Below are 230686 nucleotides of genomic sequence, written 5' to 3' on the forward strand. Positions count from 1 at the left end.
GCCGAGGTGTGGAACCAGACGCTGTCGGGTAAATCCTACCGCCTTCAATACTCCAAGAACTTTGAAGAGTACGACAGCCAAGTGACCTTCGCCGGTTACCGGTTCTCCGAAAAAAACTACTTGAGTATGAGTGAGTACCTGGACGCCCGGCATTACGGGATGAACGGTGAACGCCGTGGGGAGGGCGTGTACGACCAGTACGGTAACTACATCGAGAACTGGAGGCCGATTGGCGGCAGCAAGGCGCAGTATACGGTGACGGTCAACAAGCAGTTTCGTGACCTGGGCGCCACCGTCTACGCCAGTTACAACAAGCAGACGTATTGGGATCGGCCGGACACTCATCGCTGGAACCTGTCGGTGTCGCGCTACTTCAATCTGGGCACGGTCAAAAACATGAGCCTGTCCCTGAACACGTACCGCACCCGGGATTACAACTACAAGGACAACGGCGTGTCGCTGACGGTCAGCCTGCCGTTGGGGCCTACCGGCACACTGTCGCTGGATGCCAACCGAGGCGCAGGCACTAACCGTTTTTCAACGCGCTACAGCGATCGAATCGATGAGCGCAACAGCTACCAACTCACAGCCGCCAACAACTCCGCCAGTGGTTATCTGAGCCATGTTGGCGAACAGGCCGACGTCAATCTCAGCGTCAGCCAGCAAGAAGGCAATTACAGCAGCCTGAGTATGTCGGCTCGCGGCGGCGGCACGCTCACGGCTGACGGGGGCGCGTTGCATCGTTCCACCAGTACCGGCGGCACCCGCCTGATGGTCGATACCGCAGGTGTGGCCGATGTACCGGTGCGCGGTTACGGCACACCGACCCGCAGTAACGCCTTCGGCAAGGCCGTCATTGCCGATGTCAGCAGCTATCAACGCACGGCGGCCAGTGTTGATTTGGCGAGCCTGCCGAGCAACGTCGAAGCCACGCAATCCGTCACTCAACTGACCCTCACTGAAGGGGCTATTGGTTACCGCTCGCTGGAGGTGATTTCCGGTGCGAAGGCCATGGCGGTTCTGCGCCTGAGCGATGGCAGTTCACCACCCTTCGGCGCCACGGTGAAAAACCTGAAGCAGCAGGACACCGGGATTGTGAATGACGGCGGCAACGTCTACCTCAGCGGCATTCAGGCCGGCGATCAGATGGTTGTCAGTTGGGGCGGTGCCGAGCAATGCAGGCTCACGCTTCCGGTCATTTTGCCCGCTGATGGCTTGACCGACGCCTTGCAACTGCACTGCCAAAGAGTCGTTGCTGAGCCGTCCTTGCCCGAACCCACCTTGCCCCAACCAGCCGCGCTGACTGGCAACTCTATCGACACGGAGAACACATCCTCATGATGCTCAACACACGCCTTACCGCACAGGCTTTTGCGCTGCTGGTTCTAGGCTTGAGCCAGGGCGCTTACGCCGCCGTTGGCCTGGACCGCACCCGGGTGATTTTTGACGGTGGCAAAGACGCCACCAGCGTGAACATCACCAACAACAACACCCAGTTGCCGTATCTGGCTCAGGGCTGGATTGAGGATGAAGCGGGTAAAAAAATTACCTCACCCTTGATCGTGCTGCCACCGGTGCAACGCTTGGAGCCGGGCAAACAAAGCCAGGTGAAAGTGCAGGCGCTGCCGGCCGCCAAATCGCTACCGCAGGACCGAGAGACGGTCTTCTACTTCAACCTGAGGGAAATTCCGCCACGCAGCGATAAGGCCAATACCCTGCAGATTGCGCTGCAAACTCGCATCAAGTTGTTCTACCGCCCGCAAGCTATTACGCCCAGCCAGCAAGACTTGTCCAACCCGTGGCAAGAAAAGCTGACCCTCACCCTGCAAGGCGAGCGTTATCAGGTGAACAACCCGACGCCTTACTACGTGACCCTGGTGGATGCGCGCAGCACCAAGGACGGCAAGACCGTGGCCGGCTTTGAGCCGCTGATGATCCCGCCCAAAGGCTCGCTGCCCATGGGCCCAACGGCCAAGGCTCTCGGCGCCAAACCTTATCTGGCCTACGTGAATGACTACGGCGGACGCCCGTTGATGGCCTTCACCTGCACCGACAGTACGTGCACGGTGAACACGCAAGTATCCGCGCCTAATGAGTAGCGCCTGCTGCCGGAGAAAATCATGAAGTCGCATAACGTGAAGCTCTTGGGCGGTGTGTTACTGGCCTTGGCAGGGCGCGCCTACGCCGAGGATGTCGAAGGCATGAATGGAATGCTCAACGTGAGCGGGTCCATGCACGAAATGCCGTGCAGCCTGGAGATGACCTCGCAGCATCAAACGATTGACCTGGGCGCTCTATCAACCAGCCGCCTGCAGCGGCCCGGTGATCAGGCCGCAACGGTGGTCTTTCAACTACGGTTTGCCGATTGCCAACGCAGCGCGGGCGGCATCCGTAATGAACGCACGGGGAACCTGACGTGGAGTGCCCATCAACCCGTGGTGTCGGTGATGTTTTTTGCGCCCGCCGATGCCGATGACCCACGGCTGGTCAAAGTGCAAGGCATCACCGGGATGGGCCTGCGCTTGACCGATTCCCTAGGCCGGGATGTACAGCTGGGCTCAAGGGGCCAACCGCTGTTTTTGCCCTTGGGCGGCAGCACCCAGACCTGGAATGTCCAACCCACGCGCACCTCCGCGCCGTTGACCAGCGGGGCATTTCGGGCCGTGGTGGATTTCAGGCTCAATTATGAGTGAGGGCAGAACAATGGCTAAGTCAACCGGCTCGTGGGCCATTCTTGTCGCGGGCGGCCTGCTGTGGGCGGCCAGCCAAGGTGTGCAGGCCGACACCAACCTGACCATCCGCGCGGTCATCATCGCGCCTCCGCCGTGTGTCATTAACAGCGGCGGTACGCTGGATGTGCCGTTTGGCAATGACCTGCTGACGTCACGGATTGACGGGGTCAATTACCGTCGAGCGGTGCCTTACACCGTCGTCTGTGATTCGCCCTTCAACAACGCGATGACCCTGGAACTCAAGGGCACAGCGGCTTCGTTTGACCGCAACGTGCTGTTGACGCGCAAGCCGGACCTTGGGGTGAAGCTGTTCGTGAACGGTGCCGATTGGCCGCTGAACACAGTGGTGAATTTTACTCACCCAAACTTCCCAACCGTGCAGGCGGTGCCCGTCAAACGGGCTGGCAGCACGCTGACGGGCGGGGCTTTTGATGCCGCCGCCACCCTTGTGGTCGATTACCAATGAAGTCGATTATCCATGAAGAGAAATGCCCCATGACCTGTTGGCAGCAGCGAGCGTTGCTCGCCTTGTGTTCCATCGGCCTTTGCAGCGGTGCGTCGGCCAACCTGACGTTCAGCGGTACGTTGAACGAGCCCCCGCCGTGCACGATTGATGCGGGCAACACGATTGAAGTGGATTTTGGCGATGTGGGGGTCAAGCGTGTCGACGGTGAGCGATACCGCAGGGCGGTTGCCTACACCATCAGCTGTAGCGCCGCCACGCTGCCGTGGGAACTGAAGTTGAGTGTCAACGGTACCGCCACGACGTTTGACGGCGCAGCGGTGCAGAGCAGCGTGCCTGCGCTGGGCATTCGGCTGTTTCAGAACAACGTGCCGTTTTTACTCAATACGCCACTGGATATCACCGTGTCGTCACCGCCGGTATTGGAAGCCGTCCCCGTCAAACAGCCCGGTGCAAACCTGACCCCCGCAAGGTTTACAGCGGTGGCCACGCTGCTGGCGGAATACGAGTAGGAGTCACATCTATGCGATATCAAAGGGTTCATAAGGGTTGGCCACGCGTCGGGCTGGCCGTACTGCTCAGCGTTGGCCTGACCCCCCAGGGGCAAGCAGCGGACAATCTGAGTTTCAAGGGCAACCTGGTGGAAGAGGCCTGCACTATCCGGCCGGGCGACGAAGCCATCACGCTGGAACTGTGGGACGTGACCAGCAAGCACCTCTACATCAACACGCGCACGCAAGGTAAGGGTTTCAAGCTGCACCTGGAGGACTGCGACACCACCATCGGCAAGACGGTCACCATCCTCTTTGGCGGCACGGAAAACACCGCGCTGCCCGGCTTGTTCGCGCTCGATGGTGGCAGTGGCGCCTCAGGCATTGGCGTGGGCCTGGAGACCGTCGCCAACAAGCCGTTGCCCTTGAATGCCGTCAGTGACGAACAGGTATTGATTGACGGCAACAATGTGATCGACCTCAAGGCTTATGTGCAGGGTGAGCCGCAGGCCATCCGGGATGAAACCATCGGGCATGGGACGTTCACGGTGACTTCTACTTTTACGCTGGACTATCCCTAAACCTCAACTCTCTTCTGGGCAGCCTCAAGGCACGAACCGAATGTTCGTGGGGCGGTGTCTGGGTGGGTGAGCAACGAGAGATCAAAATGAAACGACTCTATGGAGCCACTGTGCTTCTGGTTCTATCAGGCGCGGCGACGACCGCACAGGCGGTTGATTGTCGAGTTAATGGCGGCCCCTGGGAGACGGGCAATCCCAACCAGCGGGTGCCTGTCACGGTTACCCTGACCGCAGATCGCACTCGGATCATGCTGGAAGGGGCAAGGCTGGAATGTCGATACAGCCTTAACCAGGGCCCCGTTGGGGGCCAGGACTATTGGGCGACGGGGAGTCGCGCAGGCGCCCCTTGGACGGCCGGGCCAAAATTTGGCAGCGAAAGGACCGGTTTGCGAATCAATGGTGCTTTCCTCAACACCCCGGTTCAGACGGGTATACGGGTGGTCACGATTCCCAACAATGGGGCCGCTTACCCGATCAATATCACGCCCTATATTCTGATGCGTAACAATCCGTCCACTCCGATCGATGTTCGAATCGGCGACACCCTCGGGCTGTTGCGCCTCACCGCCACCAACAACTACAACGGAGCCTCGGCGGATCTTACGGTGACGTACACTGCCGCCAACAACTTCACCGTCTCGCCATCAACCTGCACGATCAATAACAACAACCCCATCGAGATCAACTTCGGTGACGTACACCAGCGAGCCATCGGCAGCGATCCGCTGACAACCTCCATCCGCAGCGACCGCAGGCTTACCTATGCCTGCCCGGACGGCGGGATTACTACGCCGATCACCATCACTTACAAAGGCACCCCATCGTCGTTCGACAACCGCCTGCTGCGGATGACCAATGCTGACGTGGGCACAGCCATGGTCCGTGCGGGCAGTGCCGTTCAAGTCGGCGGCTCGTTCCTGACGCGCATCACCAACAGCGTGGGTGGGGACGATGTGACGTTTTCTCTGGTTCGGCGAGCGGGGTCCTTGCCGACGCCTGGCGCCATCAGTGGCAGCGGTGTACTGGTGATGGGCGTGCCATGAACTAGATTCATTATTCAGGTTTAAAGCAGGTATAACGTTGTGCCCTGTTAACGGTGGGTAGTTATTGTTTTAGAGCGGGTTGTGCGCTTATTCTTGCAGTGACATCCCGCAGTAAAATATTCTCGTTTGCCTGCATGTAGTCTGCTTCTTACAGTTGCTTTTAAAGTTTGGTCAAAATGCCATCTTTTTCGTAAGTTAATAGTGATCAAAAGCCACGCGCGATAAGGACGTGGCTTGCATGTTTACCTTTTTAATTAGGCGATGATCTCCCTGCGCTGCAAGTTTTCCTGGGTGTCAACTTGCAGCCTCTCAACGCATCGCTAATAAAGGGTAATGACCATGTTCAAGACGTTCGCTCTCTCTCTTCCTCTGGCTGTTGCGGTATTGGGGTCTACAGCTGTTATGGCCGCCAACGACGCCAGTACGCTCATCAACATCCGAGCCGATATTCCGACTCAGCAGTTCCATGCCCAGCCCCTGGACCCTAACTTTGGTCGCGACGAGGTCATGACCTTCAACACCGTGACCAGCGAACTGAGCCAGCTGTCGACGGTGTACGCGCTGAAAAACACGGGGGGCTCGATTGACGCTTACCTGCAGGACGGCCCTGCGTCACTCACCAACGGCACCCAATCCATCCCACTGACCATCTCCCTGGGCACCGTGGCGCTGGATGGCACACCTAAGGAAGTGGCCGCAGACGAGGAGTCCAACCCAGGGCTGCAGAGAACCATGACGATCAGGGCCGACAAGCCAACCGCTGCGCAGACCGGCCGGTTTACCGCGGTGGCTACCGTGATCTTCGATAACAACCCACGCACGGTCACGCCTTGATCACCGGCTTTAAATAAGCCCACACCTTATTGAAGTTGCCGGCCGCTGCGCGGTCGGTATTCAACCTGTCTGTCGTTCGCAAACAGAGTATCGAGTTCATGTTCCCTTTGAGACCCCTCGTGGCAGCCATAGCGCTGGCCACCTGTTCGGTCGTTATGGCCGCGCCTGATAACAATCACACCCTTCGCAGTTTGCTGGCTCAGGCCAAAGGGTTGCCGAGCGATTTCGAAGCGCATTTTTTTGATGTGCCTCTGGCGGTACGGGTTGAACGGGATCAACAGTTCGTGGGCGAAGCGATGGTTGTGCTGACCCGTGATGACCGGCTCACCCTGCTGGAGTTTACCGACCATAGTGACAGCCCGATCAGCGGCGCCGAGCGCGATATCTGGGAGGACTACCTCAAGCCGGGTATTCCCTTGGGGCCATGCACGCAGAGCTGCCCCGGGCAACTGCTGGCGGTGCATTACAACCTGGAAAACTCCCTAGTCTCCATTCTCACCGAAAATGCCGAGCGCGATGCTGCTCCACAGCAGTATTACACCCAGCCCGACGGCGGCAGCACCGGGCTCATCATCAATAACCAACTGAACCTCAATGGCGGGCAGAACCAGGACCTGGGTGGGCGTTTTGGCGTTGAAGCCAGCAGCCTGGGCAGTTGGAGCCAAACCCTGAACGTTCAATTGGCACGTCTGGGCGGGCCGGACACCCAGCTTTACCACGCACTTTATTCGGCCTACGCCCAGCGCGAGTTCGAGGGCCAATTTTTGCGCCTGGGTTATTTCACCCCCAACTCCGAGGGCCTGAACCGCCAACCCCGTGCGTTCGGCGCGGCGCCGGACGTGGCGGTTGGGGTCATGGTTGGCAGCTCCGACAGCCTGGCGATGAACAACCCCAAGCCCAGCGTCTACCCGATCTACGTCACCGCCAACCGCCAGGGCTCGGTGGAGATCTTCCGTAACGGCTTGCTGATCAACACTCAACGTGTGCCGGCCGGATTGCAGACCCTCGATACCCGGCCCTTGCCTGGCGGCATCTATGAAGTGGAAGTGCGCTTGGTCGAAGACGGCCAAGTCACCTCCACCAGCCAGGAGCTGGTGTACAAGCCCAACAACTGGCGTAACCATGACGAGCGTTGGCGCTACAACCTGTTTGCCGGGCGCGAAAGCACCTTGCTCAACAACTGGGAGCAGCGCGACAAAGGCGACATGACCGCCGGTGCCTCGGTCAACTACCTGCTGCACCCACGCGCGGTGCTCGGTGTGTCCGGCCGCCAAGTGCAGGACCGTTTGCAGCTGGGCACCTCCATCGACTGGAGCCTGGCCCAGGGCGCCAGCGTGTATGCCAATGTCTACCAGACTCGCGACTACGGCACCGGCCTGGATGTGCAAGGGCTCTACAGCTACGGCTTGGGCAGTGTGATTGTCAGCCACAACCGCAGTTGGCTCGACACCCGTAACACCTACGAGACCCTGCCCGACGGTACGCGTCTGCGCCAGCGCAACACGTTTGTCGGCCAAACCAGTACATCGTCGCTGTCGATCAACCACCGTTTGGGCAACCGAAATTCGGTGAATGCTCGCGTATCCCACAGCCAGGGCAATGTCGAAGGGGCGGGGTTGGACCTGGGTTGGACGCGTCACGACACCTTGTTCGGCAGTGATGCCAATTGGCGCCTGTCGGTGTTCGATCGACCCTCCAGCAGCAGTACTGGCGACAAGCGTAACCGTGGCGTCGACCTGACCCTCAACCTGGCCCTCGGTGGCCCGGGCGAAAGCTGGTCAGGCAGCATCGGTTCGCGCACCGCGCGCGAAGGCCAGCGCGACAACAATGCCTCGCTGACCTACCGCAAAGAGCTCAAAGATCACGCCCTGCAAAACGTCTCGGTCACGGCCCTGACCGATGTCTACGGCATGGGCCTGTCGAGCATGACCAGCTTCGCCACCGACACCCTGGCGGGTGATGCCTTTGCGCAGCGCTCGTCCTTTAACGGCAATTTGACCGGCGGCCTCAACCTCAACAACACACTCGCAGTGGGGGCGCAAAAGATGGTCCTGACCAGCCAGTACCACGGCAGCGGCTCGGGAATGATCATTGACGTGGAGACCGATGTGGAAGACATCGCCCTGCGCGCCGATGACATGACCGGCACCAGCGTGGCGCTGCGGCCCGGGCGTAACTTCGTGCCTATCACCGCTTACAAGAGCAGCTCGGTCGCCTTCGACTTCGAGGGCAATCACCCACCGGCCGCCACCATCCAGCCGGCCCGCACTGCTTACCACATGAACAAGGGTGGCGTCGGTTATCGCAAGATCAGCGTGATGAAAACCGTGACTGTGCTCGGTCGCCTGGTCGACCCGCAAGGCCGCCCGCTCAAGGGCCACCACATCATCAACCACGCCAGTCGGGGCGTCAGTGAGGTGGATGGGTTCTTCTCGATGGAAATGAACGCCGGTTCACCGACCCTGGAAGTCCGCCGTGGCACCGAGTTGCTGTGCCAGTTCCGTCTCGACCCGAGCAAGGCCCTCAGCGAGAACGATGTGCTGATGATCGGTGATCTGCGCTGTACCCCAGACACCTTGGCCGATGCCACCGCCACCACTGAAGCAGCAGGTTGATATCCTATGTTCTTGAAACAACGATCCAGAAATAGCCCTGTCGGGGGCCTGTTCAGTACCGCGTTACTCTGGTGTGTCGCGTTTTCAGTCAGCGCCGCAACACAAGAGCTGACGGCGGTGTTCTCTCCGGACCCGCAAAATCCGCAGAACAACAAGTTTATCAATACCACACCGCAAAGTGGGGTCTGCCCGGGGCACATACCTGCGCGATGCAAGCAGTTGGGGATTTTCAGTATCCGCACGTGGGACATCACTTTTCGCTCCAATGGTCCGATGCTGGTCGACCCCAGTGGCCCTGCGGATGCGCGTAAAGGAGTGATGTTCAAGATGCCCTCCGAATGGCGCAGCCTGGAGGTGGTGTCAGAGGGTGGGGCGAAGGAAACTGTCGAAGTGCGTATCGCGGGAATTGGTAACCGGTTTAACGTCGCCGGTCCTGCAACCATTAACTCGTGGGGCCCCAGAACCTGGCAGTACGCGCCAGCACCTTGTTTGAGCACCGGGTTTCTTACAGGCACTACCCAATATGCGCTGTGGTTCTGGCTGGTGCCTGAGGCCGTAGGCGCCTGCAACCTTGTTCACAGAGTGGATGTGCCGGGGTTGGACTATGTCAACTTCGAATACGCCTATGAACTGAGGACGCCCAATCCTTTGACCATGCCCACCGGGACTTACCGGGGAACCATCGCCTATTCGCTAGGCCCGAATCAGGATTTTGATTTCGGTGACATCATGATCCCCAACGACGACACCTTGGTTTTCAACTTTACCCTGAGCGTAGAGCATATCCTCAAAGTCGAAATCCCGCCGGGGGGCAATAACGTCGAGCTGGTGCCCCAGGGCGGCTGGCAATCCTGGGTTCAACAAGGCCGACGGCCAACGCGCTTGTTCCGTGACCAGACCTTCAATATCTGGTCCTCGGGGCGCTTCAAGATGGAACTGCAATGCCAGTTCCCCAGCGGCAACACCTGCGCAATCGAGTCCGAAGACGGCACCGGTGTACCGCTGAATATCAGCGTCAGCCTGCCCAATGGTATCGGTGATGTAAGCGGCCAGAGGGTCAGCCGATTGCCCTTGCTGCTCGACGGCAGCACCACCAGCCTGTTTGCCCCAACCCACTACGTTGATCGCCGGCCGGGCACCCTGCATTTCGAAGTGCCGGCTGACGCGATGCCGCAGATGTTCGTGCCTGGCGCGCCGAACAAGTACACCGGCAACGTCACGGTTATATGGGATTCAGAAGTCTAGGGCAGTCGTGCTGCCTGCCATTCACATGAGGTTTGATTGTCATGAAAAGTTTACTGTCATTGCTGGGGTTGTGTTTGTTTGCCCATGCTGCCCATGCCGGGCCGAGCATCAACGTGGGGGTGGTCTATGACTACCTCGACGGCGACAAAAGTACTTATCTCAAGCGCATTTTCAACGGCGGCACCAGCACCGCGTTTGTGAAGGTCGAGGTGCTGGAAATTCTCTACGACGAACAGGGCGTTGCCAAGGAAGTGCCGCTTCAAACCCAGCTCGACAGCAGCGCCCGTGACGGCTTGATGGCCAGCCCGGCCAGGCTGATCGTGCCGGCCAACGGCATGCAGGGCACACGCCTGGTGTTCTTGGGTGAGCGCAATGACGAGCGCTATTTTCGCGTGCGTTACATCCCCGTGGTGCCGGAGAAGGAGGACGCGTTTGCCGTCACCGAGGAGGAACGTGAGGCTTACCAAAGCACCTTGCAGGCCGGGGTTAGTGTATTGGCCGGTTATGGCACGGTATTTTTTGTGCGGCCCAAGGACACCCGCTACGACACCCGCATTGAAAACAGCGGTGCTCAATACGCTCTGCACAACAACGGCAACAGCGTGATCGAGGTGGATGAGTTCAAAAACTGCGTGGTCGGCAAGGCCGACGACTGTCACCCCACCACCAAAAACCATGTGTTGCCGGGTCGCACTTTCTCGTTCGACAAGGAAGCGGGCCGTGAATACCGCTTTAAACTCGTCGAGGGCCAGGCCAGCAAAGACCAAGTGGTGAAAGGATGAGCCGGAGGGCGCCGCAGTGGCGGTTGTCCGCGATAGTGCTGTTTTGTGTGTTGGCACTGCTCAGTTTTTCAGCCGTCGCTGTCCGAGAGGAAGCGGTGTTTCATGTCTCGGTTCAGGTGCCCACCAGCGCCTTTTACGTGCTGCCGGTCAACCCAGGGCTTCTCGAGCGCGAGCAGGTCATGAGCTACAACCTGGTGACCGGGCGCCTTAGCTCGTTGCGTGAACCTTTTGATGTGAAGAACGTGCTGGGCGGTATCAATGCGCGCCTGGGCTTTGCGCCGGTGCTGTCCAATGGCACTGACGTGATTACCCTGCAAGTGACCTTCAATGGCCATCGCCTGGATGTGGTCGACACCCTCGTGGTGCCGGAAGACGAGGCCAAGGTCGGCAAGCGCGTGCCGCTGGTGGTTGCCGCCGAGCAACCCGCTGACGGTTACCTGCCGGGCCAGTACTTCGGCAATGTGCAAATCATCTTTGATGCGTTGAGCCCTTGAGGTCCTCGATAGAGGCGAGTGGTTGCGAAGGCATAACCTGGGTTTTGTGTAGCGATAGGGTTATCCGTGCCGGCCGGTGTCAGTTGTGAGGGCACCCCACGCGAATGCCCACACTAATGATCCGCGAGACAGCCCCAATAACCCCTACATCGCGCCGTTCGTTGTTGTCGCGGGTGTACGGCAACAGAAGGGTGTTAAACGCCAGCGGCCACCATGGCCTGGCGAGTCAGGCGTCGCCCCAGTTCCTGTTCGTCGTAGAAACTCTTGAGAAACAGGCTCAGGTACAGCTCCTCGCTCATGGGTTCGCCGGTCAAGACCTGCGCTCGGGCCACCTGCAGCGCGTCGGCCAGCTCCACCAGGCGCTGCTTGAGTGGGGCGCCGGTGGCCGGGTTTTGCTATTCCGGCGGCAGTTGTTCATGGGCCGTCCAGGCGTTCTGAGCCAGGCGCAAATCGTCGATGTTTTCACTGACCTGTTCGTGCTGACAGTTGATCTGTCGGTACTCATCGGGATGGGTACCGCGCAAATAGTCGCTCCAGAAGTACTGCTCGAGCATTTGTTCCACCAGCCCATCGCCTTGCTCCTCCTCGATCACCTTGTTGTAGGCACTGATCAGTTGCCGGGTTTGGACATTGCCGGTCTCGCGGTAGAGCATGTGGTCCGCCAGCCAGGGCAGGTCCAGCTGCGTCTTTAGACCGGTCTGGTAGGCGCTGTACACCTCGACCTCATCCAGGGTGCCCGACACGCCGTCGACGACATCGGTGGTCAGGCGCAAGGCGGGGCCTGCGCTGCCATCTCTGTTGCGCGTGGGTGCGCGAAGGCGCGCCTCAATATCTTTTTGGGCAATCCGGTTGACCTTGTCCAGTCGCGCTTTCTGTTTTGCCAGCAGCACCAGCGCGTCAGTCCGGGTTTGAGGGGAAGGCTTGTTCCACGCCTCCAGCTTCAGGGTTTCGATGCCCATGGCATTGAACACTTGAGCACCCGCATCGGCACAGTGGGTGGGGGTGGCGGCAAGGTTGAACAGCGCAGTGCGAGTGGGCTCATCGCTGTCAGCCGCTCTCAGCAGGCGCAGCACATTGGTGCGCAGATGCGCCCGGTTGAGCTCATAGCGCGTCAGGTCATCCGGGTCCTGGACGACTTCGGGAGACGGGTGCTGCTGGCTTTTGATGACCTCAAAAAAGCCTTGGGAGCCGTGTTCCCGTTCCAGGTCATCCCAGACCTCCTGCCATAACGGGCGCAGCTCCTCCGGCAAGTGGCTGAGCCAGTGTTGGCTGTCCAGCTCGCCTCGCGGGGGGTACGTGCGATAAGGGTCCAGGCCCGCCGCGCGGCGGTAGCTGACCAGACGGTCCTCGGCGCCCGGCTCAAGCTTGTTGCGGTCCAAACGCGTGCGGGCCACCAGCTCCGCCGACGCGGAGCCGGGCTCGACGGTGGGCACCTGGGTGATGGGCGTGTTCAGCAGGTTCAGGTTGAAGTCCGGCGAACGCGGCAACTCGAACAGGCCCGTAGGCCATTGGCTGAGCGGGGTGTTATTGAGCACCAGTATGCGCAGTTCCGGCATGCGGCTGATGTCCGGCGGTGCCACCAGATGCGGGTTGTGCGAGAGGATCAGCACGCGCAGATGGTTCAATTGCTTGAGCTGTTCCAGGTGCTGCGTGCTCCAGCGGATCGGGTTTTCGGCCAGGCCCAAGTGCGTCAGCCGGCGCAGCCCGGCGACGGCCTCGGGCAAGCTGACCAGGCGCTTGCCGGTGATATCCAAGCTGCGCAGGTTGGGAAAGTTGCACAGGAACGGGCTGTCGGCGTCAGTGAAATCGGTGCCCGCAAGGTTGAGGCTGGTGATGTGCTCCAAGGGTCTTTCAAGGGTGGGGAAATTCTGTAAAAAGCCGAAGATGGTTTCGCCCTGCAGGTCCAGTTCGCTGCCCAATCGGCGGCCGCCGAAATCGGTTTCGTAACCCTTGGCCGATTGCTCCCAGCTTTCCTCAATGAGTGTGGTCAAACGCTTCCTGAACAGTTTTTCCGGCAGGGGCGGTCGGCGTTGCTGAGTGCCTGCGGCAGGTTGGTTCTGCCATTTTTTCAGTGCGTTGAGCAGGCTTCGCTTCTGGGTTTCAAGTGCGAGTAGCAGGCGTTTGCCATCGGCCGTGTTCAAGGACTCGGCATAGGCCGTCACGTCCTCTTCGCTCAGCGTCGGGTAGAGCAGCTTGAGCCGATCCTCAACACGGGGGCGGCCCAGCCGTTGGCGCAGGGCGCTGAACAGGGGCTTTTGCAGCAGCAACTGGGTCTCTCTGGAGGCGGTTGCGAGGGTCGGCGGGTCGGCCAGCACGGTGCGCCGTTCTGCCGGCGGTTGCAGGGTCTGCTTGAGCCACTGGCGCAGCCCTTCGCCTTCGCCCGGCGCGAAGCCCAGGGTGTTACGCGGCACGTTGCGCAGGACGGCTTCATACAGGTCCCAGGTGGTCTGCAGGCTTGCGCCGTCGAGTGCGTACCGCCCTGGCGCGGTGCGGATCAGCAGCGTATCGGTGCTCGCATCGTGCGGGCCGACACGGCAGCGCAGTTGCCCGCTGGGCAGTTGCTCGCGGATGCTCAGGCGCTGGTTGCCAAAGGCGTTACTGTGGATTTTCAGGGTGTTGAGCAGCATCCGCTCGGTGTCGGGTGTGGGGGTGCTGCCTTGGTAGATGCTCTCATAGGCGCGGGTGGCGCGGGCTTCGAACTGCAGCTCCCTGGCCTGATGTTTGAGGCGCAACGGCAGACGACTCGCGTCGTTCATCAACTGCACTTCAGCGGGCCGGGCCTGGGCCAGTATCGCTTGTGCCAGGCTGTCGGGCAGGTTGGGGCACTGTCTTTGCAGCAACTGCCCGTGGGCGCTGGATGACTGGCGTTTGAAGCCATACAGATGCTCGAAGATGTCGTCTTTGCGCGAGGCCACGTAACGGCTCAGTTGCTCCCGCAGCGTGTGGGCCCGCGCGCTGGGGGCGGCGGGCAAGGGCGCGCCGATCAGCCCCGCGAGTTCGGCTTCGTCGAGAAAGCCCACCACCCGTTCCGCCAGCCGACCGGCCGCCAAGTCTTCACGGCTGATGGCTAATGTCGCATCCGGCGCTGCCTGGCTTGCACCATGTTGCATCGACTCGCCGCTCAGGTCGGCGGCCTCGAACACGGCGATGGCTTTGTCGCTGGGCCAGCCGTCCATTCGCGTGACCATGTCGGCGGACCAATAGGCGGCTTCCCCGGTGTCGCCGGACGGCTCGCTGAGCGTATCAATGTGCTGCCTGAGTTCGAGACGGTCCAGCGTGTCGGCCAACAGCGGTGGTGGTGGCTGGTTTTCGCTGTACATATGCCTCAGCGCGCCGGGTTCGATGCCACTGATATCGCGCAATTGTTGCAGGCGTGCCTCTGGCCAGTTGGCGGTCAACGGGCTTAGGCGCTGGAACAACTGCGAGTCGTTCCAGCGCCTGGGTTCCTCGCCCTCGAGCACCACGGCCCCGCGACCGTTAAGCACCACTTCGGGGCGATAAGCCTCGGGGCGTTGTGGGTGAATAATGCGCTGAAGGCCGGTGTCGGGCTCCTGGCTGACGGCGTAGTGCTTGTCTTCCAGACGCAGGATTTTTTTGCCCTCATGCTGATGAAACCCTTGCGCGTCGGGCTGCGATGCGGGCGCCAGGGTCAGGTTTTTTTGTTCGTAGGGGCTCAAGTCCGCATGCCATAAACGCAGTTTTCCGTCACTCAGGGCCACACGCTTCAAACGCTCGACGAAGGGTGACAGCGTGAGGTGGGCAGCGCTGAACGCGAGCAGTTGCAACACGTTTTCCGCGACCCCAACCACGTGTTCAATGGCTTCTGTGCCCTGGCCCTCAGCCCAATCCAACAGGCCTTCGAAGACCTCGTCCGCGAGTTGATAGGCGGTATAGGCCAGCATCAATTCGCCCAAAAAAGGCACGAACGGCGTCACGACGAGTAACGCCACGTTAAGCATGTCCGAGAGGATTTTCTCCAGGTTGTCCCACCAGGCCCAGCGTGCCATGCGGTCGGCGTAGGCGGTGGCGATGGCCAGTTCACGCGCATCGTTGAGGGTTTTGTTGATTTGTTGCTGGTACAGATGCTCCCACAACGGTGTTCGGATACGGGTCACGCTGAACTGCAGGTTGGGGTTGTCGAGCGCCGTGTCGTGCCAGGTCGGCTGGGGATCGCCCGGCACGTGTTGGTGCCATTTCACCTGGCTGAGGCGCGCGCCTAACTGGCTGAAAAAAAGCCCTTGGTATGAATGGTCGATGAACCGGCTGAAAAACTGTTGATAGTCGGGCTGACGCAGTTGCCGGGTCAGCGCCAGCATGAACTCGAGCGTGGAGGCGTAGCGCTTGAGTGGGTGCTGCGGGTCATCCGGTACATACACGATGACAGGAAGCGCCTGGCGGCTGGTCTCCAGGTCGGCGGCGATCAGTACAACACCGGTCAAGGTCGCGTCCATCAGGCTCAGGCCATGGCAATGCACAGCCTTGCCGTCCAGCGTCAGCCCTTGGCGACCGGCAATCAGCTGCGTGATCAGGCTATGGTCCTGCGGCTGGATATCGCCTTTCATCAGCGCCATCTGCGCTGCGACCTTGAGGGCCGCCTGGTGGTTGCGGGTGACATGCGCGCGCAGCACGCCGTCCACCACCGGTTCGGAACGGCCCAGGTAACGCTCAAGGTGCTGTTGGTACTGGGCGCCGATGTCGAGGGTGCGCACCAGGGTCTTGAACTGTTGGATCGACAGCTGTTTTTTCAGCGCGAGCACCTCGAAATGGTCGAGGGCGTCAGGCCGGGTGATGAACTGCGAGTCGTCGGTGAACACCTCTGAATCGGCAAAGTTGTGCAACGCCGCCTCCAGCAGCGAGACCGTGCGGCTTTTTACGCCTGGGCGAATGTCAGTGACCCACCAGGCTTGTTTGACCGGCGCATAGAGGCGCAGGTAGGTGCTGTGAACGTCCACATCGAGGTTGTAGTGCTGCTTCAGTGCCGCTTTTAACAAGGGTTCGGCAAAGCGTTTGAGGTCGGTGATTGCTGAGAGTTTTTTGTCGACGTGGGATTGGGTTTTCCACTGTTCGGCAATCGCGGTTTTCAACAGTTGATGCGGCTGCGCCAAGGCACTTTTGTACCAGGGCGCAATGGTTTTTCGGCTGGATTTCAAGGCGCTGATTCTTGCAGCGGACAGCGTTTTGACCCAGTCGGGCAAAGCATCCCGGATGAGTTCGTAGTGTTGGCCTTTATCTTCGGGGGCCTGTGAAACAAGTGCGCTCATGGCGTGGTGTTCTGTGGCAAATAGGGCACTCAGACTAGGCCCGTACAGGGGCTGGTCTGGCAGTAACTGTGTATGGTCATCGGGCGCCTGGCAGCGTGTAGCGTCCGCGGGTCTATATCACTGAGAAGCCCTGTCATGACGCCCTCCGAGCCTCGCGCAACGTCTGCGCGCCAAGTGCATATCGAGCAAATCGAGACGCTGTTTTTAAGCCCCGCGCCGTTGCAAGCGGTGGCGCAAGAAGCTGCCCAGGCCTACTTGGACCAGTATTTTGCGGCGCAAAAATGGTCCGCCAGCCTGATCCATCTGGGCACCCCCACGGCTGACAGCTCTACCTACCAGCCTTTGCCCGAACTGCTGGTGCAGCGCCTGGCCAATGCCAGGCCTACGTTGCTGGTCGAGGGCTATCACCTCGTGGTCTGCCGGGTTCGCGAGGTGTTCGAGCCCGGTGGGCCGAGCCTCGCCGATGTCGAGAAGCTGATCAATCACTGCGGCGCGGTGCTCCTGAGGTCTTTTGGCAACCGTTTGCAAGCCTGGTGGCGTGAGCCTGTGCCGATCAACATGACCCGTTGGCGTTATCTGTCCGATCACCTGCTGGGGCTGCTTTACGACTCACCCAAGCCACCCGGTATGGACGAAAAGGGCTTCGCCGCGCTGTTCCCCAAGACCCTGCTGCGCCCCCTGCGGCCCTCTGTGCAATGGAGCCTGCATGACGGCCCGCTGCAGGTGCGAACCGTGCACCTGCTGGGCGCGGGGCTGGCGGGCGATCAGGCGCAGACGTTGCCGCTGCTGATACTCAGCCATGCCGCGAAAACCCTGCTGTTCAGCCCGGCCAGCGGTGTGCACGAACTCAATAGCCTTGACGACGTTGGCGCGTTGTTACCGGCCTACACCAGCCCGGTACTGACGGGCGCGGCTGACCAGTGGTTCACCCAGCAGGCCCAGGGCGACCCCTTCGATGCTTTGGCGGCGAGCTACCTGGCCCGCCAGCAGTTGGAAATCGACAGCATCGAGCGTGACGTGCCGCGCACCGTTGAGGCATGCCAGGCGCTGCTCGATTACATCGTTGATCCACGGCGCTGGTTTGTCTGCGAACTGAGTGCGCGCCAACAGCGCCTGCGCCAAGCCATGCCGTTGTGGCTGGCCCAGGCGGGTGCCGAGGACAGCATCGCCTATGCGCGCCTGTTGCAGCAGTGGGTGTTGGCTCAGCACGACAGCGGGGCCACGCATTTCCTGGCGGGTATCGAGTCGATTCAAGCCTGTGCCGACCGCCAGTTGCAGCATTGCCTGAAGGCGCAACCTGGCGCGACGCGTATCAAGCCGGGCGAGGTTTCCCTGACCTTTGATCGGGTGATTGCCGCACCCGTGCCGGTGCAGGGCGGGTTCATTGCCGGCGAGGTGGACCCGGTCACGGTGACGCTGACCGAACTGGCCCTGGAAAACCTGGCCGGTTTCCCGCATACCGCCAAGCGCATTACGCTGAACGGCAAAGCGGCGCCGACGTGGCTGACCTACAGCCTGATCAAGCAGTGCGTAGAGGAGGCGGACGTAGGCCAGACCTATCCCGCCCTGCTGAAAAAAATGCTGATCGACGACACCGCCGAGGCCACCCGCCGCCGGCAACAGTTCAGCCGGCAACTGCGTGTGCAACTGCCGCTGTGGGCGCTGGCGTCGAAGCTCACGGGCGAGCACGGTGTGACCTGGGTCGGTTTTCAGCGAGTACGGGCGGCCTTGCAGGCCAGCGCCGCCGAACGCAAGGTCGGCACACAGGCTGTTGCGCTGTGGCCGCTGGCGTTCAAGGCCACGGCGGACGCCCACGCGGATGGGGTCGCTAACATGTTCGTCATTGGCCCATTGCTGGGGCAAAGCGGGCCGCACCTGCTGTACCGGCCGTTGTTCAGCCCGATGCTGCAGGAATATGAGTCATTGGAGGCCTTGTTCACAGCGATCAAGAACCCAGGCGCCTTACAGGACAACGTGCTGACCTGGCTCGCGCCCGCGCGCCGGGCGGTGTATGCCAACAAGGGTTTTAACCAGCCGCATATCCGCCGCTTTTTGCAGGGCGATGAATTCACCGTGTATGAAGCGCCTGCGCCGGCTCAACTGAGCAAACAGGTGAGCAACACAGACCCTGCGCACCAAGTGTTCGAGGCCACGGCCAAGGCCCTTGTGGCCTTGGCCGATCGCCAGGCGGTGTCCAATGCCGAGCAGCGTTGGGCCAACTTGAAGCAGGCTGGATGGCTGCTGTTCGGTACCGTGCTGCCGTTGCTCAACGGGCCGTTGGCGCTGGGCGGTTGGCTGCTGCAGGTGGTGGACAGTGCGCAGCGCGATATCGACGGTTTACAGAGCCAGGACGGGCAAACCCGCAACGCCGCCCTGACGGACATGCTGGCGAACCTGATGGCGATTGTCGCCCATCAAGCCACGCCCCAGGATACCCAGCAGCATGTGGCGCTCGAGCACCCAGTGTTTGCGCCCCTGGCGCGTGTCGAACCCGCCGCTGGCGAGCCAATCGCAGTGCCGCTCAAGCCGATTCCCGCCCCCGTGACCTTCTACGCACCTACGCGCTGGGCCAACGCCCGGCAGGTGCTTAGCACACAACAACAGGCGCTGATTCAGCCGTTGCGGCTCAAGACCTTTGCCGAGCCCTGGCCGGTCACCCTGGACAATGCCGATGCCAGTGGCCCGACCCAAGGTTTGCTGCGCGATACCTCGCAGGTCCCGCAGCAATGGCAGGCACTGGTTCAAGGGGCGTTGTACCGGGTTAACGTCATGCAGGGCCTGGTCCGGGTGGTCAGCGCGGATGGCGCCACCCTTGGCCCTTGGCTCAGGCACTTGGGGCAGGGCCAGTGGGATTTTGACCTGGGCCTGCGTTTGCCGGGGGGCAATGCTGACGAGGCGATTGAGCGTACCCGGCAAGCGCAGCTGGCTACCCGCGTTTCGCTTGAGGTCGACTATGAAAAGACGGTGGCGGACCGGGCCAGGGCCGACCGCGCGATGAGACTGGCGCGCACGTTGGCGACCCAGCCGGCCGGGCAGATCACTGAGCAGCAGCGCGCGCAGGCATGGGAGACTTATGGCCGGGAAATGAGCAACAAATTCGAGCATGGGCAGTTGGAGCTGCAACGACTCAAGTACCTGCGGGAGCTGGGGCCGCGACCCGGCTATGAGGCGCATCTGTGCCAGGCGCTGGAGTCAGTGATTCTGACCGCGCAGCTGTTGGATGCACAGTCGCGACGACAAATCGTTGCCCTCAATACCCGGCTCAGGCCAGTCGTGGATCGGCTGAGCGGGGAAACCACGGAGGAGGCCGAGTCGGCTATCAACCGTGAAGATCACGCCGAACTGGACACGATCATGCGTGAATTGGCCGCTGTGCAAGAAAAGGCAATCCGCTGGCGAACCCTGGAAGCAGGCTATCTGGATGACCTGAGCCAGGTGCCCCGTCTGGGGCGCGACAAAGCTGGGGCGCTGACGCTGGGGGTACGTCCTTCGATACGGGACCTGCAATCCTTGCTACTGACGACGTTGTGGCGCATCTCGATTGATGTGGCAGGGCCTGTGCTCAGCGACGATTTCTTCAACAGTGTCGATGAAACCGTTAACCGTGCACGTCTGGCGAGTCGATCCTTGGCGGATTTGCAGCAGCTTCAAGCGACGTCGGCAGAGCGTATTGAACTGCTCAAAAGCATTGACCACGTCTATGCGCAAACCGACGATCAGATTGAGTTCTGGCGTGCCATGGCGCCTGACACATTCGATCTGGAGTTTCTGCAAAAACTGCAGGAGCTGCTGGCCAGCTTGCACCAACAGGCCGAAAAAGACCTTGCAGACCTCCTGCAAGTGCCACCCCAGGCAGCACCGCCGGCGGTGCCTGCCCCCGCGCCCCAAGGCAGCCGGCGCAAAAAAATCATCCGTACACGCAATCACGATATGTATGTGGCACAGGTCAGTGAGGCCACACAGCCGGGGCCTGTCACCGCAGCGCTGCACGAGGCGGGCGGCGAGGTCATTGGTTCGTTCACCGAGGCGGATGATGGGGTGTGGGAACCGGTGAAACCGGCGCCCAAGGCGGATGCGCAACTCGGTAGCCTGTTGCAAAAGGGCCAGGGCCTGTTGGACGACGAGCATATGGCTATTCAGCAGGTCGAAGCCTTGATTGAGCGGGCCAACGATCCGTCGTCCTTGGAGTACCTGCTGGAGGCTCAGGCCAATATGCGCCGGTGGACTGCCGAGGCGATTGCCCGCAGACGCCAGGGCATGGAAAACACCCGGCTGGTGGCCCCGCAACAGGCCAAGGCACTGACAATGGAGCGTGATCTGCGGCTGGCGCAAGCCCGGCTGAGCGCTGCCGGGGTAAACGCACGAACCCGCGCGACTCGGCGTCGGCCAGCGACTCAGGGCGGCGTCGATTTTCTTTTCTCACGCGGTGAAGTGCGGATTTTCCGGCAGGGTGAACGCGTGTTGCTCAAGGGCACCGTCGATGATTACTTGCAGGTCTATGTGGTCACCGACGCACGGGATACCCAACAGGCGTTGTGTTATGCCCACTTCCACTACAAACGACGGGACAGCCCGGATGATCATTACGAGGGTGAGCCTCATCTCAAGCGCCCTGAGCAGGAGCGCCTGGGGCGCCAGGCCCAAGCCCGGGTCGAGGCCGAGGCGTTCGCCCGTATGCGCACCGGCCAAACCGGGCGTGTGCGCCAGACCCTGGACATTGACCGGGCAACGATTACCCGGCCTTTTGCCCGGCGGCTGTTTTTCCGTGCGGGCCCTCTACCGGCAGGCACAGCGTTTGGCTCCCCGGCTTCAAGTACGGCATAAGAATCGGCGCCATGCCTTTGAGCACCTGCACGGGCAGCGCCGAGGTGAACTTGAAGCCTTGCGCCGAGCTGCCCGGAACAAACGCGGTGAGGGTGCCAAAGTGGCGCTCGCCGATATAGAACACAAAGGTGGCGGTGCGGTTGATCGCCTTGGAACTGAGCACCCGCCCACCGGCGCCGATGGCTTCGATGCGGTTGTCGCCGGTGCCGGTCTTGCCGCCCATGGCCAGCGGTGTGCCGTCATCCAGCTTGAAGCTGCCGGCCACGCGTTTGGCCGTGCCGGCGTCCACCACTTGGGACAAGGCCCCGCGCAGCGCCTGCGCCACTTCCATCGGCAACACTCGTTTGCCGGTGGCGGGGTCGTTGATCACCCGGGTTTCATACGGCGTATCGGCGGCAAAGTGCAGGCTGTCGATGCGTACCACTTTGGCGCGTACGCCATCGTTGAGGATGATCCCCATCAATTCCGCCAGCGCCGCCGGGCGATCGCCGGAGCTGCCGATGGCCGTGGCCAGTGACGGCACCAAGTGGTCGAACGGATAACCGACCGCCTGCCAGCGCTGATGAATATCGAGGAAGGCTTCCACTTCGAGCATGGTCCGGATGCGACTGTCGCGCGCGCTCTGATGGCGGCTTTTGAACAGCCAGCTGTAGACCTCCTGACGCTCGAACTGGCCGGCTTTGACCACTTCGCTGAAGGTCGCCTCGGGGTGGTTGAGCAGGTAGCCCATCAGCCACAGGTCCAGCGGGTGAACCTTGGCGATGTAGCCTTGGTCGGGCAGGTCATAGGTGCCGGGGCCATAAGCGGTGTAGAGTTTTTGCAGGCGTTCGTCGCTGAGCTTCTCGTTGGTTTTCACCCCGGTCAGGTGCGCGCGCACGAACAGGTTGAAGCTTTCCTGGTTAGCGTTGGGCAACAAATAGCGGTGCACGGCGGCCAGGCGCATTGGCGTGGGACGCAGGCCGTCCAGAAAGGTGTCGAGGCGCGTTTGGGTGTCTTTTTTCTGGTACTTCTTCCAGAACTTGCGCAGGAAGGTCGTGCCCTCGCGGTCGGCAAAATCGGCGAGGTATTCCTGGCGGCGCGGGTCATTGTCGTCCTTGAGCAATTGGGCGCTGTTATTGGCGCCGGAATAGGTGGTATAGCGCACCACATCACGCATCAGGCGAATGAACGGCAGGTTGATCGATTCGCGCAGGGCGTCGCGCAAGCTGGGGCTGCGGCCGTTGTCTTCGTTGCGAAAGTTATGGAAGTGATGCAGGCCGCCGCCGGTGAAAAAGCTTTCGCCGGGGCTGGCCGAGTAGGTGCGATCAAGGGCGGCTTCGAGCATTTTTGCCAGGGATTTGTCCGGGGTCTGGATCAGGTAATCAAGGGCCCAGCGGCTCAAGCGGTCCTGGTCGTCGACCGTGATTTTTTTCAGCGCAGCGGGGGCTTGGGCGGCGTACTTATCGTGCAGCTCGGTGATGATTTGCAGGTAGGTGGTCAGTACCCGCAGCTTGGCGGTGGAGCCCAGTTCCAGTTTGCTGCCTTCGTTGATATCGAAGGGTTGGTCGGTGTTGTCGGTTTGCACGCGTACCCGTGAGCCGTCCGGGGTCAGCTCGAACAGGGTGAAGCTGTAGCGCACTTGCGCGGTGTTGGCCTCGCTCAGCAGGCGTTCGCCGAGCAGGCCGACCTGGCGCGCAAAGTCGGGGTCGGCCAGGTGCTTGAGGTATTCGCTGACTTGGCCCTGCAACGGGGCTTGCAGGGTGGTGGTCGCCGCAAGGTCGAGGCGGTCCAGGTCATACAGCGGCCGGTCGAGCAGGGTGGCCAGGCGCGCGCGGGCCATGCTGATGCCTTTGTTGGTCTCCACCGGTTGCAGCGTCGGTTGTTGCAACCAGTCGCGATAGCTGACCTTGGCCGCCAGTGCCGCTTGGAGCAGAGCAGGGGTGATGACACTGTTTTGCGCCATTAGGCGCAGGTGGCTGTCGGTGAGTTCGGCGAGCTCTTCGCGACCCTTGGCCAGGTAGTGCGAAGGTCGGCGCTGGGCAATGATCAACGACAACACCTGGCGCAGTGCCAGGCCTTGCTCGGCGTTCACCGAGCCCACCAGCGCCAGGTTGACGTGGTTGAAGTCGGCGCCGTACCACACCCGCAAACCCTCGGCCAGGCCATGCACTTCGCCGTGGCCGGGCACCGCCGACAGCGGCACGCTGTTGAGGTAGTCACGCAGGATATTCTGCCGCGCCGGCAAGGTCTGCGGCCCATCCCGATAGGCGCGTACAGCGGCGGAAAACATCTGCCGCAGTTTTTCCTCGCCCGACACGGTCAGGCCGTCCGGGGAGTGGCGGTATTTTTCCAGCTGGGTGGCCAAGGTGCTGCCGCCGGCACTTTGGCCCGGCAGGTGCAGCACCTTGGCGACTTGCGACCACGCGGCCTTGGCAAAGCGCGGCCAGTCGACGGCGGGGTTGGCCTGGGGCTGGCTGGGGTCGAGCAGGTCGCGGTTTTCGATAAACAGCAGGCTGTTGACCACCACGGGCGGGATTGCGGCGAAGCTTTCGTACAGCTGTTGCGGGTAGTTGTACTGGTAAAGCGGCACGGCGCGGCAGTCGCTGATGGTCAGCCCGGCCTGGATCTTCTCTGCGTAGGGCACGAACAGGCCCTTGGCGGTGTAGTCCATCAACGCGGGCGAAAAGCGCGCCTGGGCCTCAATCACATAACCGCGCTTGAGCAGGCGCGGCAGGAAGCTGCCGAGGTTGCTGTAACCCAGGCGCCGGTCGAAGGGGCCGGCCCCCGGATAAACCATGGCCTGGCTGGGGCCGGGCTCAACCTGGTAGGTGAGGCTGCGGGCCAGGCGGCTGAGCTCCTGGGCTTGCAGGCGGGAGGTGCGCAGCTCTTTGGCGGCGGCAAACCCCAGCGCTACCAGTGCCATCAACACGATCAACCAGAACAGGCGCCGCCCATGGCGGGGCCTGGGTTTATTTTTGGGTAAGGGCGCTGGGTCCGAACTGCCTTGTAGTTTCGCAGCCTTGCTCGATTCGGTTTGCCAGAGTGCGCCCATAGTCGATTGATCCCTTCACGCAGATAGATCGGACCTGCTTGAAGCGTAGTCGCTGAGGGCTGGTTGTGAGGGATTTGTGTGTGGTGCGCGGGTTCTTATGGCGAGCGGGCTTGCAGTGGCAAACCATTTGTCAGCGTGGTGCTGCGCGACGTTTTGTCGCTCAATGCAGGTAAGATGCTCCTGTAAAATGGCATTTTGACCGGCGCTTCCCCTAAATTGGCCCATTTTTATAGTGAAAGACCCTGCTCTGGGCTTTTTATACTGACGCCCCGCTGATCTTGCCTGGCAAGAAGGGCCCGTCCATGAGGCGGTCCCGTTTCAATAAGGGCACAGGCTTACCGGCCTGCACCCGGAAACTCGACGGACACTCCAATAACAAAATGAGGTTGTACCCCTATGCCAGTCGGCAACCCACTGCCCCATGGCGAGACCGCTCAAGGCGGCCCGCTCAAACGCGAACTCGGTGAACGGCATATTCGCCTGATGGCCCTTGGCGCCTGTATCGGTGTCGGCCTGTTCCTGGGCTCGGCCAAGGCCATTGAAATGGCCGGCCCGGCGATCATGTTGTCCTACATCATTGGCGGCCTGGCGATCCTGGTGATCATGCGCGCCCTGGGCGAAATGGCGGTGCACAACCCCGTCGCCGGCTCGTTCAGCCGTTACGCCCAGGACTACCTCGGCCCGTTGGCGGGCTTTCTCACCGGTTGGAACTACTGGTTCCTGTGGCTGGTGACCTGCGTGGCGGAAATCACCGCCGTCGCCGTGTACATGGGCGTGTGGTTCCCCGACGTGCCGCGCTGGATCTGGGCCTTGGCGGCCCTGGTCAGCATGGGCACCATCAACCTGATCGCGGTCAAGGCGTTCGGTGAATTCGAGTTCTGGTTCGCGCTGATCAAGATCGTCACGATCATTGCCATGGTCATCGGCGGCGTCGGCATCATTGCGTTCGGCTTCGGCAATGACGGCGTGGCGCTGGGCATTTCCAACCTGTGGGCCCACGGCGGCTTTATGCCCAATGGCGTCACCGGTGTGCTGATGTCCCTGCAAATGGTGATGTTCGCCTATCTGGGCGTCGAGATGATCGGCCTCACCGCCGGTGAAGCAAAGAACCCGCAGAAGACCATCCCCAGTGCCATCGGCTCTGTGTTCTGGCGCATCCTGCTGTTCTACGTGGGGGCGCTGTTCGTAATCCTGTCGATCTACCCATGGAACGAAATCGGCACCCAAGGCAGCCCGTTCGTGATGACCTTCGAGCGCCTGGGTATCAAGACGGCCGCCGGCATCATCAACTTCGTGGTGATCACGGCGGCGCTGTCCTCCTGCAACGGCGGCATCTTCAGCACCGGGCGCATGCTCTACAGCCTGGCGCAAAATGGCCAGGCGCCGACCACGTTCGGCACGACCTCAAGCAACGGCGTACCGCGCCGGGCGCTGCTGCTGTCGATTTTCGTGCTGCTGCTGGGCGTGTTGCTCAACTACATGGTTCCGGAAAAAGTCTTTGTGTGGGTCACCTCCATCGCCACCTTCGGTGCGATCTGGACCTGGCTGATGATCCTGCTAGCCCAGCTCAAATTCCGCAAAAGCCTGAGCCCAGCCGAGGTGGCTGGCCTCAAGTACCGCATGTGGCTGTACCCAGTCAGCTCCTACCTGGCGTTGGCGTTCCTGGTGCTGGTGGTGGGCCTGATGGCGTACTTCCCGCAAACGCGTATTGCGCTGTACGTCGGCCCGGTGTTCCTGGTGTTGCTGACGGTGCTGTTCTACGTGTTCAAGTTGCAGCCGAGTCAGGCTGGCGAAGGTGCGACGCTCAGGCAGATATGAGCCACTGAGCGAGAGTGCTCGGATGCGCTTGAGAATAACGCGGGCTCCCCGCGTTATTGCCTTTCTCCCTGCTTGCCTACTTATCTATCCCTCCCATCGGTTATTCATTCTTTAGGCTGACTGCTTCGACTGCCCTCTTTGAACAGTGACGCCATGCCTGACAGCAATCCACTTCTAACGCCCTACGATCTGCCGCCGTTCTCGTCTATCCAGGCAGAACACTTGGTGCCCGCCATTCAACAGATCATCACCGAAAGCCGCGGCACCACCGCCACGATTATCGCCAGCCAGGCGCCATTCCCAACCTGGGATGACCTGGTGCAGGCTGTGGAGGCACTGGAGGCTCGCTTGGATGGCGTTCTCCAAATCATTGAACTGCTTAACTCCATTTCCCAAGGGCCGGCCTGGCAGCAGGAATCAGTCCGTAGTCACGATCTGGCAATGCAGTACAAGGCCGAGTTGACTGAGAACAACGACCTGTATCAGCTTCACCGACAACTTGCCAATAGCCCGATCGCGGCTCTTTTCAATGAACAACGCAAAAGCGCGCTGCAGAAAATACTGCGCAAGTACCACTTGGCCGGCCTTGATCTGTCCTGCGACAAGCAGTTACAGCTGAAAACGTTGAACCTGGAAATCGGCACATTGGGCCAGGAGTTTCTGGACCGTATAGAAGACTCGAACAGGACGTGGCGTAAGCACATCGACGACAAGTCGCTGCTGAGCGGATTGCCTGATGCGACCCAGGCACGCATGGAGGACGCCGCTCGAGCCGCAGGCCTGGAAGGCTGGTTATTGACTCTTTCGGATCAATCCTTTCGCGAGGTGATGACCTATGCCGATCATCGAGCTTTGCGCCAGGAAATGATGGTGGCTTATTACAGCCGTGCCGTGGGTACCGGCCCTGACGCTTTTGCCACCGACAATGAACTGGTCCTGACAGTGCTGCTCTCCAGCCGTCACCAGAAAGCACAGCTGTTGGGCTATCCCAATTTCACCCAACTGGCTCTGGTCGATCAGATGGCGCAGACGACCGATGAGGTCATTGCATTTGTGCATCAACAGATTGAGCAGGCACGAACGACGGCTTCCTATGACGCGCAACAACTGCAGCACTATGCCGCGCAACGAGGTATCGATGATCTGGAACCTTGGGATAACGACTATTTCGCGGAAAAAATTCGCCAGGATCTGGCTGGCGTCTCTCAGGAGGCATTGCGCAACTACTTCCCGTTGGAGACGGTACTGCAACGCTTGGGCATGTTCACCAAAACACTGTTCGGCGTTGACCTGGTCGAACAAACCACTGTCGATACCTGGCACCCGGATGTGCGGGTGTTTGAAGTCAGGGAGTACGCGGAGCCGATCGGCCATTTGTTCATTGACCCTTATCGCCGCAAGGCGGACGCAGGGCTTGGCGCCATGTCGAGCCTGCGCAGCCATCGGATGACTGCCGAGGGGCGACCACGACGGCCTATCGCAGTACTACGTACCCAGTTGCCACGACCGACAGCGACCCAACCGTGCTTGCTGGATCATCTGCAATTGAGGGTCTTATTGCATGAATTTGGCCATTGCCTGCAGCACCTGTTGACCGCCGCCCCCTACCGGGTGCTCTCCAGTATTGGTCAATTAAGCCATGACGCGGCGGAATTCGTTAGCCAAGTGCTGGAGCAGTTTTGTTTTACTTCAGCGTCCCTGATCTGGCTTTCAGGCCATTTCCAGACGGGAGAATCGTTGCCTGAGGATATGGCCAACAAAATGAGCCGATTTATTCACACTCAAACCAGCCAGGAAACCGCCCGGGTTTTACTCACGGGCCTGGTCGACTTCGAGTTGCACCGTACTTATGGTGACGGGCGCACACCTCATGAGGTTTTCACCCGTGCCAGCGCTGACGTCGGGTTTGTGCAGTGGCCTGATGGCGCTCGCCCGCTCAACTGCCTCGAACAACTTGTGGGTCACTATGGCGCCAAAATGTATTCCTACAAGTGGTCGGGTGTCCTGGCCAAACAAGCCTTTGAACGATTTGAGCGTGACGGCCTGCTCAACCCTGAAACCGGGAAAGCCTTCCGTGAAGCGTTTATTACTGCGGGGGACACCCGTACGCTGTTGAAGTCACTTGCGCTTTTCCGTGGCGAAGGCGACCTATACGCCGATCACTCCACCGGGGCCTGAGGCGTTGCTGCATATGTAACGCCTGGACTGAAATCTGAAATGCCAGAGTTGATCCTTTCAGGTCACTCGTAGCTGCACTGCCGGCAGCCGAGCCTGTTTGGAGAGCACTCGATGGACAATGACAACCGACCGTATTTTTTCAGCGAAACCCAAGCCGATCGCACACAGCTAAGCCAGCGCCAAAGCACGCGTAACTTTACCCTCAAGGACCTGGACTGGCTCGACTCGGTCTATCTGGCAACCGATGCTTTGCGACGGGCACACACCGCACCGATGCACGTCCAAACCCTGCAAGTGAACGTGCCCGGCCAACCGGCAGTTGAACTTGCGGGCGCATTCGTCATGGGCCCCGCCCCGGAAGGTGGGGTTTTTCTCTACTCGCCTGCGCGTGGCCTGGAAAAGCTCGAAAGCCATGAAACACTCAAGACGCAACTGGGCACTTGGTTCAAAGACCCGGTGCAGCGCCAGGCTTTGCTCGATTACCTGTCGATCTCCCAGCAAGCCACACTAAAGTCCACTGCGGTTATGACCTTTACTCTACAGCCCGTGGCTGGAGCGGTCTTCGAAGCACAGCAAAATACCCTCTCCAATAACCTGCTTGACAATGCCCGGCTGATGCGCGAGGAATTGCTCAAGCTGCCCAGTTTCACTTCTCTGCTGGATGACTACATTTGCGCTGAACTGGCCCAGTCTTTTGCAGGTGTCGACTTGCGCCAAATCCAGGTACAGAGCTATGTCGTCGGCACCTCCAGCCAATCGGGTGACACTGACACGTCAACACCTCGACACATCGCTACCCGCTCGTTGAGCGATACCGTCCTCAGGTATTTCGTCGCCAATGGCTGGCCAACGGGTGAAACCCGACGCTACGACAACCCCCAACGCACCCCGGTCTCCCAATCGTCCACGCAGGAGGCCGATGATCAGTTGCGTTGGGAGGTATCAGTCCAAGGACTGGCCCAGGGTTTGAAAACACACATGAAGCAACGGCCCAAGGCGTTCTGGGCGCTGCCGGCTTCCACCGGGCTCTCGCGGCTGCAACTTTTTACGCACGCCATGGCCAATGCCTTTTTAACGGTGTTACTGGACCGACAACAGCAATCCACGATTACGGTTGACCAGCGTCTGCAACTACAGGCCCTGCCGCTCAGGACGGCACTCCCCGAGACGACGCTGCCTCCAGCCCTGGATGTTGAAAAAGCAATGCTGGACGAGCCCGAACAGCCCCCCACCGAGCTGGCCGGTACACTGATCATCAGCAACAAAGGCGACGATGACTCGCCCTGGCTGCTGTATAGCCCCCACCATGGGCTGCAGGCGTTTACCGAGTTGGACTCACTGAAAACCCGTCTTCTGGAGAGTCTCAACCCTGGGGAGCATCCCGATGCCTGGAGAAAGCATCTGTCGAGGCCCGAACGCTATAGCGAAGTAGATCTGCAGGCCTGCGACGTCACTACCGCGCCCATCACCGGGGTCATTTTCCAAAGCCTCATAGAGGGCGTCATTGAAAAACAAGCTCGCAACCTTGAATACGCCCTCGATCAGTATCGCCTGAGCCAAGGCACGATGGACCTCGATGCCCTGGTCGATCATGTGCTGGATGTGCGGGCCATGATTGAACAAAAATTATTGACCCTCGAGCCCATGGGCCGTTGGAGTACACAATTGGCGCCCCTCTGGACAGCGTCTGCGACACAGCCCAGGGTCCCGCCCACACTGTTGGCAATGCGTAGCGCTCAGCATTCGCTCGAAAATACAATCGCCGAAGTCGAACGACAACTAGCTTCTCGCCCCTCGCTGGAGCGCTCCGCCACCACCTACCTCAACACCAAGCTGTACGCCATCAAACAGCAACACCTGCAGGCTGCATGCCTTTGGGTGCACCATTACAGCAACCCCTCGGGCACCGATGAAAAACCTCAGTTGCTGACATCAAGCAGCATGGTCGAGCATTTTCTGGCACGTTTATGTGGCGAAGTGGAGCCTCTCCCCGATTCGCCGCACATCCACTTCTACTCAACGGCTGCTGAAAGACCCGCCACTAGAATTCCAGGCGTGGATGTCACGGCCTTCAATACGCTGATCGACACTGCCATCGGCGGTTTTACCCAGTATCTGCGCAGAACCCACAGCGTGTACCCCGACATGCAGCCCTTGCTGAGAAAGGCAATGGAGATGGGCTTGACCGGGGAAATGCAACTCAGGCTCTGGAATAACGCTTTACTGCCCCTGGACTACGAAGTTCTTTTAGCCGTACTAGGTATTTACGCCAGAGACCTGCGCCTGAGTGTCAATGGGTTCCGCCCTGACGCGTTTTGCTTGAAGGTCGCGACCGTGGGGCAAACGACCTCGCAACCGCTTAATAACTGTTTCGTGCTGACCGAGCGCGGCGGGCTTGACCCTCAATATTGCGGTCGCACGCTGCTATGGACGCCTGCGTTGGGGCTGGAAAGTTTTCATTCATTGAGTCACTTCAAGGCAGAGGTAGATCGACGCCTGGCAACCCTGGACGAACGACAGGCTTTCCTGGCGAACCTGGCGCAACCGGACTGGCATTCACATCCGACCTATGCATTCAGCGGCCTTGAGCTGATCGAAGCCAACCTCGTCGAGTACTTGCAACGGACTTACGTCCAACAAAAAGACCGTGAACTGGAGCAAATCCTGTCCAAGAAACTGTCGGTCGAACAGTTGCGCAACCTGTGGCAGGTTCAAGTCACGCAAACCCTGGCGCCTACTAACCTGCGGCGAGCCATGGACATGGTCGAGGCGATGATTGTGCAACATGGCACGCAATGGTTGGGCCAAGCCAGCGCGATCGATCAACAGCTCTATGCTGAACTGTTGGAGCAGTATCGAAACAACGTCATCGACAATCAGGATTACCTGCACGGGATCGACTCGCTGGCTCAGTTCACGCGAAACACGCTCAGCGCTTTGCTAAAGGAACTTGACGGCCAGAGTAGCGTCACTGCTGATGAAATCGAAGTTGGGCTTCCGGCACAGGGCAACATGCCTGCCCGCAGCCAGGCGCTGCTGGACTATGCCTTGAGCCACCAATCGTATTGGAACGATGCGGTTCCGCTCTTCGCCAGCACCGGCACAACGCCGCTGCCCAATACTATGGATGCGCAGACGCTAAAAACGCGGATACAGGCGCTGAACATCAATGCGGCTTATCAAACTTACGTCAAATCTTCCCTGGGCCCTGCCAGCCCGGACTTTGAGCAACGCTCTACGCGATTCGCCAAGCAACTGCCCTGGCAACTGATGCAGTACGCTCACAGCCTGACGTTGCAAGGCCAGCTTTCACCGGCGACCTTCGGGCTCATTCAACAGGTCATGGATATGCCGGATGCTATCGCCCGTGCGACCGTGGTAGACGCCAGCGCCATGATCCGCCCTCTGGAGCTGCTGATTGATGCCGGGAAGAAAACGATCAAGGTGCCTGGGAGCTACGTGATCAGCCCCGCCTCAGCTGACAAGACGCCTCACGTTCTCTATGCCCCTTATAGCCCAGGCCATACCCTCAAAGAATATGCCGATGAGGCTGGGCTGCTCGCCGAGCTGACGGCGCCCGGGGCCTTACAAAGCTGGGTCCGGCAGGTGGTCCCGGCAGTAGACCAGGCCGCACTGACAAAGGCGTTGGGGCAACCCCAAGACGGCACTCCCATGCAGCTGGCACACACCCCCATAAACACGCCCCTGTTCAAACAGTTGTACACCGATAATCTCGAGTTGCTGACAACCTTGCTGAGTGGCCAGCAAGTCGACAATGCGGATACCGCTTGGGATACGGTAAAAGCCGTATTTTCAGAGGGGGTGCATGAGGCCGTTATGTTTTTTGCCGGCAAGCTGGCTTATCCCTTGATCGTCTGGCGCAGCTACAAACTGTTCAAAGCCTCGGCTGAAGAACTGCAAAGCCACCAGTGGCATGAGGCACTTGGCCATTTCATCGCCGGTATCGCCTTGATGGCCGGTTTACGCCGTTCCATGCCCTCCGTGCCAGAGAGCGGTATATCCCCGACGCCCGAGCCGAGCCCGGCACCTCCTGTACCTGCGACCTCTCTGGTGTCCTGGCCCGCGCTCGACATAACGGCTGCGCCACGCACCCGGCTACAACGTTTCGATGTCCTTGAGCCGACCTTGAACAGCTTGATTAAAGACACCACGCTTAACCTTTACCGATCCGACTCTAACCGCTACTACGCAGCAGTGGCTGGGAAAGTGTTTCAGGTCATCCAACACAGCGTGGATTGGCACATTACTGGCAATGGAGAGGTCGGCCCTTTGGTGCAAAGCAACACACGACAACAGTGGATGCTCAGTAGCAGTGATCCGCTGCTGATGGGCCGAAGAACCATTGCGCGATTGACCAATCGCTTCTACTCCGAGCCATTTGCGCGGCCCAATATGAATATATTGGCCATTGGCATGCGCGACATTCGAGCGCTGTATGCTCAAGAATCGTTGATGATCACCGAGGCATTGGCATTGGCCACGTTTTATACAAAAAATGCCCAGGAAAATTTACGCCTGCTCGTGCAAACGCCCCTTGCCGCCCCTGAGCTCGTCAAACAAGTCCAAACGTTTTTTGGCCTGCATACGCTCGAAGTCGAACACCTTGAAAAAATTCAGGAGACCGTCGACAAGATGTGCAACGCGTTGATGGAGCCTTCACTGACCTCCCCGAACTCAACGCGATTTGTCATTGGCCGCTCGCGAATGCCAGCGCTTGCGGGGGCCTACAAGGTGATGGCGTTTACGATTGTCCCCGACCCCCTTCAATTGCTGTACTTGACCGAGGCATTTTTTAACCCCGGTCTGAATTACAGTCATCTGTTGATAAAACCGTTCTACGTCAACGTCCATGCCCGTGCGACCACCCTCATTCATGAAGTCTCCCATCATGTAGGCCTGACGTTGGACTTGGCTTATGTGAACGCCACTCATCCTTTTCATGACCTGATCGATGCTCAAACTTCTACGGGCCGCACCACTAAAGCGGTCCTGGAAAACCGTCAACTTTCAAGGCTGTCGCTCAACACCCCGATCCAGCAGTTATTCCAAGTGGTCGACATCGCAACCGGCATCAAAACAGACCCATCCATGGGCACGTCAACCGAGCCTGTTCTCAACAGGCTGCTCACCGTCACGGGCACCCAAACCCTCAGCGATGCTCGGCGAGTATTCCGTACCGATCCGCTCAAACGTGTCATCACGGTGCTCAACAATGCCGATTCCGTTGCTTACCTGATCGCACAGTTGGGGCGTAGAAAAGAGACACCGATTGGCCAAGTCGGCAATTCGCCATAATTCGAGGTGGGTATTATCGAGGTGCCAGGTCATCGCCCCGAAGCTTGCCCGCTGTGCAAGCTCCAGGGGGCCGGCTCACGCGCGCAGCAAAGCCGCCTGCGTGGCCTCGGTCAGTTGCCGCACCAGGCGGTTTTGTTCATCCTGCCCCAAGTCAATCAGTGACTGGCGCCGCTCCAGGTAGGCTTCCGAACGCTTGTCTGTTAGCTCTTCATCCAACGCTCGCACTTTGTGCTTGATGCTGTCCTTGACTGTGGAAAAGGGTCCCGGGTGACTCCTCGCCAGGTACTCGATCCAGAACGCCTCCATCAACAGAAACTCTTGCAGGGCCGTGGACTCGCCCATGGCCAGCAGCAAGGTCCAGACCCGTGTGGTCAGCGCGTGCTTGGATGGCCACCCGGATCAGCAACAGCGGCAACGGCGTTGCAAGGTCGTAGGGCGTGGCATCCATACTCTGGGTGTCAAAGGGCAAGGCGGTGCCGGTGCCGTCGATGGCCTTGACCAGTGTGTCGTAGAGGGCCCGCGTGACCCCGGTGCTGTCGCGGTTGCGATAGGCTTCCAGCGCTTGGAACCACAGGCAGGTACGTGCGCTGGTTTCGATCAGCGTCTGGAGTGTGTCGCCTGGGGCAAGCGCCGGTTGCAGGCTGGCGTGCAACTGGCCACCCAGGTTCAGCTCGCGGCTGATGGTGACAAAGCGTGGCACATCCAGTTGGTGTTTCTCGACGCCGGTGAGGTAGGTCGAATCGACAAAACTGTGCCCGGACCTCTGCTTCACCTGCGCGGCAAAATCGAAATTCAGGCAGGCGGCATCCCAGAGTGACAGCGTGGACAGGTGAGGGCGGTATTTCCATTCATCATAGGGGCGGCGAAAGCGTGAGCCTGAAACCGGCTTGGCCGTGCTGGTTCGTGGCTCCCACGGCAGGGGCACGCCCACTTCCTCCCGGTAGCGGGTGTGGATAAAAATCGCCTGCGGGTCCAGGCCGCCGAGTTTGCTGCGCAATTGCGCCAAACCCTTGGTCTTGAAGGCGTTGATCAGGGCGGTGTTTGCCGTGTCCACCGCCTTCAGTGCCTGCAATGCTTCGCGTTGCAGGCGCACGTACGTGCGTTGTTGGCTGGGCGTCAGGCTGGAGAGGTTGCGCGAGAGGATCTGGTGAATCAGTTCCAGGGCCTCTTGCCGGGGCCAGGATTGGTTGGACTGCAGGTTGCCCGACAGGCCGTTGAGCCGTAGATGGGTAGCCAAGGGCATTTCCTTTCACAATCGAGTGGAAGGCAAATGGAAACACCCAGTGGGTACCGGCGGGCGCTAGCTATGTAGCCCTGTCGAGCGTGGCGCCTGGTTGAGGCGCTTAATGAACTCTAACCACACGGCGAGCCCCGACATCAGCAACACACCGACCACGGCGGTCAGCAATTGCATGGCCACGGCGTCATCCGCCAGTGCATTGAGCATGTCCGCCAGGGGCGCCAGCACCACGCCCAGGCAGAACACTTCCAGGGAATATCGGCCCATTTGACAGACCCGTTCGGCCAGGCGGTTTTGCGTCCATTCCCGGCCGGGCAGGAGCTTGGCTGTCACATAGGCCAGCGCCAGGAAATGGATGAGGCGCACCGGTGACAGGTCGGTTTTGCTGATGGGGTACAGCCAATTGCTGAGCACCTCTGGCATTACCGCGTCATGCAGGTGCGGCCACAGCCACGACACTGTAATCACCCCGGCGACCACCACATACACCGCCGCCGCGACAAACAGCGGCTGGCGTTGCAAGGGGCGCGTGTCGGGCACGGTTGGCCGCTGGCTGTAGATCGCCGCAGCGCCGCCCAGTACAAACAGCAACTGCCAGGTGACGGGGTTGAAGTACCACACGCCATCGGCGATGGCCCGCAGGTTCCAGCCCATCCACGGCGCCATCAGGTACACCGCCAGCGAGACGCCGACCACCGCCCACGTGGCGCGCACCATCAGTGGCAGCACCACCGACAAGCCTGCCAGCAACACGATGTACAACGGCAAGGGGTCCATCAAGTTGGGTTTGAAGCGCAACAGCAGCTCATCGGTCAGCGCCTGCTGTGGGTGGGTGATGAAGTGCGTCAGGCCCATCTCCGCCACGAGGTCGCGGGTTTGCACATGGTTGTTGGCGTAAAACACGATGCCCATCAGCAGCGCCAGCAAGAAGATATGCACCACGTACAGCACCCAGGTGCGGCGCAGGATTTTCAGGCAGGCCATCCAGTAGCCTTCGCGTTGCATGACTTTGCCGTAGGCCAGCACCGAGGCAAACCCGGCGAGGAACACGAAGACTTCCGCCGCATCGCTGAAGCCGAAGTTTCGCAGGGTGATCAAACCGAGGGGATTGTGGGGGACGTGGTCCCAAAAAATGAAGATCAACGCCAGGCCCCGAAAAAAATCGATGCGCGGGTCGCGTCCGTTCAGCATGGCAGCGGGCTCTTGAACAAATGGTTTAGTAATGACCGGCGAACGGAAGGTTTTCGCACGCCGAACGTCGGGCGGGCGCAGGTTGGCGGTATTTGTAAGCAATTGCAAAGGCTGGGTATTACTGAATGTCTCTAGACATCAATGATCACCAACGTGCCGTAGCTGCCTGCAAGTACACCATGGGCGGTACCGGCTTCAACGAGGTACATCTGGCCGGCTTCCACACGGATTTCCTCAGCGCCGACGCTCAAGCGCAACAGGCCGCTGACCACCAATAACCCTTCGTTGTAATTATGGGTTTCTTCCTCATACGCCTGCTCATCCATGCGCAGCACCTTGATCCGCGCCGGGCCTACCTGGCCCAGGCGCGTGGATGTCCAACTGCTGGGCAGTTGCCCGGCGATGGCGGCAAAGTCGAGTAACGGCATGTGAATCTCCTGGTTTCAACGATGCCGTCGGTGGTCCGGTTCAGCAGCAATAGGGTGTTTAGAACGCATCCATCAACAGTACCCGGCAGGGCTTGGCTTGGTGCGCATTGATTTGCGGCACCAGCCGGGTGAAGTGTTCGGTTTGGCAGTGAGCATCGAGCGCGGCCTGATCGGGCCATTGCTCGATGAAAGTGAAGTGCCCCGGGTCTTTCTGATCGACAAACAACGCGTAGGCAATGCATAGCGGTTCCAGGCGGGTTTTTTCGACCAGCTCGGCGTACCACGGTCGCACGGTTTCCAGGTGTTCGGGCTTGATGAAGTCTTCAGCGATGACGTTGAGCATGGTCGGTGCCCTCACGCCGCCGCGATTTCATGTGGCTCAAAACTGTCCGCCCGCGCCATCTGCCACATGCGCGAATAGAACTCGCCGCTGACTTCACCGGTGAGCAATTCACCCGGCTTGAGGAACACATGCAGCTGCGAGAACAGCTTGATCTCAGTCGCCGACATACGCCGCACCAAGTGCTTGGCCGACAGCTGCGACGGATGATCCAGGCCGGCCGCTGCGAGCATTTCCGCCAGGGCCTTGAGGGTGTTGCGGTGGAAGTTGAACACGCGCTGGGCTTTGTCCGGCACTACCAGGGCGCGCTGGCGCAACGGGTCTTGAGTGGCGACGCCGGTCGGGCATTTGTTGGTGTGGCAGCTTTGCGACTGAATGCAGCCGATGGCGAACATGAAGCCGCGCGCGGAGTTGGCCCAGTCGGCGCCGATGGCCAGGACGCTGGCGATATCGAACGCGCTGACGATCTTGCCGCTGGCGCCCAGCTTGATCTTGTCGCGCAGGTTCAGGCCGACCAGGGTGTTGTGCACAAACAGCAGGCCTTCACGCAGCGGTACGCCGATATGGTCGGTGAACTCCACAGGTGCGGCGCCGGTTCCGCCTTCCTTGCCGTCGACCACGATAAAGTCCGGGAGGATGCCGGTTTCGAGCATGGCCTTGGCAATGCCCATGAATTCCCACGGGTGGCCCAGGCAGAACTTGAAGCCCACGGGTTTGCCGCCGGACAGTTCGCGCAGTTGGGCGATGAACTGCATCATTTCAATCGGCGTGGAAAACGCGCTGTGACGCGACGGCGAGATGCAGTCTTCGCCCATCATGATGCCGCGGGTTTCGGCGATTTCCTTGGTGACTTTATGCTTGGGCAAGATCCCGCCATGGCCGGGCTTGGCGCCCTGGCTCATCTTGATTTCGATCATGCGCACTTGCGGGTTCTGCGCCTGCACGGCAAAGCGTTCCGGGTCGAAACGGCCGTCGCTGGTACGGCAGCCAAAGTAGCCGCTGCCCAGTTCCCAGGTCAGGTCACCGCCGTTTTCGCGGTGGTAGGGGCTGATGCTGCCTTCGCCGGTATCGTGGGAAAAGTTGCCGAGCTTGGCGCCTTGGTTGAGCGCGCGAATCGCGTTGGCGCTCAGCGAACCGAAGCTCATCGCCGAGATATTGAACACCGACGCCGAGTACGGCTGCTTGCACTGCGGGCCGCCGACCATTACGCGAAACGCGCTCGGGTCGCTCAACGGCGCGGGGCGCATGGAGTGGCCGATAAACTCAAAACCCGACTGGTAGACGTCGATCAAGGTGCCGAACGGCTTGTCGGCGGTTTCGTTCTTGGCGCGCGAGTAAACCAGCGAGCGCTGCGAGCGCGAGAAGGGCAGTGCATCGCTGTCGGACTCCAGCAGGTACTGGCGGATTTCCGGGCGGATGGCTTCCACCAGGTAACGAATATTGCCCAGGATCGGGTAGTTGCGGCGCACCGCGTGGGGGCTTTGCAGCAGGTCGAACAGGCCGATCAGGCTGAGAATGCCGGTGACCACGGTGATCGGCCACAGCCATTCATGTTCAATAAAAGGGAGGCTTACCAGGGTGAAAATGACGCACACGGCAAAGAAGGCGTAACGGCTTAGTAACGACAGGCTCATACGGTTTTCCTTGGTTCACTCATCGGCTAGGCGCTTTGCGCCTGAAGAAAGATCGAGAACAGCTCCGACTGGGATTTGATCCCTAGCTTGCTGTAGATGTGTTTCTTATGGACTTTCACGGTTTCAACAGAGATTTGCAGCTTACGAGCGATTTCCTTGCTGGAGCAACCACTGAGCATCAAGCGGCCTACATCCAGCTCTCGGGCGGTGAGTTGCGCGCCCCAATCATCATTGTGCATCGGCGGCTGTGGGGCGCTGACCTGATGGAGCTCATAGGGCAGGCGCTGGCGCAGCAGGCTCAGCACCCAGGGCTGGATCAGCGACAGCAAAGCAATCTGCTGCGGGTCAAAACGCTGTTTCGAGCCCAGGGACAGGCACAGGGTACGCCCATCCGGCAGGTGGCAATTAAATTGGATTTCATCCGCCACCACGTTCAGGCGGAAATAACGCTGGTAGTACTCGGTGAGTTCGAAATGCTCGGGCGCGACGTCCGCCAGGCGAAACAGCCCGGTGCGTGAGTGCTCGCGGCTGGCGATGTAGAAGGGGTCGAGCAGGTACAGGCCGTTGAGGTAATCCTGGAACAGTTGGTCTGGCGTGCCGTCCGCGCCTGGGCATTCGGCGAACACCAGCGGGCGGTGTGCGCTGCTGAACAGCAACACCACCCAGCTATCGAACGGCACGTATTGGTCCAATAAGCGCACCAGTTGGGTCCAGAAGTTGGCCTGGTCCAGGGCGTCTATCATTTGCCCCACCGAACGGTGCCAGGCGATGTCTTGCAGCGACATGGTCATTGATCTACCCCTATCGGGTTACCCCTGCCGCGTAATTCCCTGGCGGGGTGTGGCTGCGCATACTGCGGCACAGATTGAGAACAAGGAATACCCATGAAGGTCGAATTTGCCCAGTTGGCAGGTCGTGATAACGGTACAGCTTATAACCTTGAGCGCGCCTTGGCGGCAATTGCGGCCTGCGCCGCCGATACACAACTGATCGTTTTCCCGGAAACCCACTTGATGGGCTTCCCGTCGGCCGAGACCGTCGCCGACATCGCCGAGCCGGTGGATGGGCCCACCGTACAGGCCGTTATCCGGGCCGCCCGTGCGCGCACTATCGCCGTGGCGATCGGTATAGCCGAAAGCGATGGCGGCCAATTCTACAACACCACTTTGTTGATCACGCCCGAAGGCATCGCCCTACGTTATCGCAAGACCCATTTGTGGGCCTCGGATCGCGGCGTGTTCACGCCCGGGGATCGCTACGCCACGTGCCTGTGGAACGGCGTGCGCGTCGGCCTGTTGATCTGCTACGACATCGAGTTCCCGGAAACCGCCCGCGCCTTGGCGCAACTGGGCGCCGAACTGTTGATCGTGACCAACGGCAACATGGACCCCTATGGCCCCACGCACCGCACCGCGATCATGGCCCGCGCCCAGGAAAACCAGGCGTTTGCGCTGATGGTCAACCGGGTGGAAGAGGGCGATGGCGGCCTGCTGTTTGCCGGCGGCAGCGCCTTGGTCGACCCGATTGGCACGCTGCTGTTTGAAGCAGGGCGCGAGGAAGGGCAGTTCGCGGTCGAGCTGAACCTCGACCAACTGGTAGCGGCTCGCAAGGACTACCGCTACCTGGATGACCAGCGCTTGAAATTGCCGGGTGAGGTGATTGAGCGCGCAGACGGGACGCGCGAACTGCTGATTCCACAAGTTTAACGCTGACCCCCATGTGGCGAGGGCGCTCGCCACAACAAGCCCCGCTCGCCACATAAACAGGCTTAACCATAAGAAAAATGACAACCGCTTTACCGACTTCAGTTCTGCCATAAATCTAATAAATCAGCGGAGAATCGCTCATGGCTCGTTTGCAACGCACCCTGTCGTTAGGGTCGGTGGTGCTGTTTGGCATCGCCTATATGACGCCGATCATTGTGCTCGGCACCTTCGGCATCCTGGCGCAATCCACTGCGGGCATGGTCCCCGCCGCGTACCTGGCGGCGCTGGTGGCGATGTTCTTTACCGCCATGAGTTACGGGCGCATGGCGTCTGCCTTCCCGGTGGCCGGTTCCGCCTACAGCTATGTGCGCAAGGCCATCAGCCCCAAGCTGGGTTTTATCGCCGGCTGGGCGGTGCTGCTCGACTACCTGTTCTTGCCCATGGCCATCTGGCTGATTGGTGCGGCGTACCTCAACTCGGCGTTCCCTTCGGTGCCGCAGTGGGTCTGGGTATTGGCGTTTATCGGCGTCACCAGCGCTATCAATATTGTCGGCCTCAAGTTGGCCAACGGCATCAATGCCTTGCTGATGCTCGTGCAGTTTCTGGTGCTGGGCGCGTTTGTCGTGCTGTGCATCCACTACATCGGCGGTGACGCCAGCAAACCGCTGTGGACCCTCGCCCCGTTCTTCAACGGCCAGATGCACATGCCGTTGATCATGAGCGGTGCGGCTATCGCCTGCTATTCGTTCCTGGGCTTTGACGCAGTGAGTACCCTCACCGAAGAAACCCGCGACCCGCGCCGCACCATCCCACGGGCGATCATGCTGATCACTTTGATCGGCGGGCTGATCTTCGTGGCGGTGTCCTACTTTGTGCAGATCGCCCATCCGTCCTTCGAGTTCGCCAACGTCGATTCGGCCGCGTATGAAATCGCGCGCAATATCGGCGGTGACCTGTTCGTGTCGATCTTCTTGATCGGCCTGATTGTCGGCCAGTTCGCCTCGGGGCTATCGGCCCAGGCCAGTGGTTCGCGCCTGTTGTTCGCGATGGGCCGTGACGGTGTGTTGCCCAAGTCGTTCTTCGGCACCTTGCATGCGCGCTTCGGCACGCCGGTTAACAGCATCTTGTTGTGTGCGGTTGTGGCGTTGCTGGCGCTGAAGCTGGATGTGACCACCTCCACTTCGTTCATCAACTTTGGTGCATTCCTGGCCTTCAGCCTGGTGAACCTGTCGGTGATCTTTCACTACTGGGTCGGCGCGAAAGCGCGTGGTGTGCGCGAGCTGATCCTGTTTCTGCTGTTCCCGGCCATCGGCCTGCTCGCGGACCTCTGGCTGATGGTCAGCCTGGATCATCTGGCGATTTACCTGGGCGTGGCGTGGCTGGCGATCGGCCTGGTTTACCTGGGTTTGCTCACCCGTGGCTTTTCGCAACAGCCGCCGGAAATGGACTTCCAGGAAGCCGCATAGAAGCCCGAGGTCCATTCTTATTGCAATCCGTTCTCGTTTGGGTGCATGATTTGTGTTACTGTATAACACATCAAATGCACCCAGACGCCCCGGAGGCCTTATGAAAGCTGGTATCCATCCTGACTACCGCACCGTGCTGTTCCACGACACCGCCGCCGACGTGTTCTTCCTCATCGGTTCCACCGCCGACAGCGACCGCACCCAAAAACACAGCGACGGCAACACCTACCCATACATCCCGCTGGACGTCTCCAGCGCCTCGCACCCGGTCTACACCGGCCAGCAGCGCAAGACCCAGGCCGAAGGCCGGATTGCCGGGTTCAACAAGCGTTTCGCTTCGTTTGGTTCGAGCCCGAAAAACGCCGAGGCGTGAGGGCGGTTAAACTGTTTGGCGAATGGGCAGCACCACCCTAAAGGTGGTGCCTTTGCCCACTTCGCTGCTCACGGAGATAGTGCCACGGTGTTTTTTGACGATGCCGTAGGAGAGTGACAAGCCCAACCCCGTTCCTTCACCCACCGGCTTGGTGGTAAAGAAGGGGTCGAAGATTTTCTGCACGCTGTCCGGGGCAATCCCGCAGCCGTTGTCGGCGACTTCCAACCAGATATTCTCGCTTTCCACTCCGGTGCTGATCGTGATGGTGCCGCGTTCCGGGCCCATGGCCTGCGCGGCGTTGATCACTAGGTTCATCACCACTTGGTTAAGCTGCGATGCCAGGCATTCGATGTCCGGCAGCGGTGTGTAGTGCTTGATCACGTCGGCCTTGTACTTGAGTTCGCTGGCGACGATGTTCAAGGTCGAATCGATGCCCTGTTGCAGGTTTGCCCATTGCCAGGTCTGGTCGTTGTCCACCCGGGAAAAATCTTTCAAATCCTTGACGATCTGCACCACGCGGCCAATGCCTTCCTTGGATTCGCGCAGCAGCGTGGGAATGTCTTCCTTGAGAAAATCCAGGTCCAGGCGCCGACGCAGGGCTTCGAACTGGTCGCTGCCCAGTGCGGTTTCTGCCTGTCGATAGGCATCGAGCATCTCTTGCAGCTGGTTGAAGTAGCCGCCCAAGGTGCCGAGGTTGGAGGAAATAAACCCCACCGGGTTATTGATTTCGTGGGCCACGCCGGCCGCGAGTTGGCCCAGGGACGCGAGTTTTTCCGATTGCACCAGCTGGCTTTCCAGTTGTTTGCGCTCGTCGATCTCCAGCTGTAACGCCTGGCTTGCCTGAGTCAGTGCCAGGGTGCGCTGTTCCACCAAGTGTTCCAGGTGGCTGGTTTGCAAGGACGCGTGTCGCGCCATGTCCCATTTCGCGGCCAGGGTATTGGCCATCTGCTGCACTTCAATGTTGTCGAATGGTTTTTTCAGGATCAGCAGCCGGTCGTGGGCGTGCAGGCGGAACAGCAGCTCTTCCCACGAATAATCCGAGTAGGCCGTGCACACCACCACTTGCAGGCTTGGGTCGACTTTCCACAGTTCTTCAATGGTCTGCGCGCCGTCCCAGCCTTGGGGCATGCGCATGTCGACAAACGCCAGGGCATAGGGTTTTTGCTCGGCCATGGCGACCTCCAGCAACTTCAGCCCTTCCTGGCCACCGTAGGCCGAGTCCAGCTCAAAAACGGGTCCGTGCTGGGGCTCGCTGGCACCGAATAGTGCGGCTTCCATATCGTCCAGCGCCTGGTTCTGCTCCATGGGTGGCATGAGGATTTTACGGAAGTCGTCGTGAATTGACGGCGTGTCGTCGATCAGCAGAATGCGTCGATTGGGGGGGCGGTTCATGCTTGGCCTGCGGCATCGTTGAGGGGGATTTGCAACGTGAACACGGCGCCTTTGCCCGGTCCATCGCTGTGGGCGGTAAGGCGGCCATTCATTTCAATGGCCGCCAGGGCGCAGCTGTGCAGGCCGAAACCGTGGCCTTCCTTACGCGTGGTGAACCCGTGGGTGAAGATCCGCGTCATGTTCTCGGCCGGGATGCCTTCGCCTTCGTCTTTGACGCTGATCTGCAAGAGGCTGCCCTCCACCGTGCTGATCGACAAGGTGATCTGCCGCGAGCGGTCGGTGAGGTTCGACATGGCGTACTTGGCGTTGCTGATCAGGTTGACCATGATCAGCAACAGCCGGTGTTTGTCCGCCATCAGTTCCGGCACCTCGGCGTACTCCTTGACCACCGTCACATGGTGACGATTCAGCGCCCCGGAATTCATGCGCAGGGCGTCGTCCATCAACGCACTGATCTGCACCGGCTCCAGCAGGGTGGACACGCCGGCGTAGGATTGCTGGGTGGAAACGATGTCCTTGATGTGGTCCACGCTTTTGCTCAACTGCGCCAGTTCGTCGGTCAGGCCCTGCTGCTCAATGGCGATGGCCTCCACCAGTTGGTTGAGGTAGCCGGGCAGCAATTTGCCTTTCTCGTCTTCGCGCAGGTAGGTGCCCAGGTCATCCGGGTGCTCGTTGATCAGTTGCATGGCTTTGCCCAACCCCAAGGCCTTGCTGGTGCGCAGCTTGCGCGTGACCAGCTCGGCGGAGATGTTCACGCTATTAAGCACGTTGCCGACGTTGTGCAGCACATTGGTCGCGATTTCCGCCATGCCGGCCTGGCGCGCACTGTCGAGCAGTTCGCTCTGGGCGTCTTTGAGTTCGCGCGTGCCCGCCTCTACACGCTGTTCAAGGCTTTCATTGACCGCTTGCAAGGCGCGGTTGACCCGGTTGATCTCGGCAAAGCTGCGCAACAAGCGAATCGCCAAGTACAACAGCACCACCACCAACAGTGCGGAAAACACCAGCAGGTAGCGGTGGTACTTCTGATCAATCAGGTCGGCGGCGGCCTGGTCCTGATTGAGTTGGGTGGTCATGGCGTCGAGTTGATCGGACAACGGGATCGCGGCAATGCGATCAAGCAGGTCATTGACGAGGGGTTGCTCGCGCAGGATCAGCGCAATGTGGTTACTGAGAATCTCCACTGGTACCTGAAACTCTGGCGGCAGGCTTTGTTTGTTGACCGCCAGCTTGTTCAGGCCCACGAGGATGTCTGCGGCTTTGTCATCGCTCGTCACCTGGGCAAACTCCAGGGCGCTGAGCAGCAAGTCGTAGGTGTCGGTGGCGATGCTTTGTTGTTGCAGTTTTTCGGCGTCGTCCAGTTGCAGGAAATGCGCCTGGATGTCGTCCTCGGCCGTCGGCAAAAAGGCCAGGGAATTGCGCAGCACCGCGTTGTGCGACTTGAATTGTTCCACCTGCCGCGCCTTTTCCTGGAACGACTGGCGATACGCATTCTGCTCGGCCTGCCATTCGGCCAGGTTTGCGTGGCGGTGTTGCCCCTCGCGACTTTCCAAGGTGGCCCACAGCGCGCTCATCTCTTTGAACGGGACCACCAGCGGGTCATAGTTGTGGGTGAGGGCGATCCGGGCCTTGAGCACCTCAACGTCCCATTGGGAGTTGAGTTGCTTGATCTGGCTGATCAGGTCGCGGGACTCGGTGTAGGTGGTGGACTGGTCGCCGATCGACTTGAGGTACAGAAACACCAGCACCGAGGCCAGTATCAGGGCGATACCGCTGAGCGTGAGCAGGCTGGCGAGGCGGGATGATTTCATAAGGGCTTGCCCGCCCATTCGCCGGTCAGTGTCTTGAGGAATTGGATGATCAGTGTCTTGTCTTCAGCCGTGGGGATTCGCCCCAGCTGGTACGTGAACATGACGTCGACAGCCTCCTCGAGGGTCTTGGCCGAGCCATCGTGAAAGTACGGGGCGGTGACCGCCACGTTGCGCAGGCTCGGTACTTTGAACACGTTGCGGTCATCTTCGTCCTGGGTCAGCAGGTAGCGGCCCAGGTCGGCTTCGGTCGGGTTGCCACGGGCCTTGAAGTAATCGCCCATCACGCCGAACTTCTGGTACATGTTGCCGCCGATATTGGCGCCTTGGTGGCAGGCGATGCAGCCATAGTCCTTGAAACGCTGGTAGCCGTATTTCTCTTGAACGGTGAGGATCTCGGTGTTGCCTTGTAGGTACTGGTCGAAGCGTGAGTTGGGAGTGAGCAGGGTGCGCTCATAGGTGGCCAGGGCGTTTTGAACGTTGGCGGCCGTCACGCCGTCGGGGTAGATCCGCTGGAAGGCGGCCTGGTAAGTGGGCAGTGCCGACAAGGTCTGGACCACGGTTTTCCAGTCGTTGCCCATTTCCATGGGGCTGGTGACCACCTGTTCAACCTGCGCCTCCAGTGTGTCGACCCGGGCGTTCCAGAATTGTTTGAAGTTCAGGCTGGCATTGAACACCGTCGGGGTGTTGAGCCCGACCGGTTTGCCATCGAAGCCCAGGGAAAACGCCTGGTTGTCGTCACCCCCCGCTTGCAGGTTATGGCAACTGGCACAGGACTGGGTGTTATTCACCGACAGGCGTGTCTCATTGAACAGCTGGCGTCCCAGTTCCACGGTGGCGGCATCCAGCGTCGGCACCGGCGGCAACGGTTTAAGCGGTTCATCCAGCGGCGCAGCGGTCGCGGGCAAGCAGGCGCCATAGCCCAGGGCAATGGCAATGCCGAGCACCTGTGGCGACAGGCGCAGAGAACGTGGCGGGGTGCGGCTCAAGCGCTCGCTCCTTGGGGCAAAAGGTCAGTGGCCGGGCATCAGGCTGTGGTGCCCGGTTTGCAATAATTGGGCGAACTCATCGGCCGCCACGGCTTTGCTGAACAGGAAACCCTGGCCTTCCTCGCACTGGTGGGCTTTGAGGAATGCCAGTTGTTCAAGCGTCTCCACGCCCTCGGCGACGATGTTCATGTCCAGGCTTTTACCCAGGCTGATGATTGCACTGATCAGTTGCGCGTCTTGGCTGTTGTCGCTCAAGCCGCGGATGAATGATTGATCAATCTTCAGCACATCAATCGGAAAGCGTCGCAAGTAACTGAGGCTGGAATACCCGGTGCCGAAATCGTCGACGGACAGGCGCACGCCCAGGGTCTTGATGCCGCGCAGGGTGATGAGGGTGTCCTCGACGTTTTGCATCAGCACGCTTTCAGTGATTTCCAGCTCCAGCAAGCGCGGCTCCAGGCCCGTGCGCTCAAGGATCGTCGCCAGGTTGGCGACAAAGTTACGCTGGCGAAAATCAATCGCTGAGATGTTCACCGAAATGCAGATGGGCGGTAGGCCGGCGGCTTGCCAGGCGCGGGCCTGCTCGCAGGCCTGGCGCAACACCCATTGGCTCAACGGTACGATCAGGCCGCTGTCTTCGGCCACGGGAATGAACGCCGACGGGTAGATCCAGCCATGGTCGGGCTGGTGCCAGCGGATCAACGCTTCGGCGCCGACGATCTGCCCGCTGTTCAGGTCCAGTTTCGGCTGGTAGTGCAAGATAAACTCATCTCGCTGCAGGGCCTGCCGAATGGCGCTTTCCAGGCTTTGCTGTTCCTGGGCGCGCAGGTTCATCTCGTCGATGAAAAAACTGAAATCGTTGGGGCCGTGGTCTTTGATGGCGTGCATGGCGGTTTCGGCTTTTTTGATCAGCTCCACGGCGCTACTGCTGTCATCGGGGTACACACTGATGCCCAGGCTTGCCGTAACACTCAGGTCGTGGCCGGCCACATAGCGGCTGGTGCTGACGGCGGCGAGGAGTTTTTCGGCAATGTACTGGGTTTGCTGGGGGTGCTTGATGTCGTTGAGGATCAGCACAAATTCGTCGGAGCCGTAGCGAAACACTGAATCCGATTCGCGCACTGTGGCCACCAGGCTTTGGCTGACGTGCTTGAGCATTTCATCGCCGACCGGGTGGCCCAGGGCGTTGTTGATGCGCTTGAAGCGGTCCAGGCCGATAAACATCACGGCCAACTGGGTGTCATGGCGCCTGCACACGGCAATCGCCTGGCTCAGGCGGTCGCCCAGCAGTGTGCTGTTGGGCAGTTCGGTCAGGGCGTCGTATTGCAGCAGGTGCGAAACCTTGAGCAGTTCCTGCACGCGTTCCTCAATTGTGCGCTCAAGCCCCTGCAGTTTAAGTGCCGCGTCCTGCGCCAGCTGCCATTTCCAGGTCAGGGCGGTGGCCATCTGGCGGATTTCCAGGTCGTCGAAGGGCTTTTTCAGGATCAGCAGTTGGTCGTCGTATTTGAGGCGCGCCTCGATGGCTTCGAAAGAGTAGTCGGAGTAGGCCGTGCACAGGGCAATTTGCAGGTGAGGGTCGACGTTCCACAGCTGTTCGATGGTTTCCAGGCCGTCCCAGCCCGGCGGCATGCGCATGTCGATGAACACCAGGGCATACGGGGCGTTGTCGGCCAGGGCTTGGATCACCAGTGCCAGGGCTTCCTGGCCTTGATAGGCGGAATCCAGCACAAAGGTCTGGCGCACGGCCGGGGCGGTGCCGAACAGGGTTTCTTCGATGCTGGCCAGGGACGCGTGGCCGTTAGCGTCGGCGCACAGGATCTTGCGGAAGTCCGCGTGGATCGAAGCCGTGTCGTCGACGATCAGAACCCGTCGATTGGCGCGTCCCGAGCGCGGGTTCATGGCTGGTTCCGAGAGGCGCGTGACGGCGATTTCTGGCGCATAGGGCTTCCTTACCGTGAATGCTTCAGTAAACAGGGCGGGTCACGGGCTTCATGGCACAAGCATAGTTGGCTCCCTTGAATAAGTCGGCCAGTTGGCGTCAAATCAACACCAATTACCCCGGCATTCATCTAGCGCTCAATGCTTGCGCAAGTACAGCGATTGATCATGTCGGGGCGCAATGAAGCAATTATGTGTCATTGTCAGGAGGTGTCGCCATGGATGAAAAAACTGCTACTACGTCCCCCTACACCCCCACTATTTTGCTGGTCGATGATGAAGAGTCGATCCTTAACAGCCTGCGCCGCCTGCTGCGTGGCCAACCCTACGACGTGCTGCTGGCCGGCAGCGGTGCCCAGGCCCTGGAGATCATGGCCGCCCAGCCCATCGACCTGGTGATGACCGACGCGCGCATGCCGGCCATGGACGGTGCGATGCTGCTGGCCGAGACCCATCGCCTGTACCCGTCCACCACCCGCATCCTGCTGACCGGCTATGCCGACATGAGCATGATGATCAAGGCGATCAACGAGGGGCAGATTCACCGCTACATCAGCAAACCCTGGAACGATGAGGAAATGCTCCTGACGTTGCGCTAGTCCCTGGAGCACCAGCATTCCGAGCGCGAACGCCTGCGTCTTGAACAGTTGACCCGCGAGCAGAACGACCAGTTGAAGGCCCTCAACGCCACCCTGGAAAAACGTGTCGACGCCCGCACCAGCGAGCTGCAGCAAACCGCCGACATGCTCGACCTGGCCTACGATGAGCTCAAGCGCAGCTACGTGACCGGCACCGAAGTGTTTTCACTGCTGGCCAACCTGCGCCTGCCCAAGCAGAAGCAGACCAACCGCCAGTTGATCGAGCTGATACGCGTGTATTGCAAAGCCCAGGTGATGGACGAAGCCAGCGCCCGCGACCTGACCATGGCCGCCGCGCTGTATAACATCGGCAAGTTGAGTTGGAGCGACAGCATGATGGTCGCGCCCTCGGACCTGCTGCACAGCACCGACCGCGAGCGTTATCGGGCTTACCCGGCCCAGAGTGAGTCGTTGCTGATGACCCTGGAGCCGATGAAGGACGCCGCCCGCCTGATTCGTCATCACCAGGAGCGCTGGGACGGCACGGGTTTTCCGGACCACCTCAAGGGCGAGCTGATCCCCTCGGGCGCGCGCTTATTGAAGCTGGCCGTCGACTTTATCGAGCTGCAAAAGGGCTTGATCCTCGAGCGCCATATGAACAGCGATGAAGCGCTGCTGTACATCCGTAAGTACGCCGGCAAGTTCTACGACCCGGACATGGTCGAAGACTTCGTGCAGGCCTGCGCCGCGTTTTTAAGTGACGTGACGTTGGGTGACCCGAGCGTGAAGGTCTTGACCACCCGCGAACTGGCCGAGGGCATGGTGCTGGCGCGCAACCTCAACGCCGATAACGGCATGCTGCTGCTCAACGCTGGCAAGGTGTTGAACCTGCCGCTGGTGGACAAGTTGATCGCGTTTGAGGCGATGGAAGGGGCCAAGTATTCCGTGTTTATCAAGGAGCCGGATGATGCGCCGCTACTGACGTAGCGGCGACGGTGTGGGTGTTTTGACCTTCTATACGCCCCAGGCGACTGGTTTATTGGCGTGATAATCAAAAACGCCTCTGATTATAAAGAGATCTTTTTCGTTTTCTTGTCCGGCTCTTTCAATCGCCACTCGCCATCGACCACGGCCCGCACCCTCCTGCGCTTGCGGTAAATCTACATAGGTGTAGTTACCTATTTTTTTTCGGCTGACACGACCGGCTTCAATATCCTGAATGATGTGCTCAAGTTTGGCTTTGGCATTGTCTGGCAGGAGCCCTTTTTGAGTGTCTGCCAGCTCATCCAGTTTCACGATGTTGATGGCGGGATCGCGGATAGGGATTGGATCTGGGACGGTCGAGGGCTTTGGCCGAGTGGAGGGTTTATCAATTTTGTGTGTTTGAACGCGGGGTGTTTCAAATTCTAAAGGCGTTGAGAATTGAGGCAGCTCATTTTCAAATTTTGTGATGGTGTTACTGTCGACCATGTGTGCACCCGCCTGCGGACCTGAGGGGTTGCCTCGCGATATCACGACATAAGGAACGCCGGATTTTTTAAAATCCTCTGAATAGGAAGGTACCTGAAGCCGTTCGAGTTTCTCCTTGAATTTTTTTGCCCTGAAGGCGCGATAAACCTGCAGGGTCTCACCGTCTGCCAGAAGTTGATCCAGTGCCGCTTGAGGTGTGATGTTGTGATCTGACGCTATTTTGTTAATCGTTGCTCGCCGTCCATGTTCACCCAGAAAAGCCTCGAACACGTCCCTTTCCCAGGTCGAAAGCTCGTATTTTTCCGAGAATTTCTTCAGCGCGTTCAGCTGTCTTTGGGTGATGGCGTAGCCGGCAAATTGTGCGCCAGTGTCGGTGTCTGTAATGCTGATCGAGTACCTGATTTGTTTTGAAAAGTTCTCATTTTTTCCAATGATTCTTTTTACTTTGTTAAACAGTTGGTCCTGTTCTGAGGCAGACAGAGGCGGGATAAAGAATCGTGCGGAGCCGTTCAGGTGGTAATAAATGTCTAGTTCAGACTGTAGGTTTAACAGGGCGTTGCGTAATACATTTTTAGCGCGTGGGCTTAAACGGTGGTGTTCCGATAGCCTGCGGCGAAACTCGGCTTCATCTACATGGCCACCCACCTGTTGCCGGGCGTTGGTGAGTAAGTTTTTTTTCTGGGATTCACTTAGTTTTTCAATGAGCTCTTCGGAAATACGGATGTCCGATTCTTTTGAGTAAACCCGCAGTGCCGCGATCAGGTCGGCATCCACTTGCTGTGCCGCGGTGAGAGGGCGCAGGGCGCCCAACACGGAGCCTCCCCCTTTAGCGTTTCTTTCGAAACGCGGCTTCCAGCTTTTTGCGTCTCCCGGCACGACCATAAAGTCCACGTTGTTGCCTGCCGGGTCTTTTACATAGCGCGCGCCGCCCTCTGCATAGGACTGAAACAGGTGATAGCGCCCGGCGTCGTCCCGCATCGCGATAAGTGGGTTATTGTGCCGGTCGAAAAAAATCGGGGCGCTGCCCGACTGGCGCGACAACGCGTATTGGTTCATCCGGGCAAATCTTTCTACGTCAAAGAACGAGTCCGTTTGTTTAGGCAGCCGATACGGTGCGACATCGATCCAGGCGGGCTCCAACGGCCGGATTGAGGCCCCTGACATTGCGATGCTGGCTTTTTTGCCCGGGTCGATTTTATTGACAAGCCCCGGGATCCGGTGCCCCAGCTGTTTGGCCCGGGCTAACCCTTTATGGATACTCTGGCGCAAAAGCGACAATGCGGGTTTGCCGGGTATCAGCCCGAGCAGACTGTCGGCTATCTCAGCGCCAAACATAAAAGCGTTTACCGCTGACTCCCGGGAAATTTCAGCATTGCTCCGTGAGCGGTGATCGGCGTGTGCGAGTTGAAAGCCCAGTTGCGCCGAATACAGGTACGCATGGAAATGACCGGTGATCGGCGTCAGGGCGTAGCGGTGTACACCGCGCGTATCGTTGAAGATCCGCGTTATCTCTTGCGCATCTTTAGTGGCCATACGCGGGATGAAGTAGGCCTTCCATTCGGGCTTGGCTTTCAGTGTGTCCAACTCCGCCAGCCCGTTGACCAGTTCCCTGAAGGGCACGCCATCCGGAGCATCTGGGGTATGCAGCACACTGACCCCTTGGGGCTTTGTACCTTTTCGGTTGATGACGAGGACGTTATTGATGACCTGTCCCCCTTGACCCCTTTCCTGCGCACCGCCCATCACTAGCAGGTTGACCACTATCTCGAACGCGTTAACCCGGGGGCGCGTGGTTGAGTCGGGGTGTTCCGTAATGGCTTTGATCCAGTCAAACCCACTGCCGGGTGTCTGGAATATAAACAGCTTGGAGGCGTCAGGATTCAGCCGGCTCTCGAGGGCGTCCTGGTTTATTTTCGCTGCGTAGGCGCGCTGCCAGGCCGTCGCAAAAGTGTTTCCCGCGCCGGTGTGCGAGAAGGCTGATCTCAGGTACTCGGCGTATTTTCTGCCGATGTCGGCCTCTGTGGCGAGCGCACGCAAATCTGCGTTGTCGAGCGTGCCCCACTGTTTACCGGCGGTGTCGACAACAGTGGCGGTGGCGCTGATGGTTCTGTGTATGTCATGCGCAGACCAGGGGTCGACATTGCGCTGGGCATAACTTCCCAGTGTCCGCAGGTCCACGATGACCTGGGTACTCCAGGTGCCCCATGTCAGTTTTCGTCCCGACATAAACTGTGGGATGTTTATCTTGCAGTCTTCACTGACATAGACAGTGGCGGTTTCCTCGTCACGATACCCCGTCGCCTTGTAAGCGCTGGAAGCCGATACACGCAGGCGTACCAGGCTTCTATAAGGGGCAATGTCCACGTTGGCATAGGCCGGCTTTTGCTGTTTCAACACGGTGTCGGTCTCCTCCTGGGAGAACGCTTCCAGCGTCGAGACCTTCTCGAGAAGAGGCGCGAGCGCCTGATTGCTCTCAATCATCGCCTTTTCCAGTTGCCTGTACCGCACCTGATCTTGCCCATCGGCCGTTTTCAGCCAGGTGGGCTCGACCTCTATCAGGCGCAGGTTGCGCTGCGTAAACGCATCGGTGGCATTTAACTGCGGCGTCAGATCCGCGACCAGATCGAGCGCGCCTGTCGAGGGTAATGTCTCCTGGCGCAAGGCTTCGCGGATGGCAAAATATTGCCGGATCCGCAGTGAACGGATGCTATCTGTCATGACATCAGCACTTATCTGCGACGGATGCGCTGCCAGCATGGGCCTGTTACTCAGCCCTGCACGTGCGGCAGTCGGCAGGCTTGCGATCAGCAATTTCCCCGCCGATCCGCCAGCCTGTAGACGAGTGGAGACGGTTTCATTCAGGCGCTCCAGGCTTTCAAACTCCTCAAATTCCTCGCTCGGGCTATACAGCATCACGCTGCCCGTGGGAGGCGTGCCGTCGCCAGTGCTGAGGATGAATGCGCCGGCAAAATCACTGCCACCCTCCAGCGTCAACCGGTGTACCGCAGGCCTGTTGTCGGCGCTAAACGCCTGTTCCCGCGCCGCAGCACTTGGGTACTTGAGCACATTGTCGGCCAGTGTTCGTCCATTCGCCGACAGCGTGCCGTCAACTGAGCGCAATGCCAGTTGATGGGCCAGCAGTTGCCGGCGCAGTGCGACCAGTTGTTCCTCTGGATTAGGGTGTGCATCGCGCGCTGTCCTCCAGAAACTATTCATGCTTACGGTGATGGCTACTTCCAGAACGCTCGCCAGCGTCGCTGTCGGCACCACCGAAGGGAGGCGTTTATCGGCGTCAAGGGTGCCGCTCTCTCGGAAAAAGGCGCCGGCCTCTTGGGCCAGATAGGTCTCTGCGTCAGGCGCGCGCAAACGCTTCAGTAGCAACCCCAACGGTTCGCTGGACAGGCGTTGCTTTTGCCCCTGCTGGTCCTCCCGGTAACAGCTGTAAAAAATCTGGTTTGGATTGATGGGCCGATGCATGTCGGGAAAAATCGCGGCCAATTGCTGCTGGTAAAGGCTGTCTGGGCTTGGCTGTTGTCGTAGCAGTTCATGGGTTCGGGAACTGAGCCTATCAAGCTCACGGATAAGGTGTATCTGTTGTTCGTCGGTCGATAACGAAGCCGGCGGCACCACTGGCAGCGTCAAGGGGGATGAGGGATCAAGGGGGGCGCTGTCGGCCTGGACCGATTGCGGGTCGTCAACCAGAGATTCCTGGGAGGAGGGCAGTGAACTATGCATAGGTAAACTCTTATAACTGGGGCAGCGCATCGCAGGTACTGCGTGCCTGGCTGAATATGAGTTTGCGAGTGTAGGAGCGCCGGTATAGGGCTTAGTGGTATATGTCTGTCGGATAGAAGCAGCCTTGGCAGCGTGTCTGGGTGGACACTTCAGTGGCCCCAAAAGTAAGCGGTTGCCTGCGCATGGAGCGCATGTGATCCTTGGCGCTTTTCAATCCGAGGCGTTTATTCCATGCCCATGACTATCCGCATCGCCGCTGCCCTGCTGATTGGCAGCGACGGTCAAACCCTGCTGGTGCGCAAGCGCGGCACCCAGGCGTTCATGCAGCCGGGCGGTAAGATCGACGCCGGCGAACAACCCGCCCAAGCCTTGGCCCGTGAGCTGTTTGAAGAGTTGAACCTGCGCATTGAGCCGAGCGACGCCGTGTACCTGGGCCACTTCTCGGCACCGGCTGCCAATGAGCCGGGGTTTACCGTGGAAGCCGAGCTGTTCCAGGTGCACATCGACGTGGCGGTGATGCCCGCTGCTGAAATCGAAGAAGTGCGCTGGATCGACCCGGCCGGTGATGGCGGCCTGCAACTGGCGCCGTTGACGCGCGATTTGATCCTGCCGTTCTATCGCCAATCGCTGACCTGCGACGCATGATTATTCGCGCGCTTGGGGCCAGTAACGCCGAGGCTTATCGGGCGTTGATGCTTGAAGCCTACGGTGCTTATCCCGAGGCGTTTACCTCCAGCGTGGCGGAGCGCGCCCGGATGCCGTTGAGCTGGTGGGAAAAGCGCCTGGACAACCCGCTGGATCAATTGCTCGGCGCTTTTGAAGGTGAAGTGTTGGCCGGTATTGTCGGCCTGGCCTTCGAGCCGCGTGAGAAGGCGCGCCACAAGGTGACCTTGTTCGGCATGTACGTGAATGGGGCTTACCAGCAAAAAGGCCTGGGCCGCCAGTTGGTGGAGGCGGCACTGGCCGAGGCGCGCAAACATCCGCGCCTTCAAGTGATTCAGCTGACCGTCACTGCCGGTAACGACGCCGCCTTTGCGTTGTACCAGCGCTGCGGCTTTATCCAGTACGGCCTGGAGCCGCTGGCGGTGCGGGTGGGTGAGGAGTATTTCGACAAGATCCACATGTGGCGTGAACTCAACGCTGACTGAAATCCCCGGTGCCCACTCAAGCCAATGTGGGCGTTGGCTTGCCTGCGATGCAGACCCCGCGGTCTGGCTGTAGCACCGCGGCGATGCCGTCCCAGCATAGGTATGTACACGGCTTTCAACGGCCGTCACATTCCTCCGTGGCGAGCGGGCTCGCCTGCTACAGATTCTGCGTTCAACCTATGGTTATCGCAGGCAAGCCAGCTCCCACAGGTTGATCGGTGTTGTCTAACGCACGGCGCTGACGCCGTCCAACGTCGAAAACGACGTGTCCTTGGCCGTCAGCAAAAAGTCGCGCATGTACGGCGCGTCCAGCATGTCCGCACGAATCCCCGCATACAACGTCGCAAACAAGCCTTTCTCGCCCAACCGCTTGGCCTTCACGTACCCGCGCGAGCTGTATTCATGCAGCGCCCAATGTGGCATGCCGCATACGCCACGGCCGCTGGCCACCAGTTGCATCATCATCACCGTGAGTTCCGAGGTGCGAACCTGGGCCGGTTCCACATCGGCCGGTTCCAGGAAGCGGGTGAAAATGTCCAGGCGGTCGCGCTCCACCGGGTAGGTAATCAGGGTTTCGGTGAGCAGGTCTTCGGGCACGATGTACGACTTGTTCGCCAGCGCGTGCTGGTTGGCCACGGCCAGCATGGCTTCGTAGGTGAACAACGGCACATAGGTGATGCCCGGCAGTTCCAGCGGGTCGGAGGTCACCACCAGGTCCAGGTCGCCCCGCGCCAGCGCCGGCAGTGGGGCGAAGGCGAAACCGGACGCCAGGTCCAGCTCGACTTCCGGCCAGGCATCGCGGAACTGGTCGATGGTCGGCATCAGCCACTGGAAGCAGCTGTGGCATTCGATCGCCATGTGCAGGCGCCCAGCGGTACCGCCGGCCAAGCGTGCAATGTCACGCTCGGCGCCCCGTAGCAGCGGCAGGGTGGCGTCGGCCAATTGCAGCAGCCGCAAACCGGCGCTGGTGAAACGCAGCGGTTTGGTCTTGCGCACGAACAATTGCATGCCCAGGCGTTCTTCCAGTTCCTTGAACTGGTGGGACAGCGCCGACTGCGTCAGGTGCAGGCGCTCGGCGGCTTCCACCAGGCTGTCGGCTTCGCGCAGGGCATGCAGGGTCTTGAGGTGGCGGATTTCCAGCACGGCGGCCTCCATGAATAAATTTTGTGCTCAATGATAAAGCATTGAACATTATTCATGTTGGCCACGGTGCCATTCGGATTATGTCCGTGGCAGGAAGTGCTTCTCGGCGATGGGGGCGTGTTGTCGACGCGGTACCCAATGGTTGCCTGGGGATCGAGTTCGATGGTTGAAAACAAGGTTTGCTGGTGGTCGAGCAGCCAGCGCTCCATGTCTATGCGCTGGGCGAAACACCTCCAGGCAGGCGCTTGGGTCGGCAGGTACAAACGTTGGCTGACTGGCGGATTGCCGTCGCGTGTCAGCACCCAGGCCCCGGGCAGGGTGAGCGTGCTGGCCGTGGCAAGCGTGAGGAAAATTTGCTCCGCGTAATCCTTGTGCCCTTCAGGCCCAGGCGTAGGCGCAGGCGGATGAAAAAGAGCAAGTAGCGGTTGGAGTGCAGGTGTCTGCACGTTTCCTTGGGCCAGCAGCGTCAGGCCGGACGCTTCGAAGTGGATTTTATAGCGTTCGCCGGCTTTGGCACGCCATGACAGGGGAGAGTGAGTGGCCCGCTGGGTCCAAAGGTAGCGTCGCCAGTTGTCCTTGATCGCTTGCACCAGGTTCAGTGTCTTGAGCTCATCAAACAGTATGGCCCGCGTGTAATTCGTCAATCGGTGGTGGGGCGGCAAATAGAGGGTTTTGCCTTCGGGTATTTGCCGCGGGTCTAGGGTGGGACGCTGTTGCTGGTAAAGGCAGGCCTCGGTCATGGACAACCGGGCTGCCCCACGTTTGCCGGTGGCAAAAAATTTCACCCCAGTGCGTTCGCCATCCAGTTGCAAGTGTTCTTGGAGCATCTGGTTGATGGTGTTGCGTACCTATGGGGTGCCCGCCATCAGCTCGCGCATTTGCAGGCAGCAGCCTTGCCAGCGTTGCGTGCTTGGGTGTCGTCATGGTGGAGGCTCATTCATTTAAACAATGATTACAGAGCGATCGCCATGACCCAGGGTGGGATGTAACTATCGGACGACCGTTGAGCGGCCTTCATCAAACTGTCACGTAACCGTGGCAGCGCGCTTGAACAAACTTCATCAGACTCGCGCTCTACTGGGGTTCTGCGTTTCGGTGTTTTTCATGCGCGTGTTGCTTTTACTGGCCGCTCTATTAGTCGGCCTGCCGTCTTTTGCGGCGTCTCGATGTGATGTCAATGTTCCGACCCAAACGGTCGACCTGGCTCAGGTGAGCATCGCTTACCAGAGCATCGGCCGTGCGTCCGACCCTGCCTTGTTGCTGGTGATGGGCCTGGGCGGGCAGTTGATCCACTGGCCGGATGAAGTCGTGGTGGCCTTGTGCGAACAAGGTTTTCGGGTGATTCGCTACGACAACCGTGACGTTGGCCTATCGACTTGGCGTCAGGCCCCGGCCAGCGCCAACCTGACCTTTGAAGTGCTGCGCTACAAGCTCGGCCTGCCGGTAGCGGCGCCGTATACGCTGACCGACATGGCCGACGATGCCTTGGGGCTGATGGACGCCTTGCAGATCCGCCAATTCCACGTGCTGGGTGCGAGCATGGGCGGCATGATCGCCCAGCACCTGGCGGCCATGGCGCCGCAACGGGTCGAGAGCCTGACCCTGATCATGACCAGCTCCGGCGCCGAAGGCCTGCCGGCGCCCAATGCGGCGTTGGTGCAGTTGTTGTCGCGGCGCAGTGCACCCAACCGTGAGGTGGCGCTGGAGCAACAGGCCGACCTGCTGGCGGCGTTGGGCAGCCCGAATGTGAAAGATGATCGCCAGGTGTTGCTGCATCAGGCGGCGCTGTCCTACGACCGCGCTTTCAACCCGGAGGGGGTCAAGCGCCAGATCATGGCGATCCTCGCCGAGCCCAGCCGCGTGCCGTTGCTCAACCAGTTGCGCGTGCCGACGTTGGTGGTGCATGGCACCGCCGACCCGTTGCTGCCGGTGATGCACGGCGTGCACTTGGCTGCGCATATCCAGGGCAGCCAGTTGAAGTTGATTCCCGGCTTGGCGCATCGTTTTCAGGAGGCGTTCAAGGCGCCGTTGCTGGCGGCGGTGTTGCCGTACCTGCAAGCCCACCGCGAAGATGCCGCGCATTGGGCGCAGATTGACTTGGGGCAGCCTTCGAAGGTGTTGTGAAGTTGGTGTATCGTGCAACTTTTGCGGCACATTAATGCCAGCGAGGTTGCCTACCATGAGTACTCCCCTGAAAATCGATTTCGTCAGCGACGTGTCTTGCCCCTGGTGCATTATCGGCCTGCGTGGGTTGACCGAGGCGTTGGACCAGTTGGGCGCTGAGGTGCAGGCTGAGATTCATTTTCAGCCGTTTGAGCTGAATCCGAATATGCCTGCGATTGGGCAGAACATTGTTGAGCACATTACTGAGAAATACGGCTCCACTGCTGAGGAATCGCAGGCTAACCGTGCGCGTATTCGTGACATGGGGGCGGCGTTGGGCTTTGCTTTTCGCAATGACGGTCAGAGCCGTATCTACAACACCTTTGATGCGCATCGTCTGCTGCATTGGGCGGGGTTGGAGGGGTTGCAGTACAACCTTAAGGAAGCGCTGTTCAAGGCTTACTTCACTGATGGGCAGGATCCGTCCGACCATGCGACTTTGGCGATTATTGCTGAAGGTGTTGGGTTGGATGTCAAGCGTGCTGCTGAGATTTTGGCCAGCGATGAATATGCGGCAGAAGTGCGTGAGCAGGAGCAGCTGTGGATTTCTCGGGGGGTGACTTCGGTGCCGACGATTGTGTTTAACGATCAGTATGCGGTGAGTGGGGGGCAGCCGGCTGAGGCTTTTGTTGGGGCGATTCGGCAGATTATCAGTGAGGCTAAGGGCTGATGGTTTCGTTTGGTGGTTTGAGTACATATCCGTTGCTGCGGTAACGGCCACCTAGGGTTCCGCTCTTACAGCGGGTCACTTTTGGAAGGACCCAAAAGTAACCAAAAGGTCCTCGCCCCACCACTCGGCACCTCGCTTAGGCTCGGTGTGCCCTCACTCCGGCTTGAATCCGTGGGCCGCCGCGATGGGCCATCCTTGGCCCAGCGCGGCTAACCCGGCGTCCTGCCGGGTTACCCACGGATTCAAGCCTGCGTTCGGCCAGCGTGGTTTAACGGGGCGTCTCAGATCAAGATCAAGATCAAAAGCAAGAGCACGGCGGCCTAGTAGCCGACCTGAGTGGTTGAAGCAGAAGCAGGGCAGAAGCACAGCGGCACACTTTCTGTCTGATGTACCGAGATCCAATTGTGGGAGCGGGCTTGCTCGCGAATGCGGTGGTTCAGTTACAAATAAGCTGACTGACCCACCGCATTCGCGAGCAAGCCCGCTCCCACAGTTTTGACCGAGTTCAGATGCCAGTACCGGCGTGCTCTGCTTTTCTGTGGGAGCTGGCTTGAGTTCAGCTTCCAAGTTCAGGTCGGCTGTCAGGCCGCCTCGGCTTTGCTTTTGATTTGCTTCAACCACTCAGGTCGGCTACTAGGCCGCCGTGCTCTTGATCTGCTTTTGATCTTGATCTTAGGCGCCCCGTTAAACCACGCTGGCCGAACGCAGGCTTTGGAGCGTGGGTAAACCGGCAGGACGCCGGTTTAGCCGCGATGGGCCAGGGATGGCCCATGGCGGCGGCCCACGGTCCAAAGCCGGAGTGAGGGCACACCGAGCCTAGGCGAGGTGCCGAGTGGTGGGGCAAGAGCGTTTTGCTTACTTTTGCGCTTTTCAAAAGTGAGCCGCTGTAAGAGCGGAACCCATATCAGCCGTTACCTAAATAACGGATATGTACCCAGCCACCAGCCACCAGCCACCAACATCCAGCCCTTCAATCAAACTTGTAACTGATCGCCGTCTGCACCTGTCCCTGATTCACATTACCCGTCTCTTTGACGATGGTGCTGTTAGCCGCCGACCCCACCAAGTGCGTCCAACTGGCGCTGGCCAACAACGACCAATGCGTCGCCAGCGGAAATTCAAAACTCTGGGTCAACGTCAGGTTCTGGAACCCCGCACTGGCGTTATAGGCGCGAATACCCGAAGCCGCAGACTCCTTGTCATCAACACCAAAAAAGGCCTGCGTCTGACGAGCATCGGCAAAGTGCGCCATCAGCCCGGTGCTGCCGATGATGCCGCCACCGAGCGGGTAGCCCAGCTCGCCGCCGAGTTTGCCCAGCACACCACTGTGATCACGGCTGCCGCCCACCGCTTGGCCGACCTGCGCATACACACGCCAAAACTCAGCCGGTGCGTATTGAATGAAACCCCCGACCTCCGCCATATCCGGTACATCGCGCAACCCGCGCAGTGAGCCATTGGCCGTGCGGCCCGGCAGGTAGTTGATGTACGGGCCGGCAGTGATGCCATTGGTATTGAGCGCGCTCCAAGTCAGGCCGTCGTCGGTACCCAGGCTGACATTGCCCCAGTCCAGGTCGAAGTAGGGAATCGGCTGGGTTTCGTAGCGGCTGCCAGTGGGGTCGTGGGGTTGGTAGCTGACGCCTGCGCCCACTTCGCCGGTAATGCCTTCGGCGGCTGCCGAGCTGGAAAAGCTCCACAGCCCAAGCAAGCCGGCGAATACAGCAGAAGTAACCTTGACCATGGAGCGTTTCCTTATCTGAACTTGCGCGCATTCACGCGCGAAGGGCATCCCTGACGCAAGCACTCATCTTGTTTGTAGCAAGCTACAAAAATTGTAGCTCCTGCGACACATTTTACCCGCAGTAACGGCCAAAGCCCCAGCCCCGCTGGGCTTTAACCAGTTGGCACAGTCCCTGCTATATCCCTGTAGCAAGCGCATTTAGCGCGCTCCTCTTCAAGCCCTCCAACTCAAGGACAGGCAATGATCCAGTGGCATATCGTGTGCGACTTCGACGGGACCATCACCCCCACCGACGTCATCGACAACGTCCTCCAACGCTTCGCAGGCGAAGAGTGGGAAACCATCGAACAGGAATGGCTGGATGGGCATATCGGTTCACGCGAATGCCTGAGCCGCCAACTGGCGCTGATCAAGGCGACCCCGGCTGAACTGCTGGCGTACTTCGACAGCGTTGAGATCGACCCGGACTTCCCGGACTTCGTTGATCACGTCATGGGCCTGGGCGCGACCATCGAAGTGGTCAGCGACGGCATCGAACAAGGCATCGCGCGCATCTTGTCGCGCAACTACGTGACCTTGCTGCCGATCCTCGCCAACCGCTTGCGCCAGGTCGACCAGAACAGCTGGCGCATCGACTTCCCGTATTCCAGCGATGCCTGCCGTGCCGCTTCCGGCAACTGCAAGTGCAAATCCACCCCGCGCAACAAGCGCGTGCTGGTGATCGGCGACGGCAAGTCCGACATGTGCGTGGCCTCCACTGCTGACTTCGTTTTTGCCAAAGGCAGCCTGGCCGATTACTGCGAAACCAACAACATTCCTCACGCGCGCTTCGACACTTTCGCCGAAGTGACCGCATTGCTGGCCAAGCTGCCTCAGGGCATCGCCGCCAACGCTGGCAGCTTTACTGCCGACCTCTCTATTGAAAATCAGGAACTCTTCCACCATGTCTGATATCCGTATCGCCACTGCCGAAGACCAGATCCTTCTGGATAAAGAAGCCAAGTACTGCTCCTACGGCGACACCGTTCACTACATCGAGCCGCCGCGTATTTTCAGCCGTTGCGAAGGCTCCTACGTGTGGGACACCGAAGACCAGGCCTACCTCGACCTGCAAATGTGGTACTCGGCGGTTAACTTCGGTTACGCCAACCCGCGCCTGAACAACGCACTGAAACAGCAGATCGACACCCTCCCGCAAATCGCCAGCCAGTACCTGCACAAAGGCAAGATCGAGCTGTCGGAAATGATCGCGGTCGACGCCAAGAAAAAATTCGGCCTCGACGGTCGTGTGCACTTCAACGTTGGCGGTTCGCAGTCCATCGAAGACTCGTTGAAAGTGGTGCGTAACGCCTCCAACGGCAAGAGCCTGATGTTCGCCTTCGAAGGCGGCTACCACGGCCGTACCCTCGGCGCCTCGTCGATCACCTCGAGCTTCCGCTACCGTCGCCGCTATGGCCACTTCGGCGAGCGCGCCAACTTCATCCCGTTCCCGTACCACTTCCGTGGCCCCAAAGGCATGACTAAGGAAGAATACGGCAGCCACTGCGTGCAGCAGTTCGCCCGTTTGTTCGAGACTGAATACAACGGCGTGTGGGACCCGAAAACCAACCAGTGCGAGTACGCAGCCTTCTACGTCGAGCCGATCCAGGGCACCGGTGGCTACGTGATTCCGCCGATGAACTTCTACCGCGAACTCAAGCACGTGCTGGACCAGCACGGCATCTTGATGGTGTCGGACGAAATCCAGATGGGCTTCTACCGTACCGGCAAGCTGTGGTCGATCGAGCACTTCGACGTGCAGCCGGACGTGATCGTCTTCGGCAAGGCGCTGACCAACGGCCTGAACCCGCTGGGCGGCATCTGGGCGCGTGAAGAGTTGATCAACCCGAAGATCTTCCCACCAGGTTCGACCCACTCCACCTTCGCCTCCAACCCACTGGGTACGGCGGTCGGTTTGGAAATGTTCAAGATGACCAGCGAAGTCGACTACGGCGCAATGGTCATGGCCAAGGGCAAATACTTCCTGGAAGGTCTGCAAGACCTGCAGAAACGTTTCCCGATCATCGGCGATGTCGACGGCCTGGGCCTGGCCCTGCGCTGCGAAATCTGTGGCCCGGATGGTTTCACCCCGGACAAGGCGACCCTGGACTACATGGTCGAGGAAGGCATGAAGGGCGACATGGTCGTGGATGGCCAGAAACTCGGCTTGATCCTCGACGTGGGCGGCTACTACAAAAACGTCATCACCCTGGCACCGTCGCTGGAAATCAGCTACCCGGAAATCGACCTGGGCTTGAAGCTGCTCGAGCAACTGCTGGTGCGAGCGACAAAACGGTGAGTACTTCCGGGTTCGACCTCGGCGAAGGTGATGCCGGCTTCGTTCTCGGTGAAGGTCCGGTCGGGATCCTGTTGATCCACGGCCTGACCGGCACCCCGACGGAATTGCGTCAGGTGGCAAAAGGGCTGGCCAAGGCGGGTAACTGCACGGTGTACGTGCCTACCCTGGCCGGGCATTGCGGTGACAACAGCGACCTGCAGGCCACCGGCTGGCTGGACTGGTACGAAGGCGTGCGCAAGACCTTCGTACAGGTCAAGCAACGCCACGAGCAGGTGTTTGTCGGTGGCTTGTCCATGGGCGCGGTGATGTCGATGTACGTGGCCGCCGAGCACCCTGGCCAAGTCGCCGGGCTGTTGATGTATTCCACCACCTTGAAGTACGACGGTTGGAGCATTCACAAGCTGGCGTTCCTGACGCCGTTGCTGATGAAGATTCCCTTCGGCGTGCACATCTGCCGCTTTGAAGAAAAGCCGCCTTACGGCATCAAGAACGAGCGCCTGCGGGCCATCGTCGAGCGCCAGATGAAGGAAGGCGAGAGCAGCGAGGCCGGCTTGCTGACCATGGAGGGCATCACGGTGCGCGAGTTGCACCGCATGAACGCCGTGGTCAAGAAGCGCATGCCCGAGATCAAGGTGCCGGCCCTGGTGTTGCACTCCATCGAGGACGACATCACCAGCCGCTGGAACGCCGACTACGTGGAACGCCACTTGGGCGGCCCCGTGACCAAGATTTTGTTGGACAACTGCTACCACATGATCACCGTCGACCTGCAATACCGCCGGGTGATTGAGTTGAGCGCTGAGTTTGTCGAGCAACACGCCGAGGCTATCCAGGCACCCGTAGACTATCGGCAGCGGGCATAAGCCTAAGGACGCGACGTGATCACCGCCCAAGCCTTTTCAACCATCCGGGCCATCCAGCGCAGTGCCTGGAACGACTGTTTTCCCGGAGCTCTGGAGGATTGGGATTTTTACGTCGCCGTGGAAAACGCCGCCATCGATGAATTCAAATGGCGTTACCTGGCTGTATACGAAGATGAAACGCTGGTGGCCGTCGCCGCCGCGTTCATCACCCATTATCGCCTCGACACCACGGTGTCGGGCGCCGGCAAGCGCTTTACCGAGCGCCTGGAGCGACTGTGGCCGGGTGTTTTGCGTTTGCAGTTGTATGCCATCGGCTCTCCGGTGGCCGAGCGTTGCGATGCGGGAATTGCCAGTAGCGTTCCTGAGGGGCAGCGCCCGCTGTTGATCAAGCACTTGCTTGAGGCTGCACGCCAGGATGCCCACGCATTTGGGATTGGCCTGGTGGCGGTCAAGGACGTGCCGACCAAAGACCCGCACTGGGCGGCGAGCTGCCGCGCTGCGGGATTTCAAACTATGCCCAGCTTGCCCAGCGGTTTGCTGACGGTGCCTTACGGTTCGGTGGACGCCTACCTGGGCTCGTTGTGCAAATCGACCCGCAAGGACCTGCGCCGTAAACTGCGTGCGCCGGGACCGCGCGTGGAGTGGCGGCATAATATCGATGACGTGCTGCCTGAGGTGATGCGCCTATACGAGGCCACGCTCAGCCGCGCCGATTTGCAATTCGAACGCCTGCCGGCCACTTACTTCACCGGCGTCCTCGAACGGCTTGAAGGGCGTGCGGTCTGTGTTTTGTATTGGGTGGACGAGCGTCTGGTGGCGTTCAACCTGATCCTGTTGGACCAGCACCGTTTGATCGACAAGTTTTTCGGGCATGACATGCAATTCAGTCGCGAATACAGCTTGTACTTCAGATACTGGCTGACCAATGTCGGCTATTGTATTGCGCACAATATTCCCGTGTACGAGTGCGGTCAGGACGGGTACGCGAGCAAGCTGCGCCTGGGTTGCGAGTTCCGGGGCAACAGTATGTTCTTCCGTCACCGTAACCGGCTGGTCAATGGCCTGCTCAAACTCGTGAAAATGTACATAAGACCGGATCGTTCCGACCCTGCCATGGCTGCTGCGATAAGCGAAACCTGATGATCACCAAAACCCGCCAGAAAGCCCGCCCCTTTGCCATTTCGCGCTGGAGCGTCCAGCGCAAGCTGGTGCTGGCGTTCTGGCTGGTCAGCGTCATTCCCACCATGATCGCCGCCGAGCTGGCCGCGACCACGCTGTCGCAGATTTTCGACAGCAACGTGCGCATCTGGCTGCAAGAGTCGACCAAGATCGTCAAGGACGAGATTGGCGATATCCTTCATGACAACGCGCGCATGGCCAAGCTGTTCATGCGCTACACCAGCCCGCCTTCGAGCAGGCAGGCTGCCAAGCATGACCGACTCACGGCCGATATCGCCCAGGCCACGGATATAGACGTGGTCTCGCTGATTCGCGTGAGTGACCACAAGATCGTGTTCAGCACGGCGCCTGACGATGTCGTCAAGCAGATCAGCCTGACCAGCAATGCGGTGCTGCAAACCATCCAGGTAGCCGGCGTAAATACGGGCCTGGTGGTCTCGACGTTCGAAAGCAACCAGGAAGGCGTCGACTACGTATTGTTGGTGGCCACTTACCTGGACAGCAGCTTCCTCACCAGCGTGGCCGATGTGCACTCCCTCGACCTGCGCCTGTACCTGGCCAACCCGTCGGGCTTTAACGAAATCTTCTCGACCCAACGGTTCGAAAATCACCCCTCGCGCATCCCCAAGGATGTCGAGACGGCGATGCGCAGCACCAAGCAGCCGAGCGAGCAGTTCACCAACAATTACAGCGGTTTGTACTGGCCGATCTTCAATGACGCCGGCGAACTGCAAGGCGTGATCTTCAGCGGCCTGCTGCGTCACACCAGCCTGGTGGGGCTGGTGAACCAGAGCAACCTGTTCGTGCTGATTTTCCTGCTCAGCTCGGCGCTGTCCCTGGGCGCCGGTGTGCTGGTGTCACGGCGCCTGACCAAGCCGCTGCGCGATTTGTCTCAAGGCGTGGGGGCAGTGATCTCGGGCAATTACGAGCACCGCGTGTTGGTCACCGGCGGCGATGAGCTGGCCCAACTGAGCAGCACCTTCAACCACATGACCGAGCGCCTGGGCGAGTTGCATCACCTTGAAGCCCAGTTGCGCCGCCGCGACCGGCTGCACGCCCTGGGCGAAGTTGCCATGGGCCTGGCCCACGAAATCCGCAACCCGCTGGGCATTATCAAGACCGCCACCCAGTTGTTGCACCGCCGCGCTGACTTGCCGGAAACCGACAAGCGCCACTTGGAATACGTGATCAGCGAGGTCAGCCGCATCAACGACCTGATCACCGAATTCCTCGACTTTGCCAAGCCCAACCCGCCGTTGCGCGTGTTGCAGGCAGTGCGCCCGCTGGTGGAGGAAATACTCGGCTTTTGCGGCCCGGAACTGGCCACCCATAACATCGACGCGCACATCGATGATCAGGCGCCCGGTGCGACGATCTATGCCGATGCCAAGCAGCTCAAGCAGGCGTGCCTCAACCTGATTCTCAACGCCATCGATGCGATGCCCGAAGGCGGGCGCCTGACCCTGGGCATTCGCAGCGTAGGCGGCAACACGGTGATCAGCATCGCCGACACCGGCCAAGGCATCCCGGCGGATATGGTCGAGCGGATCTTCACGCCATTCGTCACCACCAAGGCCTCGGGCACAGGCTTAGGCCTGGCAAAAGTCTATTCGATCATGGAGAGTCACGACGGCAGCATTGAATGTGCCAGTGAGAAAGATGCCGGCGCCACCTTCAGCCTGTACATTCCGGCCCACGGTGAAGACGACGGCGACGATGAGGAAGGTCATGACGCATAACGTATTGGTAGTCGACGACGAGCCCAAGCTCTGCGACTTGCTGTCCTCGGCCTTGAGCCAGAACGGCATTCAGGTATTCACCGCGAGCAACGGCCTGCACGCACTCAAGGTGCTGGAGCAGGAAGACATCGACCTGGTGATCAGTGACTGGCGCATGCCGGGCATGGACGGGCCGGCGCTGTTGGCTGAGATCAAGGTGCGTTTCCCAGAACTGCCGGTGATCGTGATGACCGCCTATAGCACGGTAAAGAACGCGGTGCAGTCGATGCGCAACGGCGCCTATGACTACATCGCCAAGCCGTTCGACATCGACGAGCTGGACATCACAGTGGCCAAGGCCTTGCAGTTTCGCGACATCATGCGCGACAACGCGCGGCTGCGTGCCGAGCTTGACCACCATGCGCAGTTCGACAGCCTGGTGGGCGACAGCCCGGCGTTTCGCCAGGTGCTGCACGCAATCGACTCGGTGCGTGACAGCAACGCGACCATCCTGCTGACTGGCGAAAGCGGCACCGGCAAGGAAATGGTCGCCCGCGCTATCCACAAGCACGGCAGCCGCGCCGACAAGCCGTTCGTGGCGGTTAATTGCGCGGCCATCCCCGACGGCTTACTGGAAAGCGAGATGTTCGGCCATCGCAAAGGCGCGTTCACCGGCGCCGTGGCGGACCGGGTCGGGCGCTTTATGCAGGCCGACAAGGGCACGCTGTTCCTTGATGAAGTGGGGGATATGCCCCTGGCCTTGCAGGCCAAGATTCTGCGCGCCTTGCAGGAGCGGGTGATCGAACCGGTGGGCGACCCGCGTGAGCGTAAGGTGGATGTGCGAGTGATCGCCGCCACCAATAAAAACTTGCTGGACGCGGTGGCCAATAAAGAATTTCGCGAAGACCTGTATTACCGCCTCAACGTGTTCCCGATCCCGCTGCCGGCCCTGCGCGAACGCGCCGAGGACATCGTGCCTCTGGCCCGGCACTTTGCCCAGACCCTGAGCGCCACCGCCGGCAAACGCGTCACTGGCTTCAGCCCTGAGGCGTTGCAGGCCATGGCGGCTTACAGCTGGCCGGGGAACATTCGTGAACTGCAGAACTGTGTGGAGCGCGCGACCATTGTGGCGGCATCGCCTGTGATCGAAGACATTGACCTGCCGGCGTATCTGTTTGCGTCCAGGCCTGCTGGAGATGGCGTTACGGCGCTGCTGGGTGACAACCCGAGCGTGCCTGCGGACCTGGACGCGGCGCTGGCAGAAGTCGAGAAAACCTACATTCTGGCGGCGTTGAATGAGAGCAACGGCGTGCAGGCGGCGGCTGCGGCGAAGATCGGGATTTCCGAGAGGAGCTTTTGGTATCGGTTGAAGAAGTTGGGGATTCAGGTCGACAAGATCGTGCGCTGATTTTCCAGGCGTCCCATCATTGTTCTAAATGTGGGAGCTGGCTTGCCTGCGATAGCCATAGGTTTCTACGCAACTCGGGGTTGGGTAGATATGGGTACATATCCGTTGCTGCGGTAACGGCTACCTAGGGTTCCGCTCTTACAGCGGGTCACTTTTGGAAAAGAGCCCCAAAGTAACCAAAGGGCTCTTGCCCCACCACTCGGTGCCTCGCCTAGGCTCGGCATGCCCTCACTCCGGCTTGAATCCGTGGGCCGCCGCCATGGGCCATCCTTGGCCCATCGCGGCTAACCCGGCGTCCTGCCGGGTTACCCACGGATTCAAGCCTGCGTTCGGCCAGCGTGGTTTAACGGGGCGCCTCAGATCAAGATCAAAAGCAAGAGCACGGCGGCCTAGTAGCCGACCTGAGTGGTAGAAGCAAAAGCAGAGCAAAAGCAGAGCAAAAGCAGAGCACCACCCTATCTAGCTGATGTAATGAGATCCCAATGTGGGAGCGAGTTCGGCTGCCAGCACCGCAGTGCTCTGCTTTTCTGTGGGAGCTGGCTTGCCTGCGATGGCATCAACTCGGTGTACTTGATAGACCGAGGTGTCTGCATCGCAGGCAAGCCAGCTCCCACATTTGATTGAGTTTCAGCCTCCAAGATCAGGTCGGCTGTCAGGCCGCCTCGGCCGTGCTTTTGATCTAACCACTCAGGTCGGCTACTAGGCCGCCGTGCTGTTGATCTTGATCTGCTTTTGATTTTGATCTTAGGCGCCCCGTTAAACCACGCTGGCCGAACGCAGGCTTTGGAGCGGGGGTAAACCGGCAGGACGCCGGGTTAGCCGCGATGGGCCAAGGATGGCCCATGGCGGCGGCCCCCGCTCCAAAGCCGGAGTGAGGGCACACCGAGCCGGAGGCGAGGTGCCGAGTGGTGGGGCAAGAGCGTTTTGCTTACTTTTGCGCTTTTCAAAAGTGAGCCGCTGTAAGAGCGGAACCCATATCAGCCATCACCCAAATAACGGATATGTACCCAGCGACCCCGCGATAACCACATCAGGTATGGAAGCGCACCCACACACTCACCAACACCGTCGCCGCCATCAACCACGCCACCGCCGCCACGGCGAGTGAGGCTTCCAAGCGCATCCGGTCGACCATCACATACAACGTCGCCAAATACACAAAATACGGAATGATCGACCACATCCCAAACACGATGGTGGTCTTCAAATCCTCCACCGAACGGCCCTTGCCGACGATGTAATGCGCAATCAACGCAAAGGTCGGAAACAACGGTACTAACCCTGCGATGTAATAGTTTTTGGTCTTGGCCAACGCCGCCAAGATCAGCACCACTGCCGCGCCAATGGCGGCCTTCAGGAGTAGATCCATCAGTGACTCAACCCATATTTTTTGACCTTGTCGAACAGGGTGGTCTTGGCCATGCCCAGTTCCTGGCTGGCCTGGGTCAGGTTGCCACCGCTGCGTTGCAGGGCATCCACCAGCAGGTTGCGCTCGAAGGCTTCCACGGCTTCAGTAAAGGCCAGGCCATGGTTGACGGTGCCGTTGCCGGTTTTCTTGAAGGCCGGCAAGCCCAAGGCGAAGCGCTCGGCCACGTTGCGCAGTTCACGCACGTTGCCTGGCCAGTCATGGCTCATCAGCGTTGAAACGGTCTGGTTGTCCAGCTCCGGCGCGGTGCGGTCGAAACGCAAAGAGGACTGCTGCAGGAAGTGTTCGAATAATTGCAGGATGTCTTCGCGGCGCTCGCGCAGGGGCGGCAGTTCCAGGGTTACCACGTTGAGGCGGTAGTAAAGGTCGCTGCGAAATTGGCTGGCGCGGCTCAGCTCGTCAAGGTCGGATTTGGTGGCGGCGATCACCCGGCAATCCACCGCCACGCTCTGGTTCGAGCCCAGGCGTTCGAGGGTGCGCTCCTGCAACACCCGCAGCAATTTGATCTGCAGGTTGATCGGCATGCTTTCCACTTCATCGAGAAACAGCGTGCCCTCGTGGGCATGCTCGATTTTGCCGATGCGCCGCTTGCCGGCGCCGGTAAAGGCGTTGGCTTCGTGGCCGAAGATCTCGCTTTCGAATAGGTTCTCCGGCAGGCCGCCGCAGTTCAAGGCGACGAACTGGTGGGAATGGCGCCGGCTGAAGTCATGCAGGCAGCGTGCAACCAATTCCTTGCCGGTGCCGGTTTCGCCTTCGATCAGCACGTTGGCCGATGTGTCGGCGACGTTGGCGATCAGTTCGCGCAGGTTCTGCATGGCCGGGGAGCGGCCGATGATGCGGCCTTCCAAGGAATCGCGTTCGGCCAATTGGCGGCGTAAAGACCACACTTCTCTCGCCAACCCGCGTTGCTCCAGGGCGCGGCGCGCCACGTCGACCAGGCGCTCGGGGGAGAAGGGTTTCTCCATGAAATCGTAGGCACCGTTACGCATGGCGCCGACGGCCATCGAGATATCGCCATGCCCGGTGATCAGCACCACCGGCAGGCTTTTATCCAAGGCCTTGAGGCGTGTCAGCAGTTCCAGGCCATCGATGCCCGGCAGGCGAATATCGCTGATGACGATGCCGGCGAAGTTCTCGCCGATGCGCTTGAGCGCTTCTTCGGCACTGCCCACGCCCACGCTGGGAATGTCTTCCAGCGCCAGCGCCTGTTGGCAGCCGAGCAGCACATGGGGGTCGTCTTCGACGATTAGAACGGTGAGGTCGTCTTTTGCGGCTGTCGTGTCTGTATTCATGTCGACTCAGCTTTTTTGAGCGCCCACCAACGGCAGGCACAAGACAAAGGCAGTACCACCACTGGCTGGGTGTTCCACGGCAAGGTTGCCGCCGGTGGCCGCCGCGAGGCTGGCGGAAAGGGTCAGGCCCAGCCCCAGGCCTTGTTCGCCGGGTTTGGTGGTGAAGAACGGTTCGAATAAATGTTTGCGCGTTTCGGGGTCGATACCATGGCCGTTGTCACGCACGCGCAGGCGGTATTTGCCCTCAAACACGTGGCCATCCAACCACAGTTCGGGCGCAGGTTGGGCCTGCATCGCGTCTAGCGCATTGCCGATCAGGTTGACCAGGATCTGTTCCAGGCGCGTCTGGTCGATCTGCAAGTGGGCGTTGGCGAAGTCGCGGTGCACGGTCAGCGGCAGGCTGTCGAGGCGGGCACTGAGCACCTGGAACGTCGCGTCCACGGCTTTACCGAGGTTGGCTTCGCCCTGGTCATCGCCGCGCCGGGCAAAGGAGCGCAGGCTGGCGGTGATGCGGCCCATGCGGTCGATCAGTTCGTTGATGGTCTTGAGGTTAGCGCTGGCGGTGTCGAGGGCGCCACGTTCGAGGAAGCGTACGGTGTTGCCCGACAGCGTGCGCAGCGCCGCCAGTGGCTGGTTCAATTCATGGGCGATGCTGGTCGACATCTGGCCGATGGCCGCCAGCTTACCGGCCTGCACCAGCTCATCCTGGGCGCGGCGCAGGGTTTCTTCGGCCTGGCGCCGTTCACGGATCTGGCCCTTGAGTCGTTCGTTGCTGGCGCGCAGGTCGCTGGTGCGTTCGGCAATCCTGCGTTCCAGCTGGCTGTTGGCTTCCTGCAAGGCTTCCCGTGCGGCGAGGCGGGTGGCGATGACCTTGCGCCGCTCGTTCCAAGCGATCAGCAAAAACGCGACCAGGCCAAATGCGACGGCCACCAGAATGCCCTGGTTGATCGCCGCTCGGCGCAGGTCATTGAGCGGGGTCAGCAGGGTGAAATTCCACGGTGTGTCGTAGAGCGGGCGGGTTTGTGCGAGGTAGCTGACCTCGTGCTCATCGTTGACCACTTCACTGTTGGCCAGGAAGGTCAGCTTCTCGGTGCCTTCATTCAGACGTTCACGGGCCAGGGGCTCCAGCTCGTTCAGCGTCGCCCAGTAATATTGCAGGCTGTGGGCCAGGCGTTCCTTGGTGTCATCGCTCAGTGGGCGTACGGCCTTGAGCCGGCGCGCCGGGTCGCTGGAGAGGATGATGATGCCGTTCTCGTCGCTCACAAAGGCTTCGAGGCGCGCACGCTGCCAGCGTTCCTCAAGGGCTTCGAGGCGCACCTTGACCACGGCAACGCCGATGATCTTGCCGTGTTCTTCCAGGCCGTGGGCCAGGTAGTAGCCGGGTTCGCCGTTGGTGCTGCCGATGCCATAGAAGCGCCCCGGCTGGCCGCGTACGGCATTTTGGAAATAGGCGCGGAAGGACAGGTCTTCACCCTGGTAACTGTCGGCATCGCGCCAGTTACTGGTGGCCAGCACCCGGCCGGTGGTGTCCATCACATAGATAGCCCGGCTGCGACTGCGTCGGTTCAGGCCTTCGAGGTAACCGTTGACGGTTTTGCGGGTTTCCTGGCTCGGGTCGGCCAGCAGCGTGGAGACGCTAGACTCCAATTCCAGGAGGCTGGGCAGGTAGGTGTATTTGCTCAGTTCGCTTTCGACGGTGCGCGCGTGCAGCTCCAACTGGCGTTCGCCGTTGTCGCTGAGGGTGCGGATGCCATAGTACTCACTGACCCAGAAGCCGATATAACCCAAGCCGATCATCAGGGCGATGATCAACGGCGGCAGGAACAGTTGACGAATCAGACGAGGTTTCACGGCAAGTGATGGCGGTGCGGCGCGAAATTGGTTGGGGTCGCATTTCATCACAGATGCCTTGGGTCAACCAGAGCTTGCCAGCCCTGGCACGGACCTGTTTGTGTGGGAGCCTGGCTTTTGTGGGAGCCGGGCTTGCCCGCGATGCAGACGCCACGGTATCACAGGGGCACCGAGGTGATGCCATCGCAGGCAAGCCAGCTCCCACACAGGCCCGCTCCCATATGGGCGCGGTTTCCACAGTGGAAGCTATATAGGGCTTAGTGCTGCAGGATTTTCTCAAGGAAGTGCTGCGCGCGTTCGGAGCGGGCGCTGATGTCGCCGAAGAACTCCTCTTTCGGGCAGTCTTCGATGATCTTGCCGGCGTCCATGAAGATCACGCGGTCGGCCACTTTGCGGGCGAAGCCCATTTCGTGGGTCACGCACATCATGGTCATGCCTTCCTGGGCCAGTTGCACCATCACGTCGAGCACTTCGTTGACCATTTCCGGGTCGAGCGCCGAGGTCGGTTCGTCGAACAGCATGACGATCGGGTCCATGGCCAGGGCGCGGGCAATCGCCACCCGTTGTTGCTGGCCGCCGGACAGCTGGCCCGGGTGCTTGTGGGCATGCGCCGACAGGCCCACGCGCTCAAGCAGTTGCAGGCCTTTCTTGGTGGCTTCTTCCTTGCTGCGGCCGAGCACCTTGATCTGCGCGATGGTCAGGTTTTCGGTGATAGTCAGGTGCGGAAACAGTTCGAAGTGCTGGAACACCATGCCCACGCGCGAGCGCAGTTTCGGCAGGTTGGTCTTCGGGTCGGCGATGGACGTGCCATCCACCACCACGTCGCCTTTCTGGAACGGTTCCAGCGCGTTGACGCACTTGATCAAGGTGGATTTACCCGAGCCAGACGGCCCGCACACCACGATCACTTCGCCTTTTTTAACCTCGGTGCTGCAATCGGTCAGCACCTGGAAGTCGCCATACCACTTGTTGATATTCTTGATAGAGATCATACGGCAAACCTTTTTTGCATACGCTTGACCAGCAGCGAGGCGGAAAAGCTGATGATGAAGTAGACGACACCGGCGAAGATCAGGAACTCATTGGAGCGGCCAATGATGTCGCCGTTGGAGCGGGCGGAGTTGAGGAAGTCCACGAGGCCCACGGTGTAAACCAGCGAGGTGTCCTGGAACAGGATGATCGACTGTTGCAGCAGCAACGGGGTCATCTTGCGGAACGCCTGGGGCAGGATGATCAGACGCATGGTCTGGCCATAGGTCATGCCCATCGCTTGTGCGGCGGCCATCTGGCCCTTGGGGATCGACTGCACGCCGGCCCGCACGATCTCACAGAAGTACGCGGCTTCGAACATCATGAAGGCCACGACGCAGGATGCGAACGCACCGATCGGAGTGTCTTCGCCGGTGATCCAGCGCAGCACAAACGGCACTGCCAGGTAGAACCAGGTGATCACCAACAGCAGCGGGATCGAACGGAAGTAGTTCACATAAGCGCCGGCCAGGCGCGACATGAGTTTGCTGGACGACAGGCGCATCAGCGCGAGGATCGTACCCAGCGCGATGCCGCCGACCACGCCCATGACCATCAACTGCAAGGTCATGACCATGCCGTTCCACAGGCCGGGAATGGCGGGGATGATACCGCTGAAATCGAGTTCCATTATTTACCCCCCACAGAGATCAGGCCGGGCACGGCAACTTTCTTCTCGACCACGCGCATCAGCAACATCAGGCTCATGTTCAGGGTGAAATAGATCAGTGTGGCCAGGGTGAAGGCTTCAAACAGGTTGGCCGAGAACTCGGCGGTCTGTTTGGTTTGCGCCAGCAACTCCATCAAGCCGATCAAGGACGCCACGGAGGAGTTCTTGAACACGTTGAGGAATTCCGAGGTAAGCGGCGGAATAATGATGCGGTAGGCCTGGGGCAGCAGCACATTCCAGTAGATCTGCGGCAGCTTGAAACCCATGGCGCGTGCCGCCGATTCCTGGCCACGTGGCAGCGCCTGGATACCGGTACGCACTTGTTCGCACACACGGGCGGCGGTGAACAGGCCCAGGCACACGACAACGCTCAGGTAGGCCGAAGTGGTGGGGTTGAGGTCTTGTTTGTACCAGTCCTGCAGGTTTTGCGGCAGCAGATCGGGTATCAGGAAGTACCAGATAAACAGCTGAACCAGCAGCGGCACGTTACGAAACAGTTCCACATAGCAGGTCGCGATGCCCGATACGATGCGGTTTGGCACGGTGCGCATGACGCCCAGAATGGACCCCAGCAACAAGGCGATAATCCATGCCACGACAGCGATGGCAATGGTCCAGCCCAAACCGGCGATGTACCAGTCGAGATAAGTCTCGCTGCCCACGCCAGTGGACTTGAAGAACACGCCCCAGTCCCAGTTGTAATTCATTAGGGTCTCCCCTCAAGATCGATCAATGTACAAGCACCTGCCTGGGGAGATCCTTTCCCGCCTGGCGTTGAACGCCGGGCACACGCGATCGGCTCGAAAACCGCCAGGTCGAGTGTTCCAAAATTAAAGCCAGCAGGTAGTAACAGACGCCTGAGGGAGGGTTGGCTCCCTCAGGACATAAGCTTAGTCAGGTATCAGATTTTTACATCAGGCGCTGGTTTGTCGCTTGGGTTAGCGATCAGCTCCTTAACCTTTTCGCTCATCGGGAAGTTCAGGTTCAGGCCTTTTGGTGGAATCGGGCTCTCAAACCATTTGCTGTAGATCTTGTTGATCTCGCCGGACTTGTACAGGGCGACGATGGCGTCATCCACGGCTTTCTTGAAGTCTGGGTCGCCTTTGCGAACCATGCATGCGTAGGCTTCGAAGGACTGTGGAGTACCGGTGATGACCCAGTCGTCCGGCTTCTTGGCCTTGGCTTCTTCACCGGCCAGCAGGGCGTCGTCCATCATGAAGGCGACGGCGCGGCCGCTTTCCAGCATCTGGAAGGATTCGCCGTGGTCTTTGGCGGAGATGACGTTCATGCCCATCTGCTTGTCGGCGTTCATCGCTTTGATGATGCGCTCGGACGTGGTGCCGGCGGTGGTCACGACGTTTTTGCCTTTCAGGTCGGCGAAGTCAGCGTAGGACGGCTTGCCATCCTTGTCTTTCTTGACCAGCAGACGGGTGCCGATTTCGAAGATGTTGACGGTGAAATCAACTTGCTGGGCGCGTTCGGCGTTGTTGGTGGTGGAGCCGCACTCGAGGTCCGCGGTGCCGTTCTGGATCAGCGGGATACGGGTTTGCGAGGTGACCAGGTTGTACTTGGTCTTCAGGTCGGGTTTGTTCAGGTCTTTTTTCAGGGCTTCAATGACAGCCAACTGAACGTCGTGGGAGTAGCCCACGGGTTTGCCCGAGGCATCCGCGATGTAGGAAAACGGAATGGAGCTGTCGCGGTGAGCGAGAGTGATGGTGCCGGAGTCGTTGATTTTCTTCAGTGTGCCGGTGAGTTCGGCGGCGAAAACTGGAGTGCTGATCAGAGCAGCAGCGATAGCTGCGCCCAAGATATGGGGAACGATGCGCATCAATACTTCCTCGACATTTGTTTTTTTTATGAAGCCGGCTAAACGGCTCTCTTTTGTACAGCGAATGCCCGTGACGGCTCCTGAAGCGTCGCAAGCAATCGTCAGGGAGTGTAGAGCATGAGTCGTGCCATACCTGAAATAAAAGGTTATCTATTTGATTTATAAAGAGATTAACTTTTTGTTGTGGAGGAGTTGTGACTAGAGGATCCGGCAAACCGAATAGGGCGGGGTATGCCGTTCGGAAAACCGAATAGCGGGAGCGCTATAAAAAAAGCCCCTGAACCTTACGGTGCAGGGGCTTTTTGTGAGGCTTGACTGTCAGGCCGCTTCAATCTTTGCGCGGTTCTGCTCAACCTTGGACAGGTAACGCTGCACGTTGTCCTGTTCCTCTGGGGTGGTGAACAGGCCAAGTTTGGTACGGCGCCACAGCACGTCCTGCGGTTGCGTCGCCCACTCTTCGGCACACAGGTAATCGACTTCGCGGGTGTACAGGCCGCCACCGAGGTGGTCGCCCAAATCAGCCAGCGATTGCACGCCTTCCAGCAGGCGCCAGGTGCGGCTGCCGTAGGTGGTGGACCAGCGGCGGGCGATCTCGCTTGGCACCCAGTCGAACTTGGCGCGGATGGCTTCGGCCAATGCTTCTGGCGTGGTCATGTTTTCACCGCCAGGCAGGCTGGCTTTTGCCGTCCAGCTTGGGCGCATCTGCGTGAAGTACGGTGCCAGTTGGGCCATCGCCGACTCGGCGAGTTTGCGGTAGGTGGTCAGCTTGCCGCCGAACACCGACAGGATTGGCGCCTCGCCCGTGCCACCCGACAGCGACAGGGTGTAATCGCGAGTGATGGCCGACGGGTTGTCCGATTCGTCGTTGCACAGTGGGCGCACGCCGGAATAGGTGTGGACGATGTCGTCACGGCTCAGTTGCTTCTTGAAGTGGGCATTGACCACTTGGAGCATGTAGTCGGTTTCACCCTGGGTAATCGCCACTTTGGCCGGGTCGCCGGTGTACTCGCGGTCGGTGGTGCCGATGATGGTCAGGTGGTTCAGGTACGGAATGGTGAAGACGATGCGCTGGTCTTCGTTCTGCAGGATGTGCGCGTGGGCGCCTTCGTACAGTTTCGGCACGATCAGGTGGCTGCCCTGGATCAGGCGGATGCCGTAAGGCGAATCCAGCTTCAGGTCTTCCTTGATGAACTTGGCGACCCATGGGCCGGCCGCGTTCACCAGTGCCCGGGCGCGGATCGAGAACAGACTGCCATCGGCGCGTTCCATGTTCATTTCCCACATGCCGTTGCTGCGGTGCGCGCTCACGCAACGGGTCTGGGTGTGGATATGCGCGCCTTTTTCGCGGGCGGCCATGGCGTTGAGTACCACCAGGCGGGCGTCGTCGACCCAGCAGTCGGAGTATTCGAAGCCTTTGGTGATTTCGCTTTTCAGCGGGCTGTCGGGGCCGAACTTGAGGCTTTTGGAGCCGGCGAGTTTTTCGCGCTTGCCCAAGTGGTCATACAGGAACAGGCCGGCGCGGATCATCCACGCCGGGCGCAGGTGCGGGCGGTGTGGCAACACGAAGCGCATCTGCTTGACGATGTGCGGGGCCTTGGCCAGCAGCACTTCACGTTCGGCCAGGGCTTCGCGCACCAGGCGGAATTCGTAATGTTCGAGGTAACGCAGGCCGCCGTGGATCAGCTTGCTGCTGGCGGAAGAGGTGTGGCTGGCCAGATCGTCCTTTTCGCAAAGGAATACCGACAAACCGCGCCCGGCTGCGTCTGCTGCAATGCCGACGCCATTGATCCCGCCACCGATTACGGCAACGTCATAGACTTCGGCAAGCGGTGGGGCAGGCAAGGTGGAAGGGTTCATCGGCAGGCCTCGCGAATTTTTCGTCTTGGAATTCGAACATTAATGTTCATTTGCGAAAATGGTAGCTGATAAACGCGCGCACAGCCACCCGACTTCGATTGAAAAAACTCATCGAAGGGCGGGAAAAGGAAAATTTGTGAACATGAGCCTGGGGAAGGCGCTAGAAATGTGGTGTCGGGTCCATCGCCATCGCGGGCAAGCCCGGCTCCCACAGTTGAAACCATTCCAATGTGGGAACTCGGTAAAATGTGGGAGCGGGCTTGCCCGCGATGGCGGCGGAGCAGGCGCTAAACTACTTCCAGCCTGACCTTATGCTCATTCAACAACTGCACCAGCGCCGGCACCGGCTGCTGATCCGTCACTAAACAGTCCACCAGACTGATCGGCCCCAAGCGAATCATGGCATTGCGCCCGAATTTGCTTGAGTCCGCCGCCAGGATCACTTTGCGCGCATTGGCAATAATCGCCTGGGAAACCCGCACTTCCTGATAATCAAAGTCGAGCAAACTGCCGTCTTCATCGATACCGCTGATGCCCACCAGCGCAAAGTCGACCTTGAACTGGTTGATAAAGTCGACACTCGCCTGGCCGACCACACCGCCATCACGGCGCACGTTACCGCCGGTCAACAGCACATCGAAGTCGTCCTTGGCACTGAGCATGGTGGCGACGTTGAGGTTGTTGGTGATGATTTTCAGGTGATTGTGGTTCAGCAGCGCGCGCGCGATGGACTCAGTGGTGGTGCCGATATTGATAAACAGCGAGGCGTGATCAGGGATTTGCGCGGCAATGGCTTCGCCGATGCGTTGTTTCTCATCGCGCATCTGGTCGGCACGCATGGCGTACGCGGTGTTCTCGACACTGGAGTCATAGGCCGCGCCGCCGTGGTAGCGGCGCAGCAGATTGGCGTCCGCCAGCTGATTGATATCGCGGCGGATGGTTTGCGGGGTGACAACGAATAGCTGCGCCATCTCCTCGATACTGACGTAGCCGCGTTCGCGGACCAGTTCGAGGATTTGTTGCTGGCGGGGAGGCAGATTCATGGGGCGTCCTTTGGGCTGCCGTACAAAAGTGGCCCATGATGACGCAGCAAGCGGCTCCCCGCCAGTTACAACCCTATGTGGGTCCGGCGCTTGGCTTATTCAGCGCCTTCGTGCGGTTCCCAATCGCGGGTGCGGCTCACCGCTTTCTGCCAGCCGGCATAGAGTTTCTCTTTGGTGGCTTCATCCAGCGTAGGTTCGAATTCGCGCTCGATCACCGCCTTGCCGCGCAATTCGTCCAGGCTGCCCCAGAAACCACAGGCCAGGCCTGCCAGGTAAGCCGCGCCGAGTGCGGTGGTCTCGCGCATTTGCGGGCGCTCGACCTGGGTGCCGAGGATGTCGGCCTGGAACTGCATCAGGAAGTTGTTGGCGACCGCGCCGCCGTCCACGCGCAGGGCTTTGAGGCGTTCGCCCGAGTCCTGTTGCATGGCGTCCAATACGTCGCGAGTCTGGAAGGCAATCGACTCCAGGGCTGCACGAATAATGTGATCCACTCGTACGCCACGGGTCAGGCCGAACAGCGCGCCACGGGCATACGGGTCCCAATACGGAGCGCCCAGGCCGGTGAAGGCGGGCACCAGGTACACACCGTTGCTGTCCTTGACCTTGCCGGCGAAGTATTCAGTGTCGGTGGCGTCGGCGATGATCTTCAGCTCGTCACGCAGCCACTGCACAGTGGAGCCACCGTTGAACACGGCGCCTTCCAGGGCGTAGGCCACTTCGCCGCGTGGGCCGCAAGCGATGGTCGTCAGCATGCCGTGTTTGGATTTGACCGCTTTGTCGCCGGTGTTCATCAGCAGGAAGCAGCCGGTGCCGTAAGTGTTCTTGGCCTGACCGGCTTCTACGCACATTTGGCCGAACAGCGCCGCTTGCTGGTCACCGGCGATGCCGCCGATAGCGATGCCGCTTTTGGTGCGGCCGTAGATTTCCGAGGAGGACTTCACTTCTGGCAGCATTTCGCGCGGTACGTCGAGAATCTCCAGCATCTTCGCATCCCACTCCAGCGTGTGGATGTTGAAGAGCATGGTGCGCGAGGCATTGGTGTAGTCGGTGACGTGGGTTTTGCCGCCGGTAAATTTCCAGATCAGCCAGCTGTCGATGGTGCCGAACAGCAGCTCGCCATTGCGTGCACGCTCGCGGCTGCCTTCGACGTTGTCGAGGATCCACTTGAGCTTGGTGCCAGAGAAGTACGGGTCGGTGACCAGGCCGGTGGTGTCGTTGATGTATTGCTCGTGGCCGTCGCGCTTGAGCTGCTGGCAGATCTCGGTGCTGCGGCGGCACTGCCAGACGATCGCGTTGTAGATCGGGCGGCCGGTGATTTTGTCCCAAACCACGGTGGTTTCACGCTGGTTGGTGATACCGATGGCGGCGACCTGGTCATGGTGCAGGCCGGCTTGTGCCAGAGCCTCGACCATCACCGCGCTCTGGGTGGCGAAAATTTCCATCGGGTCATGTTCGACCCAGCCGGCTTGCGGGTAATGCTGGGTGAATTCGCGCTGCGCGGTGCAGACCACGTTGGCGTCACGGTCAAAAATGATCGCCCGCGAACTGGTGGTGCCCTGATCAAGGGCAATGATGTAGTTCTTATTCTGAATGTCGGTCATGTCGATTGCCTTAGACGAAAAATAAGGAAGTAAGGAATCAGCCTGGGCCGCAAAGGGGCAGTGCGGACCAGGCCGGCGCTATCAGGAAATACGCGTCTTGCCGTTGACAGCCGTGTCAGGTGTTTCATCTATAGCAGGTGCGGCGCTCGGAAGATGACGGGCAATCAGCCCGCGATAGGCCGCGGCACCAAGGCACGCACCGACAATCGGCGCGAAAATCGGAATCAGGAAGTAAGGAATATCGCGACCGCCGGTAAAGGCCATTTCACCCCAGCCAGCGAAAAAGGTCATCAGCTTGGGTCCAAAATCCCGTGCCGGGTTCATCGCAAAGCCGGTCAGCGGGCCCATGGCGCTGCCGATCACGGCGATCAACAGGCCAATCAGCAGCGGGGCCAACGGGCCGCGTGGCAGGCCATTGTTATCGTCGGTGAGGGCCATGATCACGCCCATCAAGATGGCGGTGATGACCATTTCCACCAAGAACGCCTGGGCTGTGCTCAGCAGGGCATGGGGGTAGGTGGAGAACACCGACGCTAACTCCAGGCTGGCCTGGGAGCCGCGCACCATATGGTGGGTTTGTTCGTAATCGAAAAAGAGGTTGCTGTACAGCGTGTACACCAGCGCGGCGGAGCAGAAGGCGCCGGCGACTTGGGCGAGGATATAGAACGGCAGTTTGCGCTTGTCGAAATCGGCAAAGATGCACAGGGCGATACTCACCGCCGGGTTGAGGTGAGCCCCGGAAATACCGGCGCTCAGGTAGATCGCCATGCTCACGCCGATCCCCCAGATGATACTGATTTCCCACAGCCCAAAGCTGGCACCCGCGACCTTGAGCGCAGCGACACATCCTGTACCGAAGAAGATCAGAAGCGCAGTCCCCAGGAATTCGGCCATGCATTGGCTCGAGAGTGAAGGCTGTTGAAGAGCAGTTGTCATGGAAAACCTCGATTGTTGTTCTTGTTTGGCGCGCAGCCTCAACGGGCTGTTGCGCGATTTTCACCGTGGCGTGGATCCCCATCCAAGACACGGCTTACTGCTGGAGTACCGCAGGTGCTATTCCTACAGTATTCGGAAACGAAAAAATATAGACAAGAATGACGGCTGTCAAAGGTCGAAAGTGAACCGGCGGTCATTTTCAAACTATTAGTCTCATGAATGATCACGCTTGCCTCAACCTGCACGCATTGCGCGAGGCGCGCACTAGAGCGTTTTGCTTGGGCTTGGCCTAGAATTGGTCCTCTGTTTGCCACGCCCGGAGTAGCCATGACCCCCGCACTGGACCTGTTGAAAAAAGTTCGCGCCGAACATCATATCCACAGTTACGAACATGACCCCAAGGCGGCGTCCTATGGCTTGGAGGCCGCGGAAAAGTTGGGGCTCGACCCGGCGCAGGTGTTCAAGACCTTGCTGGTCAGCAGTGAGAAGGGCGAATTGTTGGTGGCAGTGGTGCCGGTCGTCGGAAGTCTGGATTTAAAAGCGCTGGCCCATGCGGCCGGGGTGAAAAAAGTCGAGATGGCTGATCCCGCAGCGGCGCAGCGCTCCACTGGTTACCTGTTGGGCGGTATCAGCCCGCTGGGGCAGAAGAAGCGTTTGCGCACGTTTATCGACGAGACGGCGCAACCGTTCGCGACCATTTTTGTGAGTGCCGGGAGGAGGGGGTTGGAAGTTGAACTGCCGGCGGCGGTGCTGGCTGAGCATACGCAGGCTAAATTTGCGCCGATTGGTCGGGTGTGAAACTCGCATTTTGAATGCGACGAGATCTAATGTGGGAGCTGGCTTGCCTGCGATGGCATCACCTGGTTATGCCTGATACACCGAGGTGCCTGCATCGCAGGCAAGCCAGCTCCCACAGAAAAACAGAGCGCCACGGTGCTGGCAGCTAAACTCGGTCAATATTGTGGGAGCGGGCTTGCTCGCGAAGGCGGTGGGGCAGTTACACATGAGCTGGCTGACCCGCATTCGCGAGCAAGCCCGCTCCCACATTTTGATCTGGTTTCGTCAGTGACTCAGCTAGCGGGGCTGTAACGGCGTACGCCGGAGTCGGATTTAGAAACCTGCGCCGCAACGCTGCCCGAGGCCTGAAACAACACCAAGTGTTCAGCCGCCACACGAATCCCCACATCGGCACCGACCTGATGATCAGCATGGCTGGGGAAAATCGACTCCAGCTGTGCACCGGTCGGCAGTTGCAGGCGGTACAAGGTCGAGGCACCGAGGAAGGTCTTGCCGACGATCCGCGCTTTCAGTGCGCTGTCCGGCGCATACACGATGTCATCCGGGCGCAGCAGCACATCCACCGCGCCACCGGTGGGCCAGGTGTAGGCACGATTGCCGCGCAGGTCGCCCAGTTCGGTGCTGACCGACTCCGGCGAACTCAGTTGGCCACGGATGAAATAACCCTGGCCGATAAAGCTGGCGACGTACGGCGTTTGCGGTTCGTGATAGAGGTTGTAGGGCGTGTCCCATTGCTCAAGACGGCCTTCTTTGAACACCCCTACGTGGTCACTCACAGCGAAGGCTTCTTCCTGGTCGTGGGTGACCAGAATCGCACTGGTGCCGCGCGCCTTGAGAATGTCGCGCACCTCGTGGCTGAGTTTGCGGCGCAGTTCACCGTCGAGGTTGGAGAACGGCTCATCCAGCAACAACAGTTGCGGTTCCGGCGCCAGGGCGCGGGCGAGGGCGACGCGTTGTTGCTGACCACCGGAAAGCTCGTGGGGGAAACGCTTGCCCAGGTTCTTCAGGTTGACCAGCTCCAGCAATTCGGCGACCACGCGGTCTTTTTGCGGGTGCTTGCGAATGCCGAAAGCGATGTTGTCGGCCACGCTCAGGTGTGGGAACAGCGCGTAGTCCTGGAATACCATGCCGATCCGGCGTTTCTCCGGCGCGAGCGTGAACCCAGCGCTGGAGATCACTTCCCCGGCCAGGCTGATTTCACCTTCGTGCACCGGTTCAAACCCGGCAATCGCGCGCAAAGTGGTGGTTTTACCGCAACCTGAGGAGCCGAGCAGGCAGCCGATGTCGCCAGCGTTGAGGTGCAGGTTGAGGTTCTGCACCACGCGTTGATCTTGATAGCCGCATGCCAGATTGCGCAGGTTCAGCAGTAATGGCTGGCTCATGCGTGGTGGTAAGACGGCGGGACGAGGAATTCGAGCAGTGCCTTTTGCGCGTGCAGGCGGTTTTCGGCTTGGTCCCAGGCCACCGAGCGCTCATCGTCGAGCAGGTCTAGGCTGATTTCCTCGCCACGGTGGGCAGGCAGGCAGTGCATGAACAGCACGTCCGGCGCGGCCAGGTCGAGCAGGGTGCGGGTCACTTGGAATGGCGCGAACAAGGCCAGGCGCTTGGCGGTTTCTTCTTCCTGGCCCATGGAGGTCCAGACGTCGGTGCTCACCAGGTGCGCGCCGACCACCGCGTCACGCGGGTCGCGCACCACGGTGACTCGGTCGCCGGCCTGTTCCAGGAAGCGCGCATCAGGCTCGTAGCCTTTCGGGCACGCAACGCGCAGGTGGAAGTCGAACTGGATCGCCGCTTCTATATAGCTGTTGCACATGTTGTTGCCGTCGCCGATCCAGGCCACGGTCTTGCCTTGGATCGAGCCACGGTGCTCAAGAAAGGTTTGCATGTCGGCCAGCAACTGGCAGGGGTGCAGGTCATCGGACAGGCCGTTGATCACCGGAACCCGGGAGTTCTCGGAAAATTCGGTCACGGTGCTGTGGGCAAAGGTACGGATCATGACCGCATCGAGCATGCGCGACATTACGCGGGCGCTGTCTGCGATCGGCTCGCCACGGCCCAGTTGGGTGTCGCGCGAGGACAGGAAGATGGCTTGGCCACCCAGCTGGATCATGCCGGCTTCGAACGACACGCGGGTGCGCGTCGACGACTTCTCGAAAATCATCCCGAGTACACGGTTTTTCAAAGGCTCAAACAGTACGCCGCGGTTACGCAGGTCTTTAAGCTCAATGCCTCGACGAATCACGCTGACCAGCTCTTCGGGCGTGCAATCCATCAGGGAGAGAAAGTGCCTTGCGCTCATCATTAACTACCTTTTTGCAACAGACCGCAGATACTCAAAGCCTTGTTTATTGTGACAACGGGCGAGACCTGCGGCGAAAGCCGCACGGGGCGACGAAATAGGGGAAGGCGCGATCTTATAATTAAATGTCGCGTCTTACCAATAGGGCTACGGTTTTTAAGGGTGTTCATGCAGGGCGCGAGAGCGCTTTTGAAGACTGATTCCTGACAGCAGCGGCCCATTTGTACACTGGCGCCGAGACCTTTTGCAATCTGTGGAGGCGGGCTCAGGCCAGGCTACGTCGGTTTCAGCGGCTGTTCGAAGGTTTCTGAAACATTTGCTCACGCTTAGCCATGTCCTGGCCTGATGCTTGTCGATTCACAGCACTGACGTTGCTGGCACCCGCTTCGGTCGCGGCCCATAGTGATGCCAAAGCCCAATAAAGAGACTGGCCATGACCAAGACTCTCCACCACCGTGCCTGCCATCTGTGTGAAGCCATCTGCGGCCTGACCCTGGAAACCACCCAGGCCGACGACGGCAGCCTGGCGATCACCTCGATCAAGGGCGACCCATTGGATACCTTCAGCCGTGGGCACATCTGCCCCAAGGCCGTGGCGCTGCAGGATATCCAGAATGACCCGGACCGCCTGCACCAGCCCATGTTGCGGGTGGGCAGTGAATGGCAGCCGATCCCGTGGGATGAGGCTTTCACGCTGGTCGCCGAGCGGCTGGCGGGCATTCAGGCGCGTCATGGGCAGAATTCGGTGGCGGTGTACCAAGGCAATCCCAGTGTGCACAACTATGGGCTGATGACCCACAGCAATTACTTCCTTGGCCAGCTCAAGACACGCAATCGGTTTTCGGCGACCTCGGTGGACCAGTTGCCCCATCACCTCACCAGCCACTTGATGTACGGCCACGGCCTGTTGCTGCCGATCCCGGATATCGATCACACCGACTTCATGCTGATCCTGGGCGGCAACCCGCTGGCGTCCAACGGCAGCATCATGACCGTGCCCGATGTGGAGAAGCGCCTCAAGGCCATCCAGGCGCGGGGCGGCAAAGTGGTGGTGGTCGATCCACGGCGCAGCGAAACGGCGGCGATAGCTGATCAGCATCTGTTCGTGCGGCCCGGTGGCGATGCGGCGCTGCTGTTCGGGCTGCTCAACACCTTGTTTACCGAGAACCTGACGCGTGAGAGCCATTTGCCGGTTGAAGGCCTTGAGGACGTGCGCCGCGCGATCGCCGGGTTCACCGCCGAGGCCATGAGCCGCCAATGTGCAGTGCCTGCCGAGCAGATCCGCCAGTTGGCGCGGGACTTTGCTGCGGCGGACAAGGCCGTGTGTTACGGGCGCATGGGCGTATCGACCCAGGCGTTTGGCACCTTGTGTCATTGGCTGGTGCAACTGATCAACCTGGTGACGGGTAACCTCGACCGAGTGGGCGGTGCACTGTGCACCAGCCCGGCGGTGGATCTGGTGGCCTCCACCGGAGGCGGGCATTTCAATCGCTGGCAGAGTCGTGTGTCCGGGCGCCCGGAATATGGCGGCGAGTTGCCGGTGTCAGCCTTGGCGGAAGAAATGCTCACCGAAGGCGAAGGGCAGATCCGCGCCTTGGTGACTGTGGCCGGCAACCCGGTGTTGTCGACGCCTAATGGTCGGCAGTTGGAACAAGCCTTGGACGGATTGGAGTTCATGGTCAGCATCGACCTCTATATCAACGAGACCACGCGCTACGCCGACCTGATCCTGCCGTCCACGTCGGCGCTGGAAAACGACCACTACGACACCACCTACAATATGTTCGCCGTGCGTAACGTCACCCGCTTCAACCGCGCGATCCTGCCTAAGCCTGCGGGCGCGCTGCACGACTGGGAGATCTTTGTCGGCCTGGCCAAGGCCTTTGCGGCGCAGACGGGCGTAGCGCTTAAACCGACCATGGCACCGGCGCAGATGATCGACTTCGGGTTGCGCGCGGGGGCTTACGGTGATGCCTCTGATCACAAATTGTCGGTGGCAATGCTGGCGGATCATCCCCATGGCGTGGACTTGGGCCCGCTTAAGCCCAACCTTGCCGCGCGCATGAAAACCGTCAGCGGCCAGGTGCAGGCGGCGCCGGCAGTCATACTCGCTGACTTGGCGCGCTTCGCCTCGCAACCTGGGCCGGAGGTGGATGAGCTGCTGCTGATCGGCCGCCGCCATGTGCGCAGCAACAACTCGTGGATGCATAACTATCACCGCCTGGTGAAGGGCAAGCCGCGCCATCAGCTGCATATGCACCCCGATGACCTGGCCAGCCGGCAGTTGAGTGATGGGCAGCGCGTGCGCGTGAGCTCGCGCATCGGCATGATCGAAGTGGAAGTGGTGGCCAGCCTGGACATGATGCGCGGCGTGGTCAGCCTGCCTCATGGCTGGGGCCACGGGCGCCCGGGCGTGCAGATGACGATTGCCAGCGGGCAGCCGGGGGCGAGTGCCAATGACCTCACCGACGAGCGGCAGTTGGACGAGTTATCCGGCAACGCCGCGTTGAACGGCGTGCCGGTGCAGGTAGCCGCTGCCTAAGGAGCCCGACCACCGGGCTGGAATTTTGCGTTACAATGCGCCACCGTGCCGACCTGTGAGTCGCAAAGTTCCAGCCGAGGTGTTCCATGGATATCATCGAAACGATCAAAGAGCAGATTGCCAACAACACCATTCTGCTTTACATGAAGGGCGCGCCAAACGCTCCTCAGTGCGGTTTCTCCGCGAAGGCTTCCCAGGCCATCATGGCGTGTGGCGAGAAGTTCGCTTACGTGGATATCCTGCAAAACCCTGAAATCCGCGCCAACCTGCCGAAGTACGCCAACTGGCCAACCTTCCCACAACTGTGGGTAGCGGGTGAGCTGGTCGGCGGCAGCGACATCATCACTGAGATGGCTGCGGATGGTTCGTTGCAAGCGTTGATCAAAGAAGCAGCGGTAAACGCGGCAGCTAAGACTGACGCTTGATCCTGTATAGAGTCGGCCTGCAATAAAAAGCCCCGCTTCTCGAAAGAGAGCGGGGCTTTTTTGTACCCGGTAGAACTACGGGTTATTCACCCATCTGCGATTGCAGGTAGTTTTCCAGGCTGACTTTGTCGATCAGGCCCAGCTGGGTTTCCAGCCAGTCGATGTGTTCTTCTTGGTCTTCCAGGATATCTTCGAGCAGTTCACGGCTGCCGAAGTCGCCCTTGGTTTCGCAGTGAGCAATGGCGGCCTTGAGGTCGCTGTGGCTCTTCTGTTCGAACTTCAGGTCGCTGCTGATCATTTCCTGGGTGTGCTCGCCGATGTTCAGCTTGCCCAGGTCCTGCACGTTCGGCAGGCCTTCCAGGAACAGGATGCGCTTGATCAGCGCGTCTGCGTCCTTCATCGCCTTGATCGATTCTTTGTACTCACGCTTACCGAGCTTTTCCAGGCCCCAATCGTCATACATGCGTGCATGCAGAAAGTACTGATTGATCGCGACCAGTTCATTGGCAAGGATTTTGTTGAGTTGCTGGATGACTGAGATGTCGCCTTTCATGACTGGGGTCCTGCCCTGTAATAGCTGTGTATAGGGCGGAGTTTGAGCGGCGAAAACGCTAGTGTCAAACCTAAGTTATTGAATAATAAATGAAAATTAATCGGAATAAGAATGTTTGTGTTCCGCGTCTTGGCGCTAACTAATTGAATTGCAGGCATAAAAAAACCGGACGCTAAGTCCGGTTCTTCAAAACACGCCTATTTAAGCGTGCGTAAATTCTGCTGAGTAGGGGAGCGCGGCCTGGGCTGTTTGCAGCTGCGTCAGGGTTTCCCGTACCACTTGCTTGGCGAGGCAAGCACATTTACCACACTGGCTGGCAACGCCGGTGGTTTCACGTACTTCCTTGTAGCTGCAGCAACCTTCATAGATTGCTTCGCGGATTTGTCCGTCGGTGACGCCAGTGCAGAGGCAGACATACATAAGGGAGAACCATCGCGGGTTTAAGGCTTAAGTGCGATGGATCTTAATGTTAACGAGAATGATTGTCAAAGTAGATTCGTAGGGTATTGCTGGGTGCTGCCGGCGCGCTGACGAACGGTTTTTTCAGTGTATGATGGTCGGTCTTCACGAAGCGTGACTGCGTCACAGGGCTGTCGCTTATCTGCGCCAGACTTGGGCCGGTCCTTTTACTTCAATCGTCACCCCCTACATCAGGAGATAACCAATGAGCGTACTCGTCGGCAAACAAGCCCCGGATTTCGACGTACCAGCTGTCCTTGGCAATGGCGAAATCGTAGACAGCTTCAAACTGTCTGAAGCCATCAAAGGCAAATACGGCCTGGTGTTTTTCTACCCGCTGGACTTCACCTTCGTCTGCCCTTCGGAGCTGATCGCTCTGGACCACCGCATGGACGATTTCAAGGCGCGCAACGTTGAAGTGGTCGCCGTTTCTATCGACTCCCATTTCACCCACAACGCCTGGCGCAACACCGCCATCAATGATGGCGGCATCGGCAAAGTCAAATACACCATGGCTGCCGACATGAAGCACGACATCGCCAAGGCCTACGACGTTGAGTCCGAAGGCGGCGTGGCCTTCCGTGGCGCGTTCCTGATCGACGACAAGGGCGTTGTGCGCTCGCAGATCATCAACGACCTGCCGCTGGGCCGTAACATGGAAGAGCTGATCCGTCTGGTTGACGCCCTGCAATTCCACGAAGAGCACGGCGAAGTCTGCCCTGCCAACTGGAAAAAAGGCGACAAAGGCATGAACGCTTCGCCAGAAGGCGTTGCGGCTTACCTGACCGAGAACGCTGGCAAGCTGTAAGCCACGTTCGAAGCAAAAAAAACCGGCCTGAGATGGCCGGTTTTTTTATGCGTGGGATAAAACCCTGTGGCGAGCGGGCTCACCACAAAGCCTGCCCAGACCTCAGTCGTTGAAATCTTCCCAGCCGCCCATCTGCTTCCACCGGTTGACGATGCCGCAGAACAGCTCGGCAGTCTTCTCGGTGTCGTAGCGAGCCGAGTGAGCCTCACGGCCGTCAAAGTCGATCCCGGCGGCCTGGCAGGCTTTCGCCAACACGGTCTGGCCATACGCCAAGCCCGCGAGGGTCGCCGTGTCGAAGCTGGAGAACGGGTGAAACGGGTTACGCTTCATGTCCAGCCGCGTCACGGCGGCATTCAGGAAGCCCAGGTCGAAGCTGCTGTTGTGGCCGACCAGTATCGCGCGTTTGCAGCCATTGGCCTTCAACGCCTTGCGCACGCCACGGAAGATATCGGTCAGCGCCGCTTCTTCACTCACCGCCATACGCAGCGGGTGATCGAGCTTGATGCCGGTGAATTCCAAAGCGGCTGCTTCGATGTTCGCGCCTTCAAACGGCTCGACGCGGAAGAAGTGGGTGTGCTCCGGGAACACAAAACCCTGTTCATCCATGCCGATGGTGGTCGCGGCAATTTCCAGCAACGCATCGGTGGCGCAGTTGAAACCACCGGTTTCTACGTCGATGACAACCGGCAGATAGCCGCGAAACCGCTCGGCCATTGGGTGACGGGAACCGCCACCACTGTGCTCGTGTTCGTCATCGTAATGGTCTTCACTCACTTGCTTTCCTCCAGCAGGCGCCAGCGCAGTGTTTCACCGGCGCGCAGCGGGATAACAGTCAGCTCGCCAAACGGCAGGCTGGCAGGGGCGGTCCAGTCTTCACGAACCAGGGTAATGCGGTCGGTATTCGCCGGCAGGCCGTAGAAACGCGGGCCATTGAGGCTGGCGAAGCCTTCGAGTTTGTCCAGGGCATTGCGCGCCTCGAACGCTTCGGCGTACAGCTCGATCGCCGCATAAGCGGTGTAGCAACCGGCACAGCCACACGCGGCTTCTTTGGCGTGTTGGGCGTGAGGCGCGGAATCGGTGCCGAGGAAGAATTTCGGGCTGCCGCTGGTGGCGGCATCCAGCAAGGCCACTTGGTGGGTGTTGCGCTTGAGGATCGGCAGGCAATAGAAGTGCGGCCGAATCCCGCCCACCAGCATGTGGTTGCGGTTGTAGAGCAAATGATGCGCGGTGATGGTCGCACCGACGTTGGCCGAAGCCTCGGTGACAAACTGCACGGCGTCAGCGGTGGTGATGTGTTCGAACACCACTTTGAGCGTCGGGAACAGTTCGACCACACGGCGCATGTGCTCGTCGATGAAGATTTTTTCGCGATCAAACACGTCCACATCGCCACGGGTGACTTCCCCGTGGATCAGCAGCGGCATGCCGACTTCAGCCATGGCTTCGATCGCCGGCAGGATCTTGTCGATACTGGTCACGCCGGAGTCGGAGTTGGTGGTCGCGCCCGCCGGGTACAGCTTGGCGGCGTGCACGAAACCGGTGGCCTTGGCCTGGCGAATTTCTTCAGGCTGGGTGCGGTCGGTGAGGTAGAGCACCATCAACGGTTCGAAGCGGCTGCCGGCCGGCCTTGCAGCGAGGATGCGCTGGCGATAGGCGTCGGCCTCAGCGGCATTACGCACCGGAGGTACCAGGTTAGGCATGATAATCGCGCGGCCAAACGTGCGCGCTACATCGGCCACGGTTTGGGGTAACGCAGCACCATCGCGAAGATGAATATGCCAGTCGTCGGGACGCAGCAGGGTCAGGCGGTCGGACATTGGGGATTCCAGGCGGGTCAATCTGGTGGGAATGCTACCGGAAAAGACTCTTGCAGGCACTCGCTATCAAGTTTTGCAGCAGGTGTCCGATATCCCTGGGTATGCCTTAACGACGTATGACGCTTTGAAGTGTTGTAGAAACCAGTGGAGCCGCCCGTGCGCCAGCATTATCTAGCCCTGCTCAGTGTGTTCGCCAGCCTGCCTGCGATGGCACTCACATTCCAGACACGCCTGGAGAACATTGAGTGGAAGGTGGAAGGTGACCAATTCGAGTGCCGCCTGACCCAGCCGATCACCGATTTCGGCTCGGGTGAGTTCGTGCGTCGGGCCGGCGAGCAGGCGACCTTTCGCCTGAAAGCCTACAACGGCTCCCTGGGCGCGGGCTCGGCAACCTTATTGGCTGCCGCTGCGCCCTGGCAGCCGGGCCGCGGTGATATCAACCTCGGCGCCGTGCGTGCCGGCAGTGGCGATGTACTCTTCAACAGCTCCCAGGCCCAGGCCGGGCGGTTGTTCACGGGGTTACTGGAAGGGCGCAGCCCCACCGTGCGGCATTACGGGCGCGAAGGAGGCTACTCGGAAATCCGTCTGTTGCCGGTAAAATTCAACAAGGCTTACAACGACTATCAAGTGTGTACCACCAAGCTGTTGCCGATGAATTACGATCAGGTCAAACAGACCGAAGTCGGCTTCCCCGGCGGTGGAATTGAGCTGGACGCGGCCGCCAAGAAGAGGCTGGGCGTGATTCTTGCGTTCATGAAAGCCGACCCCACGGTCAACCACGTCGAGTTGAATGGCCATTCGGACAACAGCGGCAACCGCCTGACTAACCGTGATGTTTCAAGGCGTCGTGCGCTGGCGGTCATGGACTACTTCAAGGCCAACGGCATCCAGGAATCGCAGATCACGATGCGGTTCCACGGTGAAAGTTACCCACTGGCGCCCAACACCAATGCCGCCAACCGCGCGCGCAACCGTCGCGTGAATATTCAGCTCGAACGCGTGGCAGCCCCCGAGAAACCGGCGCCGCAGGCCACAGGCCCGAGTAACCCCGCACACACGTCATAAAGTGCAGCCATAAGGTGCGACCATCGGTCGCCCGTTCGACATAATCTGTCGCTTTATCTTCATTTGCTGTCGCGCCTCTGTAAATTCACGGTTTTGGTCGGTAGAATCGACGGCTTTCCGTACAACCCCGTGGAGTGATGGCATGGCCGACGTAAACAAGGTCGTTCTCGCGTATTCCGGCGGCCTGGACACTTCGGTGATCCTCAAGTGGCTGCAGGATACTTATAACTGTGAAGTGGTGACCTTCACCGCTGACCTGGGTCAGGGCGAAGAGGTCGAACCTGCACGTGCCAAGGCGCAAGCCATGGGCGTGAAAGAGATCTACATTGACGACCTGCGCGAAGAATTCGTCCGCGATTTCGTCTTCCCGATGTTTCGCGCCAACACCGTCTACGAAGGCGAGTACCTGCTGGGTACTTCCATCGCGCGTCCGCTGATCGCCAAACGCTTGATCGAAATCGCCAACGAAACCGGCGCCGACGCCATTTCCCATGGCGCTACCGGCAAGGGTAACGACCAGGTGCGTTTCGAGCTGGGTGCCTACGCACTCAAGCCCGGCGTGAAAGTGATTGCCCCTTGGCGCGAATGGGACCTGCTGTCCCGTGAAAAGCTGATGGATTACGCTGAAAAGCACGCAATCCCGATCGAGCGTCACGGCAAGAAGAAGTCCCCGTACTCGATGGACGCCAACTTGCTGCACATCTCCTATGAAGGCGGCGTGCTGGAAGACACCTGGACCGAGCACGAAGAAGACATGTGGAAATGGACCGTCTCCCCGGAGAACGCGCCCGACAAACCACAGTACCTGGAACTGACCTACCGCAACGGCGACATCGTCGCGCTGGACGGCGTCGAAATGACCCCGGCCACTGTGCTGGCGACCCTGAACCGCATCGGTGGTGAACACGGTATCGGCCGTCTCGACATCGTTGAGAACCGTTACGTGGGCATGAAGTCCCGTGGCTGCTACGAAACCCCGGGCGGCACCATCATGCTGCGCGCTCACCGCGCCATCGAGTCCATCACCCTGGACCGCGAAGTGGCTCACCTCAAAGACGAGCTGATGCCTAAGTACGCCAGCCTGATCTACACCGGCTACTGGTGGAGCCCTGAGCGTCTGATGCTGCAACAGATGATCGATGCCTCCCAGGCCCACGTGAACGGCGTTGTGCGCCTGAAACTGTACAAGGGTAACGTGATCGTTACCGGTCGCAAGTCCGATGAGTCGCTGTTCGACGCCAACATCGCCACCTTCGAAGAAGATGGCGGCGCTTACAATCAGGCGGACGCAGCAGGCTTCATCAAGTTGAATGCCTTGCGTATGCGCATCGCTGCCAACAAGGGTCGTAAGCTGTTCTGAGTGACCTCTCGTTGTAAAAAGTGGCCCCTTGTTTAAGGGGCCATTTTTTTTGCCTGCATATTCAACGCGCTAGCCGCACTACAACGCAGTGTTTAAAAGTTGTTTGGCAAATGTTTATCGGAGTTCAGATTGGAAGTTGTTGGATTGTATTTTTGTTTTGGAATTTTGTTTTACGTGCATGAATGAATTTTTAACACCTGACATAGGAACTATGTCTTACAGAAGATTCACTATGTACCTGAGAATGGTATGCAAGATGATGAAAATTCTGTAGGAATTAAGGATGTTAGAAAATATGTTGGATGGAACTAAAAGAGTAGGAGTTTTCTCACCTGTTCATTCGCCTGGCAGCGGCACGCAATGGGTATTTCCTGAAAGTCATGTGCGTTACGTTTACCTTGCGTCTCAACGGCTGCGGATATTTCACTCAGAATATGTATGCCGCCGGAAAGGTCTGAAAGTCTCCGTAAAAGCGGACACGTCTGAGTTAGTGTTTTTTTGTAGGTCAATTCCTATATCGTTGTGGGTTGGGTCTCTGCTTGCTGTTGCTTGGGGTGGAACGGTATGCCAACTAGGAAACGACTAGGCTATTGTGCTTACTCTAAATAATTCGAACAGCGAAATTGGACTTTCTCATGAATAAAGTGCTGATCGTGGATGATCATCCCGTCATTCGTCTTGCTGTGCGCATGCTAATGGAGCGTCATGGTTATGAAGTCGTTGCCGAGACTGATAACGGCGTCGATGCGTTGCAACTTGCGCGCGAGCATGTGCCTGATATTGTCATACTGGATATCGGTATCCCCAAACTCGATGGCCTGGAAGTTATTTGCCGCCTGGCCTCTACCAAGCAGGCCACGCCTGTCAAGGTGTTGGTGCTGACGTCGCAGGCGCCCGGGCATTTTTCCATGCGCTGCATGCAAGCGGGGGCGGCTGGGTACGTGTGCAAGCAGCAGGACCTGACTGAGTTGTTGAGCGCCATCAAGGCGGTGCTCTCCGGCTACAGCTATTTCCCTAACCAGGCACTCAACTCCGTGCGCTCCACCATGGGTAACGCCAGTGAAGCGGATATGGTCGAGCGCTTGTCGGGTCGAGAGATGATGGTGTTGCAGCAACTGGCGCGTGGCAAAACCAACAAGGAGATCGCCGACGGCATGTTCCTGAGCAACAAGACGGTCAGTACCTATAAGACGCGTCTGCTACTCAAGCTCAATGCACGTTCGCTCGTGGATCTTATCGAGCTGGCCCAGCGCAACGGCCTCGTATAAGGAGGGCGTCGTCCCAGACGAGCTCGTACAACCGGCAAAAAAAAGCCTCCGTCAGGGAGGCTTCCGGTCGCCAACGGCTCGATCAGAGATCGAAGTCGTAATCGGCCAGCTGTTTTTGCAAGCGTCGCTCTTCCAGAAGGTTATCGATGGTGCGGCGTTTGCTTAAATTGGTCTTGGCCACCTCTACAACGGGGGCTTCCCCGTCGTCATCCGCTTCAACGAGGTCGTCTTCTACATCCAGTTGTTCTTTGCCAGTGCTCATAAGGTTAACTCCAGGCTAAGACTGCCGTTGGCGCTCCTTATAACGATAATCCATGAAAGGGTAAAAAAGATTTTTTCAATCGACTGATCGAGAAAACCAATGAACCCTCAATCGTCGGATGTCTTGTCCTTGTATTCGCACAGGTCTTCGATGCGGCAGCTCCCGCAGCGAGGTTTGCGCGCCTGGCAAACGTAGCGCCCGTGAAGAATCAGCCAATGGTGGGAATCGAGCAAATACGGCTTGGGCACGAATTTCATCAGCTGCTTTTCCACCTCCACCACGTTTTTGCCGCGAGCAATACCGGTTCGGTTGCTGACGCGGAAAATATGCGTGTCCACCGCCATGGTCAGCTGCCGAAACGCGGTGTTGAGCACCACGTTAGCGGTTTTACGGCCTACGCCGGGGAGGGCTTCCAGGGCTTCGCGGGTTTGTGGCACCTCGCTGCCGTGCAACTCCACGAGCAGGCGGCAGGTCTCGATGACATTCTTGGCCTTGCTGTTGTATAGGCCGATGGTCTTGATGTATTCGGACAACCCGGCCACGCCCAAGGCATAGATGGCCTCTGGCGTATTGGCTACTGGATACAGTTTGGCCGTGGCCTTGTTGACGCCAACGTCCGTGGATTGGGCCGACAGAATCACCGCAATCAGCAACTCGAACGGCGAGGAGTAAGCCAGCTCGGTCTTGGGTTCTGGATTGTCTTCGTGAAACCTGCGGAAAATTTCCAGGCGTTTTGCGGCGTTCATGGGGCAGGCATTTCCTTGCAGACGGTCAACGTGGTTTCAAAAGTGAGTGCAGGCTTGGCAGGATAAACCATCGCCACCACGCCCGGCAGCGCCTGTGGTGGATCAACCGTCGGTGTGGGCGTCCACTTGGCGCTGCGCTTCATCCAGCTTGTGTTGTGCGGCATTCAGCTCATCCACGCTGGCGCCCGGTTGGCGTTGCAACTTGCTCACATCGGCCCGTGCATAAGCCAGGGCGGTTTTGAGTTGGCGCAGTTGGGCGTCGATGGGGCGCTTTTCAACACGCTGCAAGTCGGGTCGTGGCTGCTCGCTGGCAGCTTCTGCGTCATGCAAGGTTTGCTCGGCAGTGGCCAGTGCAGCATTCAAGGTGGCCAGTTGCTGTTCGTCAGCGTTCTGGTCCTGAGCCTTTTTTAACGCGGCGCGGCGCATGGCTAGCTGGATTTTCGCACGCTTGAGTTCAGGGTCTTTCAGGGTTGGCGGTGGCGGCGGATTGCCCACCTCCAGTGCACTGAGCGCCTGCTCCGCTGCTTCGAACTGTTGCTGCAGAACAATCAGCTGCGACTGTTGCTCAGAGGTCGGCGGGTGACCAAACGCCTTCAGTGACTTATGCAGTTGGGCCCGACTCATCGCGACCGTGATTTTGGCTTTCTTGACGGCTGCATCCCTGGCCGCCTGAGCGGTATCAGCGTGCACGGGCGCAACAGGCAGTGAGCGCTTGGCGCGTGCAAGGCGTTCGGCGAGCCTGTGTGTTTCTTCCCGTTGCAGCCGCGTATTGCGTTGCTCAAAGCGCCGCCGCGCACGATCGCGCTTGAGGCCACGCTCGTGGCGCTGGTGATCACTGGCCGCCAGGTCGCCCACAATCGGCAGCACGCTGGCCGCTGGGCGCATCTCAATGCAATCGACAGGGCAGGGCGCGACGCACAGGTCGCAACCGGTGCACTCATCCATGATGACGGTGTGCATCAATTTGGCGGCGCCAACAATCGCATCCACCGGGCAGGCTTGGATGCATTTGGTGCAGCCGATGCACTCGGCCTCGCGGATATAGGCGACCAGGGCTGGGGCTTCACCTCGGCTGGTGTCCAGTTCCAGCACTGGCACACGCAGTAATTGCGCAAGGCCCGCGATGGTTTCCTGCCCACCGGGCGGGCACTTGTTGATCGCCTCGCCAAGCGCAATGCCCTCGGCGTAAGGCTTACAGCCAGGGTGCCCGCACTTGCCGCATTGGGTCTGCGGCAGCAGCGCGTCGATACGTTGAATCAGCGTCATGGGGTGATCATTGGCATGCCGGTTGAACAAACAGGGCCGGTTGGGGTGAGCCCGCTGGTTGTGGCAGATGGGCTTGTTGTGGCGAGCCCGCTTACTGTGGCGAGCGGGGCTGTCGTGGCGAGCGGGCTTGCCCCGCGTTGGCGCGCGCAGCGGCCCTAAACCAGGCACCTTGTTCTATCTGCAGGAACAAGGTGTCCCTGATGGGGCCGCTACGCAGCCCAATACGGGGCAAGCCCGCTCGCCACCTAGTTTTACTTGATCCGTTGCCCCGGCTTCGCGCCGCTGTCCGGGCTCAGCAGGTAGATTTCTTCACCACCAGGGCCAGCCGCCATCACCATGCCTTCGGAAATGCCGAACTTCATTTTCCGTGGCTTGAGGTTGGCAATCATCATGGTCAGCCGACCATCGAGCTTGGACGGGTCCGGGTAAGCGCTCTTGATCCCGGAGAACACGTTGCGTTGCTCATCACCGATGTCCAGGGTCAGGCGCAGCAGCTTGTCGGCACCCTCCACGGCTTCGGCCTTGATGATCAGCGCGACGCGCAGGTCCACGGCGGCAAAGGCGTCGAAGTCGATTTCCGGGGAGAGCGGGTCTTTGGCCAGTTCGCCGTTGCCGGCAGGTGCAGATTCGCCGGTGTCGGTCTGGCTGGCGACCAGGTCTTCTTTCGAAGCATCGGTCATCGCCTGCACCTTGACCGGGTCGATACGGGTCATCAGCGGCTTGAACTCATTCAACGGGTGGTTGCTGAGCAAGGTGGTGTGGTCGTTCCAAGTCAGCGGCGCGACGTTGAGGAACGCCTCGGCGTCGGCAGCCAGCAATGGCAGCACCGGCTTGAGGAAGATCACCAGCTGGCGGAACAGGTTGACCCCCGTGGCGCAGATCGCCTGGACTTCAGCCTGCTTGCCTTCCTGCTTATTCAGCGACCATGGTGCCTTGTCGGCGATCCAGGCGTTGGCACGGTCGGCCAGGCCCATGATCTCGCGCATGGCACGGGCGAAGTCGCGGGCTTCATAGGCGTCGGCAATGCTTGGCGCGGCGGCCAGGAACGCTTCGGTCAGTTCCGGCGCAGCGTTTTCGGCCACCAGCAGGCCGGCATTGCCCTTGTGGATAAACCCGGCGCAACGGCTGGCGATGTTGACGACTTTGCCCACCAGGTCCGAGTTGACCTTTTGTACGAAGTCTTCCAGGTTCAGGTCGAGGTCGTCGACGCCACGGCCCAGCTTGGACGCGTAGTAGTAGCGCAGGTATTCCGGCGACAGATGGTCGAGGTAGGTGCGCGCCTTGATAAAGGTGCCACGCGACTTGGACATCTTCTGGCCGTTGACCGTCAGGTAGCCGTGCACGGCAATGCCGGTTGGCTTGCGGTAACCTGAACCTTCGAGCATCGCCGGCCAGAACAGCGCGTGGAAGTTGACGATGTCCTTGCCGATGAAGTGGTACAGCTCGGCGGTGGAGTCCTTGGCCCAGAACGCGTCGAAATCCAGCTCCGGGGTGCGGTCGCAGAGGTTCTTGAAGCTGGCCATGTAGCCGATCGGCGCGTCCAGCCACACATAGAAGTACTTGCCCGGCTCGTCCGGGATCTCGAAACCGAAGTACGGCGCATCGCGGGAGATGTCCCACTGTTGCAGGCCGGCATCCAGCCACTCGGCGATCTTGTTGGCCACGGCGTCCTGCAGGGTGCCGCTGCGGGTCCAGGTTTGCAGCATCTGCTGGAAATCCGGGAGCTTGAAGAAGAAGTGCTGGGAATCCTTGAGCACCGGAATGGCGCCGGAGATGGCCGACCTTGGGTTTTTCAGGTCGGTCGGTGCGTAAGTGGCACCGCACTTCTCGCAGTTGTCGCCGTATTGGTCTTCGGTGCCGCATTTCGGGCAGGTGCCCTTGATGAAGCGGTCGGCCAGGAACATTTTCTTTTCCGGGTCGAAATACTGCGTGATCGAGCGCGTGGCAATGTGCCCGGCGTCGCGCAGGCGCGTGTAGATCTGGCTCGACAGCTCGCGGTTTTCGTCGGAGTGGGTCGAGTGGAAGTTGTCGAAATCCACCAGGAACTCGGCAAAGTCGGCGCTGTGTTCAGCCTGCACATTGGCGATCAGTTGTTCCGGGGTGATCCCTTCCTTTTCGGCGCGCAACATGATGGCCGATCCGTGGGCGTCGTCTGCGCAGACATAAATGCATTGATTGCCGCGATGCTTCTGGAAGCGCACCCACATATCGGTCTGGATGTACTCAAGCATATGGCCAAGATGGATAGAACCATTGGCATAGGGCAGGGCGCTGGTGACGAGGATCTTGCGTGGCTCTGACATGGGGCTCGGCTACTTGATGAAACGGAGGTCGGCCACTATAAAGCGCCGGGAAATATATTTCACCCCGTGACGCGGTTTCTGAATATTCCTAAGTCTGGAAAGCATGCCGTTGGGCGCCTGGAACGGTTAGGATAGCCGCCTGTTTCAGTCAGTCTTTTTTCGGGAGTAGCCCATGAGCGCCGTCAATCGCGCAGCGGTGGAAGCCGTTCTTCGCCAATACACCGACCCCTATTTGAACCAGGACCCGGTCAGCGCCGGCTGTGTACGCGCCATCGAGGTCCAGGGCGACCAGGTTTCAGTCCAGTTGGAACTGGGTTATGCCGCCGGTCTGTTCAAGAACGGTTGGGCGCAGATGCTGCAAATGGCCATCGAGGGCTTGGACGGCGTGCGTTCGGCCAAGGTCGACATCCAGTGCGTGATCGCCGCGCACAAGGCCCAGGCGCAGATCCCGGGCCTGGCCAACGTCAAGAACGTGGTCGCCGTGGCGTCTGGCAAGGGCGGCGTGGGTAAATCCACCACGGCCGCCAACCTGGCGCTGGCGCTGGCCCGCGAAGGTGCCCGCGTGGGTATTCTCGACGCCGACATCTACGGCCCCAGCCAAGGCGTGATGTTTGGCATTGCCGAAGGCACCCGACCCAAGGTCAAGGATCAGAAGTGGTTCGTACCGATTGAGTCGATGGGCGTTGAGGTCATGTCCATGGCTTTTCTCACCGATGACAACACGCCGATGGTCTGGCGCGGGCCGATGGTCTCCGGCGCGCTGCTGCAACTGGTCACCCAGACCGCCTGGGGCGACCTGGATTACTTGGTGATCGACATGCCGCCAGGCACCGGCGATATCCAGCTGACCCTGGCGCAGAAAGTCCCGGTGGCCGGCTCGGTGATCGTGACCACGCCCCAGGACCTGGCGCTGCTGGACGCCAGAAAAGGCGTGGAGATGTTCCGCAAGGTCAACATCCCGGTGCTGGGCGTTGTGGAAAACATGGCGGTACACATCTGCTCCAACTGCGGGCATGCCGAGCATCTGTTTGGCGAGGGCGGCGGCGAGAAGCTGGCAACCCAATACGGCGTCGAACTGCTGGCCTCGTTGCCGCTGGCGATGGAAATTCGTGAGCAGGCTGACGGCGGCAAGCCCACTGTGGCGGCCGAGCCCGACGGGCAGCTTGCAATGATCTACCAAGAGTTGGCCCGTCATGTGGGCGCGCGGATCGTCTTGCAAGAAGCAGCAGCGCCGGCAATGCCGACGATTACGGTCAGCGACGACTGATCGGTTTGAAGGAAAACAAGCCTCGACTGTGTCGGGGCTTTTTCATGCCTGAGGATTCGTCAACGGTTTCCAAATACGCATTTACGCAATGGCGCGTGTAAGCATTCGCCTACTTTTGGGTAAGTGTTTGGTTTTTTTACCGCGCGTGTACGTCTTGAATCGTCGAAAGACTTTTCTATCTTATTGAAATTAAACAATTATTTATTTCAATTCGAGTGCTGAAGTCTGTCAGCTCAGCGGTTGGATCCCGTTGAACTTCCCTTGGAAGTCTCTAACATCAGCCCTGTGTCCACGGATTGACACAGCCATCAAGGAACGATGGTTGAAGGAACGTCGCAGGATGCGATTCATCAGGACGATGAAAAGGAATACAGGGACTAGGGAAAAAATGTGGGCGGGTCATACCGCCCCTTTTTTTTGCCTGTAGAAAAGTGAAACTCACCCTGCAGAAACGCAAAAAGGCCCGCAAAGGGCCTTTTTATTGGGCGGCGGCGCGTTTAGCGCTCGAGGTTTGCAATCTTACCTTTCTTGCCATCCCACTCCGCTGCATCAGGCATCGGATCTTTACGCTCAGTGATATTCGGCCAGATTTCCGCCAAATCAACGTTCAACTGAATAAATTCCTGCATCTCTGCCGGGACTTCGTCCTCGGAGAAAATAGCGACGGCCGGGCACTCTGGTTCACACAGGGCGCAGTCGATGCACTCATCCGGGTGGATAACCAGGAAGTTCGGGCCTTCGTAGAAGCAGTCCACCGGACACACTTCGACGCAGTCGGTGTACTTGCACTTGATGCAGTTGTCGGTAACGACGAAGGTCATTTCTAATTCTCTCCTCAGGCGGCGGCAGCGAAACCCCTTGTGGTGGGGTTCGCGAGGTTCGGGAGCGATAGTCTGCAGGCCAGGCTAAAAGCCTGCAGCATCCCAAACCGCGCGAGAGTCTACCAGCTTGCAAGCGTCTGCGTTATATCCGAGTCTGCAGTGCATATAACATTTCTAGCGCTTTGCGCGGCGTCAAGCCGTCCAAGTCAAGCTTAGCCAACTCATCCAGCACCGGATGCGGCAAACTGGCGAACATGTCGCTCTGGTGCGGCGCGCTCGGTTTATTGCTGGCTTTAGCTGGGCTTGCCACGGGCATCTCGTGGGGCAGGGCGGTTTCTTCCAGGCGGCTCAGGTGCTCGCGGGCACGGGTGATCACCTCGCTCGGCACACCGGCCAGTTGCGCCACGGCCAGGCCGTAGCTCTGGCTCGCCGGCCCCGGCAGCACGTGGTGCAGGAACACGATGCGCTCATTGTGCTCGGTGGCATTGAGATGCACGTTAGCCACCAGCGGCTCGTTTTCCGGCAGTACGGTCAGCTCGAAATAGTGCGTGGCAAACAGCGTATAAGCGCGCAGATGCGCCAAGCGCTCGGCCGCCGCCCATGCCAGGGACAGACCATCAAAGGTGCTGGTGCCGCGCCCCACTTCATCCATCAACACCAAGCTGCGTTCGGTGGCGTTGTGCAGGATGTTGGCGGTTTCGCTCATTTCCACCATAAAGGTCGAACGGCCACCAGCCAGGTCATCGCTGGAACCGATCCGGGTGAAAATGCGGTCCACCAGCGACAGCTCGCAACTGGCCGCCGGTACAAAGCTGCCGATATGCGCCAGCAACACGATCAGCGCGGTCTGGCGCATGTAGGTGGATTTACCGCCCATGTTGGGACCGGTGATCACCAGCATGCGGGTATCGTCATCCAGCGACAGGTCGTTGGCAACGAATGGCGTAGTCAACACCTGCTCCACCACCGGGTGGCGCCCCTGCACGATGCGCATGCACGGCTCACTGACAAAGCGCGGGCAGTTCAGGTCGAGGTTCAGCGCGCGCTCAGCGAGGTTGCTCAACACATCCAGTTCCGCCAGGGCGGCGGCGGTGTCTTGCAGTGGCGCCAAACGGCTGATCAAGTCTTCGAGCAAGGCTTCATACAGCATCTTTTCCCGCGCCAGAGCGCGGCTCTTGGCCGACAGTGCCTTGTCTTCAAACTCTTTGAGCTCAGGCGTGATGAAGCGCTCGGCACCTTTAAGGGTTTGACGCCGCTGATAGTCGATCGGCGCCGACTCGGCCTGCTTGCTCGGCAACTCAATAAAGTAGCCGTGCACGCGGTTGTAACCGACCTTCAGGTTGGCCAAGCCCGTGCGGGCTTTTTCGCGGGCCTCCAGGTCAATCAGGAACTGCCCGGCGTTCTCGCTCAGCGATTGCAGCTCATCCAGTTCGGTGTCGTAACCGGTTTTCAGCACGCCGCCGTCACGGATGATCGCCGGCGGGTTGTCGATAATGGCTTTTTCCAACAGCGCCGCGAGGTCCGGGTAAGTGCCGGCCGTCACGGCGAGTTGTTGCAGGTGCGGCGTGTCCAGTTCAGTCATCGCCACTTGCAGTTGCGGCAGCGCGCTCAAGGCATCGCGCAGGCGTGCCAAGTCACGCGGCCGCGCATTACGCAGGCCGATCCGCGCCAGGATGCGCTCGATATCACCGATTTCTTTCAGCTGCGGCTGCAGCATTTCAAAGCGATAGCCATCCAGCAGGCAGGTAATAGACGTCTGGCGCGCTTGCAGCACAGTCAGGTCGCGCAGTGGGCGGTTCAACCAACGGGTCAGCAAGCGGCTGCCCATGGCGGTCTGGCAACGGTCGACAACCGATTGCAGCGTGTTATCGCGGCCACCGGCCAGGTTGGTGTCCAACTCCAGGTTGCGACGGCTGGCGCCATCGAGCACCACGGTATCGTCCAGGCGCTCATGGCGCAGGCTGCGCAAATGCGGCAAGGCGGTGCGCTGGGTTTCCTTGGCATAGCCGAGCAAACAACCGGCGGCGCCGATGGCCAGGGTCAGGTTTTCGCAACCGAAACCTTTAAGGTCTTGCACCGAGAATTGTTGGCACAGACTCTTCAGTGCCGAATCACGCTCAAAGTCCCACGGCGCACGACGCTTGGTCCCACGACGCTTCTCCGCTGGCAAGTCCTTAGGCCAATCATCCGGGATCAGCAACTCCACCGGGTTGATACGCTCCAGCTCCGCCAGCAAGTTCTCCCAGCCCTTGATCTCCAGCACGCTGAAATTGCCACTGGTGATGTCCAGCACCGACAGGCCGAACAAACGCTCATCGCCCAACACCGCCGCGATCAAGTTGTCACGACGCTCATCCAGCAACGCCTCATCACTCACCGTGCCCGGCGTAATAATGCGCACCACCTGACGTTCTACCGGCCCCTTGCTGGTCGCCGGGTCGCCGATCTGCTCACAGATCACCACCGACTCGCCCAGCTTCACCAGCTTGACCAAGTAGCCTTCCAACGAATGGTAAGGAATCCCACACATCGGAATCGACTGCCCCGCCGACTGCCCGCGCGCGGTCAAGGTGATGTCCAGCAACTTGGCGGCCTTCTTCGCGTCTTCGTAGAAGATCTCGTAGAAGTCGCCCATGCGATAGAACATCAACTGATCAGGGTGCTGGTTTTTCAGGCGCCAGTACTGCTGCATCATCGGCGTGTGGGAGGACAGATCGGAGGTGTTTTTACTCATTGGATAGTAGGCAAATTCGTTGAAAGTGATGGGGCAAAGGGGGCGCGTGGTCCAGTGTCGATCAGTTGCGGAGCGCGGACTTCCAAACGACACAGGCCGAATGTGCGAGCTGTCGAGCCTTAGCGAGGCTGCGAAGGGATCGCCGCGCAGTACCTGCAGGCCGCAGCCCCTGCATCGCTGAAGTTCGAAAGCTCAACATCGTGCCCAATCGGGGTCGCTTAACTGATCTGCATTGGGCGCTTGGCCCAGCATTTGTTGCGATGGGTGCAAGGTTAACACGTGAAGTCGGGGCTTCGCAGGTCGTAAACGGCTAGGTAAAACACAAAAAAGGGCGGCGCCTTTATATAAGCGCCGCCCTTTTTTACTGTCGGCCCTTAATGATTGTTAACAGGCGAATCCAACACCTTCACAACATCATCAACCACCGCTTTCACCATCTCCTGCAAGTAATGCGATGCCCAGGCATAACGGTCCGTCTCCTTGGTCATCGCCGCATCTTCTGCAAGCTGCTTGGCAACGTGGAGGAGGTCGGAGGCGTGATGCAAGGCTTGGTGCAGGGAAACACCGCTGTTGACGCGGAATAGAGGTTGGTCGGAGTGAAAGGAGAAGGGGGTGACGCCGAGGGTGGTTAACGCAGACGGATTTGTAGCGGTCATCGGTAAAACTCCCATATCAATTGAGAGCTACCACGTTCGTTGTTTGAACGAATGCGTGGCGCTTTTGGCGCCTGCATCTAGACGGGTTATCAGGCCCGGTCGCTGAATTGGCAGCGACGGAGGGAGGGTAGCGTGGTGGTGGGGTGGGTGCAACTGGGAAATGGGTAACCTCCGTGCTTCGCCAGTTGCCATCGGACCCAGGCGGAAGGATACGCCCCGGAAATGATCACCTAAAGATGTAAGACCTCTGGTCAGTGGCTTAAAGGTGAAGGCAGCTTTCGGCCAGAAGCGGTCATTTAGACAGGAAAAAACAAACCGGCTCGCTAACCCCGCTTTTTGACCGGCATCGGCCAATGCTTTAGACCTTCCTCAGCGTACTTTCTTAGGCCAGGGTCGAGCTGTTGTGTCATGAGTTCCAAAGCTACCTTTGAATCGCAAGAGCCAATACGCGCTAATGCATAAGCGCACTTGCGCTGGAACGCTTCCAGGTTGCCCCACCTGATCAGGTGCTCGAAATTTTTCTGCGCGGCTTCCGTAATCGCGTACGTCGCGCAGTTTTCCCCGATTAACCCCAACTCGAAAACGATGTCTTCATGCTCTTCATGCCAGTCTTCCAGCAGGAGCTTCGCCAAAAGTGGCGCGGTAATTTGTGCGTCGACGCCGACGAGTGCAGCCCAGAAGGCCGCACCGTCTTTGGCCCGCAAAGCGGACTCAGTTTTCTCATACAGCCCGCTCATGGGAACTTTGCTCCTGGCTATAAACAGATATCTGGAAAACGGCAGTGTGAATCGCCCTCAGTTTTCCAGACACATCCAAGGTCTGCAATTGGCCGATTGCAGCCTGTCAGGGCTTCCTAAGTTTGATCTATCTCGAGCAGCAGCACCCAACGGTTAAATGGCGCCGAGCCAGCCAAACCCAGCACATCAAAAAGAACCCATCTCCGGGTCTTTACCGAAAAAGCCTGTACGGTTCGCCCAGGGGTGACGCGGTGTGCGTTGCTGGTCGATATGACCTCACCAGACGTGCTTCCAATGTAAGGCGAATTTCCAGGGTCAAGCATACCGAGTTGCAACATCCCGCAGGCGTCGGGAAGGTCCAGAGACAATGTTTCACCCGTTTCCAGGCGCCCTACGACCACTCCATCAATAAAGATTGCCAGCGGGATAGCATGGCCATAGGCGCTATCAAACAGTCCTTTTTTCCGTTTAATCGTGATTTCCATGTACTGCCCTTAAGGTGCTCACCACACAGAGTCTAGGTGCATTTTTACGGCGCACTACGAGAGAGCGGACTGGAATCTGAAACTCCTCTAGTTTATTAGACAGGTGGAATGGCCGGTATTGGCCGATAGCTGCCCGATGCGAAGGGCTGCAATCGACCCAAAGCGGACATAACTATCGGCATTATCATTCTTCTAAAACAACCACGTAATCGGAGAAGTCGACATCACCAACACCGTCGCTACACGCTAATGTCATCTTGCCATCGGACTCGCAGACGTGAATTCCTGCATTGCCAACCCATGCATTCATGCCAAAAGTGCTTTTCCATACGTTCCAGATTTTTAAAGTACTTCCGACTTTGGAAAACACTTCTATCTCTACAGCATCAGGACTGGTATCAGACCACAAAATTATCTCGGGATAGCCATCGCGGGAGCCGTCGACCACGATCTGCCCACTTACCGCCTTTAATGCTAACCCTTGCACTCGACCGTTCGTAGCACTCAATCGGCGAATTGAAAAGACGGTTCTGGGCTTCGTGATCTCGATCTCCATGATCGCAACGACGGTTTTCCCATTGAAAGTTATGGGCTTTCCTTTAGTGCGCATAAATATCGAAGAGAGCGCTTCTTCCATTTTCAGTCCCCCGGGATTTCTCAGGCCGTTTGAGTCAGCTTGGCCCAGGCGAGGTTAGCATCTCTATAGTTTGCGGGTCTCATGAGCGGCTACTTTTGGCCGATAGCAGCCTCTCAGACTTTGAAATTGACGAGTGCCTAGGCCCCCATTGCTTACTGACGTGTTGGCTAACGCCTTCTGGATTTGCATTAAATATGCAAATTAGCATTTGCCAACCCTGAAAACACCCGGCACTATCCCCGTTATGCAAAAACGCAACGTTTCTATCGTCTTAAGAGAACTGCTGGACCGCGACCGGATCTCCCCCACGGAGCTTCACCGGCGTACCGGCGTGCCTCAATCCACACTCTCGCGGATCCTCAGCGGCAAGATCGTTGACCCGTCGGACAAGCACATCTCACGCATCGCCGAGTACTTCCGCGTCAGCACCGACCACTTGCGCGGGCGCGCGGCGGTGGGCGCTTTGCGCGATGACGGGCGCGACCCGATGCATTCGGAACTCAAGGACATAAGCCTGTGGGACGACGACACGCCCGTTAATGATGACGAGGTGTCGATCCCCTTTCTGCGCGAGGTTGAATTGGCTGCTGGATCAGGAAGATTCGTCATCGAGGAAAGCGAGAAGGCTAGCCTGCGTTTCGGCAAGCGCAGCCTGCGGCATAACGGTGTGCAGTTCGACCAGGCCAAGTGTGTGACGGTGCGCGGCAACAGTATGTTGCCGGTACTGCGCGACGGCGCCACGGTGGGCGTGAATGCCGGCAAAAGCGGCATTGGCGACATCGTTGATGGCGACTTGTATGCCATTAATCACAATGGCCAGTTGCGGGTGAAACAGCTCTACCGTCTGCCTTCCGGGATTCGCCTGCGCAGTTTTAATCGCGATGAGCACCCGGACGAGGACTACAGCTTCCAGGATATCCAGGATGAGCAGATCAGCATCCTCGGTCATGTGTTCTGGTGGGGCATGTACGCCCGTTAACCTTCTTATGTAAGACACAGCCCGCCAACGAGCGGGCTTTTTTTCGCCTGTAGAAAACCGTCAAACCCTTACCCCACAAGGCTGTAAATGCATTGATGCATTTGACTGGGAAAAATAAATGCATTTGTGCATTGCCTGTATATGCATACATGCATATTCTTCATCTCAAGCCAGCCAACAAGGCTTGGTGGAGGCAGCAAGGATGCTGCCAAGGAAGACAAGGAAGGCACGCAACATCGGCAAGGACGCCATCGAAGCGATGGCAGGGATGCCAGGCAACACCGGCAAGGATGCCGACGCTCTTTAGTTTCACCGCTTCAAAAAACAGGCAGCGATGAACCGGCCTTAACGGTTCAGAGGGTTGGCAACTGACCCGGGTGTGCAGCGTAAAGCACCAGAAGCAGTTATCCGGCAGACAGGGATCGTGGTCGGAAAAACATTGAGGAAAGAACCGTACCGCGCCAGTAGCGCCGAAGGTTCGAGGACATCATTACTGAAAAGCCCGGGCAACCGGGCTTTTTGGAATGCCTACCGATAAATGGATTTACCCCAACAAAGCCGGCACCGCGCCGGTAATGCTCAGCCAGGAGGCGTGACATGACAAACGAGCAGCAAGCGTTAGCGGAAATGCCTATCTGGCTGGTGATCGCACTGGCCGTGATCGGCGGTGTATCCGGCGAAATGTGGCGCGCCGACAAGGAGGGCGCGCGGGGTTGGTCGCTGATTCGGCGCCTGGCCTTGAGGTCCGGGGCGTGCATGGTCTGCGGGGTGTCAGCCCTGATGCTGTGTTACGCCGCCGGCATGTCGATCTGGACGGCCGGCGCCATTGGTTGCCTGACCGCCATGGCCGGTGCGGATGTAGCCATCGGCCTTTATGAGCGGTGGGCGGCCAAGCGCATCGGCGTCAACGAAGGCTCCCGCCAGGACCCGCAGTAACCGTTGCAAGGACGCTACTCAAAATGACGCTTATCGAAAAACCCTCCCAACTGCCCCAAGCCATTGGCGACGCACTGCACGCCGCGTTCCCGGACCTGAAGGTCGGCACTCATCAAGACTTTCAGGGCGCCGAGGATAAAACCGGCGTATTGATCACGGTCGAGGGCAACGGCCCGGGCATTCGCTCCCGCGAAGGTCGTAAAGCCCACGCCTTGGCCATTTCGCTCAAGGCCATGGTCGCGCCGGGTGCATTGCCGTTTGATGCCTGCGACCTGGCCAGCCAACTCATGGACCTGGTGCTGGATAACCGCTGGAACCTGCCGCAGGCACAGTGCGATTTGCCGACGAATATCGTCGCCGCTCCCTCTCTGCGGGCCACTGCGCAAACGGACTACGACACTTGGACCGTTTCCTTCACGCAAACCCTCTATCTCGGGCCGGTGCTGCTCAACGATCCCACAGGCCAGCCGCTGTTTGCCCGCACTTGGGAAGTGTCGAACATCAACGACCCCGATCAATACAAACCACTGGCGGAGTAGCCCATGTTTGACGCGCTGTTACGCATGCAACTGGGGCCGATCATCGAGCGTTTAGTGGAGATGGAAACCCAACTCGAAGACTTATACCGACGCGCCGAAAGTTTCTGTCGAATCGGCGTGTGCCAGGAAGTCGATGCTGCCAGCAACACTTGTAAGGTCAGCCACGGCGACTTGCTCACGCCGGCGATCCGCTTCTTCAACCCTAGCGCCGGTGCGCAGACCGAAACCCGCATCCCCACCGTGGGTGAGCAATGCCTGTTGCTCAACTACGGCGGCGGTGAGGGCGGCTCGCAGTCAGTGGCGTTGTTTGGCCTCAACAGTGATCGCTTCCCGCCGGTTTCCAGCGTGGCGACGCTGACCCGACGCCGCCATCAAGACGGCACCCAAAGCGACTACGACGACGCCAGCCACACCTTCAACTGGGTCAACGGCCCAACCACCTTCAGCGGTTCCCGCGAACAGGTCGACATCAAGGTCGGCGCCGCCAGCCTGACGATGAGCGCCCAGAACATCACCCTGCAAGTCGGCGGCACCAGCCTGTTGCTGGATGCCGGCGGCGCGCACTTCAGCGGCCCGGTGGTGGACCACCAAGGACGCGTCATCAGCCCCCGATAAGGACATCCCATGATCGGAATCGATCGAAACACCGGGGCAGCCGTCGATGACTGGCTGCAATTCGTGCAGCGCGCCACCCGAGCGTTGACCACCCCTTTGGGCACCCGCCAGAAGCGTCCGCTGTATGGCTCGATGATCCCGCAACTGCTGGGCCAGAACCTCGGCGACGACCTGCTGATCCTCGCCCAAAGCCACGCCGCCCAAGCGTTCTACAACGCGCAGAACGGCATCGGCGACTTCCAACCCCAGGTCATCGTCGCCGCCCGCCAAGGTGCCGGCCTGTTGCTGCGTTTTGCCGGCACCTGGAAAAACCGCCAACAAACCTTCGAGGTCGTGACATGAGCATGTTGATCCCCGGCCAGAACCAACTGGCGGAGCCGGCCATCGTCGCGGTGGATGAGTTCGAACCGTTGCTGGCTGAATTCAAGGCGTTTGTCGTCGATTATGTCGCCACCCGTGCGCCGCAAAGCGCAGCCAAACTCAAGGTCAGCCTCGACAATGAAAGCGAGTTACTGACCCTGGCCCTGGAAGCCTTTTGCGTGCGCCTGCAAACCCACGAGCGCAAATACAATGCGCGTATCAAGCAGATGCTGGCGTGGTGGGCCACCGGCAGCAACCTGGATGCGCGCCTGGCCGACATGGGCCTGGAGCGCCAAGTACTCGACCCCGGCGACCCGGCGGCTTTCCCACCTGTGCCGCCGACGTTGGAAAGCGATGACGATGCGCGCCTGCGTTATTACTTGGCGCCACATGCGCCGGCCGCAGGCTCGCGGATGCAGTATCGCCGCGAGGTTTTTACCCTCGGCGAGCGGCCTTCGGTGAACGTGCAAAGCGCGACACCGGGCGTGGTGACGGTCAGCTACACCTTTGATCCGGACGGCTATGCGGCCCAGGTCAAGGATGGCAATGGCCGTCGTACAGCGCCGGGAGAAGTGATGGTCACCGTGCTTTCTCGTGAGGGCGACGGCACGCCGTCTGCCGATTTGCTTGACGGCGTTCGGCGCCATTTCGCACGGCCGGATGTACGACCGGAGACTGACCTGGTCAGCGTGCAAAGCGCGCAAATCCTGCCTTACAAAATCCGCGTGGTCGCCAAAATCAACGCCGGCCCGGATTCGGGGCTCACTCAAGTCGCTGCGCAGAAATTGCTGCAGGATTACGCAGAGTCTTGTCATCGTCTGGAAGGGCGGGTGGATCCGAGTTGGATCGACTATGCGATTCACAGTGCCGGTGCTGCGCAACTGCAGATCCTAGAGCCTCTGGCGCCGATTATCGGTAGCGCGTTCCAGGCGCCTTATTGCACGGGTGTCGAGGTGGAGGTGCGTGCGCTATGAATGAGCCCAAAGCGAGTTTGTTGCCGGCCAACAGCTCTCCGTTGGAAAAGGCGTTGGACCTGGGGTTTGGCAAGCTGCTCGACCGCGTGATGCCGCCGTTTCCAGCGTTGATGAATCCACTGCAAACGCCTGCCGAGTTTCTTCCTTATCTGGCCGCCGACCGTGGTGTCAGCGAATGGGATGCTGATGCCAGTGAAGTTGAAAAGCGCCTCACCGTGGCCTTGTCTTGGCAAATACAGCGTCAGGCTGGCACGCCCAAGGCCTTGAGCTACGCAGTGGAATCACTGGGGTTCACTCCCAACATCACCGCCTGGTATCAACAGCGGCCATTGGGTTTGCCTTATACATTCGACGTGCAGGCGATCATTGGGCGCAGTTGGTCCGGCGGTGACCATAACCGGCTGATCCGCCGCATCAACGCGGCGAAAGGCGAGCGGGACCAGGCGACGATCACCATCGTTCACGAAACCGAAGGTCAGATTGCGTTTACGCAGGCCCTCCACTCCCCGTTAAGTGACGGCGAGTTGTATCTAGACGGAGCGCTGCCGGAACTGGCCTTGGTTGCTCGACTTAACAGCGCTGGGGTTGCCCGGCACTACACCATTAACGACTACGACCTCAGGACGCAGCTATGACAGATGACATTACGCGCCTGGTGCGCTTCACCTCCAAAGGTTTGGATGAAGTGCTGCAGGCAAAGAACCAGGGCTTGAAGGGCGAAATCACCCACATCGGTGCTGGCAGCGGCCGCTACAACCCAGACGGCACAGAAGTGGCCTTGCGTGATGAACGCCAACGGGTCGCCATTGTGGATTATGAGGACTTGGGTGACCGGCAACTCAGGATGGCCGCGCTGTTTGATGGCGAGACCGAGTATGAGATTGGCGAGTTCGGGTTTTATCTCTCCAGCGGGACATTGCTGGCGCTTTATTCGGTTGCGGAAAAGTTGCTGACCTATAAATCGTCTGCGGCTCGAGTGCTTCAACGGTTCACGTTAGATATTTCGCCGTTGCCGACGGACAGTGTGACGGTGGTGGTGGGCAGTGAAAATCTCAATGTCTTAATGACTGAAGAACTCGCCCAGGTCGCCGCGGCCAGTATTGACAACATGGCGAGGTATGTGGGGATTTTGTTACGTGTCATGAACGTGGAAGTCAAATAACGATTTTACAAGGAGTTTAAAAAGATGAGTTTGGAAACTGTAATCGCTGGCTTGGTATCGGCGTGCAATGCTTTAACAGATACAGTAAATAAAAAAATCTCATTGATCGATCAGAGAGTAGCGGCCGCAACTGAGCAAGTACCAGCTGCTGTTCGAGCAGAAGTTAATAAGGCTCTGTATGTCGATTCTTCCAGCGGTGTGGACACCAATAGTGGACTGACCCCCGATAGGCCACTCAAAACTATTGCAGCGGCAGTGAGCAGAGTTATGTTGTGCGGCTCTGCTACTATTTTTTTGCGTCGTGGCAAGGTTTATGAGGTCGGGCGTGGGCTGGGGGGGACCAACGTTGACAATATGTCGCTTCTATTTGTTCCTTACGGTACGGAAGCCTCTAAGCCAATTGTACGCGGAGCGTTGGTTCGCTTTTCTGATTCGAATGTCTATGTGTGCGGAGGTTTTTCTGCTTTTACTGAGATGTCTATTAAGTTTACGGACTGCCGAATCGAAACAGGGCTAGCAAATGGAGTGTCGCAATATGGCCCGGATTACGGAGGGTTGTTTTCTCGCGACGGTGGTTTGGGGGAGAGTGTGAGCTTCAAGCTGTTCTTTCATAAATGCGAAATCGTTGTTCAAGACGTTCCGCTTTTTACCACGTATTACGGTTTTGTTCAGCTGAGCCTCGCGCAGACAACGATTAGTAAGGGCGGGTCGCAGACGACAATCATTAATGTCGGTGTGCCGAAAATGGTGGATATCAGTACGGTGTCTATTTTTGGTTTCGGTGCCGGGGCAACGCTTGATAGCTTGCTTACTTTGTCACCAGGTTCCTATACGTCCAGGCAGGCTTATACAACGATTTCCGCATAAGGAGTTTTAAGTGAGAACAGTGAATTACAAGGGCTCTATATACGTCAATCCAGATGCTGAGAGTCTGGCAGGGATTGGTTTGTCGGCTGAGGATGCGGCAGAGGTTATGGCACAGCTGGTTAGCAGTGAAACCCTGCAACGTCGAGACGAACTGTTGCAAGTCGCGGCAATACGCATCGCACCTCTGTTGGATGCACAAGAATTGGGGGCGGCAACCGATGACGAGGTGGCACGACTGCGGGCCTGGAAGCTATATCGAATTGAATTGAACCGCGTTGATAAGCAGTCGGGTTTTCCTGCCTCACTTGATTGGCCTGTAGCGCCTATCCAGTAACTGACACGACCGCGTAAGCGGTTTTTTTTCGCCCACTGAATTCCCCCGTTTAGAGGGGCACTTTTGCATCTGGAGATACTCACCTATGGCCAACCGCCAAACCTACACCGTCCTCATCCCATTCCCCACCGGAGGTGGCCATTGGTCCACCGCCGGCCAAGAGCTGGAACTGCTGGACGTCGAAGCATCTGCTCTACGCACCGCCGGCCGCCTGGAACTCACCAGCATCCTCAACTCCACCCCCAAGAAGGCTGACTAACCATGGCTGAGGTTTTGAACTTCGAGCACAACGGCATCACCGTAAATGCCACCGAATCCCCCGAGGCCATGGGTGGCCTTGGTGATAACGTCATCGGCCTGGTCGGCACTGCGCCGAATGCCCACGCGTCGATCCCTAAAAACGCGCCGTTCCGCATCAACAGCTTCACCACCCAGGCGCTGCTGGACCCGACCGGCGCTGAGTCGGGCACGCTGTTCCAGGCTGTTTACCAGATCCTCAAAGTGGTGAAGGTGCCGGTCTACGTGGTGATCGTGGAGGAGGGCGCAACCCCGGCCGACACTGTCAACAATGTGATCGGCGGCAATGAGCCAGCCACCGGCCGCAAACTGGGCCTGGCTGCCCTGAGCAGCGTCCCGGAAGACCTGACCATCATCGGCGCCCCTGGCTTCACCGGCACCAAGGCTGTGGCCGGTGAGTTCGCCTCCTTTGGCAAGCGCATCAAGGCCCGTGTGGTGCTCGATGGCAAGGACGCGTCCGTCGCTGACCAAGTGACCTACAGCGGCGAGCTGGGCGGTGCCGACCTCGGCTTCGACCGTTGCCTGCTGGTGCACAACATGCCGTCGGTGTACTCCAAGGCAGCCAAGAAGAATGTGTTCTTGTCGCCATCGTCGCTGGCCATCGCCGCTTTGGCCAAGGTCAAGCAGTGGGAAAGCCCAGGGAACCAGGTGACGTTTGCCGAGGATGTTTCCCGCGTGGTCGAGTACAACATCCTCGACACTTCCACCGAAGGCGACCTGCTCAACCGTTATGGCGTGAGCTATTACGCGCGCACCATTCTTGGCGGTTTTTCGCTGCTGGGTAACCGTTCCATCACCGGCAAGTTCATCAGCTACGTGGGCCTGGAAGATGCGATCAGCCGCAAGCTGGTCAAGGCCGGCCAAAAAGCCATGGCCAAGAACCTCACTAAGTCCTTCATGGACCAGGAGGTCAAGCGCATCAACGACTGGCTGCAAACCCTGGTCGCCGACGAAACCATCCCCGGCGGCAGCGTGTACCTGCACCCGGAATTGAACAGTGTCGAGAAGTACAAAAACGGCACCTGGTTCATCGTCATCGACTACGGCCGCTACGCGCCGAACGAACACATGATTTATCAACTCAATGCCCGCGATGAAATCATCGAGCAGTTCCTGGAGGACGTTCTTTAATGTTTACCAACCGTGTAAGACAGGCCATTGCGGCCACCCTTCAAGGCCTGCCGTTGTCCGCGACCGTGGAAGAGTTCGATCCGCCGAAGATTGAATTCGAGATGGAACCGATGTCTGGCGGGCGCTTTATTGCCGAAGAAATGGCCAAAAGCGGCAAAGTGCTCAACGCCACGCTGGTGCTGCAAGGTGCCGGCCCGGAAATCATGCTGGCCCTCGGCGTGCGCTTGGGTGACGACATCCTGCTGAACGTGCGTGAAGCCGGCCAGGACCAGGATGGCAAGACGTACTTCACCTATCACACCGTCGGCGGCAAGTTGAAATCCCTGCAGGAGGCGAAGCTGAAGATGGGCGACAAGGCCACCACCACGCTGGAGCTGTCCTGCCGCACGTACAACCGTTTGGAAAACGGCATTTCGGTGATCGACATCGACGTGCGCACTCAGAAGTTCGTGCTCAACGGTGTCGACATTCTCGGCGATGCGCGCCGCGCCGTATTGATGCCTTAACGACCACGGTGATCTGAAGTGGGCACAGTCAATGTGGGAGCCGGGCTTGCCCGCGATGCAGGCTACTCGGTGTGTCTGGTGTACCGAGGTGATGCCATCGCAGGCAAGCCAGCTCCCACATTGACCGTGCTCGCCCTGAGATTTTCAAACACGCACTACAAGGAATTGCCCCATGGCCTGGATGCCACCGCTGCATAGCCTGCTGTCTCCGATCACCGCCGACACCGGCGCGACGATCCAGCAGGTTCAACTCAAGCCGCTGTACTACGCCGCGCAAAAAGCTGCGTTGGCCCGGGCCGGTGATGACGAGGACGACCAGTTTTTTGAACTGGCGAAACTCGCCACCGGCCTGTCGGAAAAAGAGCTCGACCAACTCAAGCGCCCGGACTACGTGAGCATCGCCCAGTACGTGCATGAAATGTCGACGCGCCCTGCGTCGTTCTTTCTGGATGCGCGCGAAGAAGCGTCCCACGACCAGCCGGTCCAACTGCTCCTGCCCCTCGACGCTGCTGGCCGCTCGCTGACCGAACTGCCCCTGGAAATGCCCGCCCTGCGCGCCACCAAAGTGATGAAAAAACTCGCCACCAACAAAGAGCGTGCCGAGTTCATTACCGCTCACTGCACCGGCTTGATGATCCCTGACCTCGCCGGCCTGACCGTGCCCGATTGGACGGAATTGCAGGAGCGTATCGACGATTTTTTAAATCAACCGGCGGACTTCTTTCGGCGCGCGACATCGAAGTGATCCTCTATGTGGTGCCGCTGATTTACTCGGTCAATGAGGCGGAAATCCTCGACTGGGACGCCGGCAAAGCATTGCGCCGCTACGACATTGCGATCACTCGCCTTGGCGTTAAACAGGAGTAAGCGGGATGCAAAATAAGTATTCGCTCGCGAATGCCATGGCCAAGGATGGTCGTGAGATTTTCGCAGGCGCAGACGGCGCAAATGATGCCGAGATTGTTAATTCGGGTGCTCTAGGGCCTGAAAGCACCGAGGGTACAGCGCCGCTGTCCGGGATGGTTCTGGCGCTAACCAATGCAGACTTGAAGCTGAACGAGCTCGCCCAGTCTTTGGGCATATTGCGTGAGAACGTGGATTCCCTCGGCACCTCTCTATCCTTGCTAAAGGCGGCTGATACGCAGCCGTTGAAAACGCAGGCGCACGCCGAAACCACGAAGGTTGCTGAAGTTAAGTCGACCCAGTCTGATGATCGGCGTCTGACCCGTGAAGCCATGACAGTGCGCACTGGGCGAGCGCTGGACCCGGTCGCAGCCCTTCAGTATTCGAATGCCAATCTTTCGTTTGAAACAACGAAGACGTCGGAAAAGTCGATAACGGTTTTGCGAGAGGAATCCACCGCAAGCGAAAAACGCCTTTCCAGCACACTGGAGCCTGCGCCGATTTGGGGGGAGAGCCTGTGGCTGAAGGCCAAGACAGGCATCGTCGAGAGTACCAATAGCTTTGTAGAAGACTCTCCGGCTGCCGCCAGCACTCTCAAAACGACTGGGGCCGTTGTTTCCTCCGTAGTTACGCCTGTGATTTCTGAGTTTTTTTCGGGGTTGGGAGAAACGATCAAAACCCGGGTGACCGGTAATGTGGTCGACGCGACGCTTGGCAGGATCCCCGGAATTGGCAAACTCTTCAAAGACGGTGGCTACGATAAAGACCAAGAAAAGGGCGTAGAGCAAAGCAAGGGCCAGTGCCAGCAGTGTTGCAGCCCGGCTGCGGCCTCTCTCGGTACCCTGGGAGCGCTTGACGCACCGCCCGCGCAGTTGCCTGAGAGCGTTGGCGAGACCGCCAGGGAGAAAGAAAAAGCGCGCCCCAAACGCCGATCGAAAGGGCCGCGCGGCAAGCGCAACAAGAGCCGTCAACAAGGATCACGTGAGATTAAAACCAGCGTGGTCAGAAAGTCAGCGGATCTTAAGTCGCAACGTTCTGCCCCAGCAGCCAAGGTCTCGCCCCCGATCAACGTCATGGGCCAGCCGCAGCTGCCGTTCGACAGCAAACGGGTGAGCCAGGCCTCGCCCCGGCTTCCCGGCAATTCGTTTGCTTCCCCTGCCGCATCTTCAACGGCCCGCCCCAGGGTTCGCGGTGCGAGCAAAGGCATGGCAGCTGGGTTGTCGGGTGTGCTTGCCAAACTGGAGTCAGCCGGCGCCCGTCGTCTCGGCCCACTGAAATACGTCGACACTGCGGTGGATGTGATCCAGGGCGTACGCAACGGCGACGCAAAAGCTGTCGGTTCAGGCCTGAGCTCAGCCGGTGGCGCCTGGGCCGGAGCCTCCGCAGGCGCCGCTATCGGCACCCTGGTTTTCCCGGGTGTCGGCACTGCGGTCGGTGGCGCCATTGGCGGCTTGCTCGGCAGTGAAGCGGGCGCCTGGCTCGGTGACAAATTGTTCAGCTCAAGCGATCGCTTGCCTGCACCCGCAGCAGTGAGCAAAGAGCTCAACAGTGCGCGCACAGACAACGTGCAAGTCACCCTCGCCCCCAGCATCCAGATTACGGGCGTCAACCCCGCCGATGCCCAGCAAGTCGTCAACCAAGTGATCCAGGCCCTGCAATTCCAATGCATGCCGATGCTCACCGACAGCCTGGGGATCCGGCGCAACGTGGCACTGGCCGATCCTTCAGGAGGTGATTGATGCGACAACAAATGGTCCTCGGCGACTTTATCTTTGGCTTGTCCCGAGGCTTTGCCTATTCGTCGCTGATACGTACCAGCGACGGCGGCTGGAGTGACCTGGCGATTATTGCCAGCAAGTCTCAGTCGCGGCAGAGCGGCCAGAAGCTGGAAAAACTCACGTTCAGCGGCATGGCCATGTACGCCATCGGTATGCAGCGCCTGGACGAATTGCGTGCGCTGCAAAATGCGCGGGCGCCATTGCCCCTGGTCGATGGCATTGGCCGTAACTGGGGCCTCTGGCGGATTAATTCGGTGACGGAAACCCAGAGCAATGTGATCGACGACGGCACCGCCATGCTCATGGCCTGGACTATGGAACTAGAGGAATTCGTCAATGCGTAGAGTACGTAGTATTGCCGGTGATTCGGTCAACCTGTTGCTCTACCGCGAGCTGGGGCGTTGCGATGACGCGGCGGAAGAAACCCTCTGGCGCCACAACCCGTTACTGGCCGAATACGGCCCTGTACTGCCCGCCGGCGTGTGGGTGATCGTGCCTGAAATGCAAGCGCGGCCCGCTGCCGTGCGACCTGTTCTGGCCTGGGATTAAGGAGGCTGCATGGCACAGGGATTCACACCGATCGTGGAGTTTTACGGCGCCAACGCGGCGCTGCTCAATCAACGCCTGATGCACTGGAGCCACACTGACGCTGCCGGCATTAAGGCGGATCGGCTGGAACTGACGCTTAATATTGAAGGGCTGGAAGGTTTGCCCACCCTGAGCGGCAAGATCGGCCTGCGTGCTGGTTATCTGGAGTCGGGGTTGGTGGAAAAGGGCGAGTTTGTCGTCACCCAACGTACCCCGGTGCTGTTTCCCATGCGCTTGATGATCGTGGCCACCGCCGCGCCCTTCAGTGTGGTTGATGCAACGGGTTACCGTCAGCGTCGATCCGCCAGTTACGGTCCGACAACGCTGGGCGCGCTGTTTCGCCAGTTGGTCAGTCCTCACGGCTTTTCACCACGTGTGGCACCCGCGCTGGAGGGTATTGCGATCCCGCATATCGACCAGTCCAACGAAAGTGATATGGCGTTCATTTCGCGCCTGGCCAAACTCTACTCTGCGGTCACCAAACCGTTTAACGAGCTCTATGTGTTGGCCGAAGCCGGCCGAGCCAATTCGCTCTCCGGCCAGCTACTGCCGGAGGTGAAGCTGTCCGTGACGGAAGACAACCGTCCCGGTGAACAGAGCTTCATTACTGCCAAACTCGACGAAACGTCCCGCGCGAAATACGAGGGTTGCCGCGCCAGTTGGTGGGATGCCGGCGCTGGTAAGCAGCGAGTGGTCCAGGTGGGGAACGCGCCGTTCAAAACCTTGCGCCAACGCTACCAGAACGCGGCCGAAGCGCGCGCCGTTGCCGAAGGCGAACTCCGTCGTGTGGGGCGTGAAACATTGAAGTTGCTGATCGATTGTCCGGGCAATCCATTGTTGGCCGCCGAAGGGCTGTTAGTGCTGGATGAGAGCTGGCCATCCTATATGCAGGGGCGATGGTCGATAGACCAGGTGGTTCATGTCGGCGATCCAGCGACGGGCTACCGCAGTTCGATCACGGCGTATGGGTTGTCGACATAGAGGTTTTTGAGGGTAAAACCAATGGTGATAACACTCCCCCAGTTGCTTGGCGTTATGCCGGATGCCCGCCTTAGAGCGGGCTTTTTTTTAACACCCTTAAATGTGGCGTTCGTTCGTTTCGAGATAGACCGTGCAAAGCGCATCGCCGCCTTCCTCGCCCAGATCGGTCATGAATCCGGCCAGCTGCGCTACGTTCGCGAGCTGGGCAGCGATCAATACCTGAGCAAATACGACACCGGCACCCTGGCTGCCCGCCTGGGTAATACCCCCGAGGCGGACGAAGACGGCCAGATGTATCGGGGCAGGGGGCTGATCCAGATCACCGGGCGTCGTAACTACCTCGCCTGCAGCCTGGCGCTGTTTGATGATGATCGCCTGCTGCGCCAGCCCGAGCTGCTGGAGCAACCGCAGTGGGCGTGTGAGTCCGCTGCGTGGTTCTGGCAGAGCAACGGTTTGAATGAGCTTGCTGACAGGGACCAGTTCACCACCATTACCCGGCGCATCAACGGTGGGCTCAATGGCCTGGAGGACCGTTTGCAGCTGTGGGCACGGGCGAAAGCGCTGTTATGCGCCTCCTAGAGGTGGGCCGTTGGGTGGGTGTTTTCCTGCTGATGGCGGTGGCGTGGCAGGTGCAGGCTTGGCGTTATGGCGCCCAGCTTGAGCAGCAATCGGTCGAGCATGCCCAGGCACTCAGCCAGCAACGCGAAGTGGACGTGCATCAACAACAGGCAGAACACGACAAACGGCTGGCTCTGGAGCAACAACTCAGCGCAAGCGACCAACAACATGCTCGGGAGTTGAGCGATGCCCAGCATAACCAAGCTGCTCTGCGCGACCGCCTGGCCACTGCTGATGTGCGCTTGTCAGTCCTACTCGACGCCACCGACCCCGCCATTGGCTGCACTGTGTCAACCTCCACCACCCCCGGCGGCGTGGTTCATGCAACCGCGCGAGCCCGACTTGACCCGGCGCATGCTCAACGAATTATCGCCATCACCGACGACGGTGATAGCGCCCTGATCGCCTTGCGTGCCTGCCAGGCGTATGTTCGCGCCGTCGGGCGTTAGCATCTTGATCCAGTCTGTGGCTTGCGCGCGCGATTTGCTCCTGTAGGGTAGGCAAATCCCCCGCCGACTTCTGGAGACGACTGTGAAGGAAATCACTCAACTGGCCGCTGAATTGGGGCGCCGCTTGCAGGTGCTCAATGCCCACGTCACCACCGCCGAGTCTTGCACCGGGGGCGGTATCGCTGAAGCCATCACGCGGATACCGGGCAGTTCGGCCTGGTTCGAGGCGGGGTATGTCACTTACTCCAATCGGCAGAAGACCCGGCAATTGAATGTGCCGGAGGCGCTATTCCCCAAAGTCGGCGCCGTCAGCCAGGAAGTGGTCGAGGCGATGGTGCGGGGCGCGCAGGAAAAAAGCCTGTCGCGCTATGCCGTGGCGGTCAGCGGCGTGGCGGGGCCCGATGGGGGGGCGCCGGACAAACCGGTCGGCACCGTATGGCTGGCCTTTGGTGTGGGCGAGGAAGTGACGGCGGAGCTGGCGCACTTCCCCGGCAACCGTGACGAGGTCCGCCGACAAACGGTAAAAGCCGCGTTAGAGGGCCTGTTGCGACGAGCTGCAGCAGAAATAGAAAATCAGGGGTAGGCGATCTTCGATCTTTGTGGAACAATACTGTCTACTTATACAGGTGTTGGCCGTCAGGCCTTATTGATTACGTGAGGACTTTAATGGACGACAACAAGAAGAAAGCCTTGGCTGCGGCCCTGGGTCAGATCGAACGTCAATTCGGCAAGGGTGCCGTAATGCGTATGGGCGATCACGACCGTCAGGCGATCCCGGCTATTTCCACTGGCTCTCTGGGTCTGGACATCGCGCTCGGCATTGGCGGCCTGCCAAAAGGCCGTATCGTTGAAATCTACGGCCCTGAATCTTCCGGTAAAACCACCCTGACCCTGTCGGTGATTGCCCAGGCTCAAAAAATGGGCGCCACCTGCGCGTTCGTCGACGCCGAGCACGCCCTCGACCCTGAATACGCCGGCAAGCTGGGCGTCAACGTTGACGACCTGCTGGTTTCCCAGCCGGACACCGGCGAGCAAGCCCTGGAAATCACCGACATGCTGGTGCGCTCCAACGCCATCGACGTGATCGTGGTCGACTCCGTGGCCGCCCTGGTACCCAAGGCTGAAATCGAAGGCGAAATGGGTGACATGCACGTGGGCCTGCAAGCCCGTCTGATGTCCCAAGCGCTGCGTAAAATCACCGGTAACATCAAGAACGCCAACTGCCTGGTGATCTTCATTAACCAGATCCGTATGAAGATCGGCGTGATGTTCGGCAGCCCGGAAACCACCACCGGTGGTAACGCGCTGAAGTTCTACGCTTCGGTCCGTCTGGACATCCGCCGTACTGGCGCGGTTAAAGAAGGTGACGAGGTTGTTGGTAGCGAAACCCGCGTTAAAGTCGTGAAGAACAAAGTGGCCCCGCCATTCCGTCAGGCTGAGTTCCAGATTCTCTACGGCAAGGGTATTTACCTGAACGGCGAGATGATCGACCTTGGCGTGCTGCACGGTTTCGTCGAGAAGTCCGGTGCCTGGTATGCCTACAACGGTAGCAAGATCGGTCAGGGCAAGGCCAACTCGGCCAAGTTCCTGGCGGATAACCCGGATATCGCTGCCACGCTTGAGAAGCAGATCCGCGACAAGCTGTTGACCCCAGCGCCTGACGTGAAAGCTGCAGCCAACCGCGAGCCGGTTGAAGAAGTAGCAGAAGCCGACACTGACATCTGAAGCAAACGATGACTGTTGTACTGGATACACTCGTCGCCGTCCGGCGCACTGCAATGGACCTGCTCGCTCGACGCGAGCATGGTCGAGTCGAGCTGACGCGTAAACTGCGTCAGCGCGGCGCAGAGCCCGAGATGATCGACACTGCCCTCGACCGCTTGACGGAAGAAGGGCTGCTGTCGGAAGCCCGTTACCTCGAAAGCTTTGTTTCCTACCGAGCGCGCTCCGGCTATGGCCCGGCGCGAATTCGCGAAGAGCTGAGCCAGCGCGGCCTGCAACGCGTCGATATTGATCTCGCCCTGCGTGAGTGCGGTATCAGTTGGCAGTCGCAGCTCGAAGACACTTGGCGCCGCAAGTTTGCCGGCCATCTGCCGATTGATGCCAGGGAGCGTGCGAAGCAAGGTCGCTTTCTGAGTTATCGCGGGTTTTCGATGGAGATGATCAGCCGCCTATTAAGTGGCCGAGACATGGACGACTGACCGGGACGATAGGCGAGCTTTTGTGGCGAGGGAGCTTGCTCCCGCTGGGCTGCGTAGCAGCCCCATTCGCTTCACTGTAAGGTCACCTGAAACACCACAAAAAAGGCCCACTATGAAAATAGTGGGCCTTTTTTTTTGCCTTCAAAAAGTCACGCTGGCTCGGACGTCACTCGCTGCTGGGTCTTCCCTTGAGCCTGCGCCCAGTTCTCCGGCAAGTTGATGTAATCCACCAATTCCCGCAGACGGCCCTGATCACGCCCATTGAAGTTGAACACCAAGCGCGTCAAATGGCCGAACCTCGGCTCATCATGTTCTTCGCCCGTATACGCCTGCTGTTGGAACTCCCCACTCAGGCGCAGGCTGGCAAACTCGCTCTGCAAGTGGGCCAGGGCACGCTCGCTGAGCGGGTGATTCATGCGCACCACAAACTCGCGCTTCAACCAGCGGGTGGAGTGGAAGTTGGCGTAGAACTGGTTGATCTCGTCCACCGCCTCTTCAGCGCTGTACACCAGGCGGACCAGCTTGAGGTCGGTGGGCAGGATGTAGCGATTGGCTTCCAGCTGGCTGCGGATAAAGTCCAAAGCGCCTTGCCAGAAACCGCCGCCCGGAGCATCCAGCAGTACCACCGGCACCAGCGGGCTTTTGCCGGTCTGGATCAAGGTGAGGACTTCCAGCGCTTCATCCAGCGTGCCAAAACCGCCCGGGCACAGCACCAATGCATCGGCTTCCTTGACGAAGAACAGCTTGCGGGTGAAGAAGAAGTGGAAGGACAGCAGGTTCTCAGTGCCATCAATGGTCGGGTTGGCGTGCTGTTCAAACGGCAGGGTGATGTTGAACCCCAGGCTGTGTTCCAGGCCTGCGCCTTCGTGGGCTGCCGCCATGATGCCGCCGCCACCGCCGGTGATCACCATCAGCTCTGATTGCGCCAACTTGGCGCCGACTTCCCGGGCCAGGGCGTACAGCGGGCTTTCGACCGGCGTTCGCGCCGAGCCGAATACCGTCACCTTGCGGCGGTCCTTGAACTGTTCCAGTACGCGGAAGGCATTGTCCAGTTCGCGGATCGCCTGCAAGGTGATTTTCGCGTTCCAGCGGTTGCGGTCGTCCTGGGCCATGCGCAGAACGGTGAGGATCATGTCGCGATAAAGGGGGATATTCGAGCTGTTGGGAGCGATCAGCTGGAGTTGCGCATCGACCTGCTGTGTGAGGTCGGCCCCGTGTTCTTCAAAATGACGGAGCAGGTGGTCATTCGATTCGTAAGGCATTCAACTTCTCCTTCTTCACAGAGCCAGGGCCATCGACGAGAATTCGTCTGCGGCCGCGACACTGCGTGTGTCGCTGCATGCCGAAGGCTTGCACGGTGTTCGCCGAGCGGCAAAGCGGGCTCTGTATGTTCCTTGTGATTTGGAAACCTTTGCACTGCAAGTCGCAGGAGGGCAACCCTCTTTTGCCCTGAAAATGTTACAGAACGGCGTGGAAAACGCGGTGGAAGGGCTGCCGAGATAACGTGATCATGAGCCGAAAAACCCTTGGCTGGCAACCGGTTATTGGCAACACATCAGGCAGTTTAGTTGTTGGCAGGCAGAGGCAGCGAGGGAAGTGCGCGCCACTGGACAGCAGCGCGCGACGGTCGAGCAAACGTTACTTTTTCTTCTTGGCTGCCGCAGGTGCCGGGCAATCCGCTTCTACAAACTTGACCGACGCCACCGGGCGGTTGGTCTTGTTCTCGGTGATTTCGTAGCGCATCACTGCGCCCTTGGCCATCAATTCGCGGTAACCCTTGTTCAGGCACACGCTTTGACCCAGTTGGAAGTACACGGCCTTGGGGTTGGCGCGCATCTGTTCAGCGCGGTCGGGCTGTACGCTGAGGTGGTCGATCAGTTGCATGCCTTCAACGGTGTAGGCCACTTCCAGGGTTTTTTCGTCGATTTCCCGGGGCAGGTCCTTGTTGCTTTCAGCCGCGACGCTTTGCAGCTTGCGGTTCATTTGGGCCTCCAGCAGCGAGGCCGCGTGGGCGCCCATAGGCAATACCAACGCAAGGGCGACGGATGGGGCAACAACGCGCAGCATGGAACGCAGCATGAAACTCTCCTGATTCGGTTACTGGTGCATAGACCAGCCACTGCGCTGTGCGTTCAGTGGCGCGCAATTATAGGTGAGCCGTTGCCACTACAGCCAGGCGTATCGCTCGGAAGTGCGGATGGCTCTGGTAAACTGCGGCCACTTAAAGCCTGCCTCGAGTTTCCTCAGTGTCGATTTCCCCTTTCACGGGTTGCACCCGATGAGCCACGCCGTCTCCCGTTTGCGTACTCAGCGCCTGGCGCGGGCCGTGCGGCCTTTTCTCAACCGTGGTTCGCGCGCCGAACGCTGCCCCGGCTGTCGGGTGATTCCCGAGTACTGCCTGTGTGCCTGGCGGCCGAAGGTAGAGGCGCGCTCGGCCATGTGCCTGCTGATGCACGATGTTGAGCCGATGAAACCGAGCAATACCGGCTGGCTGATCGCCGATGTGATCGAAGACACCACTGCGTTCGCTTGGTCGCGCACCGAGGTCGACCCCGAACTGTTGACCTTGCTGGCCGACCCGCAATGGCAGCCCTATATCGTGTTCCCCGGCGAATTCGTCGCGCCTGAGCGGGTCGTCGGCGAAGTCACGGTGGCGGCGGGCAAGCGCCCACTGTTTATCCTGCTGGACGGCACTTGGAGCGAAGCGCGCAAGATGTTCCGCAAAAGCCCCTATCTGGAACACTTGCCGGTGTTGAGCCTGGCGCCCGAGCAGCTGTCGCGCTATAAGCTGCGCCGCTCCAAACGTGATGACCATTTCTGCACCGCCGAAGTCGCGGCGCTGTGCCTGGAGCTGGCCAGTGACCAAGCCGCCAGTGAAGTGCTGGATGCCTACCTCGACGTCTTCAGCACCCATTACCTGGCTGCTAAGTTCCAGTTACCGCTGGACCCGACGGACATCGTCCATACTCGCCTTGCACCCTATATCCCGGTGCTATAACCACACGACGTTTGCATGATGGCACCGTAAACCCGCGCGCCGCTAAAATGCCCACGGGCGTAGTGCTTGACCCTCTAGGCTACGCTGGGCATGCTGGGCGCCGATTGGGGCGTAACCGTGAATTTTCAGCGTCGTTGCAGGTGTTTTTGACGTTGAGCATGCCCTGTGGTGATGGCTGCCTGGCCGTTACCTTGTGTACTGGCGAACCCTGAACCCATCAGGGCTGCCATAAAAAACAGGATCATTTAATCAATGGCCACATACGAAATCCTGATAGCCGATGACCACCCGCTGTTTCGCAGCGCGCTGCATCAGGCCGTAACCCTGGGCCTTGGGCCGGACGTGCGCCTGGTCGAAGTGGCCAGCATTGCCGAGCTGGAAACCCGCCTCACCGAAAAATCCGACTGGGACCTGGTGCTGCTCGACCTGAACATGCCCGGCGCCTACGGTTTTTCCGGGCTGGTGCTGTTGCGCGGGCAATACCCGCAGATCCCGGTGGTGATGGTCTCGGCCCAGGAAGACGCTGACGTGGTGGTGCGCTCCAAGGAGTTTGGCGCCAGCGGGTTTATTCCCAAGTCCAGCTCAATGGAAGCGATCCAGAACGCCGTGCGCACCGTGCTGGATGGCGACGTGTCCTGGCCGCCGCAGGCGTTTGAAGAAATCAACGTGTCCGACGAAGCCAAGGCCGCCCGTGATGGCCTCGCCAGCCTGACGCCCCAGCAGTTTCGGGTGCTGACCATGGTCTGCGAAGGCTTGCTGAACAAGCAGATTGCCTACGAACTGAGCGTGTCAGAAGCGACCATCAAGGCTCACGTAACGGCGATCTTCCGCAAGCTGGGCGTGCGGACGCGCACTCAGGCGGCGCTGCTCTTGCAACAACTTGAGTCAATTTCGCAGCATTAAGTTGTTACTGATTCACGCTTTTTTGACTTTGCGTGATCTAGTTTCCCCACTCCTTTGGTTCAGTTGCCTACATCTATGTCGCCTTTCAAGGGTCAAACCGGTATCAAACGTATCTTCAATGCAGGGGGCTATTCCCTGGATGGCCTGCGTGCGGCTTTCACTGGCGAGGCGGCTTTCCGTCAGTTGGTGTTGCTCAACGTGATCCTGATCCCGCTGAGCTTTTTCCTGCACGTCAGCCGGGTCGAGCGCGCTTTGCTGATCGCGGTGTGCCTGTTGGCCTTGATCGTCGAGTTGCTCAATTCGGCGGTGGAAGCGGCCATCGACCGGATTTCCCTCGACCTGCACCCACTGTCGAAAAACGCCAAGGACATGGGCAGCGCCGCGCAATTCGTCGCGCTGACCATGATCACCCTGGTGTGGGCCGTGATTCTGATCTGAGGATCAAGCGATGCTCGGCAGCACGATCTCGTCGCTGCGCTGAACCCCGGCGGTGAAGGCGCGGCACAGCTCCAGAAACTCGCGCATCGCCGAGGTCTGGTACTTCTGCTTATGCCAGATGAAGTAGAACTGTCGCGCCAGGTCCAGGTCCGGGGTTTCCACCGGTACCAAGCTGCCACGGCGGAACGCATCGCGCAGCGCTAGCCTGGAAATACAGCCAATCCCCAACCCCGATTCCACGGCACGTTTGATCGCCTCGGTGTGCTCCAGCTCGAGGCGGATATTCAGCGCGCTGCGGTGATGCCGCATGGCCTGGTCAAAGGTCAGGCGCGTGCCGGAACCTTGCTCGCGCAGGATCCACGCTTCGTGGGTCAGCTCTTCCATGGTCGCCACGCCGCGCTTGGCCAAGTGATGCTGCGGTGCGCAAAACACCACCAGTTCGTCTTCCACCCAGGTTTGCACCTCGATGTCCGGGTGGCTGCAGTCGCCTTCGATTAGACCTAAGTCAATTTCGTAGTGCGCCACTTGGTGCACGATATGTGCAGTGTTCTGCACATGCAGCTTCACCTGGCTTTCGGGGTGCTGCTGCATAAAGCTGCCGATCAGCAGCGTCGCCAAGTAATTGCCGATGGTCAGGGTGGCGCCGACCGCCAGGGAACCGAAGCCGGACTTGCCGTTAAGCAGGTCTTCGATCTCCTTGGCCTGGTCCAGCAGCGCCACGGCCTGGGGCAACAGCTGATGGCCGAGGGCGTTGAGGCTAAGGCGTTTGCCCGCGCGGTCGAATAATTGGCAGCTGGATTGACGCTCCAGCTCGGTAATCGAGGTGCTGGCGGCGGATTGAGATAAGGCCAGAAGGCCAGCAGCGCGGGAGACGCTTTCCTGCTGGGCGACGGCGACGAAGACTTGCAGTTGACGGAGAGTAAATCGCATATCGATATAACCGATAACCCTTATCTTAATAATCCAGTTAACAGATATTGTCGCCGCCATTAGAATGCTGTGCAATTGCGCACTTCAATTTTGGCGCAGACCCATTTCCAGGAGTTCCCCGTACATGAGCAACATGAACCACGAGCGTGTCCTCAGTGTTCATCACTGGAACGACACTCTGTTCAGCTTCAAGTGCACCCGCGACCCGGGCTTGCGCTTCGAGAACGGTCAGTTCGTGATGATCGGCCTGCAACAGCCTAATGGCCGCCCGCTCATGCGCGCTTACTCCATTGCCAGCCCGAACTGGGAAGAGCATCTGGAGTTCTTCAGCATCAAGGTGCCCGATGGCCCGCTGACTTCCCAATTGCAGCACTTGAAGGAAGGCGACGAGATCATCATCAGCAAAAAACCGACAGGCACCTTGGTGCTTGACGATTTGAAGCCGGGCAAACACCTGTACCTGCTCAGCACGGGTACTGGCCTCGCTCCATTCATGAGCGTGATCCAGGACCCGGAAACCTACGAGCGTTTCGAAAAAGTGATCCTGTGCCATGGCGTGCGTTACGTCAACGAAGTCGCCTACCGCGAATTCATCACCGAGCACCTGCCGCAGAACGAGTTCTTCGGCGAGGCCCTGCGTGACAAGTTGATCTACTACCCGACCGTGACCCGCGAGCCGTTCGAAAACGAAGGCCGCCTGACCGACCTGATGCGCAGCGGCAAGCTGTTCAGCGACATCGGCCTGCCACCGATCAACCCCGAGGACGACCGCGCCATGCTGTGCGGCAGCCCAAGCATGTTGGACGAAACCAGCGAAGTGTTGAACAGCTTCGGCCTGAAAGTTTCGCCCCGTATGCGTGAGCCGGGTGATTATCTGATCGAGCGTGCGTTCGTCGAGAAATAACCGCCGATCCAAATGAATGTGGGAGCTGGCTTGTGTGGGAGCTGGCTTGCCTGCGATAGCGTCACCTCGGTTCTACTGAATGACCGAGGTGTCTGCATCGTAGGCAAGCCAGCTCCCAGACAAGCAGCTCCCACATTTGTTTTCGACGTTTACTTGGCCGGAATGACTTCCAGCACGCAAATCATCCCGGCTTCCGGATAGTGCCACCGCACATCCACATCCCAGAACTGCGCACCATATTCACGCTCCGGCCCCGGCGTTTGATACGCCGGCCGTGGATCCTGCGCCAGACACTGTTCGATCAACGCCACCAATGGTTCGTCAAGGCGCTGCGCATGGCCCTGTGCCTGTTGCAGGGCGGTCTTCAGCCACTGCACAGGAATCAGCTGTGGCGCACTGTTGGCGATGCTGTTGGTGGCGGTGTCAATGATGTCTGCGTACGGCACATACGGCTTGATATCCAGCACTGGCGTGCCATCCAGCAGGTCAATCCCGGAAATCCACAGCCGCCCCGGTTCGACCTTGTCCAGCTTGACCACTGACTGGCCAATGCCGTTGGGCCGATGAGTGGCGCGGGTGGCAAACACGCCCATGGACGTGTTGCCGCCCAACCGTGGCGGCCGCACTTTCAAGCGTGGTTTGTCTTCCAAGGCCTGGTGGAACAGAAACAGCAACCACACATGGCTGACCTGCTCCAGGCCCTGCACCGCCTCACCTTGGTCGAACGGCGCCACCAGTTCCAGCACGCCACGGGCGGCCGGTGCCAGTTGGGGCTGGCGTGGGATGGCGAACTTCTCCTTGAAGCAGGAGCGCACGAAACCGACGGGCGAGACGTGGTAACTCATGGCTTACGCACGAACCCGCAGGGTCAGGCCCTTGAGGAAGTTACGCAGCAACTGGTCGCCACAGGTGCGGTAGTTGGTGTGGCCGAACTTGCGGAACAGTGCGCTCAGCTCAGGCTTGGACACTGGGAACTCGGCAGCCTTGAGGATCGCGTGCATGTCGTCTTCCTTCAGTTCGAAGGCCACGCGCAGCTTCTTGAGGATGATGTTGTTGGTCACCGGGGTTTCGATCGGCTGTGGCGCACGGCTTTCGTCTTTGCCGCGCTTGAAGATCACCAGGCCATCGAGGAAGTGGGCCATGACGTCATCCGGGCAGAACACAAAGCCTTCTTCCTCGTCTTTCTTGAGGTAAGTCAGCAGGTCTTCCTTGGTCACGTCCATGCCGCCGAGCTTGATGATCTCGACCATCTTGTTGTCGCTGATGTCGAGCATGTAGCGCACGCTACGCAGTACGTCGTTGTGAATCATGGTGGGCAATCCTGGTATTCAACTGAAGACACCGCCTAATCAGGCGGTGTCGAGAAAAGGGGAACGGCTTAGAACTTCTCTTTGCCGGACAGGTAACGCCATTGGCCGACCGGCACTTTGCCGATGGACACCCCGCCAATGCGGATGCGGCGGATGGCGATGACTTTCAAGCCGACGGCTTCGCAGAACAGGGCAATCACGCCCGGTTGCGGGTTCTTCATCGCAAAGCGCAGGCGGTTTTCGTTCTGCCAGCTAGCCTTTACGGCCGGCAGCTCCTTACCTTTGTAGGTCAGGCCGTGGTTCAGGCGATTGAGGCCGTGGGCAACCATGTCGCCTTCAACCTCCACCACGTATTCCTGCTCGATCTTGGCGGCATCGGCGGTCAACTTGCGCAGAATCTTCCAGTCCTGGGTGAACACCAGCAGGCCGCTGGCCTTGGCTTGCAGGTCGGCACTGGCGGTCAGGCGCAGGAAGTGGCCTTTAAGCGGGCGTTTGCTGAAGCGGTGTTCTTCGGACAAGGTTTCTGCGCTGATCGAGGCCATCGCCGTTTCGGCATCCACACCCACCGGCGCGTGCAGCAGAATGGTTACCGACTCCGGCGCAGTGGCTTTCGCCTCTGGGTCCAGCTCGACCTTCTGGGTGGTGACCTTGAACTGCGGCTCGTCGATCACTTCTCCGTCCACCGAGACCCAGCCGCCTTCGATAAACAGCTCAGCCTCCCGACGGGAGCAACCGACCAGTTCGATAAGGCGTTTGGAGAGGCGTATGGGGTCAGTCATGACAAGGGCCGTAACAAAAGGGGGCGGCTATTGTACCTGCCTGGCGCCGGTTAATCCCGGCCCTATTTCAGCAGGGTGGCTTTTTGTGGGCGCTGGCTTGCCTGCGATGGCATCACCTCGGTCGACCTGAGCTACCGCGTCGCCCGCATCGCAGGCAAGCCAGCTCCCACAGATGTGCGCAAACGCATATGCAGCAGCGGGTACGGCTGGCCCAAGCCGTCATGCTCCGCGCGGCCGATTACCTCGAAGCCCTGCTTGAAGTAAAAGCCCAGGGCCTGCGGGTTCTGTTCATTAACGTCCAGCTGGTCGGCGTTCATGTGCTCGATCGCATAACGCAGCAGTTGCCGGCCCAGGCCCTGGCCGCGGTGCTGCGGGTCGATAAACAGCATTTCGACTTTTCCCGCTGCCACCCCAGCAAACCCGGTGATGCGTTGGCGTGCGTCCTTGGTGCAGATCAGCATCACCGAATCCAGGTAACGCGTCAGCACCAGCTTTTTGAGCAGGACGATGTAGCTGTCCGGCAAGAAATCGTGGGTTGCCCGCACCGAGTCTTCCCAGAGTTGCGCCAAGTGCGCGAAATCGCTGATTTTGGGTGTGTGGATGACCGAAACCTGACGCATGCCCGCTGCCCCTTGCCTAGATCTTCGCCAATGGGCAAACGATAGACCTAAAAAAGCCCCGCATCTTGTCCAGAGGCGGGGCTTTTGTATTTTTTTTACACGCCAGTGACGATCAGTCGCGCTTTTGCGCCCACAGGTCGTATTCGTCGGCGTCAGTTACCGTGCACCAGACCTTGTCGCCCGGCTTCAGACCACTGGCATCGTCGATAAACACGTTACCGTCGATCTCCGGCGCATCGAAGAAGCAGCGGCCTACGGCGCCTTGCTCGTCGACTTCGTCGATCAGCACTTCGATCTCCCGACCAATGCGCAGTTGCAGGCGTGCCGAGCTGATGGCCTGTTGGTGCGCCATGAAACGCTCCCAACGGTCTTGCTTGACGTCGTCCGCAACGACGGCAGCGTCCAGCAGGTTAGCCGGAGCGCCTTCCACCGGCGAGTACTGGAAGCAACCGACACGGTCCAGTTGCGCTTCGGTCAGCCAGTCCAGCAGGTACTGGAAGTCTTCTTCGGTCTCGCCAGGGAAGCCGACGATGAAGGTGGAGCGGATGATCAGGTCCGGGCAGATCTCGCGCCAGTTCTTGATACGCGCCAGGGTCTTGTCTTCGAAGGCCGGGCGTTTCATGGCCTTGAGGATTTTCGGGCTGGCGTGCTGGAACGGGATGTCCAAGTACGGCAGGATCTTGCCGGCGGCCATCAACGGGATCAGCTCGTCCACGTGCGGGTACGGGTAAACGTAGTGCAGGCGCACCCACACGCCCAGGCTGCTCAAGGCTTCGCAGAGTTCGGTCATGCGGGTTTTCACCGGCGCGCCGTTCCAGAAACCGGTGCGGTACTTCACGTCGACGCCGTAGGCGCTGGTGTCCTGGGAGATCACCAACAGCTCTTTCACGCCGGATTTAACCAGGCGCTGAGCCTCGTCCAGCACATCACCCACCGGGCGGCTGACCAGCTTGCCGCGCATCGACGGGATGATGCAGAAGCTGCAGCTGTGGTTGCAGCCTTCGGAAATTTTCAGGTACGCGTAGTGGCGCGGCGTCAGCTTGATGCCTTGCGGCGGCACCAGGTCGATCAGCGGGTTGTGGTCCTGGCGCGGCGGCACCACTTGGTGCACGGCATTGACCACCTGCTCGTACTGCTGCGGGCCGGTCACGGCCAGTACGCTTGGGTGCACGTTGCGGATAGCGCCTTCTTCCACGCCCATGCAGCCGGTGACGATGACCTTGCCGTTTTCCTTGATGGCTTCGCCAATCACTTCCAGCGACTCAGCCTTGGCCGAGTCAATGAAGCCACAGGTGTTGACCACCACCACGTCGGCGTCCTGGTACGTGGACACGACGTCATAGCCTTCCATACGCAATTGCGTGAGGATGCGCTCGGAGTCGACCAGAGCCTTTGGGCAACCCAGAGATACAAAGCCGACCTTGGGGTTGGCTTTTGCGATGGTGGTGGACATGTCTAACCTCGGTATTGAATGACGCCGCCGGCTAGAAGGGCAGGGCAGCGGATGGGCACTTGGTGTGCCTCTGATCAAAAAGTGCGCAATTCTAGCGACGGGCAACGCACTTGACCAGCTTTATGCAGGGAAATGCGACGAGTGCTGCGCTATGCTTCGCGCCGTTGCGCACGGGTAAAACCCTTGGGTCAATAAAACGTCTGTTACGAGAAGTAAAACAGCGCATGCTACGGTCAGCTTAGACGCGTTGTTTATAAAAGACCTTGGGTCAAAGGGCAGGAGTGGTTGATGGGTCAGGCAAATAGTCAGGCGGCAGGTGCCGAGCATTCCAATGCAAAGCCGATTGGCATGCTAGTGGCAGCAGTCGGGGTGGTGTACGGCGATATCGGTACCAGCCCGCTCTATACCCTTAAAGAAGTGTTTTCTGGTGGTTACGGGGTTCAGGTCAACCATGACGGGGTCTTCGGCATTCTGGCGCTGATTTTCTGGTCGCTGGTGTGGGTCGTGTCGATCAAGTACGTGCTGTTTATCCTGCGCGCGGACAACCAGGGCGAGGGCGGCATCATGGCCCTGACGGCACTGGCACGGCGGGCGGCGGCGCCGTACCCCAAATTACGTTCGGTGCTGGTGATCCTCGGCCTGATCGGTGCCGCGCTGTTCTACGGCGACAGCATGATCACCCCGGCGATCTCGGTGTTGTCGGCGGTCGAGGGCCTGGAACTGGCCTTTGATGGCCTGGAGCGCTGGGTGGTGCCGCTGTCGCTGGTGGTGCTGGTGGGCCTGTTTCTGATCCAGAAACACGGCACCGATCGCATCGGCAAGCTGTTCGGGCCGGTGATGGTGGTGTGGTTCCTGGTGCTGGGCGGCCTCGGCGTGCACGGCATCCTGCGACACCCCGAGGTGCTCAACGCGCTGAACCCCGTGTGGGGCGTGCGTTTCTTTATCGTCCACCCCGGCATGGGCGTGGCGATTCTCGGCGCGGTGGTGCTGGCGTTGACCGGTGCCGAAGCGCTGTATGCCGACATGGGCCACTTCGGCCGCAAGCCGATTGCTCGCGCATGGTTCGCCCTGGTGCTGCCGGCGCTGGTGCTCAACTACTTCGGCCAGGGCGCCTTGCTGCTGGAAAACCCGGAAGCGGCGCGTAACCCGTTCTACTTGCTGGCGCCGGAGTGGGCGTTGATCCCGCTGGTGGCACTGTCGACGCTGGCCACGGTGATTGCCTCCCAGGCGGTGATTTCTGGTGCGTTCTCCCTGACCCGCCAGGCGATCCAGTTGGGTTACATCCCGCGCATGCATATCCAGCACACCTCCAGCGCCGAGCAAGGCCAGATCTACATCGGTGCGGTGAACTGGGCGCTGATGGTCGGCGTGATCCTGCTGGTGCTGGGCTTCGAATCTTCGAACGCCTTGGCCTCGGCGTACGGCGTGGCAGTGACCGGCACCATGCTGATCACCAGCATCCTGGTGTCGGCGGTGATGTTGCTGCTGTGGAAATGGCCACCGGTGTTGGCGATTCCGGTGTTGATCGGCTTCCTGTTGGTGGACGGCCTGTTCTTCGCCGCCAACGTGCCGAAGATCGTGCAGGGCGGTGCCTTCCCCGTGTTGGCGGGGATTGTGCTGTTTATACTGATGACCACCTGGAAGCGCGGCAAAGAACTGTTGATGGACCGCCTCGACGAGGGCGGGCTGCCCTTGCCGATCTTTATCAGCAGCATCCGCGTGCAGCCGCCGCATCGCGTGCAGGGCACCGCCGTGTTCCTCACCGCGCGGCCCGACGCCGTGCCTCACGCGCTGTTGCACAACCTGCTGCATAACCAGGTGTTGCATGAGCAGGTGGTGATGCTGACGGTGGTCTACGAAGACATTCCGCGCGTGCCTGCCTCACGACGCTTTGAGGTGGACGCCTACGGGGAAGGCTTCTTCCGGGTGATCCTGCACTTCGGGTTTACCGATGAGCCGGACGTGCCCGAGGCACTGAAGTTGTGCCATCTGGACGACCTGGATTTCAGCCCGATGCGCACCACTTACTTCCTCAGCCGCGAAACGGTGATCGCCTCGCGCATCAAGGGCATGGCCCGTTGGCGTGAAAGCTTGTTTGCGTTCATGTTGAAGAACGCCAACGGCAACCTGCGCTTCTTCAAGCTTCCGGTAAACCGCGTGATCGAGCTGGGCACCCAGGTCGAAATGTAAGCTGCTGCGACACGGGAGCCGGCAATCGGCTCCCGTTTTCCTTCTGAACCCTATGCAAGCCACCGTTGTCGACTAGGCTCTAAGCACTGTTTGAATAGTGCCCACAGAACCCAGAAGAGGTGCGCCATGAGTCAGCTGCTCGAACCCTACACCCTCCGTCAATTGACCCTGCTCAACCGGATCGCCGTCTCGCCAATGTGCCAATACTCCTCCGAGGACGGCTTGGCCAATGACTGGCACCTGGTGCACCTTGGCAGCCGCGCCGTCGGCGGCGCCGGGCTGATTTTCACCGAAGCCACCGCCGTGACCTCCGATGGCCGCATCACCGCCCAGGACCTGGGCCTGTGGAAGGATGAACAGATCGAACCGTTGCAACGCATCACGCGGTTTATTGCCGCCCAAGGCGCGGTGGCGGGCATTCAACTGGCACATGCCGGGCGTAAGGCCAGCACGCATCGGCCGTGGATCGGCAAGCACGGCAGCGTCAAGCCGCAAGAGGGCGGCTGGGTGCCGGTAGGCCCATCGCCGATTGCTTTCGATCCCAATCACACGCAACCCCAGCAACTGGACGAAGCGCAGATCCAACACGTGATCGCCGACTTTGTGGCCGCCGCCAAACGCGCGCTGACTGCCGGTTTTGAAGTGGTGGAAATCCACGCTGCTCACGGTTACCTGCTGCATCAATTCCTCTCGCCCATCAGCAACCAGCGTCAGGACCACTACGGTGGCTCGTTTGAAAACCGTATCCGCCTGGTGCTCGAAGTCACTAAGGCTGTGCGTGAAGTCTGGCCTCAGGAGCTGCCGCTGTTTGTACGGGTATCGGCCACCGACTGGGTGGAAGACGGCTGGAACCCGGATGAAACCGTGGAGCTGGCACGCCGCCTCAAAGACTTGGGCGTGGACCTGGTCGACGTGTCCTCCGGCGGCACCGCCGCCAACGCCGAGATCCCCACCGGCCCCGGTTACCAGACGCGCTTTGCCGAGCGTGTACGCAAAGAGTCGGGCATCGCCACCGGCACCGTCGGCATGATTACCGAGCCGGCCCAAGCCGAGCACATCCTGCGCACGTGCCAGGCCGACATCATCTTCCTGGCCCGTGAGCTGTTGCGTGACCCGTACTGGCCGCTGCATGCCGATGATGACTTGGGTGGGCGCAAGGCGATCTGGCCGGCGCAGTACCAACGGGCGACCCATCGCGATCAGCCGATCCATGAGTCTGATCTGAGGGATTGATCCCACACCTGATCCACCAAAACCCACCCTGACCCGGTGGGTTTTTTCTTGCTGTTGTTTTTTGCGGCCTCACCTGCGCCGGCCGCCGCGTGGGAAAGTGCTGTAGGTCTTTGTTACTTGGGCGATTTATTTAAGTTAATACTCTAAAAAAATCCCACACGGGAGCCGATTGTTTCTACGCTTAGGGTAAGTCTGATTTCTGGCCCAGGGAGTCAGTCAGCTTGTTCGTGAAGGCATCGCGTCTCAGGGAAGGCAGGTGATGGGCGCCAAGCGTCTTAGTTTGATATCAGGAGAAACAGTCCATGGCCAAGTCCTATGATGTTGCGGGTGCGGTGGTGAGTTTTCTGACCGGCAAAATGTCTTTGCGTGGTCGAAGGTTGAGCTCGGATGAGGTGCAATTACTGGAGCAGTACCGCGCGCTGACCGAGAACGATCAGGTGGCGATGCGGTACTTGATTGGGGCGATGAAAAGCGTGTCGCGCTTTTAACGTGTGGGGGCGGGCTTGCCCGCGATTGCAGTGTGTCAGTCAACACAGGCGCGACTGACCCCAGGCTATCGCGGGCAAGCCCGCTCCCACAATGGGTATCAGGTGTACTTGCGCTTGTCCGGCGCCGGCGGGAAGTACTGGTACAGCCAGGTTTCACTCAAGGTGCGGTCCTGGGTGCGGATAAACAGACGCAGTTCCACCGGCTCCACGCTGTCGCTGGTCGGGTACCAATCGAACAGAATGCGATAGCCCTTGATGTTGTCGAGCACCAGCACGCTGAAATCTTTCACTTCACCGTGGGAACAGGTCACCACCGGCTCAATGCCGGTGCCCGCGGGCAGGCGATCGAGGCCGCCCCCTTTGAAGTCCACCGCAAAGCGGCGTGCCCATACTTCGGGGTAGTGCTCGCCCGGTGCCCAACCTTCGGTAAAGCCGCCCATGCCGGAGCGGGTGGCGTCGACTTGCGCCAGCGGTGTGCTCACCGGTGGTAGCGCGCTCCAGTACAGCTTGTAGCCGTAGTTGAGCGAATCGCCGGCGGCCACGGGCTTTTTCGGGGTCCAGAAGGCCACGATGTTGTCCAGGGTTTCGCCGGTCGTGGGGATTTCCAGCAGGTCGATCGAGCCTTCGCCCCATGCCGTGGTGGGTTCGACCCATAGGCTTGGGCGCTTGCTGTACCAGTCCACGGTGTCCTGGTAGCTAGCAAACTCATGGTCGGTCTGCACCAGGCCGAAGCCTTTCGGGTCGGTGTCGGCGAATGCGTTGAATTGCAGCTTGGCCGGGTTGTTCAGCGGGCGGCAGATCCACTCGCCGTTGCCGCGCCACATCGCCAGGCGGTCCGAGTCATGGATTTGCGGGTGGATGGTGTCGCACATACGGCGCTCATGGGTGCCGCAGCTGAACATACTGGTCATCGGCGCGATGCCGAGTTGCTCGATGGTGGTGCGTGCGTTGATATTCGCGTCGATGGCCATCACCACCTGATTGGCCTGGCAGTCGATGTCGAAGCGGTAGGCGCCGGTGGCGCTCGGCGAGTCGAGCAGGGCGTAGACCACAAAACGCGTGGCGTCCTTGGTCGGGGTTTCGAACCAGAACTGCGTGAAGTCGGGGAATTCTTCGCGTTTTTTTGCGTAGGTATCAATCGCCAGGCCGCGTGCGGACAGGCCGTACTGGCCGGTGGAATCCACCGCGCGAAAGTAGCTCGCGCCGAGGAATGACAGCACGTCATGGCGATCCAGTTCCGGCGCCTTGAACAGCTTGAAGCCGGAGAAACCCAGGTCGCCGGTCAGCTGCTTGGTGTCGACTGTGGTCTTTTCATAGTTGAACAGCGAGGGGCGGAAATGCACCTCGCGTGCTTCGCGGGTCTTGGGGTCGACGCTGTGCATGCGCACCGGCGTCTTGAAACCCATGCCGACGTGGAAGAATTGCACGTCGAGCTGGCCGTTCAATTCCTTCCACAGCGAGTGGTTGCCGTCGTAGCCGATGGCATTGAAATTCTGCGGCGTCATGGTCGCCAGGGTCGGCGGCAGCACCTGTTTGGTGTCTTTATAGGCGGTGCCGGCGAGCTGTTTGGCCTGGGCTTTAAGCGTTTCAAAATCAAACGCCACGGCCTTGCCATCGGCGGCACGGTTCCCAGCCCAGGCCTGCGCGGCGAGTAGGCCGCTGGCCGACAAACCGGTGTAAGCCGCAATGGCCATGGACGCTTTGAGCAAATTCCTGCGGTGCATAGAGACAACCTGTCGTGAGCAAATCCCGCGCCGTTCCTGGCACGTGCTGGATCAGAAATAACGGTTCGGACATGCCTTCGGCCAAACGCAACGGACTATAAACAGACGCCGGTTAGCTTAAGCGGTTCGATGAGGAAGGAAAATTGATTGATAGCGGGATGATGGCGTCGCATATGAAACAAGACGTTTCCGGTATTAGCAGGTGACGTTACAACTCGAAGCACTCTAGATCTGGGTTTTTTGGCACTTAGTTTTACGCTGGGGGCCTATTGGTCCTACGAACCCAAGTGTCTGGAGGCTATATATGAATACCCGTGGATTGCTCGATCAGTTACTCAAGTCTGGCCAGGACATGTTGCAGAAGAAGGCCGGCGACCCGCGCAAACCGAATGATAAAGGCGCCCTCGGCGGGCTGCTCGGCGGTGGCGGGCTCGGCAGTTTGCTTGGCGGTGCGGGCGGTGGAGCCCTAGCGGCAGGTGCCATGGGCTTGCTGCTGGGCAACAAGAAAGCGCGCAAATTTGGCGGTAAAGCCCTGACCTACGGTGGTTTGGCGGCCTTGGGCGTGATTGCCTACAAGGCTTATGGCAATTGGCAGGCGCAACAGGCCAATGCACCCCAGGGCGAGCCGCAGACCATCGACCGTTTGCCGCCGGCCCAGGTCGAGCAGCACAGCCAGGGCATTCTTAAAGCGCTGGTCGCGGCCGCCAAAGCCGATGGGCATGTGGACGAACGCGAACGCGCGCTGATCGAAGGCGAGTTCACCAAGCTCGACAACGACCGCGAGCTGCAAGGCTGGCTGCACGCCGAGCTGAACAAACCCCTCGACCCTGCCGACGTGGCCCGCGCAGCCGGCACTCCGGAAATGGCCGCCGAAATGTACATCGCCAGCGTGATGCTGGTGGATGAAGAGAACTTCATGGAAAAGGCCTATCTGGACGAATTGGCCCGCCAGCTCAAACTGGAGCCTGGCTTGAAGCTCGAACTGGAAAAACAAGTACGCCAAGCCACCCTCTGACCTGATCATTCCCACGCTCGCGCGTGGGAATGCCTTGCGGGGCGCTCCGCGTCCCGCCCTCTGCAACACCGCTTGAATCCTGCCAATGTAACGGGCTGCATGCCCACACAGAGCGTGGAAACGATCCCCAGCCAGCCCTCCCACAGGTGTTTTTGCATTCTGTGTGCACTGCATCAAAAGCCATTGATAAGTGAGGCCATCTGCTCAGCTATACTCCCCTCCATTTGAATGGCCCTTCGAGGAATTACTGTGAAGAACTGGACCTTGCGCCAAAGGATTTTGGCGAGCTTTGCGGTAATTATCGCGATCATGCTGCTGATGGTCGTGGTCTCGTATTCGCGCTTGCTGAAAATCGAAGTCAGCGAAACCTCCGTTCGCGACGACGCCGTGCCCGGGGTGTTTTTCAGTTCGATGATTCGCAGCGCCTGGGTCGACAGCTATTTGCAAACCCAGGAATTGGTCGGCGCGCACCAAAGCCAGGGCATTTCAGAGGCCGACAAGCAGGACTACAAGTCCTTCGAGGCGCGTCTTGAACAGCACATGGCCAGTTACGCCAGCACCATCAATATTGGCCAGAATCGCAGCGAATTCGATGCCTTCGAAAAACTCCATCAGAACTACAACAAGATTCTCGCCCAAGTCCTGGACGCCCATCAGGCCAACAACCCCGTCGAGGCGCAAAAGCTCTTCGACGAGCAACTGACGCCCGCCTGGACCGCAGGCCGCGCGAAGCTCAATGACATCATCAATGAGAACAAGCAGGTTGCCGATAACGCCACCGCCGCTATCGACGAAGCCGTCTCGGCTGCCAAAATCAGCATGGGCGTTTCGCTGCTGCTGGCCATTCTTGCCGCGGGCCTCTGCGGCCTGCTGCTGATGCGCGCGATCATGGCGCCGATGAATCGCATCGTCGAGATCCTCGACATCATGCGAACGGGTGACTTGAGCAAGCGCCTGAACCTGGAACGCAAGGATGAGTTCGGCGCCGTCGAAACCGGCTTCAACGACATGATGACCGAGCTGACGGCCCTGGTATCCCAGGCCCAACGTTCGTCGGTACAGGTCACCACCTCGGTCACCGAGATTGCCGCCACCTCCAAGCAGCAACAGGCCACGGCCACGGAAACTGCCGCGACTACCACTGAGATCGGCGCCACTTCGCGGGAGATCGCCGCCACTTCCAAGGATTTGGTCCGCACCATGACCGAAGTGTCCACCGCCGCTGACCAGGCATCGGTCGCCGCCGGTTCTGGCCAGCAAGGCTTGGCGCGCATGGAAGAAACCATGCACTCGGTGATGGGCGCCGCCGACTTGGTCAACGCTAAGCTTGCGATCCTCAATGAGAAAGCTGGCAACATCAACCAAGTGGTGGTGACCATCGTCAAGGTCGCCGACCAGACCAACCTGTTGTCGCTCAACGCCGCCATCGAAGCTGAAAAGGCCGGTGAATACGGGCGCGGTTTTGCCGTGGTCGCCACAGAAGTGCGGCGTTTGGCGGACCAGACCGCCGTGGCCACCTACGACATCGAGCAGATGGTGCGTGAGATTCAGTCGGCGGTGTCGGCGGGCGTGATGGGCATGGACAAGTTCTCCGAAGAAGTGCGCCGCGGCATGTTTGAAGTGCAGCAAGTGGGCGAGCAACTGTCGCAGATCATCCACCAAGTGCAGGCGTTGGCGCCGCGTGTGTTGATGGTCAACGAAGGCATGCAGGCTCAGGCCACTGGCGCCGAGCAGATCAACCACGCGCTGGTGCAACTGGGTGATGCCAGCAGCCAGACCGTGGAATCCCTGCGCCAGGCCAGCTTTGCCATTGATGAGCTGAGCCAGGTTGCGGTCGGCCTGCGCAGCGGCGTCTCGCGTTTCAAAGTCTGATGAGCGAGCTTGCCGCTAAACGCGGCGCCGTCCCGGCAGCGAAAAAGGCGTTGTTCCTGGTGTTTCACATCGGCGGCGAACGGTATGCCCTCAGGGCCACGGAAGTGGCTGAGGTGCTGCCGCGCCTGCCGCTCAAGCCCATCGCCCATGCACCGGTCTGGGTGGCGGGGATCTTTGCCCACCGTGGCGCGCTGGTGCCGGTGATCGACCTGAGCGCGCTGACCTTTGGCACGCCGGCCCAGGCCCGCACCAGCACGAGGCTGGTGTTGGTCAATTACCAGCCGCAACCCTGGGTTGAAGCACGCTGGCTGGGGCTGATCCTGGAACAAGCCACCGACACCCTGCGGTGCAGCCTTGAGGAGTTCCAGCCGTATGGGCTGGACAACCGCGAGGCGCCGTACTTGGGGCTGGTGCGTGAAGATGCCTTGGGCTTGATGCAGTGGATTGGCGTCAACGAGTTGCTCACCGAACCCGTGCGCACCTTGCTGTTTTGCGCCGAGCTGAACCTATGAGTAATGACCCGCGCTTCTTTGCCTTCTTAAAGGAACGCATTGGCCTGGACGTCGCCTCGGTGGGCGAGGCGATCATCGAGCGCGCGGTACGCCAACGCAGCCAGGCCACGCAGGCGCAGACGCCAGAGGCTTACTGGCAGCACTTGCAAAGCTCCCAGGATGAGCAGCAGGCGCTGATCGAAGCGGTCATCGTCCCCGAAACTTGGTTTTTTCGTTACCCCGAATCCTTTGCGACCCTGGCGCGCCTAGCCAAGGCGCGCCTGGCCGAGATCAAGCAGATGCGCGCGCTGCGTATCCTCAGCCTGCCGTGTTCCACCGGCGAAGAGCCCTACTCGATTGCCATGGCCTTGCTTGATGCCGGGTTGGCGCCGCACCAATTCAAGGTGCTGGGCCTGGATGTCAGCCCGCTGTCGGTGGAACGCGCGCGGCGCGGGGTGTATGGCAAGAATTCGTTTCGCGGCAGTGATATCGAGTTTCGCGAGCGCCACTTCACCGAAGAGGTGGAGGGTTATCGCATCGCCGACCGCGTGCGCGAGCAAGTGCGCCTGCAAGTCGGCAACCTGCTCGACCCAGGCCTGTTGGCGAATGAGCCAAGCTACGACTTTGTGTTCTGCCGCAACCTGCTGATCTACTTTGACCAGCCGACCCAGAAGCAAGTGTTCGACGTGCTCAAGGGCCTGACCCACGAGGATGGCGTGCTGTTTATCGGCCCGGCCGAGGGCAGCCTGCTGGGGCGCCATGGCATGCGTTCGATTGGTGTGCCGCAGTCCTTTGCCTTCAGCCGGTATGTAGAACCGGTCAAGCCCGAGCCGGTGCCTGTACTGATGCCTGTATCGATGCCCGTGCCGCGCAGTGCGGCGCCGATGCCTCTCAAGCCACGCCCGTTCAGCACGCTCAGCAGCCACGTGACGCCGATCAAGGTGGCGCAGACCGATGCAGGCGACCTGCTCAGCCGCATCGCCACGCTTGCCAACGAAGGCAAAAGTGCTGAAGCCCGTGCCGCGTGTGAGCAGTATTTGAGTAACCACCCGCCGGCCGCCCAGGTGTTTTACTGGCTGGGGCTGCTCAGCGATGTGGCCGGCAGCGCCCTGGAAGCCCAGGGTTATTATCGAAAAGCCTTGTACCTGGAACCGCAGCACCCGCAGGCCTTGATGCATTTGGCCGCGTTGCTCCAATCCCAGGGCGACAGTGCGGGGGCGCGCCGCTTGCAAGCGCGGGCCGCGCGTAGCGAGCGAGCTGACAGTGAGTCCAAACGATGAGTAGCAACGACGCGCTCGATACTGCGGGCCTGGACCTGACCCTGACCGACACCCAAGCCATCGACGACTGCTGGAACCGCATCGGCATCCATGGCGACAAGTCCTGCCCGTTACTGGCGGAGCATATCCATTGCCGTAACTGCTCGGTGTATTCCGCCGCCGCCACGCGTTTGCTCGACCGCTATGCCTTGCAGCAGGACGACCGGCGGCCACAGGCGGCAACCGAGGACCACGGCGATGTGGTCACGCGCTCCCTGTTGATGTTTCGTCTGGGCGAGGAATGGCTGGGCATTGCCACCCGCTGCCTAGTGGAAGTGGCGCCATTGCAACCGATTCACTCGCTGCCGCACCAACGCTCGCGGGCGCTGCTCGGCGTGGCCAATGTGCGGGGCGCGCTGGTGGCGTGCCTGTCGCTGGTCGAGTTGCTGGGGCTGGACGCCACCACCGGCGGGGCCAGTGGTGGGCGGGTCATGCCGCGCATGTTGATCATCGCCGCGCAGGACGGCCCGGTGGTGGTGCCGGTCGATGAAGTCGACGGCATCCATGCCATTGATGAGCGCACCTTGAAGGCGGCGTCGGCCTCCGGCGCCCAGGCCAGTGCGCGCTTCACCCAGGGCGTTTTGCAGTGGAAGGGCCGCAGCCTGCGCTGGCTGGACGAGGCGCAATTGTTGTCCGCCGTGACCCGGAGCCTCACATGACCCCCGACCAGATGCGCGATGCCTCGCTGCTGGAACTGTTCAGCCTGGAAGCCGATGCGCAGACCCAGGTATTGAGCGCCGGTTTGCTGGCCTTGGAACGCAACCCGACCCAGGCCGACCAGTTGGAGGCGTGCATGCGCGCCGCGCACTCGCTCAAGGGCGCGGCGCGGATCGTCGGGGTGGATGCCGGGGTCAGCGTGGCCCACGTCATGGAGGACTGCCTGGTCACTGCTCAGGAAGGCCGCCTGTACCTGCAACCCGAACATATCGACGCCTTGCTGCAAGGCACCGACCTGCTGATGCGCATCGCCACGCCGGGCAATGACGTGGGCCCGGCGAATATCGAGGCGTATGTAGCGCTGATGGAGCGCCTGCTCGATCCGTCCGCCACCGTCGCTTCACCTGCGCTGCCCCCGCCGGCTGCGGCGCCTATGGTCGAAGCGCTGCCGCCCGAGCCCGAGCCGCCGGTCACCAGCGAGCCGCCGCGCCAGAACAAACACATGACCGAAGGCGGCGAGCGCGTGCTGCGCGTCACCGCCGAGCGCTTGAACAGCCTGCTCGACCTGTCCAGTAAATCCCTGGTCGAAACCCAGCGGCTCAAGCCGTACCTGGCGAGCATGCAGCGCCTCAAGCGTATTCAAAACAACAGCGCCCGCGCCTTGGACACCCTCGATGGCCACCTCAAGGCTGTGGAGTTGAACCTCGAAGCCCAGGAAGCCCTGGCTGACACCCGTCGCCTGCTCAACGAAGCCCAGGCGTTGCTGGCGGAAAAAACCGCCGAGCTGGACGAGTTCGGCTGGCAGGCCGGGCAGCGCGCCCAAGTGCTGTACGACACCGCGCTGGCCTGCCGCATGCGCCCGTTTGCCGATGTGTTGGCCGGGCAGGTGCGTATGGTCCGCGATCTGGGCCGCAGCCTGGGCAAGCAGGTGCGCCTGGAGATCGAGGGCGAAAAGACCCAGGTCGACCGTGATGTGCTGGAAAAACTCGAAGCGCCGCTCACCCACTTGCTGCGTAATGCCGTCGACCACGGCATCGAAATGCCTGAGCAGCGCCTGCTGGCGGGCAAGTCGGCCGAAGGCTTGATCCGCCTGCGCGCCTCGCACCAGGCGGGTTTGCTGGTGCTGGAATTGAGCGATGACGGCAATGGCGTCGACCTGGAGCGCCTGCGCGGCACCATCGTCGACCGGCATTTGTCACCGCTGGAAACCGCCCTGCGCCTGAGCGAAGAGGAACTGCTGACGTTCCTGTTCCTGCCGGGTTTCAGCCTGCGCGACAAGGTCACCGAAGTGTCCGGCCGTGGTGTTGGCCTGGACGCGGTGCAACATATGGTCCGCCAACTGCGCGGCGCGGTGGTGCTGGAGCAGACGGCGGGGCAGGGCAGCCGCTTCCACCTCGAGGTGCCGTTGACCCTCTCGGTGGTGCGCAGCCTGGTGGTGGAAGTCGGCGAAGAAGCCTACGCGTTCCCGTTGGCGCACATCGAACGCATGTGCGACCTGGCGCCCGATGACATTGTGCAGTTGGAGGGGCGCCAGCATTTCTGGCACGAAGGCCGCCACGTCGGCCTGGTCGCCGCCAGCCAGTTGTTGCAGCGCCCGGCCGGGCAGAGCAACGAAGAAACCCTGAAAGTTGTGGTGATCCGCGAGCGCGATGCGATCTATGGCATTGCGGTGGAGCGGTTTATCGGCGAGCGCACCTTGGTGGTGTTGCCGCTGGATGATCGCCTGGGCAAGGTCCAGGATATTTCCGCCGGTGCGTTGCTCGACGACGGCTCGGTGGTATTGATCGTCGATGTCGAAGACATGCTGCGCTCGGTGGACAAACTACTCAATACCGGCCGCCTTGAGCGCATCGCCCGGCGCAGCCAGCAGGCCGCCGAAGCGCCGCGCAAACGCGTGTTGGTGGTGGATGATTCGCTCACCGTGCGTGAGTTGCAGCGCAAATTGTTACTTAACCGTGGTTACGAAGTGGCCGTCGCTGTCGATGGCATGGATGGCTGGAACGCCTTGCGCTCCGAAGACTTCGACCTGCTCATCACTGACATTGATATGCCTCGTATGGACGGTATTGAATTGGTCACACTCTTGCGTCGTGATAGTCGCCTGCAATCGTTGCCGGTGATGGTGGTGTCGTACAAGGATCGCGAAGAAGACCGACGTCGTGGACTGGACGCTGGGGCCGACTATTATTTAGCTAAAGCCAGTTTCCATGACGACGCCTTGCTGGACGCCGTGGTGGAACTGATCGGAGGCGCCCGGGCATGAGGATTGCGATCGTCAATGACATGCCCATGGCGGTGGAGGCGTTGCGCCGTGCCTTGAGTTTCGAACCCGCGCACCAAGTGGTGTGGGTGGCCGGCAATGGCCAGGAAGCGGTGCAGCGTTGCGCCGAGCTGACCCCGGACTTGATCCTGATGGACCTGATCATGCCGGTGATGGATGGCGTGGAAGCCACCCGGCAGATCATGGCGCAGACCCCGTGCCCGATTGTGATCGTCACCGTGGACCGCCAGGCCAATGTCAGCCGGGTGTTCGAAGCCATGGGCCATGGCGCCCTGGACGTGGTGGATACGCCGGCGCTGGGCGTGGGCAATGCCAAGGATGCGGCGGCGCCGTTGCTGCGCAAGATCCTCAATATTGGCTGGCTGGTCGGCCAGCGTGGCAGCCGGGTACGCACCGAAACCGCGCCGCAGCGCAGCACCGGCAAGCGCCAAAGCCTGGTGGCGATTGGTTCGTCGGCCGGCGGGCCGGCTGCCCTGGAAACCCTGCTCAAGGGGTTGCCCCGGGACTTTTGCGCGGCCATCGTGCTGGTGCAACATGTGGACCAGGTGTTCGCCGCCGGCATGGCTGAATGGCTGAGCAGCGCGTCAGGCCTGCCGGTGCGCCTGGCGCGGGAGGGCGAACCGCCACAAAGTGGCGTGGTCCTGCTGGCCGGCACCAACCACCACATTCGCTTGTTGAAAAACGGCACGCTAGCCTATACCGCAGAGCCGGTGAACGAGATTTACCGGCCTTCCATTGATGTATTTTTTGAAAGCGTCGCCAGCCATTGGAACGGCGATGCTGTCGGCGTATTGCTGACCGGCATGGGGCGCGACGGTGCCCAGGGGCTCAAATTGCTGCGTGAACAAGGATATTTGACCATCGCCCAAGATCAGCAGAGCTCGGCGGTGTATGGCATGCCCAAAGCGGCGGAGGCAATTGATGCCGCTGTTGAAATTCGCCCACTGGACAGAATTGCGCCCCGATTGCTGGAGGTCTTTGCAAAATGATCAAAACCTCCCGCAGTGCCGGCTTGCAGGAAAGTAATTCAGGTGACTGCACATGAGTGATTTACAGATCGACGGCATCAAAACCGACGAAAATGCCGCCATGGTGTTGCTGGTCGACGACCAAGCCATGATCGGTGAAGCCGTGCGGCGTGGCCTGGCCCATGAAGAAAACATCGACTTCCACTTCTGCGCCGACCCCCATCAGGCGATTGCCCAGGCGATTCGCATCAAGCCCACGGTGATCCTGCAAGACTTGGTCATGCCCGGGCTCGACGGCCTGACGCTGGTGCGTGAATACCGCAACCATCCGGCCACGGCGAATATCCCGATCATCGTGCTTTCGACCAAGGAGGACCCGCTGATCAAGAGCGCGGCGTTCTCGGCGGGCGCCAATGATTACTTGGTCAAGCTGCCGGACAACATCGAGCTGGTGGCGCGCATTCGCTATCACTCGCGCTCCTACATGACCCTGTTGCAGCGGGACGCGGCGTATCGGGCGCTGCGGGTCAGCCAGCAGCAGCTGTTGGACACCAACTTGGTGCTGCAACGGTTGATGAACTCCGACGGCCTTACTGGGTTGTCCAACCGCCGCCACTTCGACGAATACCTGGAGCTGGAATGGCGCCGTGCCATGCGTGACCAGACCCAACTGTCGTTGCTGATGATCGATGTGGACTTCTTCAAGACCTACAACGACAGCTTCGGCCATGTCGAGGGCGATGAAGCCCTGCGTAAAGTCGCGGCGACCATTCGCGAAGCCAGCAGTCGCCCCTCGGATTTACCGGCGCGTTACGGCGGTGAAGAGTTTGCGCTGGTGTTGCCCAATACCTCGCCGGGCGGTGCGCGGCTGGTGGCCGAAAAGCTGCGCATGGCGGTGGCGGCGCTGAAAATCCCGCACATTGCCCCGTCAGAAGGCGCGAGCCTGACCATCAGCATCGGTTTGTCGACGATGACGCCGCAGCAGAGCAGCGATTGCCGGCTGTTGATCATGGCGGCGGATAAGGGCTTGTACACGGCTAAGCATAATGGGCGCAATCAGGTCGGTATCGAGTGATTCAGAACGACGCTGATCCTCTGTGGGAGCTGGCTTGCCTGCGATAGCGGCCTGTCAGTTATCACCTCCGTATCTGATACACCGCAATCGCAGGCAAGCCAGCTCCCACATTTGATCGCAATCGTTCTTGAGATCGGGCATATACCCGCCTTTTCGCCAAGCGGGCTGCCGTTAGCCCCGGTTTGTCGTTATACTCGTCGGCTTTCAAAAGTTCGCCAACGAGTGCTGCCCGCCATGGAAATCAACCCGATCCTTAACACCATCAAGGACCTGTCCGAGCGCTCCGAAACTATTCGGGGGTATCTTTGACTACGATCAAAAGCATGAGCGTCTGACCGAAGTCAATCGCGAGCTTGAAGATCCGGCTGTCTGGAACAAACCTGAATACGCCCAGGAACTGGGCCGCGAGCGCGCTGCGCTGGCGCAGATCGTCGATACCCTCGACGAGTTGAACACCGGTCTGGGCGATTGCCGCGACCTGCTGGACATGGCCGTCGAAGAAGATGACGAAGGCGCAGTGGGCGATGTCGTCGCCGAGCTGGCCCGTCTCGAGGAAAACCTCGCCAAGCTTGAATTCCGCCGCATGTTCAGCCACGAAATGGACCCGAACAACGCCTACCTGGACATCCAGGCCGGCTCCGGCGGTACCGAAGCCCAGGACTGGGCCAACATTCTGTTGCGCATGTACCTGCGCTGGGCTGACAAACGCGGCTTTGACGCTACCATCATGGAGCTGTCGGCCGGTGAAGTCGCCGGTATCAAAGGCGCCACCGTGCACATCAAGGGTGAATACGCCTTTGGTTGGTTGCGGACCGAGATCGGCGTGCACCGCCTGGTGCGCAAGAGCCCGTTCGACTCCGGCAACCGTCGCCACACCTCATTCTGCGCCGTGTTCGTCTCGCCCGAGATCGACGATAAGGTGGAAATCGAGATCAACCCGGCTGACCTGCGGATCGACACCTACCGCTCCTCCGGTGCCGGTGGCCAGCACGTAAACACCACCGACTCGGCCGTACGTATTACCCACGTACCGACCAACACCGTGGTCAGCTGCCAGAACGAACGTTCCCAGCACGCGAACAAGGACACCGCCATGAAAATGCTGCGGGCCAAGTTGTACGAGCAGGAAATGCAGAAGCGCAATGCCGCTTCCCAGGCGCTGGAAGACACCAAGTCGGATATCGGCTGGGGTCACCAGATCCGTTCGTATGTGCTTGATGCGTCGCGGATCAAGGATCTGCGCACTAACATCGAACGCAGCGACTGCGACAAGGTGCTCGACGGTGATATCGACGAATACCTGGAAGCCAGCCTGAAATCGGGGCTTTAAAGACTGTGTAGAGCCGGCTTGCCGGCGATCCCCGGCCTACGCCTGGGGCAACGAACCTGTGATGGAATTTCAAAAGACATGAGCGACCAACAACTCGACCCGCAAGCCCTGCAACAGGAAGAAAACTCCCTGATCGCCCTGCGCAAGGAAAAGCTTGCCGCCGAGCGCGCCAAGGGCAATGCCTTCCCGAACGACTTCCGCCGTGACAACTACTGCGATGCCTTGCAGAAACAGTACGCGGACAAGACCAAGGAAGAGCTGGCAGAGGCTGCAATCCCGGTCAAGGTGGCAGGTCGCATCATGCTCAACCGTGGCTCGTTCATGGTGATCCAGGACATGACCGGTCGCATTCAGGTTTACGTCAACCGTAAAACCCTGTCTGAAGAAACCCTGGCCTCGGTGAAAACCTGGGACATGGGCGACATCATTGCAGCCGAAGGCACCCTGGCGCGTTCCGGCAAGGGCGACCTGTACGTTGAAATGACCACCGTACGCTTGCTGACCAAGTCGCTGCGCCCGCTGCCGGACAAGCACCACGGCCTGACCGACACCGAACAGCGCTATCGCCAGCGCTACGTTGACCTGATCGTCAACGAAGAAGTGCGTCAGACCTTCCGTGTGCGTTCGCAGGTTATCGCGCACATCCGCAGCTTCCTGATGCAGCGTGACTTCCTGGAAGTGGAAACCCCGATGCTGCAAACCATCCCCGGTGGTGCCGCAGCCAAGCCATTCGAAACCCACCACAACGCGCTGGACATGGAAATGTTCCTGCGTATCGCGCCTGAGCTATATCTCAAGCGCCTCGTTGTTGGCGGCTTCGAAAAGGTCTTCGAGATCAACCGCAACTTCCGTAACGAAGGCGTCTCGACCCGTCACAACCCAGAATTCACCATGTTGGAGTTCTACCAGGCTTACGCCGACTACGAAGACAACATGGACCTGACCGAAGAACTGTTCCGCGAACTGGCGCAGCTGGTTCTGGGCAGCACCGACGTGCCGTACGGCGACAAGGTGTTCCACTTCGGCGAGCCGTTCGTGCGTCTGTCGGTGTTTGATTCGATCCTCAAGTACAACCCTGAGTTGACCGCTGACGACCTGACCGACATCGACAAGGCCCGCGCCATCGCCAAGAAAGCCGGCGCCAAGGTGCTGGGCTTCGAAGGCCTGGGCAAACTGCAGGTGATGATTTTCGAAGAACTGGTGGAGCATAAGCTGGAACAGCCGCACTTCATTACCCAGTACCCGTTCGAAGTGTCGCCGCTGGCCCGTCGCAACGACGACAACCCGAACGTCACTGACCGTTTCGAGCTGTTCATCGGCGGGCGCGAAATCGCCAACGCTTACTCCGAGCTTAACGACGCGGAAGATCAGGCCGAGCGCTTCATGGCCCAGGTGGCCGACAAGGACGCCGGCGACGACGAAGCCATGCACTACGACGCCGACTTCGTTCGCGCCTTGGAATACGGCATGCCGCCGACTGCCGGTGAAGGGATCGGCATCGACCGGTTGGTGATGCTCTTGACCAACTCGCCGTCGATCCGCGACGTGATCTTGTTCCCGCACATGCGGCCACAAGCGTAACCGTAGCGAAACCCGAAGCCGCCTTTTATAAGGCGGCTTTTTTATGTGGCGTATTCAGCCGTCAAGAGAACGGCGCCAGGTAATCGGTGATCGTTCCCACGCTCTGCGTGGGAAGGCATCCCGTGACGCTCTGCGTCACAAGTAGACGGCATTCCCACGCAGAGCGTGGGAACGATCATTTATCGGTGTAAAAGGAAGATCTGTCGTGAACCGCGTAATGGCTCAAGAAGGTGCCGCCGGCATTGCTGCTGCCGTGGCTGAAAGCGTCCAGTACCAGGGCCGCAAGGCCAGCCGCCGGGGCAGCGAGCAGCGCCGGCAAGACATTCTTGATGCAGCCATGCGCATCGTGGTGCGCGATGGCGTACGTGGTGTGCGCCATCGCGCGGTGGCGGCAGAGGCCGGCGTGCCGTTGTCGGCCACCACTTACTACTTCAAGGATATCGATGACCTGCTTACCGATACCTTCGCCCAATACGTCGAACGCAGCGCCGCCTTCATGGGCAAACTGTGGGTGCGCAACGAAAGCCTGCTGCGCGAGATGGTCGCCTATGGTGATGGCAGCCCGCAGTCGCGCGCGCAATTGGCCGATGACATCGCACGGCTGACCGCCGACTATGTATTGCGCCAACTGACCAACCGCCGCGAACACTTGATGGCCGAACAAGCCTTTCACCAGGAGGCCTTGCTCAACCCGCGCCTGGCTGAGCTGGTGCGTTCCCATCAGCAGATTCTGTTGCAGGGCACCGAGCAGTTTTTCCAGGTGCTGGGCTCCCGGGAGCCGCAACAGGATGCCAAAGTGTTGACGGCGATTATCAGTCGGATGGAATATCAGGGCCTGCTTGGCGGCCCAGAGCCTCTGACCGGTGAAGAGATGCTTGAGATTCTCAAGCGTTATATGCATTTGGTGTTGGCCTCGGTCTAGCCCAATGTGCGATCCGCTTTATGTGGGAGCTGGCTTGCCTGCGATACAGGCGCCTCGGCGCAACAGGTAATCCGAGGTGATGCTATCGCTGGCAAGCCAGCTCCCACACTTGATGGAGTACGCAATGAAAGCCTGGCGTGTCGCGCTAATCGCCTTGTCGTTCCTATTGCTCAGCGGTTGCCTGGTGACCTTCAAGGACCCGTTGCCGGCGCGCGAATCAGCGCCGGATGCCTTGCTCGGCCACTGGTCGAGCAAGAATGCCTGGGGCGAGCCGCTCAACTTGCAGATCACTCGCGCGGGTGAGCACCGTTATAAAGCCGTGAGCTACCCTAAAGCCAAGCCGGGCCAGCGCGATGAGTACCTGTTTACTGTCTCTCGCCATGGTAGCCGTTGGTATTTGTCGGCGCCGTTGCCGGACACGCTCGGCGGGCATTTCATCCTCACAGGCTTTGACTTTGAAGGTGAGAGCGACAAAACGCCTGAATTGGTGGTCTACAACCTCGACGTTGAGCAGATCCATCAAGCCATCGGCCAAAAGCTTTTACACGGCAGCACCGTGGACACCGTCGAAGGCGCCGGTGTTTTGGTGGACAGCCCTATGGACCAGGTGTTTGCCTACCTGGATGACCCGGCCAATGCCGACGTGTTCGTTGAAGCCGTGCGCTACCAGCGCGCGGGCAAATAACGTTTAAAGAGGAAGCACCGGGTGGACGATTACCAGCAGACGATACGCACCTTGTCTGATCGCATTGTGCTGGCGCAAACACCGATTCGCGTCCTCGACGCCGTGAAATGGGACGAGAACATTCGTCAGGGTTTCCTCAAGGCCAAGGGCAAGGCCATGCCCGCCGTAGACCGTGATTATTACCTGAGCCGGCCACTGTCGTTCGACTCCAGCGCGGTTAAGCTGGAGTTCCAGAACATCGAGCGCGACATCACCCGCCAGCTTGGCCAATTCAACCCGGTCGGGCAGATCATGCGGCGGATGTGCAAGGAGTACCGCATGGTGGTGCGCATGCTTGAGGCGCGCGGCACCGAGGACTTCGGCCTGATCTCCCAGGAACTCTACGGCGCCGCCTCCGATGCGTTTCACGCCGGCGACCCGACCCTGGCTGACCTCGGCCTAATGCTGTCCGACTACCTCAACAACATCGACGGCCGTGGCGACCTCAAAGACGAAGCCAAGACCCTGACCGCCAAGGATGCCGTGGCGTTGCTGCAAACCCGTCTGAACAAAGTGTTTGGCGAGGCGGAAGAAACCATTCGGGTATTTGAGTCCGACGGTATCGTCGCCGATGCGGCGGCGGGCGCCGACTACATCAAGATCCGCGCCGACGCGATGTTCAACGACCGGGATGTGCGCGCGCTGGAAGTGCATGAAGGCCTGGTGCACGTCGGCACCACGCTCAATGGCCAGAACCAGCCGATCTGCACCTTCCTGTCCAAGGGGCCGCCGTCGTCGACCGTGACCCAGGAAGGCCTGGCGATTCTGATGGAGATCATCACCTTTGCCTCCTACCCCAGCCGCTTGCGCAAGTTGACCAACCGCACCCGCGCCATCCATATGGTGGAGGAGGGCGCTGACTTCTTGCAGGTGTTCGAGTTCTTCCGTGAGCAAGGCTTTGAAATGGCCGAAAGCTACGGCAACGCCAGCCGGGTTTTCCGTGGCTCAACACCGACCGGTCTGCCGTTTACCAAAGATTTGTCCTACCTCAAGGGCTTCATCATGGTCTACAACTACATCCAGCTGGCTGTGCGTAAAGGCAAGCTGGAACAAGTGCCGCTGCTGTTTTGCGGCAAGACCACCCTGGAAGACATGCGTACCCTGCGCCAATTGGTGGATGAAGGCCTGGTGGTGCCGCCCAAATACCTGCCCGAGCAGTTTCGCGACATGAACGCGTTGGCGGCGTGGATGTGCTTCTCCAACTTCCTCAACCACTTGAGCCTGGACCGGATCGAGGCGGATTACTCGAATATCCTGTAGAGGATATGACCGGCACAACCGAATCAAAAATGTGGGTTTCAAGAACTGTTTTCCAACCTGCTCACGAGGCTTCAACGGATGAGAATCCTCGGCATTCTTTGCCTGCTACTCACATTGAACGGCTGCAGCTCATTGCTGTTCTACCCCGAGCCCGGCCTGCCGTTCACACCGGAAAAAGCCCACCTGCAATACCGTGACGTGACGATCACCACCGCTGACGGGGTAAAACTTCACGCCTGGTGGCTGCCGGCCAAACCCGGCGTGCCCGTCAAAGGCACGGTGCTGCACCTGCATGGCAACGGCGGCAACCTGGCCTGGCACCTGGGCGGCAGTTGGTGGCTGCCGGAACAGGGCTATCAAGTGCTGCTGCTGGACTATCGCGGTTATGGCCTGTCGGAAGGCAAACCGTCATTGCCGGCGGTCTATCAAGACATCGATGCGGCCTTCAACTGGATCGACATGGCGCCCGAAACCCAGGGCCAACCGGTGGTTGTTTTGGGCCAAAGCCTGGGTGGCGCACTGGCGGTGCATTACCTGGCGGCGCACCCGCAGCGTCAGCCGAAGCTCAAGGCCCTGGTACTGGACGGCGTGCCCGCCAGTTATCGTGACGTGGGACAATTCGCCCTCAGCACCTCCTGGTTAACATGGCCGTTTCAAGTGCCCCTGTCTTGGCTGGTGCCCGACGGCGACAGTGCGATCAATGCCATGCCTCAGCTGACCGGCGTGCCGAAACTGCTGTTTCATAGCCTGGATGATCCGATCGTGCCGCTGGCCAATGGCATTCGCCTGTACCAGGCCGCGCCGCCGCCCAGGGTGCTGCAGTTGACCCGTGGCGGCCATGTGCAGACCTTTGCCGACAAGACCTGGCAAACCGTGATGCTGCGTTATCTGGACGACCCGCAGCACTTCAATGGTCTGCGCCGCCTGGGGGAAATCCCCAACTACCCCAACCCTACAGTTGATTCATCAGAGAGCCCGCAATGAGCCAAGAACGCAACATGATCCCACTGATCCTCACCGGCATCGGCACCATCATCGGCACCGTCGGCTGCCTGTGGTTTTACGGCTACCTGCACTTCGCCAAGCCGGAGGATGCGTTGCTGCTCAGTGATTTCACCATGCTCAAGACCGTTCCGGGTGAGGACTACAAGATCTCCCTGACTCCGGCTGCGCAAGTGGCGCAGTGCGTCGATGGCGTGCTGGTGATGTTTGATACCGAACAGAAAGGCTTGAGCGGTGTGCTGGTGAACAACAAGAAGCAGGCGGTGCGCTGCATGGGCCAAGAGACGCCGCAGCTGCAAGAGTAGCTCGCTGGTTATTAAATCGCCTGATTACGGAAATATCTGGAACCGTATTGCGTAAGACGCCACTGATTGGTTTGTCAGTGTTGCTGATAGTTAACTTACGTATAACGACTCTGGAGTGTGATCATGATTGATGGGATTGGCGGAATTGGCGCGTTAAGTAAGTTCTTGGAGATGGCTCAGGGCGCCTCGAAGATGGCCAAGGGCGCGAGCGAGGTTGCGCAAGGTGCGGAAGGTGGGCAAGGTGCTCAGAAACAAGACGCGATGAAGCTGCTCATGGACATGCTGGCGAAGGCGGCGGGTGGTGCCCAGGGCGGCGGTTCCTCAGGCTCTGGGGGCGCTGATGAGCAGATGGATCCAGAGCAACTTGAGAAAATGATGAGGGGTCGCCAAGGCATGGAAGCTAGGATGCCTGCCGATGACACCAACCGTAAAATAGAAGTCTGATAGATAAAAAAACCCACCGTAAGGTGGGTTTTTTTATGCAGCGCCAATCAATCAGTTAGCAACGGAAGACCGTGGCTTGACCGGCTGGTTGTCGTTGGAGATTGTCACTTCAACGCGGCGGTTCATGGCACGGCCCGAAACGCTGCCGTTGTCGGCAACCGGGTATTCCTTGCCGTAACCCTGGGTCACGATGCGCGAGATATCCACGCCCTGTTGCGCCAGTGCACGTTGTACCGAAGCTGCACGACGCTCGGACAGGCTCTGGTTGTACGAGTCGGAACCGGTGCTGTCGGTGTAGCCTTCGACGATCACTTTACGGTCCGGGTTATCACGCAGGAACTGCGCCAGCTTGGTGATGTTAACCAGGCCGCTGGATTTCAGGTCGGACTTGTTGGTGGCAAACAGCACATCACCGAATGTCACCAGAGTACCGCGCTCGGTCTGCTTGGCGTTCAAGCTGTTTTGCAGTTGCTTGATCTGCGCGTCACGGGCGTCCAGCAGGGCACGGGCACGTTCGTCGCCAGCGTTTTTCAGCTTGGCTTCGGATTCGCGCAGGGAGATGGTGTCTTTAGCCACTTCAACGCGCTGGTTGGTCAGGTAGGCCAGTTGGTCGACCTTCTTCTCGTCTTCCTTGTCACGGTAGGCTTTGTCAGCCTTGTCCAGCCACTCGCTGGCGTCTTTGGTTTCCAGCGCCGCAAGCTTGGTGGCTTGTGGGTTGGTTTGCAGGGCCGAGAAGTTGGTCCGTGCGTTTTCCAGGTTCGCGTTCGGCGGGGTGGAGCAGGCCGCCAGGGCAACGCTCATCGCCAGCAGAGCAGGGATCATCAATTGTTTACGCATAGTCGTGTCGTCCTTTCAATTCGATATCAGGTGCGATGCAGTCAAGAGGCAGTGGCTTACTTCTGCTGGATAAGAGCAGGGCGCATGCCTTCCTTGCGCAGCTCGTCAACGGCCTTCTGGGAATCCTTCACTGCCTGTTGAGCCTTGGCAGCCTGGGACTTACGCTCAGCGACGCGAGCGTCCCACTCGGCTTGTTCAGCCAGTTGGCGAGCCTTGTCGTAGTTCTTGTCGTGCATGGCGATTTCGGCTTCTTTGAGCTTGTCCTGAGCCGACTTCATTTCCACCGCTGCGAACTCGGTGCCGCCGGCGCTGACCGCGCTGTTCACCGCAGATTGGGTCACAGCGTATTGCTCGGTCGGCGGGTTACCGGCGCAGCCCGCCAGAACGAAGCTGGTGCCGATTGCCAGCGCGGCCAATTTCAGCCCGCGCAGGTGGTTAAACGAGGATTTGGCAGTGCTGGTCTTCATCGTCTTCAACTCCATTGGGTAACTCCTGAAAAACATCAAAATCCATGTCACTGGTCAGCGGTTTTAGGTCGGGCGGGTAAAGCTCGAACTACCTTTTCAAACGGCCGTTCCAAGTGATGGCTTACTGGCTGTGACCGGAGGCTTTTTTCAAAAGTTCAGAGAAGATGGCGATTTGCCTAAAAAAATATCTGACTGAGTGGTCAGTGCCTAATAGTTGGAACTTTTGCAACGCGTAGAGGTATTCCGGGCCTCTAGGAGGCCCGGAATAAAGGGGTTAGGTTGGTTTTTACGGATGTTTATCAGTGCTTCTGTTCGTCAGCACTGGCCGACAAATCATGCAGATAGCGGCGTGACAGCGTCAGAAAGCGTGGCGTAGGGCCGACGTCTTCATACAGCGGGTCACCCTCTTCATCGGTGGCGATCACATGCTGGCCCTTGATGTAAGGGAAGCTGGCTTCCAGCTCTTCGAGGGCGGCGCCGATCAGCTCGCCGAGCAGTTCTTCGGTGTGGCGCTTGGGGTACATCTCGGCGATGGCGGCCAGCCTTGCGGCCGACTCCACGTCCAGGTGGATCGCGTACTCGGTTTTGGTCAAGCGACCCTTGGCGTTCTCTTCCCAATGCTGGGCCAGTTCTCGGATTTTCATGGCAACCTCAGTAGGCCCGCGATGGCAGGCGGTGATGAGTGTCCAGTCAGCTGCGTGGATAACGCGGTGACTCACAGTTGAGACTAGCTGCAAGTCACAAGGTTTAAAGTGTCTTGTCAGAAACCGGCGCGGGCGGCACTCTGGAACCCCTGCGCGTCCCGGATTTCTGGCTGGAGATTGGCTGATGAGTGATATCGATGCACGCTTGCGTGAGGATGTTCACCTGCTGGGTGAGCTGTTAGGCAACACCATTCGAGAGCAGTACGGCGATGATTTTCTCGACAAGATCGAGCAGATCCGCAAAGGCGCCAAGGCTGACCGCCGGGGTGCCGTAGCCGAGCAAGCCGCCGGCGAGGAACTCAGCGCCAGCTTGAACCAGTTGCAGGAAAGTGAACTGCTGCCTGTGGCGCGGGCCTTCAACCAGTTCCTCAACCTGGCCAACATCGCCGAGCAATACCAGTTGATCCACCGGCGCGATGAGTCGCAACCGGCACCTTTCGAAGCCCGCGTATTGCCGGAGTTGCTCGCCCGCCTGCAACGCGAAGGCCACAGCAACGAATCCCTGGCTCGCCAGTTGGCGCGGCTGGAGATTGAACTGGTCCTCACCGCGCACCCCACCGAAGTGGCGCGTCGCACCCTGATCCAGAAATACGATGCGATTGCCGCGCAACTGGCGCTGCAGGATCACCGTGACCTCACCACCGCTGAACGCGAGCAGATCCGCGAGCGCCTGCAACGGCTGATCGCCGAAGCCTGGCACACTGAAGAAATCCGCCGCGTGCGCCCGACGCCTGTCGACGAAGCCAAATGGGGCTTTGCGGTGATCGAGCATTCGTTGTGGCATGCCATCCCCAATTACCTGCGCAAGGCCGACCAGGCCTTGCACGCGGCCACCGGCCTGCATTTGCCCCTGGAGGCAGCGCCGATTCGCTTTGCCTCGTGGATGGGTGGCGACCGTGACGGCAACCCGAATGTGACCGCGCCGGTGACCCGCGAAGTGCTGCTGCTGGCGCGCTGGATGGCGGCGGATTTGTACCTGCGCGATATCGACCACCTGGCATCCGAGCTGTCGATGCAGCAGGCCAGCCCGGCGTTGCAAGCCAAGGTCGGTGACAGCGTCGAGCCGTATCGCGCCTTGCTCAAGCAACTGCGTGAACGCCTGCGTGCTACGCGCCAATGGGCGCACACAGCGTTGACCGCCAACACCCCGGCGCCGGCTGACGTGTTGCAGAACAACCGCGACCTGCTCGACCCGCTGGAGCTGTGCTACCAGTCGCTGCACGAGTGCGGCATGGGCGTGATCGCCGATGGCCCGCTGCTCGATTGCTTGCGCCGTGCCGTGACCTTTGGCCTGTTCCTAGTGCGCCTGGATGTGCGCCAGGATTCCAGCCGGCATTCATCGGCCATGACCGAAATCACCGATTACCTGGGCCTGGGTCGTTATGAAGACTGGGACGAAGAGGCACGCATCAGCTTCCTGACCAAGGAGTTGGCCAATCGCCGGCCGCTGCTGCCGGGTTATTTCAAGCCGTCGGCGGAGACTGCCGAGGTGTTGAACACCTGCAAGGAAATCGCCGCTGCGCCCGCCGCGTCGCTTGGCTCGTATGTCATCTCGATGGCCGGCGCCGCCTCGGACGTGTTGGCCGTGCAACTGCTGCTTAAAGAGTCGGGCGTGCAACGGCCGATGCGGGTGGTGCCGCTGTTCGAAACCCTGGCCGACCTGGATAACGCCGGGCCGGTCATGGAAACCCTGCTGCAATTGCCAGGCTACCGCGCACGCTTGCAAGGCCCGCAGGAAGTGATGATTGGTTACTCCGACTCGGCCAAGGATGCCGGCACCACCGCCGCCGCCTGGGCGCAGTACCGGGCGCAGGAACGCTTGGTGGATATCTGCCGCGAACAACAGGTGCAATTGCTGTTGTTCCACGGTCGTGGCGGCACTGTCGGCCGTGGCGGCGGCCCGGCGCACGCGGCGATCCTGTCGCAGCCACCGGGCTCGGTGGCGGGGCGTTTTCGCACCACCGAACAAGGCGAGATGATCCGCTTCAAGTTCGGCCTGCCGGACATCGCCGAGCAGAACCTCAACCTCTACCTGGCCGCCGTATTGGAAGCCACGCTGTTGCCACCGCCACCACCCGAACCTGCCTGGCGCCATTTGATGGATGAATTGGCAGCAGACGGTGTCAGCGCTTACCGCGCCGTGGTGCGGGAAAATCCGCAGTTCGTCGAGTACTTCCGCCAGTCCACCCCAGAGCAGGAGCTGGGTCGCTTGCCCCTGGGCAGCCGCCCGGCCAAGCGCCGCGCTGGCGGTATCGAAAGCCTGCGGGCGATCCCGTGGATCTTCGGCTGGACCCAGACCCGCCTGATGCTGCCCGCCTGGCTCGGCTGGGAAGCGGCATTAAGCAAGGCGCTGGAGCGCGGTGAAGGCGAGCTGCTGGGGCAGATGCGTGAGCAGTGGCCGTTCTTCCGCACCCGCATCGACATGCTGGAAATGGTGCTGGCCAAGGCGGATGCCGATATCGCGCGCCTGTATGACGAGCGTCTGGTGCAGCCTGACCTGCTGCCATTGGGCGCGCACTTACGCGACCTATTGTCGCAGGCGTGCAGCGTGGTGCTTGGCCTGACTGGCCAGTCGCAACTGTTGGCCCATAGCCCAGACACACTTGAGTTCATCCGCTTGCGCAACACCTACCTCGACCCTTTGCACTTGCTGCAGGCCGAGTTGCTGGCGCGCTCGCGTCAGCAAGAGGCGGCGCAGGACAGCCCTCTGGAACAGGCGCTGCTGGTGTCCGTGGCCGGTATTGCCGCCGGTTTGCGCAATACCGGCTAAGGTTTCTTGCGTGTTCTCAACGGCTTGCAGATAAACCATGACGGCCGCCCTGAAACGGGCGGTCGGCGTTCAAGGGGTAGGGTTGCACTCAGTCACACCCGACCTGTGACGCATGCGCGGCGCGGGTTCTTGCGACTTTCGGCGGCTTGTATGGATAGAGCCTGCTGTGTATCTTGATCAGCCTTTGGCCGTTTGATCGGCTAGACCCACATTTCTACGAGATTGGCCCCACGCGGCGAATCCGAGCGTCATCTCTATAAAAAATTGAGGAGCACATCGATGCGCGTCATTCTGCTGGGAGCTCCCGGGGCCGGTAAAGGTACTCAGGCAAAGTTCATCACTGAAAAATTCGGCATTCCACAAATCTCCACCGGTGACATGCTGCGCGCTGCGGTCAAGGCCGGCACCGAGCTGGGCCTGATCGCAAAAAGCGTAATGGACAGCGGCGGTCTGGTCTCTGATGACCTGATCATCAACCTGGTCAAGGAACGCATCAGCCAGGACGACTGCAAGAACGGTTTTCTGTTCGACGGTTTCCCACGCACCATTCCCCAGGCTGAAGCCCTGGTGAAAGCCGGCGTAGAGCTGGATGCGGTGGTTGAAATCGCGGTTGAAGACGAAGAAATCGTCCAGCGTATCGCTGGCCGTCGCGTTCACGAAGCGTCGGGCCGCGTTTACCACATCGTCTACAACCCGCCTAAAGTGGCCGGCAAAGACGATGTCACCGGCGACGACCTGGTGCAGCGTAAAGACGACACCGAAGAAACCGTACGTCATCGCCTGTCGGTCTACCATTCGCAGACCAAGCCACTGGTGGATTTCTACCAGAAGCTGTCCGCTGCCCATGGCAAGCCGAAGTACAGCCACATCCCAGGCGTTGGTTCGGTAGAAGCCATCACCGCCAAGGTGTTGCAAGCGCTGAGCTGATCAAACGATTAGCTGCACGCACAACGGCCCGCTTGCGGGCCGTTGTTGTTTATACTGGCGCACTTTTTTTCGATTTGGACACCTGCACCCATGAGCACCCTGCTGGCCCTGGACACCGCGACTGAAGCTTGCTCCGTTGCCTTGCTGCACGATGGCAAGGTAACGAGCCACTACGAGGTGATCCCGCGCCTGCATGCGCAGAAGCTGTTGCCGATGATCAAGCAACTGCTTGAAGACGCGGGCACCACGCTTTCTGCTGTCGATGCCATTGCCTTTGGCCGCGGCCCCGGTGCGTTTACCGGTGTGCGTATTGCCATCGGCGTGGTGCAGGGCCTGGCGTTTGCGTTGGAGCGCCCGGTGTTGCCGGTTTCCAACCTGGCAGTGCTGGCCCAGCGCGCCCTGCGCGAGCACGGTGCCTCGCAAGTCGCAGCGGCTATCGATGCGCGTATGGATGAAGTGTATTGGGGTTGCTACCGCGAGACGGCCGGCGAGATGCGCCTGGTAGGCGTGGAAGCGGTGCAGCCGCCGCAGGCGTCTGTATTGCCCGCAGATGCCAGCGGTGATTGGTTCGGCGCCGGCACCGGCTGGGGTTATGCCGAACGCATCGGTGTGAAGCTGGTCGGCCAGGACGCCGCGATGTTGCCCCATGCTGAAGATTTACTGACCTTGGCGCGCTTCGCTTTTGAACGCGGCGAAGCGATTCCGGCTGATCAGGCTGCACCGGTTTACCTGCGCGATAAAGTTGCACAAACCAAGGCTGAACGCGGGATTATTTGACGTCAAAAATGCTGGCATTTTGAGGCAAAAATCTCCAATCGTCAGAATTTGCCCCTGTTTCTAAACCTTTTACAAATTATGTGTTCTAGTTATCACCAGAGCATTTGCGCACTACGGAAAGTGCCGCTAAATTGCCATCATTGATACCGAGTCTGCATGTATGCGCATAGACGGCTTTTCCTCACAGTCCTACCCACTCAAGCGTAAGCCGCGTAAGGCTAACGTGACGGTAGACGATTCCGTCGAGGATTCGCCGGACTTCATCGAAGTCCAGTCCGAGTCGCATGCCAACACGCATTCCAGCGCCCAAGGTTCCGCCGGTGCACGTATCAGTGGTCTTCCCGCCCGTCAGCAAGACATGGTCTTCCCCCGCTCCATGAGCAAAAGCGTCGCCACCGCCCTGGCCAGCTACCTGACCACCGCCGGCTTTGTCGAATGGGATATGGAAGTGCTGGGTCTCGACATCCATATCTGATGCGTCTGCCTTACTTTATTGGTTGCCCGTCCTGGAGTGAAAACGCCTGGCGCGAGTACCTGTACCCGGCTGATGCGCGCTCCGGCGATTACCTCGCCTTGTATTCCCAGGTCTTCAACGCCGTTGAAGGCAACACCACGTTTTATGCCCGACCCTCGGCCGCCACCGTGCAGCGCTGGGCCGAAATCATGCCTGAGGATTTTCGCTTCACCGCCAAATTCCCAGGCGACATCAGCCACGGTGGCGACTTGCGCGAGCAGTTGCCGGCGGCAGAAAGTTTTGTCGGTTTGATGAGCCCATTGGGTGAGCGTGTTACGCCGCTGTGGCTGCAACTGCCGGCGAGCTTTTCGCCACAACGCCTCGGTGAGCTGGCAGGTTTTATTGATGGCCTGGAGCGCCCGCTGGCCGTGGAAGTGCGCCACCCGGAATTCTTCGCCAAGGGCGATGCCGAGCGCATGCTCAACCGCTTGCTGCGTGACCGTGGTGTCGAGCGAATCTGCCTGGACCCGCGCGCGCTGTTCAGTTGCACCTCAACCTCAGCCGCCGTGCTGCACGCCCAATCGAAAAAGCCCAAGGTGCCGCCGCGCCCGGCCGCGCTGACGCTGTTTCCCCAAGTGCGCTTTATCGGTCATCCGGAACTGGAAGCCAACGACCCGTTTCTGCTGCCGTGGGTAGAAAAAGTCGCCGGCTGGATCGAGGAAGGCCGCACGCCCTACGTGTTCCTGCACACCTCGGATAACCGCCTGGCTGCGCAACTGGCGCTGCGCTTTCATGAAAAACTGATGGCGCGTTTGCCGGGCCTGCCGCCGCTGCCGACCTTGCATCGAGAACCCGCAGCGGAGCAACTGGGGTTACTCTAAGGCTCCTTTTTCCGCCAGGAGTCAGACATGGATGCCCAAACCCTTCGCGCCGAAACCTTCAAAGCCTTGCACGCGCGAGATCGCGCGTTCGTGATGCCCAACCCGTGGGATGCAGGCTCAGCCATCATGCTTGCCAGCCTCGGCTTTGAAGCCTTGGCCACCACCAGTGCAGGTTATGCGTTCAGCCTGGGGCGGCCGGATGCAGAAGGTGCGTTGTCGCTGGAGGACACATTGGGCAATGCTTCAGCGATTGTTCGGGCGACCGCGCTGCCGGTGGCGGCTGATCTGGAAAACGGCTTCAGTGATACCCCTGAGGGCTGCGCCCAAACCATCCTGCGCGCGGCGGCCACGGGCATCGTCGGCGGCTCCATCGAAGACGCCACGGGTATCGCCGTCGACCCCATCTACCCTTTTGATTTGTCTGTTGAGCGTGTAGAAGCGGCGGTTGCCGCTGCCCGCAGTCTGCCATTCCCTTTCACCCTGACGGCCCGCGCAGAAAACCTCCTGCATGGCCGCCTGGATTTGCCTGACACCATCCGCCGCTTGCAGGCCTACGCCGAAGCCGGTGCCGACGTGCTGTATGCCCCAGCGCTACGCAGCGCCGAGGAAATACTGGCAGTGGTCAAGGCCGTCGCGCCCAAACCGGTCAACGTGTTGATGTCCGGTGGCTTGAACCTCAGCGTCGCGCAGTTGAGCGAGCTGGGCGTGCGCCGTATCAGTGTCGGCTCGGCTATGGCGCTGGCCGCGTATGGCGAGTTCTACCGCGCCGCACAGGAAGTGTATGAGTTGGGCACCTTTACCTTCACCGAGCGCAAGATGCCGTTCAGTCAGGCCAACCAATTCTTCAAGGGCTAAGCCGTGCGCTTTTTCAACGTGATCGGTGCGCTGCTGTTGCTGGCGGGTGTGTTCGCAGTGGGTGTGTGGCGAGGCTGGGTGCCGTTGCCTGCTGAGTGGAACCCCTGGGCGCCGCTGGATGTGCGCGCCAACCCGAACCTGCTGACGCGCTTCAAGCTCGGCCGGCTGCAGGATGATCCGGCGCTGTGCGACCACGTGCTGAACACCTCCGGCTTGCGCGTCAGCCATCAGGCAGATAGTCCTGCTGACGCTGCGTGCCCATTGCGCAACGTCTTGCGCGTGCAGGGCGCCGACGTGGCCTTGAGCAGCAGCTTTCTCGCCAGTTGCCCGCTGGCCGTGGCGTTTGCCCTGTTCGAGCGCCATAGCCTGCAACCGGCGGCCCAGGCGGTGTTTGGCCAGGCGGTGACGCGGGTCGATCACCTCGGCAGCTTTGCCTGTCGCAACATGTATAACCGCGCAGACGGGCGGCTCAGTCAACATGCTTCGGCCAATGCCCTGGACATCGCCGGCTTTCGTCTGGCGGATGGGCGCAGCATCAGTGTGCTTAAGGATTGGCCGGGGGAGGGCGACAGCGCGCGCTTTTTGCGACAGGTACGCGACGGTGCCTGCGATGATTTCAATGTGGTGTTGAGCCCGGACTACAACGCCGCCCATCGCAACCATTTCCATCTGGACATGGGCCGTTGGTGGGTGTGTCGCTGAGGCTCAGGCGGCCAGGCGCAGGTTGTTGAGGATCAGAGGGCGCGCCCAGTGGTAGTCGAAGTCCAACGCTTTCTGTTGCGCCACCAGTGCTTCGGTCGGGTACGGCGTGGCAGGCGGTGGCAACAGGTCCAGTTCGAACTCGGCAATCGGCAGGTGCAACGGCTGGGGTTCTGGCGCGGGGCCCGGCTTAGGCAGCGGTTGACCGGCGCTCAGTACGATCGGGCGTACCCAGCCACTGTCGAAGTTCTGCTGGCGCTGTTGGGCGACAATTTCTTCATCTGGGAATGGCGTGGCGGGCGGCGGCAGTAATTCGGTTTCAAATTCGGCGATTGGCAGGAACAACGGCTCCGGCGGGGCGATTTCGGTGTCTTTCACGTCGCATTCACGCTGGGTGAGGATCTGCGACAGCAGGTCGGCGCCTTCGCTGGGCTCTACCGCCGGGTCCTTCGGCGCCGGTGCTTTGGCGGCGAGCGCATCCGGCGTATCGCCGAGCTGTTCGGCCAACGCACGGGCAAAGAAGTCCTGCCACACATGACTCACCCCGGCCAGCGCTTGAGTATTGCGCAGGCCGTAGTGGTTGTGGGTCGGCAGTACACCGATGGTTAGGGGAAGAATGTCTGACATTTTTCTCGGTCGACGCTCAGCTCTGGCAAAATACCTGACTGTTGTTTTTATCGGCCGCTGTTTGCCGATCCTTAATATTTTTGAGCGTAGCGATTGATGAGCGAACAACCAGCGGCCAGCCGCATTCGGGTCGAGGCTTTGGCCGAAGGTTTCCAGGCGCGTGCCGAGCACTGGGCGTCGCAGCTTGGCCTGCCTTTGCAGCTGGAAGAGGCGGATTTTTCCCTGCAAGTCGGCGAGCACGGCCTGCAGTTGCAACAGCTCGGGCCTGATGCGCCGGGGCCGGTGCGTGTGGATTTTGTCGAGGGTGGCGCGGCGCACCGGCGTTTGTACGGTGGTGGCAGTGGGCAGATGATCGCCAAGGCTGTGGGTATTGCTCAAGGCGTGCGTCCACGGGTGCTGGATGCCACGGCGGGTTTGGGTAAGGACGCGTTTGTGCTGACCAGTCTGGGGTGTGAGATGAGCCTGATCGAGCGTCAGCCGTTGATTGGCGCCTTGCTTGAAGACGGCCTGGCCCGGGGTGCGGATGACTTTGAGGTGGCACCCATTGTGGCGCGCATGAAGCTGCTCAAGGGCAACTCCATCGAGGTGATGCTCAACTGGGAAGGTGAGCCGCCGCAGGTGATCTACCTGGACCCGATGTTCCCTCATCGTGAGAAAACTGCGTTGGTGAAGAAGGAGATGCGCCTGTTCAGGCCACTGGTTGGCGATGATCCGGATGCGCCGGCGTTGCTCGCTGCTGCCTTGGCGTTGGCCAGCCACCGTGTGGTGGTCAAGCGCCCGCGCAAGGCGCCGTGCATTGAGGGGCCCAAGCCGAGCCATGCGTTGGATGGGAAGTCGAGCCGGTATGACATTTATCCGAAGAAAGCGCTCAAGCCTTGAATTGGTTTGAGTACATATCCGTTGCTGCGGTAACGGTTGCTTAGGGTTCCGCTCTTACAGCCAGCCCTTTCAAGGTCTTTGGAAAAAGCCTCAAAAAATGATCATTTTTTGACCAAGAGAGATGCTGGCTGAACCAAATTCAACTCGTTTTTTTCTTAATTTCAGCCTGGAATTGGCGTAGGACGCGATTTAGGCAAAGACCTTGAAAGGGCTGGCTGTAAGAGCGGAACCCATATCAGCCGTTATCGAAATAACGGATATTCACCCAGCAGCCCCTCAACAACCCGGCGTCAGGCCCTATAGGCCCGCATAAACAACCCCACCACCTCCTGCACATGCGCTTCGGCGGCTTCTTCACTCAGTTGCCCGCCACAGCCATACAGCAAACAGAAATTTGCCGTGCCCTTGAGCAGGCAAAAGAAGTGCTCGGCCGCCGTAAACGGTTTATCGATGCTCAGGGCGCCGCTCTGGTCGATGCGGCTGAGCAGGCGCTCCATGCCTTGCAGCATGCGCATGGGGCCGGCTTCAAAGAAGATCTGTGAGAGTTTCACGTCCTGATTGCCGGTGGTCATCATCAGGCGGTGCAGGTTTACCGACTCCTCGCTGTTGATCAGCCGATGAAAGCCGCGTGCGATGTTCAGCAGCACGGTGTCCACGGGCATGCCTGCGGGCAGTTCGAAATACATCACCGGCAACTGTTCCTCGCATTTCGCCACAACGGCGGCGGTGAACAAGGTCTCTTTGTCGGTGAAGTGGCTGTAGACGGTCAGTTTTGACACGCCAGCCTCAAGGGCCACGGCATCCATGCTGGTGCTGGCGTAGCCATTGCTCAAAAACAGGATTTTCGCTGCTTCGAGAATTGCCTGGCGTTTTGCCATGTCCTTGGGGCGCCCGGGGCTATTGGTGTTTACAGGATTGTCGGACATTTTCACCTTTAATACTGGACTGGCGAGTTTGGTATTAATAACATACCGGCAAGTATAATTATTCCTAGCTCCATTTGCGAAAGGTCCTTCAGCATGCGCAGCACTTTCCTGCCCCTTGCGTTGCCTGTCAGCCTGGTCTTCCTGTTGGCCGCTTGCGGCCATGAAGAAGCGGCCCAAACCACCATCCGCCCCGCTATGGTGGTGCAGCCGCAGCCCTCGGCGCAGGCGATGGACAGTTTCCCTGGCGAGGTGCGTGCCCGTTATGAGCCGGACCTGGCCTTTCGCATTGGCGGCAAAGTCAGCAAACGCCTGGTGGAGGAGGGTGAGCGGGTCAAGGCCAACCAGCCGCTGGCCGAACTCGACCCACAGGACGTGCGCCTGCAACTGGAAGCCACCCGTGCCCAGGTCGCTGCCGCCGAGGCCAACCTGAGCCTGGTGCGCGCCGAGCGCGATCGCTACAAGACCCTGATGGACCGTCAGATGGTCAGCCGTTCCCAGTACGACAATTCCGAAAACCTCTACCGGGCAGGCGAAGCACGCCTGAAGCAGATCAAGGCCGAGTTCGACGTGTCCAGCAACCAGGCCGGTTACGCTGTGTTGCGTGCGCCCCAGGATGGCGTGGTCGCCAAGCGCGCGGTGGAAGTCGGCCAAGTGGTAGCGGCCGGCCAGACCGTGTTCACCCTGGCCACCGATGGCGAGCGCGAAGTCCTGATCAGCCTGCCGGAACAAGGCTTTGGCCGGTTCAAGATCGGCCAGCCGGTGTCGGTGGAATTGTGGAGCCAGCCTGACCAACGTTTTGCCGGGCGCATTCGTGAGCTGTCACCCGCTGCCGATCCGAAATCGCGCACCTTTGCCGCCCGCGTCGCGTTCACCGGCGGTAAAGTCCCGGCCGAACTGGGCCAGAGTGCCCGCGTATTCATACAGGCCGATGGCGTGATTGCGCTGTCGGTGCCGCTGTCGGCCCTGAGTGCGGAGAACGGCGCGTCCTACGTCTGGTTGGTGCAACCGGACAACACGCTCAAACGCACCCCGGTGCGCATCGGTGCTTTCGGTGAAAAAACTGTGCCGGTATTGGAAGGCCTGACCGCCACTGATTGGGTGATCGCAGCGGGCGTGCATGTGCTCCATGAGGGCCAGCAAGTGCGCCCGGTGGATCGCTCCAACCGTGTGGTGAATCTGGCGGCCAACAAGGAGTAGTCCCCGATGGGTTTCAATCTTTCCGAATGGGCGTTGCGTAATCGCCAGATCGTACTGTTCCTGATGATCCTGCTGGCGGTGGTCGGCACGCTGTCCTACACCAAGCTTGGGCAAAGCGAAGACCCGCCGTTCACCTTCAAGGCCATGGTGATCAAGACCAACTGGCCCGGGGCCACGGCTCAGGAAGTCTCGCGCCAGGTTACCGAGCGCATCGAGAAAAAACTCATGGAGACCGGCGAATATGAGCGCATCGTCTCCTTCTCGCGGCCCGGTGAATCCCAGGTCACCTTTATCGCCCGCGACTCGATGCATTCGGCGCAGATTCCTGACTTGTGGTACCAGGTGCGCAAGAAGATCAGCGACATTCGCCAGACGTTGCCGCCGGACATCCAAGGGCCGTTTTTCAACGATGAATTCGGCACTACCTTCGGCAATATCTACGCGTTGACCGGCGACGGCTTCGACTACGCCGTGCTCAAGGACTACGCCGACCGCATCCAGATTCAACTGCAACGCGTGCCGGATGTGGGCAAGGTCGAGTTGCTTGGCCTGCAGGATGAGAAGATCTGGATCGAGCTGTCCAACCTCAAGCTCGCCACCCTCGGCCTGCCGTTGGCCGCCGTGCAGCAGGCCCTGCAGGAGCAGAACGCGGTCTCGACCGCCGGCTTCTTCGAAACCCCGACCGAGCGCGTGCAACTGCGCGTGTCGGGCAACTTCAAGACAGTGGAGGAGATTCGCAATTTCCCGATTCGTGTGGGTGACCGCACCTTCCGTATCGGCGACGTGGCCGACATCCACCGTGGCTTCAACGACCCACCGGCACCGCGCATGCGCTACATGGGCGCGGACGCCATCGGCCTGGCCGTGGCCATGCGTGACGGCGGCGACATCCTGGTATTGGGCAAAGCCCTCGAAGGCGAATTCGCACGCCTGCAAAAGAACCTTCCGGCAGGTATGGAGCTGCGCAAGGTGTCGGACCAACCGGCAGCGGTGAAAACCAGCGTCGGCGAGTTCGTCCAAGTGCTGGCTGAAGCATTGGCCATCGTCTTGCTGGTGAGCTTCTTCTCCCTTGGCGTGCGCACCGGCATGGTCGTGGCTCTGGCGATTCCGCTGGTGCTGGCGATGACCTTTGCGAGCATGTATTACCTCGGCATCGGCTTGCACAAGATCTCCCTTGGCGCATTGGTATTGGCCCTGGGCTTGCTGGTCGACGACGCGATCATCGCCGTTGAAATGATGGCGATCAAAATGGAACAGGGTTACGACCGGCTCAAGGCCGCGAGCTTCGCCTGGACCAGCACCGCGTTCCCGATGCTCACCGGTACGTTGATCACCGCTGCGGGCTTCCTGCCGATTGCCACTGCGCAATCGAGCACCGGTGAATACACACGCTCGATCTTCCAAGTGGTGACCATTGCGTTGCTGGCTTCATGGGTTGCCGCCGTGGTGTTTGTGCCCTACCTCGGAGAAAAGCTCTTACCGGATTTGGCAAAAATTCATGCCGCCAAACACGGCACCGATGGGCCAGATCCCTACGGCACACCGTTCTATCAGCGTGTAAGACGTCTGGTTGAATGGTGTGTGCGTCGGCGCAAAACCGTGATCGTGCTGACCCTGCTGCTGTTTATCGGCTCGGTCGCGCTGTTCCGTTTTGTGCCGCAACAGTTCTTCCCCGCCTCTGGTCGCCTGGAGTTGATGGTCGACCTCAAACTGGCTGAAGGCGCTTCCCTGAGCAACACCGCTGACCAGGTCAAACGCTTGGAAGCCTTGCTCAAGGAACACGCCGGCATCGACAACTATGTGGCCTATGTCGGCACTGGTTCACCACGCTTTTACCTGCCATTGGACCAGCAACTGCCAGCCGCCAGCTTCGCGCAATTTGTGGTGCTGGCGAAGACTATCGAGGAGCGCGAAAGCCTGCGCACCTGGTTGATCGAAACCCTCAACGAACAATTCCCCGAGCTGCGTTCGCGGGTCACACGCCTGGAGAACGGCCCGCCCGTGGGTTACCCGGTGCAGTTCCGTGTGACCGGCGAACACATTGAAGAAGTCCGCGCCCTGGCGCGCAAAGTCGCGGCCAAAGTTCGCGAAAATACCCACGTGGTCAACGTGCACCTGGATTGGGAAGAACCGAGCAAGATCGTCTACCTCAATATCGACCAGGACCGTGCGCGGGCACTGGGTGTGAGCACCGCCAACCTGTCGAAATTCCTGCAGAGTTCACTCACCGGTTCCAGCGTTAGCCAGTACCGCGAGGACAACGAGTTGATCGAGATCCTCCTGCGCGGCACCGTGCACGAGCGCACCGAGCTGTCGTTGTTGCCGAGCCTGGCCGTGCCGACCGACAACGGCAAAAGCGTGGCGCTGTCGCAGATCGCCACCCTCGAATATGGCTTCGAAGAAGGCGTTATCTGGCACCGCAATCGCCTGCCGACGGTGACCGTGCGCGCCGATATCTATGGCAAGGAGCAACCGGCAACCCTGGTCCAGCAAATCCTGCCGACCCTTGAAGGTGTGCGCGCCGAACTGCCGGATGGCTATCTGCTGCAAGTCGGCGGTACCGTCGAAGACTCTGCCCGTGGCCAGAACTCGGTCAAGGCCGGGGTGCCGCTGTTTATCGTGGTGGTACTGACGTTGCTGATGCTGCAGCTGCGCAGTTTCTCACGCACCGCCATGGTGTTTCTGACGGCGCCGCTGGGCTTGATCGGCGTGACGTTGTTCCTGCTGGTATTCCGCCAACCCTTCGGCTTTGTCGCCATGCTCGGGACCATTGCCTTGTCGGGGATGATCATGCGTAACTCGGTGATCCTGGTCGACCAGATCGAACAAGACATCAAGGCTGGCCTGGCGCCGTGGCAAGCGATCATCGAAGCCACCGTGCGACGCTTCCGCCCGATTGTGCTGACGGCCCTGGCGGCGGTGCTGGCGATGATTCCGTTGTCACGCAGCGTGTTCTTCGGGCCAATGGCCGTGGCGATCATGGGCGGGTTGATTGTGGCGACGGCGTTGACGCTATTGTTCCTGCCGGCACTTTACGCGGCATGGTTCCGCGTCAAGAAGGACGCACACTAGTTTCCTAGGGGGAGGCGTGAAGGCTTTTCGGTTGAGGAGGAGGGGGCGTGGGAAAAGCCTGAAATCCGATAGCTGCCGTTAATGCCTGAATGTCTCCCAGGTGTTTATTTAAAAAAGGGCAGTTTTTTATCAACGGTTTTAATAATCGATGTGTTGGTATCGGCTAACGGTGTAATGCGTTGCAGTGTGTGGTCAAGGTGGTTGACGGATTCGGTATACAGATGACAGACAAAACTGTCCTCTCCGGTAATTTTGTAACAAAGAATACACTCGGCCATTTCTGACAGTAGTTGTTCCACTTCTTGAAACTTTTCAGTGAGCGGTTTTATCCGTACAAGTGCCTGTAGCGCAAACCCCAGGGCCTGCGCGTCCAACTCCACGCTGAACCCCGTTATAACGCCCGCGACCTCCAGGCGCTTGAGGCGCTCGCTGCATCCTGGGGCGGAAAGCCCCACCTGCCGACTAAGCGCACGGATAGACGCGCGGGCGTTCTGGTGCAGGGCAACAATCAGCGCGCGATCAACGGGGTCGAGTGTCTGATCGTTTTTTGTAAGCCTTTTCATTAGATGGACCTTACGAACATTGATGAAATAGCGTGAAAATCTTACATACCACAGATCCATCAAAAAAAATGGATTTTTAGGAAATCCCTACCTATTGTTTTGCCTGCAGTCATACGCAGTACTGTGCTGCTATTTCAACTTGATCTATTTGTCGAGGGATTGAAATGAACGATGTACTTGATGAGGCTCGCCTGAAAAAAACACCATGATAATAACTTTCCCGAAGAGCGAATGTTTTCACTGCGTCATGAGTTTGCGCGCAATGGGTTTATACAGTTGCGCGATATTGTCGATGACGGTGTGCGCGAAAAGATAACGGCTGCCGTCAATAGTTTGATCGAGCACCCACTTGAACGTCGTGACTTGCATTTGGCAACGACCGATAACACGCCGCGCTACATGAGTGTGGTACGCAGTGAATTTATCGCTGAGAACAGCCCGCTGATCAACACGCTGTCGAAGTCCGAAGTGCTGCTCGATACCTTATCCGTGATCGCAGGTACCCGTGTTGTCCCCTCCGTCTCCAGGGACGAGGAGTATTTGATCACCAAGCAGGAACGCAAAGGTGATACCCACGGCTGGCACTGGGGCGATTACAGCTTCGCGCTGATATGGATTATCGAAACACCGCCGATTGCCAAGGGAGGAATGCTGCAATGCGTGCCTCATACCTCGTGGGACAAAGCCAACCCGAGGATTCACGAGTTGCTGTGCAGTAACCCGATTGCGACGTACGGCTTTAAGACTGGGGATATTTATTTCCTGCGCACCGACACCACGCTGCATCGCACCATTGCACTCAATGAAGATGCCACCTGGATCATCCTCAACATGACGTGGGCGGCTGAAAAAGACCTTGTCCGAAATCTGCACGGCAATGATCGCTGGTGGGAAGACCAGCATGCAGAGGCCGCTAAAAACCTGACGTAAAACGCGGCTGTCTGGTTGTTACATAAACCCACGGGATCATGATCATGCATGACATTCACTGTCTCCGGCGCGCTAATGCCTTGCTCAAACAGGCGCAATCACACTCAGCCATGGCCGATCTGGTCCGGGCGGCAGTCGTTCGAAATGAACAGTGGCGCGCTCAGCAGTGCATCAATCTCGTGGCTGCTGAGTCACCTACCAGCCCGTCCGTGCGCGCGCTGCTGTCCAGTGAAGTCGGCACGCGTGCATCGGGCGGGAATATCGGACGTGACAACCGGTTTTTCTCCGGCATGAAGAATATCGACGAGCTGGAATCGCTGTGCGTGGAACTGCTGAAAATGACGTTGCGCGTCGAGCACGCCGATCATCGATTGATGGGCGGAATGGCGGCTGTCATGGCCGCCTACACGGCACTGGCGCGGCCCGAGGACAATGTTATGACCGTCCCGGTGATCAGGGGCGGTGATACCAGCAATCGCACCAATGGGCCGCCCGGTGTGCGTGGGCTCAAGGTGTGGGACATTCCCTTTGTGCACAAAACTGCGGACATCGACCTCACACGTTTCAGCGAAGTCGCCCAGGCCCTGAAGCCTGCGGTGATTGGGTTGGGCATGACGCTGACCTTGTTTCCGCTGCCCCTGGCCGATATCAAAGGGATCGTTTCACCCTGGGATGGAAAGGTCTATTTCGACGCGGCCCACCAACTGGGCCTGATCAGCGCCGGTTTGTTTCAGGACCCGTTGGCAGAGGGCGCCGACCTTATGACAGGCTCTTCTGGTAAGACATTCAGTGGCCCCCAGGGCGGAGTCATCGCATGGAACGATGCAGCATTGACCGCGCCTCTGCACGACGCCATTTTCCCCACCCTGACCGGCAGCCACCAGATCAACCGCGTGGCTGCATTGGCGGTGGCTTCCACCGAGATGTTGGCGTTCGGGCAGGTTTATATGAAGCAAGTGGTGAGCAACGCACAGGTGTTGGCGCTGGAGCTGGACCGTAGAGGCGTGACCGCCTTCTATCGAGAGCAGGGATACACCCGAACCCATCAGATCGTGATTGATTCCAAACCCTTTGCCAGCGGTCGCGAAGCTGTGCAGTGCCTGGAGGCGGCCAATATCATCGCCAACGAGATGCCGCTGCCCTGGGACACCGACCCTTACAGAGAAACGGGCATTCGACTGGGCACCGTTGAAGCCACACGTCTAGGCATGAAAGAGCCCGAGATGGCCTGGATCGCCGAGCAGATAGCCAAGGTACTGCTGCACAAAGAGGACCCGATGGCGGTTGCCAATGGTGTGATCGACTTCATGAAAAACCATAGGACCGTCTATTACTGTCACGAAAATGGACTGCCCCGCTAAGTCGTCGCGAGCGCTGTTGTGGAGGATTCATCGATGCCCGATTCCCCGCTTTCCATGTACCAGGCGACATTCACCTTTACCGTCGCAGCCATCGCCTTACTCGCAAGCCCTGGCCCCGCTACCCTGGCGTTGGCGGCGAGTGGGGCAGCCTATGGGATGAAGCGCTCGATGCGGTTTTTCCTCGGCATCACGCTGGGGTTAGTCATTGCCATGGCATGGGTTGCCACGGGCCTGTATGTGGTCTTGCACAGCTTCCCGGTACTGGCCACGGCACTGGCGGTTATTTCCATTGTTTATATTTTTTGGCTGGCCTATCGCATTGGTACTGCGCCGCCCATAAACGACGAACAGTCCGTCATCACGCCGGGATGGGGTGCCGGATTTGTGTTGGGGGCTGCGAACATAAAAGCGTATGCCGCGTTTGCGGCGTTGTTGGGCAGTTTTACCTTGGGGGCGACACCCGCCTGGGAACAGGCTGTAAAAGCGTTTATCTGTCTATTGGTGTGCGTGGTATTCGACTTTTTGTGGCTCTTAGCGGGCAGCAAGATGCGTAGGTTATTTATCCATCCCACGTGGAGTCGACGACTTAACGTAAGCTTCGCAATTCTGATGGTAGCGACGGTCGCCTGGTCATTCACATTGACGTAGTCGCACTGACGCAGAGTCATTTGCGGCCGAGGATAATCCCCATGTTTGGGACCGTTTCTGCATTGCTGTTACTGCTGGTCGTGCCGGGGCCGACGAACACCCTGTTGATGCGTGCGGGGTTGCTGTTTGGGTTTGCCGCGTCGTGGCGCATGGCATTTATCGAATGCCTGGCTTATCTGCTTCAGGTCTCTGCCTGGGGGGCGGCGTTGTTCTACCTTTCGGCCTGGTCTCCATGGGCCGTAAAAGCCACGCAATTAGTGGCTGTCTGCTACTTGCTCAAGCTTTCTTACACGTTGTGGCAACGTCACAACAGCGCCGTCGATTCGAGCCGTGACCGTTTCTCCGGCCTGTACTTCTTCTGGCTCACCGTGATGAACCCAAAAGGCTTGCTGATCGTTTCGTTTATCGCACCGCTCAGCGCCTTTACCTCGTTGCAAGGCTATGTCGGGTTCATGGCCACGCTCGCGCTGGTGGTGATACCCGTAGGGTCTGCCTGGATCGTGCTGGGCAGTCGCTTCGAAGGGGGGCAGCAGGCGTGGCTGACGCCGTTGAAGATCAACCGCGCGACGTCCGTGGCGATCGGCTGTTTTGCCACGCTCATGATGGGGCGGTTGGCGGACTCGGTTATTCATTGATTTACATGCCGATGCAAAGCGGCATCGAGTCATGTGGAACGCTCACCTTTTTTACTCCACTCAGAAATGCCTGATGGACAGGCACAGGTTTCGACTTTGCCTGTTGGCGGTCGAGGCTATTTCAATGAGTTAATGGAGTGTTACATGTCTTTTTTTAATGCGATTGCTGCTTTCAAAGGTGCGTTTCTTGGGGCTTTGTTGGGCAATACTGTGTCCCCTCGAGGGTCTGAGCCGGCAAGGCCGCGCACGCCAGTGTCTGGGCAACCCAACATTGGCCACACTCATCCATCCCAGCCAGCCGTCGGTCATACCCACCCTGCCAAACCGCATCACCACACGCCGCACCTGCACCCGTTTGAGGTCAGTGAGCATCAGTTGCCCTACCAGCCTTTGTCCCCGCTTTTTTCGCTGAACCGCTAAGAGGCTTAGCCTGAAACAACTGCGCCAAGGCCCGTGATAAGCGGCCTTGGCGCAGTGATTGATGCACAGTGTTGAGGTTTACAGCGCGCCAAACACCTTCTTCGCCAGGCTGGTGGCCGCCGCCGCCGGGTTCTTGCGAATGGTTTCTTCCTGCTGCGCGATCATCTTGAACAAGCCGTCCAGCGCCTGTTCGGTCACGTAGCTTTCGACGTTGGCACTTTTGGCATCAACTGCGCCAAACGCTGCCGCCTTGCCGGCCAAAGCGTTGTACTGCTGGGCGACGCCGACCTTGTCGGTGGCGGCCTTGACGATCGGCAGGAACTTGGCCCGGATCTCTTCACGGCTGCTTTTGTTCAGGTATTGCGTGGCCGAGTCCTGACCTCCAGTGAGAATGCCCTTGGCGTCGGTCACGCTCATGTTCTTCACAGCATTGACCAGGATCGGTTGAGCCTGGGTCACGGCGGTTTCTGCCGCTTTGTTCATGCTGGTTTCCAGTTGCGTGACCTGATCACCCATGCCGAACATTTTCAGTTTGTCGGCGACTTTGCCCAACTTGCCGGGCAGGCCGATCTTCACTTCGGGGTTGCTGCTGAATCCACCGGGTTTGCCCAGTTGTTTCACGGCGATCTGTGCGCCTTGGGTCAGTGCATCCTTGAGGCCGCCGCTGGCGTCACCTTGGGACAGGCTGCCAAGGTCCAGGGCCATGGCGTTGGCACCGAACAACAGGCCGGCGCACAGGGCAGTGAGGCGAAGGGAGTTACGGAGCATGAGCGCTTCCTTTAAAAATGGACTGATCAGTGTGCGACCGCATCAACCCGCAGGCGCAGCGGTTGTGGGTCTTGGCCGTTGAGCTGCACCGCGTGCCGTTCGGTGGTGATAAACAGTAGCTTGCCATCCAGCTCGATGCGAGCGCTCACCGAGTAAGTGTGGCCGGGCTTGATCTGGGCCGGGTCGTAGCTCAGGTGAAACGCCAGCGGCACTTAGCCTTTGACCGGGCCTTTCTGTTCGGCGAGGGTCACGGCCGGGGCGTCCATCAAGGACACGTCTTGCAGGCTGACGCTCAGGGTGGCGGCGGGCGGCAGCGCGATGCGTTGCAGGTAAAACACTTCGCCGTCGAGACTGGCCTTTGGGGCTGGGGTCATAGATTGGCAGGCTCCGAGCAGGGCGGTCAGGCCCAGGAGGATGATCTTTTTCATGGTACAGCTCCTTTTCAACGGCGCCGGAAACCGCCCGACGCCTCATTCAATCTAGCGGCTTTCTTCAGGTTTGACAGCTTGAGCTTCGGCTGGCGCCTCGGCTGCGCCATCCACGCGATGCAAGGCCACTTGGCGGATCGACAGGCGAATATCGGCCGGCAGCACGCGTTTGGCAGCACCTTCGGCCAATTCACCGAGCAGGTCGTGGTAGCTCAACTTGCCCGCCTCATCGCGGCGCAACACATCTTGCTCCAGCAACGTCTGGATAAAATGTCGGAAAAGGCTCTTGTCGAAGAACTCTGGGGCGTTGAGACCGTGCAGGATCGACAGGCGCTGGGCCATGATCGTGCACAGGTCTTCCAGCTCTTCGGCGCTGATGCTGTTCTGGCCGCTGTTGAGCAGCAGCGAGATCGCCATGTAGAAGCGTTGCAGCGTTTGGGCGATGCTCTTGGACAGCAGCGTCAGCAGCACAAAATGCCGTGAGCTCGGCGCCGGGCGCAGGTACACGTCATTCTCGAAACGCAGCAGGCCTTGTTCAACGAATGCCTCAAGCCATTGGTCGACCACCGCGTCCAACTCGTCCAGTGACCAGCGGATAAACAGCTCCGATTGCAGGTACGGGTAGAGCGCACGGGTGTAGCGCAGGATCTGTTCGCGGCTCATGCGCGAGCTGCTCTGGAAGAAGCTCGCCAGCAACGCCGGCAGGGCGAAGATGTGCAGCACATTGTTGCGGTAATAGGTCATCAGGACGGCGTTCTGCTCGTCCAAGTACAAAATCTTACCCAGTGCGTCGCTCTGTTCCGACAGCAGGTCCATGTCCTTGACGTGCTTGATCAGGGCCAGGCCATCGCCTTCCGGCAAGGTGGTATGGGGCGAGTAGGGCACGCGGCGCAGCAGCGCCAGGTACAGGTCCAACTGGCGCGCCATGGCCTGTTCATCCAAGGCCAGGCGCGTGGTGGAGAGCAGCGCCAAGGCCACCAGGTTCACCGGGTTCACCGCAGCGGCTTCGTTCAAGTGGCGGGCCACCTGTTCGCCGAGGCGGTTGGTGGTTTCGTTGAGCCATGCCGGTTTGTAGTTCGGGCCCAGCTCCTGGGCGCGCCAGTCGGGTTGCTCGGCGTCGAGGAACTCGGCCAGTTTGATCGGCTCGCCGAAGTTGACCGCGACCTGGCCAAAGCGCTGCTTGAGCGCGCCGACCACCTTGAAAATATCGAAGATCGACTCTTTCTTCTTGCTCGCGCCGCGCAGCTCGCCAAGGTAGGTGCGGCCTTCCAGCACACGTTCATAACCGATATACACCGGCACAAATACGATCGGCATGCGCGAGGAGCGCAAGAAACTGCGCAGGGTGATCGCCAGCATCCCGGTTTTCGGTTGCAGCATGCGCCCGGTGCGCGAGCGCCCGCCTTCGACGAAGTACTCCACCGGGAACCCCTTGGTGAACAGGGTGTGCAGGTATTCGTTGAACACCGAGGTGTACAGCGGGTTGCCCTTGAAGGTGCGGCGCATGAAAAACGCGCCGCCACGACGCAGCAGGCTGCCGATCACCGGCATGTTCAAGTTGATACCCGCGGCGATGTGCGGCGGGGTCAAACCGTTTTTGAACAGCAGGTAGGAGAGCAGCAGGTAGTCGATATGGCTGCGGTGGCAAGGTACGTAGATCACCTCATAACCTTGGGCAACCTTTTGCACACCTTCGATGTTATTGACCTTGATGCCGTCGTAGATCTTGTTCCAGAACCAGCTCAGCACCACTTCGAGGAAGCGAATCGCGGTGTAGGTGTAGTCCGAGGCGATCTCGTTGCCGTATCGCAGTGCCAGGGCCTTGGCTTTTTCCGGGGAAATCTTTTCGCGTTCGGCTTCATCCAGGATGGCTTGGCGCACCAGTGGCATGTTCACCAGGCCTTTCACCAGATTGCGGCGGTGCGACAGGTCCGGGCCGATTACCGCAGTCTTCAGGTTACGAAAGTGCACCCGCAGGATGCGTTGGGCCATCCGCACGGTGCGTTCGTGACCTTTATTGTGCTCGATCAATTCACGCAGGTTGATAGGCGCGGAGAATTGCACACGAGTCTTGCGCCCCAGGATCAGGATGCTCAACAACCGGCGCAGGCGCCCGGTGACGGCCCAGCTGTCGGCAAACAGCAGTTTCCACGGGCTGGACTCGCTCTCGGGCGACTGCCCCCAGAACACGCTGACGGGAATGATTTGTGCATTCTCTTCGGCGTGTTCGCTCAGGGTGTTGACCAGCCGGTTCAGGGTCGGCGGCGCGCCGCGCTTGTCCTGACGGCCGAGCCAGTCGGGCTCCGGCGTGAGGTAGAAGAACGCCGCCGGTTCGATCAGCGGGCCTACCGATACCGGCAGCACCGGGCGCGGCAGGCCGGCCTTGGTGCACTCGGTATCGACCACGGCCAATTCGGTGAGGGAGGGCGATTGCAGGACGTAGAACACCGGCCGGCTGCGGTCCAGGTTAAGGGTTAGGGACGACTGGTTGATCGTCTCGGAGCGAACCCAGAGGTACAACAGTCGGCGCAAGGTGCCAAACACTAGACGGCGGAACGGGGAGCGGGTCATAGGCGTGCTGCTTCAAGTGGAAAAAACCGAGCAGGTGCTCGGGCGGGTAGTGTGCCGTATTCGCCGAAAATCGGCAAAAAAGCAGCGATGTAAACTTGAGTTGATCGTTTTTGAGCCTGTCTTATACTCGGCAGTTCAATGCGAGCGACTCAACAATAAAAGCATGTGGGAGTAAAACAGATGGCAACGCGCGAAACCGGCAATGTGAAGTGGTTCAACGATGCAAAAGGCTACGGCTTTATTCAGCGTGAGGACGGCAAGGATGTGTTTGTACACTACCGCGCCATTCGCGGTGACGGCCACCGCTCGTTGGCCGAAGGCCAGCAGGTGGAATACGCCGTGGTGACCGGCGAGAAGGGGTTGCAGGCGGAGGATGTAGTGGGGCTGTAAGGCAGACCACATCCTGCCTTGATAACCCAATCAACGGTGGGAGCTGGCTTGCCAGCTCCCACATTGATTGGGTTTGCAGGTTTAGATCAGGCGGTTTTCCAGGTGATCTCTTCTTCACCGTCCACGCTGATACGCATCCAGCGATCGGCGCTTTCTTCACCTTCTTCCTCAACCCACGTACCCGGCGCGCAGCGCACTTCTACGTTCAGCGCGGCAAACGCAGCGCGGGCGCAGGCGATGTCGTCGTCCCACGGGGTCTGGTCGCTTTCCAGGTACAGGCTGTTCCACTTGCCTACTGCCTTAGGCAGCCAGGTAACCGGCACGCTGCCGGCTTTACACTTGTAGGTTTGGCCTTTCTGGACCCAGTCGGTGCACGGGCCCAGGGCGGCGCCCAGCCAGGCGGCGATGGCTTTGTGGTCGACGTCGGCGTCCTTCAGGTAAATCTCGATATCAGGTTGGCGCATGGATGTTCCTCGTTGCGGGATTCGAAAATCCATTCGCGGATACTTAAAAGTGGGTTATTGAAGCACGAAATAATCGTAGCGCATCGACACCGTGACCTGCAGCGGCTCGGCAGCCTCGATCACTTCGGTGCGGCGCTCGGCACTTGCGCGCCAGCCGTGGGGCGTCATCGCCAGCAGGTTGGCGCGGTCCTTGGGTTCGGCCAGGCGCAGGGTGAACTCAAGGGTTTCGCTATGCGCCAGGCTCATGCCGTCCGGCACCAGGGCCAAATGCTTGTCGTCGGTGTACTCGCGTACCTCGTCGTACAAACGCTCGCGCAACTCCATCAGGTGGCCGGCGGTCGGGCCGACCTTCATCAGGCCGCCGCCGGGGCTGAGCAGGCGCTTGGCCTCTTCCCAATCCAGGGGGCTGAAAACGCTGGCGAGAAATTGGCAACTGCCCGAGGCCAGTGGCACACGCGCCATGCTGGCGATCAACCAGGTCAGCGCCGGGTTGCGCTTGCAGGCACGTTTGACCGCTTCCTTGGAGATATCCAGCGCATAGCCGTCGGCATGGGGCAGGGCATCGGCGATCTGCGCGGTGTAGTAACCCTCGCCACAACCGATGTCGACCCAGCGCTGCGGCGCGCGTTCGGCGGCCAGTTCCGCAAGGCGCTTGGCCACCGGCGCGTAGTGCCCGGCGTTGAGGAAGTCGCGGCGCGCCTCGACCATGGCCAGGTTATCGCCGGGGTCGCGGCTGTTCTTGTGCTGCACCGGCAACAGGTTCAGGTAACCCTGGCGCGCACGGTCGAAACGGTGCCCGACCGGGCAGGCCACGCCATTGTCCACCGCGTTGAGCGGTGCGCTGCAAATGGGGCAAGCGAGCATCAGGCGAGCAACTTGATCAGGGTCTGGTAGTAGATTTCGGTCAGCACATCAAGGTCACTGGCCAGGATACGTTCGTTGACCTGGTGAATCGTCGCGTTGACCGGGCCCAGTTCAACGACCTGAGTGCCGAGGGTGGCAATGAAGCGCCCATCGGACGTGCCGCCGCTGGTGGATGCTTTGGTCTCACGACCGGTAATCGCCTTGATGCTGGCGGAAACCGCATCCAGCAGAGCGCCCGGTTCGGTGAGGAACGGCAGGCCCGACAGCGCCCACTCCACGTGCCAGTCCAGGCCATGTTTGTCGAGAATCGCCGCAACGCGCTGTTGCAGGCCTTCGACGGTGGATTCGGTGGAGAAGCGGAAGTTGAACACCGCCGTCAGGTCACCGGGGATCACGTTGGTGGCGCCGGTGCCGGAATTGAGGTTGGAAATCTGGAAGCTGGTCGGCGGGAAGAAGGTGTTGCCGTCATCCCAATGCTCGGCGGCGAGTTCCGCCAAGGCCGGGGCGGCCAGGTGGATCGGATTCTTCGCCAGATGTGGGTAGGCCACATGGCCTTGCACGCCGCGAACGGTCAGGGTCGCGCCGAGGGAGCCGCGACGGCCGTTCTTGACCACATCGCCCACCAGCGTGGTGCTCGACGGCTCGCCGACGATGCACCAGTCCAGGCGCTCCTTGCGGGCGGCCAGGCGCTCGATCACAGCTTTGGTGCCGTGGTGCGCCGGGCCTTCTTCATCGCTGGTGATCAAAAAGGCCACCGAGCCTTTGTGGTCCGGGTAGTCGCTGACGAAACGCTCGGCCGCCACCAGCATGGCGGCCAGGCTGCCTTTCATGTCCGCCGCGCCACGGCCGCAGAGCATGCCGTTTTCATCGATCAACGCGTCGAACGGGTCGTTTTGCCAGGCCTGCACCGGGCCGGTCGGCACCACGTCAGTGTGGCCGGCAAAGCACAGCACCGGGCCGTCATGCTTGCCATGGGTGGCCCAGAAGTTGTCCACATCTTCGATGCGCATCGGCTCCAGCGCAAAGCCGGCGTCGCCCAGGCGCTGCATCATCAGCTTCTGGCAGTCGGCGTCGATCGGCGTCACCGAGGGGCGACGGATCAGGTCGATAGCGAGTTGAAGGGTCGGCGAAAGGTCGGCGTGGGCCGTCATGGGAAAACTCCGGGAAGCGTGTAATGGGCGCTGGACGAATGTGGAATACAGAACCTGAATCGGCGCAGGTTCAATGTGGGAGCTGGCTTGCCTGCGATAGCATCGCCGCGGCGTACCTGCCAGACCGCGGCGTCTGCATCGCAGGCAAGCCAGTTCCCGTAGAAAGCAGGGCTAGGCCAAGTCTCACAAAACGGCCGTTATCTTATAGCAAAACGGCGGCCAGAGGCCGCCGTTTAGTGCATTGCGCAAGTTTTTACTCAGCCGTTGCCGGCTCACCCGCTGGCGCAGGTTTTGGCAGCGACGACAGGAACGCCATGATCAGCGCAGCGACGTACGGCAGCGATTGCACCAGCAGCATCACCACCCAGAAGCGTATGTCATTGCTCGGCAGGCCCTGCACCAGGTAGATCCCCAGCGCCGCGCCCCACAACAGCAGCATGATGAACATTTCTTCGCGAGCTTCGGAGATCGCTACCCAGAAGCCGTGGTTATCCGCGTTTTTCGGTGTACGAAAGAACGGAATACTGGTGGTGAAGAAGCCATACAGCACCGCCTTGGCGATGGTGTGGGACAACGCCAAACCGGCCAGCGCCGCGCAGAACGCATCTTTCAAGTTCACACCCACCGCACGGCGGTAGAGGAAAACGATCTTGCCAACCTTGAACACGAACAGCGCCAATGGCGGGATCGCGAAAATCAGCAACGGCGGGTCGACACGGGTCGGCACGATGATCATCGCCGCCGACCACAACAGCGCGCCGACGGTGAAGAAGATGTTCATGCCGTCCGCGACCCACGGCAACCAGCCCGCGAGGAAGTGGTAGCGCTGGCCACGGGTCAGCTCGGTGTCTTTGCCGCGCAACAGGCTGGCGGTGTGGCGCTTGATGATCTGTATCGCACCGTAGGCCCAGCGGAAACGCTGCTTCTTGAAGTCGATAAAGGTATCCGGCATCAAGCCTTTGCCGTAGCTGTCGTGGTAATACGCCGCCGACAGGCCTTTCTCGAACACACGCAGGCCCAGTTCGGCGTCTTCACAGATGCACCAGTCGGCCCAGCCGAGTTCTTCGAGCACCGAGCGCCGGGTCATGGTCATGGTGCCGTGCTGGATGATCGCGTCGCGGTCGTTACGGGTGACCATGCCGATATGGAAGAAGCCTTTGTATTCCGCGTAGCAGAGCTTCTTGAAGGTACTTTCGTTCTGGTCGCGGTAATCCTGCGGCGACTGCACCACGGCGATTTTCGGGTCGGCGAAGTGCGGCACCATGTGCTTGAGCCAGTTTGGCGACACGCAGTAGTCCGAGTCGATCACCGCGATCACTTCGGCATCCTTGGCGGTGTGCGGGATCAGGTAGTTCAGTGCGCCGCCCTTGAAACCGGCCAGGGGCGAGACGTGGAAGAACTTGAAGCGCGGGCCGAGGGTTTCGCAGTAGTCGCGCACCGGTTCCCACACCGCAGGGTCCTTGGTGTTGTTGTCGATGATCAGGACTTCGTAGTCCGGGTAATCAAGGGCAGCCAGGGCGTCGAGGGTCTGTTTGACCATCTCCGGCGGCTCGTTGTAGCACGGCACATGGATCGACACTTTCGGACGGTAGTCCGAATCGCCTTCCACCGGCAGAAATTCACGCCGGCGTTTGTGGGTCCACACGGCTTCTGCCAGTTCGTGGGCCTCGGTCAGCAACACGATAAACACGCCGAGGGCGCCGAGTGCCAGCAAGATACCGACGGTCACGCTGAACCAGGTGCTGTATTGCTGGCTGTAGTCGTAGCCGATCCACACCAGTACCGATCCACACAGGAACGCGATAAAAGTCAGGAACGTACGGCCACGCTGGCGCAGCGACGAGCCGTCGATCATCAGCAGGGTCAGCGACAGCAGCGCAAGCACCACCGAGCCGATGGCCAGCACCCGCCACTGCGGGATAGCGACTACTGGGCCTTCAAAGTTGAATTTCTGCTGGCGCGCGGCGTTGTACACGCCCCAATAAGCGCCCGCCGAGCCTTCGTCGCTGACTTTCCACGGCTGGTCGAATGCTTCGATCACGAAGTAGTTGTAGCCCTGGCGGTTCAGCTTGTTGACCAGCGTACGCAGGTAAATCGCCTGGTCTGCCGGGGACGTTTCATTACCCCCGCGCATACGGCCGTTACTCGGCCAGCCAACTTCCGACAGCAGCAGCGGCTTTTTCGGGAACAATTTCTTCAGATCCCGGGCGCGGTCGAGTACGTACTGGCCGGCCTTGTCCATCGGAATAAATTCCCAGAACGGCAGGATGTGCGCGGCGATCAGGTCGACATGCTTGGCCAGCTGTGGGTTCTTTTCCCAGATGTGCCATTGCTCGGACGTCGTCACCGGCACTTTCACGGCGCCGCGCACGCGGTCCAGCAGCACAATCAGCGCTTCAGGGGTGATTTCTTCACGGAACAAGGCTTCGTTACCGACTACCACCCGCACCACGCTGCGCGAGCTGTTGGCCAGTTCGATGGCGCGTTGGATCTCGCGCTCGTTACGTTCCAGGTCCGGGCTGATCCAGATACCGAGGGTCACGCGCAGGCCGAACTCTTCCGCCAGCTTAGGGATGTCCCCCAGGGTGCCGTCGACCGAGTAGGTACGGATGTTGTCCGTCAGCTTGCTCATGATTTCGAGGTCGCGACGCATTTCTTCGTCGCTTGGGTACTGGTCTTTCTGCGGGAACTGGCCTTGCTGGAACGGCGAGTAGGAGAACCCGGAGATTTGTTCAGGCCAGTTGGGGGCAGTGACCGGGCGGTTGATCAGCGCCCAGAAGCCGGTGAACAGCGCGGCAATTGCCAGCACCACTACCAGGTTGAGTCCAAATTTACGCGATGACATGGCTATTTCGGGTTCCAAAAGGTGTGGAACGAAAAGAGGTGTCGGCCTACACCGAACGGCGCGCATCCTACACCGGCCGTTCCCTGAGCGTACAGCAGACAGAGAAAAGCCGGACGTTAGTCAGCGAAAGACCATCGAAGTTCTTTACTTGTAGCTTGTCGCTTCGATCTTGTCGCCGTGTAGTCCATAATGCGCGCCGGTTTTTGGGGTAATGGTCATGAGCACAGAAGATCCGCGGTTTGCAGGCGTCGCCCGCTTATATGGCATTGAAGGCCTGGAACGCTTGAAGGCGGCCCATGTGGCGATCGTCGGCGTCGGCGGCGTGGGCTCGTGGGCGGCGGAAGCCATGGCCCGTTGCGGGGTGGGCGAGATTTCGCTGTTTGACCTGGACGATGTGTGCGTCAGCAACAGCAACCGCCAGTTGCACGCCCTGGACAGCACGGTGGGCAAGCCCAAGGTCGAAGTTATGGCCGAACGCCTGCGCAGCATCAACCCGGATTGCACCGTGCATGCGGTGGCGGACTTCGTCACGCGAGACACCATGGCCGAGTACATCACCCCGAACATTGATTGCGTGATCGACTGCATCGACGCCGTCAACGCCAAGGCCGCGCTGATTGCCTGGTGCAAGCGCCGCAAGATCCAGATCATCACCACCGGCGGCGCGGGCGGGCAGATCGACCCGACGCTGATCCAGGTCTGCGACCTGAACCGCACCTTCAACGACCCATTGGCCTCGAAAGTGCGTTCTACGCTGCGCCGTGACTATGGCTTCTCGCGCACCGTGACCCGCCATTACAGCGTGCCGTGTGTGTTTTCCACCGAGCAGCTGCGCTACCCGAAGCCGGACGGCAGCATCTGTTTGCAGAAGAGTTTTGTCGGCGATGGGGTGAAGCTGGACTGCGCCGGTGGGTTTGGCGCGGTGATGATGGTGACAGCCACCTTCGGCATGGTGGCGGCGACGAAGGCGGTGGACAAGATCGTGGCGGGGGTACGCAGGCCTTCAGAGCGGGTCAAGCCCGCCTGAATTTCACTTAAATGTGGGAGCAGGCAAGCCAGCTCCCACATTTAGTTTTATATGAGGCTTAATTCGCGCATGCGCTGCAGGACTGCATTGAGGCCATTGCTGCGCGAAGGTGACAACTGGCGGGAAAGCCCCAACTGAGTGAACCAACCCGGCAAATCGACCGCCTGCAACTCGGCCGCCGACAGCCCATTAACCCGCGCCAGCAACAACGCCACCAGCCCTCGAATCATGCGCGCATCGCTGCTCGCTGCGAACTGCCAATGGCCGTCCTGCAAACGGCCCACCAACCACACCAGGCTTTCGCAGCCCTGCACCAGGTTGGCTTCAACCTTGTCCTCATCCGCCAAAGCCGGCAGCCGCTCGCCCCATTGCATCAGCATGCGCGCACGTTGCTCCCAGCTGCCTACCGCCTGAAAAGCCTCCAGCGCGGCCACTGCTTCCACCGGCAGGCTCATCGCAACATATCCAACGCCTGGTCCAGCGCTTCAAAGAAGCGTTCCAGGTCATCGGAGTCGTTGTACAGCGCCAGGGACACACGGATCGCCCCGGTCAAATGCATAGCCTTGAGCAATGGCATTGCGCAGTGATGGCCGGCACGCACGGCGATGCCTTGCTCGGTCAGCAGGTGCGCAAGGTCGGCGTTGTGCACGCCTTCCACCACAAAGCTTGCCAGCGCCACCTGCGGCGAGCCCAATACGCGAACGCCTTTGCGCGCGGTCAGCCCGCGTAGCAGGTAGTCATGCAGCGCCGCTTCATGGGCGACCACGGCGGTTTGATCCAGCGAGCTGAGGTAATCCAGGCTGGCGCCCAGGCCGATCACGCCGGCAATCGGCGGTGTGCCCGCTTCAAAACCCAATGGCGCGGGGCGAAAGCTGGCGCTGTGGTAGTCCGCCAGTTGCACCATCTCGCCACCAAACTGCCAGTGACGCAGGTGATGCAGGGCTTCGTTGCGGCCATACAGCACGCCAACGCCATCCGGGCCGTAGAGTTTGTGGCTGGAAAATACGTAAAAGTCGCAACCCAGCGCCTGCACGTCGTGGCGGCCATGCACGATGCCCTGGGCGCCATCGACCACGGTCAGCGCGCCGTGAGCCTTGGCCATCGCCAGTAAGGCCTCCAGCGGCTGCCAGGCGCCGAGCACGTTGGACAACTGGCTCACCGCCAGCAGGCGTGTGCGTGGCCCGATCAGTTCGGCGGCGGCGCGCAGGTCAATCACGCCGTCATCGCTCAGCGGCACTACCACCAGCGTGAGCGCGCGACGCTTGGCCAGTTGCTGCCAAGGCAGCAGGTTGGCGTGGTGTTCCAGGGCGCTGATGACAATCTCATCGCCCGCATTGAATAAGTGCTCCAGGCCATAGGCCAGGAGGTTCAGCGCAGAGGTTGCGCCGTGGGTAAAGATGATTTGCCCGCTGTCCCCCGCGTTCAACCACTGCGCGACCTTGCTGCGACTGTCTTCAAAGGCCTGGGTCGCATGGGCGCCCGGCAAATGCTGGGCACGGTGCACATTGGCTGCGCCATTGGCGTAGTAATGGCTGATGGCATCCAACAGGGCTTGGGGTTTTTGCGTGGTGGCGGCGTTGTCCAGGTAGGTCTGGTCTTGCCGTTGCAGGGTGGCGATGGCCGGGAAATCGGCGCGCCAGGGAGAGGGCACAAGCATGGTGTTCAAGACTCGTATAAGCGAGCCCCAGGAGCGGGGCCCGCTAGTGGCATCGAGTGGCTGCTTAGTTGTGAGCGTGCAGCGCTTCGTTCAGTTCGATGGCCGATTTGTGGGTTTTGCACTCCACGGCACCGGTCTCGGAGTTACGGCGGAACAGCAGGTCCGGCTGGCCGGCCAGCTCGCGCGCCTTGACCACTTTGACCAGTTGGTTCTGCTCGTCGAGCAGCGCAACCTTGGTCCCAGCGGTGACGTACAGGCCCGATTCCACCTTGTTACGGTCGCCCAACGGGATGCCGATACCGGCGTTGGCGCCGATCAGGCACTCTTCGCCGACTTTGATCACGATGTTGCCGCCGCCCGACAGGGTGCCCATGGTGGAGCAACCGCCGCCCAGGTCCGAATTCTTGCCCACGAACACGCCAGCCGACACGCGGCCTTCGATCATGCCCGGACCTTCAGTGCCGGCGTTGAAGTTGATGAAACCTTCGTGCATCACGGTGGTGCCTTCGCCCACGTAGGCGCCCAGGCGGATACGCGCGGCGTCCGCGATGCGCACGCCGGCTGGGACCACGTAGTCGGTCATTTTCGGGAACTTGTCCACCGAGAACACTTCCAGCAGATCGCCACGCAGGCGCGCTTCCAGTTGGCGTTCAGCCAGTTCGCTGATGTCGATCGCGCCCTGGCTGGTCCAGGCCACGTTCGGCAGCTGTGGGAACACACCGGCCAGGCTCAGGCCATGCGGCTTGACCAGGCGATGGGACAGCAGGTGCAGCTTGAGGTAGGCCTCAGGCGTGGAGGTCAGTGCAGCGTCTTCGGCCAGCAGGGTGGCGACCAGCGGGGTGTGGCTTTCAGCCAGGCGGCTCAGCAGGGCGGCTTGGGTTGCGTCGACGCCTTTGAGCGCGTCAGCCAGTTGCAGGGCCTGGGAGACGGTGAAGGTGATGGCCTGGTTGCCTTCGGTGTAACCGAGGATCGGTGCAATGGCGGCAATGATTTCAGCCGACGGGTTGAGCAAGGGTTGTGCGTAAAACACTTCCAGCCAAGCACCTTGGCGGTTCTGAGTGCCGACGCCGAAGCCCAGGCTGAACAGGGAATTGGACATGCTGTTACCTCTACAAAAATGGAAAGGGCTGGCCTACTTGAGGGCCGCCGAATAACTATCTGGCTTGAAGCCAATCAGGGTTCTGTCACCGAGATCGAGCACGGGGCGCTTGATCATCGAGGGTTGTGCGAGCATCAATTCAATGGCTTTCGACTGATCGAGATCGGCTTTGCGTTCGTCTTCGAGTTTGCGAAAGGTGGTGCCCGCACGGTTCAAAACCACCTGCCAACCGTGCTCGTTGCACCATTGGGTCAAGTGTTCGCGGTCGATACCGGCCGTTTTGTAGTCGTGGAATTCATAGCTCACGCCGTGCTCATCGAGCCAGGTACGGGCTTTTTTCATGGTGTCGCAGGCTTTGATGCCGAAAAGGTGCAACGTTTTGCTTGAAGCGGTCAAGGAATTGCCCCCCTTTGGACAAATAGAAACTAAAGGTCACGGATTATGCCACGACCAGCGGGTTTGGGTGCCGCTCGTCATGCCTGCTTATGGCTCAGTGCGACTTTTGTGCAAAAGCCATCGCACAGCATAGGCGAGTAACATAGACGGGTAATATGGCACTTCAACGGCCAGTTGTTGCCTGATATGTGTCGTTGCAAGTCGCTTGTCCGGGAAACCCGTGTTATGCAAACCGCCTACACCGTTCTTATCCTGCTGATGTTGGTCAGCGTTTCGCGCCTGGTCGGGCGCATCATTCCTCTGCCGTTACCCTTGGTGCAGATCGCCGCCGGCGCCTTGCTGGCGTGGCCGACGCTGGGGCTGCACGTGGCCCTGGACCCTGAGTTGTTCCTGTTTCTGTTTCTGCCGCCGCTGCTGTTCTCCGATGGCTGGCGCATGCCCAAGCGTGAGTTGTGGCGCCTGCGCGGGCCCATCCTGACGTTGGCGGTGGGCCTGGTGTTGTTCACCGTGGTCGGGGCCGGCTACTTCATTCATTGGCTACTGCCTACGATCCCGTTACCGGTGGCCTTCGCCCTGGCGGCTGTTTTATCACCGACGGATGCCGTGGCGGTGTCGGCCATTTCCCAAAATCGGTTGCCCAAGCCGCTGATGCACATGCTTCAGGGCGAAGCGTTGATGAATGATGCCTCGGGCCTGGTGACCTTCAAGTTCGCCCTGGCGGCGGCGTTGACCGGGGTGTTTTCCCTGGCGGACGCCAGCCTGACCTTTGTGCTGGTGGCCGTGGGTGGCCTGGCGGTGGGCGTGGCGCTGAGCTGGCTGGTCGGGCGTTTGCGTGCCTGGATGATCGCACGGGGCTGGGACGACCCGGCCACCCACGTGGTGTTCATGTTGCTGCTGCCGTTTGCCGCGTATGTGCTGGCTGAACGCCTGGGCGCATCGGGCATTCTCTCGGCGGTCGCGGCGGGCATGATGCAAAGCTGGCTCGACCTGTTGCCGCGCCAGACCAGCACCCGGCTGCTCAATCGCAGTGTCTGGTCGCTGCTGGAGTTCGCGTTCAATGGCTTGATCTTTTTGCTGTTGGGCTTGCAACTGCCAGACATCATCAAGGCGGTGGTGAGCCATGAGACGACACTGTGGCCAACCCTGTTGTATCGCTGCCTGGATGTGATCGCGATCTTTCTGGTGCTGGTGGTGTTGCGGTTTATCTGGGTGCAGAGCATCTGGCGGCTGTCAGGCCTGCTGCGACGGCTGCGTGGGAAAAGCGAACTGACTCTGGTGCCGACGGCCCGTTCCTGCTGGCTGCTGACCGTCGGGGGCGTGCGCGGCGCGGTGACCCTGGCGGGCGTGATGTCGGTGCCGTTGCTGTTGGCGCCGGGGCAGGACTTTCCAGAGCGAGACCTGCTGATCTTTATCGCTGCGGGCGTGATCCTGCTGTCATTGATCGCCGCCTGCATCGCCTTGCCGTTGCTATTGCGCGGCATCGAAAAGAGTCCGGACGAAAAGCGTCATAACGAAGTGCGCGATGCCTGGAAGAAAACCGCCGTGGCTGCCATCCATGCCCTTGAAGCGGAAGATCCCGCAGGAAGCGAAACCCCGGACGCCGCCCAGGCGGCCCTGGCCGCTGAGCTCAAGGCGCGGCTGATGTCGGAATATCGCCATCAATTGGAAGTGTTTAATGACTCGGCCGAAGCCCAGGCGTTGGCGCAGCAGATGGACCAGCTTGAACGCAAACTTCGGCTCAAAGCCCTGCGCGCGCAACGCTTGGAGTTGTACAGCTTGAGCCGTCATCACCAGATTGGTGATGACGTGTTGCGCGAGGTGCTGGCGGACTTGGACATGAGCGAAGCGAATTTGGGCTCAGTCCATTAATGATGGGGTTTTAATGCTCATGCCCAAGATGACACCCCGCCAAGGGTAACGAGCGTTATGGCTTTCTTGTACGGATACACAGAGTTGAATCGTTAGGCAGCTTTTTTGGGAAGGATAATGTTGGTGAAACCTAACGCCTTGGCAAAGGTGTGCTTGATGGATCGAGCGGTTTTCTTTTTGTCACTGTCCCAATGAATACCGATTGTTGGGCTTGAAATGTCCGTGCTTTTGGCATCTGTGCCTACTTGCGAGCATTACGTCGCTGACAGGGGCGAGTTGCTTTGATCTCCACTGCATCGCCGAAGCTAAGGTGATACAGATGACAAACTTGAACGCAAATGGCGCCTCAGGCCCTGCGGGCGCGCCACTTGGAGTTGTACAGCTTGAGTCGTCATCACCAAATGGGTGATGAGGTATTGAGAGAGGTGTTGGCGGATCTGGATATGAGTAAGGCGAATGTGGGGCGCGTCCATTGAATTCGAAATAACGTCAGGATCGGCTGATAAAAAATTGCGTAAGGCTGTATAGAAACTTACCCGCCGGTGATTCATCTATGGGGTACATGGACCTCATGAATTTTTTATCGCCGACTGAAAGTTTAGTTTGAAATACAATCTCGTCACCGCCATTGAGTAATGAGGCGGGGAAGGGGTAATGCATGATGGAGTCTTTATCATATTCCGACGTTTTAACTTCAGAGGCGTCGAACTGCCCCAGTATATTATTGCCTACATCGTCCTTTGTAAAGTTCTGCGAAGTAAAATGCTCATAGGCGGCCTGCTCATCAATATTCAGGGAACACTCCGGGTGTTGGTGCTCATGCAGTAGGCCCAGGGCGTGGCCGAACTCATGTAATACGTGCGCTCGTGCGGTGTCATCAGGGTTTGTAAAGTCGATGGACATTGTGGGTTCGGAGCGGTGCAGATGAAGGGCATCCGTTCCGAGTGCGGACCAGCTTCCGAGGCCTATGTTGTCTCCAGCAATTCTGATGTCGCCGTCATTGCCTTTAATAAACTTAAAGTGAAGGTTAGTGTGCGGGCTCCATTCGTTAATGGCTTTCTTGACCAAGGACGTTTGCTCTGGCGTCATATTCGACAGAGAGATTTTTACCGTTGAGTGTTGTGGCCAAGCCTTGCTTTCATCCGCGACGCCGCGTTTTTTTCGAGCGTGGGGTGTTACAGCATCAGAAGGGCTACCCGTATATAAGTGTGGATCGAGAGGCGGCGAGAGAGTTGAGAGGTTGCTGATAGTCATATTTTCACCAAGGAAGAATCAGTAATCCTTGGTGGGAACTTATGCAGAGGCGTTCCATGAAATATGTACCTGGGTTTGCCAGGTGGGGCCCACTCCTGCCAGTCAGGAGCGGGCACTGAGTTAGCGCTTGCGCTGGATAAAATCCCGAATCCGCTCAGCCGCTTCCACACACTCCGCCAACGGCGCAACCAGTGCCATGCGCACACGCCCGGCCCCCGGGTTCACGCCATCCGCTTCCCGCGACAGGTATGAGCCCGGCACCACGGTTACGTGTTCTTCCACGAACAAGTCCCGGCAGAATGCGGCATCGTCGCCGTTCACATTCGGCCATAAGTAAAATCCGCCGTCCGGGCTTTGCACGTCTAATACCGGCTTGAGAATCGCCAGCACAGCGTCGAATTTCTCGCGGTACAGGTCACGGTTGGCCAGCACGTGGGCTTCGTCCTGCCAGGCTGCGATGCTCGCCAGTTGGGTTTGCACCGGCATCGCGCAGCCGTGGTAGGTGCGGTACAGCAGGAAGGCCTTGAGGATATCGGCATCGCCGGCGACGAAACCGGAGCGCAGGCCTGGCAGGTTGGAACGCTTGGACAGGCTGTGGAACACCACGCAACGTTTGAAATCCTGGCGGCCGAGTTCGACGCAGGCGCTGAGCAGGCCCGGCGGCGGGGTTTGTTCGTCGAAGTACAGCTCGCTGTAGCACTCGTCAGCGGCGATGACGAAATCGTATTCGTCGGCCAGGGCGATGAGTTTTTTCAGGGTGTCGACCGGGATCAGCGCGCCGGTCGGGTTGCCTGGGGAACACAGGAACAGGATCTGGCAGCGTTTCCAGGTGTCTGGCGACACAGCGTCGAAGTCTGGGTTGAAGCCGTTGGCGTCCAGGCACGGCAGGTAATGCGGCGTGGCCCCAGCCAGGAACGCGGCGCCTTCGTAGATCTGGTAGAACGGGTTCGGGCTGACTACCAGTGCATCGTCACTGCGGTTGACCACGGTCTGGGTGAAGGCGAACAGTGCCTCGCGGGTGCCGTTGACCGGCAGGATATTGCGCGCCGGGTCCAGCCACCCCTTGGGCACGTTGAAACGGCGTTCACACCAAGCGCCGATGGCCTCGCGCAATGCCGGGATGCCCAGGGTGGTCGGGTACACGGCCATCTGGTCGAGGTTGTTGCTCAGCGCTTGGGCCACGAAGGCCGGTGACTTGTGCTTGGGCTCGCCGATGGATAGCGCGATCGGGCGTTTGTCCGGGTTCGGCGTGACGCTGCCGAGCAGGGCACGGAGTTTCTCGAACGGGTAGGGCTGCAGCTGGTTCAGGGCGTTGTTCATGTAAGCCTCGATCAAGATGAGTACGGCCTTTTTGTGGGCGCTGGCTTGCCTGCGACGCGGGCACCTCGGTGTATAAGCCATGCCGGGTCGACGCCATTGCAGGCAAGCAAGCTCCCACAGGGGCCGTGCGCACTGGGAAGTTAAATCAATTCATATAGTCAGTCTGGACAGCTCGACGCCGGGCTCCTGGCTCACGCTCAATTGCTGCACGATGGCATCCTGCAAGCGTCGGCACAGTTCCGGGTCGGACAGCGGCTGGTTGTCGGCGTCGGTAATGAAGAACACGTCTTCCACGCGCTCGCCGAGGGTCGCAATCTTCGCATTCTGCAACGACAGGTCGAACTCCAGGAAGATTCCACCGATGCGCGCGAGCAAACCCGGACGATCCGGGGCGCTGAGCTCCAGCACGGTCACCGGGCGCTGGGCGTCATTGGAAATGGTCACCTGGGGCGCAAAGGCAAAATGCTTGAGCTGGCGCGGTACCCGACGCTGGATGATCGTCGGGTAGTCGTCCGGGTTGCGCAGGGCTTCAGTCAGGCCTTCGCGGATCTTTTTCACGCGCACCGGGTTATCGCCGATGGAGTCGCCTTCGGTATCGAGCACGATGTAGGTGTCGAGGGTGAACTGGCTGCTCGAGGTGATGACCCGCGCGTCATGAATGTTCAGGTTGAGCTGGTCCATGGCGGCCACGGTCACGGCGAAGAAGTCGTGCTGGTCGGGCGCGTAGATGAAGATCTGCGTGCCGCCCTCGAACTCGCGCTGGGTGGTTTCCTTGATCAGTACCAGCGGGCCACCATCGGCCGGCTGCTGCAGGATCGCGTCACTGTGCCAGGCCACATCGCCGGCAGTGTGGCGCAGGAAGTAATCGTCACCCAGTTGCGACCACAATTGCTCGACATCGTCCGGGTCATTGCCGCCACGCACCAGGATATCCAGGGCCGCGCTTTGGGTGCGGCGGATCTGCTCTTCGCGGTCCACCGGGTTTTCCAGGCCACGGCGCAGCGCGCGCTTGGTCTCGGTATAGAGCTGGCGCAGCAGGCTGGCGCGCCACGAGTTCCACAACGTCGGGTTGGTGGCGTTGATGTCGGAGACGGTGAGCACGTAGAGGTAGTCCAGGCGTGTCTCATCACCGACGATCCCGGCGAAGTCGTGGATCACCTGCGGGTCGGACAAGTCCTTGCGCTGGGCGGTGGTCGACATCACCAGGTGGTTCTGCACCAGCCACACAATCAGGCGGCTGTCCCACAACGGCAGTTGATGGCGCTGGCAGAAGGCCTCGGCATCGACCGCGCCGATTTCCGAGTGATCGCCATGCCGGCCCTTGCCGATGTCGTGGTACAGGCCGGCCAGGTAGATCAACTCCGGCTTGGGCAGCTTGGCCATGAGCTTGCTGGCCAGCGGGAATTTCTCTGACACCTGGGTGTACTGCAACTTACGCAGGTGTTTGATTAAGTTCAGGGTGTGGGCGTCCACGGTGTAGATGTGGAACAGGTCGTGCTGCATCTGGCCGACGATAAAGCCGAACTCGGGCAGGTAACGCCCGAGGATGCCGTAACGGTTCATGCGCCGCAGGTTGCGGTGGATGCCGATCTTGCACTTGAACAGCTCGATAAACAGGCTGGTGTTGCGGATGTCGTTGCGAAAGTCATCGTCGATCAGGTGACGGTATTCGCGCAGCAGGCGGATGGTATCGGCGCGTACGCCTTTGATTTCCGGCTGCTGGGCCATCAGCACAAAGATTTCCAGCATGGCGAACGGCGTGCGGTGGAACACGTTGTCGTTGCGCGCTTCGATGTAGCCGTCGTGCAGTTGGAAGCGCGAGTTGATCGGCTGTGGTGGCGCTTCGTCTTCGGGGGCCAGGATCACTTCTTCGAAGTGCTGGATGATCAGGTCGCTGAGCTGGGCAATGCTCATGACCACCCGGTAGTACTGCTGCATGAAGCTTTCGATACTGGTCTTCGCATCCTCGCCTTCAAACCCCAATAGGGTGGCGATGGAGCGCTGATGGTCGAACAGCAGGCGGTCTTCGGAGCGCCCGGCGAGCATGTGCAGGGCGTAACGTACCTTCCACAGAAACTCCTGGGACGAGGCCAGCAGAGCGTTTTCGCTTTCTACCAGAAAGCCTTCGCCGGCCAGGGCGCGCAGGTTCAGGGTGCCGTATTGGCGACGCGCGACCCACAGGATCGTCTGGATATCCCGCAGCCCGCCCGGGGAACCTTTGACGTTGGGCTCCAGGTTGTATTCGGTGTCGTTGTACTTGTGGTGCCGAGCTTTCTGCTCGGCGCGCTTGGCCAGGAAGAAATCCTTGCTTGGCCACATGTGTGCGGTGCTGGTGACTTCCAGCATGCGCTGACGCAGGCGTTCGGGGCCGGCGATGGTGCGGCTTTCCATCAGGTTGGTGATCACGGTGAGATCGGCGCGGGCTTCTTGGGCGCATTCGTCCAGCGAGCGTACGCTTTGCCCGACTTCCAGGCCGATGTCCCACAACAGCGTCAGAAAACGCTCGATGGAATCGCGAAAGATCTCATGATCGGCGCTGTCCAGCAGGATCAGCAGGTCGATGTCGGAGTAGGGGTGCAGTTCGCCGCGGCCGTAGCCGCCGACCGCCACCAAGGCGATATCGGCATCTTCGCTCCAGCTGAACTGTTCCCAGGCCTTTTGCAGGATGTTGTCGACGAACCAGGCACGGTCTTCGATCAGCCGACGAATGTCCCGGCCACTGCGAAAGCGCGCATCGAGCACCTCGCGGGCCTGGCGGATAGCCTTCTTGAAGGCGCCGATGGGGCTTGCCTTCAATGCCAGTTCAGCCTGGAACTGGCCACGGTCGAAGAGTTCGGGATCCACCTGGGGCATTGATCGGCTTTCCTTTCTATCTATAAGCGGTCACAGGGTTACGGGGGAAAACCGAGGCAAACATTAGGCCGAAATACGTGGGATCGTGTCGTCGGCGCGCAATGTGAAGATCTCGTAGCCGGTCTCGGTGACCAGCAAGGTGTGTTCCCACTGGGCCGACAACTTGCGGTCCTTGGTGATAGCAGTCCAACCGTCGCCCAGCACCTTGGTGTCAGCCTTGCCCTGGTTGATCATCGGCTCGATAGTGAAGGTCATACCGGCTTTGAGTTCCATGCCGGTGCCGGCGCGGCCGTAGTGCAGGATCTGCGGCTCTTCGTGGAACACCTTGCCGATGCCGTGGCCGCAGAATTCGCGGACTACCGAGAAGCCGTTCTTTTCAGCGTGCTTCTGGATCACTTCACCGATATCGCCCAGGCGGCAGCCGGGTTTTACGATCTCGATGGCCTTGTACATGCATTCCTGGGTGACCTGGGACAGGCGCTCAGCCCAGACCGGCACGCTGCCGACGTGGAACATGCGGCTGGTGTCGCCGTGGTAGCCATCTTTGATCACGGTGACGTCGATGTTCAGGGTGTCACCGTCTTTCAACGGCTTGTCGCCCGGAATGCCGTGGCAGACCACGTGGTTGATCGAGGTGCAGATCGACTTGGGGAAGCCTTTGTAGTTCAGCGGCGCAGGGATGGCCTTTTGCACGTCGACTATATAGTCGTGGCAGATGCGGTCCAGGGCTTCGGTGGTGACGCCTGGCTTGACGTGTTCGGCAATCATTTCCAGCACGTCGGCAGCCAGTTTGCCGGCAACGCGCATGCCGGCGATGTCTTCGGCGGTTTTCAAAGTAACGGTCATACAGACTCTCTCTAGCGCGAGGCGCTGAAATCAATACGGTTTACGGGTGTGCGACAAAAGGTTGCAGAATTCGCACAAGCCCCAAAAAAACGTGATTCTACCAGACGCTGGCGGCAAATCATGAGCGTCTGACGATCGCTTCTCTCTATAAGATGGGGGCATGTTGGCTCTATTCAAAGGCTTACACAAAAGACGAACACGGCAAATGTGATTGCGGGTTTCGTTTTTGTCCTTCGTGTGGTATAAAATGCGCCGCTTTCCGGGGATGCCCCGCAGAGCTTAAATCCACACACGTGTCGACACGATGACCTGGGTGCCGGAGGCGAATGCCGCTGGTTGGTCATTGGGATACGTGGAGGCCAAACCCGACTTATTAAGGAACTATCATGTCCCAAGTCAATATGCGCGATATGCTGAAGGCCGGTGTGCACTTCGGTCACCAGACCCGTTACTGGAACCCGAAAATGGGTAAATACATTTTCGGCGCGCGTAACAAGATCCACATCATCAACCTTGAAAAAACCCTGCCAATGTTCAACGAAGCTCTGACTTTCGTAGAGCGTCTGGCCCAGGGCAAAAACAAGATTCTGTTCGTCGGCACCAAGCGTTCCGCTGGCAAGATCGTTGCTGAAGAAGCAGCACGTTGCGGTTCGCCGTACGTCGATCACCGCTGGTTGGGCGGCATGCTGACCAACTTCAAAACCATCCGTGCTTCCATCAAGCGTCTGCGTGACCTTGAAGTGCAAGCCGAAGACGGTACTTTCGCCAAGCTGACCAAGAAAGAGGCGCTGATGCGCACTCGCGACCTGGAAAAGCTCGATCGTTCCCTGGGTGGTATCAAGGACATGGGCGGTCTGCCTGACGCACTGTTCGTTATCGACGTTGATCACGAGCGCATCGCGATCACCGAAGCCAACAAGCTGGGCATCCCGGTTATCGGCGTAGTCGATACCAACAGCAGCCCGGAAGGCGTTGACTACATCATCCCAGGCAACGATGACGCAATCCGCGCTATCCAGCTGTACATGGGTTCGATGGCTGACGCTGTAATCCGTGGTCGCAACCACGTTGCTGGTGGTACCGAGCAGTTCGTTGAAGAAGCTCCGGTAGCTGCCGCTGAGTAACTGACGCCCTGGCGTTGACTCAGTAAGCAAAAAGGGGGCTTGGCCCCCTTTTTGCCACCTCGAAAACCATTTGTCGGCAGCGCAGCTACAACTTCTGTAACGTGCAGCGGCCTACAAGGGTGATTCGGGAAGAATTGATCGCCCGTTTGATCGGGTGGAATGGTTGAAAACCTATCCAAGAGGATTTTGAAATGGCAGAGATTACTGCAGCGTTGGTTAAAGAACTGCGTGAGCGTACCGGCGAAGGCATGATGGATTGCAAAAAGGCCTTGACCAAGGCCGGCGGCGACATCGAAAAAGCCATTGATGACATGCGTGCTTCCGGCGCCATCAAGGCTGCCAAAAAAGCAGGCAACGTAGCTGCTGAAGGCGCTATCGCTCTGGTTGAAGACGGTAAAGCCGCAGTTCTGCTGGAAGTGAACTCGCAGACCGACTTCCTGGCTCTGCAGGACGACTTCAAAGCGTTCGTTGCTGCCAGCGTCAAGAAAGCATTCGACGACAAGCTGACCACCGTCGAGCCGTTGATCGAAGCTCAAGAAGCTGCTCGCCTGGTACTGGTCGGCAAGGTTGGCGAAAACGTCAACATCCGTCGTCTGGCGCGCATCGAAGGTGATGTGGTTGGTGGCTACCTGCACGGCAACAAAATCGGCGTTGTGGTTGCCCTCAAAGGCGGCGACGTTGAGCTGGCTAAAGACATCGCTATGCACGTAGCAGCCAGCAACCCTGAGTTCCTGCTGCCATCGGAAGTGTCTGCTGACGCAATCGAGCGCGAAAAAGCTGTGTTCCTGAGCCTGAACGCCGACAAGATCGCCGGCAAGCCAGAAAACATCGTTGAAAACATGATCAAAGGCCGTATCAGCAAGTTCCTGGCTGAAGCGAGCCTGGTTGAGCAGGCGTTCGTCAAGAACCCTGAAATCAAGGTTGGCGAGCTGGCTAAGAAAGCCGGTGCTGAAATCGTTTCCTTCACCTACTACAAAGTAGGCGACGGCATCGAGAAGCCGGTCGACAACTTCGCTGAAGAAGTTGCTGCCCAGCTGGCTGCCGCCAAGCAATAAGACAGTTTTTAACTGTCGCCGAAAGAGGCTGCCCGCTCACGCGCGCAGCCTCTTTTCAAATGGGAAGGCCAATTTTTATTTGGTTTCCTTTCGGAACTGGCTTACAAAGCCGTGTTCCGATGGCGCTGTGATAGCGTCCAGCTAGAGTGAACGCAAGCCGTAAACGGCTCGCCAAGAATTTTTAAAAAATACGCCGCAGGAGAGATTCGCAATGGCTCAGCAGGGCAGTGGTTATCAGGCTCGCTATAAACGCATTCTACTCAAGCTTAGCGGCGAGGCCCTGATGGGCTCGGAAGAGTTCGGGATCGATCCCAAGGTACTCGACCGCATGGCACTGGAAGTCGGCCAGTTGGTCGGTATCGGTGTTCAGGTGGGCCTGGTGATCGGCGGCGGCAACCTGTTCCGCGGTGCGGCGCTGAGCGCTGCCGGGATGGATCGGGTAACAGGCGACCACATGGGCATGCTGGCCACTGTGATGAACGCCCTGGCCATGCGTGACGCCCTCGAGCGCGCCAATATCACCGCTATCGTCATGTCGGCTATTTCCATGGTTGGCGTAACGGATCACTATGATCGGCGCAAAGCCATGCGTCACCTGGATGCCAAAGAGGTGGTGATTTTTGCTGCCGGTACCGGCAACCCGTTCTTCACCACCGACTCGGCTGCGTGCCTGCGTGGTATCGAGATCAACGCGGACGTGGTGCTCAAGGCCACCAAGGTTGACGGTGTTTACACTGCAGACCCATTCAAAGACCCGCATGCCGAGAAGTTCGATCATCTGACTTATGATGAAGTGCTGGATCGCAAGCTGGGCGTGATGGACCTGACGGCTATCTGCCTGTGCCGCGACCACAAGATGCCGCTGCGCGTATTTAACATGAACAAGCCCGGCGCCCTGCTGAACATCGTACACGGCGGCGCGGAAGGGACTCTGATCGAGGAAGGCCAACAATGATCAACGAAATCAAGAAAGACGCTCAAGAGCGTATGCAGAAATCCCTGGACTCTCTGAACCACGCATTTGGTCAGATTCGTACCGGCAAGGCCCACCCAAGCATCCTGGGTAGCGTGATGGTGCCGTACTACGGCGCAGACACTTCGATCACCCAAGTGGCCAACATCACCGTAAAAGACTCGCGCACCCTGCAAGTCGTCGCCTTCGAGCGCAACATGCTCGGCGCTGTCGACAAAGCGATCCAGAGCGCCGGTCTGAACCTCAACCCGACCAACCTGGGCGAGTTGTTGCTGATCTCCATGCCAGCCTTGACCGAAGAAACCCGTAAGGGCTTCACCAAGCAGGCGCGCAGCGTAGCCGAAGATGCTCGCGTTGCTGTGCGTAACATCCGCCGCGATGCGTTGGGTGACCTGAAGAAACTGGTCAAGGATAAAGAAATCAGCGAAGACGAAGAGCGTCGTGCCGTCGCTGATATCGACAAGCTGACCAAAGACGCTGAGGCCCAGATCACCAAGGCCACGGAAGAAAAAGAAAAGGACCTGATGGCCGTATAAGGGGTCAGGACGCCTTCATGGAAAAGACCAAGCAGACTGTGCCCTCCGTGGTGCCGCGCCATGTCGCGATCATCATGGATGGGAATAATCGCTGGGCGAAGAAACGCTTTATGCCGGGCGTTGCCGGGCATAAAGCGGGTGTCGATGCGGTGCGCGCCGTGATTGAGGTGTGCGCCGAGGCCAAGGTTGAAGTGTTGACCCTGTTTGCCTTCTCCAGCGAGAACTGGCAGCGGCCCGCCGAAGAAGTCAGTGCCTTGATGGACCTGTTCTTCAAGGCGCTGCGTCGTGAGGCCAAGCGCCTCAACGACAACAACATCAGCCTGCGCATCATTGGTGATCGCTCGCGGTTCCATCCGGAGCTGCAAGCGGCCATGCGCGAAGCCGAGGCCATTACTGCGGGTGCCAACCGTTTTGTGCTGCAGATTGCAGCCAACTACGGTGGCCAGTGGGATATCGCCCAGGCAGCGCAGCGGCTTGCCCGCGAAGTGCAGGCCGGGCACCTGCGGCCCGACGACATCACGCCCGAACTGTTGCAAACCTGCCTGGTAACCGGCGACCTGCCGTTGCCAGACTTGTGCATCCGTACCGGTGGCGAGCACCGCATCAGCAACTTCCTGTTGTGGCAACTGGCCTACACCGAGCTGTACTTCTCCGACCTGTTCTGGCCGGACTTCAAACACGATGCCATGCGCAATGCGCTGGCCGATTTCGCTTCCCGTCAGCGTCGCTTCGGTAAAACGAGCGAGCAGATCGAAGCTGGAGCCCGGGTTTAAATGCTTAAACAACGAATCATCACAGCACTGATCCTGCTGCCGATTGCCTTGTGCGGTTTTTTTCTGCTCGACGGTTCCGGCTTTGCGCTGTTTATCGGCCTGGTCGTGACCCTGGGTGCCTGGGAATGGGCGCGCCTGGCGGGTTTCAGCGAGCAGTTGCCGCGTGTGGTGTACGCCGCTGTGGTGGCGCTGCTGCTGTTTCTCATGCATACGCTCTCAAGCATTGTCGTGCCTTGGGTGCTGGGCGCGGCGGTACTGTGGTGGGCGCTGGCGACCTTCCTGGTGCTGACCTACCCGCGTACGAGTAGCCAATGGTCGAGTGTGGCCAGCAAGTTAGTGATTGGTTTGTTGATTTTGCTGCCGGCCTGGCAAGGGTTGGTGGAAATCAAGAATTCGCCAATGGGTAACTGGCTGATCATGGCGGTGATGGTGCTGGTCTGGGGGGCTGATATCGGTGCCTATTTCTCGGGCCGGGCTTTCGGCAAGCGCAAGCTGGCGCCGTCAGTCAGCCCGGGCAAGAGCTGGGAAGGTGTTTACGGCGGCCTGGCATTCACATTGGTGATCACGCTGGTTGTGGGGGTTGTGCGCGACTGGTCGGTGAAGGAAATACTCCTGGCCCTGTTGGGTACGGCTGTCGTGGTGTTTATCTCGGTGGTGGGCGACCTCACTGAAAGCATGTTCAAGCGCCAGGCCGGGATCAAGGACAGCAGCAACCTGCTGCCGGGCCATGGCGGCGTGCTGGATCGTATCGACAGCCTTACCGCGGCGATCCCGGTCTTTGCCGTGCTGTTGTGGATGACTGCTTCGTGAGCCGCCTGCAGCAGGTAACCGTGCTAGGTGCGACCGGCTCGGTCGGGCTGAGCACGCTGGATGTGATTGCTCGTCATCCGGATCGTTACCAAGTGTTCGCCCTGACCGGCTTCACGCGTTTAAGTGAGTTGCTGGCTCTGTGCGTGCGCCATGCGCCACGCTTTGCGGTCGTGCCGCAAGCAGCTGGCGCACGTGGTTTGCAGGATGATCTGCGCGCCGCCGGCCTTGCCACGCAGGTGTTGGTGGGCGAGGAGGGCTTGTGCCAGGTCTCGGCGGACTCCGAAGTCGACACCGTTGTGGCGGCCATTGTCGGGGCGGCAGGTTTGCGCCCGACGCTGGCGGCAGTCGACGCGGGCAAGAAGATCCTGCTGGCGAATAAAGAAGCGCTGGTCATGTCCGGCACACTCTTTATGCAGGCGGTACGCAAAAGCGGTGCCGTTCTGCTGCCTCTGGATAGCGAGCACAACGCGATCTTCCAATGCATGCCCGGTGATTTTGCCCGTGGTCTGAGCCAGGTGGGTGTGCGGCGGATTCTTCTTACGGCTTCCGGTGGCCCGTTCCGGCAGACTCCGCTGGCTGATCTTGAACATGTGTCGCCAGATCAAGCCTGTGCACACCCGAACTGGTCCATGGGGCGCAAAATCTCCGTGGATTCGGCGAGCATGATGAACAAAGGCCTGGAGTTGATCGAGGCGTGCTGGCTGTTCGACGCGCGGCCTGATCAGGTCGAGGTGGTAATCCATCCACAAAGTGTGATTCATTCCCTGGTCGACTACGTGGATGGTTCGGTGTTGGCTCAGTTGGGCAACCCCGACATGCGTACGCCAATCGCCAACGCCCTGGCGTGGCCGGAACGGATTGACTCCGGCGTGGCACCGTTGGATTTGTTCGCCATTGCACGCCTGGACTTCGAAGCGCCGGACGAGCAGCGCTTTCCATGCCTGCGCCTGGCGCGTCAGGCGGCCGAGGCGGGTAACAGCGCGCCGGCGATGCTCAATGCGGCCAATGAGGTGGCGGTGGCGGCGTTTCTCGAGCAGCGTATTCGCTTTCCGCAGATCGCGAGTATCATCGAGGACGTTCTGAGTCTTGAGTCGGTGGTAGCAGTGGATGATTTGGGCGCAGTGTTCGAGGCGGATACCAAGGCCCGTGCGCTGGCTGAGCAGTGGTTGAACCGCAACGCGCGTTAGTCTGTGGGCAGGTTTGAGCCCTCAGGCACTGGATTGGAATGCGGAGAAATTAGATGAGTGCGCTCTACATGATCGTCGGCACCCTGGTTGCTCTGGGTGTGCTGGTTACCTTCCACGAATTCGGCCACTTTTGGGTGGCGCGTCGTTGCGGCGTCAAGGTACTGCGCTTTTCCGTCGGTTTCGGCATGCCGTTGCTACGTTGGCACGACCGGCGTGGTACTGAGTTCGTGATTGCGGCCATCCCGTTGGGTGGCTACGTCAAGATGCTCGATGAGCGCGAAGGCGAAGTGCCTGCTGATCAGTTGGACCAATCCTTCAACCGCAAGACCGTTCGTCAGCGTATCGCTATTGTTGCGGCCGGCCCGATCGCCAACTTCTTGTTGGCGATAGTGTTTTTCTGGGTCTTGGCCATGATGGGCAGCCAGCAGGTGCGCCCGGTCATCGGCGCAGTCGAGTCGGACAGCATGGCGGCCAAGGCTGGCCTGGTCGCCGGGCAGGAAATTGTTTCTATTGATGGCGAGCCGACCACCGGGTGGGGCGCTGTCAATTTGCAGTTGGTGCGCCGCATGGGTGAAAGCGGCACCATCAATGTAGTGGTGCGCGAACAGGATTCCACTGCCGAGACGCCGCGCGAATTGGCTCTGGACCATTGGCTTAAAGGGGCGGACGAACCTGATCCGATCAAGTCCCTGGGTATTCGTCCTTGGCGCCCGGCGTTGCCGCCGGTGCTCGCCGAGCTGGATCCGAAGGGCCCGGCGCAGGCTGCCGGCCTGAAAACCGGCGACCGTCTGTTGGCCCTTGATGGTCAGGCGCTGGGTGACTGGCAGCAAGTGGTCGATCTGGTGCGTGTACGCCCTGATACCAAAATTGTGCTGAAAGTTGAGCGCGATGGTGCTCAAATCGACGTCCCCGTGACCTTGTCGGTTCGTGGGGAAGCCAAGGCAGCCGGGGGGTATCTCGGTGCAGGGGTGAAAGGTGTCGAGTGGCCACCGTCGATGGTGCGCGAGGTCAGTTTCGGGCCTTTGGCGGCGATTGGTGAGGGTGCAAAGCGCACTTGGACCATGAGTGTGCTGACCCTCGAATCGCTCAAGAAAATGTTGTTCGGCGAGCTCTCGGTAAAAAACTTGAGTGGACCGATAACCATTGCTAAAGTGGCGGGCGCTTCTGCCCAGTCGGGTGTCGCGGATTTCCTGAATTTCCTGGCTTATCTGAGTATTAGCCTTGGAGTTCTGAATTTGCTGCCCATCCCAGTATTGGATGGGGGGCATCTGTTGTTTTATCTGGTCGAGTGGGTGCGTGGTCGCCCCTTGTCGGATCGGGTGCAGGGTTGGGGGATACAGATCGGTATCAGTTTGGTGGTCGGAGTGATGTTGTTAGCTCTGGTCAACGATCTGGGACGACTGTAACGCTTCGCTGAATTGCGAATCTGCCGCATTTTGCGGCAGTTTGTTTATTGCCAGTTGGAATAAGAAAGGACTTCATGAAACGTCTGCTGCTAACTGCGGTTCTCACCGTATTGATGATCGCCGAAGTTCACGCCGAGTCCTTCACTATCTCCGATATTCGCGTCAACGGCCTCCAGCGGGTTTCCGCCGGTAGCGTGTTTGGTGCCTTGCCGTTGAACGTCGGGGAACAGGCGGATGATCGTCGCCTGGTGGAATCCACTCGTGCGCTGTTCAAAACCGGGTTCTTTCAAGATATCCAACTGGGTCGCGAAGGCAACGTCCTGGTCATCACTGTCGTCGAGCGACCTTCCGTCGCCAGTATCGAGATCGAGGGTAACAAGGCGATCTCCACTGAAGACTTGATGAAGGGTCTCAAGCAATCCGGCCTTGCCGAGGGTGAGATCTTCCAGCGCGCCACCCTTGAAGGTGTGCGTAACGAACTGCAACGTCAGTACGTTGCCCAGGGTCGCTACTCAGCGTCAGTGGAAACTGAAGTGGTCCCCCAGCCTCGTAACCGTGTCGGCCTGAAGGTCAACATCAACGAAGGCACCGTGGCGGCAATTCAGCACATCAACGTGGTGGGCAACACCAAGTTCGCTGATGACGACCTGATCGACCTGTTCGAGCTCAAGACCACCAACTGGCTGTCGTTCTTCAAGAACGATGACAAGTACGCCCGTGAAAAGCTCTCTGGTGACTTGGAGCGTCTGCGTTCCTACTACCTGGACCGTGGCTATATCAACATGGATATCGCTTCGACCCAGGTGTCCATCACCCCGGACAAGAAGCACGTCTACATTACTGTGAACGTCAACGAAGGCGAGAAATACACCGTTCGTGACGTGAAGCTCAGCGGCGACCTGAAAGTACCTGAAGACCAGGTCAAGGCGCTGTTGCTGGTGCAGAAGAACCAAGTGTTCTCGCGCAAGCTGATGACCACTACTTCCGAGCTGATCACCCGTCGTCTGGGTAACGAAGGCTATACCTTCGCCAACGTCAACGGCGTTCCGACTCCGCACGATGATGACCACACTGTGGACATCACCTTCGTCGTCGACCCAGGCAAGCGTGCCTACGTGAACCGCATCAACTTCCGTGGCAACACCAAGTCTGCGGACGAAGTGCTGCGTCGTGAAATGCGCCAGATGGAAGGTGGCTGGGCGTCGACTTACCTGATCGACCAGTCCAAGACCCGTCTTGAACGCCTGGGCTTCTTTAAAGAAGTCAACGTTGAAACCCCGGCCGTACCGGGTGTGGATGACCAGGTCGACGTGAACTACGCCGTTGAAGAACAAGCGTCGGGCTCGATCACCGCCAGCGTCGGCTTCGCACAGAGTGCCGGCCTGATCCTCGGTGGCTCGATCACCCAGAACAACTTCCTCGGTACCGGTAACAAAGTTTCCATCGGCCTGACCCGAAGCGAATACCAGAGCCGCTATAACTTCGGTTATGTGGACCCCTACTGGACTGCTGACGGTGTGAGCCTGGGCTACAACGCCTTTTACCGCACCACTGACTACAAAGACCTTAACGTTGACGTTGCGAGCTATGCGATCGACAGTCTTGGTGCCGGTGTCAACATCGGTTACCCGATCAGCGAAACTTCGCGCCTGACCTTCGGCTTTACTGCACAGCAGGACAAAATCAAGACTGGTGTTTACACCACGGACGAGATTTTCGACTTCACGCGTCGCGAGGGTGATCAGTTCCTGAACTTCAAGGCTTCGGTCGGTTGGTCGGAATCCACCCTGAACAAAGGTGTGCTGGCAACCCGTGGCCATTCCCAAAGCTTGACTGCGGAAGCCACTACGCCGGGCAGCGACCTGTCGTTCTTCAAACTCGACTACCGTGGCCAGTTGTTCCAGCCGCTGAGCGATAACTACACCATGCGCCTGCACACTGAGCTGGGTTATGGCGACGGTTATGGTTCGACCAATGGGCTGCCGTTCTACGAGAACTACTATGCCGGTGGCTTCAACTCGGTGCGTGGCTTCAAAGACAGCACCTTGGGCCCACGTGGTACCCCAAGCCGTGGTCAGGCTGTAACCGGTAACCAGGGCACCACCGTTGACTCCAACAATGACCCTCTGGCGTTCGGTGGTAACGTGTTGATCCAGGGTGGTGCGGAGCTTCTGTTCCCACTGCCATTCGTCAAGGATCAGCGTTCGTTGCGGACTTCGCTGTTCTGGGATGTGGGTAACGTGTTCGATTCCAAGTGTCAGCAGGTCACCAACCCGAGCGGCGTGAAGTCCCAGACTCAGTGCAACGACGTCAGCCTGAGTAACTTGGCCAGCTCCGTGGGTGTTGGTGTGACCTGGGTGACCGCGCTTGGCCCGCTGAGCTTTGCTCTGGCCATGCCGATCAAGAAACCGGATAACGCTGAAACCCAGATTTTCCAATTCTCCCTCGGCCAGACGTTCTAAGCGTCTGACCCAAGATAACGACAACGGATTCTGTAGGAGTACATCGTGCGTAAGTTGACTCAATTGGTTCTGCTGGCCACCGTGCTGGTAACCACCCCGGCCTTCGCCGAAATGAAAATCGCCGTCCTGAACTATCAGATGGCTCTGCTGGAATCTGACGCGGCCAAGAAATACGCCGTGGATGCCGAGAAGAAGTTTGGTCCGCAACTGACCAAGCTCAAGACGCTGGAAAGCAGCGCCAAAGGCATTCAGGACCGTCTGGTAGCCGGTGGCGACAAAATGCAGCAAGGCGAGCGTGAGCGTCTGGAGCTTGAATTCAAGCAAAAGGCCCGTGACTATCAGTTCCAGTCCAAGGAGCTGAACGAAGCCAAAGCCGTTGCTGACCGTGAAATGCTCAAGCAGCTCAAGCCGAAACTCGACAGCGCTGTGGAAGAAGTCATCAAGAAAGGTGCCTTTGACTTGGTGTTCGAGCGCGGCGCCGTCATTGACGTCAAGCCTCAATACGACATCACCCGCCAGGTGATCGAGCGCATGAACCAGCTGAAGTAAGCCATGACCGCGACTATCAAACTCGGCGAGTTGGCCGAGTTCCTGGGGGCCACCTTGAGTGGCTCCCCGGAGAAAGAAATCACTGGGCTAGCCACCTTGCAGGAGGCTGGCCCAGCTCAGTTGAGCTTCCTCGCAAATCCCCAATACCGTAAATACCTGGTCGACAGCCAAGCCGCAGCCGTTTTGCTGAAGGCCGCCGATGCTGAAGGGTTTACCGGGGATGCGCTGGTGGTGGCCGATCCTTACCTGGCTTACGCCCGGGCGTCGCACCTGTTCGATCCAAAGCCCAAGGCCGCGGGTGGTATTCATCCATCGGCCGTCATCGCCGATGATGCCCAGGTTGACCCTGCGGCCAGCATTGGCGCATTTGCGGTGATCGAGAGTGGTGCCCGCATTGCTGCCGGCGTCACCGTGGGTGCGCATTGCTTTATCGGCGCGCGCTGCGAAATCGGTGCTGATGGTTGGCTGGCGCCTCGCGTCACCCTGTACCACGACGTGCGTATCGGTGAGCGGGTAGTCATTCAGTCCGGCGCTGTGATCGGTGGCGAAGGTTTTGGCTTTGCCAACTCCAAAGGTGTCTGGCACAAGATTGCTCAGGTCGGCGGCGTATTGATCGGCGATGACGTGGAAATCGGCGTCAACACTGCTGTGGATCGCGGGGCCTTGGCCGATACCGTGATCGGTAACGGTGTGAAGCTCGACAACCAGATCCAGATCGCCCATAACGTGCAGATTGGCGATCACACCGCCATGGCCGCCTGCGTAGGGATCTCCGGCAGCACCAAAATCGGCAAGCATTGCATGCTCGCCGGTGGCGTTGGGCTGGTGGGGCATATCGATATTTGCGACAACGTCTTCATTACCGGCATGACCATGGTGACCCACTCGATTACCGAGCCAGGCGCCTACTCATCCGGTACCGCCATGCAGCCTGCGGCTGAATGGCGCAAAAGTGCAGCGCGCTTGAGGCAGCTTGACGACATGGCTAGACGCCTTAAACAGCTGGAAAAGCGTGTTGGGGACGTGACCCCTGGCGGTAATGCTTCATCAGAAGGCTGATACCATTTCCATATCAAGTGTGCACAGCCGCTAGACTGCCTCCTTGATTTGCTAGCGGGGCGTGCGTTTAGTCCGCCCGCCCCCAATCTTTATTACAGGCTTCCCCCCGAAATGATGGACATCAACGAGATTCGCGAATACCTGCCTCACCGTTACCCGTTCCTGCTGGTGGACCGTGTAGTGGACCTCAACGTCGAGGAAAAGCGCATTCGTGCCTACAAGAATGTCAGCATCAACGAACCATTCTTCAACGGTCACTTCCCTGCGCATCCAATCATGCCGGGCGTGTTGATCATCGAAGCGATGGCCCAGGCTGCCGGTATCCTTGGTTTTAAAATGCTCGACCTCAAGCCTGCCGATGGCACGCTTTACTATTTCGTGGGCTCCGACAAATTGCGCTTTCGCAACCCGGTCACCCCGGGTGACCAGTTGATCCTGGAAGCCAAGTTCATCAGCTGCAAGCGCCAGATCTGGAAGTTCGAATGCCAGGCCTCGGTGGACGGCAAGCCGGTGTGCTCCGCTGAGATCATCTGTGCGGAACGCAAACTATGAGTTTGATTGACCCTCGCGCAATCATCGATCCGTCGGCCGTTCTGGCCGCCGACGTTGAGGTCGGCCCTTGGTCGATCGTCGGCGCAGGTGTTGAAATCGGCGAGGGGACTGTCATCGGGCCACACGTGATCCTTAAAGGTCCGACCCGGATTGGCAAACACAATCGCATCTACCAGTTTTCCTCGGTAGGTGAAGACACTCCGGACATGAAGTACAAAGGTGAAGAAACGCGCCTGGTAATCGGTGACCACAACATCATCCGAGAAGGCGTGACCATTCACCGTGGCACGGTGCAGGATCGTGCAGAAACTACCTTGGGTGATCACAACCTGATCATGGCCTATGCGCACATCGGCCATGACAGCGTGATCGGCAACCATTGCATCCTGGTCAACAACACTGCGCTGGCAGGCCATGTGCACGTTGACGACTGGGCGATCCTGTCCGGCTTCACCCTGGTGCACCAGTATTGCCATATCGGCGCCCACAGCTTTTCCGGCATGGGCACTGCGATAGGCAAGGACGTTCCTGCATTCGTCACCGTGTTCGGCAACCCGGCTGAGGCGCGCAGCATGAACTTCGAAGGCATGCGCCGTCGCGGTTTCAGCGAAGAGGCGATTCACGCGCTGCGCCGGTCCTATAAAGTGGTTTACCGCCAGGGGCTGACGGTTGACCAAGCGCTGACCGAACTGACCGAGCCTGCCGCGTTGTTCCCGGAAGTCGCGATATTCCGTGACTCGATCCAGGCTTCGACTCGCGGCATCACTCGCTAATCATGGCTAGTCTGCGTATCGCGCTGGTCGCCGGAGAAGCTTCAGGCGATATTCTGGGCGCCGGTTTGATGCGGGCCCTCAAGGCCCAGCACCCTGCGGTGGAGTTTATCGGCGTGGGTGGCCCGCTCATGCAGGCCGAAGGTCTCACGTCTTACTTTCCCATGGAGCGTCTGTCGGTCATGGGGCTGGTCGAAGTGTTGGGCCGTCTGCGTGAGCTTCTGGCTCGCCGCAAGCTGCTGATTCAGACCCTGATCGAAGAAAAGCCTGACGTTTTTATCGGAATCGATGCGCCGGATTTCACCCTCAATATCGAACTCAAGTTGCGTCAGGCCGGAATCAAGACCGTGCACTACGTCAGCCCATCGGTATGGGCGTGGCGTCAGAAGCGGGTGCTGAAGATTCGTGAAGGCTGCGACTTGATGCTGACTTTGCTGCCGTTCGAAGCCAAGTTTTACGAAGAGAAGGGCGTACCGGTCCGATTTGTCGGCCACACCCTGGCCGACACCATTCCCTTGCAGGCCGACCGCGCCGCCGCCCGTGCTGAGCTAGGCCTGGCCGACGGTCCTCTCGTCGCGCTGATGCCGGGCAGTCGTGGTGGTGAAGTGGGCCGTCTGGGGGCGCTGTTTTTTGATGCCGCCGAGCGCCTGCAGACGTTGAAGCCTGGCATACGTTTCGTGTTGCCGTGTGCCAGCCCGCAACGCCGTGCACAAATCGAAACGCTGCTTGAAGCACGCAACCTGCCGGTGACCTTGCTGGACGGTCAATCGCACCTGGCCCTGGCGGCTTGCGATGCGGTACTGATCGCATCGGGCACCGCCACACTGGAGGCCTTGCTCTACAAGCGCCCAATGGTTGTGGCTTATCGCCTGGCGCCGCTGACCTTCTGGATTCTCAAGCGTATGGTCAAAAGTCCTTACATCTCCTTGCCCAACCTGCTGGCTCAGCGTCTGCTGGTGCCGGAGTTGTTGCAGGACGATGCAACGCCTGAGGCGCTTGCGCAAACTCTACTACCCTTGATCGATGGCGGCGAAGAGCAGACCCGTGGTTTCGACGACATTCACCGTACCCTGCGCCGTGATGCGTCGAACCAGGCGGCAGATGCTGTGCTGACCTTGATCGGCCATAAACAGGAAGCCTTATGACGAAGCAAATGGGCCTGGATTTCAGCCTGGTTGCCCAAGCCCACGAACTGGTGGCGGGTGTTGACGAAGTAGGGCGTGGCCCGTTGTGTGGCGCAGTCGTTACGGCGGCGGTGATTCTTGATCCGAACCGCCCGATTCTCGGCCTCAACGATTCGAAAAAACTCACCGAAGCCCGTCGTGAAAAACTGTACGACGAGATCTGCGAAAAAGCCCTGAGCTGGCATATCGCTCGGGCCGAAGTCGAAGAAATCGACGAGCTGAATATTCTCCACGCCACCATGCTGGCCATGCAGCGCGCGGTGGAAGGCCTGCACATCACGCCAAAAATGGCAATGATCGACGGCAACCGTTGCCCGAAATTGGCAATGCCCTCAGAGGCGGTAGTCAAGGGCGATAGCAAGGTTCCAGCCATTGCCGCGGCCTCGATCTTGGCCAAGGTCAGCCGTGATCGTGAAATGGCCGCGTTCGAATTGATCTACCCCGGCTATGGCATCGGCGGCCATAAAGGCTACCCGACGCCCGTTCATCTGGAAGCCTTGGCTCGCCTCGGCCCTACACCGATCCACCGCCGTTCGTTCGCCCCGGTGCGTCAGGCTTACGAGCTGCGTGAGAGCCTCGGCGAGGTTTAGTCGCGAGGCTGATGTTTTGCTTAAGGCCCGGTACAATCCGGCCTTTAAAGCGTAGCGAGCGCCGGTAAGGCAAGGCGAGCAGCAGCGAGAAAGCGGAGTTGGCTTTAGCCAATGAGCATTTCGAGGCGCTGTTCAACGCAGCATTACCAAGCGCAGTAGCTTTAAATGCCGGATTTCCGGGTTTTGTTGTTTCTAAGTTTAAGACAGGATCACTATGCCGGCTTCATTCGTTCACCTGCGCCTGCACACTGAATACTCCCTGGTCGACGGCCTGGTACGGATCAAACCGCTGGTCAAAACCCTGGTGGGCATGAACATGCCTGCGGTAGCGGTGACCGATCAGAACAACATGTGTTCCCTGGTCAAGTTCTACAAGAACGCCATGGGCGCCGGCATCAAGCCGATTTGTGGCGCCGACCTGTGGCTGTCCAACAAAGACCCGGATAACCCCCTGAGCCGCATCAGCCTGTTGGCGATGAACGGCGTGGGTTATCGCAACCTCACCGAACTGATTTCCCGCGGTTTTATCGACGGCCAGCGTAACGGCTCGATCATCATCGAGCGCGAGTGGGTGGCCGAAGCGAGCGAGGGCTTGATCATGCTCTCGGCGGCCAAAGAGGGCGAGATCGGTATCGCGCTGCTCGGCGGCAACCCGCAGGAAGCCGAAGTGCTGGCCCGCGAGTGGATGGCGGTTTTCCCCGACCGCTTCTACCTGGAAGTCCAACGTACCAACCGCCCCAATGATGAAGAGCATCTGCACGCCGCCGTGGGCCTGGCTGACAAGCTGAGTGCGCCTCTGGTCGCGACCAACGATGTGCGCTTTATCAAGAAGGAAGATTTCGAGGCCCACGAAACCCGCGTGTGCATCGGCGAAGGCCGGGCCCTGGATGACCCGCGCCGCTCGAAGAACTACAGCGAAGAGCAGTACCTCAAAAGCGCCGACGAGATGGCCGAGCTGTTCAGCGACCTGCCCGAGGCCCTGGAAAACTCCGTCGAAATCGCCAAGCGCTGCAACATCGAAGTGAAGCTGGGCAAGCACTTCCTGCCCAACTTCCCGATTCCCGATGGCATGACCATCGACGAGTATTTCCGCAAAGTGTCCTTCGATGGTCTGGAAGATCGCCTCAGCGTTCTGCTGCCCAAGGACACCACTGAAGATTACGAGGCCAAACGCCAGGTCTACGTTGACCGGCTGAATTTCGAGCTGGATATCATTATCCAGATGGGGTTCCCCGGTTACTTCCTGATCGTGATGGACTTTATCCAGTGGGCCAAGAGCAACGGCGTGCCGGTAGGTCCGGGCCGGGGGTCAGGTGCCGGTTCGCTGGTGGCCTACGTGCAGAAGATCACCGACCTCGACCCGCTGGAATATGACCTGCTGTTCGAACGGTTCCTGAACCCGGAACGGGTTTCCATGCCCGACTTCGACGTCGACTTCTGCATGGACGGTCGCGACCGCGTGATTGAGTACGTGGCCGAGAAATACGGCCGCAACGCGGTCAGCCAGATCATCACGTTCGGTTCCATGGCGGCCAAGGCGGTAATTCGTGACGTGGCGCGGGTGCAGGGCAAGTCCTACGGCCTGGCGGACCGCTTGTCGAAGATGATCCCGTTCGAAGTCGGCATGACCCTGGAAAAGGCCTATGAGCAGGAAGAAATCCTGCGTGACTTCATCAAGGTTGATGAAGAAGCTGCCGAAATCTGGGACATGGCGCGTAAGCTCGAAGGTGTGGTGCGTAACGTCGGTAAACACGCCGGCGGTGTAGTTATTGCGCCGACCAAGCTCACCGACTTCTCGCCGATTTATTGCGATGAAGAAGGCGGCGGCCTGGTTACCCAGTTCGACAAAGACGACGTTGAGGCCGCCGGCCTGGTGAAGTTCGACTTCCTCGGCCTGCGGACCCTGACCATCATCGACTGGGCGCTGAAGACGATTAACCGCGAGCGCGCTAAGGTCAACGAAGAGCCGCTGGATATTGCCTTTATCCCGCTGGACGACAAACCGACCTACCAGTTGCTGCAAAAAGCCGAAACCACGGCGGTGTTCCAGCTCGAGTCGCGCGGCATGAAGGAGCTGATCAAAAAGCTCAAGCCCGACTGCCTGGAAGACTTGATCGCACTGGTGGCACTGTTTCGTCCCGGCCCGCTGCAATCGGGCATGGTGGATGACTTCATCAACCGTAAGCACGGTCGCGCCGAACTGGCGTACCCGCACTCCGACTACCAATACGAAGGCCTCAAGCCGGTACTGGCGCCGACTTACGGCATCATCCTGTATCAAGAACAGGTGATGCAGATCGCCCAGGTCATGGCCGGTTACACCCTCGGCGGTGCAGACATGCTGCGTCGCGCCATGGGTAAGAAAAAGCCCGAGGAAATGGCCAAGCAGCGCGGCGGTTTCATTGAAGGTTGCGCCACCAACAATATCGACGCGGACCTGGCCGGTAACATCTTCGACCTGGTAGAAAAATTCGCCGGTTATGGCTTCAACAAATCTCACTCCGCCGCCTACGGCCTGGTGTCGTACCAGACCGCTTGGCTGAAAGCCCACTACCCGGCGCCGTTCATGGCCGCGGTACTCTCGGCGGATATGCACAACACCGACAAGGTCGTGACCTTGATCGAGGAAGTGCGCACCATGAAGCTGCGCCTCGACGCGCCGGACGTGAACGCCTCTGAGTTCAAGTTCACGGTGAACGACGAAGGCCGCATCATTTATGGCCTGGGCGCGATCAAAGGGGTGGGCGAAGGCCCAGTGGAAGCCATTACCGAAGCGCGCCAGCATGGGCCGTTCACGGACCTGTTCGACTTCTGTGCGCGGGTTGACCTTAAACGCATCAACAAACGCACCCTCGATGGTTTGATCCGCAGCGGCGCACTCGACCGTCTCGGCCCGTATTTCCATGATGAGCCGAAGGCTTACCAAGCGAATATCGACCGCAACCGTGCAGTGTTGCTGACCGCCATGGAAGAAGCGATCAAGGCCGCCGAGCAGACTGCCCGCACCCACGACAGCGGTCACGCCGACCTGTTTGGCGGGTTATTCGTTGAAGAAGACGCGGATGTGTACGCCAACCACCGCAAGGCCAAGGAGCTGACCCTCAAGGAACGGCTCAAGGGCGAGAAAGACACCCTGGGCCTGTACCTTACCGGTCACCCGATTGACGAATATGAAGGCGAAATCCGCCGTTTCGCCCGTCAGCGCATCATTGACCTGAAACCGGCGCGAGACACTCAGACCGTCGCTGGCATGATCATCGCCCTGCGGGTGATGAAAAATAAGAAGGGCGACAAGATGGGCTTTATCACCCTCGACGACCGCTCGGGCCGGATCGAGGCCTCGCTGTTTGCCGACGCCTTCCATTCCGCACAGTCGTTGCTGCAGACTGATGCGATGGTGGTGGTGGAAGGGGAGGTCAGCAACGACGACTTCTCCGGCGGCCTGCGCCTGCGAATCAAGCGGGTGATGAGCATGGAAGATGCGCGCACCAACCTCGCCGAAAGCCTGCGTTTGAAGGTCAAGACCGAAGCCCTTAAGGGCGATCAGCTACGCTGGTTGGGTGACCTGCTCAAGCGCCACCGTGGCGCGTGCCCGGTGACCATGGAGTACACCGGCAATGACGCCAAGGCGATGTTGCAGTTCGGGGAGACGTGGCGAATTGATCCCGCTGATGGCTTGATTCAAGCTTTGCGTGACCAGTTCGGGCGAGACAACGTCTTCCTCCAATACCGTTGACGGTCAGATATGTCTGATCTCGACTGAACATTTAATCTCGACCTAAACACGCCTCTCCCTTAAGGTAGGGCGCGAATAGACAACCGGCTGGCCAGGCACTCCTTGGCCGTCGACCCAAGACGGACGCTTATGAACCCGAATTTTCTTGATTTCGAACAGCCGATCGCTGACCTGCAAGCCAAGATTGAAGAATTGCGCCTGGTCGGCAATGACAATTCGCTGAATATCGGCGATGAGATCGCTCGCCTGCAAGACAAGAGCAGCACGCTCACCGAAGACATCTTCGGCAAGCTGACCAGTTGGCAGATCGCGCGCCTGGCTCGCCACCCGCGCCGTCCGTACACCCTGGACTACATTCAGCACATCTTCACCGAGTTCGACGAGCTGCACGGCGACCGCCACTTCTCCGACGACGCGGCCATCGTGGGCGGTATCGCTCGCCTGGACGACCAGCCGGTGATGGTGATCGGTCACCAGAAAGGCCGTGAAGTGCGCGAGAAAGTTCGTCGCAACTTCGGCATGCCGCGCCCTGAAGGCTACCGTAAGGCGTGCCGCCTGATGGAAATGGCCGAGCGCTTCAAGATGCCGATCCTGACCTTCATCGACACCCCGGGTGCTTACCCAGGTATCGACGCCGAAGAGCGCAACCAGAGCGAAGCGATTGCCTGGAACCTGCGTGTCATGGCGCGCCTGAAAACCCCGATCATCGCCACCGTGATTGGTGAGGGTGGTTCCGGCGGTGCACTGGCCATTGGCGTCTGCGATCAACTGAACATGCTGCAATATTCGACCTACGCGGTGATCTCGCCGGAAGGTTGCGCCTCGATCCTGTGGAAAACCGCCGAAAAAGCGCCGGACGCTGCTGAAGCCATGGGCATCACGGCTGATCGCCTCAAGGGCTTGGGTATCGTTGATAAAGTCATCGCCGAGCCATTGGGCGGCGCCCACCGCGACCCGGCCGCCGCGGCCGCGACCATCCGCGCGGAGCTGGGCTCGCAACTGGCGATGCTCAAGAAGTTCGATAACGAGGCGCTGCTGGCCCGTCGTTACGAGCGCCTGATGAGCTACGGTCTCTAAAGTCGACGCTACGATCGTTCCCACGCTCTGCGTGGGAACGCCGGCTGGGGCGCTCCGCGTCCCGAGGGCGGTGCAAGGCTTGAGCCCTGCGCATAGGTGACGCGGAGCGTCACGCGATGCATTCCCACGCAGAGCGTGGGAACGATCATGCTCGGGGTGCTTCGATGACATCGGTCCTATCTGCCAAACTTCTGCAAACCCTGGCTCCCTGGCGCAGCGCCTCGGCCTGGCATATCGCATTCTCGGGTGGTCTGGACTCCACCGTTCTGCTGCACCTCCTGGCCACCCTGGCAAACACCGACACTCTTCCACCACTCAGCGCAATCCATGTCCACCATGGCCTGCAAGCTGCCGCCGACGCCTGGCCCAGTCATTGCCAAGCAGTATGTGACCGCCTGGGCGTGCCCTTGCGGGTGATGCGCGTGCACGTCCAGCCCGGCGCCAGCCTTGAGCGTGCAGCGCGTGACGCGCGTTATCAGGCGTTTAGTGAGGCCACCGGGGCAGGGGAGGTGTTGCTCACCGGGCAGCATCGCGACGATCAGGCTGAAACCTTGTTGTTTCGCCTGCTGCGTGGGGCCGGCGTGCGCGGGTTGGCGGCAATGCCCGCACATCGCCCTTTGGCGGGTGGCCACTTGGTGCGGCCGCTGCTGAAAGCCTCGCGTGCTGAATTGGAAGCCTACGCCCGTGAGCATCAGTTGGCCTGGATCGAAGATCCCTCCAATGCTGATCCACGCTTCTCGCGTAATTACCTGCGTCACCGTGTTTTCCCCGCGCTGACGCAGCGTTGGCCCCAAGCAGTTTCCAGCCTGGCTCGCACTGCTGAGCATCTGAGCGAAGCCCAAGGCCTGCTCGACGAGTTGGCGCGCATGGACCTGCAAGCCGCCGATCAACCTTCGCCGTTTCCCTGGCTGGCTTTGCCGTCGCTGGTGCTTGCGCCATTGCGCGAACTTTCCGACGCCCGTCAACGCAACGTCCTGCGCCACTGGCTGACACCGCTGACCCGTTTACCCGACAGCGACCACTGGGCCGGCTGGTATTCCCTGCGTGACGCCAAGGGCGACGCACAGCCGCTGTGGCGCCTGGCCGATGGTCAGTTGCATCGTTGCGGCGAACGCCTTTGGTGGTTGCCCACCACTTGGTCGGAATTTTCCGACGCATCGGTGAGCTGGCCCTGCCCGCAAAACCCACTAGAGTTACCCGGCAATGGCCAGCTGAAATTTATCGGCAAGGCCCCCGAAGGCCCGTTTGTGGTCCGTTACCGCCAGGGCGGCGAAATCATTGAAGTGCCAGGTCGGGGCCGGCGTGACTTGAAGCGTCTGCTTAACGAATGTGGGTTGCCGGGCTTCGTGCGTGGCAGATTGCCGCTGCTCTATCAGGGTGAGCAATTGCTGGCTGTCCCAAGCCTTGCGGGGCTATGGGCCATGCCGCCGCGTGACTGGCAATTGGATTGGATGCCACAGACTTGCGATCAAGGTTTGAGCTGATAGAGCCTTTCCGGTAGACTACGCTCCCTTCTTGATACAACTTCTGTGGATTCGACTGAATCGCAGCAGTTGCCGATTACCAAGCAGTCTTTGCTGGGCGATTCCAAAAAATGTGTAGCGATCAACGTACCGGTGTTTCATTGCTGGTCTGTCACAACGCGGCGGTTTTTTTGAAAGGTGCACTGTGATTAATGCAGGTGATCGGGGGCTTCGGCCTTCCTTCGCTTTCCCCGGCGGCTCGGACCGCTTTAACGCAGACTTCTAGGGTTTTTCATGACGCGCTACATATTCGTCACGGGCGGTGTTGTTTCTTCATTGGGGAAAGGCATTGCCTCCGCTTCATTGGCGGCCATCCTGGAGGCGCGGGGACTTAAGGTCACCATGCTCAAGCTGGACCCGTACATCAACGTTGACCCGGGCACCATGAGCCCGTTCCAGCACGGTGAAGTGTTCGTCACACACGACGGCGCCGAAACCGACCTGGACCTGGGCCACTACGAGCGGTTCATCCGCACGACCATGACCCAGAACAACAACTTCACCACCGGCCGCGTCTACGAGCACGTGCTGCGCAAAGAGCGCCGTGGTGACTACCTGGGTGCAACCATTCAGGTGATCCCGCACATCACCGACGAAATCAAGCGCCGCATCATCAAGGGTGCAGGCGATGCTGACGTGGCGATGGTCGAGATCGGTGGCACCGTGGGTGACATCGAATCCCAACCGTTCCTCGAAGCTATCCGCCAGTTGCGTTTCGAAGTCGGCGCCAAGCGCGCGATGCTGATGCACCTGACACTGGTGCCGTACATCGCCACCGCTGGCGAAACCAAAACCAAGCCTACCCAGCACTCGGTCAAGGAACTGCGTTCCATCGGCCTGCAGCCGGACGTGCTGGTGTGCCGCTCCGATCACCCGATCGACATTTCCTCGCGTCGCAAGATCGCGCAATTCACCAACGTTGAAGAGCGTGCGGTGATTGCCCTGGAAGACGCCGACACCATCTACAAGATCCCGGGCATCCTGCACTCGCAAGGCCTGGATGATTTTGTGGTCGAGCGTTTCGGCCTGCAGTGCAACGGTGCGGACCTGTCCGAGTGGGAAGCCGTGGTCGACGCCAAGCTCAACCCTGAGCATGAAGTCACCATCGCCATGGTCGGCAAGTACATGGAGCTGCTGGATGCGTACAAGTCGCTGATCGAAGCGATGAGCCACGCCGGTATCAGCAACCGCACCAAGGTCAACCTGCGCTACATCGACTCCGAAGACATCGAGAACCAGGGCACCGCGCTGCTCGAAGGTGTTGACGCGATCCTCGTGCCCGGCGGTTTCGGCCTGCGTGGCGTGGAAGGCAAGATCACCGCCGTGCAGTTCGCCCGTGAAAACAAAGTGCCGTACCTGGGTATCTGCCTGGGCATGCAAGTGGCCGTTATCGAGTTCGCCCGTAACGTGCTGGGCTGGAAAGACGCCAACTCCACCGAGTTCGATCACACCAGCGGCCACCCGGTCGTGGGCTTGATCACCGAGTGGGAAGACGCTACCGGCGCCGTTGAAACCCGCACCGAAAGCTCCGACCTGGGCGGCACCATGCGCCTTGGCGCGCAGGATTGCCTGCTGGAGTCTGGCTCGCTGGTTCACGATTGCTATGGCAAGGACGTGATCGTCGAGCGTCACCGTCACCGTTACGAAGTGAACAACAACCTGCTGCCGCAAATCAAAGAAGCCGGCCTGAAAGTCTCCGGTCGCTCCGGTGATGGCAAGCTGGTTGAAGTGGTCGAGGCTCCGGATCATCCGTGGTTCGTGGCCTGCCAGTTCCACCCTGAGTTCACCTCGACCCCGCGCGACGGTCACCCATTGTTCAGCGGTTTCGTTAAAGCTGCACTGACGCAACATCAGAAGAAGGCGTAAACCTGATGGCCCAGAAGATCATTCGCGTAGGCGACATCGAGATTGCCAACGACAAGCCCATGGTGCTGTTCGGCGGCATGAACGTGCTGGAAAGCCGCGACATGGCGATGCAGGTCTGTGAAGAGTACGTAAAGGTTACCCAGAAACTCGGTATCCCTTACGTGTTCAAGGCCAGCTTTGACAAGGCCAACCGTTCGTCCGTGACCTCTTATCGCGGCCCGGGCCTTGAAGAAGGCATGCGGATCTTCCAGGACATCAAGCAAGCCTTCGGCGTGCCGATCATCACCGACGTCCACGAGCCTGAGCAGGCTGCCGTGGTCGCCGAGGTGTGCGACATCATCCAGCTGCCGGCCTTCCTGTCGCGCCAGACCGACCTCGTGGTCGCCATGGCCAAGACCGGCGCTGTGATCAATATCAAGAAAGCCCAGTTTCTCGCGCCCCAGGAAATGAAGCACATCCTGAGCAAATGCGTGGAAGCGGGTAACGACCAGTTGATCCTCTGCGAGCGTGGTTCGAGCTTCGGCTACAACAACCTCGTGGTGGACATGCTCGGTTTCGGCATCATGAAACAGTTCGAATACCCGGTGTTCTTCGACGTGACCCACGCGCTGCAAATGCCCGGTGGTCGCGCCGACTCCGCCGGCGGGCGGCGTGCCCAAGTGCTGGACCTGGCCAAGGCAGGCATCAGCCAGTCGCTGGCGGGCCTGTTCCTGGAAGCCCACCCGGACCCGGACAATGCCAAATGCGACGGCCCATGCGCTCTGCGCCTGGACAAGCTGGAGCCGTTTCTGGCCCAGCTCAAGCAGTTGGACGAACTGGTCAAGAGTTTTCCGACAGTAGAGACCGCGTAAGCGCCATTTCTCCGGTAGACTTTCCCTCGCTTTACGCTCAGGCCTGCGGGCCTGAGCCTTGTCGCCTGCAAGCCTGCCCGTTGTTCCACCCTTGCGGTCGGTCAAAAGATTTCCTTCAGCTGCGTCGTTTTCGTCAACTTTGGAGTGTTTACAACAATGGCAAAAATCGTCGACATCAAAGGTCGTGAAGTTCTCGACTCCCGTGGCAACCCCACCGTCGAAGCCGACGTGCTTCTCGATAACGGCATCATCGGCAGCGCGTGCGCGCCGTCCGGTGCTTCCACGGGTTCGCGCGAAGCGCTGGAACTGCGTGATGGCGACAAGAGCCGTTACCTGGGCAAAGGTGTACTCAAGGCTGTAGCCAACATTAACGGCCCGATCCGTGACCTGTTGCTGGGCAAGGACCCGCTGGACCAGAAAGCCCTGGACCACGCGATGATCAAGCTCGACAACACTGAAAACAAAGGCAGCCTGGGCGCCAACGCCATCCTCGCTGTGTCCCTGGCTGCTGCCAAGGCCGCTGCCCAGGACCAGGACCTGCCGTTGTACGCACACATCGCCAACCTGAACGGCACCCCGGGTGTTTACTCGATGCCGGTGCCGATGATGAACATCATCAACGGTGGCGAGCACGCCGATAACAACGTCGACATCCAGGAATTCATGGTGCAGCCGGTTGGCGCCAAGACCTTCTCCGAAGGCCTGCGCATGGGCACCGAGATTTTCCATCACCTCAAAGCTGTGCTGAAGGCTCGTGGCCTGAGCACCGCCGTGGGTGACGAAGGTGGTTTCGCACCGAACCTGGCGTCCAACGAAGATGCACTGAAAGTGATCTCCGAAGCTGTTGCCAATGCTGGCTACACGCTGGGTACCGACGTGACCCTGGCTCTGGACTGCGCTGCCAGCGAGTTCTACGAAGATGGCAAGTACAACCTGGCCGGCGAAGGCCACGTGTTCACCTCCGAAGGTTTTGCCGACTACCTCAAAGGCCTGACCGAGCGCTACCCGATCATCTCGATCGAAGATGGCCTGGACGAGTCCGACTGGGCGGGCTGGAAAGTTCTCACCGACAAGATCGGCGAGAAAATCCAACTGGTTGGCGACGACTTGTTCGTGACCAACACCAAGATCCTGAAAGAAGGCATCGACAAGAAGATCGCCAACTCGATCCTGATCAAGTTCAACCAGATCGGCACCCTGACCGAAACCCTGGAAGCCATCCAGATGGCCAAGGCTGCGGGCTACACCGCCGTGATCTCCCACCGCTCCGGCGAAACCGAAGATTCGACCATCGCCGACCTGGCCGTGGGCACTTCGGCTGGGCAGATCAAGACCGGTTCCCTGTGCCGTTCCGACCGCGTTTCCAAGTACAACCAATTGCTGCGTATCGAAGAGCAACTGGCAGGTAAAGCCAAGTACAACGGTCGCAGCGAGTTTCGCGGCTGATTGTTAAATGGTAAAAAGTCGACAGGTCGCAGCCGAAAAATCTCGATAGAGTAGTTTTCGGCGCTAATCTGATGGCTACCAAGCACAAGCCTGGTTCTTCCAGGCTTCGTGCTATCAGTTGCTTAACAAGTTTTGCATGGCTGTCTTTTTTTACTGGATACCCGGATTTCGATGCGCAGTCCCAATTGGTTGTTCCTCGTCTTGCTCTTGTTGCTGGCTGGCCTGCAGTACCGCCTATGGGTGGGTAATGGCAGCTTTGCGCAGGTGGAAGAGTTGACCCAGCAAATTGCCGACCAGCACGCCGAAAACGAACGTCTGCTGGAGCGCAACCGCGTCCTCGATGCCGAAGTGCTTGAGCTGAAAAAAGGTACGGAGACCGTTGAAGAGCGGGCCCGTCATGAATTGGGCATGGTCAAGGAGGGCGAAACCCTCTACCAGTTGGCCCAATGAATCACCCTTTGCCGGCCTTCTGGGCCGTGATTCCTGCCGCGGGCGTCGGTGCCCGTATGGCCGCGGACCGTCCCAAGCAGTACCTGCAACTGGGCGGGCGCACTATTCTCGAACACAGCCTCGGCTGTTTCCTCGACCATCCAGCGCTTAAGGGTCTGGTGGTCAGTCTGGCGTCTGATGACCCTTATTGGCCCACGCTGGCGTGCGCCACCGACCCACGTATCCAACGTGCCGACGGTGGGTCAGAGCGCTCGGGTTCGGTACTCAATGCGCTGCTGCACCTGAATGCCCTGGGCGCCGATGACGACGACTGGGTGTTGGTGCACGATGCGGCGCGGCCGAACCTGGGCCGTGATGACTTGGACAAACTCCTGGCTGAACTGGCGCACGACCCAGTTGGCGGCTTGCTGGCCGTCCCCGCACGCGACACCCTCAAGCGCGCCGACAAGCACGGGCGCGTGGTCGAAACCGTGGACCGCAGCCTGATCTGGCAAGCCTATACACCGCAGATGTTCCGCCTGGGCGCCTTGCACCGGGCCTTGGCCGACAGCCTGGTGGCTGACGCCGTGATCACCGACGAAGCCTCGGCCATGGAATGGGCCGGCCAGGCGCCACGCCTGATCGAAGGGCGCGCGGACAATATCAAGGTCACCCGCCCCGAAGACCTCGAGTGGCTGCGCCAGCGCCGGGCTTATCAAGCGTCCTGACCTTCAAGCACTGACTTCCTCCAACCCGGGCTGGGTTTTCAGCGCGCTCACCAAGGCCTGAATGCTCTCGAACGGTTTCTCATCGAATGGCCAGCCGGTCACGCTGATGACGTACCGGCGGCCCTGCTGATTGATCCTGACACTGCGCAAATCCCCGCGTCGCGAGCGATAGTGAATCTGCGCTGCCTGAGTGGTAGCGTCCTGCGTGAGCATGAACTGGCCCGGCCGGTTCAGCAGGGTTTGGGGAGACTTCACCACCTGACTGTGCGACGCACCGGGCTGTGATTCCACCGAATGCTGCAAGGTGGCCGTGTCCACGCGCAAGACCAGGTTGGCCTTGACCGTGCCTTCCCCTCTGTTGATGCCCAGGCTGGCGGTGCGCCCCGGATCGGCTTCGATACCCAGGCGTTGGGTCGCCACTGCATCTTCGACCCGCAGGCTGATGCTGCCGGTGAGCTCCGCAAGCCCGGGGATGCCCTTGAACGTATTGGTGTGGGTGTTGCCCACCAGTGCCACCCATTTTCCTGGGCGGCGCTTGGTGGTCTGAAGCCATTGAATCACCTCGGTGGCGTAGTAGTTCATCATCCGTTGACGCAGTGTGCCGGCGGCGTCTTGCATGTCGCGAAGAATGTAGCTCGCGATGCAGTCGATCGGCTGGATCTTGATCCCCGCGTCACGGGCCTTGATGATGATGTTGCTGAACGAGTAATAGCGGTTGCGCAGGATCGGGTAGATCCCGTCCAGATATTGTTTCAGTTCATCGGCCATCGGCGCGGTCCTTGACCGGTAAAACGCCTTCAACAAGGGCACATGCACATCTGTCAGTAAATGCTCGAAGTAGATGCGTTTGACGCCTTGGCTGGCGAACAGCTGCATGTTGTCGATCAGGAGGGCTTTGCTCGATGCCGCTGCGTGGTTTTCGCCTATAACGAGGCCATCACTGGCGAGGAACAGTTTCTCGATAATGACCTGTTGTGATTCGTTCAAGCTGAATCTGGGGAGCACCGGTTGTATGGGCGACAAGGTCTGGTCGTTGAAGAACGTAGCCGAATCTTTGTCCAATTTGGCTCGCCTCTCGAAGAACACTTGCCGGGTATTCTTGATCGACTCTACGCTATCGCCAACGGGTTCGTAGTCTTGCGAAAACAAGCCTTTGTCGGTGAGCATGTCCGAGAGGGTGTCGCGCACGGGCGGTGGCATTTGGTAGGCCGCGAAGAAGCTCGAGTTGTCTGTGCCGCCAAACCATGTGTAAATCCGTTGCCAGGCATTACGGAAGCCCCCGCCGCCAGCCAGCCCGGCACTCCGCCATTGTTTGTCCGCGCTCTGAATGGCGTAGAGACCCGTGGACTGGAGGGTCTCGGGTGCGTTGGGGGCGGTCACGAAGAGTTCAAAAGAGCCCCAGGCATTCGGTGTTGTGTAGGTCAGGAACATCTCGCCCTGAATCTTTATGCGCTGTAAACCGCTGGGAGCGGAGGCGGTAACCAGCGGGCGACTTTCGGTGGGCGACGACAGTGCTGCTTCGCTTTGCACCTCGACACTGATCCGGCCGCCCCGCTCGCGTGAGGCCTGGCTCAAGGTGGGGCGCAGGCGCTCCAAGTTGTTGGCGCCTTTGGCAATGCCATGGAACACCACCGGCAGCGCATTCAGGGCGCCAAACACGATGCGCTCCATGGCTTGTGGTTTGTCTTTGAGCAAGTCGTCGGCACCGATTGCCATTGCGGCCAAGCCAGACGTCACGAAACAAAACTCCGCCAGTAGCGCGGAACCCATCGTCAGCGCCACAGGAATCGCCAGCAGGCAGGCTTTTTCGAGGGCGTCGAGGGTGTCGGCCTTGAAGGTATCCAGGGGCGAGACAATGGTTTTTGCCGCCATCTTTGCAATACGTGTCCTGATCTGCCGAGCGATGAATTCAAACGGGTTGCTGTTCAGCACCGGGTACATCGGGTTGTTGATGTATTGCTCAGGGTCCCAATAGCCGTTGTGCAGCAGGCTATTGAAAAAACCAGGTGGGCTGGAAACGTTTGGGTACAGCGCCATGCCTATCAGCGCTTCCTCGACGCCGCTGTACATCAGGCCGGAGTCGACGGTATCGGGTTCAAAGTGGTTGACCAAGGCTTTGCGCTGGGTGGGATCCTTCGCCACGTTTACCAATGCCATGCGCATTTCTGCCACAGCGTTGAAACCGTGGAAGGGCGAGGAGTTGCCCGGAATGTACAACAGGGTGATCTGGCTCTGGTTGTCAGTGATCGTCAGGATGTCCGTGGCTTCGGCCTGATGAATGCGCAGTAAACGCACCGACAGGTTTCTGTCCGCCTGGTAGGGCGCCTGAAAGTCTTCCAGGGTCAGGTTGCTGTAATCCTTGTCGACCAGGCCGGCCGCCCGGGCAGCCAGCTCCCTTTCTGCCACGGTCAGGGTGAACTCCTCGAACTGATCGAGGTAGGCCTTGGTAAACGCGATGCGCATCAGGGTGTTGTAATTATCCCGATGTGCGCTCCAGAACTGTGTGATTGCCCTGTCGTAGGCCTGTTCGAAATGGCTTGAGCGAATAGCATTTCTCAAGTCCTCGGGGGCGATGTCCAGTTGGGTGCTCGGGTCGTAAACTTGCGGCTCACTCTGTCGATACAGCGCTTCATAGCGCCTGGGCGGGATCCAGCCAGCGGTAATGAACTCTTCGTTGAACATCTCCGGGATGCGGTTATCCATCAGGCGCGGCAGTTCACTGACGATGTTGAAGTACGGCGCGGTGGTGGAAAAGCCAGTGGTATTGATCATGCCGCCCGGGGCGTGGGGGGCGTTGCTGATCATGGCCTCGGTGAGGGTCATGGATTTCACGATCACCCCGGTATACGCCGCGTTGGGCTTATCGGTGTTGTACTCGATGGTGGTCAGGAACGTGGTGTCCGGGTCCAATTGTTCCTGGCTGAACGGTTGCAGGCGGTCGTCGAGTAACCGGGCGGCGATTTCGCAGGGCACTGGAAAATCGGCCAGGACCTTGCGGACAAATTGATTGATGCGCTGAAGCTGGTAGGTGTTGGATGTCATGGGGTGGCCTGGCTATGCAGTGGGTGCGGCTATTTACCGGCAACCAGGCCATGAACAAGTGGTAGCTGTTTATTGCCGATAGACCGGATGTTCACCCAAGCCCTGTTTGAGAAAATCCACCAGTTTCCTGACCTTGGGCGATAAATGCCGCTGCTGCGGATACAGCGCCCACACCGCCGTGTTCGGCGGCTGATGCGCTTCCAGCAGCGACACCAACGCGCCAGTGTGAAGGTGTTCCAACACGTAATAGTCCGGCAACTGGCACAACCCAACCCCTTGCAACGCCGCATCCAATACCGCTTGCCCACTGTTGCAGCGCCAGTTTCCCTGCACCCGTTGAGAAAATTCGCGCCCGTCCTGGGCCAGTTGCCAAATATCCGAGCTGCCGATCAGGCAGTTATGCCGACTCAACTCCGACAAACTATGTGGTCGGCCATACCGTGCCAGGTAGGACGGCGACGCGCACAGGTACATGCGCCGAGGGGCCAAGCGGCTGGCGACCATGCGCGAATCCTGCAAACGGCCCAGGCGGATTGCCAGGTCGAGGCCTTCATGCACCAGGTCCAACTGGCGATTGCTCAACTCAATATCCACACGCAATTGCGGGTAGAGCCCCATAAACCGCGTGACCAGCGGCACGATAAAGCGCTCGCCGTACGCCACCGCGCAGGTCATGCGCAACATGCCCTTGGGTTCGCTGGTGAGGTCGCCGACGGCGCGCAGCGCTTCTTCGCGACCGTCCTGCAGGCGCTGGCAGTGTTGCAGGAAGGTCTGGCCGGCTTCGGTCAGGGTCACCTTGCGCGTACTGCGGTACAGCAACCGCGTTTGCAGGCGCTCCTCCAGGCGTGCCACCTGCCGGCTGATATGTGACGACGACACCCCAAGCCGCTCGGCCGCTGCCGTGAATTGGCTGCATTCGGCCACCGCAACAAACTCATCGATGCCTTCCCAGCGGTTCTCCAGCATGTCGATTATCCCTGTACAGCAATAAAGTTTTGCTTTCGCCCGGATTATTAATCACTGGGCCATGTTTTACACTCACCGCCTCAGTTTTTAATTCCATGGAGAAACCCGGATGATCAAGTCCCGCGCCGCCGTAGCCTTCGAAGCGAAAAAGCCCCTTGAGATCGTTGAAGTGGATGTCGCCATGCCCAAGGCCGGCGAGGTGCTGTTGCGGGTGGTCGCATCCGGCGTGTGCCATACCGACGCCTACACCTTGTCGGGCGCCGACCCAGAAGGCATCTTCCCGTCGATCCTCGGCCATGAAGGCGGCGCGGTGGTTGAAGCGATCGGCGAGGGCGTGACCTCGGTGGCCGTCGGCGACCACGTGATCCCGCTGTACACCCCGGAATGCGGCAAGTGCAAATTCTGCCTGTCGGGCAAGACCAACCTGTGCCAGGCCATTCGCGCCACCCAGGGCAAAGGCCTGATGCCCGATGGCACCACGCGTTTTTCCTACAAAGGCCAGCCGATTTTCCACTACATGGGTACTTCGACGTTCTCCGAGTACACCGTGCTGCCGGAAATCTCCGTAGCCAAGATTCCTAAAGAAGCACCGCTGGAAAAAGTCTGCTTGCTGGGTTGTGGCGTTACCACCGGCATCGGTGCGGTGATCAACACGGCCAAGGTCAAACCGGGCGACACCGTGGCGATCTTCGGCCTCGGCGGTATTGGCCTGTCGGCCATCATCGGCGCGGTCAAGGCCAAGGCCGGTCGCATCATTGCCATCGACATTAACCCGGCCAAGTTCGAAATCGCCAAACAACTGGGTGCTACCGACTGCATCAACCCGAAAGACTACGACCGCCCAATCCAGGACGTGATCGTCGACCTGACCGACGGCGGCGTGGACTTTTCCTTCGAGTGCATCGGCAATGTACAGCTGATG

General features: G+C 59.6%; 201 protein-coding genes and 2 pseudogenes (2 of these 203 running past the window's edge). 126 read left to right on the forward strand and 77 right to left on the reverse strand.

Annotation, left to right across the window (positions count from 1 at the left end; translation table 11 throughout):
- The 12 genes from KZH41_RS07060 to KZH41_RS07115 form a co-directional block, all read left to right on the forward strand.
- Window positions 1-1341 carry the 3' portion of an outer membrane usher protein gene (locus KZH41_RS07060; protein ID WP_263274578.1) on the forward strand. The gene continues 1287 nt to the left of window position 1, outside the view, so 1341 of the gene's 2628 nt are visible here — the last part of the coding sequence; the start codon falls outside the window, past its left edge; its stop codon occupies window positions 1339-1341.
- Complete coding sequence (locus tag KZH41_RS07065; protein ID WP_094950941.1) at window positions 1338-2099, forward strand: fimbria/pilus periplasmic chaperone; 762 nt, start codon at window positions 1338-1340, stop codon at window positions 2097-2099. The genes KZH41_RS07060 and KZH41_RS07065 overlap by 4 nt, the downstream gene beginning before the upstream one ends.
- 21 nt (window positions 2100-2120) lie before the next feature.
- On the forward strand, window positions 2121-2693 hold the full coding sequence (locus KZH41_RS07070) for a fimbrial protein (RefSeq protein WP_263274579.1): 573 nt from the start codon (window positions 2121-2123) through the stop codon (window positions 2691-2693).
- Window positions 2694-2703: 10 nt separating this feature from the next.
- Window positions 2704-3198: a fimbrial protein gene (locus KZH41_RS07075; protein WP_263274580.1), complete on the forward strand. Its 495-nt coding sequence runs from the start codon at window positions 2704-2706 to the stop codon at window positions 3196-3198.
- A 29-nt stretch (window positions 3199-3227) separates the two neighbouring features.
- Window positions 3228-3707: a fimbrial protein gene (locus tag KZH41_RS07080; RefSeq protein ID WP_242154614.1), complete on the forward strand. Its 480-nt coding sequence runs from the start codon at window positions 3228-3230 to the stop codon at window positions 3705-3707.
- Between the two features lie 11 nt (window positions 3708-3718).
- Entirely contained in the window at window positions 3719-4267 is a 549-nt protein-coding gene (locus KZH41_RS07085; protein ID WP_263274581.1) for a fimbrial protein, read from the forward strand.
- An 86-nt stretch (window positions 4268-4353) separates the two neighbouring features.
- Window positions 4354-5310: a fimbrial protein gene (locus tag KZH41_RS07090; RefSeq protein ID WP_263274582.1), complete on the forward strand. Its 957-nt coding sequence runs from the start codon at window positions 4354-4356 to the stop codon at window positions 5308-5310.
- 339 nt (window positions 5311-5649) lie between these two features.
- Window positions 5650-6144, forward strand: a complete 495-nt coding sequence (locus KZH41_RS07095; RefSeq protein ID WP_263274583.1) for a fimbrial protein — start codon at window positions 5650-5652, stop codon at window positions 6142-6144.
- 98 nt (window positions 6145-6242) lie between these two features.
- Window positions 6243-8759, forward strand: coding sequence for a CS1-pili formation C-terminal domain-containing protein (locus KZH41_RS07100; protein WP_263274584.1), 2517 nt, complete (start codon window positions 6243-6245; stop codon window positions 8757-8759).
- Window positions 8760-8765: 6 nt separating this feature from the next.
- The gene (locus tag KZH41_RS07105; protein WP_263274585.1) at window positions 8766-10004 is read left to right on the forward strand and encodes a hypothetical protein; all 1239 of its coding nucleotides are present in this window, start codon (window positions 8766-8768) and stop codon (window positions 10002-10004) included.
- Window positions 10005-10045: 41 nt separating this feature from the next.
- Window positions 10046-10786: a pilus assembly protein gene (locus KZH41_RS07110; RefSeq protein WP_094950934.1), complete on the forward strand. Its 741-nt coding sequence runs from the start codon at window positions 10046-10048 to the stop codon at window positions 10784-10786.
- Window positions 10783-11280, forward strand: a complete 498-nt coding sequence (locus KZH41_RS07115; RefSeq protein ID WP_094950933.1) for a CS1 type fimbrial major subunit — start codon at window positions 10783-10785, stop codon at window positions 11278-11280. Before KZH41_RS07110 ends, KZH41_RS07115 begins: the two co-directional genes overlap by 4 nt.
- A gap of 194 nt (window positions 11281-11474) precedes the next feature.
- Here KZH41_RS07115 and KZH41_RS07120 read toward each other — a convergent pair whose 3' ends face one another.
- Window positions 11475-11636: a hypothetical protein gene (locus tag KZH41_RS07120; protein WP_263274586.1), complete on the reverse strand. Its 162-nt coding sequence runs from the start codon at window positions 11634-11636 to the stop codon at window positions 11475-11477.
- Window positions 11637-11675: 39 nt separating this feature from the next.
- The gene (locus KZH41_RS07125) at window positions 11676-16541 is read right to left on the reverse strand and encodes a dermonecrotic toxin domain-containing protein (RefSeq protein ID WP_263274587.1); all 4866 of its coding nucleotides are present in this window, start codon (window positions 16539-16541) and stop codon (window positions 11676-11678) included.
- 135 nt (window positions 16542-16676) lie between these two features.
- Between KZH41_RS07125 and KZH41_RS07130 the strand changes: the two genes are divergently transcribed.
- The gene (locus tag KZH41_RS07130; protein ID WP_263274588.1) at window positions 16677-21365 is read left to right on the forward strand and encodes a hypothetical protein; all 4689 of its coding nucleotides are present in this window, start codon (window positions 16677-16679) and stop codon (window positions 21363-21365) included.
- Here KZH41_RS07130 and KZH41_RS07135 read toward each other — a convergent pair.
- Window positions 21274-24396, reverse strand: coding sequence for a transglycosylase domain-containing protein (locus KZH41_RS07135; RefSeq protein WP_263274589.1), 3123 nt, complete (start codon window positions 24394-24396; stop codon window positions 21274-21276). The two genes, KZH41_RS07130 and KZH41_RS07135, sit on opposite strands and share 92 nt — an antisense overlap.
- Before the next feature lie 396 nt (window positions 24397-24792).
- Between KZH41_RS07135 and KZH41_RS07140 the strand changes: the two genes are divergently transcribed.
- From KZH41_RS07140 to KZH41_RS07150, 3 genes are all read left to right on the forward strand, one after another.
- Window positions 24793-26214 (forward strand): amino acid permease, encoded by a 1422-nt coding sequence (locus KZH41_RS07140; RefSeq protein WP_263274590.1) that lies wholly within the window; start codon window positions 24793-24795, stop codon window positions 26212-26214.
- Between the two features lie 153 nt (window positions 26215-26367).
- Entirely contained in the window at window positions 26368-28392 is a 2025-nt protein-coding gene (locus KZH41_RS07145; RefSeq protein WP_263274591.1) for a M3 family metallopeptidase, read from the forward strand.
- 111 nt (window positions 28393-28503) lie between these two features.
- Window positions 28504-33708: a dermonecrotic toxin domain-containing protein gene (locus tag KZH41_RS07150; RefSeq protein WP_263274592.1), complete on the forward strand. Its 5205-nt coding sequence runs from the start codon at window positions 28504-28506 to the stop codon at window positions 33706-33708.
- 75 nt (window positions 33709-33783) lie between these two features.
- Here the strand turns inward: KZH41_RS07150 and KZH41_RS07155 are convergent, their stop codons facing one another.
- The 7 genes from KZH41_RS07155 to KZH41_RS07185 form a co-directional block, all read right to left on the reverse strand.
- Window positions 33784-33924, reverse strand: a complete 141-nt coding sequence (locus KZH41_RS07155; RefSeq protein WP_176462932.1) for a hypothetical protein — start codon at window positions 33922-33924, stop codon at window positions 33784-33786.
- The gene (locus tag KZH41_RS07160) at window positions 33917-34945 is read right to left on the reverse strand and encodes a hypothetical protein (RefSeq protein ID WP_263274593.1); all 1029 of its coding nucleotides are present in this window, start codon (window positions 34943-34945) and stop codon (window positions 33917-33919) included. The genes KZH41_RS07155 and KZH41_RS07160 overlap by 8 nt, the downstream gene beginning before the upstream one ends.
- A gap of 63 nt (window positions 34946-35008) precedes the next feature.
- On the reverse strand, window positions 35009-36139 hold the full coding sequence (locus KZH41_RS07165; RefSeq protein ID WP_094950925.1) for an OpgC family protein: 1131 nt from the start codon (window positions 36137-36139) through the stop codon (window positions 35009-35011).
- A 131-nt stretch (window positions 36140-36270) separates the two neighbouring features.
- Entirely contained in the window at window positions 36271-36567 is a 297-nt protein-coding gene (locus KZH41_RS07170) for a cupin domain-containing protein (RefSeq protein ID WP_263274594.1), read from the reverse strand.
- A 58-nt stretch (window positions 36568-36625) separates the two neighbouring features.
- A complete protein-coding gene (locus KZH41_RS07175) occupies window positions 36626-36910 on the reverse strand; it encodes a putative quinol monooxygenase (protein ID WP_094950923.1) in 285 nt (94 codons plus the stop codon).
- 11 nt (window positions 36911-36921) lie between these two features.
- Window positions 36922-38541: an FMN-binding glutamate synthase family protein gene (locus KZH41_RS07180; RefSeq protein WP_263274595.1), complete on the reverse strand. Its 1620-nt coding sequence runs from the start codon at window positions 38539-38541 to the stop codon at window positions 36922-36924.
- Window positions 38542-38567: 26 nt separating this feature from the next.
- Complete coding sequence (locus KZH41_RS07185; protein WP_094950921.1) at window positions 38568-39332, reverse strand: helix-turn-helix transcriptional regulator; 765 nt, start codon at window positions 39330-39332, stop codon at window positions 38568-38570.
- Between the two features lie 93 nt (window positions 39333-39425).
- Between KZH41_RS07185 and KZH41_RS07190 the strand changes: the two genes are divergently transcribed.
- From KZH41_RS07190 to KZH41_RS07200, 3 genes are all read left to right on the forward strand, one after another.
- Entirely contained in the window at window positions 39426-40247 is an 822-nt protein-coding gene (locus KZH41_RS07190) for a carbon-nitrogen hydrolase family protein (RefSeq protein WP_263274596.1), read from the forward strand.
- Between the two features lie 140 nt (window positions 40248-40387).
- Window positions 40388-41713 (forward strand): APC family permease, encoded by a 1326-nt coding sequence (locus tag KZH41_RS07195; RefSeq protein ID WP_263274597.1) that lies wholly within the window; start codon window positions 40388-40390, stop codon window positions 41711-41713.
- Between the two features lie 100 nt (window positions 41714-41813).
- Window positions 41814-42086 carry a type B 50S ribosomal protein L31 gene (locus tag KZH41_RS07200; RefSeq protein WP_094950918.1) on the forward strand — a complete coding sequence of 91 codons (273 nt, stop codon included), beginning with the start codon at window positions 41814-41816 and terminating at the stop codon, window positions 42084-42086.
- 6 nt (window positions 42087-42092) lie between these two features.
- Here KZH41_RS07200 and KZH41_RS07205 read toward each other — a convergent pair whose 3' ends face one another.
- The 4 genes from KZH41_RS07205 to KZH41_RS07220 all read right to left on the reverse strand — a co-directional run bounded on the left by KZH41_RS07205 (window position 42093) and on the right by KZH41_RS07220 (window position 48171).
- Window positions 42093-43478, reverse strand: a complete 1386-nt coding sequence (locus tag KZH41_RS07205; RefSeq protein WP_094950917.1) for an ATP-binding protein — start codon at window positions 43476-43478, stop codon at window positions 42093-42095.
- Window positions 43475-45286, reverse strand: a complete 1812-nt coding sequence (locus KZH41_RS07210; protein WP_263274598.1) for a DAHL domain-containing protein — start codon at window positions 45284-45286, stop codon at window positions 43475-43477. The genes KZH41_RS07205 and KZH41_RS07210 overlap by 4 nt, the downstream gene beginning before the upstream one ends.
- On the reverse strand, window positions 45283-46230 hold the full coding sequence (locus KZH41_RS07215; protein WP_242156005.1) for a cytochrome-c peroxidase: 948 nt from the start codon (window positions 46228-46230) through the stop codon (window positions 45283-45285). The genes KZH41_RS07210 and KZH41_RS07215 overlap by 4 nt, the downstream gene beginning before the upstream one ends.
- A gap of 66 nt (window positions 46231-46296) precedes the next feature.
- Window positions 46297-48171, reverse strand: coding sequence for a putative bifunctional diguanylate cyclase/phosphodiesterase (locus KZH41_RS07220; protein WP_263274599.1), 1875 nt, complete (start codon window positions 48169-48171; stop codon window positions 46297-46299).
- Window positions 48172-48428: 257 nt separating this feature from the next.
- Between KZH41_RS07220 and KZH41_RS07225 the strand changes: the two are divergent.
- A pseudogene (locus tag KZH41_RS07225) lies at window positions 48429-49775 on the forward strand (HD domain-containing phosphohydrolase).
- Between the two features lie 27 nt (window positions 49776-49802).
- Here the strand turns inward: KZH41_RS07225 and KZH41_RS07230 are convergent.
- Window positions 49803-53900 (reverse strand): dermonecrotic toxin domain-containing protein, encoded by a 4098-nt coding sequence (locus KZH41_RS07230; RefSeq protein ID WP_263274600.1) that lies wholly within the window; start codon window positions 53898-53900, stop codon window positions 49803-49805.
- A 324-nt stretch (window positions 53901-54224) separates the two neighbouring features.
- On the opposite strand from KZH41_RS07230, the gene KZH41_RS07235 reads away from it, so the two are divergent.
- Window positions 54225-54638: an NUDIX hydrolase gene (locus KZH41_RS07235; protein WP_263274601.1), complete on the forward strand. Its 414-nt coding sequence runs from the start codon at window positions 54225-54227 to the stop codon at window positions 54636-54638.
- On the forward strand, window positions 54635-55141 hold the full coding sequence (locus KZH41_RS07240) for a GNAT family N-acetyltransferase (protein WP_242154656.1): 507 nt from the start codon (window positions 54635-54637) through the stop codon (window positions 55139-55141). The genes KZH41_RS07235 and KZH41_RS07240 overlap by 4 nt, the downstream gene beginning before the upstream one ends.
- 225 nt (window positions 55142-55366) lie before the next feature.
- On the opposite strand, the gene metR is transcribed toward KZH41_RS07240, so the two are convergent.
- A complete protein-coding gene (gene metR / locus KZH41_RS07245; RefSeq protein WP_057012200.1) occupies window positions 55367-56284 on the reverse strand; it encodes a transcriptional regulator MetR in 918 nt (305 codons plus the stop codon).
- Window positions 56200-57111 carry a hypothetical protein gene (locus KZH41_RS07250; protein WP_263274602.1) on the reverse strand — a complete coding sequence of 304 codons (912 nt, stop codon included), beginning with the start codon at window positions 57109-57111 and terminating at the stop codon, window positions 56200-56202. The genes metR and KZH41_RS07250 overlap by 85 nt, the downstream gene beginning before the upstream one ends.
- Window positions 57112-57388: 277 nt before the next feature.
- Here KZH41_RS07250 and KZH41_RS07255 point away from each other — a divergent pair, with 277 nt between their 5' ends.
- Window positions 57389-58408 carry an alpha/beta fold hydrolase gene (locus tag KZH41_RS07255; RefSeq protein ID WP_094950909.1) on the forward strand — a complete coding sequence of 340 codons (1020 nt, stop codon included), beginning with the start codon at window positions 57389-57391 and terminating at the stop codon, window positions 58406-58408.
- A gap of 55 nt (window positions 58409-58463) precedes the next feature.
- Window positions 58464-59117 carry a DsbA family oxidoreductase gene (locus tag KZH41_RS07260; protein WP_094950908.1) on the forward strand — a complete coding sequence of 218 codons (654 nt, stop codon included), beginning with the start codon at window positions 58464-58466 and terminating at the stop codon, window positions 59115-59117.
- Between the two features lie 970 nt (window positions 59118-60087).
- On the opposite strand, the gene KZH41_RS07265 is transcribed toward KZH41_RS07260, so the two are convergent.
- Window positions 60088-60858 (reverse strand): MipA/OmpV family protein, encoded by a 771-nt coding sequence (locus KZH41_RS07265; RefSeq protein WP_242154663.1) that lies wholly within the window; start codon window positions 60856-60858, stop codon window positions 60088-60090.
- Window positions 60859-61098: 240 nt separating this feature from the next.
- Between KZH41_RS07265 and KZH41_RS07270 the strand changes: the two genes are divergently transcribed.
- From KZH41_RS07270 to KZH41_RS07295, 6 genes are read left to right on the forward strand one after another with little or no spacing between them, the layout of a single operon-like run.
- Window positions 61099-61809, forward strand: a complete 711-nt coding sequence (locus KZH41_RS07270; protein ID WP_094953700.1) for an MtnX-like HAD-IB family phosphatase — start codon at window positions 61099-61101, stop codon at window positions 61807-61809.
- Complete coding sequence (locus KZH41_RS07275) at window positions 61802-63196, forward strand: aspartate aminotransferase family protein (protein ID WP_083359925.1); 1395 nt, start codon at window positions 61802-61804, stop codon at window positions 63194-63196. The genes KZH41_RS07270 and KZH41_RS07275 overlap by 8 nt, the downstream gene beginning before the upstream one ends.
- On the forward strand, window positions 63193-64059 hold the full coding sequence (locus KZH41_RS07280) for an alpha/beta hydrolase (RefSeq protein ID WP_094953701.1): 867 nt from the start codon (window positions 63193-63195) through the stop codon (window positions 64057-64059). Before KZH41_RS07275 ends, KZH41_RS07280 begins: the two co-directional genes overlap by 4 nt.
- Before the next feature lie 15 nt (window positions 64060-64074).
- Entirely contained in the window at window positions 64075-65199 is a 1125-nt protein-coding gene (locus tag KZH41_RS07285) for a GNAT family N-acetyltransferase (RefSeq protein WP_094953702.1), read from the forward strand.
- Window positions 65199-66977 carry a sensor histidine kinase gene (locus tag KZH41_RS07290; protein WP_094953703.1) on the forward strand — a complete coding sequence of 593 codons (1779 nt, stop codon included), beginning with the start codon at window positions 65199-65201 and terminating at the stop codon, window positions 66975-66977. The genes KZH41_RS07285 and KZH41_RS07290 overlap by 1 nt, the downstream gene beginning before the upstream one ends.
- Window positions 66967-68364, forward strand: coding sequence for a sigma-54-dependent transcriptional regulator (locus tag KZH41_RS07295; protein ID WP_094953704.1), 1398 nt, complete (start codon window positions 66967-66969; stop codon window positions 68362-68364). Before KZH41_RS07290 ends, KZH41_RS07295 begins: the two co-directional genes overlap by 11 nt.
- 1030 nt (window positions 68365-69394) lie before the next feature.
- Here KZH41_RS07295 and KZH41_RS07300 read toward each other — a convergent pair.
- The 11 genes from KZH41_RS07300 to KZH41_RS07350 form a co-directional block, all read right to left on the reverse strand.
- Complete coding sequence (locus KZH41_RS07300; RefSeq protein ID WP_094953455.1) at window positions 69395-69733, reverse strand: GlpM family protein; 339 nt, start codon at window positions 69731-69733, stop codon at window positions 69395-69397.
- Window positions 69733-71082 carry a sigma-54-dependent transcriptional regulator gene (locus KZH41_RS07305; protein ID WP_094953454.1) on the reverse strand — a complete coding sequence of 450 codons (1350 nt, stop codon included), beginning with the start codon at window positions 71080-71082 and terminating at the stop codon, window positions 69733-69735. The genes KZH41_RS07300 and KZH41_RS07305 overlap by 1 nt, the downstream gene beginning before the upstream one ends.
- Window positions 71083-71088: 6 nt before the next feature.
- Window positions 71089-72981, reverse strand: a complete 1893-nt coding sequence (locus KZH41_RS07310; RefSeq protein WP_094953453.1) for a sensor histidine kinase — start codon at window positions 72979-72981, stop codon at window positions 71089-71091.
- A gap of 209 nt (window positions 72982-73190) precedes the next feature.
- Window positions 73191-73925, reverse strand: coding sequence for an amino acid ABC transporter ATP-binding protein (locus KZH41_RS07315; protein ID WP_003208734.1), 735 nt, complete (start codon window positions 73923-73925; stop codon window positions 73191-73193).
- A complete protein-coding gene (locus tag KZH41_RS07320; protein WP_263274603.1) occupies window positions 73922-74593 on the reverse strand; it encodes an amino acid ABC transporter permease in 672 nt (223 codons plus the stop codon). Before KZH41_RS07320 ends, KZH41_RS07315 begins: the two co-directional genes overlap by 4 nt.
- Complete coding sequence (locus tag KZH41_RS07325; protein ID WP_003208731.1) at window positions 74593-75339, reverse strand: amino acid ABC transporter permease; 747 nt, start codon at window positions 75337-75339, stop codon at window positions 74593-74595. Before KZH41_RS07325 ends, KZH41_RS07320 begins: the two co-directional genes overlap by 1 nt.
- Before the next feature lie 194 nt (window positions 75340-75533).
- Window positions 75534-76460: a glutamate/aspartate ABC transporter substrate-binding protein gene (locus tag KZH41_RS07330; RefSeq protein WP_094953451.1), complete on the reverse strand. Its 927-nt coding sequence runs from the start codon at window positions 76458-76460 to the stop codon at window positions 75534-75536.
- Window positions 76461-76778: 318 nt separating this feature from the next.
- Window positions 76779-78317 (reverse strand): glycerol-3-phosphate dehydrogenase, encoded by a 1539-nt coding sequence (gene glpD / locus KZH41_RS07335; RefSeq protein WP_094953450.1) that lies wholly within the window; start codon window positions 78315-78317, stop codon window positions 76779-76781.
- 287 nt (window positions 78318-78604) lie between these two features.
- The gene (locus tag KZH41_RS07340; protein WP_049709759.1) at window positions 78605-79360 is read right to left on the reverse strand and encodes a DeoR/GlpR family transcriptional regulator; all 756 of its coding nucleotides are present in this window, start codon (window positions 79358-79360) and stop codon (window positions 78605-78607) included.
- A gap of 95 nt (window positions 79361-79455) precedes the next feature.
- Window positions 79456-80961, reverse strand: coding sequence for a glycerol kinase GlpK (glpK, locus tag KZH41_RS07345; RefSeq protein ID WP_094953449.1), 1506 nt, complete (start codon window positions 80959-80961; stop codon window positions 79456-79458).
- An 81-nt stretch (window positions 80962-81042) separates the two neighbouring features.
- Window positions 81043-81897 carry an MIP/aquaporin family protein gene (locus tag KZH41_RS07350; RefSeq protein ID WP_094953448.1) on the reverse strand — a complete coding sequence of 285 codons (855 nt, stop codon included), beginning with the start codon at window positions 81895-81897 and terminating at the stop codon, window positions 81043-81045.
- A 327-nt stretch (window positions 81898-82224) separates the two neighbouring features.
- Here KZH41_RS07350 and ybaK point away from each other — a divergent pair, with 327 nt between their 5' ends.
- On the forward strand, window positions 82225-82695 hold the full coding sequence (ybaK, locus tag KZH41_RS07355) for a Cys-tRNA(Pro) deacylase (protein ID WP_263274604.1): 471 nt from the start codon (window positions 82225-82227) through the stop codon (window positions 82693-82695).
- Window positions 82696-82967: 272 nt separating this feature from the next.
- Here ybaK and KZH41_RS07360 read toward each other — a convergent pair whose 3' ends face one another.
- Together KZH41_RS07360 and argF are read right to left on the reverse strand one after the other, a co-directional pair.
- On the reverse strand, window positions 82968-84077 hold the full coding sequence (locus KZH41_RS07360) for an ABC transporter ATP-binding protein (RefSeq protein ID WP_094952844.1): 1110 nt from the start codon (window positions 84075-84077) through the stop codon (window positions 82968-82970).
- Window positions 84074-84994, reverse strand: coding sequence for an ornithine carbamoyltransferase (argF, locus tag KZH41_RS07365; protein ID WP_263274605.1), 921 nt, complete (start codon window positions 84992-84994; stop codon window positions 84074-84076). Before argF ends, KZH41_RS07360 begins: the two co-directional genes overlap by 4 nt.
- Before the next feature lie 433 nt (window positions 84995-85427).
- On the opposite strand from argF, the gene KZH41_RS07370 reads away from it, so the two are divergent.
- Together KZH41_RS07370 and grxD are read left to right on the forward strand one after the other, a co-directional pair.
- Window positions 85428-87536 (forward strand): molybdopterin oxidoreductase family protein, encoded by a 2109-nt coding sequence (locus KZH41_RS07370; RefSeq protein ID WP_263274606.1) that lies wholly within the window; start codon window positions 85428-85430, stop codon window positions 87534-87536.
- 86 nt (window positions 87537-87622) lie between these two features.
- Window positions 87623-87961 (forward strand): Grx4 family monothiol glutaredoxin, encoded by a 339-nt coding sequence (gene grxD / locus KZH41_RS07375; RefSeq protein ID WP_058421605.1) that lies wholly within the window; start codon window positions 87623-87625, stop codon window positions 87959-87961.
- An 82-nt stretch (window positions 87962-88043) separates the two neighbouring features.
- On the opposite strand, the gene bfr is transcribed toward grxD, so the two are convergent.
- On the reverse strand, window positions 88044-88514 hold the full coding sequence (gene bfr / locus KZH41_RS07380) for a bacterioferritin (RefSeq protein ID WP_017738288.1): 471 nt from the start codon (window positions 88512-88514) through the stop codon (window positions 88044-88046).
- A 201-nt stretch (window positions 88515-88715) separates the two neighbouring features.
- A complete protein-coding gene (locus KZH41_RS07385; RefSeq protein WP_010564137.1) occupies window positions 88716-88934 on the reverse strand; it encodes a bacterioferritin-associated ferredoxin in 219 nt (72 codons plus the stop codon).
- 244 nt (window positions 88935-89178) lie between these two features.
- On the opposite strand from KZH41_RS07385, the gene KZH41_RS07390 reads away from it, so the two are divergent.
- Complete coding sequence (locus tag KZH41_RS07390) at window positions 89179-89781, forward strand: peroxiredoxin (protein WP_003172097.1); 603 nt, start codon at window positions 89179-89181, stop codon at window positions 89779-89781.
- 102 nt (window positions 89782-89883) lie between these two features.
- On the opposite strand, the gene rnt is transcribed toward KZH41_RS07390, so the two are convergent.
- Together rnt and pyrC are read right to left on the reverse strand one after the other, a co-directional pair.
- Window positions 89884-90555 carry a ribonuclease T gene (gene rnt, locus KZH41_RS07395; RefSeq protein ID WP_017137041.1) on the reverse strand — a complete coding sequence of 224 codons (672 nt, stop codon included), beginning with the start codon at window positions 90553-90555 and terminating at the stop codon, window positions 89884-89886.
- Window positions 90552-91598, reverse strand: a complete 1047-nt coding sequence (pyrC, locus tag KZH41_RS07400; RefSeq protein WP_094952847.1) for a dihydroorotase — start codon at window positions 91596-91598, stop codon at window positions 90552-90554. The genes rnt and pyrC overlap by 4 nt, the downstream gene beginning before the upstream one ends.
- Window positions 91599-91754: 156 nt before the next feature.
- Between pyrC and KZH41_RS07405 the strand changes: the two genes are divergently transcribed.
- The 3 genes from KZH41_RS07405 (at window position 91755) to KZH41_RS07415 (ending at window position 95291) form a co-directional block, all read left to right on the forward strand.
- Window positions 91755-92663 (forward strand): flagellar protein MotY, encoded by a 909-nt coding sequence (locus tag KZH41_RS07405; protein ID WP_263274607.1) that lies wholly within the window; start codon window positions 91755-91757, stop codon window positions 92661-92663.
- 142 nt (window positions 92664-92805) lie between these two features.
- The gene (locus KZH41_RS07410) at window positions 92806-94023 is read left to right on the forward strand and encodes an argininosuccinate synthase (protein ID WP_017738284.1); all 1218 of its coding nucleotides are present in this window, start codon (window positions 92806-92808) and stop codon (window positions 94021-94023) included.
- Between the two features lie 635 nt (window positions 94024-94658).
- The gene (locus KZH41_RS07415) at window positions 94659-95291 is read left to right on the forward strand and encodes a response regulator transcription factor (protein ID WP_094952849.1); all 633 of its coding nucleotides are present in this window, start codon (window positions 94659-94661) and stop codon (window positions 95289-95291) included.
- Window positions 95292-95373: 82 nt separating this feature from the next.
- On the opposite strand, the gene KZH41_RS07420 is transcribed toward KZH41_RS07415, so the two are convergent.
- The 4 genes from KZH41_RS07420 to metG all read right to left on the reverse strand — a co-directional run bounded on the left by KZH41_RS07420 (window position 95374) and on the right by metG (window position 99868).
- Window positions 95374-95553, reverse strand: coding sequence for a PA3496 family putative envelope integrity protein (locus KZH41_RS07420; protein WP_263274608.1), 180 nt, complete (start codon window positions 95551-95553; stop codon window positions 95374-95376).
- Window positions 95554-95660: 107 nt separating this feature from the next.
- Window positions 95661-96299 carry an endonuclease III gene (gene nth, locus KZH41_RS07425; RefSeq protein ID WP_094952850.1) on the reverse strand — a complete coding sequence of 213 codons (639 nt, stop codon included), beginning with the start codon at window positions 96297-96299 and terminating at the stop codon, window positions 95661-95663.
- Between the two features lie 102 nt (window positions 96300-96401).
- Complete coding sequence (gene rsxB / locus KZH41_RS07430; RefSeq protein ID WP_263274609.1) at window positions 96402-97565, reverse strand: electron transport complex subunit RsxB; 1164 nt, start codon at window positions 97563-97565, stop codon at window positions 96402-96404.
- A gap of 251 nt (window positions 97566-97816) precedes the next feature.
- On the reverse strand, window positions 97817-99868 hold the full coding sequence (gene metG, locus KZH41_RS07435; RefSeq protein ID WP_263274610.1) for a methionine--tRNA ligase: 2052 nt from the start codon (window positions 99866-99868) through the stop codon (window positions 97817-97819).
- Between the two features lie 172 nt (window positions 99869-100040).
- Here metG and apbC point away from each other — a divergent pair, with 172 nt between their 5' ends.
- Entirely contained in the window at window positions 100041-101135 is a 1095-nt protein-coding gene (gene apbC, locus KZH41_RS07440; RefSeq protein ID WP_263274611.1) for an iron-sulfur cluster carrier protein ApbC, read from the forward strand.
- Between the two features lie 497 nt (window positions 101136-101632).
- On the opposite strand, the gene fdxA is transcribed toward apbC, so the two are convergent.
- The 6 genes from fdxA to KZH41_RS07470 all read right to left on the reverse strand — a co-directional run bounded on the left by fdxA (window position 101633) and on the right by KZH41_RS07470 (window position 107205).
- Entirely contained in the window at window positions 101633-101956 is a 324-nt protein-coding gene (gene fdxA, locus KZH41_RS07445) for a ferredoxin FdxA (RefSeq protein WP_094952854.1), read from the reverse strand.
- Between the two features lie 142 nt (window positions 101957-102098).
- On the reverse strand, window positions 102099-104690 hold the full coding sequence (gene mutS / locus KZH41_RS07450) for a DNA mismatch repair protein MutS (protein WP_094952855.1): 2592 nt from the start codon (window positions 104688-104690) through the stop codon (window positions 102099-102101).
- Window positions 104691-105064: 374 nt separating this feature from the next.
- Complete coding sequence (locus tag KZH41_RS07455) at window positions 105065-105346, reverse strand: DUF3077 domain-containing protein (protein ID WP_242154682.1); 282 nt, start codon at window positions 105344-105346, stop codon at window positions 105065-105067.
- A gap of 323 nt (window positions 105347-105669) precedes the next feature.
- A complete protein-coding gene (locus KZH41_RS07460; RefSeq protein WP_263274612.1) occupies window positions 105670-106083 on the reverse strand; it encodes a hypothetical protein in 414 nt (137 codons plus the stop codon).
- Between the two features lie 116 nt (window positions 106084-106199).
- Entirely contained in the window at window positions 106200-106568 is a 369-nt protein-coding gene (locus KZH41_RS07465) for a hypothetical protein (protein ID WP_221294237.1), read from the reverse strand.
- 184 nt (window positions 106569-106752) lie between these two features.
- On the reverse strand, window positions 106753-107205 hold the full coding sequence (locus tag KZH41_RS07470; RefSeq protein WP_263274613.1) for a hypothetical protein: 453 nt from the start codon (window positions 107203-107205) through the stop codon (window positions 106753-106755).
- A 244-nt stretch (window positions 107206-107449) separates the two neighbouring features.
- On the opposite strand from KZH41_RS07470, the gene KZH41_RS07475 reads away from it, so the two are divergent.
- The 24 genes from KZH41_RS07475 (at window position 107450) to recX (ending at window position 123423) form a co-directional block, all read left to right on the forward strand.
- Window positions 107450-108184 carry a helix-turn-helix transcriptional regulator gene (locus KZH41_RS07475; protein WP_073637233.1) on the forward strand — a complete coding sequence of 245 codons (735 nt, stop codon included), beginning with the start codon at window positions 107450-107452 and terminating at the stop codon, window positions 108182-108184.
- Between the two features lie 597 nt (window positions 108185-108781).
- On the forward strand, window positions 108782-109120 hold the full coding sequence (locus KZH41_RS07480) for a phage holin family protein (protein ID WP_083359891.1): 339 nt from the start codon (window positions 108782-108784) through the stop codon (window positions 109118-109120).
- Between the two features lie 23 nt (window positions 109121-109143).
- The gene (locus KZH41_RS07485) at window positions 109144-109659 is read left to right on the forward strand and encodes a hypothetical protein (protein ID WP_083359890.1); all 516 of its coding nucleotides are present in this window, start codon (window positions 109144-109146) and stop codon (window positions 109657-109659) included.
- Window positions 109660-109662: 3 nt separating this feature from the next.
- Window positions 109663-110274, forward strand: a complete 612-nt coding sequence (locus KZH41_RS07490; RefSeq protein WP_263274614.1) for a phage baseplate assembly protein V — start codon at window positions 109663-109665, stop codon at window positions 110272-110274.
- A gap of 9 nt (window positions 110275-110283) precedes the next feature.
- Window positions 110284-110616 (forward strand): phage baseplate protein, encoded by a 333-nt coding sequence (locus KZH41_RS07495; protein ID WP_263274615.1) that lies wholly within the window; start codon window positions 110284-110286, stop codon window positions 110614-110616.
- Window positions 110613-111608, forward strand: a complete 996-nt coding sequence (locus tag KZH41_RS07500) for a baseplate J/gp47 family protein (protein WP_263274616.1) — start codon at window positions 110613-110615, stop codon at window positions 111606-111608. The genes KZH41_RS07495 and KZH41_RS07500 overlap by 4 nt, the downstream gene beginning before the upstream one ends.
- Window positions 111605-112243 carry a phage tail protein I gene (locus KZH41_RS07505; protein WP_263274617.1) on the forward strand — a complete coding sequence of 213 codons (639 nt, stop codon included), beginning with the start codon at window positions 111605-111607 and terminating at the stop codon, window positions 112241-112243. The genes KZH41_RS07500 and KZH41_RS07505 overlap by 4 nt, the downstream gene beginning before the upstream one ends.
- Window positions 112240-112770 (forward strand): hypothetical protein, encoded by a 531-nt coding sequence (locus KZH41_RS07510; RefSeq protein WP_263274618.1) that lies wholly within the window; start codon window positions 112240-112242, stop codon window positions 112768-112770. The genes KZH41_RS07505 and KZH41_RS07510 overlap by 4 nt, the downstream gene beginning before the upstream one ends.
- Before the next feature lie 24 nt (window positions 112771-112794).
- Window positions 112795-113637, forward strand: coding sequence for a hypothetical protein (locus tag KZH41_RS07515; protein WP_263274619.1), 843 nt, complete (start codon window positions 112795-112797; stop codon window positions 113635-113637).
- Window positions 113638-113647: 10 nt separating this feature from the next.
- Complete coding sequence (locus KZH41_RS07520) at window positions 113648-113971, forward strand: tail fiber assembly protein (RefSeq protein WP_263274620.1); 324 nt, start codon at window positions 113648-113650, stop codon at window positions 113969-113971.
- Window positions 113972-114056: 85 nt separating this feature from the next.
- Entirely contained in the window at window positions 114057-114230 is a 174-nt protein-coding gene (locus KZH41_RS07525) for a hypothetical protein (protein ID WP_263274621.1), read from the forward strand.
- 2 nt (window positions 114231-114232) lie between these two features.
- Window positions 114233-115399, forward strand: a complete 1167-nt coding sequence (locus KZH41_RS07530; RefSeq protein ID WP_083359883.1) for a phage tail protein — start codon at window positions 114233-114235, stop codon at window positions 115397-115399.
- A complete protein-coding gene (locus KZH41_RS07535; protein ID WP_263274622.1) occupies window positions 115399-115905 on the forward strand; it encodes a phage major tail tube protein in 507 nt (168 codons plus the stop codon). The genes KZH41_RS07530 and KZH41_RS07535 overlap by 1 nt, the downstream gene beginning before the upstream one ends.
- A gap of 172 nt (window positions 115906-116077) precedes the next feature.
- Window positions 116078-116650, forward strand: a complete 573-nt coding sequence (locus KZH41_RS07540; RefSeq protein ID WP_263274623.1) for a phage tail assembly protein — start codon at window positions 116078-116080, stop codon at window positions 116648-116650.
- Window positions 116647-116772 carry a hypothetical protein gene (locus KZH41_RS07545; protein ID WP_263274624.1) on the forward strand — a complete coding sequence of 42 codons (126 nt, stop codon included), beginning with the start codon at window positions 116647-116649 and terminating at the stop codon, window positions 116770-116772. Before KZH41_RS07540 ends, KZH41_RS07545 begins: the two co-directional genes overlap by 4 nt.
- A gap of 5 nt (window positions 116773-116777) precedes the next feature.
- The gene (locus tag KZH41_RS07550) at window positions 116778-118547 is read left to right on the forward strand and encodes a phage tail tape measure protein (protein ID WP_263274625.1); all 1770 of its coding nucleotides are present in this window, start codon (window positions 116778-116780) and stop codon (window positions 118545-118547) included.
- The gene (locus KZH41_RS07555; RefSeq protein ID WP_083359879.1) at window positions 118547-118930 is read left to right on the forward strand and encodes a phage tail protein; all 384 of its coding nucleotides are present in this window, start codon (window positions 118547-118549) and stop codon (window positions 118928-118930) included. The genes KZH41_RS07550 and KZH41_RS07555 overlap by 1 nt, the downstream gene beginning before the upstream one ends.
- Window positions 118923-119135, forward strand: a complete 213-nt coding sequence (locus KZH41_RS07560) for a tail protein X (RefSeq protein ID WP_083359878.1) — start codon at window positions 118923-118925, stop codon at window positions 119133-119135. The genes KZH41_RS07555 and KZH41_RS07560 overlap by 8 nt, the downstream gene beginning before the upstream one ends.
- A 9-nt stretch (window positions 119136-119144) precedes the next feature.
- The gene (locus KZH41_RS07565; protein WP_263274626.1) at window positions 119145-120155 is read left to right on the forward strand and encodes a contractile injection system protein, VgrG/Pvc8 family; all 1011 of its coding nucleotides are present in this window, start codon (window positions 119145-119147) and stop codon (window positions 120153-120155) included.
- A 21-nt stretch (window positions 120156-120176) separates the two neighbouring features.
- A complete protein-coding gene (locus KZH41_RS07570; protein ID WP_263274627.1) occupies window positions 120177-120734 on the forward strand; it encodes a glycoside hydrolase family 19 protein in 558 nt (185 codons plus the stop codon).
- Complete coding sequence (locus KZH41_RS07575; protein ID WP_263274628.1) at window positions 120722-121222, forward strand: lysis protein; 501 nt, start codon at window positions 120722-120724, stop codon at window positions 121220-121222. The genes KZH41_RS07570 and KZH41_RS07575 overlap by 13 nt, the downstream gene beginning before the upstream one ends.
- An 82-nt stretch (window positions 121223-121304) precedes the next feature.
- On the forward strand, window positions 121305-121805 hold the full coding sequence (locus tag KZH41_RS07580) for a CinA family protein (RefSeq protein ID WP_263274629.1): 501 nt from the start codon (window positions 121305-121307) through the stop codon (window positions 121803-121805).
- An 83-nt stretch (window positions 121806-121888) separates the two neighbouring features.
- Window positions 121889-122947 carry a recombinase RecA gene (gene recA, locus KZH41_RS07585; protein ID WP_094949922.1) on the forward strand — a complete coding sequence of 353 codons (1059 nt, stop codon included), beginning with the start codon at window positions 121889-121891 and terminating at the stop codon, window positions 122945-122947.
- Window positions 122948-122955: 8 nt separating this feature from the next.
- Complete coding sequence (recX, locus tag KZH41_RS07590) at window positions 122956-123423, forward strand: recombination regulator RecX (RefSeq protein ID WP_242154700.1); 468 nt, start codon at window positions 122956-122958, stop codon at window positions 123421-123423.
- A gap of 149 nt (window positions 123424-123572) precedes the next feature.
- Here the strand turns inward: recX and KZH41_RS07595 are convergent, their stop codons facing one another.
- Window positions 123573-124685, reverse strand: coding sequence for a TIGR00730 family Rossman fold protein (locus tag KZH41_RS07595; protein ID WP_263274630.1), 1113 nt, complete (start codon window positions 124683-124685; stop codon window positions 123573-123575).
- 376 nt (window positions 124686-125061) lie between these two features.
- Window positions 125062-125502, reverse strand: a complete 441-nt coding sequence (locus tag KZH41_RS07600) for a PA3611 family quorum-sensing-regulated virulence factor (protein ID WP_094949925.1) — start codon at window positions 125500-125502, stop codon at window positions 125062-125064.
- A 199-nt stretch (window positions 125503-125701) separates the two neighbouring features.
- Here KZH41_RS07600 and KZH41_RS07605 point away from each other — a divergent pair, with 199 nt between their 5' ends.
- The 3 genes from KZH41_RS07605 (at window position 125702) to KZH41_RS07615 (ending at window position 127762) form a co-directional block, all read left to right on the forward strand.
- On the forward strand, window positions 125702-126421 hold the full coding sequence (locus tag KZH41_RS07605) for a tRNA-uridine aminocarboxypropyltransferase (protein WP_263274631.1): 720 nt from the start codon (window positions 125702-125704) through the stop codon (window positions 126419-126421).
- Between the two features lie 252 nt (window positions 126422-126673).
- Window positions 126674-127324: a response regulator transcription factor ErdR gene (gene erdR / locus KZH41_RS07610; RefSeq protein ID WP_094949926.1), complete on the forward strand. Its 651-nt coding sequence runs from the start codon at window positions 126674-126676 to the stop codon at window positions 127322-127324.
- A gap of 75 nt (window positions 127325-127399) precedes the next feature.
- Window positions 127400-127762 (forward strand): diacylglycerol kinase, encoded by a 363-nt coding sequence (locus tag KZH41_RS07615; protein WP_094949927.1) that lies wholly within the window; start codon window positions 127400-127402, stop codon window positions 127760-127762.
- Window positions 127763-127765: 3 nt separating this feature from the next.
- Here KZH41_RS07615 and KZH41_RS07620 read toward each other — a convergent pair whose 3' ends face one another.
- Complete coding sequence (locus KZH41_RS07620) at window positions 127766-128692, reverse strand: LysR family transcriptional regulator (protein WP_169368331.1); 927 nt, start codon at window positions 128690-128692, stop codon at window positions 127766-127768.
- Between the two features lie 124 nt (window positions 128693-128816).
- On the opposite strand from KZH41_RS07620, the gene fpr reads away from it, so the two are divergent.
- Window positions 128817-129596: a ferredoxin-NADP reductase gene (gene fpr / locus KZH41_RS07625; RefSeq protein ID WP_003189055.1), complete on the forward strand. Its 780-nt coding sequence runs from the start codon at window positions 128817-128819 to the stop codon at window positions 129594-129596.
- 149 nt (window positions 129597-129745) lie between these two features.
- Here the strand turns inward: fpr and tsaA are convergent, their stop codons facing one another.
- The 5 genes from tsaA to rimO all read right to left on the reverse strand — a co-directional run bounded on the left by tsaA (window position 129746) and on the right by rimO (window position 133758).
- Window positions 129746-130441: a tRNA (N6-threonylcarbamoyladenosine(37)-N6)-methyltransferase TrmO gene (gene tsaA / locus KZH41_RS07630; protein ID WP_094949929.1), complete on the reverse strand. Its 696-nt coding sequence runs from the start codon at window positions 130439-130441 to the stop codon at window positions 129746-129748.
- 3 nt (window positions 130442-130444) lie between these two features.
- Window positions 130445-130906 carry a DUF1456 family protein gene (locus KZH41_RS07635; protein ID WP_083359865.1) on the reverse strand — a complete coding sequence of 154 codons (462 nt, stop codon included), beginning with the start codon at window positions 130904-130906 and terminating at the stop codon, window positions 130445-130447.
- Between the two features lie 68 nt (window positions 130907-130974).
- Window positions 130975-131685 (reverse strand): rRNA pseudouridine synthase, encoded by a 711-nt coding sequence (locus tag KZH41_RS07640; protein WP_094949930.1) that lies wholly within the window; start codon window positions 131683-131685, stop codon window positions 130975-130977.
- Window positions 131686-131816: 131 nt separating this feature from the next.
- Window positions 131817-132305 carry a GNAT family N-acetyltransferase gene (locus KZH41_RS07645; RefSeq protein WP_263274632.1) on the reverse strand — a complete coding sequence of 163 codons (489 nt, stop codon included), beginning with the start codon at window positions 132303-132305 and terminating at the stop codon, window positions 131817-131819.
- A gap of 112 nt (window positions 132306-132417) precedes the next feature.
- Window positions 132418-133758 (reverse strand): 30S ribosomal protein S12 methylthiotransferase RimO, encoded by a 1341-nt coding sequence (rimO, locus tag KZH41_RS07650; protein WP_406979108.1) that lies wholly within the window; start codon window positions 133756-133758, stop codon window positions 132418-132420.
- Between the two features lie 288 nt (window positions 133759-134046).
- Here rimO and KZH41_RS07655 point away from each other — a divergent pair, with 288 nt between their 5' ends.
- The 3 genes from KZH41_RS07655 (at window position 134047) to KZH41_RS07665 (ending at window position 137669) form a co-directional block, all read left to right on the forward strand.
- Complete coding sequence (locus KZH41_RS07655) at window positions 134047-135948, forward strand: potassium transporter Kup (protein WP_094949969.1); 1902 nt, start codon at window positions 134047-134049, stop codon at window positions 135946-135948.
- A 126-nt stretch (window positions 135949-136074) separates the two neighbouring features.
- Window positions 136075-137181: an NADH:flavin oxidoreductase/NADH oxidase gene (locus tag KZH41_RS07660; protein WP_263274633.1), complete on the forward strand. Its 1107-nt coding sequence runs from the start codon at window positions 136075-136077 to the stop codon at window positions 137179-137181.
- A 302-nt stretch (window positions 137182-137483) separates the two neighbouring features.
- On the forward strand, window positions 137484-137669 hold the full coding sequence (locus KZH41_RS07665; protein ID WP_094949971.1) for a hypothetical protein: 186 nt from the start codon (window positions 137484-137486) through the stop codon (window positions 137667-137669).
- 98 nt (window positions 137670-137767) lie between these two features.
- Here KZH41_RS07665 and KZH41_RS07670 read toward each other — a convergent pair whose 3' ends face one another.
- Window positions 137768-139393, reverse strand: coding sequence for a glucan biosynthesis protein D (locus tag KZH41_RS07670; protein ID WP_094949972.1), 1626 nt, complete (start codon window positions 139391-139393; stop codon window positions 137768-137770).
- Window positions 139394-139697: 304 nt separating this feature from the next.
- Here KZH41_RS07670 and KZH41_RS07675 point away from each other — a divergent pair, with 304 nt between their 5' ends.
- The 16 genes from KZH41_RS07675 (at window position 139698) to KZH41_RS07750 (ending at window position 156639) form a co-directional block, all read left to right on the forward strand.
- Window positions 139698-140408 (forward strand): tellurite resistance TerB family protein, encoded by a 711-nt coding sequence (locus tag KZH41_RS07675; RefSeq protein ID WP_094949973.1) that lies wholly within the window; start codon window positions 139698-139700, stop codon window positions 140406-140408.
- A 249-nt stretch (window positions 140409-140657) separates the two neighbouring features.
- Window positions 140658-142280: a methyl-accepting chemotaxis protein gene (locus KZH41_RS07680; protein ID WP_094949974.1), complete on the forward strand. Its 1623-nt coding sequence runs from the start codon at window positions 140658-140660 to the stop codon at window positions 142278-142280.
- The gene (locus KZH41_RS07685) at window positions 142280-142792 is read left to right on the forward strand and encodes a chemotaxis protein CheW (protein WP_263274634.1); all 513 of its coding nucleotides are present in this window, start codon (window positions 142280-142282) and stop codon (window positions 142790-142792) included. The genes KZH41_RS07680 and KZH41_RS07685 overlap by 1 nt, the downstream gene beginning before the upstream one ends.
- Window positions 142789-144051, forward strand: a complete 1263-nt coding sequence (locus tag KZH41_RS07690; protein ID WP_263274635.1) for a CheR family methyltransferase — start codon at window positions 142789-142791, stop codon at window positions 144049-144051. Before KZH41_RS07685 ends, KZH41_RS07690 begins: the two co-directional genes overlap by 4 nt.
- Window positions 144048-144749, forward strand: coding sequence for a chemotaxis protein CheW (locus KZH41_RS07695; RefSeq protein WP_242154711.1), 702 nt, complete (start codon window positions 144048-144050; stop codon window positions 144747-144749). Before KZH41_RS07690 ends, KZH41_RS07695 begins: the two co-directional genes overlap by 4 nt.
- A complete protein-coding gene (locus tag KZH41_RS07700; protein ID WP_263274636.1) occupies window positions 144746-147010 on the forward strand; it encodes a hybrid sensor histidine kinase/response regulator in 2265 nt (754 codons plus the stop codon). The genes KZH41_RS07695 and KZH41_RS07700 overlap by 4 nt, the downstream gene beginning before the upstream one ends.
- Entirely contained in the window at window positions 147007-148017 is a 1011-nt protein-coding gene (locus tag KZH41_RS07705; RefSeq protein WP_263274637.1) for a chemotaxis response regulator protein-glutamate methylesterase, read from the forward strand. Before KZH41_RS07700 ends, KZH41_RS07705 begins: the two co-directional genes overlap by 4 nt.
- A 52-nt stretch (window positions 148018-148069) precedes the next feature.
- A complete protein-coding gene (locus tag KZH41_RS07710; RefSeq protein ID WP_263274638.1) occupies window positions 148070-149071 on the forward strand; it encodes a response regulator in 1002 nt (333 codons plus the stop codon).
- A gap of 234 nt (window positions 149072-149305) precedes the next feature.
- Window positions 149306-150401 (forward strand): peptide chain release factor 2 gene (prfB, locus tag KZH41_RS07715; RefSeq protein WP_141240520.1). Its coding sequence is split into 2 segments (ribosomal slippage): window positions 149306-149377 and window positions 149379-150401, totalling 1095 coding nucleotides; the frame shifts between segments, so codons are not numbered across the junction.
- 78 nt (window positions 150402-150479) lie between these two features.
- Window positions 150480-151982, forward strand: coding sequence for a lysine--tRNA ligase (gene lysS / locus KZH41_RS07720; protein ID WP_094949981.1), 1503 nt, complete (start codon window positions 150480-150482; stop codon window positions 151980-151982).
- Window positions 151983-152187: 205 nt separating this feature from the next.
- A complete protein-coding gene (locus KZH41_RS07725; protein ID WP_242154715.1) occupies window positions 152188-152904 on the forward strand; it encodes a TetR/AcrR family transcriptional regulator in 717 nt (238 codons plus the stop codon).
- A gap of 124 nt (window positions 152905-153028) precedes the next feature.
- Window positions 153029-153589, forward strand: coding sequence for a hypothetical protein (locus tag KZH41_RS07730; protein WP_094949982.1), 561 nt, complete (start codon window positions 153029-153031; stop codon window positions 153587-153589).
- 21 nt (window positions 153590-153610) lie between these two features.
- Window positions 153611-154888 (forward strand): flavohemoglobin expression-modulating QEGLA motif protein, encoded by a 1278-nt coding sequence (locus tag KZH41_RS07735; RefSeq protein WP_094949983.1) that lies wholly within the window; start codon window positions 153611-153613, stop codon window positions 154886-154888.
- Between the two features lie 78 nt (window positions 154889-154966).
- Window positions 154967-155872, forward strand: coding sequence for an alpha/beta hydrolase (locus KZH41_RS07740; protein WP_263274639.1), 906 nt, complete (start codon window positions 154967-154969; stop codon window positions 155870-155872).
- Complete coding sequence (locus KZH41_RS07745; protein WP_094949985.1) at window positions 155869-156195, forward strand: hypothetical protein; 327 nt, start codon at window positions 155869-155871, stop codon at window positions 156193-156195. The genes KZH41_RS07740 and KZH41_RS07745 overlap by 4 nt, the downstream gene beginning before the upstream one ends.
- Before the next feature lie 123 nt (window positions 156196-156318).
- Complete coding sequence (locus KZH41_RS07750; protein WP_263274640.1) at window positions 156319-156639, forward strand: hypothetical protein; 321 nt, start codon at window positions 156319-156321, stop codon at window positions 156637-156639.
- Window positions 156640-156690: 51 nt separating this feature from the next.
- Here KZH41_RS07750 and KZH41_RS07755 read toward each other — a convergent pair whose 3' ends face one another.
- The 3 genes from KZH41_RS07755 to KZH41_RS07765 all read right to left on the reverse strand — a co-directional run bounded on the left by KZH41_RS07755 (window position 156691) and on the right by KZH41_RS07765 (window position 158587).
- Window positions 156691-157476, reverse strand: a complete 786-nt coding sequence (locus KZH41_RS07755; RefSeq protein ID WP_094949987.1) for an OmpA family protein — start codon at window positions 157474-157476, stop codon at window positions 156691-156693.
- A gap of 56 nt (window positions 157477-157532) precedes the next feature.
- The gene (locus KZH41_RS07760) at window positions 157533-157958 is read right to left on the reverse strand and encodes a DUF4398 domain-containing protein (protein WP_094949988.1); all 426 of its coding nucleotides are present in this window, start codon (window positions 157956-157958) and stop codon (window positions 157533-157535) included.
- Window positions 157959-158242: 284 nt separating this feature from the next.
- The gene (locus KZH41_RS07765) at window positions 158243-158587 is read right to left on the reverse strand and encodes a pilin assembly protein (RefSeq protein ID WP_094949989.1); all 345 of its coding nucleotides are present in this window, start codon (window positions 158585-158587) and stop codon (window positions 158243-158245) included.
- Between the two features lie 184 nt (window positions 158588-158771).
- On the opposite strand from KZH41_RS07765, the gene ppc reads away from it, so the two are divergent.
- From ppc to KZH41_RS07800, 7 genes are all read left to right on the forward strand, one after another.
- Window positions 158772-161417: a phosphoenolpyruvate carboxylase gene (gene ppc / locus KZH41_RS07770; RefSeq protein WP_094949990.1), complete on the forward strand. Its 2646-nt coding sequence runs from the start codon at window positions 158772-158774 to the stop codon at window positions 161415-161417.
- A 279-nt stretch (window positions 161418-161696) separates the two neighbouring features.
- On the forward strand, window positions 161697-162344 hold the full coding sequence (gene adk, locus KZH41_RS07775) for an adenylate kinase (RefSeq protein ID WP_242154720.1): 648 nt from the start codon (window positions 161697-161699) through the stop codon (window positions 162342-162344).
- A gap of 90 nt (window positions 162345-162434) precedes the next feature.
- Window positions 162435-163121: a tRNA (adenosine(37)-N6)-threonylcarbamoyltransferase complex dimerization subunit type 1 TsaB gene (gene tsaB / locus KZH41_RS07780; RefSeq protein ID WP_094949992.1), complete on the forward strand. Its 687-nt coding sequence runs from the start codon at window positions 162435-162437 to the stop codon at window positions 163119-163121.
- A 160-nt stretch (window positions 163122-163281) separates the two neighbouring features.
- Window positions 163282-163596 (forward strand): hypothetical protein, encoded by a 315-nt coding sequence (locus KZH41_RS07785; RefSeq protein WP_094949993.1) that lies wholly within the window; start codon window positions 163282-163284, stop codon window positions 163594-163596.
- On the forward strand, window positions 163596-164456 hold the full coding sequence (locus KZH41_RS07790; RefSeq protein ID WP_094949994.1) for a DUF72 domain-containing protein: 861 nt from the start codon (window positions 163596-163598) through the stop codon (window positions 164454-164456). Before KZH41_RS07785 ends, KZH41_RS07790 begins: the two co-directional genes overlap by 1 nt.
- Window positions 164457-164483: 27 nt before the next feature.
- Window positions 164484-165311, forward strand: coding sequence for an isocitrate lyase/PEP mutase family protein (locus KZH41_RS07795; RefSeq protein ID WP_094949995.1), 828 nt, complete (start codon window positions 164484-164486; stop codon window positions 165309-165311).
- A 3-nt stretch (window positions 165312-165314) separates the two neighbouring features.
- Window positions 165315-166013 carry an extensin family protein gene (locus KZH41_RS07800; protein ID WP_242154722.1) on the forward strand — a complete coding sequence of 233 codons (699 nt, stop codon included), beginning with the start codon at window positions 165315-165317 and terminating at the stop codon, window positions 166011-166013.
- A 3-nt stretch (window positions 166014-166016) separates the two neighbouring features.
- Here the strand turns inward: KZH41_RS07800 and KZH41_RS07805 are convergent, their stop codons facing one another.
- Window positions 166017-166637 carry an energy transducer TonB gene (locus KZH41_RS07805; protein WP_094949997.1) on the reverse strand — a complete coding sequence of 207 codons (621 nt, stop codon included), beginning with the start codon at window positions 166635-166637 and terminating at the stop codon, window positions 166017-166019.
- Window positions 166638-166733: 96 nt separating this feature from the next.
- Here KZH41_RS07805 and KZH41_RS07810 point away from each other — a divergent pair, with 96 nt between their 5' ends.
- Window positions 166734-167516 (forward strand): class I SAM-dependent methyltransferase, encoded by a 783-nt coding sequence (locus tag KZH41_RS07810; RefSeq protein WP_263274641.1) that lies wholly within the window; start codon window positions 166734-166736, stop codon window positions 167514-167516.
- A gap of 290 nt (window positions 167517-167806) precedes the next feature.
- Here KZH41_RS07810 and KZH41_RS07815 read toward each other — a convergent pair whose 3' ends face one another.
- Window positions 167807-168442: a TetR/AcrR family transcriptional regulator gene (locus KZH41_RS07815; RefSeq protein ID WP_094950076.1), complete on the reverse strand. Its 636-nt coding sequence runs from the start codon at window positions 168440-168442 to the stop codon at window positions 167807-167809.
- 93 nt (window positions 168443-168535) lie between these two features.
- On the opposite strand from KZH41_RS07815, the gene KZH41_RS07820 reads away from it, so the two are divergent.
- Together KZH41_RS07820 and KZH41_RS07825 are read left to right on the forward strand one after the other, a co-directional pair.
- On the forward strand, window positions 168536-169639 hold the full coding sequence (locus KZH41_RS07820; protein WP_094950075.1) for an efflux RND transporter periplasmic adaptor subunit: 1104 nt from the start codon (window positions 168536-168538) through the stop codon (window positions 169637-169639).
- A 6-nt stretch (window positions 169640-169645) separates the two neighbouring features.
- Window positions 169646-172711, forward strand: coding sequence for an efflux RND transporter permease subunit (locus tag KZH41_RS07825; RefSeq protein ID WP_094950074.1), 3066 nt, complete (start codon window positions 169646-169648; stop codon window positions 172709-172711).
- Window positions 172712-172815: 104 nt separating this feature from the next.
- On the opposite strand, the gene KZH41_RS07830 is transcribed toward KZH41_RS07825, so the two are convergent.
- Window positions 172816-173274, reverse strand: coding sequence for an Lrp/AsnC family transcriptional regulator (locus KZH41_RS07830; RefSeq protein WP_263274642.1), 459 nt, complete (start codon window positions 173272-173274; stop codon window positions 172816-172818).
- A gap of 231 nt (window positions 173275-173505) precedes the next feature.
- Between KZH41_RS07830 and KZH41_RS07835 the strand changes: the two genes are divergently transcribed.
- The 4 genes from KZH41_RS07835 to KZH41_RS07850 are packed head-to-tail and all read left to right on the forward strand — an operon-like array spanning window position 173506 to window position 176848.
- Window positions 173506-174204 carry an ArpA protein gene (locus KZH41_RS07835; RefSeq protein WP_263274643.1) on the forward strand — a complete coding sequence of 233 codons (699 nt, stop codon included), beginning with the start codon at window positions 173506-173508 and terminating at the stop codon, window positions 174202-174204.
- A 44-nt stretch (window positions 174205-174248) separates the two neighbouring features.
- Window positions 174249-175565, forward strand: a complete 1317-nt coding sequence (locus KZH41_RS07840; RefSeq protein ID WP_242154732.1) for a serine hydroxymethyltransferase — start codon at window positions 174249-174251, stop codon at window positions 175563-175565.
- A gap of 33 nt (window positions 175566-175598) precedes the next feature.
- Entirely contained in the window at window positions 175599-176213 is a 615-nt protein-coding gene (locus tag KZH41_RS07845) for a LysE family translocator (protein WP_094950071.1), read from the forward strand.
- Window positions 176214-176254: 41 nt separating this feature from the next.
- Entirely contained in the window at window positions 176255-176848 is a 594-nt protein-coding gene (locus KZH41_RS07850; protein ID WP_242154734.1) for a LysE family translocator, read from the forward strand.
- A gap of 498 nt (window positions 176849-177346) precedes the next feature.
- Here KZH41_RS07850 and KZH41_RS07855 read toward each other — a convergent pair whose 3' ends face one another.
- The 3 genes and pseudogenes from KZH41_RS07855 to plsB all read right to left on the reverse strand — a co-directional run bounded on the left by KZH41_RS07855 (window position 177347) and on the right by plsB (window position 181035).
- The gene (locus tag KZH41_RS07855; protein ID WP_094950069.1) at window positions 177347-178036 is read right to left on the reverse strand and encodes a DUF4197 domain-containing protein; all 690 of its coding nucleotides are present in this window, start codon (window positions 178034-178036) and stop codon (window positions 177347-177349) included.
- Window positions 178037-178062: 26 nt separating this feature from the next.
- Window positions 178063-178464 (reverse strand): annotated as a pseudogene (locus KZH41_RS07860) (YbaY family lipoprotein).
- Between the two features lie 51 nt (window positions 178465-178515).
- Window positions 178516-181035: a glycerol-3-phosphate 1-O-acyltransferase PlsB gene (plsB, locus tag KZH41_RS07865; RefSeq protein ID WP_263274644.1), complete on the reverse strand. Its 2520-nt coding sequence runs from the start codon at window positions 181033-181035 to the stop codon at window positions 178516-178518.
- A gap of 180 nt (window positions 181036-181215) precedes the next feature.
- Between plsB and KZH41_RS07870 the strand changes: the two genes are divergently transcribed.
- Window positions 181216-181425: a cold-shock protein gene (locus KZH41_RS07870; RefSeq protein WP_032891681.1), complete on the forward strand. Its 210-nt coding sequence runs from the start codon at window positions 181216-181218 to the stop codon at window positions 181423-181425.
- Between the two features lie 86 nt (window positions 181426-181511).
- Here the strand turns inward: KZH41_RS07870 and KZH41_RS07875 are convergent, their stop codons facing one another.
- The 4 genes from KZH41_RS07875 to KZH41_RS07890 form a co-directional block, all read right to left on the reverse strand.
- Window positions 181512-181889, reverse strand: coding sequence for a hypothetical protein (locus tag KZH41_RS07875; RefSeq protein ID WP_242154743.1), 378 nt, complete (start codon window positions 181887-181889; stop codon window positions 181512-181514).
- Window positions 181890-181943: 54 nt separating this feature from the next.
- Window positions 181944-182753: a putative RNA methyltransferase gene (locus KZH41_RS07880; protein WP_242154745.1), complete on the reverse strand. Its 810-nt coding sequence runs from the start codon at window positions 182751-182753 to the stop codon at window positions 181944-181946.
- The gene (dapE, locus tag KZH41_RS07885) at window positions 182753-183904 is read right to left on the reverse strand and encodes a succinyl-diaminopimelate desuccinylase (protein WP_242154747.1); all 1152 of its coding nucleotides are present in this window, start codon (window positions 183902-183904) and stop codon (window positions 182753-182755) included. The genes KZH41_RS07880 and dapE overlap by 1 nt, the downstream gene beginning before the upstream one ends.
- A 253-nt stretch (window positions 183905-184157) precedes the next feature.
- Window positions 184158-186749: a glycosyltransferase gene (locus tag KZH41_RS07890; protein ID WP_094950063.1), complete on the reverse strand. Its 2592-nt coding sequence runs from the start codon at window positions 186747-186749 to the stop codon at window positions 184158-184160.
- Between the two features lie 217 nt (window positions 186750-186966).
- On the opposite strand from KZH41_RS07890, the gene tcdA reads away from it, so the two are divergent.
- Window positions 186967-187776, forward strand: a complete 810-nt coding sequence (gene tcdA / locus KZH41_RS07895; RefSeq protein WP_371917659.1) for a tRNA cyclic N6-threonylcarbamoyladenosine(37) synthase TcdA — start codon at window positions 186967-186969, stop codon at window positions 187774-187776.
- A gap of 47 nt (window positions 187777-187823) precedes the next feature.
- On the opposite strand, the gene KZH41_RS07900 is transcribed toward tcdA, so the two are convergent.
- The 4 genes from KZH41_RS07900 to KZH41_RS07915 form a co-directional block, all read right to left on the reverse strand.
- The gene (locus tag KZH41_RS07900) at window positions 187824-188231 is read right to left on the reverse strand and encodes a SufE family protein (protein ID WP_242154749.1); all 408 of its coding nucleotides are present in this window, start codon (window positions 188229-188231) and stop codon (window positions 187824-187826) included.
- Window positions 188228-189433 (reverse strand): aminotransferase class V-fold PLP-dependent enzyme, encoded by a 1206-nt coding sequence (locus KZH41_RS07905; RefSeq protein WP_242154751.1) that lies wholly within the window; start codon window positions 189431-189433, stop codon window positions 188228-188230. Before KZH41_RS07905 ends, KZH41_RS07900 begins: the two co-directional genes overlap by 4 nt.
- Before the next feature lie 64 nt (window positions 189434-189497).
- Complete coding sequence (gene dapD, locus KZH41_RS07910; protein ID WP_242154752.1) at window positions 189498-190532, reverse strand: 2,3,4,5-tetrahydropyridine-2,6-dicarboxylate N-succinyltransferase; 1035 nt, start codon at window positions 190530-190532, stop codon at window positions 189498-189500.
- Between the two features lie 33 nt (window positions 190533-190565).
- Entirely contained in the window at window positions 190566-190928 is a 363-nt protein-coding gene (locus tag KZH41_RS07915) for an ArsC family reductase (RefSeq protein ID WP_003189147.1), read from the reverse strand.
- A 225-nt stretch (window positions 190929-191153) separates the two neighbouring features.
- Here KZH41_RS07915 and KZH41_RS07920 point away from each other — a divergent pair, with 225 nt between their 5' ends.
- The gene (locus KZH41_RS07920) at window positions 191154-192797 is read left to right on the forward strand and encodes a Na+/H+ antiporter (protein WP_263274645.1); all 1644 of its coding nucleotides are present in this window, start codon (window positions 191154-191156) and stop codon (window positions 192795-192797) included.
- 489 nt (window positions 192798-193286) lie between these two features.
- Here KZH41_RS07920 and KZH41_RS07925 read toward each other — a convergent pair whose 3' ends face one another.
- From KZH41_RS07925 to map, 4 genes are all read right to left on the reverse strand, one after another.
- On the reverse strand, window positions 193287-194051 hold the full coding sequence (locus KZH41_RS07925) for a M12 family metallopeptidase (RefSeq protein ID WP_094950057.1): 765 nt from the start codon (window positions 194049-194051) through the stop codon (window positions 193287-193289).
- A gap of 120 nt (window positions 194052-194171) precedes the next feature.
- Window positions 194172-195371, reverse strand: coding sequence for a succinyldiaminopimelate transaminase (gene dapC / locus KZH41_RS07930; protein ID WP_263274646.1), 1200 nt, complete (start codon window positions 195369-195371; stop codon window positions 194172-194174).
- A gap of 150 nt (window positions 195372-195521) precedes the next feature.
- Window positions 195522-198224, reverse strand: a complete 2703-nt coding sequence (locus tag KZH41_RS07935) for a [protein-PII] uridylyltransferase (RefSeq protein WP_242154756.1) — start codon at window positions 198222-198224, stop codon at window positions 195522-195524.
- A 63-nt stretch (window positions 198225-198287) separates the two neighbouring features.
- On the reverse strand, window positions 198288-199070 hold the full coding sequence (map, locus tag KZH41_RS07940; protein ID WP_094950054.1) for a type I methionyl aminopeptidase: 783 nt from the start codon (window positions 199068-199070) through the stop codon (window positions 198288-198290).
- A gap of 386 nt (window positions 199071-199456) precedes the next feature.
- Here map and rpsB point away from each other — a divergent pair, with 386 nt between their 5' ends.
- The 23 genes from rpsB to ispD all read left to right on the forward strand — a co-directional run bounded on the left by rpsB (window position 199457) and on the right by ispD (window position 225756).
- On the forward strand, window positions 199457-200194 hold the full coding sequence (rpsB, locus tag KZH41_RS07945; protein ID WP_003219330.1) for a 30S ribosomal protein S2: 738 nt from the start codon (window positions 199457-199459) through the stop codon (window positions 200192-200194).
- A 191-nt stretch (window positions 200195-200385) separates the two neighbouring features.
- Window positions 200386-201249: a translation elongation factor Ts gene (gene tsf / locus KZH41_RS07950; RefSeq protein WP_094950053.1), complete on the forward strand. Its 864-nt coding sequence runs from the start codon at window positions 200386-200388 to the stop codon at window positions 201247-201249.
- A 211-nt stretch (window positions 201250-201460) separates the two neighbouring features.
- Window positions 201461-202204 (forward strand): UMP kinase, encoded by a 744-nt coding sequence (gene pyrH, locus KZH41_RS07955; protein WP_048719949.1) that lies wholly within the window; start codon window positions 201461-201463, stop codon window positions 202202-202204.
- Window positions 202201-202758 (forward strand): ribosome recycling factor, encoded by a 558-nt coding sequence (gene frr / locus KZH41_RS07960; protein ID WP_242154758.1) that lies wholly within the window; start codon window positions 202201-202203, stop codon window positions 202756-202758. The genes pyrH and frr overlap by 4 nt, the downstream gene beginning before the upstream one ends.
- 17 nt (window positions 202759-202775) lie before the next feature.
- Complete coding sequence (gene uppS / locus KZH41_RS07965; protein ID WP_016974405.1) at window positions 202776-203531, forward strand: polyprenyl diphosphate synthase; 756 nt, start codon at window positions 202776-202778, stop codon at window positions 203529-203531.
- Window positions 203532-204341 (forward strand): phosphatidate cytidylyltransferase, encoded by an 810-nt coding sequence (locus KZH41_RS07970; protein WP_094950051.1) that lies wholly within the window; start codon window positions 203532-203534, stop codon window positions 204339-204341.
- Complete coding sequence (gene ispC, locus KZH41_RS07975) at window positions 204338-205528, forward strand: 1-deoxy-D-xylulose-5-phosphate reductoisomerase (protein WP_242154764.1); 1191 nt, start codon at window positions 204338-204340, stop codon at window positions 205526-205528. Before KZH41_RS07970 ends, ispC begins: the two co-directional genes overlap by 4 nt.
- A gap of 53 nt (window positions 205529-205581) precedes the next feature.
- The gene (rseP, locus tag KZH41_RS07980) at window positions 205582-206934 is read left to right on the forward strand and encodes a sigma E protease regulator RseP (RefSeq protein ID WP_094950049.1); all 1353 of its coding nucleotides are present in this window, start codon (window positions 205582-205584) and stop codon (window positions 206932-206934) included.
- Between the two features lie 74 nt (window positions 206935-207008).
- Window positions 207009-209396: an outer membrane protein assembly factor BamA gene (gene bamA / locus KZH41_RS07985; protein ID WP_094950048.1), complete on the forward strand. Its 2388-nt coding sequence runs from the start codon at window positions 207009-207011 to the stop codon at window positions 209394-209396.
- A 45-nt stretch (window positions 209397-209441) separates the two neighbouring features.
- Entirely contained in the window at window positions 209442-209945 is a 504-nt protein-coding gene (locus tag KZH41_RS07990) for an OmpH family outer membrane protein (RefSeq protein WP_003172279.1), read from the forward strand.
- Between the two features lie 3 nt (window positions 209946-209948).
- Entirely contained in the window at window positions 209949-211004 is a 1056-nt protein-coding gene (lpxD, locus tag KZH41_RS07995; RefSeq protein ID WP_242154767.1) for a UDP-3-O-(3-hydroxymyristoyl)glucosamine N-acyltransferase, read from the forward strand.
- Window positions 211005-211115: 111 nt separating this feature from the next.
- A complete protein-coding gene (gene fabZ / locus KZH41_RS08000; protein WP_003172281.1) occupies window positions 211116-211556 on the forward strand; it encodes a 3-hydroxyacyl-ACP dehydratase FabZ in 441 nt (146 codons plus the stop codon).
- Entirely contained in the window at window positions 211553-212329 is a 777-nt protein-coding gene (lpxA, locus tag KZH41_RS08005) for an acyl-ACP--UDP-N-acetylglucosamine O-acyltransferase (protein ID WP_263274647.1), read from the forward strand. Before fabZ ends, lpxA begins: the two co-directional genes overlap by 4 nt.
- A 2-nt stretch (window positions 212330-212331) precedes the next feature.
- Window positions 212332-213471 (forward strand): lipid-A-disaccharide synthase, encoded by a 1140-nt coding sequence (lpxB, locus tag KZH41_RS08010; RefSeq protein WP_406979137.1) that lies wholly within the window; start codon window positions 212332-212334, stop codon window positions 213469-213471.
- Window positions 213468-214100: a ribonuclease HII gene (gene rnhB, locus KZH41_RS08015; protein WP_094950044.1), complete on the forward strand. Its 633-nt coding sequence runs from the start codon at window positions 213468-213470 to the stop codon at window positions 214098-214100. The genes lpxB and rnhB overlap by 4 nt, the downstream gene beginning before the upstream one ends.
- 214 nt (window positions 214101-214314) lie before the next feature.
- The gene (gene dnaE / locus KZH41_RS08020) at window positions 214315-217836 is read left to right on the forward strand and encodes a DNA polymerase III subunit alpha (protein ID WP_242154769.1); all 3522 of its coding nucleotides are present in this window, start codon (window positions 214315-214317) and stop codon (window positions 217834-217836) included.
- 129 nt (window positions 217837-217965) lie between these two features.
- On the forward strand, window positions 217966-218913 hold the full coding sequence (locus tag KZH41_RS08025; protein ID WP_064451162.1) for an acetyl-CoA carboxylase carboxyltransferase subunit alpha: 948 nt from the start codon (window positions 217966-217968) through the stop codon (window positions 218911-218913).
- A gap of 164 nt (window positions 218914-219077) precedes the next feature.
- Window positions 219078-220397: a tRNA lysidine(34) synthetase TilS gene (gene tilS / locus KZH41_RS08030; RefSeq protein WP_263274648.1), complete on the forward strand. Its 1320-nt coding sequence runs from the start codon at window positions 219078-219080 to the stop codon at window positions 220395-220397.
- Between the two features lie 273 nt (window positions 220398-220670).
- Window positions 220671-222302: a CTP synthase gene (locus KZH41_RS08035; protein ID WP_094950041.1), complete on the forward strand. Its 1632-nt coding sequence runs from the start codon at window positions 220671-220673 to the stop codon at window positions 222300-222302.
- Window positions 222303-222307: 5 nt separating this feature from the next.
- The gene (gene kdsA / locus KZH41_RS08040; RefSeq protein WP_048719919.1) at window positions 222308-223153 is read left to right on the forward strand and encodes a 3-deoxy-8-phosphooctulonate synthase; all 846 of its coding nucleotides are present in this window, start codon (window positions 222308-222310) and stop codon (window positions 223151-223153) included.
- 156 nt (window positions 223154-223309) lie between these two features.
- Window positions 223310-224599: a phosphopyruvate hydratase gene (eno, locus tag KZH41_RS08045; RefSeq protein ID WP_094950040.1), complete on the forward strand. Its 1290-nt coding sequence runs from the start codon at window positions 223310-223312 to the stop codon at window positions 224597-224599.
- A gap of 171 nt (window positions 224600-224770) precedes the next feature.
- Window positions 224771-225049, forward strand: a complete 279-nt coding sequence (ftsB, locus tag KZH41_RS08050) for a cell division protein FtsB (protein ID WP_057723188.1) — start codon at window positions 224771-224773, stop codon at window positions 225047-225049.
- Window positions 225046-225756, forward strand: coding sequence for a 2-C-methyl-D-erythritol 4-phosphate cytidylyltransferase (gene ispD / locus KZH41_RS08055; RefSeq protein WP_094950039.1), 711 nt, complete (start codon window positions 225046-225048; stop codon window positions 225754-225756). The genes ftsB and ispD overlap by 4 nt, the downstream gene beginning before the upstream one ends.
- 3 nt (window positions 225757-225759) lie before the next feature.
- Here ispD and KZH41_RS08060 read toward each other — a convergent pair whose 3' ends face one another.
- Together KZH41_RS08060 and KZH41_RS08065 are read right to left on the reverse strand one after the other, a co-directional pair.
- Window positions 225760-228798, reverse strand: coding sequence for a dermonecrotic toxin domain-containing protein (locus tag KZH41_RS08060; protein WP_263274649.1), 3039 nt, complete (start codon window positions 228796-228798; stop codon window positions 225760-225762).
- A 69-nt stretch (window positions 228799-228867) separates the two neighbouring features.
- Window positions 228868-229764: a LysR substrate-binding domain-containing protein gene (locus KZH41_RS08065; RefSeq protein ID WP_094950037.1), complete on the reverse strand. Its 897-nt coding sequence runs from the start codon at window positions 229762-229764 to the stop codon at window positions 228868-228870.
- A 109-nt stretch (window positions 229765-229873) separates the two neighbouring features.
- Here KZH41_RS08065 and KZH41_RS08070 point away from each other — a divergent pair, with 109 nt between their 5' ends.
- Window positions 229874-230686 carry the 5' portion of an S-(hydroxymethyl)glutathione dehydrogenase/class III alcohol dehydrogenase gene (locus KZH41_RS08070; RefSeq protein WP_012722612.1) on the forward strand. 300 nt of this gene lie beyond the right edge of the window, so only the first 813 of its 1113 coding nucleotides appear in the window; the start codon lies at window positions 229874-229876; its stop codon lies off the right edge, out of view.

Origin of the sequence: Pseudomonas sp. YeP6b (assembly GCF_025642995.1) — a bacterium.
GTDB lineage: Bacteria > Pseudomonadota > Gammaproteobacteria > Pseudomonadales > Pseudomonadaceae > Aquipseudomonas.

Coding starts and splice junctions, on each gene's coding strand:
- KZH41_RS07875 (WP_242154743.1), bottom strand. CDS start 181,889: ATGCGCCAACCTGATATCGAGATTTACCTGAAGGACGCCGACGTCGAC.
- KZH41_RS07605 (WP_263274631.1), top strand. CDS start 125,702: ATGAGCCACGCCGTCTCCCGTTTGCGTACTCAGCGCCTGGCGCGGGCC.
- KZH41_RS07310 (WP_094953453.1), bottom strand. CDS start 72,981: ATGAAATGCGACCCCAACCAATTTCGCGCCGCACCGCCATCACTTGCC.
- KZH41_RS07090 (WP_263274582.1), top strand. CDS start 4,354: ATGAAACGACTCTATGGAGCCACTGTGCTTCTGGTTCTATCAGGCGCG.
- KZH41_RS07220 (WP_263274599.1), bottom strand. CDS start 48,171: ATGAACCCGCGCTCGGGACGCGCCAATCGACGGGTTCTGATCGTCGAC.
- KZH41_RS07130 (WP_263274588.1), top strand. CDS start 16,677: ATGACGCCCTCCGAGCCTCGCGCAACGTCTGCGCGCCAAGTGCATATC.
- KZH41_RS07675 (WP_094949973.1), top strand. CDS start 139,698: ATGAATACCCGTGGATTGCTCGATCAGTTACTCAAGTCTGGCCAGGAC.
- KZH41_RS07495 (WP_263274615.1), top strand. CDS start 110,284: ATGATCGGAATCGATCGAAACACCGGGGCAGCCGTCGATGACTGGCTG.
- KZH41_RS07565 (WP_263274626.1), top strand. CDS start 119,145: ATGGCACAGGGATTCACACCGATCGTGGAGTTTTACGGCGCCAACGCG.
- KZH41_RS07700 (WP_263274636.1), top strand. CDS start 144,746: ATGACCCCCGACCAGATGCGCGATGCCTCGCTGCTGGAACTGTTCAGC.
- argF (WP_263274605.1), bottom strand. CDS start 84,994: ATGAGCGCAAGGCACTTTCTCTCCCTGATGGATTGCACGCCCGAAGAG.
- KZH41_RS07825 (WP_094950074.1), top strand. CDS start 169,646: ATGGGTTTCAATCTTTCCGAATGGGCGTTGCGTAATCGCCAGATCGTA.
- KZH41_RS07920 (WP_263274645.1), top strand. CDS start 191,154: ATGCAAACCGCCTACACCGTTCTTATCCTGCTGATGTTGGTCAGCGTT.
- KZH41_RS07935 (WP_242154756.1), bottom strand. CDS start 198,224: ATGCCCCAGGTGGATCCCGAACTCTTCGACCGTGGCCAGTTCCAGGCT.
- KZH41_RS07805 (WP_094949997.1), bottom strand. CDS start 166,637: ATGTCAGACATTCTTCCCCTAACCATCGGTGTACTGCCGACCCACAAC.
- adk (WP_242154720.1), top strand. CDS start 161,697: ATGCGCGTCATTCTGCTGGGAGCTCCCGGGGCCGGTAAAGGTACTCAG.
- KZH41_RS07535 (WP_263274622.1), top strand. CDS start 115,399: ATGTTTACCAACCGTGTAAGACAGGCCATTGCGGCCACCCTTCAAGGC.
- recA (WP_094949922.1), top strand. CDS start 121,889: ATGGACGACAACAAGAAGAAAGCCTTGGCTGCGGCCCTGGGTCAGATC.
- KZH41_RS07075 (WP_263274580.1), top strand. CDS start 2,704: ATGGCTAAGTCAACCGGCTCGTGGGCCATTCTTGTCGCGGGCGGCCTG.
- KZH41_RS07455 (WP_242154682.1), bottom strand. CDS start 105,346: ATGACCGCTACAAATCCGTCTGCGTTAACCACCCTCGGCGTCACCCCC.
- erdR (WP_094949926.1), top strand. CDS start 126,674: ATGGCCACATACGAAATCCTGATAGCCGATGACCACCCGCTGTTTCGC.
- rimO (WP_406979108.1), bottom strand. CDS start 133,758: ATGTCCACCACCATCGCAAAAGCCAACCCCAAGGTCGGCTTTGTATCT.
- KZH41_RS07830 (WP_263274642.1), bottom strand. CDS start 173,274: ATGAAAAGGCTTACAAAAAACGATCAGACACTCGACCCCGTTGATCGC.
- KZH41_RS07760 (WP_094949988.1), bottom strand. CDS start 157,958: ATGGAGTTGAAGACGATGAAGACCAGCACTGCCAAATCCTCGTTTAAC.
- KZH41_RS07795 (WP_094949995.1), top strand. CDS start 164,484: ATGGATGCCCAAACCCTTCGCGCCGAAACCTTCAAAGCCTTGCACGCG.
- KZH41_RS07115 (WP_094950933.1), top strand. CDS start 10,783: ATGAGCCGGAGGGCGCCGCAGTGGCGGTTGTCCGCGATAGTGCTGTTT.
- ftsB (WP_057723188.1), top strand. CDS start 224,771: ATGCGCAGTCCCAATTGGTTGTTCCTCGTCTTGCTCTTGTTGCTGGCT.
- KZH41_RS07250 (WP_263274602.1), bottom strand. CDS start 57,111: ATGCTCCAAGAACACTTGCAACTGGATGGCGAACGCACTGGGGTGAAA.
- fpr (WP_003189055.1), top strand. CDS start 128,817: ATGAGCAACATGAACCACGAGCGTGTCCTCAGTGTTCATCACTGGAAC.
- KZH41_RS07765 (WP_094949989.1), bottom strand. CDS start 158,587: ATGAAAATCCGAGAACTGGCCCAGCATTGGGAAGAGAACGCCAAGGGT.
- KZH41_RS07690 (WP_263274635.1), top strand. CDS start 142,789: ATGAGTAATGACCCGCGCTTCTTTGCCTTCTTAAAGGAACGCATTGGC.
- KZH41_RS07840 (WP_242154732.1), top strand. CDS start 174,249: ATGCATGACATTCACTGTCTCCGGCGCGCTAATGCCTTGCTCAAACAG.
- KZH41_RS07315 (WP_003208734.1), bottom strand. CDS start 73,925: ATGATCTCTATCAAGAATATCAACAAGTGGTATGGCGACTTCCAGGTG.
- KZH41_RS07560 (WP_083359878.1), top strand. CDS start 118,923: ATGCGTAGAGTACGTAGTATTGCCGGTGATTCGGTCAACCTGTTGCTC.
- ispD (WP_094950039.1), top strand. CDS start 225,046: ATGAATCACCCTTTGCCGGCCTTCTGGGCCGTGATTCCTGCCGCGGGC.
- KZH41_RS07500 (WP_263274616.1), top strand. CDS start 110,613: ATGAGCATGTTGATCCCCGGCCAGAACCAACTGGCGGAGCCGGCCATC.
- KZH41_RS08025 (WP_064451162.1), top strand. CDS start 217,966: ATGAACCCGAATTTTCTTGATTTCGAACAGCCGATCGCTGACCTGCAA.
- KZH41_RS07140 (WP_263274590.1), top strand. CDS start 24,793: ATGCCAGTCGGCAACCCACTGCCCCATGGCGAGACCGCTCAAGGCGGC.
- KZH41_RS07085 (WP_263274581.1), top strand. CDS start 3,719: ATGCGATATCAAAGGGTTCATAAGGGTTGGCCACGCGTCGGGCTGGCC.
- KZH41_RS07485 (WP_083359890.1), top strand. CDS start 109,144: ATGACGCTTATCGAAAAACCCTCCCAACTGCCCCAAGCCATTGGCGAC.
- KZH41_RS07785 (WP_094949993.1), top strand. CDS start 163,282: ATGCGCATAGACGGCTTTTCCTCACAGTCCTACCCACTCAAGCGTAAG.
- lpxB (WP_406979137.1), top strand. CDS start 212,332: ATGGCTAGTCTGCGTATCGCGCTGGTCGCCGGAGAAGCTTCAGGCGAT.
- KZH41_RS07070 (WP_263274579.1), top strand. CDS start 2,121: ATGAAGTCGCATAACGTGAAGCTCTTGGGCGGTGTGTTACTGGCCTTG.
- KZH41_RS07525 (WP_263274621.1), top strand. CDS start 114,057: ATGGCCAACCGCCAAACCTACACCGTCCTCATCCCATTCCCCACCGGA.
- KZH41_RS07325 (WP_003208731.1), bottom strand. CDS start 75,339: ATGAATTACAACTGGGACTGGGGCGTGTTCTTCAAGTCCACTGGCGTG.
- KZH41_RS07080 (WP_242154614.1), top strand. CDS start 3,228: ATGACCTGTTGGCAGCAGCGAGCGTTGCTCGCCTTGTGTTCCATCGGC.
- KZH41_RS07740 (WP_263274639.1), top strand. CDS start 154,967: ATGAGAATCCTCGGCATTCTTTGCCTGCTACTCACATTGAACGGCTGC.
- KZH41_RS07655 (WP_094949969.1), top strand. CDS start 134,047: ATGGGTCAGGCAAATAGTCAGGCGGCAGGTGCCGAGCATTCCAATGCA.
- KZH41_RS07970 (WP_094950051.1), top strand. CDS start 203,532: ATGCTTAAACAACGAATCATCACAGCACTGATCCTGCTGCCGATTGCC.
- KZH41_RS07265 (WP_242154663.1), bottom strand. CDS start 60,858: ATGGTCAAGGTTACTTCTGCTGTATTCGCCGGCTTGCTTGGGCTGTGG.
- kdsA (WP_048719919.1), top strand. CDS start 222,308: ATGGCCCAGAAGATCATTCGCGTAGGCGACATCGAGATTGCCAACGAC.
- KZH41_RS07165 (WP_094950925.1), bottom strand. CDS start 36,139: ATGCTGAACGGACGCGACCCGCGCATCGATTTTTTTCGGGGCCTGGCG.
- KZH41_RS07390 (WP_003172097.1), top strand. CDS start 89,179: ATGAGCGTACTCGTCGGCAAACAAGCCCCGGATTTCGACGTACCAGCT.
- KZH41_RS07180 (WP_263274595.1), bottom strand. CDS start 38,541: ATGAGCCTGTCGTTACTAAGCCGTTACGCCTTCTTTGCCGTGTGCGTC.
- KZH41_RS07835 (WP_263274643.1), top strand. CDS start 173,506: ATGTTTTCACTGCGTCATGAGTTTGCGCGCAATGGGTTTATACAGTTG.
- KZH41_RS07480 (WP_083359891.1), top strand. CDS start 108,782: ATGACAAACGAGCAGCAAGCGTTAGCGGAAATGCCTATCTGGCTGGTG.
- dapD (WP_242154752.1), bottom strand. CDS start 190,532: ATGTCCAATTCCCTGTTCAGCCTGGGCTTCGGCGTCGGCACTCAGAAC.
- KZH41_RS07195 (WP_263274597.1), top strand. CDS start 40,388: ATGGCTCGTTTGCAACGCACCCTGTCGTTAGGGTCGGTGGTGCTGTTT.
- dnaE (WP_242154769.1), top strand. CDS start 214,315: ATGCCGGCTTCATTCGTTCACCTGCGCCTGCACACTGAATACTCCCTG.
- KZH41_RS07295 (WP_094953704.1), top strand. CDS start 66,967: ATGACGCATAACGTATTGGTAGTCGACGACGAGCCCAAGCTCTGCGAC.
- KZH41_RS07300 (WP_094953455.1), bottom strand. CDS start 69,733: ATGGATCTACTCCTGAAGGCCGCCATTGGCGCGGCAGTGGTGCTGATC.
- tsaA (WP_094949929.1), bottom strand. CDS start 130,441: ATGAGTTACCACGTCTCGCCCGTCGGTTTCGTGCGCTCCTGCTTCAAG.
- KZH41_RS07695 (WP_242154711.1), top strand. CDS start 144,048: ATGAGTAGCAACGACGCGCTCGATACTGCGGGCCTGGACCTGACCCTG.
- KZH41_RS07330 (WP_094953451.1), bottom strand. CDS start 76,460: ATGCGCATCGTTCCCCATATCTTGGGCGCAGCTATCGCTGCTGCTCTG.
- KZH41_RS07175 (WP_094950923.1), bottom strand. CDS start 36,910: ATGCTCAACGTCATCGCTGAAGACTTCATCAAGCCCGAACACCTGGAA.
- KZH41_RS07660 (WP_263274633.1), top strand. CDS start 136,075: ATGAGTCAGCTGCTCGAACCCTACACCCTCCGTCAATTGACCCTGCTC.
- glpD (WP_094953450.1), bottom strand. CDS start 78,317: ATGAACCCTTCCACCTTGCCTGCCCCACCGCTTGCCGAAGTCTATGAC.
- glpK (WP_094953449.1), bottom strand. CDS start 80,961: ATGACCGACATTCAGAATAAGAACTACATCATTGCCCTTGATCAGGGC.
- KZH41_RS07210 (WP_263274598.1), bottom strand. CDS start 45,286: ATGAAATCATCCCGCCTCGCCAGCCTGCTCACGCTCAGCGGTATCGCC.
- KZH41_RS07615 (WP_094949927.1), top strand. CDS start 127,400: ATGTCGCCTTTCAAGGGTCAAACCGGTATCAAACGTATCTTCAATGCA.
- KZH41_RS07815 (WP_094950076.1), bottom strand. CDS start 168,442: ATGTCCGACAATCCTGTAAACACCAATAGCCCCGGGCGCCCCAAGGAC.
- KZH41_RS07190 (WP_263274596.1), top strand. CDS start 39,426: ATGAAGGTCGAATTTGCCCAGTTGGCAGGTCGTGATAACGGTACAGCT.
- KZH41_RS07890 (WP_094950063.1), bottom strand. CDS start 186,749: ATGTCATCGCGTAAATTTGGACTCAACCTGGTAGTGGTGCTGGCAATT.
- KZH41_RS07490 (WP_263274614.1), top strand. CDS start 109,663: ATGTTTGACGCGCTGTTACGCATGCAACTGGGGCCGATCATCGAGCGT.
- KZH41_RS07255 (WP_094950909.1), top strand. CDS start 57,389: ATGCGCGTGTTGCTTTTACTGGCCGCTCTATTAGTCGGCCTGCCGTCT.
- KZH41_RS07270 (WP_094953700.1), top strand. CDS start 61,099: ATGATCCAGTGGCATATCGTGTGCGACTTCGACGGGACCATCACCCCC.
- KZH41_RS07170 (WP_263274594.1), bottom strand. CDS start 36,567: ATGCCGTTACTCGACTTTGCCGCCATCGCCGGGCAACTGCCCAGCAGT.
- KZH41_RS07515 (WP_263274619.1), top strand. CDS start 112,795: ATGAGTTTGGAAACTGTAATCGCTGGCTTGGTATCGGCGTGCAATGCT.
- rsxB (WP_263274609.1), bottom strand. CDS start 97,565: ATGACGCTGATTCAACGTATCGACGCGCTGCTGCCGCAGACCCAATGC.
- KZH41_RS07710 (WP_263274638.1), top strand. CDS start 148,070: ATGAGTGATTTACAGATCGACGGCATCAAAACCGACGAAAATGCCGCC.
- KZH41_RS07685 (WP_263274634.1), top strand. CDS start 142,280: ATGAGCGAGCTTGCCGCTAAACGCGGCGCCGTCCCGGCAGCGAAAAAG.
- lpxD (WP_242154767.1), top strand. CDS start 209,949: ATGACCGCGACTATCAAACTCGGCGAGTTGGCCGAGTTCCTGGGGGCC.
- KZH41_RS07260 (WP_094950908.1), top strand. CDS start 58,464: ATGAGTACTCCCCTGAAAATCGATTTCGTCAGCGACGTGTCTTGCCCC.
- KZH41_RS07320 (WP_263274603.1), bottom strand. CDS start 74,593: ATGGAACTCGATTTCAGCGGTATCATCCCCGCCATTCCCGGCCTGTGG.
- KZH41_RS07855 (WP_094950069.1), bottom strand. CDS start 178,036: ATGCTCCGTAACTCCCTTCGCCTCACTGCCCTGTGCGCCGGCCTGTTG.
- pyrH (WP_048719949.1), top strand. CDS start 201,461: ATGGCTCAGCAGGGCAGTGGTTATCAGGCTCGCTATAAACGCATTCTA.
- mutS (WP_094952855.1), bottom strand. CDS start 104,690: ATGAGTAAAAACACCTCCGATCTGTCCTCCCACACGCCGATGATGCAG.
- KZH41_RS07065 (WP_094950941.1), top strand. CDS start 1,338: ATGATGCTCAACACACGCCTTACCGCACAGGCTTTTGCGCTGCTGGTT.
- KZH41_RS07505 (WP_263274617.1), top strand. CDS start 111,605: ATGAATGAGCCCAAAGCGAGTTTGTTGCCGGCCAACAGCTCTCCGTTG.
- KZH41_RS07635 (WP_083359865.1), bottom strand. CDS start 130,906: ATGATTCACAACGACGTACTGCGTAGCGTGCGCTACATGCTCGACATC.
- apbC (WP_263274611.1), top strand. CDS start 100,041: ATGAGCGCCGTCAATCGCGCAGCGGTGGAAGCCGTTCTTCGCCAATAC.
- KZH41_RS07305 (WP_094953454.1), bottom strand. CDS start 71,082: ATGAATACAGACACGACAGCCGCAAAAGACGACCTCACCGTTCTAATC.
- recX (WP_242154700.1), top strand. CDS start 122,956: ATGACTGTTGTACTGGATACACTCGTCGCCGTCCGGCGCACTGCAATG.
- metG (WP_263274610.1), bottom strand. CDS start 99,868: ATGTCAGAGCCACGCAAGATCCTCGTCACCAGCGCCCTGCCCTATGCC.
- KZH41_RS07870 (WP_032891681.1), top strand. CDS start 181,216: ATGGCAACGCGCGAAACCGGCAATGTGAAGTGGTTCAACGATGCAAAA.
- KZH41_RS07470 (WP_263274613.1), bottom strand. CDS start 107,205: ATGGAAGAAGCGCTCTCTTCGATATTTATGCGCACTAAAGGAAAGCCC.
- KZH41_RS07645 (WP_263274632.1), bottom strand. CDS start 132,305: ATGCGTCAGGTTTCGGTCATCCACACACCCAAAATCAGCGATTTCGCG.
- fabZ (WP_003172281.1), top strand. CDS start 211,116: ATGATGGACATCAACGAGATTCGCGAATACCTGCCTCACCGTTACCCG.
- pyrC (WP_094952847.1), bottom strand. CDS start 91,598: ATGTCCGACCGCCTGACCCTGCTGCGTCCCGACGACTGGCATATTCAT.
- KZH41_RS07235 (WP_263274601.1), top strand. CDS start 54,225: ATGCCCATGACTATCCGCATCGCCGCTGCCCTGCTGATTGGCAGCGAC.
- KZH41_RS07420 (WP_263274608.1), bottom strand. CDS start 95,553: ATGAGCACTGGCAAAGAACAACTGGATGTAGAAGACGACCTCGTTGAA.
- tilS (WP_263274648.1), top strand. CDS start 219,078: ATGACATCGGTCCTATCTGCCAAACTTCTGCAAACCCTGGCTCCCTGG.
- KZH41_RS07370 (WP_263274606.1), top strand. CDS start 85,428: ATGACCAAGACTCTCCACCACCGTGCCTGCCATCTGTGTGAAGCCATC.
- KZH41_RS07600 (WP_094949925.1), bottom strand. CDS start 125,502: ATGCTGCGTTCCATGCTGCGCGTTGTTGCCCCATCCGTCGCCCTTGCG.
- rseP (WP_094950049.1), top strand. CDS start 205,582: ATGAGTGCGCTCTACATGATCGTCGGCACCCTGGTTGCTCTGGGTGTG.
- KZH41_RS07185 (WP_094950921.1), bottom strand. CDS start 39,332: ATGACCATGTCGCTGCAAGACATCGCCTGGCACCGTTCGGTGGGGCAA.
- KZH41_RS07510 (WP_263274618.1), top strand. CDS start 112,240: ATGACAGATGACATTACGCGCCTGGTGCGCTTCACCTCCAAAGGTTTG.
- KZH41_RS07360 (WP_094952844.1), bottom strand. CDS start 84,077: ATGAGCCAGCCATTACTGCTGAACCTGCGCAATCTGGCATGCGGCTAT.
- KZH41_RS07200 (WP_094950918.1), top strand. CDS start 41,814: ATGAAAGCTGGTATCCATCCTGACTACCGCACCGTGCTGTTCCACGAC.
- KZH41_RS07530 (WP_083359883.1), top strand. CDS start 114,233: ATGGCTGAGGTTTTGAACTTCGAGCACAACGGCATCACCGTAAATGCC.
- tsaB (WP_094949992.1), top strand. CDS start 162,435: ATGAGCACCCTGCTGGCCCTGGACACCGCGACTGAAGCTTGCTCCGTT.
- KZH41_RS07290 (WP_094953703.1), top strand. CDS start 65,199: ATGATCACCAAAACCCGCCAGAAAGCCCGCCCCTTTGCCATTTCGCGC.
- bamA (WP_094950048.1), top strand. CDS start 207,009: ATGAAACGTCTGCTGCTAACTGCGGTTCTCACCGTATTGATGATCGCC.
- KZH41_RS07595 (WP_263274630.1), bottom strand. CDS start 124,685: ATGCCTTACGAATCGAATGACCACCTGCTCCGTCATTTTGAAGAACAC.
- lysS (WP_094949981.1), top strand. CDS start 150,480: ATGAGCGACCAACAACTCGACCCGCAAGCCCTGCAACAGGAAGAAAAC.
- KZH41_RS07205 (WP_094950917.1), bottom strand. CDS start 43,478: ATGAACCGCCCCCCCAATCGACGCATTCTGCTGATCGACGACACGCCG.
- KZH41_RS08060 (WP_263274649.1), bottom strand. CDS start 228,798: ATGACATCCAACACCTACCAGCTTCAGCGCATCAATCAATTTGTCCGC.
- bfr (WP_017738288.1), bottom strand. CDS start 88,514: ATGAAAGGCGACATCTCAGTCATCCAGCAACTCAACAAAATCCTTGCC.
- KZH41_RS07880 (WP_242154745.1), bottom strand. CDS start 182,753: ATGCTCGCTTGCCCCATTTGCAGCGCACCGCTCAACGCGGTGGACAAT.
- KZH41_RS07350 (WP_094953448.1), bottom strand. CDS start 81,897: ATGACAACTGCTCTTCAACAGCCTTCACTCTCGAGCCAATGCATGGCC.
- KZH41_RS07555 (WP_083359879.1), top strand. CDS start 118,547: ATGCGACAACAAATGGTCCTCGGCGACTTTATCTTTGGCTTGTCCCGA.
- map (WP_094950054.1), bottom strand. CDS start 199,070: ATGACCGTTACTTTGAAAACCGCCGAAGACATCGCCGGCATGCGCGTT.
- KZH41_RS07820 (WP_094950075.1), top strand. CDS start 168,536: ATGCGCAGCACTTTCCTGCCCCTTGCGTTGCCTGTCAGCCTGGTCTTC.
- KZH41_RS07275 (WP_083359925.1), top strand. CDS start 61,802: ATGTCTGATATCCGTATCGCCACTGCCGAAGACCAGATCCTTCTGGAT.
- KZH41_RS07745 (WP_094949985.1), top strand. CDS start 155,869: ATGAGCCAAGAACGCAACATGATCCCACTGATCCTCACCGGCATCGGC.
- dapE (WP_242154747.1), bottom strand. CDS start 183,904: ATGACGGCCCACGCCGACCTTTCGCCGACCCTTCAACTCGCTATCGAC.
- KZH41_RS07540 (WP_263274623.1), top strand. CDS start 116,078: ATGGCCTGGATGCCACCGCTGCATAGCCTGCTGTCTCCGATCACCGCC.
- KZH41_RS07705 (WP_263274637.1), top strand. CDS start 147,007: ATGAGGATTGCGATCGTCAATGACATGCCCATGGCGGTGGAGGCGTTG.
- KZH41_RS08035 (WP_094950041.1), top strand. CDS start 220,671: ATGACGCGCTACATATTCGTCACGGGCGGTGTTGTTTCTTCATTGGGG.
- KZH41_RS07415 (WP_094952849.1), top strand. CDS start 94,659: ATGAATAAAGTGCTGATCGTGGATGATCATCCCGTCATTCGTCTTGCT.
- KZH41_RS07125 (WP_263274587.1), bottom strand. CDS start 16,541: ATGAGCGCACTTGTTTCACAGGCCCCCGAAGATAAAGGCCAACACTAC.
- ppc (WP_094949990.1), top strand. CDS start 158,772: ATGAGTGATATCGATGCACGCTTGCGTGAGGATGTTCACCTGCTGGGT.
- lpxA (WP_263274647.1), top strand. CDS start 211,553: ATGAGTTTGATTGACCCTCGCGCAATCATCGATCCGTCGGCCGTTCTG.
- grxD (WP_058421605.1), top strand. CDS start 87,623: ATGGATATCATCGAAACGATCAAAGAGCAGATTGCCAACAACACCATT.
- KZH41_RS07340 (WP_049709759.1), bottom strand. CDS start 79,360: ATGAATCTGCCTCCCCGCCAGCAACAAATCCTCGAACTGGTCCGCGAA.
- tcdA (WP_371917659.1), top strand. CDS start 186,967: ATGAGCACAGAAGATCCGCGGTTTGCAGGCGTCGCCCGCTTATATGGC.
- KZH41_RS07385 (WP_010564137.1), bottom strand. CDS start 88,934: ATGTATGTCTGCCTCTGCACTGGCGTCACCGACGGACAAATCCGCGAA.
- KZH41_RS07730 (WP_094949982.1), top strand. CDS start 153,029: ATGAAAGCCTGGCGTGTCGCGCTAATCGCCTTGTCGTTCCTATTGCTC.
- KZH41_RS07550 (WP_263274625.1), top strand. CDS start 116,778: ATGCAAAATAAGTATTCGCTCGCGAATGCCATGGCCAAGGATGGTCGT.
- plsB (WP_263274644.1), bottom strand. CDS start 181,035: ATGACCCGCTCCCCGTTCCGCCGTCTAGTGTTTGGCACCTTGCGCCGA.
- fdxA (WP_094952854.1), bottom strand. CDS start 101,956: ATGACCTTCGTCGTTACCGACAACTGCATCAAGTGCAAGTACACCGAC.
- KZH41_RS07665 (WP_094949971.1), top strand. CDS start 137,484: ATGGCCAAGTCCTATGATGTTGCGGGTGCGGTGGTGAGTTTTCTGACC.
- KZH41_RS07460 (WP_263274612.1), bottom strand. CDS start 106,083: ATGAGCGGGCTGTATGAGAAAACTGAGTCCGCTTTGCGGGCCAAAGAC.
- KZH41_RS07095 (WP_263274583.1), top strand. CDS start 5,650: ATGTTCAAGACGTTCGCTCTCTCTCTTCCTCTGGCTGTTGCGGTATTG.
- KZH41_RS07640 (WP_094949930.1), bottom strand. CDS start 131,685: ATGACTGACCCCATACGCCTCTCCAAACGCCTTATCGAACTGGTCGGT.
- KZH41_RS07475 (WP_073637233.1), top strand. CDS start 107,450: ATGCAAAAACGCAACGTTTCTATCGTCTTAAGAGAACTGCTGGACCGC.
- KZH41_RS07410 (WP_017738284.1), top strand. CDS start 92,806: ATGGCCGACGTAAACAAGGTCGTTCTCGCGTATTCCGGCGGCCTGGAC.
- KZH41_RS07110 (WP_094950934.1), top strand. CDS start 10,046: ATGAAAAGTTTACTGTCATTGCTGGGGTTGTGTTTGTTTGCCCATGCT.
- KZH41_RS07900 (WP_242154749.1), bottom strand. CDS start 188,231: ATGAGCCTGCCGGTGGAAGCAGTGGCCGCGCTGGAGGCTTTTCAGGCG.
- dapC (WP_263274646.1), bottom strand. CDS start 195,371: ATGAACAACGCCCTGAACCAGCTGCAGCCCTACCCGTTCGAGAAACTC.
- KZH41_RS07465 (WP_221294237.1), bottom strand. CDS start 106,568: ATGGAAATCACGATTAAACGGAAAAAAGGACTGTTTGATAGCGCCTAT.
- ybaK (WP_263274604.1), top strand. CDS start 82,225: ATGACCCCCGCACTGGACCTGTTGAAAAAAGTTCGCGCCGAACATCAT.
- KZH41_RS07925 (WP_094950057.1), bottom strand. CDS start 194,051: ATGACTATCAGCAACCTCTCAACTCTCTCGCCGCCTCTCGATCCACAC.
- KZH41_RS07750 (WP_263274640.1), top strand. CDS start 156,319: ATGATTGATGGGATTGGCGGAATTGGCGCGTTAAGTAAGTTCTTGGAG.
- KZH41_RS07850 (WP_242154734.1), top strand. CDS start 176,255: ATGTTTGGGACCGTTTCTGCATTGCTGTTACTGCTGGTCGTGCCGGGG.
- KZH41_RS07240 (WP_242154656.1), top strand. CDS start 54,635: ATGATTATTCGCGCGCTTGGGGCCAGTAACGCCGAGGCTTATCGGGCG.
- rpsB (WP_003219330.1), top strand. CDS start 199,457: ATGTCCCAAGTCAATATGCGCGATATGCTGAAGGCCGGTGTGCACTTC.
- KZH41_RS07150 (WP_263274592.1), top strand. CDS start 28,504: ATGGACAATGACAACCGACCGTATTTTTTCAGCGAAACCCAAGCCGAT.
- KZH41_RS07670 (WP_094949972.1), bottom strand. CDS start 139,393: ATGCACCGCAGGAATTTGCTCAAAGCGTCCATGGCCATTGCGGCTTAC.
- KZH41_RS07105 (WP_263274585.1), top strand. CDS start 8,766: ATGTTCTTGAAACAACGATCCAGAAATAGCCCTGTCGGGGGCCTGTTC.
- KZH41_RS07135 (WP_263274589.1), bottom strand. CDS start 24,396: ATGGGCGCACTCTGGCAAACCGAATCGAGCAAGGCTGCGAAACTACAA.
- KZH41_RS07790 (WP_094949994.1), top strand. CDS start 163,596: ATGCGTCTGCCTTACTTTATTGGTTGCCCGTCCTGGAGTGAAAACGCC.
- nth (WP_094952850.1), bottom strand. CDS start 96,299: ATGAACGCCGCAAAACGCCTGGAAATTTTCCGCAGGTTTCACGAAGAC.
- frr (WP_242154758.1), top strand. CDS start 202,201: ATGATCAACGAAATCAAGAAAGACGCTCAAGAGCGTATGCAGAAATCC.
- uppS (WP_016974405.1), top strand. CDS start 202,776: ATGGAAAAGACCAAGCAGACTGTGCCCTCCGTGGTGCCGCGCCATGTC.
- tsf (WP_094950053.1), top strand. CDS start 200,386: ATGGCAGAGATTACTGCAGCGTTGGTTAAAGAACTGCGTGAGCGTACC.
- KZH41_RS07620 (WP_169368331.1), bottom strand. CDS start 128,692: ATGCGATTTACTCTCCGTCAACTGCAAGTCTTCGTCGCCGTCGCCCAG.
- KZH41_RS07755 (WP_094949987.1), bottom strand. CDS start 157,476: ATGCGTAAACAATTGATGATCCCTGCTCTGCTGGCGATGAGCGTTGCC.
- KZH41_RS07100 (WP_263274584.1), top strand. CDS start 6,243: ATGTTCCCTTTGAGACCCCTCGTGGCAGCCATAGCGCTGGCCACCTGT.
- rnhB (WP_094950044.1), top strand. CDS start 213,468: ATGACGAAGCAAATGGGCCTGGATTTCAGCCTGGTTGCCCAAGCCCAC.
- KZH41_RS08065 (WP_094950037.1), bottom strand. CDS start 229,764: ATGCTGGAGAACCGCTGGGAAGGCATCGATGAGTTTGTTGCGGTGGCC.
- eno (WP_094950040.1), top strand. CDS start 223,310: ATGGCAAAAATCGTCGACATCAAAGGTCGTGAAGTTCTCGACTCCCGT.
- KZH41_RS07145 (WP_263274591.1), top strand. CDS start 26,368: ATGCCTGACAGCAATCCACTTCTAACGCCCTACGATCTGCCGCCGTTC.
- KZH41_RS07570 (WP_263274627.1), top strand. CDS start 120,177: ATGGTGATAACACTCCCCCAGTTGCTTGGCGTTATGCCGGATGCCCGC.
- KZH41_RS07905 (WP_242154751.1), bottom strand. CDS start 189,433: ATGCTTGTGCCCTCTCCCTGGCGCGCCGATTTCCCGGCCATCGCCACC.
- KZH41_RS07575 (WP_263274628.1), top strand. CDS start 120,722: ATGCGCCTCCTAGAGGTGGGCCGTTGGGTGGGTGTTTTCCTGCTGATG.
- KZH41_RS07845 (WP_094950071.1), top strand. CDS start 175,599: ATGCCCGATTCCCCGCTTTCCATGTACCAGGCGACATTCACCTTTACC.
- KZH41_RS07810 (WP_263274641.1), top strand. CDS start 166,734: ATGAGCGAACAACCAGCGGCCAGCCGCATTCGGGTCGAGGCTTTGGCC.